Genomic DNA, 230,686 nt, shown 5'->3' with positions numbered 1-230,686 from the left:
AAACTTTTTCCGGACTTTCGGCCATTCTTTCTTCCAAAACAAAATGTGCGTGCGTTTTATAACCTAATAAATTAGCTCTGTCAAAACGAAGTTTAGCAATTTTTAATACATTTTCCTGATTGTCGAATTCGTTATTTTGAAATGCTTTTGCTCCAAACGCAATTGCCATTTTTTTACGCAGTTCACGATTATCCGCATAAGTCAAGAACGGAACATAACTTGGATGATCTAAAGTAAAAATCCATCCTTCTTTTTCCTGATTTTTTGCTAATAATCTTGCGGCTTCGATAGTGCCTTCCGGTAAACCAGATAAATCCTTTTCGTGGGTTAAATGCAATTCGAAGTTGTTGGTTTCTGCCAAAACATTTTCGCCAAACTGTAAACTCAATTTCGATAATTCTTTGTCGATTTCTCTTAATTGGTTTTTCTTGTCTTCTGGCAAATTCGCCCCGTTTCTTGAAAAGCTTTTGTATTTTTTATCTAATAAAGTCGTTTGTTCAGGATTTAAACCTAAACTTTCTTTTTGATCATAAACGGCTTTTACCTTTGCAAATAATTCAGCATTCAAACGAATATCATTTCCGAATTCTGAAAGTAAAGGCGAAACTTCCTGAGCAATCTTCTGCATTTCATCATTCGTTTCTGCCGAATTCAAATTGAAGAAAATACTAGAAAGACGATCTAAAATATCGCCAGAAAAATCCATCGCCACAATGGTATTTTCAAAAGTCGGCGCATCCGGATTATTTACAATTGCATCAATTTCGGCTTTAGCCAAAGCAATTCCTTCGTTGAAAGCAGGAACATAATCTTCGATTTTAATTTGCGAAAAAGGTGCGGTGTTATGTTTAGTTATAAATTTTGAAAGTAAAACACTCATTATGATATTATATTTTTTATTAATAGAAGTCGATTTTTTTGAATTTCAAAGATAGCAATTTATAAAAACCTAATCATCTAAACAAGATCGATTCTCGGCATAAAATCCTCTTAAATTGTGTTATAGATATGTTATTTATTTCTGTAGGCGTTTTTAAAAGCGTAAATTGAAAAAATAGATTTAGCATTATAAAATGCTGATCATAACTAAAAATAAAATAGGATGAATTATCAAGTTGTAATAAAGAATATTGATACGGTTAATGAAGTTGAAGGATATTGGTCAGACGAAGATTTTATTGCGTTATTAGAAAAATTCAATTATCCCGATGGCGCAACAGCTGAAAAAAGTAGTTTGCCAGAATTATTAGAAATGGCTATTTTAGATTATGAACCTAACGAAGCGGCTCAAATAGTTTTGCAATATAAATTGGGAGATCAATTAAGCGAAGGACAAATTGAGCAAATATCGAACAATATGTTAATAGATAAGGTTTGCGAAGAATATCCCGAAATACACATGCAAGGCACTTTGTTTCATATAAATCAATTGCTTTTTAAAGCCTATAATGGAAAATTTCCAAATGCAAAAGCTTCTATTGTTCATTTTTCATTAACGCCAACGGATGGAGAAGCACAAAAGCTGACAGCCGAAAACGTGTTGAAATTATTGAATAATGGCTTATCTGATAGAAATCTTATCAAAAGATTATTCGAAAATCAAATATCTCAAAATATTCCGTTTCCGGAAGCTGAAAGTATTATTTGGGAATTGAAGACTGAAGACAATATAAATTACGATTTGGTGACTTCAGAAAATTGGATAAATAAGGAAGATATAAAAGAATCTGAATTTGAATCTATTTTAGAAGAGGTTGAAGATGTAATTTAATTTCAAAAAATAAATAAAAAGAGAGTTCCGTACACGGAAGCCTTTGCATTTTTATCCTGCAAGGTTTTCAAAACCTTGTAGGTATTTTGAAGTGTTTAATTTTGATTGCGATAATCAAGACCTACAAGGTTTTGAAAACCTTGCAGGAATCGGGAAAACTTATTTCTTTAAACCTTCAGCAGCTTTATTAACCGCCGCTTTTAATTCTTCTTTATAAGAAATAATAGTATCCAAAACTTTTTTGTCGTGGCTTCCGATGATTTGTGCTGCTAAAATTCCCGCATTTTTTGCGCCGTTTAAAGCAACAGTTGCAACTGGAACACCGCCCGGCATTTGCAGAATCGATAAAACAGAATCCCAGCCATCAATAGAATTACTTGATTTTACAGGAACTCCAATTACAGGAAGCGGAGACATTGAAGCCACCATTCCAGGTAAATGTGCCGCACCGCCCGCACCGGCAATAATTACCGAAATGCCGCGAGTATGTGCATTTTTACTGAAATCAAATAATTTCTCCGGCGTTCTGTGTGCCGAAACGATATCTACTTCAACTTCAACATTAAATTGTTTTAATATGTCGATTGCATCCTGCATAACTGGCATGTCTGAGATGCTTCCCATTATAATGGCTACTTTGCTCATTTGTTTTTTGTTTGTTTTTGTTTCAGGTTTAAAGTTTCAAGTTTTGTTGAGACTGAAAAACAAGTTTTATTATTCTATTTCTGGAATCATATTCCAAATATCAATTTTGAATTCTTCTTGGATTGCTCTTAAATATTTTAAAGATTCGATTTCGTTTTCAATTTTTTCTGTAAAATAATCAAAAGCAGAGATTTCTTTTTCGGCAATTCTTTCTTTTCTTCTTTGAATGAATCTTTTTCTGTTTTTTACAAAAATTTCATCGTTCAAATTCAAAAGATCAATTAAGTTTTTTGCTTCGATATCTTCAGGATTATGAAGAAAATAACCATCAGAATAAATTAATCTTTCTTCAAAAGATTCATCAAAAGGATAAAGAATAGGTTCAATCCAAGTCGTTCTTTTCAGATTATTTGGTTTGTGCTTTACCATGAACCAATTATTATATGAATCAGTTTCTAGATATTTTAAGTTAGGATTAAAATGTTCAATATCGACGGCATCGTTACAACCAATAAATTCATCAGTATAGGCGCAAAAGTTCTTTTGTTCTTTTAAAAGAATAGAAGAAAGTTTTTTATTATCACCTTTATTGTAGATTATTTTTTTGATAATGATTTCAGAATTAGGATTTTTAAAAACTCTTCTCATATTTAGAAATTGTATTCATCACCTAATTTTTCTAACTCTTCAGAAATTTCTTCTTTCTTTTTTGGGTCAGTTTCAAAGTAGATTTTTTGTTTTAAATCTAAATATTCCTGATACTTTTCTTGTCCGTATTTGTTTATATAATTAATTCCAAAATCATTATAAAGCATATCGTTTGGATCATCGCCAATTGGAGAACTTCCTCTTCGAACAGCGACTTTTCCTTCATTATCAAAATACAAAATAAAACGTTCGTCTGGTTCAAATGAAGCCGCAACAAATGGAGAATGAGTTGCTACAATAAATTGGGCTCCTGGAGCGAGATTTTTGTAGTTATCAATCAAATCCATTTGCATATCTGGAAATAAAGAACGTTCAGGTTCATCTATGAGAATGATTGAGTCTTTAGTATTTAATTTAAATAAAGGTAAAAAAGTTAATAATAAGCCTTTTGTTCCAGTACTAGTATTTTGAATTGGAATTGTTTCTTCTGTCCTTTTGTTTAAGATTGGAATAGAATATTCAGTGTTGACTAAATCAACTTCTAAATTTAACTTTTCTAAAAGCGGATTGAATTTATTTGCGAAAGACTCTAATTTATTCGGATTTTCTTTCTGCCATTTTTTATATTCGATGGTTAATTTTTCAGTATTTGAAAGTAAACCTTTATTCACTAATTCAGATAGTTTTTGGTTTAATTTCTTCCTATATTCTAGAATCTCTTGGAGTAATAAAAGCCACATTTCTGGTTTAACATTGTCATCAAATAATTTTGTGTAATTATCTGATTCTACAAAATTTTCAAATTTTATGGATGGAAGGTCAGCATATTTTTCAAATATTTCGATTGGATTTTTTTCAAATATTTCAATATTCTTGTCAGAAATTAGGTTTGCTTTAAAATAAGAAGGGGTGTTTGTGTCTTTTTGTGGAATTAAAGATGTCACGCTGCCACCGGAGTTGTTGTCATCTTTATAACTTCGACCTTTATAATAGATTTCATTATTCCTTAAATGAAAACTATCATTTTTTATCATAAAAACAACTTCACCTTTATCTCTAATAGTGCTTTTAAGCTTAAATAAACTATTTCCATTTACGACTTCAATATCTAAAATGTTTTTAGAATACTCATAAATCAGTTCTAACAATCCAGTTTTTCCAGTAGCACTTTGCCCAATAAAACATATTTTATCTAGTGATTCACCTTTGCGTTCACCACTTTGATATGTAAAATCAAAATCTAAATTTTCTAAATGTCTAAATTGATCGATATGTAATTTTGAAATTTTCATTTATTGAATTTTTACAAAGCTAATTAAAAAACGATTGCGATTTTATACAGAAAACTAAGACTGACTACTAAAAATTACTGACCACTGATCACTTTAATAGTATTCTTAACTTCCTGTGCAATTCGTCTCGCTTCCTGCATATTTTCATTTACGATTGTAACGTGACCCATTTTTCTAAACGGACGAGTTTGTTTTTTTCCGTAAATATGAGGAGTAACGCCATCCCATCCTAAAATGGTTTCGATGTTTTCATAAACAACATCTCCAGAAAATCCTTCAGCACCCACTAAATTTACCATAATTCCGGCAACTTTACTGTCTGTATTTCCTAACGGAAGATCTAAAATAGCACGTAAATGATTTTCGAATTGTGAAGTATAACTTGCTTCAATAGAATAATGTCCAGAATTATGCGGACGCGGTGCTACTTCGTTTACTAAAATCTCATCTTCATTGGTTTGAAACATTTCAACAGCCAAAAGTCCAACGTGATTAAATTTTTCAGAAACATTTAAAGCAATTGCTCTGGCTTTTTCTGCAACTTTTTCGTCGATTCTTGCAGGGCAGATTACATATTCAACCTGGTTTGCTTCTGGATGAAATTCCATTTCTACAACTGGATAAGTTTTAATTTCTCCTGATGGATTTCTAACCACGATTACCGCCAATTCATTTTTGAACGGAACCATAGTTTCTGCAATACATTCTACATTTGGTAAATCATCCATATCAGAAATCTGGCGGATAACTTTTACGCCATTTCCATCGTAACCAAACTCGGTGCATTTCCATACAAACGGGATTGTGATTTCGTTATTTCCAACTGATTTTTGCAAATGCAGCGGACTTTCAAAACGTAAATAAGATGCGGTTGGGATATTACTTTGGGTATAAAAATCTTTTTGAGTTCCTTTATTCTGAATTCCTTTTAAAGTTTTTGGAGACGGATATACTTTTACACCTTCGTTTTCTAATTGTGTTAAAGCTTCAAGATTTACCAATTCGATTTCAAAAGTTAGAACATCGACTTGTTTTCCAAAATTGTAAACCGTTTCATAATCCATTAAATCGCCTTGGAAGAATTTATTGCAGGCAATTTTACTCGGCGCTTCGTCACTCGGATCTAAAACATAAGTTTGTATGTCAAATTTTCTGGTGTCGAACAAAAGCATTTTACCCAATTGTCCGCCGCCTAATATTCCTAATTTAAAATCAGAAGAAAAATAATTCATTTTGTGTTGTGTTTTTGCAAAGATACCTTTTAATCTTTTTTTAGCCAAAATTTAGTGGTTTTCTAGTTTTTAGCCACGAATTGCACGAATTTTCACGAATTATATTTTTAAAGTTTTGCCAAAGATTAAAAGGATTAAAAGGATTTATCTCTGTGCGGGTTTTTGTTTACCACGAATTACAAGAATTACCACTAATTTTTAGTTTGAATCTAAAAAAAATAATTCGCGGAAATTCGTGTAATTAGTGGCAAACAAAAAATCATTTTAATCCTTTAAATCTGTGGCAAAAAACTATTCAATTTTCTTCAAAACCTCTCGTGCAACTGCTTTGTAAGCTGCGGAATGATCTCCGTAATCTTTATTTAAAATCACCTGAAGTTCAGGATGAATCCAATTGTAATAATTTCCCAGAACGTATAAAGTTCTTATAGAATAGGCTTTTGTAGCTACTTTTACATCATTTATAAGCCAATCGAAACTGGCTTCAATACAATCCTGAAGATTTTCTTCAGATAATGAAATACTGTTTTCGTCTTTTTTAAAATGGGATTTTACTAAAAGTTGTACCACTTTTGCAATTGGTCTGAGCGAACTTTCATCTTTCAGAACTTTCAAATTAGAACAGAAAAAATCAACGTGAGGTTGAAGCCAGATTAATTCTTCATACGATACAAATTCAAGGATCCAGCAGGCTTTATGATTGTTTTTATTTTCGGGTGAAAAGCAAATAGAAACTAATTCTTCAAATAAAGAGGGGTTTTCGAGAATGTCTTGCGCACACTTTAACCGGTTTTCCCGATAGGCACTTACATAATCCAGTTTTTCTTGTAATACAGAAAGCATTTTTTTAGGTTTGGGGGTGATTTCAAGCATCTAAAATAAATAATTTAATGAGATAGTTCCGTAATAATTTACAGGAAGTCCGGGATAATAATAGCGCGGCGCCGCGTTTCCAACCGCAACGGCATTTGGCAGTATCAGAGAAGCATATTTTGTATTTGTAACATTATTTACTCCAACAGCAAAATGTGAGGTTAAGCCTTGCAGAATCTCAAATCGATAACCTGTTTTTAAATTGATAAGATTATAAGAATCAGAAAAAGCGGTATTGGCATCATTCATTGGGATTTCATCTACGAATTGATAATCGGCATTGAAATAAATTCCAAGATTGGTGTTTAAAGTAATTCCGGCGTTGGCTTTGTTTGCCGCAACTCCGGTTAATTTATTTCCGGAATAATCGTTTCCGTTATCAACGAATTCTTTAAACTCATAATTTCCTAAAGATCCGGCTAAATAAGAATTCAGGGAAAAGAATCGATTGATTGGCCAATTGTGATTTAAAGTAATTTCGATTCCTTCATGAAATGTTTTTCCGGCATTTAAGCCTACATATTGATCATCACCAACTCTTTTGGCGACCAATAAATCTTTAATTTCCATTCGGTAAACTGCAATTTCGGTGTAAAGTTTTTTATTGAAGAAATAGAATTTTCCGCCCACTTCAAAATTATAACCGTTTTCAGGTTTTATATTCGTATTGATTGTGCCTTCGCTTGTAAGAGTTTCTTCTGTTGCGGGCAATGAAAATCCTCGGCTAACCGAAAAGTAAACTGTCTGCTGCAAATTCGGTTTAAATAATAAGGATAATTGCGGCGAAAAAATACCGTCATAACTATATTCCTGATTCGGGTTTTCAGAATAATTGTCAAGACTGAATTTGGTTTTATTGTAATTTAAACCTGCCTGAATTTCAAATTGATCTGAAAGTAAAGTTCGTAATTGAGAAAAGATATTATAGAAATTTCTTTTTTGTCCCGTTTCGGTAAGTTGATCGCCTTGTAAACTTCCCAAACCATTATTTTGCTGATACAGATTTTCGAAAGTATTACCTTTATAAGTATCCGTAAAATATTCAATTCCGGTAATGAAGTTATTTTCTATTTTTCCAATTTTAAAGTTTCCAGAGAATTGCGTTCTTGCGCCCATTGCAAAAGTATATTGACGTAAAACATCAAAAGGTCTTGGTTCATTGCTGTCTTTATAATTGATAAAAACCGAAGTTGAATTCTTTAGATTTCCATTAATTGAAAAATCATAAGCTAATCCGCCCAAAGTCGATTTGTATTCTTTATAACCTTTTGAAGCAACCCAGGTTGGTGCACCAGATTCCGGATTATTTTCAAAAGCGTTTTTATTTATCGAACTCGGTATAAAAGCTTTTAAATAAGTATAATTTGAAAAGTAAGTCAGTTTGCTGTTTTTCTTTCGAAATAATTCTCCCGCAAGCGTAATTCCTTCCCGTTTGTATGCGCTGTTTTCTCGCCAGCCATCGGTTTTTAAATTGTGATAACTAATGTTTAAACTTCCGTTTTTTTCGTCTAAACCAAAATTCACACTGTTTTTCAATAATCCAAAAGAACCAAAAACAGAACTTATTCCGGTACTTTCATTTACGTTTTTAGAAAGCTGAGGTGAAATTAAAATCGCACCGCCTAAACCAGCACCGTAAACACTCGAAAGCGGACCTTTTATAATTTCAATTTGGTTGAGGTTTTCGAGGTCAATATCGTCAATTACGGTTTCGCTGTTTCCGGAAGTCAGCGGAATACTGCCATAAAAAGCCCTGATTTTATTGGTGCCGTAAGTGGTTCGCGCACCAATTCCGCGAATCGAAATTCGGGTTGTGGTAAAATTAGACGATTGCATAAAAACACCAGGAATTGTATTGATTACCGTTGTAATATCGGTGGTATTATTTTGCAGTAAATCTTTTTTAGAGAGAACACCAATCGAAGCCGGAGTGTTTAATAAATTGTTATCAATATGAAGTGGACTGATTACAACTTCTTTCAGCTTTTCGGTTTTTAAAGAATCAATTTTTTTGCCTTCTTTTTTCTGCGCTTCAATGTTTTGGAAAACAAAAATCACAAAAAGAAAAAGACAATATTTTTTTAAGGTCATAAATGATTTGAATTAAGACGTAGTTTTTAAAACACATAGAAACATAGGATTCATGGAGGCAAAAAAGGTGTTTCGCTTTTAATAAAATATAAAATCTATGTTTCTATATGTTTAAATTATCTGTACAAAATTGGAATTTGGTATTTAATAAATTGGAATTTTATTTAGCTGTAACCTTCCAAATCGTATTTCCACTGTCATCATTCACTAAAAGCGATCCGTCGTTCATAACCGTAACTGCAACCGGACGTCCGTAAACTTCGGCTTTATTTTCATCCGAAACAAAACCAGTTAAAAAATCTTCCGGTTTTCCTGAAGGTTTTCCATCTTTAAAAGGAACAAACAGCACTTTATAACCTGAAATTTTAGAGCGGTTCCATGAACCATGCTGCCCAACAAAAGCGCCATTTTTATATTTTGCCGGGAATGCATCTTTAGTATAAAAAGCCAATCCTAACGATGCTGTATGCGCACCAACGGCAACATCTGGAACAATTGCTTTTTCGACCAAATCTTTTCTTTCGCCTTTCATTCTCGGATCAGGAATACTTCCAAAATAAGAATAAGGCCATCCATAAAAACCATCTTTTTTTACACTCGTAATATAATCAGGAACTAAATCATCGCCCAAATCATCACGTTCATTTACAGCTGTCCAAAGCTCTTTATTAACAGGATTCCAATCCATTCCAACAGGATTTCTAAGACCCGAAGCGTAAATTTTTTCGCCGGTTCCATCAGGATTAATTTCTAGAATTCCGGCACGGCGCACTTCTTTGTCAACGCCATGTTCGGCATTATTACTTCCTGAACCTACAGAAACATAAATTTTGCTTCCGTCAGGACTGCCTAATAAATTTCGGGTCCAGTGATTGTTGTAACCTCCGGCAGGAAGTTCAAGAATTTTTTCGCCTTTTGTTTCTAATTTTAAAGGATTATTTTTATATGGATAACGATATAATCCGTCGGTATTTGCAATGTAGAAAAAGTCCTTTAAAACCAACATTCCAAAAGGTTTATTTAAATCTTTAATGAAAACTTCACGAGTTTCAAATTTTCCATCTTTGTCTTTATCACGCAAAACCGTGATTTGATTTTTACTGGCGCGTGTTCCGCTTTCAACAACAAAAATATCACTGTTTGGCGCAATGTAAGTCCAGCGAGGGTTTTCAAAACCGTCGGCAAATTTCGTAACCGTAAATCCTTCAGGAGCTTTTGGCGTAACACCGTTTGGCCATCCAATAACTTTGCTGTTATTCGTTTTAGATTCAGTAGCATATGGCGGCGGAAGCGTAATGTCACCAACAGCAGTTTTTACAACATTTCCCGGTTGTTTTGCCAGTGCTTCTTTTTCTTCTTTTTTAACTTGTCCGTTACAGGAAGTCATTAAAATTAATAAGGATATAGAAAATAGTGGTAAGTAATTCTTCATTGGAATTTGGAGTTAAATGATTATTCAACAACAATTTAGTAAATTAAAAAGTAGCTGCAAGAACGATTTTGTAATTATTAACTGATATTTAACATTCGTAAAAAAGTCATCTTTCGATTCTATTTTCATGTGGGCAGATTGGTTGTAATTCTGTATCTTTGTCCATTATTTTAAATTTAAAAATAATGATACAACTTCACGATAAACAATTTGTTCCGTTTATTTCGGCTAAGGAAATTGATTTTGCTTTAACCAAATTAGTTGCACAAGTAGAAGATGATTTTGGAGATGATACTCCAATTTTTATTGGAGTTTTGAATGGTGCCTTTATGGTGGCTGCCGATTTCCTGAAAAAATATAAAAGTCCTTGCGAGGTTTCATTTATCAAAATGGCTTCTTATGAAGGAACTGAAACAACAAATTCAGTTAAAGAACTGATTGGAATCAATCAGGATTTGTCTGGAAGAAGCGTTGTTATTATCGAAGATATTATCGATACAGGAAATACGCTTGAAGAATTAAAACATTTATTTAAAGCACAAAATGTAAAACACTTTAAAGTGGCTACTTTGTTCTTTAAACCAGAAGCTTATAAAAAAGACATTAAGATAGATTATATCGGAATCAGAATCCCGAATAAATTTATTGTTGGCTACGGATTAGACTATGATGGTTTAGGCAGAAACCTGACTGAAGTATATAAGTTAGCAGAATAATATTAAACAAAACACAACTATATATTCATTTTAAACTTCTTCAAAAAAATAAGAAGTCACACAACTCAAACGTACTATGATTAACATTGTTTTATTTGGAAAGCCTGGAGCAGGAAAAGGAACTCAGGCAGAATTTTTAAAAGAAAAATACAATTTAACACACCTTTCTACAGGAGATATTTTCCGTTTTAATTTAAAAAATGATACTGAACTAGGTAAAAAAGCAAGAGTTTTTATGGATAACGGAGAACTAGTTCCGTGCGAAGTAACAACAGCAATGTTAATTGACGAAGTAAATAAACACCCGGAAAGCGCAGGATTTTTGTTCGACGGATATCCAAGAACTTTAGATCAGGCTGAGGCATTAGATAAATTTTTACCAACAATTGGTTCAAGTGTAACTGCAACAATTGCATTAGAGGCTGATGACGAAATTTTAGTAGCGCGTTTACTTGAAAGAGGGAAAACAAGCGGAAGACCAGATGATCAGGACGAAGAAAAAATTCGTGTAAGATATCAGGAATACAACGAAAAAACAGCTCCATTAATTGGGTATTATAAAGAGCAGAATAAGTTTCACGCCGTAAACGGAATTGGAACTATCGAAGAAATTACAGAGCGCTTAACGTCAGTTATAGATAATTTGTAGAAGCTAATCCAGCTGTACGTGAAGTCCCGATAGCTATCGGGACGCTAAAAAAACTATTTTTCCAAACCATAAAACGAGCTTCCGCTGGTCGCTGTTTTCTGGCAGGAAAAATTAGTTTTTTTAGCTCCGGGCTCTTCACTTCCATCTGGGCTAAAAAAGAACAATAAGAATTTATACAAAACAACGAACCAAACAAATAACGAATCTACTAAACATTGGAAATACTAATAATATTTTTTCTAATACTATTAAACGGAGTTTTCTCAATGTCTGAAATTGCATTGATTTCAGCACGAAAAAATAGACTGGAAACAGCAGCAAAAAAAGGGAACAAAAGTGCTAAAACAGCGCTTGATCTGGCGAATTCTCCAAACAAATTTTTATCAACGGTACAAATCGGAATTACCTTAATTGGAATTTTGACAGGTATTTATTCTGGTGATAAAATCACATTAGATGTAGAAACATTTGTGAGTGGTTTTGAAGTTTTAAAGCCATATGCACATTCGGTTGCGGTGGGGATTGTGGTTGTAGTTTTGACGTTCTTCTCTTTGGTTTTAGGAGAATTACTTCCAAAACGTATCGGATTAAACTATCCGGAATCGATCGCCAAAATGGTTGCTATGCCAATGAAGGTTATTTCGATTATCACGGCGCCATTTATTTGGTTACTAACTTCTTCAACAGATTTTTTATTGAATGTTTTGCAGATAAAACCAACTGCTGACGGAAAAGTAACGGAGGAAGAAATTAAAGCCATCATTAAGGAAGGAACAGAAGTAGGAGAAGTTCAGGAAATTGAACAAGATATTGTGGAGCGTGTTTTCCATATTGGAGACCGAAAAGTAAGTTCGTTAATGACGCACCGAAAATCAGTTGATATGCTGCCGCTTAATGCTGATAAAACAAAAATAAAAGAATTAGTTGTTCAGGATTTGCATACCGTTTATCCGGTTTACAATGAAAACTACGATGACATTGTTGGGGTTGTAACGCTGAAAAATATATTTGCCAATATCGAGAACGATAATTTTGATTTTGCTGCTATAATTTCTGATGCGCCTTATTTAATGGAGCAGACAACGGCTTATAAAGCGTTAGAAAATTTCAAAAAAACAGGTGTTCATTACGCTTTGGTTTCTGATGAATATGGTGTTTTTCAAGGTTTAATTACTTTGAATGATATTCTGGAAGCTTTAGTTGGAGATGCATCTGAATTTTATAAAGATGAATTCCAGCTTATAGAAAGAGAAGATGGATCATGGCTGGTTGACGGGCATTATTCATTGCACGATTTCTTAACGTATTTCGAATTAGATGAACTAACAAACGATTACGAAGTAAACACCGTAAGCGGAATGATTATGACCGAACTTTCACATATTCCAAAAGAAGGTGAAAAACTAATTTGGCAAAAATTCATCTTAGAAGTTGTCGATATGGACGGCGTAAAGATTGATAAAGTACTTGTAAAAGCGCTTAAAGAGTAGAGGAAATAAAATAGTTTTCAGTCGCAGTTTTCAGTCGCAGTTTGTGCTGAAAATCTAGACTGAGACTGAAAAGTAAATAAAATAGAGTTTAGATATAGAATTTAGAGCAATCTAAAATCTAAAATCTAAGATCTGAAATTCAGAAAAATGACAGAAGGAAATTTTGTAGATTACGTTAAGATATATGTTTCGTCCGGAAAAGGAGGAAAAGGATCTACGCATTTACATAGAGAGAAATTTATTGAAAAAGGCGGCCCTGACGGTGGTGATGGCGGTCGAGGCGGGCATGTATATTTAGTGGGAAATAAAGGACTCTGGACATTATTTCATTTAAAGTTTGCGCGTCATATTAAAGCCGGTCACGGTGGAGACGGTGGAGGAGACCGAAGCACGGGAGCAGATGGAGATGATAAATTTATTGAAGTACCTCTGGGAACTGTTGTAAAAGACAAGGAAACCGGAGAAGTACTTTTTGAAATTACAGAAGATGGTGAAAAAAGAATTCTTGCAAAAGGAGGAAAGGGAGGTTTAGGAAACTGGCATTTTAGAAGTTCGACAAACCAAACACCGCGTTATGCGCAGCCAGGTTTACCAGGTTTAGAAATGGACGTTATTCTGGAACTTAAAGTTCTGGCAGATGTTGGATTGGTTGGTTTTCCTAATGCAGGAAAATCTACTTTATTGTCTGTGTTAACTTCAGCAAAACCAAAAATTGCCGATTATCCTTTTACAACTTTAAAACCAAACTTGGGAATTGTAGCTTACAGAGATTATCAATCTTTTGTAATTGCAGATATTCCAGGAATTATTGAAGGTGCTGCAGAGGGAAAAGGTTTAGGACATTATTTCCTTCGCCATATTGAGCGTAATTCGACTTTGCTATTTTTAGTTCCGGTCGATACGCCGGATATTAAAGCAGAATATGATATTTTGGTAAATGAATTAACAAAGTATAATCCTGAAATGCTGGACAAAGAACGTCTTTTAGTTATTTCAAAATGTGATATGCTGGATGACGAACTTAAAGCTGAATTGAAAGCAGAATTAGACGTTTCGTTTAAAGATATTCCGTATATGTTTATTTCATCTGTTGCACAGCAAGGTTTAACAGATTTGAAGGATAAACTTTGGAAAATGCTTAACGATTAAAATCGTCTTATTATAAAATATAAAAACCCGACAACTTTCATTGTCGGGTTTTTTACTTTTTGCGCGAAAAAACAAAAAGTATAAAGGATTTCACTTTCTAACTTAAATCCTAATGTAATTATAGTCCAAAGTTTTTAGAGATTCCAAAGTTTACACTTTGCCCAAAATTAAAACCAAAACGCTGTTCTCTGGCAATTCCTTTTCCGCTAAGATTGTCGTAACCAATACCTCCAATATTGAAATTTAAACCAAATCCGTTTTTCATATTGATAAATAAGGCAGGCGTTAAACTAGCATATACACCTTTAGTTTTATCAATACTTCTTTCCTGATATCCAACTCCTAAATCAGTGTAGAAAGAAAATAAATCAGAAAGAGGCACTGAGTAACGAGTAAATGCACCAACTCTGTATGCTTCTTCTCTTTTAGATCCAGATTCTTTGTAGTTCAGGACTGAACCTTCAACTCCTAAAGTCCATTTGTCTGTAAATTGGTAACCTACTTTTGGAGAAAATTCAAAGTTTTCATATTTGTCATCTCCAATTTTTTCTGATCCAAATCCAACATTTCCACCAAGTAGGATAGATCCTTTTTGCGCACTCATCATAGTTGTCACTAATAGTACAACTGCTACTAATAATTTTTTCATTTTCGTTTTTTTTAATTGAAAGGCAAATTAAAGGAATAATTATTTGTAAGAAATGGATTAAATTAAATATTTTTAATTGAAGGTTAATTTTTACAATTTTTATTAAGATTTAAAATCATGATTTCATTAAATCTAGAATTTTATAAGTTTAATTAACTATTATCTTTTTATATTCTAATAATTTTTCTTTTTCATCAAATTATGAATTTCGCAAAATCATCTTCATATTTATTTATAATGTTTTGTTTTTAGATGGAATGTTTATTTTTTTTGCGAAAATGAGTTATATTCGCAGTACTTAAACAAAATAACATGAAAAAAATAGTTTTATTCTTGACCATGTGCCTTATGGCTTTTCCTGTAAGAGCTGATGAGGGAATGTGGTTCTTGATGTTTATCGAAAGATTGAATCATAGAGATATGGAAAAAATGGGCTTGCAATTAACAGCCGAAGAAATTTACAGTATTAACCATCATAGTTTAAAAGATGCTATCGTGCAGTTTAATGGTGGATGTACTGCTGAAATCGTTTCTAAAAGCGGATTGGTTTTAACAAACCACCATTGCGGATATAATGCGATTGCAGAACTTTCTACTGCAGAACAAAACTATTTGAAAGATGGTTTTTGGGCAAAAGAAAAAAGTGCCGAAATGAAACCAAAATCTTTATACGTTCGTTTCTTTGTTCGTATGGACGATGTTTCAAAAAGAATTTTATCAAAAGTAAATGATACTATGACCGAAACTGAAAGAAACAAAATCATTCAGCAAGAGATTAGTTTAATTGAAAAAGAAAATAGTGAAAACGGAAAGTATACAGTTTCTGTTCGTCCTTTCTTTCAAGGAAATGAATATTACTATTTCGTTTACCAGGATTACACAGATGTTCGTTTAGTGGGAACACCTCCGGAAAGTGTAGGTAAATTTGGAGGAGATACTGATAACTGGGAGTGGCCTCGTCAAACTGGGGATTTCTCTATGTTTAGAGTGTATGCTGATAAAGACGGAAATCCTGCAGCTTACTCAAAAGATAATGTGCCTTTACAGCCAAAACATTATTTACCTGTAAGTATTAAAGGTGTAAAAGAAAATGATTTTGCCATGATTCTAGGTTACCCTGGAAGAACAAATCGCTGGATGCCGGCAGGCGGAATTGAGCAAAATATAAAATATGCTTATCCTGCATGGGTTGAAGGTGCCAAAACCGGAATGGATGTAATGAAAAAGTATATGGATACAGATGCAACAGTTCGTTTGAAATATGCATCTAAATATGCTTCGACAGCAAATTACTGGAAAAACCGTCAGGGTATGATCGATGCTTTAACAAAAGCAGGTACGGTAGATGCAAAATCAGAGCAGGAAGATAAATTTTATGAGTGGGCAAGCAAACCTGCTAATAAAGATAAATATGAAAATGTAATTCCTACTATTAACGATTATTATAGAGAAACAAACTTAAAAGCACGTCACGATAATTATTTAACGCAGCTTTTACGTACTTCTGCTTATGCGACAGGTCCAGCAAATTTAGGAAATGAGCTGATTGCTTATTATAAAGAAAATGAAGCAAAAAGAGCAGAGATGTTACCTAAGATCAATACAATGATAGACAACATTTATGGTAATTTTTATGCTCCGCTTGAAAAAGATGTATTAACAGCGCAATTAAATTTATATGCTTCTAAAGCTGCTGAATACGGACTTGCTCCAGAAATCGCTAAAATGAAAACTACTAATAATGGTGACTTTACTGCTGATGTGGCAAAAGCAACTGAAATTAGTTATTTTACAACTAAGGAAAAAGTATTAGCATTTATGGCTGATCCAAAACCTTTGGCAATTGTACACGATCCTTTGTATATTATCTCAAATGATTTACTAACAAAATATCGTGCTAAAACAGATGACCAGGCAAAAGCTGATGATGGTTTTGCAACGGCTTACCGTGAACTTGTTGAAGGTTTAAGAGAATCGAAATTAAACGCAATTAAATATCCTGATGCAAACTCTACTTTGAGATTAACTTACGGAAAAGTTCGTGCTTTACCTGCAGATCCTCGTAACGATGCTGCAATCAATAATTATACTACTATGGAAAGCATGGTGAAAAAGTATAAAGCAGGAGATCAGGAATTTGATTTACCAAAACGTTTGTTAGAATTAAACAAAGCAAAAGATTTTGGTCAATATGCAGATAAAGCGGGTTACATGCCAGTAAACTTTTTAACGGATAATGATATTACTGGAGGAAACTCAGGTTCACCAGTTTTAAACGGAAAAGGAGAATTAATTGGAATTGCTTTTGATGGAAACATCGAGGCGATGGCCGGAGACGTAATTTTTGATCCTAAATTGCAAAGAACTATTAACGTTGATATTCGTTATGTACTTTGGATTATTGACAAATACGCTGGAGCTAAAAATATTATTGACGAGTTGACGATTACAAAATAATCTCAATTTCAGGATAAAAGTAAACCCGACAGATTTAAAATCTGTCGGGTTTTTTGTTTTTAAATGTGCTCACTTAACAGAAAGTAATTATGAAATTTATTGTCACCCTGAGCGAAGTCGAAGGCTTACATGTCGGGAAGGGCTTCGACTTCGCTCAGCCTGACAAAAGGATAAATTATATACTTTTGTTGGAATTTGGAATTTATTTTTTCGAATTTTTATTGAACTTTTACTCGAATTCCTTTTGTATGACTTGCAAACTCCGGAGCATACATACTTTGGATTGTTGTAATTCCGTTTGAGAATTCGCCGCTGTTATTTACTCGAATATCATATTCTAAAACATAAGTTCCTTTATTGATTTCATCAAAAAAGAAATGTGTTGCAGCATCTTTTGTACTTATATAATATTCTATATTATCTGAGTCTTTATATTCTGAAAGTACATTTACAGGTTCAAAACAAGAAGCTCGCATATCTTTTAAATGAACATATTCTGTATCTTCTTTTGAAGTAATAATTAAACGTACCGTAACCAAATCTCCGGTTTTTAAAGAATTTTTTGCTGTAATTCTTTCTAATTCATCTCCTTTCAAAGTGCTTTTCTTTAAATATAATTCTTTTGAAACAGATAAAACGGCTCCCGAATTATTTTTAATCTTATCTAAATCTTCAAAATACTGCCAGTAAATACCGCCAAACCCCGGAACTTTTGATTTATTTTGAATGCTGACAGAAGCCATTTCTTTCTTTACTTCATCAGCTTTCCAGTTTAATTTGATATAACCTGTTTCGGCTTCTTTTTTATTTTCTGCCAGCTTTTTGGTTATAATTTTTTCGTCACCCAATTTTATAATTGTGTTGTCTTTTACAGAAAGCCAATCTGTACCTTGCAATAATAAAGCATAAATAGCTTCGGTTGTAGATTTTGTTGTTGGCCAGTTTTTGGTTTGTTTGTTTTTTAACAACCAGACTTTCATCGCATCTACAGATTTGGTGTCTTGCGTAACTTCGGCGAAAGCCTCAATCAATAAAGCCTGAGTTTCAATTGGCGCCTGATACCAATACCAGCCAGATTTGTTGGCAATCCAGTACATTCCCCAATCTTCATTATTTGAAGAAGTTTCTTTTAGACTTTCGATAATTTTTTTAGCAGTTTCTTTTTCTCCAAATTTATTCAAAGTTAAAGCCGCCAGTCCTTTTTCATAAAGTGAATAATCAAGCCATTCTTTTTTTGCAGTCTCTAAATACAATTTAGTAACCTTTTTTAAAGTGTCAGAAATAGGATATTTTTCTAAATAAAAACTTCTGGTATATAAATAATGAAGATCAGAATACGGATTAATCCAGATTAGTTTATCGGTTGTTTTTAAATTTTTGGTCCTGAATCTGTGGTAGTTTAAAAACTTATTGTCTAAAAACGGAATTCCTATTTTGGCGATTTCATCGATTTTTGCAATATCATTTTTACTCAATTTTGCTAAATGACCTAAACCTGCCAGAATATGTCTTGTGATATATTCGCTTTCATAACCGCCGTCAAACCAAGAGAAACCCCCAGATGATTTTTGCTTTTGTTTTAATTTATCGAATGCAGTTTCCTGAGAAGTTTTCATTTTCTCTAAATCAAATAAAAGAGCAATATTCTTTTTCTTTTCATCTTCATTTTGAGCATCATTCAGCCAAGGTGTTTCGGCCAAAATAATTGATTTCAATTCTTCGTTTTCTTCTAATTTAGAAATTGGTTTTCCATTTTTTCTCCAATCTTCAAATACAGTCGCAATTTTTGGATTACTGGAGATTATTTCTGATGCTAAAGCGTTGGCATAAAAACGTGCAAAGGTTTGTTCTGCACATTCATGTTCGTATTCCATTAAATATGGTAAAGATTGAATGGCAATCCAGGTTGGGTTTGAAGTATATTCAAACGTAAACTGATGATTTCTTAATGTTGTAGAATTATTGTTTTTTAAATTTTCGAATGTGTATTCTTTAGTCGAATTCTCACGAACCCAAACTGGAATACTTTCTGTAACGAGCATATTGTTTGTCAAAACAGGAATGATGTTTTCTTCTCCATCTGAAAAATTACCGGATTTAGCCAAAATTTTATACTGAACACCCTGTAAACCTTCCGGAATTGTAACTGTCCAGTTTGCCGTTGTGTTTCCATAAGCAGGAATAGTGAAATTTCGAATATTATTTGTGTTTAGCAATTTTGCGTCGATTGGCTGCATTGTCACGGCGTCAAAAAATTGTAAAGAAGCAATTCCGGTTTTCGCTTCAGCGGTAACATTAGCGATTTTGGTACTAATAACAATTGTATCTTTTTCTCTAAGAAAACGTGGAAAGTTTGGTAAAACCATTAAATCTTTTTGTGTAATAACACTTTTCTCTAAATAACCGGAAACAGCATTTTTATTATGAGCTAAAAGACGAAGTTTCCAAGCGGTCAATGCTTCTGGAGAAGTAAAGTTAAAACTCACTTTTCCATTAGAATCTGTTTTTAAATTCGGAAAAAAGAAAGCAGTTTCAGAAAGATTTTTTCTGGCTTTTACTTGCGTTAAGGCTTCTAATGCACTTTTAGTTGTAATAATTATAACTCCATGTGCTGCTCTGCTTCCATAAAGAGCGGTTCCTTTTTCATCTTTTAAAACATCAATTGATAAAATCTCATTTTGATTTAAATTTTTGATATCGCTTACTATTTGCCCATCAACTACATATAAAGGATTGGCTCCTTTAATTGTCGATGCTCCTCTAATTTGTACACCTTGTACCGTTCCGGCCAATTGTTGTGAAAATCCAGTGAAATCATAAACAGCATTATCTTCTGAAAGAACTATTTGGGAGATTGAACCTGTTATTGACTTCTTTTTTTGCGTGCCATAACCAACTATAACAACTTCTTCTAAGTGATTTGATTCTGCTGTTAATTCTAAATTGATGGTTTTGTCTTTATAAACAATTGCAGATTGATTTTTATAACCAATATAGGCGAAAACAAGTTCTTCATTTTCTTTTGCTTCAATTTCATAATATCCGTCAAAATCAGTACTTGTGCTTCTTTGTGTACCTTTAATAGTTATGCTCACACCAGGAAGAGGTAATTGATCCCGATCAGTTACAATACCAGAAATCAATTTAGCATCTAATGGTTTTTTTATTTTTTTTGTTAACTGTCTTTGATATTCTCTTTGTAAATAAATTACATCATTGCTGGTGCGGGCAAAATCAAATCCAAACCAGATTAGTTTTGTACTTTCATTTTTTAGTTCAATACGCTTAGACGGAGTATTTAAATTAAGGATTGTAGTATATGTTTTTTCGTTACCTAAAAGTGCTTTGTAACTGTGTCCAATATTGTATTGATCAAGATTTAAGCTTGGCCAATTTTTTGTGGTAAATTGATCTAACGAGCTGTCATACATTGACGCCAAAACTTCAGATTCTTTTTTTGCAGCTGTTCCGGTTAATTTAAAAGACCAGTTTTCGTTACTTCCGGGTTGTATTTTAGATCTAAATGTTTCTACATCAAATTTAAATTCTGGTTTTTCTCTTTTTAAAATAACAAAAACATTATTGTCAAATTTTTGATTTTCGTATATACTTGTGAAATCAATTATTACCCCATTTTGAAATTCTTTTTTTATCGGGATCTTAACTAACGCTTCATGATCTTGAAGGTGATATATTTCTTCTGAATACAATTTGTTTTCATAACTGGCTGTCCCAGTAATATATAATTCTGGAAGAACAGAAGTTAGTTTTATTAAAACAAAACCGTCTTTTAAGGCATCTTGATTTATTTGTGTTACATTAAATAAACGACTTGTGTCAAATTTATCGCTGCTTTGAAAAAGCCTGAAATTTGAATTGTTTTCTATTAAATTTCCAAAACTATCTTTTGCAGAAAAGACAATTTTATAGTCACCGGATTTATAATTTGAAATGAAATCTAAAGCAAGAGTTTTGTCTTTTTGTGTATCTATATTTTTGGAATACAATAAGATTTCGGTTGTTTTTTCTTTTGAATTTTGATTGTTTTCGTATGGGAATAATTTTTCAAAATCAGAATTTGAAATAGATTCTATTTCAGGATTAGGAAATACTCTGCCCTTAAATTTTGTAGAGAATGGGTTGAGATAGTAAATTTTTATTTCTCCTTTAATTGGCATAAATTCTCCATTGAGATTAGTGCTTAAAAGTTTAATCTCATTTTTATTTTTAGTGTAGATTTCATTAGGAATTACAGCATTTAATTCTAAGTCATGGTAACCAACTTTTATAGAAGTGCCAGCATCATGAGTTTCTCCGTTGATATCAGTAACAGAAGCTTTTATTTCATAATTAAAAACAGGCAATAGTTCTTTCTTAGAGTTTTTAGCAGGAAGAGCTGTAAAATCAATTGAAAATTTTCCTGAGGCATCAGTTTTAGTTTCTTCAACGGCTAATACTTCATTTTCAACTTCCTGATTATAGAAATGTCTTAAATAAGTCGTATGTCGGGTAACGGTATAAGTTACTTTTGCATCAGAAATGTTACTTCCTGCAAAAGCTTTTGCAGTTCCTTTTACTTTAACTAGTTGATTAAGCTGAAAACTTTCTTTTTTAGGTTCAAAAGTTACCTCAAATTTTGGACGTTTGTATTCTTCAACCTGAAAATCGATTTGGGAAGTTTCAAAATCTACATTATCCCAAAATGGATGCTCATCTTTTGTTTTATCATAAACTTTATCATTTTCATAGTCAGTAGGTTCATCGGCAGTAATTAAAAAACTACCTGTCAGGCCAGATTTTGGAAGAACAAATTCGCCCGAAAAAGAACCAAACTCATTTGTTATAACATCAAATTCTTTGATTTCAGTATTATTAGGATCTTCAACAATAACTTGAAATGTTGTAAAGGGAACTACAGCCGATTTGTTTTTAGTTTTTTGTGTCGCAATTCCTTTATAGTAAACGGTTTGTTCCGGACGGTAAATTGCACGGTCTAAATAAAATTCTACTTTCCCTTTAAAATTATTCTGATCCTCATTTTTATCGCTGTATAGATTATTGTAAGCAAGATATTTGTTTTCAATGTAAAGAGTATCTTTTGGTGTGTAAACAGTAATAGGTTGATAAGTATACTGGTTAATTTTCTTTTCAAAAACCGCAATTCCGTTTTTATTTGTTAAAACGTTAATTGACTGAGATTTGATGTTTACATTTTCTAATGGTTTTCCGGTTTTTCGATCCAGAATCTGATAAATTTCCGCTGTATCATTTTGAGTTCCTAAAATTATAAAGTCAGAAACTGTAATAGTTTCAAAGGCATAAGCTTTCCTGTCATTTGAATCAGCCTCACTTTCAAAATATACTAAATAAGAACCTGTCTCTAGTTGTGGCAGCAAAACTTCTGTTGAATATTCAAAATAATCTTTTTTGTTGGTTAAGATGTAAGATTGTGAAATTGCAGGTTTTGTTTTTTGAATGATTGTATCTCTAATACCGTCTGTTGTGATATAAGATTTTGTGAGATTAATAAGCTGTGCTTGTGAAATTTTGAAAAAGGAAATTTTAAGTTTTTCGATATTTTTATATTGAACAAAAGCGCGCGTATTTTCGTTGTTATAAATATATTTTTGAAGCTGCACATTTAAATTTTTATATAAAATGTTTTCCTTTTGCTGCATGGCAAGTTTATAAGCGTTTGATCTGTTGTTAATTTGTAAAATGCTGTCTAAAATTGCAATTGCTTTTATATTATAATCAGGGTATGCTTTTTTTGAGGCTTTTTGAGATAAAAAAGAGGCTCTTTCTAACTGAATGTTTTGTATTAAAAGCACATTATCAGTTTTGTTTTGAAGAGCAGCTAAAGCCTGAATGTAATCTTCATCTGCGTCCAAAATATTTTTTTTGAGAAACTGAATTCTTCCCCAAATATTTTCGGCAGTCGAATTGTTAATTTCTTGTCTTTGATAAAGTTTTAAAGTAATTTTAAGATTTTCGTTTGAAACAGAATCAAAGTTTAATTTTATAAAATCATTTGAATCTCCTAAAAGATCTTTTTTAGAAGATAAAAAATCACTTTTTTGAATTTCCCACGTACGAATTTTTTGCGATTGAAGGTATATGTTTTCTGATATTACATGATTTAATAAATTAAGAGTTTTAAATTTCCCAATGGCTGGATAGTCAAAAATAGCTTCGTACTTAGTCAGGGAAGTGTTTTTTAAAACAGTCTCGTTTTCCATAGAATTTTTTAAAGCGAGATCAATTTGAGCATTGAAATTTTTTGCAGTCCAGGTCAGGAAATCATTATCCAGCTCTTCGGTATTTGTTCTTTTTTCAATTTGATATTTATTTCGGGCGAAATAATCGGTTAAACATTTTGCGTAGACCAAATTCAAAATTGCTTTTGATGGAATAGAAACTCGGTTGATATCGGTTTTAAGATTATTTAAAATTTTGGTTTGTGCATTTTCATCCACAACCTGTAGATATTTAGATTGATAGAAAAAGCATTTTATCATTTGGACCTCGTCTTTTTGACTTATTGCTTTTTTGTAAATTTTAGAAACAATTTCGTTTGCCGATTTTACTTTGCCTTCATTTTCAAGGGCAATAACTTTGTCCCATCTTTTATCATTTTGCTGTGCAAAAATTGTGGTAGAAATCAATAATAAAATAAATAGTATATTTTTCATAAAGTGCTTTTTATCTATAGAGGGCAGTTTCTCGATAAAGGTTGGGAAAGGTTTAAAAATATTTTTCGTACAAAGTACTAATTTATCTATAAAAGGAAATAACACATTTTATATTTCCTTATTTTTGAAAAATAATTATTGGAGTTTTATTAGTTATTGGCTTTTTCGATTAACCAATTAAACAGTTTAACGATTAAACATTTTAAATGAAAACACATTTCATCGCTATAGGCGGAAGCGCTATGCACAACTTAGCATTAGCATTGCATAATAAAGGATATCAGGTTACAGGAAGCGATGATGCTATTTTTGAGCCTTCAAAATCAAGATTAGAGAAAAAAGGAATTCTTCCTGTTGAACTGGGCTGGTTTCCTGAAAAAATCACTGCCGATATTGATGCCATAATTCTAGGAATGCATGCAAAAGCTGATAATCCGGAATTGTTGAAAGCGCAGGAATTGGGACTTAAAATTTATTCTTATCCAGAATTTTTATACGAACAATCTAAAAATAAAACTCGTGTTGTAATTGGCGGTTCGCACGGAAAAACTACTATTACTTCTATGATTTTGCACGTTATGCATTATCATAACATTGAAGTTGATTATATGGTTGGTGCACAATTAGAAGGTTTTGATACGATGGTGCATCTTACTGAAGAAAATGATTTTATGGTTTTAGAAGGAGATGAATATTTATCGTCGCCAATAGATCGTCGTCCGAAGTTTCATTTATACCAGCCCAATATTGCTTTGATTTCAGGAATTGCATGGGATCATATCAATGTGTTTCCGACGTATGAAAATTATGTAGAGCAATTTGAAATTTTTATTTCGAAAATTACAAATGGAGGAATTTTAGTTTATAATGAAAATGACCCGGAAGTAAAACGTGTTTCTGAGGCTGCAACAAATCCTATTCGTAAATTAGCTTACCACACTCCAGAATATTCGGTTAGCGATGGTGTAACTTTATTGAAAACGCCAGAAGGCGATATGCCAATTGAAGTTTTTGGAGCGCATAATTTAAATAATCTTGCCGGAGCAAAATGGATCTGCCAAAATATGGGAGTTGATGAAGCTGATTTTTATGAGGCAATTGCCAGTTTTAAAGGAGCTTCTAAACGTTTAGAAAAAATTGCCGAAGGAAAAGGAAAAGTTGCCTACAAAGATTTTGCACATTCGCCAAGTAAGGTTGCGGCAACAACTAAAGCTGTAAAAGAGCAATATCCAAATAGAACTTTGGTAGCTTGTTTAGAATTGCATACGTACAGCAGTTTAAATGCCGAATTTTTGAAAGAATATGAAGGTGCATTAGAATATGCTGATGTTGCAGTTGTTTTTTATTCTCCAGATGCTGTAAAAATCAAACAGTTAGAAGAAGTAACATATGAACAAATAGCAACTTCATTTAACAGAGAAGATTTAATCATCTATACAAATCCAGCTGAATTTAAAGAATACTTATTCAACTTAAATCTTGACAATTCTGCACTTTTATTAATGAGTTCAGGAAATTATGGAGGTTTGAATTTTGATGAAGTAAAACAATTGATTAATTAGGAAAATTAGTCAATTTAAAGAATTAGAAAATGTGCCAATTGCAAAAAGCGATTGGCACATTTTTATTATTATTCGAAATCTGAATTTTATTTACGAGAGATTTTTCTTATTTTTTAATATATTCGCTGTGGAGATTAAGAAAAGAGTTTCCTTTAAATAATTAAATTTTACTTTAGATGGAAACTACAAATTTTCCCATTAAAAATTGGTCAGAAGATGACAAACCAAGGGAAAAATTAATGCTTAAAGGCAAAGATGCTTTAAGCGATGCTGAGTTAATGGCTATTTTAATCGGTTCTGGAAGTCGCAATGAATCGGCAGTCGCCTTAAGTCAACGAATTTTGGCCAGTGCTGGAAATTTAAATTCTTTAGGAAAAGTATCTATTTCTCAATTAATGCAATTTAAAGGCATTGGCGAAGCAAAGGCAATTACCATTATTGCTGCTTTAGAATTAGGACGTAGAAGAAGGGCAGAGGATATAGTACAATTGGACAAAATTATTTCAAGTAAAAATGCTTTCGAAATTATGCAACCAATAATAGGTGAACTATCACATGAAGAATTTTGGGTACTTTTTCTGAATAATTCTAATAAGGTTATTTCTAAATCACAATTAAGTAAAGGAGGAATTGCAGGAACGATTGTAGATATACGTTTGGTTTTTAAATTAGCATTAGAAAATGGTGCTACAGGTTTGATTTTGTGTCATAATCATCCTTCTGGGAATTTGAATCCAAGTGATGCAGACAAACAAATTACAAAGAAAATAAAAACAGCAGGAGAGATCCTAGATGTTAAAATTTTAGATCATTTGATTATTACTGAAACAAAATATTATAGTTTTGTAGATGAAGGAATTTTTTAATCTATGAATACCAACATTACAGACATTTTTTTTGATTTAGATCATACGCTTTGGGATTTTGATAAAAATTCAGAAATGGCATTTGATCGCATTTTTAAAAATAATTTCGGAGAGATAAAAATTGAAGATTTTATTAAAAAATATGTTCCCATAAATCAGGAATGCTGGAGGTTGTATCAAAATGATGAGATTACGCATCAGGAATTACGTTATAACCGATTAAAATATTCTTTTGATGCGTTAAATTATTCTATTTCTGATGAAAATATAGATCAGATTGCTAATGATTATATTGAGTTTTTGACCGATAATAATCATCTTTTTGATGGAGCAATTGAAGTTTTAGAATATCTTAAACCTAAATATAAGCTGCATATTATAACAAATGGTTTTGCACACGTTCAAACCAAAAAAATTAATAATGCTTCGCTTGGCGGATATTTCAGTACCATTACAAATTCTGAATTAGCCGGAGTTAAAAAACCAAATAGTATTATCTTTGATTATGCTGTCAATTTGGCTCAGGCTTCAAAAGAAAACAGTATTATGATTGGAGACGATTTTGATGCAGATGTTAATGGCGCTTTAAACGCTGGGATGGATGCTATTTTCTTTAACATCAGAAATATTGATGTTCCTAAAAATTTAAAACAAATTAATCATTTACTAGAACTAAAAAAATACCTATAATTATGAAAATAAAAGTTTTACTGGCTTTGCTATTTTGTTCGGCTATTGGATTTTCGCAATCTGTTAACGATTATAAAGCCGTTATAATTCCTCTTAAATATGATTTCATCAAAACAGATAATCAATATCGATTAGCAACCTTAACTAAATCAAATTTACTTAAAGCCGGTTTTGAGGCTTATTATACTAATGAGCAAATACCTGCAGGAATTGATAGATGTGAGCTTTTGTATATTGATGTTAAAAGAGACAATGCTTTTTTAGTAACAAAACTTTTTATTCAATTTAAAGACTGCTACGGAAAAGTAATTTATACTTCTGAAACTGGAAAGAGCAGGGAGAAAGACTACGAAGTAGCGTATAAAGAAAGTCTTGAAGGTGCATTTGTATCTGTTATTGGACTGCACTATAAATATAATGGAAAAACTGCTTCTTCAACTTCTTCTAATGTAACGCAAGCTGTGGCTCCAGTTGCTGCAGCAATAGTTAGCAGTGCTCCAGTTGAAGAGAAACCTGTAGTTAATCTTTCAGATCCCAATTTATTGTATGCACAGCCAACAGAAAATGGATTTCAGTTAATTGATAAAACACCAAAAGTGGTAATGAAATTATTGAAAACTTCGCATGCAGATTCTTTTATTGCCATTAAAGATGGAATTCAGGGATCTTTAAACGCAAAAGACAATCAATGGTATTTTGAGTATTATCAAAATGATAAATTGATTTCAGAAAAAGTTTCTGTAAAATTCTAAAATATAATATGGTTTAATAACCATATTTATCTTTCCAACGGTTCTTTAAAAATTCGCGGTTGCTGTTCTCTCTAGAGTTGCTTCCAGGATTGTAAAGAACCGTTTCTTTTATGGCATCGGGTAGAAATTCCTGCTCGGCAAAATTATTTGCATAGTCATGCGAGTATTTATAGTCTTCGCCATATCCTAATTCTTTCATCAATTTTGTTGGAGCATTTCGTAAATGAATTGGAACTGGTAAATCTCCTGTTTGTTTTACTAATTGCTGTGCATTTCCAATTGCCATATAAGATGCATTGCTTTTTGGAGATGTTGCAAGATATATAGCGCATTGGCTTAATATAATTCTGCTTTCTGGATAACCAATCGTTGAAACCGCCTGAAAAGTATTATTAGCCATAATAAACGCCGTAGGATTTGCATTTCCAATATCTTCACTAGATAAAATCAACATTCTGCGGGCAATAAATTTTACATCTTCACCGCCTTCAATCATTCTTGCCAGCCAGTAAACTGCACCATTTGGATCACTTCCTCTTATGGATTTTATAAAAGCAGAAACAATATCATAATGTTGTTCACCAGTTTTGTCATATAAAACAGTATTTTGCTGAACAAGTTCAAAAACACGATCGTTGGTAATAATTACGTTATCGCTTGGAGAAGCATTAACTACAAGCTCAAAAATATTAAGCAGTTTTCTGCCATCTCCGCCAGAAAGTCGTAGTAGTGCTTCCGTTTCTTTTAAAGTGATTTTTTTAGATGCTAATTCCACGTCAATTTTCATTGCACGATGCAATAAGGCTTCTAAATCATCTTTTGTAAAAGCATTTAGTATATAGACCTGACAGCGCGATAATAATGCGGGAATAACCTCAAAACTTGGGTTTTCTGTAGTTGCACCAATAAGTGTAATCCATCCTTTTTCAACAGCAGCTAAAAGTGAATCTTGCTGTGATTTACTAAATCGGTGAATCTCATCAATAAACAAAATAGGATTTTTGGCAGTAAATAAACCGCCGCTTTGTTTTGCTTTTTCAATTACATCGCGAATATCTTTAACCCCGGAATTAATGGCGCTTAAAATATAAAAAGGACGTTTAGATTCCTGCGCAATAATTTGTGCTAAAGTTGTTTTGCCTGTTCCGGGCGGTCCCCAAAAAATAAGTGAAGGAATTATTCCTTTTGAAATTTGCTGCGTCAACGAACCATTTGGTCCAACCAAATGACTCTGACTAACATAATCCTCTAATTTCTGTGGGCGAATACGCTCGGCTAACGGTGCTTCCATTTTGTAAAATTACTATTTTCAAAATTAATTTTGTTACATGAGATACTATATAGCATTTCAATTTTTAAACATTTAACATATAATAGAATAGCTGACAAATTATCAGTAATTTTTATTTGGATAGTTTTTTGATGCCAGAACATCAATTAGAATCGAAACTATATGAATGATAATCAATTTAAATTTTCAACAGCAGTTGTTGGAGTTCCGGTATTTTTTGTGCTTTTTCTATGGGTTATATACTGGATTCAGATTCGATTCGATTTTGATTTTTATCAAAACGGAATTTATCCCAGAGATTTTTCCGGATTACAAGGCGTGTTGTTTAGTCCATTTATCCATGAAAATTTAGACCATCTATATAACAATTCAATTCCGCTTTTGGTTTTACTGACAGCTTTGCAGTTTTTTTATCCCAAGCAGTCATTAGGCGTTATTGGTTATGGAATTTTATTTTCGGGATTGATAACCTGGATTATTGGCCGTCCAAACTTTCATATTGGAGCCAGTGGATTAATTTATGTTCTGGTAAGTTTTATTTTTTTTAAAGGAATACAAACTAAATATTATCGTTTGGTGGCACTTTCCTTATCTGTTATTTTGCTTTATGGAGGAATGATTTGGTATGTTTTTCCAGATGTAGATGCTGCAATTTCCTGGGAAGGACATTTAGGCGGATTTATTACGGGATTTGGACTTTCTTTATATTATAAGACTTCTGAATATACAAAACCTATAATTTACGATTGGCAGAAACCAGATTTTGATCCTTCGCAGGATGCTTTTATGAAGCATTTTGATGAAGATGGAAATTTCGTAAATACTGAAATTCCTGAAGAAGAAATTGAAAATCCTGATGCGTATTTTAATTCAAATGTTATTGTAAATTATATTGTAACCAAATCAGAACCAGTTGATAAAGGTTCTGAAGAATGATTTTTATGAATTAAAATGATTAATTTTGTTAAGGAACACTTTAATTTAATTAATCCAACTCATGAAAAATACTTTTTTCTCTGTTTTAATTTTATTGATTTTTGGAAGTGCTGAATCTTTTGCTCAATGCGATGTAAAAAATAGAGTACTTGCAGACGGTTCCATGGTTTATTATTTTGATCCGGCAGCTTTTTATACTACAAAATCTAAATCTCTAAAAATAAATATTGTTACCGATAAAGAAAATTATTTTGTTGCTCTACAGCCCACACCTTTTCCGGAAAAAAAGATAGGAAAAGGAATCAAAGATGATTTAATAATACACTTAGCTGATAATAATGCATATAAATTAACGCATTATGATACACAGTATGTAAAAAATGATTCTGTTATGCAGGTTTTGTATTTAATTGACAAAAAGGATTTAACTGCGTTTTCTAAATTTGAAGCTGTTGTTGCTTCTATAAATATGAAAGGAACTGAGTTTATACGTGATTACAATTTCAAATTGCATAAAGATGAAATTGTAAAGCAGCTGGCTTGTTTTTTAAAAGAAGAAGAAAAATAAACTTAATCCTCACTTGTAGTTTCTGATTTATGTAAGAACTTTTTGTTTAGATTTTCAAAAAAATTATTAAATGTAAGTGTGAATGAGGCGGCGTTTACGATTTGATTTCCGTTATCTCTGGGAAGATATTCGTTGGCATAAGTTAGTTCAATTTGTATGTCATCTGAAAACAGATAACCTGCACCAATATTTAATCTGTTTCTATCAAAAAAACTAAGACCGGTAACTTTTGTTCCCGATTTAAAAAATAATTCATTAGAAGCAATAGCATAAACAACACCTTCTCGTAAAACTTTACTGTTAATAGGTTGTAAGTATTTAATTTGCTGGCGATATCGAATTACGTTTTCGTAGCTATCATCTTCATTTTTCATATGACGAAGTTCCGTTCGCATCCTTGTACTTAAAGTATATCCGGTTTTATGGAAGTAATAAATACCCTGCAAAGCAAATCGCCATTCTGGAGATTCAAATTGACCTATTTCAGGAACATCTTTATTGTTAAAGTATGCTATAAATGATGATAACTTCCATCGTGGAGACAAATAATAATGTCCCCAGGCTCTAAATGATCTTTGTGTGTTTTGCTCAAAAATATTTGGGGATGATTCAGTACTGCTGTAACTTGTTCCTAAATTAAGTTCAGTTGACCACTTTTTATTTATAGTTCGGCTAAATTGAATCTCACCCCAAAATTGATTGTACTTTGTTGTTTGACCATAACTCATCATTGTAATTAGAAAAATTACAATTGAAGAACAGATTTTTCTAAGTACTATATTTTGAGCAAGTTTTGAAGACATTTAATAGTTATTAAGTTGTCATTCTACTTCTGGACGCTTTATTAACTTCTCTGACGAACTGTTTCGTATAAAAATGCACCGCATGCAACAGATACATTAAGCGATCCTATGGAACCAAACATTGGTAATTTTGCTTTTTCATCTACAATTTTTAAAACAGAAGGATTTATACCTCTGTCTTCAGATCCCATTATAATAGCTAAAGGCTCATTTAATGATAAGTCATAAATGTTTTGATCTGTTTTTTCTGTAGCGGCTACAGTTTTTATTCCAGATCCCTGAAGATAGAATATAGCATCTTTGATATGTTCAACTTTGCAAATAGGCACATTGAATACTGCGCCGGCAGATGTTTTAACTGTGTCACCATTTACTGGAGCAGAACCTGCTTTTTGAACGATAATTCCGTTTACTCCTGTACATTCTGCAGTTCTGATAATAGCACCAAAATTTCTCGCATCTGAGATTTGATCTAATATTAAAAATAAAGGTTTTGAACCCGAAGCAATAGTTGACTCTACTAAATGTTCTATATCAATAAATCCAATAGGGGAGATTGTTGCAACAGCACCTTGATGATTATTAGGTGTTAATCTATTTAGTTTTTCAACTGGAACATAAGAAAAATTAATGTTGGCACGTTTCATTACCTTCATTAAATCTTTCATTAATTCTCCAGAAATTTCTTTTTGTATAAATACTTTGTCAACTTCCTGACCAGCTTGTATCGCTTCTATAATGGCTCTAATACCAAATATTTGATGTTCTTTTTCCATGAGGCAAATATAGGTATAATGTTTATATAAAAAAAAACCACCCCGAATGAACGGGATGGCTTTTAGTATTATTAAAAAATATTATTTTGATTAATATTTTTTCTTAGTTGAAAGTAACTGTTGTAGAAATTGCATCAGTTTGAGTTCCAGCAGTTATAGTAAATCTGTAAGTGATTTTGTCACCTGCTGCAAGACCTCCATAAGTTGAGTATGGGATTGCAGCTATGTCTAAATCTTGACGTGTAGTAGGTAATGTTCCTGGTAATGCAGAAAAAGCACCGCCATTTTTAGACCACTCTCCAACAATACTGTTAACAACTGTAGTAGATTTTTTAACTGGAGCAAAAGTAATGATCACTGGTTCAGTGCCATTATAAGGTGCTGTTGTTACACCACTTGTAGCGTTAGTTACAGGGTCACCATCAGCATTGTAAATTTGCCAAACAATTCCTTTTCCAACGGTTAAAGTCCATGTAGCTCTTGTAGTTGAACCATCAGAGTATGATGAAATAATTGCTAATGCATAGCTTCCAGTTTTTCCTGTTAGAGTAGTAGTACCACCTGAAGTTACAGGAAATACATCAAAGCTTCCTAATGAAGAAGTGTTGAAAGTAGCTTTTCCATCAGTAAGAGTAGCATCTGCAACTTTGTCTCCCAATACTATAGGATCTGAAGTAGTTTTAGCAGCATTCTTATAGATTTCAACTTTAGATACCGTTACGCCTTCTTTTGTAAAAGTATTAAGAGGTAAATTATAATTGTTGTCTAAACGACTAATACTTGATGTTGTTGGAACTACGTTCCCTCCCGCGGTTGAATATTCAATATTGTCATCTGCGGCATCACAAGAAGCTAGAATTGCAATTAATGCGAACGTAGCAATTTGTTTTATATATTTTTTCATATTTGTAATATTAAATATTAATGTTTATCCCAGAAAATTTTAGTAGTTACATTATTGTTACCCAATTTTGCAACTGCAGCTTCTAGATTTGCAGCATTTAATGTTTGCTCAATTCCTGGATAAGAGTAACGTTTTGGAACTTCAGTGATATCACCAAAAGTTACTGGAGGAGCTACTAAAGCAGGGAAGTCTAATCTTCTGTAAGAAGTCCATGCTTCAAAACCTCTGTTGAAATAGGAGATCCATGCTTGTTCTCCAATTTTTTGTTGCCAAGTTCCAGCAGCAGTTGCATAAGCTACATCAGATCTTACTAAGTAAGCTGAAATGTCAGCAGAAGAAACTCCCCAATCTTGCATAGATGCAGTAATACCCGCATTATAGTGAGATGCAGCAGTTCCACCAACAGCAATTCCTCTTTCTACAGCTTCAGCTAATAAAAACTCTACTTCTGAATAAGTGAAAAGAACACCAGGATATACAGGATCTTTAATAGTTTCTGTTAAGTGAGAGAAATCTCCATAAACGTTAACAGTTCCGTATACACCACCTTTGTATTGTCCTGAACCTGCAGGGAATTCTGTAAAGTATTTTGCTCTTCTTGGATCAGAAAGAGCATTCATTTTATTTACGAATGTATTAGCTGGCAAGAAATCATCACGTCCACTAGCTACTAAATCAAGATATAACGGGTTGTTATTAGTTGTATTTGTAGTATATGGCATATATGCTCCATCAGTACTAGCTAAAATTAAACCATCAGCTTGAGCCGCTAATGCTTGTGCGCTAGCATAAGTATGATCTACATCATCCATATTGATAGCTAATCTGAAACGTAGAGAGTTAGCAAATTTAGCCCATTTAGCAGTGTTTCCACCAAAAATAAGATCAGCTTCGTCATAACTATCTGCGCTTTGATCTAATTTATGAGACGCTGCAGTTAATACAGCAATAAGATCTTTGTAGATAGTTTGTGCATCATCATATTTTGGTTGAGGGTGTCCATCGATATCTAAAGCTTCACTGTAAGGAACATCTCCAAAAGTATCAACTAAAATAGCATATGAGTAAGAAGATAAAATGTCGATAATAGCAATTTTATTGTCAAAAACTACTAAACCTTCTGGTGCTCCAGTATAATTAGCTTTTTGAGATATCAAAAGTGATTTAGCTTCTTTAAAATCTCTCAATACATCACGGTAATAAGTTGCCCAATGACGATCTGGAATTGTGCGTCCAGTAAGGTCATATTGAGTTTCTTGTGGGTACTGTACCTCTGTCCATTGTTGAGCATACAATCTGAATACGTTAAAGTTTACAGATGTACTTGTAACCTGATCCACCATAGTTTTTTCTGCATTGGTGAATAAGAACTCAGGTGAAGTAATGGTTGGGTTTTTTGTGTCTTCGTTCATTCCTCCAAAGTCATCAGAGCATGATGCAAATAAGGTTATAAACGATATTAATATTATTAGTCTATTTTTCATAGCTTAGAATTTTATTGTTAAGTTACAACCAATATTTCTAGTTGTTGGTAAAGAACCGATAGAAAGACCTTGAGATCCTACGTTAGATCCTAATCCACTTTCTGGGTCTGCATCTGGAAGATTTTTTTGGATTATCCATAAGTTAGATCCAATAAGTGAAATTTTTGCATCTACCAATTTCATTTTTTGTACTAATGAAGATGGTAAAGTATAAGTAATGTTTACCTCTCTTAGTTTAATAAAACCAGCATCGTAAACATACTGACTTCTTGGTCCGTTAGTATAAGCATTTGTTATAGCTCCACCTGTTGAGTAAACAGTTCTTGTTGTGTTTGGAGTTCCGTCAGCATAAACACCAGGAAGGATTACACCTCCACCATTAACAAGTGAGTTTCTTTTTGGAAGACCAAGATCATTATTACCAGCAGTTCCATCACCAAGTCCAGTTCCTACGCCATACCATTGGTCAGTTGAGAAAACATCTCCTCCGTGTTTAGTGTCAATTAAGAAGCTGAATGCTAAGCTTTTGTAAGAAAATTTGTTACGAATACCTCCAATCCAGTCAGGATTGATGTTTCCAATAATATTGTTTGTAGAAGTGTTAATTACATATCTACCAGTTGATGGGTTAATGATTTTTTGCCCGTCAGCAGTATAAGTGTAATCTGTTCCTTTTAACACTCCAAAAGGTTGTCCAACTACAGCATTTAAAGTTACAGTTCCAGGGAATGAAGCAATTTGTAAGTTAGAAACTCCATCAGCTAAAGCTGTTACTTTGTTTTCGTTTTTAGACCAGTTTACGTTGATATCCCAAGAAAAATTATTTGTTTTTATTGGAGTAACATTAAACTGAACCTCAATACCTTTGTTTTCAATTGTTGCAGCATTTACATACTTAGAAGTATATCCTGTAGCAGTTGAGTAAGGAACTCTTACAGCTTCACCATCATTTACGTTTTTGTATAAACTCACGTCAAATCCAACTCTTCTGTTTAAGAACTGCATCTCAAGACCAACCTCGGTAGTGTTTGTCTTAATAGGCTTTAAGTCTGGGTTATTTTTAATTGAGTTTACAGAATACATTTGATTATTGTTGAATGGATCAAATTTAGTATAAGTATCAACTAATGCTAAAGCAGGAGTTCCAAGTGGGCTTTCAGAGTAACCTCCTCTTAATTTACCAAAAGATAACCAGCTTGCGTTTAAGTTTTTAGAGAATACCCAGCTACCAGAAACTGAATAACTAGTTAAAGTATTGTCATCTGCAGGAAGATTTGAGAAAGCATCTCTACGTGCAGTTGCATCAATAAAGTAAGTGTCTACATATCCTAAAGAAGCAGAAGCATAGTAACTGTTTACAGATGTTCTTGTTTCTCTTTCATACGGATATGGACTTGCAGCACGTGAATTTGATAAGCTGTAAATTCCAGGAATAATTAAACCTCCTTGAGTAGAAGCTGTAATTTGGTTGAAATAAGTGTTTCTTATTGTACCCCCAGCTACTCCAGTTAAACTAATGTCTTCTCCAAAGTTATGTTTGAAGTTAAGAAGTAAATCATAGTTTTGTTCAGAGAAGTTACCATTATAACGTTGGTAACCTGAAGTTTCGTCAAGAGCATTGATACCAAAAGTTTTTGCTACAGAACCTACAGCAACTCTTTCTTCACGTAACTCATCATAAGTATCTGTTGAGATTTTTCCTGTTGCAGAAAGCCAGTCAGCAATTTTGTATGTCAAGTTAGCATAACCAATAAAACGATTTCTTCTATCATTTTGGTAGTTTTTGTAACGCTCAAAATATGGGTTATTCCAGTAAGCTGGAGCTCCATTTTCTGGAGATTTTCTATTCCAAGTAATATTTTGCTCACCTGAATTGTTGTAAGCCTGTTCAAGTTGTTTGATGTCAACGTTAGTTTGCCACCATTGACGGAAACCAGAAACGATATTGTCGCTGTATCCAGTCATGTTTCTACCTGTAGTTTGTTGAGCAGAGAAGTTAGCGAAAGTGCTAAGAGATAATCTGTCAGTAAACTGGTGATTTAATTTTAAACTGAAGTTGTTTTTTCTTAATTCACTGTTGATTAACGTACCAGTTTGGTTTGTATTTGTGTAATTAAAAACAACGTTTGTTTTTTCGTTACCATCTTCAAATGCGATACTGTTTACTAATGAAAGTGAATTTTGGAAGAATGAATTTGGATCATTTGCTGCAGCTTTCCAAGGTGTAGCTTTTCCATAGTTAGCATTTCCTGGGTAAGCAGAGAAAGCATCCCATTGGTAAACATTTAATGATGGGTCAAATCTATCTCCAACAGAAGCATCATCTCCCATTGCAACAACTAGATCTGGAGTACCATCACCGTCAATATCCTGCTCACCGAAAGAAGCTCCATAACCTGCCCCGTATTCTTTTTGATATTTTACGAATGTGCTTTTGTCTGGAGAACCTGTTACTACTTCAGATGAAACTGTAATTCCTAATCCTTTTTTAGCTTTACCTTTTTTAGTAGTAATCATTAAAACCCCATTACCAGCTAAATAACCGTATAATGCAGATGCAGCAGCACCTTTTAAAACGTTAACACTTTCGATGTCTTCTGGGTTGATGTCCATACCATTATTACCATAATCGTATCCTCTTGCTCCTGAAGACTGAGTAGTTAATCCATCATTTGTATTGTTTCCATTGTTGATAGGCATACCATCAATAACGATTAACATTTCATTACTTTGACCTATTGCTTTAACCCCACGAGATATTGCACTAGTAGATCCACCAAAGTTTGTGTTTCTTGTAATGTTAACACCCGCAACTTTTCCAGAAAGTTCGTTTAAGAAGTTACCACTTGATGTACCATTTCTTAAATCGCCTCCTTTAACCTCTTGTGTAGCGTAACCAAGAGATTTTTTCTCTCTTTTTACACCTAAAGCTGTTGTTACAACAACGCTTTCAAGTTCTTGCGCATCTCCAGCTAAACTTACGTTAACTGTTGATGAAGTTGCAGCTATTTCTTGGGTTTTCATCCCAATGTAGCTAAATACCAAAATTTGGCTTGATGATGCTTTGATAGAGTATTTACCATCAAAATCGGTTTGTGTTCCGGCTTTTGTTCCTTTAACTAATACACTAACACCTGGTAAAGGCATTCCTGCATTATCAGAAACTGTTCCCGAAACAGCTCTTTCTTGCGCAAAAGAAAGTTGCGCAACTAGTACTAATAAAAGTACTAAGAATCCATTGAACTTTAGTTTCATTTTTAAATATTTTGAATTAGTATCGCAAAACTCTTAATAATTTGTTAACTTTCCTAGTAAAATATTTTTTTTTTTCGTTAAAGGTCAAAATTTAACATTATAACATATGTTTATGATAGTGTTATATAATTGTAATTCCTGTGTTTTGTTTGCTCCGTTTGTGAGATTAATATTTATTAATCCGTTTGGTGTTTGTATTGAGGTTCCAATTCCGATTCCTATTAATTTTTTTATTTTGTTTGGGTCTGTAACGCTTGTAAGTTCTTGGTATATTCCATAATCCAAGATCGAATTAATGTAGAGATTTGAAGAAACAATATATCGGTACTCTGTAAGAATGGAGGCTGTGAAATTTGCCTGGAGACTATTTTCTAAAAAACCTCTTATTGACCTGATTCCGCCAAATCTGAATAATTCGTTTGAAATGTAGTTTTTGCTATGCAGGTAAAAATTTTGTGAATTTATGTTAATATAGTTTTTGTTATTGAGTTCAAAATTATAACCGGCATTTAAATTTGTGTAAAATTGGTTACTGGATCCTGCTGTTTCTAAATCATTATTTGTGTTCCTTTTTCCATAACCAGCTGCTAAATTTAAAAATGCTTTTTTGGGCATAAGGTAATTGTTGTAGTCTATTTTTTTATATTCGTAAGTTGATGTGAAATACGAATTGTCAAAATCGCTAATGGTTGAGTTATTTGTGTTTTGGATATCGCTTGATTCTGTAGCTTGATATCCGAGATACACTTTGGAATTGTAATTTATGTAATACCCTAAATCGATAGCTGTTTTTGTGTTTTGAAAAGTACTGTCTTGTTTGAATATGTTTAATTGAGCCTTTATTCCGAGTGATGATTTGAATATATATGGAATTTCGAGTTTGGTGCTGAAAGTCTTTTGTTGGTTTCCATCGCTTTTCCAGTATAATGAAAATTGCTCTCCGGCATGAAGTGTGTTGATTAATTGAATATCAAGATATCCATTAAGCGTTACTTTTTTGTTTTCGTCATTTGAAAATCCAATAAAACCGTCAAAAGTGTTTGCTTTTCTTTTTTCTATGTAAGTATAGATTTTAGTAGAGTCATTTGTAAAAAGTATTTCGGGGTATTTTGTTTGGGAAACAAACTCGAAATTATTAATGTCTTCGTAAAGCTGTTTTGTGATTTCCTGATTAAATGTTTTGTTCAGGTATTTTTTATTAAGCTGCTTTAAATGGCCTTTAGGGAAAAAGTTGCCAGAATTGCTATTTGCATAATTTAGGATAATTGAATTTACATTGCGTTTTTTTTCGGATTTAAAATTTAAGTCGGCATAAATTGTCAAATTCTTTCTTCGAATATTTTCGAGTTTAATTTTGCTCAGCGCAAAACCTTCTTTTTCGGCTTGGATTATTTTGGTATTTAAATAATTTTCAATTTCAGTATAAGGGAGAATTATGGAATCATTTTGGTTTTTATGAGGGTCAAAAAAATGATTATTTATACCTATATATATATGTATACTTTTTATTCGGTTTTTTAGACTGAAAAGTGCGGTATATGTGCTATCGTTTATTTTGTTGTTTTCTAGTGTTTTATTGTCTAGAAAGCCTTTTTTTGAAAGTTTACCGGAAGTGTTTTTTATTTCGTCAAATAAAGATTTGATATTGGGATGAGTTGTGTTATAGTTTAAGGAGTCGATAATTTTATTTTCAACATCATTTGACCCATTTATTTTTAGATAAAAGGTTTGAGTATAGGCAGAAAAGCTTATAAGTAAAAAAAACAATGTAGTAAAAAACTGTTTCAAGAGAAAATGTTTTTATTTAATTAAAGTGTATGCAAATATCTATTGTTTGTTTGTAAAAACATACTAATAAATAATGTTGTTGAAAATTAATAGATTAACGTTTGTATAGTGAAAATTATTTTATACATTTGCAACCCCGTAAAAAGCGGGAATTTAATAAACATAATAATTTTTAGTATTAATTATGCCAACAATTCAACAATTAGTAAGAACAGGAAGAACTCAGATAACTAAGAAGAGTAAATCGGTTGCTTTAGATTCTTGTCCTCAAAGAAGAGGGGTTTGTACGCGTGTTTACACTACTACACCAAAAAAACCAAACTCTGCAATGCGTAAAGTTGCGCGTGTGCGTTTGACAAATGGTAATGAGGTGAATGCTTACATTCCTGGAGAAGGACACAATCTACAAGAGCACTCGATAGTATTAGTTAGAGGCGGAAGGGTAAAAGATTTACCAGGTGTTAGATATCATATCGTTCGTGGAGCGCTTGACACGTCAGGAGTTGCAGGAAGAACGCAAAGAAGATCTAAGTACGGTGCTAAACGCCCAAAAGAAGCAAAAAAGTAATTTAAAACTTTTAAGAAAAAGACATGAGAAAAAGAGCGGCAAAGAAAAGACCACTTTTACCGGATCCAAGGTTTAATGACCAATTGGTAACGCGTTTTGTAAACAACTTAATGTGGGATGGTAAGAAATCTACAGCTTTCAAAGTATTTTATGATGCAATTGATATCATTGAAACTAAAAAGCAAAATGATGAGAAAACTTCATTAGAGATCTGGAAAGATGCTTTAACAAACGTTATGCCTCACGTAGAAGTACGTAGCCGTAGAGTTGGTGGAGCTACATTTCAAATTCCAATGCAGATTCGTCCAGATAGAAAAATTTCTATGGCAATGAAGTGGTTAATACTTTATTCTAGAAGAAGAAACGAAAAATCTATGGCACAACGTTTAGCGTCAGAATGTTTAGCTGCTGCTAAAGAAGAAGGTGCTGCGGTTAAGAAAAGAATGGATACTCACAAAATGGCAGAGGCTAACAAAGCATTCTCTCACTTTAGATTTTAATTCGTAAGAAATGGCTAGAGATTTAAAATATACAAGAAATATCGGAATTGCTGCTCACATTGATGCTGGTAAAACAACAACTACTGAGCGTATTCTTTTTTATACTGGAAAGTCACACAAAATTGGTGAGGTACACGATGGTGCTGCAACAATGGACTGGATGGCGCAAGAGCAGGAAAGAGGTATTACAATTACTTCTGCTGCTACAACTTGTACTTGGAATTTTCCAACAGAGCAAGGTAAAGCACTTCCAGAATCATTGCCTTACCACTTTAATATTATTGATACTCCTGGACACGTTGACTTTACTGTAGAGGTAAACCGTTCTTTACGTGTACTTGATGGTTTGGTTTTCTTATTTAGTGCTGTTGATGGTGTTGAGCCTCAATCAGAAACTAACTGGAGACTTGCTGATCAATATAGAGTTCCTCGTATGGGATTCGTGAATAAAATGGACCGTCAAGGTGCTAACTTTTTAGCTGTATGCGGACAGGTTAAAGATATGTTGAAATCGAATGCGGTTGCAATTACTTTGCCTATTGGAGATGAAGCTGATTTTAAAGGTATTGTTGACTTAGTGAAAAATCAAGCTATTGTATGGCATGATGAAACACAAGGAGCTACTTTTGATATCGTTGATATCCCAGCGGATATGATTGATGATGTTAAGCATTACCGTTCTATTCTTATCGAAGAGATTGCAACTTATGATGAAAATCTTTTAGATAAATATATGGAAGATGAAAACTCTATTACAGAGGAAGAAATCAACAATGCATTAAGAGCTGCTACTATTGATATGGCAATTATCCCAATGCTTGCTGGTTCGTCTTTCAAAAACAAAGGTGTTCAGTTTATGTTGGATGCAGTTTGTAAATATTTACCATCTCCTTTAGATAAAGAAGGTATTGAAGGAATTCATCCTGATGATGCTGATTTATTAGAAGAAGACCAAACGAAAATTTTACGTAAGCCAGATGTTAAAGAGCCATTTGCTGCTTTAGCATTTAAAATTGCTACTGACCCGTTCGTTGGGCGTTTAGCTTTCTTCCGTGCATATTCTGGACGTCTAGATGCTGGTTCTTATGTTTTAAATACTCGTTCTGGTAATAAAGAAAGAATTTCTCGTATTTACCAGATGCACGCTAATAAACAAAATCCAATCGAATTTATTGAGGCTGGAGATATTGGTGCTGCTGTTGGATTTAAAGATATTAAAACAGGAGATACTCTTTGTGATGAAAAGAATCCAATTATCTTGGAATCTATGAAATTCCCTGATCCTGTAATTGGTATTGCTATTGAGCCAAAAACAAAAGCTGACGTTGATAAAATGGGTATGGCTTTAGCGAAATTAGCTGAAGAAGATCCAACATTTACAGTTAGAACTGATGAGGCTTCTGGGCAGACTATTATTTCAGGTATGGGTGAGCTTCACTTAGATATCTTAGTAGATCGTATGAAACGTGAATTTAAAGTTGAAGTAAACCAAGGTGAGCCTCAAGTTGAGTATAAAGAAGCGTTTACAAGATCTGCAACACATAGAGAGACTTACAAGAAACAATCTGGAGGTCGTGGTAAATTCGGTGATATCGTATTTACAATCGAGCCTGCTGATGAAGTTGATGGTAAAGTTCCGGTTGGATTACAATTTATCAATGCTGTAAAAGGTGGTAACGTTCCTAAAGAATATATCCCTGCTGTTGAAAAAGGATTTAGAGAAGCTATGAAAACTGGTCCATTAGCAGGATATGCTGTGGATAGTTTAAAAGTAACTTTAACTGATGGATCTTTTCACCCTGTGGATTCTGATGCATTATCTTTTGAGTTAGCTGCAAGAATGGGTTATAAAGAATCAGGACGTGCTGCTGGAGCTGTTATTCTTGAGCCGATCATGAAAATCGAAGTTATTACTCCAGAAGAAAACATGGGTGATATTGTAGGTGACTTGAACCGTCGTAGAGGTCAGGTTAATGATATGGGTGATAGAAATGGTGCTAAAACTATTAAGGCTGATGTGCCTTTATCAGAAATGTTTGGATATGTAACTACATTAAGAACGTTGTCTTCTGGTAGAGCTACTTCAACAATGGAGTTTTCTCACTATGCAGAAACGCCTTCTAATATTTCAGAAGAGGTAATCAAAAAAGCAAAAGGTAACGCTTAATTTAAAGAAAATGAGTCAAAAAATCAGAATAAAACTAAAATCTTACGATCACATGTTGGTAGATAAATCTGCTGAAAAGATCGTAAAAACAGTAAAAACTACTGGAGCAGTTGTAACAGGTCCAATTCCGTTACCAACTCACAAAAAACTTTTCACTGTGTTGCGTTCTCCGCACGTTAACAAAAAAGCGAGAGAGCAATTTGAAGTAATGTCATACAAGAGATTGATTGATATTTATTCATCTTCATCTAAAACTATTGATGCGTTAATGAAACTTGAATTGCCAAGTGGAGTTGAAGTAGAAATAAAAGTATAATTTTTTTTATTATATTTTATATATAAAAGCGAGGCAGAAATGTCTCGCTTTTTTGTTTGTATAGAGTTTGTGTATGAGTATCATGAATTTACTAAAAGAAATGAATTGTTATGATTTTGTTTAAAATGTATGCTGTTTTATATTGGTGAAGAGGTTTTTTCTTTAGTAGATGAAGTAATTGTTAAGAATAATATATCTGTCGGTTAAGGGGAGAAAAAATATTTTTTACACATATGGCTTATTGCTAATAGTGGGTTTGATCGTTGGATTTTGATTATGAGCGATTTAATTTTTGTAACTGTTTGGTATATTCAATTTTAATGTATACTTTTGCACTCCCTGTTTGGAAATTTCTGTTATTTTCAAATTGAAGGGAATTTTAGTAATTAATAATTAATATTTATGTCTGGGTTAATTGGTAAAAAAATCGGCATGACTAGCATTTTTGATGAAAACGGGAAAAACATTCCTTGTACAGTAATCGAAGCTGGGCCGTGTGTTGTTACCCAAGTCAGAACCAAAGGTGTTGACGGGTACGAAGCGTTGCAACTTGGTTTCGATGACAAAAACGAGAAACATTCCACTAAAGCGGCTTTAGGTCACTTTAAAAAAGCTGGAACTGTTGCTAAGAAAAAAGTCGTTGAATTTCAAGATTTTGCAACTGAACAAAAATTAGGAGATCTTATTGATGTTTCTATTTTTGCTGAAGGAGAATTTGTAGATGTACAAGGTGTATCTAAAGGTAAAGGTTTTCAAGGGGTTGTTAAACGTCACGGATTTGGTGGTGTTGGACAAGCAACTCACGGTCAACACAACCGTTTAAGAGCGCCAGGTTCTGTGGGAGCTTCTTCATATCCATCTAGAGTATTCAAAGGAATGCGTATGGCTGGAAGAATGGGAGGAGACAATGTAAAAGTTCAAAACCTTAGAGTTTTAAAAGTAGTTGCTGAAAAGAACCTGCTTGTTATTAAAGGATGCGTTCCTGGACATAAAAACTCTTATGTAATCATTCAGAAGTAATGGAAGTAAAAGTATTAGATTTCAACGGAAAAGATACTGGAAGAAAAGTTCAACTTTCTGATTCAGTATTCGCAATTGAACCAAATAATCACGCTGTATACCTTGATGTTAAGCAATATCTTGCTAATCAAAGACAAGGAACTCACAAAGCTAAAGAAAGAGCTGAAGTGACAGGAAGTACACGTAAGATTAAAAAACAAAAAGGAACTGGTACGGCTCGTGCGGGAAGTATCAAAAATCCATTGTTTAAAGGTGGTGGAACAATTTTCGGACCAAGACCAAGAAGTTATTCATTCAAATTGAATAAAGGTTTAAAAAGATTGGCAAGAAAATCTGCTTTCTCAATCAAAGCAAAAGAATCAAATATTATCGTTGTTGAAGACTTTAATTTTGATGCGCCAAACACTAAAAATTTCATTAACGTTTTGAAAGCTTTAGGGTTAGAAAATAAAAAATCTCTATTTGTGTTGGGAGAGTCAAATAAAAATGTATATTTGTCGTCACGCAATTTAAAGGCTTCTAATGTCGTAACTAGCTCGGAATTAAGCACTTACGCTATTTTAAACACTAATAATTTAGTGCTTTTAGAAGGTTCTTTGGAGTTAATCGAAGAAAATTTAAGCAAATAATAGGAGTATGAGTATCATAATTAGACCTATAGTAACAGAAAAAGTAACCAAAGAAAGTGAAGTTCTAAACCGCTTCGGATTCGTTGTTGACAAAAAAGCAAACAAAGTTCAAATTAAGAAAGCTGTTGAGGCTGCTTATGGAGTAACTATCGTTTCAGTTAACACAATGAATGTGAGACCAGATAGATCTACTAAATACACTAAAAGTGGTTTAATCAGTGGAAAGACAAATGCAATTAAAAAAGCAATTGTTCAAGTACAAGAAGGAGAAACAATTGATTTTTACAACAATATCTAAGATAGAAAAATGTCAGTAAGAAAATTAAAACCTATTACCCCAGGTCAGCGATTTAGAGTTGTGAATGGTTATGACGCCATTACAACTGATAAGCCGGAACGCTCTTTGATAGCGCCGATAAAAAACTCTGGAGGTAGAAATAGTCAAGGAAAGATGACCATGCGTTATACGGGTGGTGGTCACAAGCAGAGATATCGTATTATTGATTTCAAAAGAACTAAAGATGGAATTCCAGCTACAGTGAAATCAATCGAATACGATCCAAATCGTACTGCATTTATCGCTTTATTAGCTTATGCTGATGGAGAGAAAACTTATGTAATTGCTCAAAACGGATTGAAAGTTGGTCAGAAATTAGTTTCTGGTCCAGAATCTCAACCTGAAATTGGTAATACATTACCTTTAAGCAGAATTCCTCTTGGAACTGTTATATCTTGTATTGAGTTACGTCCAGGACAAGGAGCGGTTATTGCTCGTTCAGCTGGAACTTTTGCTCAGTTAATGGCAAGAGACGGGAAATACGCAACAATTAAAATGCCATCTGGTGAAACAAGATTAATCTTGTTAACTTGCTCGGCTACAATTGGAGCTGTTTCTAATTCTGACCACCAATTAGTTGTATCTGGAAAAGCAGGTAGAACAAGATGGTTAGGAAGAAGACCTAGAACTAGACCAGTAGCGATGAACCCAGTTGATCACCCTATGGGAGGTGGTGAAGGACGTTCTTCTGGAGGGCACCCACGTTCAAGAAACGGATTGCCAGCTAAAGGTTACAGAACTCGTTCTAAGAAAAACCCGAGTAACAAGTATATCGTAGAACGTAGAAAGAAATAATAAGATATGGCACGTTCATTAAAAAAAGGACCTTTCGTTCATTATAAATTAGACAAGAAAGTTCAGGAAAACGTAGAAAGTGGTAAAAATAGTGTAGTAAAGACTTGGTCTAGAGCTTCTATGATTACTCCGGATTTCGTTGGACAAACTATCGCAGTTCATAACGGTCGTCAATTTGTACCAGTTTACGTAACAGAAAACATGGTAGGTCACAAATTAGGAGAGTTTTCACCAACTAGATCTTTTAGAGGTCATGCTGGAGCAAAAAATAAAGGTAAAAAATAAGAAGCAATGGGAGTTCGTAAAAGAGAAACAGCAGATGCGAGAAAAGAGGCTAATAAGTCTATTGCTTTCGCAAAATTGAATAACTGCCCTACTTCACCTAGAAAAATGCGCTTAGTAGCGGACTTGGTAAGAGGTCAGAAGGTAGAAAGAGCACTTAACATTTTAAGATTCAGTTCTAAAGAAGCTTCAAGAAAATTAGAAAAACTATTATTATCTGCAATCAACAACTGGGAGCAAAAAAATAGTGAAGGTAATTTAGAAGAAGCTGGATTATTTGTTAAAGAGATCAGAGTAGATGGTGGAATGATGTTGAAAAGACTTCGTCCAGCTCCACAAGGTCGTGCACACAGAATAAGAAAACGTTCTAACCACGTTACAATCGTGCTTGGAGCTATCAATAACACACAAAGCAATTCTTAAGCAGCATGGGACAAAAGACAAATCCAATTGGAAATAGACTTGGTATCATCAGAGGGTGGGACTCAAACTGGTATGGTGGAAATGATTACGGTGATAAACTTGCCGAAGATCACAAAATCAGAAAGTATATCCACGCTCGTTTATCAAAAGCTAGTGTATCTAAAGTAATCATCGAGAGAACTTTGAAACTTGTAACCGTTACTATCACTACTGCTAGACCTGGTATTATTATCGGAAAAGGCGGACAAGAGGTAGACAAGTTAAAAGAAGAACTTAAGAAAGTTACTGACAAAGAGGTTCAAATTAACATCTTTGAAATTAAAAGACCTGAGTTAGATGCTTATCTTGTGGCGACAAGCATCGCTCGTCAAATCGAAAGCCGTATCTCTTACAGACGTGCAATTAAGATGGCTATTGCAGCTTCTATGCGTATGAATGCAGAAGGTATTAAAGTTTTGATTTCTGGTCGTTTGAATGGTGCTGAAATGGCACGTTCAGAAGGTTTCAAAGAAGGTAGAATTCCTCTATCAACTTTCAGAGCTGATATTGATTATGCTTTGGCTGAAGCTCACACTACTTATGGTAGAATGGGTATCAAAGTATGGATCATGAAAGGTGAAGTTTATGGAAAGAGAGATCTTTCTCCACTTGCTGGAATGGATAAAAAACAATCTGGTACTGGCGGTGGTAAAGGTGGAGATGCCCCTAGAGGTAAATCTAACTTTAATAAAGGTGGAAAACCAGACGCTCGTAAAAGAAAGTAAATTTTTAAACTAAAGAAAAATGTTACAGCCTAAAAGAACAAAATACCGTAAGGTACAAAAAGGTAAAATGAAAGGTAACTCTCAAAGAGGGCATGAACTTTCAAATGGAATGTTTGGTATTAAATCTGTACATGAAGATGGAATGTTCTTAACTTCTCGTCAAATCGAAGCTGCACGTATCGCTGCAACTCGTTACATGAAGAGAGAGGGACAATTATGGATTAAAATATTTCCAGACAAACCTATCACTAAGAAACCTCTTGAAGTACGTATGGGTAAAGGTAAAGGAGCAGTTGAGTATTGGGCTGCTGTTGTTAAACCAGGAAGAATTATGTTTGAAGTTGGAGGAGTTCCATTGTCAGTTGCAAAAGAGGCTTTACGTCTTGCAGCTCAGAAACTTCCAGTAAAAACTAAATTCGTCGTTGCTAGAGATTTCGAAGCATAATTTATATTTATTATGAAACAATCAGAAATAAAAGATCTTTCTGCAGCGGAGTTGCAAGAAAAGCTTAGTCAAACTAAGAAAGTATATGCTGACCTAAAAATGGCTCACGCTATATCTCCAATTGCTAACCCACTTCAAATTAGAAGCGTTAGAAGAACAGTTGCAAGATTGGCTACAGAGTTAACTAAAAGAGAGTTACAATAATTGTATTCTGCTGAAAGATGGAAGAAAAAAGAAATTTAAGAAAAGAAAGAATAGGTGTTGTTACTTCAAATAAAATGGATAAATCTATTGTTATTGCTGAAGTAAGAAAAGTAAAACACCCATTATACGGTAAGTTCGTGTTGAAAACTAAGAAATATGTTGCACACGACGAAACAAACGACTGTAACATTGGAGATACTGTAAGAATTAGCGAAACGCGTCCTTTAAGTAAAACAAAATGTTGGAGATTAGTTGAAATCTTAGAAAGAGCTAAATAATTATGGTACAACAGGAATCAAGACTAAAAGTAGCAGATAACACGGGAGCAAAAGAAGTTTTAACTATCCGTGTTTTAGGAGGTACCAAAAGAAGGTATGCCTCTGTTGGTGACAAGATTGTAGTATCTATTAAAGATGCAACTCCAAACGGTAACGTGAAAAAAGGAGCTGTTTCAACTGCAGTTGTTGTACGTACCAAAAAAGAAGTGAGAAGAGCTGATGGTTCTTATATCCGTTTCGATGACAATGCATGTGTTCTTTTGAATGCTGCAGGGGAAATGAGAGGAACTCGTGTTTTTGGTCCGGTAGCAAGAGAACTTCGTGAAAAACAATTCATGAAAATTGTATCATTAGCACCAGAAGTGCTTTAATTCGTTTTAAGATGATAAAGCTAAAAATAAAATCAGGAGATATCGTAAGAGTTATTGCTGGAGACCATAAAGGTGCTGAAGGTAAAGTTTTACGTGTTTACCGTGAGAAAAATAAAGCGATAGTTGAAGGTGTAAACCTGGTTTCAAAACATACAAAACCAAGTGCTAAAAACCCTCAAGGTGGTATCGTTAAGAAAGAGGCTTCTATTCAAATTTCTAACATTTCTCTAATTGATCCTAAAACTAAGGAAACAACTAGAGTAGGTATTAGAGTAGAAGGAGATAAGAAAGTAAGATTTTCAAAAAAATCTAATCAAGTACTATAGTAATGGCATATACACCTAGACTAAAAGAAGAATATAAGAGTAGAGTAATCTCTGCTCTTAAAGAAGAGTTCGGATATACAAACGTTATGCAAGTTCCAAAACTTGAAAAAATCGTTTTGAGCCGTGGAGTTGGTGCAGCTGTATCTGATAAAAAACTTATTGACTATGCAGTTGATGAGTTAACAAAGATCACTGGACAAAAAGCAGTATCTACAATTTCAAAGAAAGACGTTGCGTCATTCAAATTGAGAAAAGGGATGCCTATTGGAGCAAAAGTTACTTTACGTGGTGAAAGAATGTATGAGTTTTTAGATAGACTTATTACTTCTGCTTTACCGCGCGTTAGAGATTTTAGTGGTATCAAAGCTACTGGTTTCGACGGAAGAGGTAACTACAATCTTGGAGTTTTGGAGCAAATCATTTTCCCAGAAATTGATATTGACAAAGTAAACAAAATCTCAGGAATGGATATTACATTTGTTACTACTGCAAAAACAGACAAGGAAGCAAAGTCATTATTGGCTGAATTAGGATTACCTTTTAAAAAGAATTAAGATATGGCTAAAGAATCAATGAAAGCCCGTGAGGTGAAAAGAGAAAAAACGGTAGCTAAATATGCTGAAAAGAGAAAAGCTTTATTAGAAGCTGGAGACTATGAAGGTTTACAAAGATTACCAAAAAACGCTTCACCTGTTCGTTTGCACAACCGTTGTAAATTGACTGGAAGACCAAGAGGTTATATCCGTCAATTCGGTATTTCACGTGTAACTTTCCGTGAAATGGCTAACAATGGATTAATTCCAGGTGTTAAAAAAGCCAGCTGGTAATTTAAAAAAGTTTATAAATTGATTAAAGGTTCAGGAGGCAGAGTGCTTCCTGAAAACCATAATCGCAATCAAATACATATGTATACAGATCCTATTGCAGATTATTTGACTAGAGTTCGTAACGCTGTGGCTGCAAACCACAAAGTTGTTGAAATTCCAGCTTCTAATCTTAAAAAAGAAATAACTAAGATCTTATTTGATCAAGGTTATATCTTAAGTTACAAATTTGAAACGAACACTGTTCAAGGTTCTATCAAAATTGCTTTAAAGTACGATAAAGATACTAAAGAGCCTGTAATTAAAGATATCCAAAGAATTAGTAAACCAGGTTTACGTAAGTATGCTGGTGCTGCCAAATTACCGAGAATCCTTAACGGATTAGGAATTGCTATTGTTTCTACTTCAAAAGGTCTTATGACTGGAAAACAAGCAAAACAATTAAATGTAGGTGGTGAAGTAATTTGTTACGTATACTAATTTTAAACACTAGATAAGATGTCAAGAATAGGTAAAAGCCCAATTGTAATCCCTGCTGGTGTAACTGTAGAAGTTAAAGACGGTATTATTACAGTAAAAGGAAAAAAAGGTCAATTAGTTCAGGAGTTTTCGGACGTTAATGTAACTGTTGAAGGCGATCAAGTTTTAGTTGAAAGATCGTCTGATCATAAAGACCACAGAGCAAAACACGGATTATTCAGATCTTTGATCAATAATATGATTGTAGGTGTTTCTGAAGGTTTCACAAAAGAACTAGAATTAGTTGGAGTTGGTTATAGAGCTTCAAACCAAGGTCAAAAATTAGATTTAGCTCTTGGATATTCTCACAATATTGTTTTAGAAATTGCTCCAGAAGTATCTTTAGAAACAATATCTGAAAAAGGTAAGAACCCAATCGTAAAATTAACATCATTTGATAAACAACTTTTAGGACAGGTTGCTGCGAAAATCAGAGGTTTCCGTAAGCCTGAACCATACAAAGGAAAAGGTGTTAAATTTGTGGGTGAAGTATTAAGAAGAAAAGCAGGTAAATCAGCTTAAAAAATAAGATTATGTCATTAACAAAATCTGATAGAAGACAGAGAATTAGATTCAGAATTAGAAAATCGATTAGTGGTACTGCTGCTAACCCAAGACTATCTGTATTTAGAAGTAACAAAGAAATTTACGCTCAACTTATTGATGATGTAAATGGAGTTACTATTTTAGCTGCATCTTCAAGAGAAAAAGAAATAGGAAAAGGTACTAACGTTGAAGTAGCTGCTGCTGTTGGAAAACTAGTTGCAGAGAAAGCGTTAAAAGCTGGGATCGAAACAATCACTTTTGATAGAGGTGGTTATTTGTATCACGGTCGTATTAAATCATTAGCAGAAGGCGCAAGAGCGGCTGGACTTAAATTCTAATATATTATGTCTAAATACAAAAATGTAGAATTGGTAAAACCAAGTGGTCTTGAACTTAAAGATCGTCTGGTAAGTGTTAATCGTGTTACTAAAGTTACAAAAGGTGGTAGAGCTTTCGGTTTTTCTGCTATTGTAGTTGTAGGTGATGAAAACGGAGTAGTTGGTCACGGATTAGGAAAATCTAAAGACGTTTCTGAAGCAATTGCGAAAGCAGTAGAAGATGCTAAGAAAAATTTAGTAAAAATTCCTTTGAATGGACAATCTGTTCCTCACGAACAAAAAGGTAAATTTGGTGGTGCGCGTGTATTCTTAATTCCTGCTTCTCATGGTACAGGAGTTATTGCTGGTGGAGCTGTTCGTTCAGTTCTTGAATCAGTAGGTATTCACGACGTATTATCTAAATCTCAAGGATCATCAAATCCTCATAACGTAGTTAAGGCAACTTTTGATGCTTTATTACAAATGAGAAGCGCTCACACTGTTGCAAAACAAAGAGGTGTTTCTTTAGAAAAAGTTTTTAAAGGTTAATTCAAGGAAATTATGGCTAAATTATTAGTAAAACAAGTAAGAAGCAAAATCAACTGCCCTCTTTCTCAAAAAAGAGGATTAGAAGCTTTAGGTCTACGTAAAATGGGTCAAGTTGTAGAGCATGATTCAAACCCTGCTATCCTTGGTATGATAAACAAAGTTAAACACTTAGTTTCTGTTGAAGAAGCTAAATAACAAATACTGTTATGAATTTAAGTAACTTACAACCAGCTGAAGGGTCAACGCACAATCAAAATAAAAGATTAGGTAGAGGAGAAGGTTCTGGAAAAGGTGGTACTTCTGCAAGAGGTCACAAAGGAGCAAAATCTCGTTCTGGTTATTCTAAAAAGATTGGTTTTGAGGGAGGACAAATGCCACTTCAAAGACGTGTACCTAAGTTTGGTTTCACAAACATCAATCGTAAAGAATACGAAGGTGTTAATTTAGATACGCTTCAATTATTAGTAGACAATGGTGTGATTACTGATTCTGTTTCTATGACAGATTTCGTAGCAAATCGTCTAGCTACCAAAAATGAAATCGTTAAGATTTTAGGTAGAGGAGAATTGAAAGCAAAATTAAAAGTAACTGCCCACAAATTTACTGCTACTGCAAAAGCTGCTATTGAAGCTGCTGGTGGAGAAGCTGTAACTATATAACTTATCTATTAAGATGAAGAAATTTATTGAATCAATAAGTAATGTTTGGAAAATCGAAGAACTGAAAAACAGAATCTTAATTACGTTAGGATTACTTTTGGTATATCGTTTTGGTGCACATGTAACGCTGCCTGGAATTGACGCAACTCAATTAACAGGTTTAGCGGGACAAACTAAAAATGGTTTAGGATCTATCCTAGACATGTTTACAGGAGGTGCTTTCTCTAAAGCTTCAGTTTTTGCTTTAGGTATTATGCCTTATATTTCTGCATCTATTGTTGTTCAGTTAATGGGAATTGCGATTCCTTATTTGCAAAAACTTCAAAACGATGGGGAGAGTGGTAGAAAAAAGATTAACCAAATCACTCGTTGGTTGACTATAGCTATTACACTGGTTCAAGGTCCAACTTATATCTATAATTTATACAGAACGTTACCTGGAAGTGCATTCTTACTAGGATTTAATTCACCTGAATTTTTGTTCTCGTCTGTTATCATTTTAGTTACTGGTACAATTTTTGCTATGTGGCTTGGTGAAAAAATTACAGATAAAGGTATTGGAAACGGAATTTCATTATTAATTATGGTTGGTATCTTAGCTCGTTTACCTCAAGCTTTTATTCAAGAGTTTACTACGAGAGTTACCAATAACAATGGAGGTCCAATGTTGTTAGTTATTGAAATTATTGTGTGGTTATTGGTAATCATTTCTTGTGTATTGCTTACAATGGCAGTACGTAGAATCCCGGTTCAATACGCTCGTCGTACTACAACTGGTGACTATGAGCAAGATTTAGCAGGTGGTAACAGACAATGGATTCCTCTTAAGCTTAATGCTTCTGGAGTTATGCCTATCATTTTTGCTCAGGCAATTATGTTTATCCCTGCAGCAGTAGCTGGATTGTCTAAATCAGACACATCACAATCTATTGTTGGTGCATTTAGTAATATGTTTGGTTTCTGGTATAATTTTGTTTTTGCAACTTTAATTATTGTATTTACATTCTTTTATACTGCGATCACTGTACCTACTAACAAAATGGCTGATGATTTAAAAAGAAGTGGTGGTTTTATTCCTGGAGTTCGTCCTGGAGCTGAAACTTCTGAATTTCTTGATAAAGTGATGTCTTTAATAACTTTCCCAGGATCTTTATTCCTTGCTTTGATTGCTGTGTTCCCAGCTATTGTTGTAAGTATTATGGATGTACAACAATCTTGGGCAATGTTTTTTGGAGGTACCTCATTAATAATTATGGTTGGAGTTGCGATAGATACTATTCAACAAATCAATTCATACTTGTTAAACAAACATTATGATGGTTTAATGAAGACTGGTAAAAATAGAAAAGCAGTAGCTTAATATATTTATGGCAAAACAATCAGCAATAGAACAAGACGGATCAATCATTGAAGCATTATCTAATGCGATGTTCCGTGTGGAGTTAGAAAATGGACATATTGTAATTGCTCATATTTCTGGAAAAATGCGTATGCATTATATCAAATTATTACCTGGTGATAAAGTGAAACTAGAAATGAGTCCTTACGATTTGTCAAAAGCAAGAATTACTTATCGATATTAAAGGATATTCACTATGAAAGTTAGAGCATCAGTAAAAAAGAGAAGTGCCGAGTGCATTATCGTGCGTAGAAAAGGAAGATTGTACGTGATAAACAAAAAGAATCCTAGATTTAAACAAAGACAAGGATAATTATGGCAAGAATAGCAGGGGTAGATATCCCAAAAAACAAGAGAGGTGTTATAGCACTTACCTACATCTTCGGATTAGGAAAAAGTAGAGCTATTGAGATTTTAGAGAAAGCTCAAGTTAGCCAAGATAAAAAAGTTCAAGATTGGAATGATGACGAGATCGGAGCGATTCGTGATGCTGTTTCATTTTACAAAATTGAAGGAGAGTTGCGTTCTGAAGTTTCTTTGAACATCAAACGTTTAATGGATATTGGTTGTTATAGAGGAATTCGTCATAGATCTGGTCTTCCATTAAGAGGTCAAAGAACTAAAAACAACTCTAGAACTAGAAAAGGAAAAAGAAAAACTGTTGCTAACAAGAAAAAAGCAACTAAATAATAAGTAATATGGCTAAAGCAACTGCAAAAAAACGTAAAGTTATCGTTGAATCAACGGGTGAAGCTCATGTTTCTTCTACTTTTAACAATATTATTATTTCTTTGACAAATAAGAAAGGTGAAGTTATTGCTTGGTCTTCAGCTGGAAAAATGGGTTTCAGAGGTTCTAAAAAGAATACTCCGTACGCAGCTCAAATGGCAGCAGAAGATTGTAGTAAAGTAGCTCTTGAGGCTGGACTTAAAAAAGTAAAAGTTTATGTAAAAGGACCAGGAAACGGACGTGAGTCTGCTATCCGTTCTATTCATAACGGTGGAATTGAAGTTACTGAGATTATCGACGTTACTCCAATGCCTCACAACGGATGTCGTCCTCCAAAAAGACGTAGAGTTTAATACTCAAAAATTATAGTATAACCTAGATTGAATATAGATTATCGAAGGATAAGACCTGAATTCATAATCTCAATCTTAAACAATTCAAAATGGCAAGATATACTGGTCCTAGCACAAGAATCGCCCGTAAATTTGGCGAAGCAATCTTCGGAGATGATAAATCTTTCGAAAAAAGAAATTACCCACCTGGACAACACGGGATGGCTAAAAAAAGAGGAAAAAAATCTGAGTACGCTGTTCAGTTAATGGAAAAGCAAAAAGCTAAATATTCTTATGGAATTTTAGAAAAACAATTCAGAAATTTATTCGAAAAAGCATCAGCTACTAAAGGAGTTACTGGTGAAGTTTTATTACAACTATGTGAAGCAAGATTAGATAATGTTGTTTTTAGAATGGGAATTGCTCCATCTAGAAGAGGTGCTCGTCAAATAGTATCTCACAGACACATTACAGTAAACGGTGAAGTTGTTAATATTCCTTCTTACCACCTTAAGCCTGGTGATAAAGTTGCAGTTCGTGAAAAATCTAAATCTTTAGAGGCTATCGAGCGTTCTTTATCAAATTCAAGTCATGTTTATGAATGGATTACTTGGAACAATGATCTTAAAGAAGGAACTTTTGTTTCTGTACCTGCGAGACTTCAAATTCCAGAAAACATTAAAGAACAATTAATCGTAGAGTTGTACAACAAATAATAATTGACTTAGTCGAAATTTATGGCAATATTTAATTTTCAAAAGCCCGATAAAGTTATCATGATCGATTCAACCGATTTTGAAGGTAAATTCGAATTTAGACCTTTAGAACCTGGTTATGGATTGACAGTTGGTAATGCACTTAGAAGAGTTTTGCTTTCAGCGTTAGAAGGTTATGCAATTACATCTGTTCGTATCGAAGGTGTAGATCATGAGTTTTCTACTATTTCAGGTGTTGTTGAAGATGTTACCGAAATTATCCTTAATCTAAAGCAAGTACGTTTCAAACGTCAGATAGAAGATATCGATAATGAATCAGTTACTATTTCTGTTTCTGGTAAAGATCAATTAACAGCAGGTGATTTTCAAAAATTTATCTCAGGTTTTCAAGTTTTGAATCCAGACCTTGTTATCTGTAATTTAGATTCTAAAATCAAATTGAACTTCGATTTAACAATCGAAAAAGGTAGAGGATACGTTCCTGCTGAGGAGAACAAAAAACAAAATGCTGCAATTGGAACGATTTTTACAGATTCTATTTTTACTCCGGTAAAAAATGTAAAATATGCAATCGAAAATTTCCGTGTAGAGCAAAAAACAGATTACGAAAAGTTAGTTTTTGAAATCAAAACTGATGGATCGATTAATCCAAAAGATGCTCTTACTGAAGCTGCTAAAGTTTTAATTCACCATTTCATGTTGTTTTCTGATGAAAGAATTACACTTGAGGCTGACGAAATTGCACAAACAGAATCGTATGATGAAGAGTCATTGCATATGAGACAATTGCTTAAAACTAAGCTTGTTGATATGGATTTATCTGTAAGAGCATTAAATTGCTTGAAAGCGGCTGAAGTTGATACACTTGGTGATTTAGTATCGTTCAATAAAAATGACCTAATGAAATTCCGTAATTTTGGTAAAAAATCTTTAACTGAACTTGATGAACTTGTTGCAGTGAAGAATTTAACTTTCGGAATGGATTTAGCTAAATACAAATTAGATAAAGAATAATTTACTTCATATTTTGCTCTCCATAGTGGATTGTAGCAAGATGAAGATAAAAAAAACACGTCATGAGACACGGAAAAAAATTCAACCACTTAAGCAGACAGACTGGACATAGAAAAGCTATGTTGGCTAATATGGCTTGTTCTCTTATCGAGCACAAACGTATTAACACTACTGTTGCTAAAGCAAAAGCGCTTAAACAATTCGTTGAGCCTTTAATCACAAAATCAAAAGAAGATACGACTCACAACCGTCGTATTGTTTTTGCTTACTTACGCAGCAAATATGCAGTAACTGACTTGTTCAGAGATGTAGCAGCTAAAGTTGGTGACCGTCCAGGTGGATACACTCGTATCATTAAAGTTGGAAATCGTTTGGGAGATAACGCTGATATGGCGATGATCGAACTTGTAGATTTCAATGAACTTTACAATGGAGGTAAAAAAGAAGTTAAAAAAGCTAAAAGCCGTCGTGGTGGTAAAGCTAAGAAAGCTGAAGGTACTGCTCCTGAAGCTCCTGCTGCTGAATCAGAATCGACTACTGAAGCTTCTGAATAATTATGAAAGTAATGATTCTATAGAAATCAAGGATAAGCTAATTTTTAGTTTATCCTTTTTTTTTGATTTTTTTTAGAAGAGTAAAATTTAACTTATTTCAGTGTCAAGGTTTTATTTTTATGAATGAAAAATTTAAAAAATCTTGGCAGCACTCTTTTAAAGAAGTAAATTTGCAAAATATCTAATTACAAATGAAACATCAAAGTTTCATAAGACGATTAAAAACAATACAAATTAAAGAATGAAATACACAACACGACAAAGCGCCATTTTATTACTAAGTGATGGAACTATTTTTCATGGTAAATCTATCGGAATCAGCGGTAAAACTTTTGGTGAAGTTTGTTTTAATACTGGAATGACCGGATATCAGGAGATTTTTACAGATCCTTCTTATTTTGGTCAAATTATGGTTGCGACTAATCCGCATATTGGTAATTATGGTGTTAATGATTTAGAAGTAGAATCAGACAGCATCAAGATTGCCGGTTTGGTTTGTAAAAACTTTAGCTTTAATTATTCTAGAGAAGGTGCTTCTGGAAGTCTGGAAGATTACTTTACGAAACAAAACCTGATTTGTATTTCTGATGTTGATACAAGGGCTCTTGTAAGTTATATTCGTGACAATGGAGCTATGAATGCTGTTATTTGTACAGATGGAACTTCAATTGAAGATTTGAAAAAGGAATTAGCAAATGTTCCTGATATGGAAGGTTTGGAACTGGCTTCAAAAGTATCTACAACCGAGCCTTATTTTGTTGGAGATGAAAATGCAACATATAAAATTTCGGCACTTGATCTTGGAATCAAAAAGAATATTTTAAGAAACCTAGCTAAGAGAGATTGTTATATTAAAGTTTTTCCATACAATTCAACTTATGAAGATTTGAATTCGTTTAATCCAGATGGGTTTTTCTTATCAAATGGGCCTGGAGATCCAGATCCTTTATTTGGAGCGATCGAAGTTGCAAAGAAAATTCTAACAGAGGATAAACCTTTATTTGGAATTTGTTTAGGACATCAGGTCATTGCTTTGGCAAATGGAGTTCAGACTTATAAAATGTTTAATGGACATCGCGGGATTAATCATCCGGTAAAAAATATCATTACAGGAAAAGGTGAAATTACTTCTCAAAATCATGGTTTTGCTGTAAAGAAAGAGCAATTAGATAATCACCCTGATTTAGAGATTACACATTTACATTTAAATGATGGAACTGTTGCAGGTATGAGAATGAAAAATAAGAATTGTTTTTCAGTACAATATCACCCAGAAGCAAGTCCGGGACCACATGATTCGTCATATTTATTTGATCAATTTGTTGAGAATATAAAACTAGCTGTGTCTAAAACGATGTAGTTAATAAATAAAGGTGTTTAGTAAAGAAAATTCGTTTTTAATATTAAATATTTTTCTAATTTCGAAAAAAAATCTATAATCTATTAATAAAAAACAAAAATAATGAGTATTATAATTAAAGTTCACGCAAGACAAATTTTGGATTCCAGAGGAAATCCTACTATTGAGGTTGATGTAGTAACTGAAAACGGAGTTTTAGGAAGAGCTGCAGTTCCATCTGGAGCATCAACTGGAGAACACGAAGCTGTTGAATTACGTGATGGAGGTAAGGCTTATCTTGGAAAAGGAGTTTTGAATGCAGTGAACAATGTAAATACTGTTATTGCTGAGGAATTAGTTGGAACTTCTGTTTTCGAACAAAATACAATTGATCAATTAATGATCGATTTAGATGGGACTCCAAATAAATCAAAATTAGGAGCTAATGCAATTTTAGGAGTTTCTTTGGCTGCTGCAAAAGCTGCTGCTAATGAACTTGGATTACCTTTATACAGATATGTAGGTGGAGTTTCTGCTAATACGTTACCTGTTCCAATGATGAATATCATCAATGGGGGTTCTCACTCTGATGCGCCTATTGCATTCCAGGAATTTATGATTTTCCCTGTAAAAGCAACTTCTTTTACACATGCTATGCAAATGGGAACTGAAATTTTCCACAGCTTGAAAAAAGTTTTACACGACAGAGGTTTAAGTACAGCTGTTGGTGATGAAGGTGGTTTTGCTCCAAATTTAGCAGGTGGTACTGAAGATGCTTTAGATACTATCAAATTAGCGGTTGAAAAAGCTGGATATACTTTTGGTGACGAAATTATGATTGCTCTTGACTGTGCTGCTTCTGAGTTTTATGTAAACGGTAAATACGATTACACTAAATTTGAAGGAGAAACTGGAAAAATCAGAACATCTGAAGAGCAAGCTGATTATTTAGCTGAACTTACTGCTAAATATCCAATTATTTCTATCGAAGATGGTATGTATGAAGATGACTGGGATGGATGGAAATATTTAACTGAAAAAATTGGAAATAAAGTACAATTAGTAGGTGATGATTTATTTGTTACTAATGTTGCGCGTTTGTCAACTGGTATTGAAAAAGGAATCGCTAATTCAATACTTGTAAAAGTAAACCAAATTGGAACTTTGACAGAAACTATCGCTGCAGTAAATATGGCTAAGAATGCTGGTTATACTTCAGTAATGTCTCACCGTTCTGGAGAAACAGAAGATAATACAATTGCTGATTTAGCAGTTGCTTTAAACTGTGGACAAATTAAAACAGGTTCTGCTTCTCGTTCTGATCGTATGGCAAAATACAATCAATTATTAAGAATCGAAGAAGAGTTAGGAAGTACTGCTTATTTCCCTGGATTAAACGCTTTCAAGATCAAATAATCGTAAGAGTTATATGTTGAAAAGAAACCATTCGTGTTAACGAATGGTTTTTTTTTGGAGTTTTAACAAATTCATAGCAGGATTCTTTTTTTAGTTAGTCTTAAATTCCTTAGATTTGATAAATTATTATTTTATAGAATTATTTCCGATTATATTATGTCAAAAATAGCTACATTAGAAGTAGATGGTCAAAAAATTGAACTTCCGGTAATCACAGGAAGCGAAAATGAATCAGCTATCGATATTAACAAATTACGTGATTTAACAGGTATTATTACAATTGATCCGGGATATAAAAACTCTGGATCTTGTAAAAGTGAAATCACTTTCTTAGACGGAGAATTAGGAATTTTACGTTACAGAGGATATTCAATCGAAGACTTAGCTGAAAAGGCTAGTTTTTTAGAAGTTTCTTATCTTTTGATTTTCGGAGAATTACCAACAGCTCAGGAATTAGAGCAGTTTGAAAATGGTATTAAAAAGCATACTTTGGTAAACGAAGAAATGAAAAATATCATTGATGGTTTTCCAAAAACAGCTCACCCAATGGGAGTTTTATCTGCTTTAACAAGTGCTTTAACGGCATTTAACCCAAAAGCAGTTAATGTAGACAATGAAAAAGAAATGTACGAAGCCATTTGTAAAACAATGGGTAAATTTCTTGTAATTGCTACTTGGACTTATAGAAAATCTATGGGTTATCCATTAAATTATTACGATAACACAACAGGTTATGTAGATAATTTTATGCAGTTAATGTTTAAATTACCTACAGGACCTTATTCAGCAAATCCTGTTGTAGTTGATGCTTTAGATAAGTTATTTATTCTTCATGCAGATCACGAGCAAAACTGTTCGACATCTACAGTAAGAATGGTAGGTTCATCTCATGCTGGTTTATTTGCTTCTATTTCTGCAGGAGTTTCTGCTCTTTGGGGACCGCTTCACGGAGGGGCTAACCAAGCAGTACTTGAAATGCTTGAGGAAATTAATAAAGACGGTGGAGATACGGATAAATTCTTGGCAAAAGCTAAAGATAAAAATGATCCTTTCCGTTTAATGGGATTCGGTCATAGAGTTTATAAAAACTTTGATCCAAGAGCAAAAATCATCAAAAAAGCAGCTAAAGAAGTTTTAGAAACTTTAGGTGTTGAAGATCCTATTTTAGAAATTGCTAAAAAATTAGAAGCAGCAGCCCTTGAAGATGATTACTTCAAATCAAGAAATTTATATCCAAACGTTGATTTCTACTCTGGAATTATTTACAGAGCATTAGGAATTCCAACAGATATGTTTACGGTTATGTTTGCTATCGGAAGACTTCCAGGCTGGATTGCACAATGGAAAGAAATGCGTGAAAATAAAGAGCCAATAGGAAGGCCAAGACAAATTTATACTGGACATCCTTTAAGAGACTTTAAGTCTAACAAATAAAAAAACTAAAGCTTTACTTAACTGTAAAGCTTTTTTTATCTTTGTCAAAAATATAATAAAGTTATGTTGCAATTAAATGTAAAGAACGAAACTTCAAGATTGCGTGCTGTAGTTTTGGGTTCAGCCGTTCATAATGGGCCAACTCCTTCATTAGAAGAGGCCTATGATCCTAAATCATTGGAACATATTAAAGCTGGAACATATCCAATCGAAAAAGATATGGTTGCTGAGATGGATGCTTTTAATGCTGTTTTTCAGAAATACGATGTAACTGTTTATCGTCCTGAAATGATTGAAAATTACAATCAGATTTTTGCCAGAGATATAGGATTTGTAATTGATGATGTTTTCATAAAATCAAATATTTTACCAGATCGTGAACGCGAGTTAGATGCAATTCAATATGTGATTGATCAAATTGATGCAATAAAAGTTGTACGCCCGCCAGAAGAAGTTCACATTGAAGGCGGCGATGTTATGCTTTGGAATGATCATATTTTTATTGGAACATACAAAGGAAGTGATTACAAAGATTATATTACTGCCAGAACAAATATGCATGGCGTAAATTATATTAAAGAATTGTTTCCAAATAAAATTGTGAAAGAATTTGATTTAGTTAAATCGAAGTTAGAAGCTCGTGACAATGCGTTGCACTTAGACTGTTGTTTTCAACCTGTTGGAAAAGACAAAGGAATCATTTACAAAAGAGGTTTCCGTGAAGAAGCAGATTATTTGTATTTGGTAAATCTTTTCGGAAAAGAAAACTTATTCCATATTGAAAGAGAAGAAATGTATAATATGTTTTCGAATGTATTTTCGATTGATAAAGATGTTGTTGTTTCTGAGAAAAACTTTACCAGATTAAATAACTGGCTTCGAGCAAATGGTTTTACTGTAGAAGAAATTCCGTATGCAGAAATTGCAAAACAAGAAGGTTTATTGAGATGTTCAACTTTACCATTAATTAGAGACTAAAACAAAAAACATATAAAATGAAACAAACAACAAATGCAATCGTAATGATACGGCCTGTTGCTTTCAGAATGAATGAACAAACAGCTGTAAATAATTATTACCAAAAAGTATTAGACGGATTATTGCCAAGTACAGTTAATGCAAAAGCGCAGCAAGAGTTTGATACTTTTGTTGAAAAACTAAGAGCTGTTGGTGTTGACGTAACCGTAATTGAAGATAATTTGGAAACCGATACTCCAGATAGTATTTTTCCAAACAATTGGGTTTCATTTCACGAAAATGGTGATGTCGCACTTTATCCAATGTTTGCAGAAAATCGTCGTTTAGAACGCCGTGAAGATATTTTAGATACTTTGGAGGAAAAAGGTTTTGAGATTTCTAATATAATGGATTACACATCTGCAGAAGACGATGGTTATTTTTTAGAAGGAACCGGAAGCTTACTTTTAGATCGTGCCAATGCAAAAGCATATTGTGCATTATCGCCTCGTGCTGACGAAGAATTGTTTATTGAGTTTTGTGAAGATTTTGATTATGCTCCGGTAATTTTTGAAGCTTTTCAAACTGTTGACGGTGATCGTAAATTAATATATCATACCAATGTTATGATGTGTTTAGGTGAAACTTTCGCAGTTATTTGTGCAGATTGCATCGATGATAAAAAAGAGCGTAAAATGGTTCTTGATAATCTAAAAGATGATAAAAAAGAAATTATTCTAATTACAGAAGATCAGGTTAATAATTTTGCCGGAAATATGTTGGAAGTTCGAGGAACGAATGATAAAAAATATATCGTTATGAGTGCATCAGCTCATCAAAGTTTAACTCCAAAACAAATTCAACAATTAGAAAAACACGCTGAAATTTTAAGTTCGAGTTTAGATACAATTGAAGCTTGTGGTGGCGGAAGTGCAAGATGTATGATGGCTGAAGTGTTTTTGCCAAGAAATTAAAATTAGTCTATAAATATAAAAAGGGATAAAAACGTAGTGTTTTTATCCCTTTTTTGTTTTGTACAATATGGAAACATTTTAAAAATTTCCTTTTATAATATTTACGATCGAACTTACGATATATTGAATTCCGATAGAAATTACAATGAAACCAACAATTCTGGAGATTGCTACAATCCCAGATGCACCTAAAATTCTTGCCAGATAATGTGCGCTTTTTAGAATTACAAAAATGACTACAGCTATTGCTAAAATTGCAAGACAAGAAAAAACGATTTCCTCCACTTGATGATGTTCCTGATAAAATGCAATTAATAAAGAAATAGAACCTGGACCAGCAAGCATTGGGATTGCTAATGGTGTTAAAGCAATATCATTTCTTTGTTGTACTTCATTTTCAATTTTTTTATTGATGCCTCGTTTTTTATTGAATTTACCAGAAAGCAATGAAAAGCCAGAATTAACAATCACGATTCCGCCTGCAATTCGAAGTGCATCAATACTTATCCCGAAAAAAGTTAAAACATATTGGCCAATAAAAAAAGAAACCAATAAGATAATACCAACATTTATGGCAGTCCATAAAGAAATTCTAGAGCGTTCTTTTTGAGAATCATGCTGCGTTAATCCAACAAAAATGGGAACTGTCCCAATTGGGTTTAGTACTGAGAAAAGTGCAGCAAATAGGTAAATAAATAAATCCATATAATATTGGTTAGTGAAGTAAAAATAGTCAAATTTTAATACTTGGGTGTAAATTTATATGATGATATTATTTTTTACAGTCAATATTCTAAATCAATAGAATAAATTATGCTCGTCCTTTTTGACTACTTTTGTGAAATATTCTAATATAATGAAAAATAAAAAAACATTGTTGCTTGGAGCAACCACAAAACCTGATCGTTATGCTTTTAGAGCAATAAATGCATTAACTCAAAAAGGGCATACTGTTCTTGCAATTGGACAAAACACTGGAGAAGTGGCAGGGGTAAAAATTCATACCAAAGCCGTTCCGGTTAAAAATATAGATACAGTAACTTTATATCTAAATCCTACTCGTCAGCGTGATTATTATAATTACATCGTTGAAGCACAGCCTAAAAGAGTAATCTTCAATCCCGGAACAGAAAATCCTGAATTATATCAATTGTTGGAATTAAATAATATTGAAGTTGAAGTTGCATGTACTTTGGTTTTATTGGCTACGAATCAATATTAATTTTTTCGTGAGCTAATATCGGCTATCCATTATATCTTTTATGGCTTCCGAAATATCGGGATCGCCATAAAAGAATATCGTTTTTATTGATGCTAAAATAAATTCAGTAATAATATATAATCTTTTGAATGCTGATTTTAGATGTGTCAAAGCCGGCTATACCATTAAAAGTATTACTTTTGTCGTCATGGAATTTTCATCAAAACTTATTGAAAAAGCGGTCAACGAGATGTCGCAATTGCCAGGAATTGGTAAGCGTACAGCATTGCGTTTAGTTCTTCATTTGTTAAAGCAGCCAAAAGAACAAACAGGATTTCTGTCACAAGCGTTATTAAATATGCGTGAAGACATTAAATTTTGTCAAAATTGCCATAATATATCAGATACGAAGATTTGTGAAATTTGTGCAAATACTAGCAGAAATCATCAAATGATTTGTGTTGTAGAAGACATACGCGATGTCATGGCGATTGAAAATACTGGACAATACAGAGGAATTTATCATGTTTTAGGAGGTAAAATTTCTCCAATTGAGGGAGTTGGTCCAAGCCAGTTAAATATTTCTACTTTAGTTGAAAAAGTAAAATCAGGAAAAGTGGTTGAAATAATCTTCGCCTTGAGTTCTACAATGGAAGGAGATACCACAAATTTTTACATTTATAAACAAATCGCCGATTCAGAAATTGTGATTTCTACTATAGCAAGAGGAATTTCCGTTGGAGATGAATTAGAATATGCTGATGAAATTACACTTGGAAGAAGTATTTTGCATCGTGTTCCGTTCGAAAAAACTTTCAAAAGTAATTAAATGCCAGTAAATAATATATAGATTTCCTGAAAACTAAAGGAAAAACTATATTTGCGTTAAAATTTTCAAAATGACAAAAAATAGTTTTTATATATTCTTGCTGATAAGCACATTGTTTACATCTTGTATTCCCTTAAACGATCTCGTTTATCTTCAGGATAAAAATACTTCATCAGAGCAAAATAATATTGCATTAGTAGAATCTAAGCCTTATAGACTACAAGTAAATGATGTTTTAACTATTGATATAAAAGCCATCGATCCAAAATTAGTTTCGATATTTAATAAATCAGAAAGTAAGATAGAGGGGAAATCAGAATCGACCTTGTATTTTGATGGATTTACTGTAGATGATCACGGAAATATTAGAATTCCAATTTTAGGGGAAATAAATGTTATTGGATATACTCTTGAAGAAGTTCGCATTAAAATTGAGAAAAAATTACTTGAGGAATATTTTAAAAGTGAAGCTAATATTTTTGTCACAGTAAAATTGGCAGGATTTAGGTATACTATAAATGGAGAAGTTGGAAGTACGGGCACAAAAACATTATTCAAGGATAATGTAAATATAATGGAAGCGATTGCAAACGCTGGAGACATTACAACTGTTGGTAATAGAAAGGCAGTAACAGTTATTAGACAAACTCCAACCGGAGTACAAATGAATGAATTAGATCTTACAGATGTAAACGTAATGAAATCCCCATATTATTATTTGCAGCCAAACGATTATATTTATGTAAAACCGTTGAAGCAAAAAACGTGGGGAACTGGACAAACGGGGATTCAATCTATAGGAACAATTATAACCTTATTGTCATTAGCTACAACAGTTTATTTGATAATCAGAAATTAAAAAATAATTTATTAAGATGTTAGATATAAAAGATTTTTCCATTTTTGAGAATCATTCAAACTTTGATTTTAAGGGATTTTTATTAAAAATCTTAAGTTATTGGAAATGGTTTTTGGCAAGTTTAATTATTGCTTTTACAATTGCATATCAGGTAAATATCCGAAAAGAAAAAATTTACGGAATGCAAACCATGATTTCTATAAAAGAAGAAAGCAATCCGTTTTTTACATCTAACACAAGTTTAGTTTTTAATTGGGGCGGAATTTCAGATCAGGTTAATGGAATTTCTACCATATTGCAATCAAGGTCACATAATGAGTTGGTTGTTGATAAGTTACAGTACTATATCGATTATCTTGAACAAGGAAAATACAATTTAATTGATTCTTATGGAGCAGTTCCTTTTTATGTTGATATAGATAAAACAAAAGGCCAGCTCGCAAATACTTTAATTAGTATTAAATTTTTAAGTGAAAATGAATATCAAATTCAAATACCATTTGAAAGTAATTCAGTTTCGTTAATTACTTATTCTACCAATACTTATAGTAATACTTCTGTACAGCCTTTAACCTTTATTAAAAAATATAAAGTTGGAGAGCACGTTTCTCTGCCTTTTTTAAATTGGAAATTACAAATTAATGATAATCCCGGATTTTATAAGGGAAAAGAGTATTTTATAAAATTTAATGATTTTGACGGAACAGTTTCTCGTTACAAAGGAATAAGTGTAGATAGTGATAAAAATGGTGGATCACTTTTAACTTTAGGAATGCAGGGAACCAATAAAGCCAGAATGGTTGAATATTTAAACGCAACAGTAAAAATGTTGATAAAAATTCAATTAGATGGTAAAAATCAGTTTGCAACCAATACAATAAGATTTATAGACAGCACACTTGTTTCTATGGAAGGACAGTTGAAGCAAACCGGCAACGAATTGAAAAGTTTTAGAAAGGATAAAAATATTTATGAAATTGAAGGAGGAGCATCTAAGTTTTCAGATAAAATAATGGACTTTGATGTTGAAAAAGATCAAGTAACACGAAAAATTGCTTATTATAATTCTTTAAGATCTTATTTAAATAATAGCGTTGATTATTCTAGACTGCCGGCACCTTCTGTAGCAGGTATTGAAGATCCTAATATTGTCACAAATATTTCTAAACTTATTGCTCTTTCTACGCAAAGATCAGAGATGGCTTACGCTGTAAAAAGTGATAAAATTTTTAAAGATTTTGATAATCAAATGCAAGCTGTTAAAAGTGTTTTGTTAGAAAATATAATTTCAGCTAAAGCTTCCTTACTTTATGACCTATCATTGATAAATGCAAAAATTGGACAGGCAGAAAGTACGGTTAAAAAACTTCCAGAAGAACAACAAGAGTTGTTGAAAATTAAAAGGAAATACGATTTAAATGATAATATTTATACCGAATTTCTTCAGAAACGAAATGAGGCAGAAATCGTAAAAGCTTCAAATTTATCAGACATTCACTTTATTGACCCTGCAAAAGATATTGGTGAAGGCTTAATTGGACCAAAAACTTCTGCTAATTATATCCTGGCTTTATTTTTGGGGATATTAATCCCGTTAATAATTGTATCTATAATTTTCTTTATTAATAATTCAATTCAAAATACTGATGATATTAGTAAGTTGACAGAAATACCAATAATAGGAGTAGTAGGATTAAATAAAGACGCAGTAAGTTTAGCTGTGTTTGACAAGCCAAAATCTGCTCTTTCGGAAGCTTTTAGAGGTATACGATCATCATTACAATTTTTATATAAAAGACAACAGCTTTATGGTTCAAAAACTTTGATGATCACTTCATCTATAAGTGGTGAAGGAAAAACATTTTGTTCAATTAATATTGCCACAGTTTTTGCTTTAAGTGAAAAGAAAACAGTTATCGTTGGCCTGGATTTAAGAAAACCAAGATTAGCAGATGAATTCTCTTTAGTAAATCAACAATTAGGAGTTGTTAATTATTTAATTAAACAAAATACTTTGGATGAAATTACAAATTCAACACAAGTTCCAAATCTTGATGTAATACTTTCCGGACCAATTCCTCCAAATCCGTCAGAATTAATTCTAAGTGATGCGATGAAAGAGTTAATAGATGAATTAAAACAAAAATATGATTATATAATTCTTGATACTCCTCCAGTTGGTTTAGTTTCAGATGCATCAGAACTTGTTCAATATGCAGATGTTACTTTATATATTGTTAGACAGAATTATACGAAAAAAGATATGATAACGTTGCTTAATAATAAGGTAAAAAGAGGGGAATTAAGTAATACAAGTATCGTTTTTAATGGTTTCGAAAACAAAGCAAAATACGGTTCTACATATGGCTATGGATACGGTTACGGAGCTTACTCGAATGGATATCATGAAGAAGAGAAACAAAGCGGACTTTGGAACTTGATTTCTGGTAAATTTAGGAAAAAATAATTTTGAACAAATGAACATTTCAAATCAAAATACAATACTAATTACTGGTGGAGCTGGTTTTATAGGTTCAAATCTATCAGAACATTTTCTGGGATTAGGCCATAAAGTAATTTGTTTAGATAATTTTTCTACCGGTCATCGTCATAATTTAAAGCATGTTATAGAAAATCCAAACTTTAAATTAATTGAAGGTGACATAAGAAATATCGAAGATTGTATTCTGGCAGTTGAAGGTGTTGATTATGTTTTACATCAGTCGGCATTAGGATCTGTTCCAAGATCAATAAATGATCCGATAACAACTAATGAAGTGAATGTTTCAGGGTTCTTGAACATGTTAGTTGCTTCTAGAGACGCAAGAGTAAAACGTTTTGTATATGCAGCTAGTTCATCTACATATGGTGATTCTGAAGGATTACCAAAAATAGAAGATGTAATCGGGAAACCATTATCTCCTTACGCAATAACTAAATATGTAAATGAGTTATATGCTGAAATTTTCAGCAGAACATATAACTTAGAAACAATCGGATTACGTTATTTTAATGTTTTTGGAAGAAAACAAGATCCAGATGGAGCTTATGCGGCAGTAATTCCAAAATTTGTTAAACAATTGATGAATCATGAAAGCCCAATTATTAATGGTGATGGAAATTATTCACGCGATTTTACATATATAGACAACGTGATTCAAATGAATGAACTGGCAATAACGACTCAAAATCAATCTGCTTTTAATACAGTTTATAATACTGCTTTTGGAGATAGAAACACATTAAATGATTTGGTAAAATATTTAAAAAAATATTTGTCTGAATTTGACCCAAAAATTGCTGATGTAGAGATTATATATGGCATAAATCGGGCAGGGGATATTCCGCATTCATTGGCAAGTATCGATAAGGCAAAAAGTCTTTTAGGATATAATCCCAAATATTCTCTTCAGGAAGGATTAAAAGAAGCGGTAAGCTGGTACTGGAATAATTTGAAATAAATAAAGATAATAATTATAGTAAATGGAAATTACAAAAATTTGCTGCATAGGGGCTGGTTATGTTGGAGGTCCTACAATGGCCGTAATTGCACAAAAATGTCCACATATTCAAGTTACAGTTGTAGATTTGAATGAACAAAGAATTAAGGATTGGAATGATCCAAATACTGATAATATTCCTATTTATGAGCCGGGACTTGCAGAAATTGTTGCAGAAGCTAGAGGAAGAAATTTGTTTTTTTCAACAGAAGTAGAAAAAGCAATTGACGAAGCACAGATAATATTTATTTCAGTTAATACCCCAACCAAAACTTATGGAAAGGGAAAAGGTATGGCAGCTGATTTAAAATATATTGAGTTATGTGCCAGACAAATTGCAAAAGTTGCGAAACAAAATAAAATTGTAGTCGAAAAATCTACTTTACCAGTTCGAACTGCAGAAGCTATAAAAAGCATATTAGATAATACTGGTAACGGTGTACAGTTTCAAATTTTATCAAATCCTGAATTTTTAGCAGAAGGAACGGCAGTTACAGATCTATTAAACCCAGATCGAATTTTAATTGGAGGAGATACAACTCCAGAAGGAGAGATTGCGATTAATGCTCTTGTAAATGTTTATGCAAATTGGGTTAATAGAGACAAGATTTTAACAACAAATGTTTGGTCATCAGAATTGTCTAAATTAACAGCTAATGCATTTTTAGCACAGCGTATTTCGTCTATCAATGCAATGTCTGAATTATGTGAAAAAACTGGAGCAGATGTAAATGAAGTTGCAAAAGCAATTGGAATGGATAGCAGAATTGGACCGAAGTTTTTAAAAGCTTCTGTTGGTTTTGGAGGGTCTTGTTTTCAGAAAGATATCTTAAATCTAGTTTATATTGCTAAGACTTATGGTTTAAATGAAGTAGCAGATTATTGGGAGCAGGTTATAATTATGAACGATCATCAAAAAAGAAGATTTTCAAATAAAATTGTTCAGACTTTATATAATACTGTTGCCGATAAAAAAATTACTTTTTTAGGCTGGGCTTTCAAAAAAGATACAAACGATACACGCGAATCTGCGGCAATTTATGTAGCAGATGATTTAATAAACGAGCAAGCGAAGATTTCTGTATATGATCCAAAAGTATCCAGAAATAAAATGTTAAGTGATTTAGATTATTTAGAAACCAGAAGCGTTCAAGAAAATATTAATTCGTTAACCATATTTAATGATGCTTATGATGCTTGTAAAGATTCACATGCTATTGCCGTATTAACTGAATGGGATGAATTTACAACTTATGATTGGCAAAAAATTTATCAATCAATGCATAAGCCTGCATTTGTTTTTGATGGAAGAAATATACTAGATGCTAAAAAGTTAGAATCAATTGGTTTTGTTTATAAAGGAATAGGTTCTTAATGAGAGTGTGTTTTATTGAGATGAAATTTAATATGAAGTGAGAAAAAGAGGTTGGTTTAAGATTTATTTTCAATATAAATAGAAATTATGAATTGGTATGTGATTTATACAAAACCGAAATGGGAGAAAAAAGTAGCTGAAAGACTTATTCAGATGGGGATTGAATGCTATTGTCCTTTAATAACAAAAATAAAACAATGGTCAGATAGAAAGAAAAAAGTTGAAATGCCGCTTTTTAATTCTTATGTTTTTGTGCAATTGCCGGATAGTGAAAGAAATTCTGTTTTTGAAATAGCAGGTGTCGTGAGATATTTATTTTGGCTAGGAAAGCCGGCAGTGGTTCGTGATGAAGAAATTAATATAATAAAAAACAGCTTAAAAGCTCCGAATATTGCCGATGCTTCTGTTATTCCATTTCATGTTGGTGACAAAATTAAATTAGAATCAGGGGTTTTTAATAATCAAAATGCAATTGTTCAGGAAGTTTCAAATACACATTATATTTTAGTTCTTGAATCATTGGGATGTGTATTGAAAATTAAATATAAGTTAAATAAATCGTTTTAGTACGCAAAGATTTCCTTTGTTTTGTTATCTTTCTAAAATTATACAGAGAATAAAATTTCAGTTTATGAGTTTTATTCTCTGTTTTTATTTTGTAAATATTTTATTACATATTGATTATTAAGGTGTTAGTGTTTTAAATGTCTCTAATTCTATGTTTTACTAAGTATTACTAAAAACTGTAGTGAATAAATTGACTTTTATCTTATATTTGCCGAAAATAATTTTACGTAGTCTGATCTCATTTTTTGTGACTCGGAAAGGCGAAGCCGTGAATTTAAATGACTTGAAGCTTATGTAAAAGTAAGAATATATTTAGTATTAAATGTTTTTTTATTTTCTTAACCATGATGTTTGCAACATATTAATGAGGTTGAAGTTGAGTATTATATAGGTATGTTGTCACAGGATATTTATAAGTCAATCTAAATTCCATAATGGTTATGTCAGTAATACAGTTAATTTGATTGTATTGAAGGTAAAAATTGGAAGATCTTTCTGAAATAATTTTAATATGACTACGTTTAAATGACAGTAAATGGAGTTTTGCTTCGCATATTTATAAAGCTAGGATAAAAAAAATCAAGTAACCTAACTGGAGTTTTTAATTTTATGTATATCTATATATTAGAGACAATTAAATGATGCTAAAACATAAAAATAATATTTACAATATTTGACTCTTTAAACTAGTATCAAAGAAGCCAAAAGAATATAGAAATTAGATACTAAATTTGCCAGAAAAAAAATTGATGCTATAGTTTTGGAGTAACGTATGAGGAATTTTAAATTAATTTTTTTGAATTGCAAAGAAAGCAGTATATTATATGATTTAAAAGGTAGTCTAAAGATTGCTGGCCATAATGGCTGTAGTGTTTTTGAGCCTTTACTTAATTAAAAAAAAATGAAAAAAAGTAATTCGATTATACATGTAATTTTAACAGGTGGAGTAGGAAGTAGATTATGGCCTCTTTCTCGTAAAAGCCAGCCAAAGCAATATTTAGAAATTTTTGAAAACAAATCATTGTTTGAGATGACAGTTGAGCGTAATAGCCATCTTGCAGATAAGGTAATGGTAGTTGGAAATGTAGATAATCATCATTTGAGTGGGAAAGTGATGAATAAAACTAAGACTGTATATGTAAATATTGTTGAGGCTACTCCAAGAAATACTGCAGCAGCAATTGCTTTTGCGGCATTTGCTTCAAATCCAGAAGATATCTTAATTATAACGCCATCTGATCACATTATAGATAAGATTGATGCATACAATGATGCTATTCAAGCAGCAGTTTTTAAAGCACAGGATGGTTTTATAGTTACTTTTGGAATTATTCCAACTAAGCCAGAAACGGGTTATGGCTATATAGAATCAAAAGGAGATAAAGTATTATCGTTTAGAGAAAAACCAAATGAAACTACTGCAAAAGAATTTATAGCAAGAGGTAATTTTTTATGGAATAGTGGAATGTTTTGTTTTAAAGCTGGAGTCCTATTAGAAGAATTGAAACAATTTCAGCCTGACGTTTACGACAAATCTAAAGCTGTTTGGGAATCAAGTAAAGATGGTTTTCTAGATTTAGATTTATCGTTAGAAATTCCATCCATTAGCATTGATTATGCTGTTATGGAAAGGAGTAAAAAAATTAAAGTTGTTCCGGCTTCTTTTTCGTGGTCAGATTTAGGTTCTTTTGAATCTGTTTATGAATATTTGGTGTCAAAGGGACATCCAATAGATAAAAATGGCAATATGGTTATAGGTTGTGAAAATCATACAACTTTTTTAGGTTTAAGTAATACTATATTTGTTCATACTAATACAGCTAATTTAATTTTACAAAAAGAAAATTCACAAGATGTAAAAGATGTATATAATGAACTAGAAAAGCAAAATTCAGATTTATTAAATTAATTGAAGTTTAAATGAAAAAAATTCTTATAACTGGCGGTGCTGGCTTTATTGGTTCCCATGTAGTAAGGCGTTTTGTGAATAAATATCCAAATTATCAAATTTTTAATCTGGATGTTTTAACTTATGCAGGAAATCTTGAGAATATAAAAGATATTGAAAATAAATCAAATTATACTTTCGTGAAAGGTGATATCGTTGACGAAAGATTTATTAATGATCTTTTTTCAAAACATAATTTTGATGGGGTTTTACATTTAGCAGCAGAATCACATGTTGACCGTTCTATTGAAGATCCTTTAGCTTTTGTAAAAACAAATGTAATTGGAACCATGAATCTTTTAAATGCTGCAAAAAAACAATGGAAAAATAATTTTGATGGGAAAAGATTTTACCATATAAGTACTGATGAAGTATTCGGATCTCTAGGAGCTGAAGGTTTTTTTACAGAAACTACTGCATATGATCCAAATTCGCCTTATTCTGCTTCAAAAGCTAGTTCTGATCATTTTGTTAGAGCATATGGAGAAACATATGGGTTGCCATACGTTTTAACGAATTGCTCAAATAATTATGGATCGTATCATTTTCCAGAAAAACTAATTCCTCTTTTTATTAATAATATTATTAATAATAAACCTTTGCCAGTTTATGGTGATGGAAATTATACTCGTGACTGGTTATTTGTGGAAGATCATGCTATTGCAATAGATTTAGTTTTTCATAATGGTAAAAATCATGAGACTTACAATATTGGAGGTTTTAATGAATGGAAAAATATTGATTTGGTTAGATTATTATGCCAAATTATGGATAAAAAATTAGAAAGAATTGAAGGGACTTCTCAAAAATTAATTACTTACGTTAAAGACAGACCAGGGCATGACTTAAGATATGCAATCGATGCTACAAAAATTAATAAAGAGTTAGGCTGGAAGCCAACAGTTACTTTTGAAGAGGGATTAGAAAGAACAATCAATTGGTATCTAAATAACGAAAAATGGCTAGAAAGTGTTACTTCTGGGGCATATAAAGATTATTATAAAAAACAATATTCTTAAAATATTTGAATAGTTTAGGTTTAATTAAATTAATAATTAATTTATGAAAAAAATAAGATACGTTCTTACTTTAATTTTTATTATAGTCTCATTTAGTATAAATGCACAGAATATTTTTAAATCAAAAGATTTAAGTACTATAAATGTAGATAACTTATCCCAAGATGATATTGTTAAAATTGACGCACAATTAAAGAGTAACAATATGACTGTTGATCAAGCAGAACCAATGGCTATATCAAAAGGTATGAGCCAGAATGACTTTAATAAATTACGAACTAGGTTGAACAATTTGTCAAATGGATCCATAAATAATGCTAACAACACTAATCAAGAAGTTGAAAATAAAAATAAATTTGGAAGGAATCAAGAAAAAATCTCAAATAACAAAGTAAAAGATTCCCTAAATTCATTAATTTTTGGGTCTGAACTTTTTGATAACCCTACATTAAATTTTGAACCTGATTTAAAATTGGCAACCCCAATGAACTATATATTAGGACCTGGTGATGAATTGCAAGTAAGTATTTATGGAGTGCAAGAATATAATGCAAGTATTGCAGTAAATGTTGAAGGTAAAATTACGATTCAAAATGTAGGACAAATTGCTGTTTCAGGAATGTCAATTGAGGCTGCAACTCAAAAAATTAAATCAGCTATAGCAAGAGTTTATAGTACCGTTCAATCTGGACAATCTCAAGTTAGTATTAGTTTAGGCCAAATACGTACTATTAAGATAACAGTAGTTGGTGGTAAACAACCTGGGAATTATTCAATATCATCTTTAGCTACTGTATATAATGCTTTGCATTTGGCTGGAGGTCCTGGAAAAAATGGTAGTTATAGAAATATTGAATTAATTCGAAACAATAAAATTTACAAAAATATTGATATCTATAGATTTTTAGTTAAAGGTGATCAGTCTGATAATATTAGTTTAAAAGAAAATGATGTTATTCGAATTCCGGCATATAGTCATCGAGTTATTGTTGAAGGCGAAGTGAAGCGTCCAGGAATTTTTGAAATGAAAAACAACGAAACGTTTTCTGATTTATTAAATTTTGCTTCAGGTTTTAACGAGTTTGCTTATACAGCTGCTGTCAATGTTATACAAAAAACAGGGAAAGAGTTTAAAGTTCATGATATAAATGAAAATGATTTTAATACTTATATGCCACAATCAGGAGATGTATTTAGAGTTACTAAAATTCTGAATCGATTTGAAAATCGTATTAAAATTGAAGGTGCAGTTTTTAGACCTGATTATTATTCTTTCACAGAAGGAATGAGGATTTCAGATCTTATTGCGCGTGCTGAAGGGCTTAAAGAAGATGCATATACAAAAAGAGCCAGAATAATTCGTTTGAAACCAGATTTAACAACAGAAATTGTAAATATTGATTTGAGTACAGCATTAACGGGTAATCTAGATTCAGATATTGAATTAAAGAGAGAAGATATTATAACAGTTTACTCAGTTTTAGATTTTAAAGAGGACTATAAAGTAACTATCGATGGGGAGGTGAAGAACCCTGGTGTATATGATTATTTTGAAAATCTAACATTAAATGATTTAATAGTTCAGGTCGGTGGATTAACAGGTTCTGCATCTAAACGAGTTGAAATTGCAAGAATGGTTAAGTCTGATGCAATAAAAGATTCTGATTTAAATAGAATAGAATTACTTCAATTCGAAATGACCTCTGATAGTAATGAACAAGTCAATAATTTTATTATAAAACCTTTCGATGTTATTAATATTAGAAGATTGGCTGTATATGAAAAACCTCAAATGGTAACTGTTAGTGGAGCTGTTATATATCCCGGAAAATATGTTTTGGCGAATAAAAAAGAAACAGTTTATAATATTGTAACAAGAGCTGGTGGATTAACTTCGGTAGCAAACATCGAAGGGATGAAGATTAAAAGGCCTATTAAACAAGAACAAATAGATAAGATAAAAAGTATTGATTTAAATTTATCTCAAAATGATACTTTAAGCGAGAAATTGACAAAAAAATTGGAGGAGGATTTAAAGTTTTCTACAATTCCTGTTAATTGGGAAAAAATTGTTAAAGACAAGAATCACTTTTCCAATGTTACCTTATTTCCTGGAGATGAAATTATAATATCTACTTACAGTGAAGGAGTTAAAGTTACAGGAAATGTATTGCTTACATCTGAAATTCCTTACCAAAGAGGAAAGGGGTTTAAATATTATATTAATGCTGTTGGTGGTGTTGACAGTAAAGGCTGGAAGAAAAAAGCCTATATTATATATCCTAATGGTAATGCATCTGTTACAAAATCTTTTTTATTTTTTAGAACGTATCCAAAAGTTACACCAGATTCACAAATTGTTGTTCCAGAAAAACCAGAAACCAAAAAGATGTCAACAGGTGAATGGGTTGGAATTGGCAGTGTACTAACTAGTTTAGCCTTATTAATTGTTACAGCTTTTAAATAATTTTTTATGAATAATGTAATTGATGAAAGTGACGAGATTTCGTTAAAAGAATTAATAGAAAAAATAAAGGAAGGGTTCTTTTTTTTGTTATCAAAATGGAAAATTATACTGTTGGCTGGATTTATTGGGGGTTGTTTAGGGATTACTTACTCTATTTTAAAAAAACCTATTTACACAGCTACCCTTTCTTTTGCCTTAGAAGATGAAAAAACGGGAGGAGGATTAGGTAATGCATTAGGTTTGGCTACTTCACTAGGTTTGGATGTTGGTGGTGAAGGAGGGGGTATTTTTACAGGTCCAAACTTGACAGAGTTATTTAAGTCTCGCAATATGGTCGAACAAACGTTATTGAGTCCTGTTAAAGTTGATGGAAAATTAATTTCTTTGGCTGAGATGTATATTCAAAACAATAACTGGAGAAAAAAATGGGAAGATGATAATAAATTTAAGTCATTAGAATTTTTACCTAATGGAAAAAGAGTAGGTTTTACCAGAATACAAGATAGTATTTTAGGTAAAATTTATGAAAACCTATCTAAAGGAAGTTTAAATGTAGGTCAGAAAGATAAAAAAGTTGCGATTATTACTATAGACGTTTCTTCAAAAAACGAATTATTTGCTAAATACTTTTGCGAAGCATTAGCCAAACAAGTGGGAAATTTTTATGTTGTAACCAAAAGTAAAAAAGCAAGGTTAAATATGGATATACTTGAAAGGCAAACAGATTCTGTTAGAAGAGAGCTTAATAGCGCTATTACTGGAGTAGCTATTGCAAATGATAATACTTTTAATTTAAATCCAGCTTTAAATGTAAGAAGAACCCCGTCTGCCAGAAGACAGGTTGATGTTCAGGCAAATACCGCAATACTGACAGAATTAGTAAAACAAGCCGAATTAGCCAAAGTTGCCCTACGCAAAGAAACTCCTCTTATTCAGATAATTGATTCACCTATATTACCATTAGCAAAAGAACATTTAGGAATATTAAAAGGATTGATTTTAGGAGCTTTTATTGCATCTTTTTTGACTGCTGGTTTTTTATTATTAAAAAAAACTATAAATACAATTTAATGAAAATTTTAATAACAGGAGGAGCTGGGTTTATAGGCTCAAATTTATGTGAATATTTTTTAGCAAAAGGAAACCAAGTTATTTGCCTTGATAACTTTTCAACAGGACATAGACATAATATCGAGCCTTTTTTTGCTAATAATCAATTTACTTTAATTGAAGGAGATATTAGAAATCTTGAGGACTGTACAGCGGCAGTAGAAGGTGTTGATTATGTTCTGCATGAAGCAGCTTTAGGCTCTGTCCCACGATCTATAAATGATCCGATAACAACTAATGATGTAAATGTTAGTGGGTTTTTAAATATGTTAGTTGCTTCAAGAGATGCTAAGGTGAAACGTTTTATCTATGCTGCAAGTTCATCAACTTATGGAGATTCAGAATCATTACCAAAAGTTGAAGATAAGATTGGTAATCCGCTATCTCCATATGCAATTACTAAATATGTAAATGAATTATATGCTAACATTTTTAGTAATATATATGGATTGGAAACAATAGGGTTGAGATATTTTAATGTTTTTGGTCGACGTCAAGACCCAAATGGAGCATACGCAGCTGTAATTCCGAAATTTGTTATGCAATTTATGAATTATGAAAGTCCTTTGATTAATGGAGATGGTAACTATTCTAGAGATTTTACATATATAGATAATGTAATACAAATGAATGAAAGAGCCATTTTAACTCAAAATAGTGATGCTGTTAATACAGTTTATAATACTGCATTTGGAGATAGAACAACTTTAAATGAGTTAGTATATATGTTGCGTGATAAACTTTCAGAGTTTGATTCAAATATAAAAGATGTTGAAATTCTTTATGGGCCAAACCGTGCAGGTGATATTCCCCATTCTTTAGCAAGTATTGAGAAAGCAAAAAGATTATTGGAATATAACCCGGAATATTCAATGGAAAAAGGGGTTAAAGAAGCCGTTAATTGGTATTATAAAAATCTAAGAAAATAAACTAATAGTAAAATAGTTTCATTTACTAATTTAAAAGAATAATTACAAATATGAAAAAAATTGCCATTATTGGTTTAGGTTATGTGGGCTTACCACTAGCAAGATTATTTGCCACGAAATACCAAGTAATTGGATTTGATGTTAATAAGAAAAGAGTTGACAAACTAAATGCAGGTCATGATTCTACACTTGAAGTTTCTGATGATGTTTTGAAAGCCGTTTTAATAGACAATCCTAATAGTGAATTGGGTCTTTATTGTACTTATGATTTAGAAAATTTAAAAGAATGCAATATATTCATCGTAACTGTACCTACTCCAGTTGATAGAAATAACAGACCAGACTTGACCCCGCTTTATAAAGCAAGTGAAACGGTAGGTAAAGTTTTAAAAAAAGGGGATATTGTTATCTATGAATCTACTGTTTATCCTGGTGTTACAGAAGAAGAATGTGTTCCAGTATTGGAGAGAATTTCAGGGCTAATTTTCAATGAAGATTTTTTTGCGGGTTATTCACCAGAAAGAATCAATCCAGGAGATAAAGAACACACTGTTGAAAAAATCTTAAAAGTTACAGCAGGTTCTACTCCCGAAATAGGAATTGTAGTGGATAACTTATATAAAAGTGTAATTACAGCGGGTACACATCTAGCACCGACTATTAAAGTTGCCGAAGCGGCTAAAGTTATTGAGAATTCACAAAGAGATATCAATATTGCTTTTGTAAACGAATTAGCAAAAATATTTAACTTAATGAACATCAATACAAATGATGTATTGGAGGCAGCTGCAACAAAATGGAATTTTTTACATTTTAAACCTGGTCTAGTTGGGGGACATTGTATTGGTGTAGATCCTTATTATTTGGCACAGCGTGCACAGGAATTTGGGTATCATCCAGAAATTATTTTAGCAGGACGAAGATTAAATGATAGTATGGGAGAATATATTGCTTCTCAAATAATCAAATTTATGATTAAAAAAGGGATAGCTATCAAAGGGACAAATCTATTAATGCTGGGACTAACATTTAAGGAAAATTGTCCTGATATACGTAATACTAAAATTGTTGATGTGATAAGGGTTTTAGGTGAATACGGTATTGAAGTAGTTATATATGATCCTTTAGCAAATCCTTTAGAAGTTAAACATGAATATGATTTAGATGTCTATTCTGATATGCCAAATCAAAAATTTGATGCAATAGTTTTGGGGGTAGCACACAATGAATTTCTAAATTTAGATTTATCTAATTTTCAAAAAGAATTAAGTGTTATTTATGATGTGAAGAATTTTTTAAAATCTCATGTAGATGCTAAATTGTAAATATTTAAAAAGCAATTAATGAAGCCAGAAATTATTGATTTTCCTAAAATTCAAGATCCTAGAGGTAATCTTACATTTATGCAGTATTCTAGCCAAATTCCTTTTGAAATTCAAAGGACTTTCTGGACCTATGATGTTCCGGGAGGCGAAATAAGAGGGGGGCATGCATATCATCAGCAAGAAGAAATTTTAATTGCACTAAGCGGAAGTTTTGATGTTATAATTACAAAGGAAGACGGCACTACAGAAAAATTTTCCTTAAACAGAAGTTATTATGGGCTTTACTTGCCAGCAAAAACATGGAGACATATTGAAAATTTTTCTACAAATGCCCTTGCTTTGCATATTTCTAGTAAAAAGTATTTTAAGGAGGATTATATAAGAGATTTTGAAGATTTTAAAAATCTATTTAAATGATAAAACAAATAAGTGTTTTTGAATGTGATCTTTTGCATTTAAAACAAATAGGAGATCGTAGTGGGCATATTACTTCGATCAATAATAGCCTGGAGATACCTTTTGATATAAAACGAATTTTTTATCTATATGATATACCTGGAGGAGAATCTAGGGGGGCACATGCACATAAAGAATGCCACCAATTTTTAGTTGCTGCCAGTGGGAGTTTTGAGGTTTTATTAGATGATGGTGCAACAAAAAGGCAAGTTTTATTAAACAGACCTGATTTAGGTTTACATATACCACCAGGGATTTGGGCTTCTGAAATCAATTTCTCTAGCGGGTCTATATGCTTGGTGCTTGCTTCTCATGAATATAGTGAAGATGATTATCTAAGAGAGTATGACGATTATTTAAAATATATAGGAAATGTATAAAGTTCATCCATTAGCAGATGTTCAAACAAAGGATATTGGAGACAATACTACGGTGTGGCAGTTTTGCGTAATCTTAGGTAGTGCTTCAATTGGAAAAAACTGCAATATTAATTGTAATGTCTTTATCGAAAATGACGTTAAAATTGGAGATAATGTTACAATCAAGTCAGGTGTGCAAATTTGGGATGGAGTTTATATTGAGGATAATGTTTTTGTAGGTCCAAATGTAACGTTCACTAATGATCTGATACCCAGGTCTAAATCATATCCAATAGAGTTTTCTAAAACAATAATTGAAAAAGGAGCTTCAATTGGAGCAAATGCTACAATAGTGGCAGGGAATAACATAGGTTCGTATGCAATGATTGGTGCGGGTAGTGTAGTAACAAAATCAGTATTACCCTATCATCTTTTTTATGGTAACCCAGCAAAACATAAGGGATATATAACAGAAGAAGGTATCATTTTAGATTTAAACTTAAGAGATGCGGATGGAAATGTTTATGTTTTTTTTAAAGATAAATTATCTCTAAAAGAAAACCTTATTTAAGAGACTTAAAATAAAATATTATGATTAAATTTTTAGATTTACAAAAAATAAATCTTATACATCAACAAGAAATTGAAGAAAAATTAATTAATACTTTTCGCAGTGGATGGTATCTATTAGGAAGAGAAGTTAAAAATTTTGAAGAAAATCTTAAAAATTATATTGGCTCAAATCATGCTATAGGGGTAGCAAATGGGTTGGATGCTTTAAGATTAATTTTTAGAGCATATTTGGAGCTTGGGTTGATGAAAAAAGGAGATGAGGTTTTAGTTCCTGCTAATACGTACATAGCTTCCTTGTTGGCCTTATCAGATAATGGTTTAGTTCCAGTATTAGTTGAACCAAACTTAGATAATTATAATATTGATATTTCAAAAATAGAATCTAAGATTACTTCTAAAACTAAAGCGATTTTGATTGTACATCTATACGGGCAAATTGTTTTCTCTGAAGAGTTAAAAGAAATCGCAAAAAATAATAATTTAAAAATTGTAGAAGATAATGCACAAGCTATAGGGGCTTCATGGAATAAAATTAAAGCTGGGAATTTAGGTGATGCTGCGGGGTTTAGTTTTTATCCTGGGAAAAACCTTGGAGCTTTAGGAGATGCCGGTGCAGTTACCTGCAAAGATGATGACTTAGCCAAAGCAATTAGAGCAATTGCAAATTATGGGTCAAATTTAAAATACGTGAATATATATCAAGGATTAAATAGCAGATTAGATGAAATTCATGCTGCAGTATTGGATGTAAAATTGAAATACATAGATAACGAAAATCAAATTCGTAGAGAGATTGCGAACCGATATTTGAAAGAAATTAAAAATAATAAAGTAATTCTTCCAATAGAGCCTGTTGATAAAAAAGAACATGTATGGCATATTTTTGTAATTAGAACAAAAGAAAGAGATGCTCTGCAATCCTATTTACAAGAAAATGAAATACAAACTTTAATTCATTACCCTATCCCTCCTCATAAACAAGAGGCTTATAAAGACTTGAATCACTTAAGTTTACCTATTACTGAAGCTATTCATGAAGAAGTCCTTAGTTTGCCAATTAGTCCTGTGATGAGTGTAAATGAAGTTTCTAAAGTTATTGAGATCATTAATAAATTTATTTAGATTTGAAAGAAAAGCATTCTTCTTATCAACAGATATTTAAAGCAACCTCAATTTTAGGAAGTGTACAAGTATTTAATATCATTATATCTATTTTAAGAAGTAAAATTGTAGCAGTACTATTAGGTCCTGCCGGTATGGGAATCGTTTCCATTTTTACATCTACAATAGGATTGTTAGGACAAATAACCAATTTAGGATTAGGAACTTCTGCTGTTAAGAATATTTCCAAAGCTTCAGAGACCCATGATCAAGAGAAACTTGCAAAAACAGCAACGGTTTTTCGTAAACTCGTATGGATAACAGGTTTATTTGGCTTTATTGTTGCTTTAATATTATCTCCATTTTTAAGTGAAATTTCGTTCGGGAATAAAAAATATACATTTGCTTTCGTATTATTATCTATAACATTACTTTTTACACAGGTTAGTGCCGGACAAAATGTTATTCTGCAAGGAATGCGCAAAATACAGTATATGGCAAAGGCTAGTGCATTAGGGGCATTATTTGGATTGATAATATCAATACCTATGTATTATTATTGGAAAGAAGATGGAATTGTTCCGGCAATGATATTAAGTTCAATTAGCATTGTGGTAATTTCGTCATATTATGTTAAGAAAATTGCTATACCAAGTATTTCTGTAAATAGTTCTGATTTTAAAAATGAAGGAATGGATATGCTAAGAATGGGGTTTTTGATAAGTTTCAGTTCAATTATCTTATTAATAGTAGGGTATATAGTTCGTATATATATAAATAAAATTGGAGGAATAAAAGATGTTGGTTTATATACAGCTGGATTTGCTATTATTAATACTTATGTTGGAATGGTCTTTACTGCTATGGCATCTGATTATTATCCTAGATTAGCAAGTGTTTCTGACGATAAAATTAAAACAAAGAAAACAATAAATGAGCAAGCAGAAATTGCAATACTTATTTTGTCACCAATATTAGTCGTTTTTTTGGTGTTCATTCATTGGGCAATAATATTGTTATATTCAAATGATTTTATTGAAGTTATTCCAATGGTGCATTGGGCAACTCTTGGTGTTTTTTTTAAGGCACTAAGTTGGACAATTGCATTTTTATTCTTAGCAAAAGGCGAGTCAAAAGTTTACTTTTGGAATGAAGTAATAGTGAATGCATACATGTTGATTTTGAATATGTTGGGTTACTATTATTATGGGCTAACAGGTCTTGGGATTTCTTTTTTGATTAGCTATTTTTTATATTTCATACAAGTTTTTTTTATTTGTAAGATATTTTACGAATTTGATTTTAATAAAGAAATTATTAAAATTTTTTCAATTCAATTTACATTAGCGATATTCTCTTTTATAGCAGTTTACTTTTGTAATGTTTATGTAGCTTATTCCGTGGGTTTAGTAATTATCCTGATATCTAGTTGTTTTTCGCTAAATGAATTAGATAAGAAATTAGATATTAAAGGTATAGTTAGTAATAAATTTAAGAAGAAGGTTTAATTTTATAAATCGATTGATTAGTAGTTAAATGAATAATGAGAAGATGACAATTGCTTTCATAACTCCGTTAATGATTATTGGAGGTGCAGAAACCTATATAATTAATAAATGTGAATGGTTAATAGCTAATAATTTTAATGTAATAGTTATTTCAGAAGGTGGCGAAAATGTCTCAAATTTACCTCAAGGTACAATTCATATAACGTTGGAAGGAATAAGTTTACCTCCTTTAGTATTTACAAATGCTCAATACAACAGCTTTAAACAAAAGCTAAAGACAATTTTATTAGATAATAAAGTAAATGTTATTGAGGCTCATAATTCATACCCAATTGTTCACGTGGCTTCTTTGTATAATGAAACTGGAATTCCTTTTTGCGTAAATATATTGTCAGAGCTTTCTTATAGGCGTAATCCTTTGTTGAAAATTATCACTAAGAAAATGGATAGGTTTGGGCTATTTTATTCACTAACGCCACAAATGCATGAATATATTGAAGGAGTTACAAAATTAAAATTAAATCCCAATATAATACCCATTCCAGTTAAAGCAATTGAGACCGATAGTTCTGTTTCTACTCAAAAATATATTTTATCTGTCAGCAGGTTATCTGAAGATAAAGACTACGTAAAATATTTAATTCAGGATTTCTATGAAATATATAGAAAAAATGAAAGTTTTAAGGAATACAAATTAGTTATTGTAGGCGATGGTAATTTGTTCAATGAATTAAATCAATTAGCGCTTCATATAAATGGAGAATTGGGTCAGGAAATTATTCAATTAAAAGGAACTGTAGTTGGTAAAGATTTAGAAAAATTGTATCAGGGATGTACAATGTTTGTTGGTATGGGAACTACTCTTTTGCTAGCTGCTTCGTGTGCTAAGCCTTCAATAATTGCTGGATTTACTCCTGAAACAAATAAATCTGCTTGGGGTTTTTGGGGCGAGAATAACTTAGATAAAGATATAATAGTCATTAATTCTCCAAAGGATCGATCTCCGGTAAGCTTTCAATTAGCAATACAAAGTATAATAGAATCAGATTCACGTCGAACTAGTGCTGGTAATGCAGCTATTAAAATGTTTAATGAAAATTACGATTATAATTCTATAATGACCTTATGGAAAAGTGAATATGATAAGATTATAGATGTTTGCAAAAAAAATGAGATAATGATAGAAAAAGAACTTAAAAATTATGAATGGCCAATTCATTTTTATCGCCAAATTCGTAGAATAGTTAAGTTTTTTAAGATATAATCGTGCTTAGAATTTTCTTCAAATAAAAAGATAATATAAAGTAATTTAAATAGTTGTAAATATTATAATGAAAAAAAATTTAATTGTTTTTGGAACAAGGCCTGAGGCTATAAAAATGGCTCCTCTGGTTCAAGAGTTTAAAAAACATTCAGATATTTTTGAAACCAGAGTTTGTGTTACCGCTCAGCATCGGGAAATGTTAGATCAAGTTTTGGACTTTTTTAATATTCAGCCAGAGTACGACCTGAACTTAATGAAGGCAAATCAAAACTTATATTCACTAACAGCAGATATTATAATCGGCTTAAAAGAAGTTTTAGAGGATTTTAAACCAGATTATGTTTATGTGCATGGTGATACAACGACAACAATGGCAGCTAGTTTAGCATCATTTTACTCTGGAGCTAAAATTTGTCATGTTGAAGCAGGACTTCGTACAAATTTTAAGCGAACACCTTTCCCTGAAGAAATGAATAGACAATTGACAGGAAGAATTGCTGATTATCATTTTGCCCCAACAGAAGCATCTAAGGAAAATCTCTTAAAAGAAAATATAGCATCTGAAACAATATTGGTAACAGGTAATACGGTTATTGACGCGTTGATTGATAGTTCTAAAAGAGTAGAAGATATCTATAATTTGGAAATTGAAAACTTAAAGAAGATTGTAAAAAAGGATGTAAAAACAATTCTTGTTACCGGCCACCGTAGAGAAAATCATGGAGATGGTTTTATTCGAATTTGTGAAGCTTTAAGAGAAATAGCTTTAATTAATCAAGATGTAGAGATAATTTATCCAGTACACTTAAACCCTAATGTAAAACGACCAGTTTATGAAATACTATCTGGAATTGATAATATTAAGTTAATAGAACCTTTGGCTTACCCTGCTTTTGTATGGTTGATGGATAAATCGTATTTAATCATTACTGATAGCGGTGGAGTTCAGGAAGAAGCACCAAGTCTTGGAAAACCTGTGCTGGTTATGCGTGAATCGACAGAAAGACCTGAGGCAGTAGTTGCTGGAACAGTAATATTGGTTGGGACTAACAAAGAACTTATAGTGAATGAAGCAAATAAATTGCTGAATGATGAGGATAAATATACAAGGATGAGTGTACTACACAACCCTTATGGTGATGGAAAAGCGTGTGAAAGAATTGTAAACTATATATCAAATTTAGAATAAATGAGCAATATCTTAGTATATAATCATGACATACAAAAATACCCGCCTATTCTAACTACAGTGAAAATATTACTCTCTTTAGGTAAGAAAGTTGTTATTGTAGGTTATTGCAGTGATAAAAATACGATTTCTGATTTAGAATCCCAAGGGGTAGTTTATTTTGAAACAATTATAAACGATATCAAAGAAAATAAAATTGTAAAATTTTTTAAACTATATTCATATAAGAAAAAAGTTGAGAAAATTGTAAATGAAGAATTTAAAAAAGACTCAATTTTATGGTTATACGGAAATCAAAATATATGGCTTCTTTATAATTTAGTTTTTAAATTTAAATCAATATTGTATTTATTTGAAACTCCACAACTAAAAGTAGGATTGAGATATAAGCTTTTAAGTCCATTTCTTAATTATGCAGACACTATGCAAAAAGCATGGAAAGTGGTTTGCTGTGAATACAATAGAGCTCATATCACAAAAGCTTATTTTAATTTGGTAAAATTACCAATTGTAATTCCAAACAAACCTGATTTTGATCTTTCTAAATTAAAAAATATACTTGATGATGAGACTGAAGCTCTTTTCAAGAATAAAAAGCTGATCTTATATCAGGGAATTTTTAACTATCCTGAAAGAAGATTAGATGAGTTATGTGAGTCCATACAATATTTACCAAGCGAATATCTGATTTGCATTATGGGAGGAGACGATAATAATAAGGCTAGGCTTATCAACAAATACGAATCAGAGCGTGTTGTATTTTTGCCTTTTAAATCGGCGCCATATCATCTGGAGATTACTCAAAAAGCATATATAGGCTTTCTGTCCTATTTTTCGCAACAAGGATCAATCGAAACAGCAATAAATACGCTTTACTGTGCACCCAATAAAATTTTTGAATATTCATGCTTTAGTGTACCCATGATTTCAAATGATGTTCCTGGCTTGTCCAATTTATTTAATAAATACAACGCGGGAAAAGTAGTTGCTGAATTTGAACCTAAGGAAATGGCTAATATCATTTTAGAAATCGATAAAAATTACGATGAGTTTAGTAAAGGTTCTTTGTCTTTGTATAATTCAGTAAATATTAAATCTTTGGTGAGTAAATTAATAGAAAAATAAAAGGGCAATGAATTTTTTTAGTTTACCATATCTTGCCCTTATACTATGTTATGTTTTTTTATACTTTTATGAAAAAAGTAGTCAACAGTCAAATAATAAAAGTGTAGCTGGATTTTGGGGTGCTTTTATTTTTGTTTTATTTTTTGGATTTAGAGGTTTTATAGGAAGCGATTGGTTTAATTATGAAAATTATTATTCAGAAGCAACTTTAGATGTGTGGACAGCTTTTGACTATGAGATTGGATTTTCATTTTTGGTGAAATTATTCCATGATTTAGGCTTTGAGTATTCGTTTTTTGTGTTTTTTATAACGTTAATACAAGTCGTTTTATGGCATAGGTTCTTAAAAAAAGAATCATATAATATTTCGCTAGCCTATATTGTTCTTATAAGTTGTTTTCCGCTTTTAATTATTGATTTATTACGAAATTTTACAGCTATCCTGATAGCAGTTCAATCGATAGAATACATTAATAAAAATAAAAAAATAAAGGCCTTCCTGATTATCTTATTTTCTATGAGTTTTCATTTGACAGGTATTACCTTTCTCCTTCTTTTTTTCCTAAAGCGAAATTATTTCAATAAAAAAGTATTGGTTATTTTATTAATTTTTGGCATTATAGTTTATTTTCTTCAGATTCGCTTTATAGATAGTATTATGGCTTCCTTAGGAGCAGTACTAGGCGGTAGATTTGAATATTTGGCCGGCACTTTAACCGAATCAGATGTGTCTTATGGAATACGATTTGGAATCCTTGAAAAGATTTTCCTGTTTATATTAGTACTAAGTAATTATAAATATATAGTAAATAATAAAGTAATTTCCCCAATATACTTTAACAGTTTTTTTTGTTACTGTTTTATTCAACTATATTTTAGTACTTCAGATGCCATGATAAATAGATTTGCACTGTTGTTTTTTTGGGCATATTTAATGATATTATGTAATTTAAAAGATTTAATTAAGCATCGAGAGTTGAGAAAAACCGTTGTATTTCCAGTTATATTATTTTGTTTTTTGAAAACTTACATTACTTTTAATAACCCACTATATAGATACACGAGCGTAATTTTTGGTAAGGAATCGTATTATGATCGAGCACTAATTAGAGATGAGTTTTATGAATCAAAAGAATAGATTGAAAGATAATTTAATATCACAGCTTAAGAAAAGAAAATAAATTTACCAGGTGAAAGTATTGCAAATCATTACATCTCTATCTATTGGGGGAGCAGAAAAGTTAATTGTTGATAGTGTCCCTCTTTATCAAGCCAAAGGAATAGAGATGGATGTTCTCTCTATAAACAATAGGAAAACTCCATTTTGGGAAAAGCTAGAGAAGAATAGCAATGGAAAAGTATCAGGACTTACCTCTAAATCTATTTATAACCCTTTTTTAATATTTAAAATTATTCCCTATTTAAAGAAATATGACGTAGTACACTTACACTTATTTCCAACATTATATTGGGTAGTAATTGCAAAATGTATTTCTTTTTCGAAAGTCAAATTAGTCTATACAGAACATAGTACTAACAATAGAAGAAGGGATATGGTGCTATTTAAATTTGTTGACAAGATTATTTATAAGAAACTCCAAAAAATTGTTTGTATAACTCTAGGTGTAAAAAATAACTTGAAGGAACATCTAAAATTTAATAAAAACATGCAGGTTATTAATAATGGTATAGATACCAAAAAATTTAATAATGTGGATAATATTACAGATTTTAAGTTTTTCGAAAAAGAAGATTTTAAGTTAATACAGGTATCTAGTTTTCGTAAACAAAAAGATCAAGCGACTTTAATTCGAAGTTTGAAACTGCTTCCGGAAGTAGTTAAATTGATTTTGGTAGGAGATGGGCCTTTGATTGAGAACAATAAAGTTTTAGCAGAAGAATTAGGGATTAAAGAAAGAGTAGTGTTTTTAGGTAACAGATACGATATTCCAGAATTATTGAAGTATAGCGATGTTGTAATTTTATCTTCAGAATGGGAAGGATTTGGGCTAGCAATTGTAGAGGGAATGGCGTCTGGTAAGCCAGTTATAGCAAGTAATATTGACGGAATCAAAGAAATTGTTAAAGACCATGGTTTGCTATTTGAAAAAGGAAATGAGAAAGAACTCGAAATTTTGGTAAGGAAATTGCTAGAGGACAATGATTTTTATCAAAAAAATGCCAGACAGTGCTTACTAAGATCTAATGATTTTAGTATAAATAAAATGATAGATCAATATATTGAAATATATAAATTAGTACAATGAATAAATTAATATTATTATTAGTTTTATTGTTTTTTGTATCATGCAACTCCCAGCAAAAAAAGGAGTTAGATTTTAAATATAGAAACGTTAAAACAACTCATATTGCTACTATTCCATTAGTTGCAAAAAGCAAAATTAAATATTCAAAGCTAGAGAATTATCTGCCTAAGAATTATGTTCAGGATGGATCTGTAGATTATGGTACTTACTTACAAAAAGGAATTGATGAAAATAGTTTTGTTGAATTTCCTAATTTTCCAATCCTAATAGGAGAAAATGGTTTAACATTAAAAAGCAATTCAATACTACTATTTAAAAGTAAATCAAAATTAATTTTAAAATCAAATTCACTTTCAAATTATCACATTTTAGATCTTAAAAATATAGAAAACGTTCAGATATATAATCCTAAATTAATAGGAGAAAGATATGAACATACAGGTGTGAAGGGAGAATGGGGAATGGGTATTAATATACTTTCATCTAAAAATATTTCAATTTATAACCCAGAAATAAAAAATTGTTGGGGAGATGGTATTTATATTAGTAAAGTTTCTGATATAGAGTCAGAAAACATTATTGTTAAAGGAGGAATTATTGATAACAATCGACGCAATGGAATATCGATTATAAGTGGGAAGAAAATAGATATTTCGAATATAGTGCTTTCAAATACTAATGGAACTCTTCCGATGGCAGGAATTGATATCGAACCAAATACTAATGATGATGTTTTAGAAAGTATAAATTTAAAAAAAATAAAAACGTTCAATAACGCAGATGCTGGCGTCGCAATTATTTTATTGAATATGATTGGAAAAAATCATAAGAACGTTTCGATTAATATTGATTCTCATATTGATTACTTTTCTAAAACGAGTTTTTTAATGGGAGGTAACAGACTTTCATATCCAGAATCCATTAAAGTGCTTGGCGGGTTTATTAATGTTACAAATTCTAATTGGAATGACAGTCAGAATAAATTATTAATGGCCAGTGATTTTAAATATATACCCAAGTATAAATTTTCTAATTTGAAGATAAGTACCAACGGAAAGTTGGATACTAAAGAAACTGAACTGAGAAAAAAGCAATTGCGTGAAAGAGTAATTTCTGTGAATTAAAACATTTGATTTAAAGAAATTAAAAATAATACAGACACAAACACTTTTTAGTGCGGTAAATGTTTGATCGTGTTAAAAATATCCCTAAACTTAGAAATGAACCAAATAATTTCAGGTAAAAGTAAACAGAAGTTAATACGTATTACGACTGTTCCATTATCATTAAAAACTTTATTAAAAGGGCAAAGTAGATTTATGTCTTCTTATTATGAAGTAATCGGAATTTCATCTGCTGGAAAAGAACTGTCAGATGTTAATTTAGATGAAGGAATTCGTGTTTTGTCGGTAGAAATGACTAGAAAAATTTCGCCTGCAAAAGATTTAAAATCCCTTTATAAATTATATAGTATTTTAAAAAAAGAAAAACCTTTTATAGTCCACTCTCATACACCAAAAGCAGGTATTATTTCAATGCTTGCTGCAAAGTTTGCGGGAGTACCCTTTAGACTACATACTGTTGCAGGTTTACCATTAATGGAAGCGACGGGAAATAAAAGAAAGTTATTAAATCTTGTAGAAAAATTAACTTATCGATTTGCTACAAATGTATATCCAAACTCAAAAGGGTTGTATGATTTTATAGTAGAAAATAAATTTGTAGATAAAACAAAATTAAAAGTTTTAGGGAATGGAAGTTCAAATGGAATTAACACCAATTATTTTGATGCAAACTTAATTTCATCAGAACAAAAAACTTTATTAGCAAAACATTTAAATATTATTCCAACGGATTTTGTTTTTATTTTTGTTGGAAGACTTGTTTCTGATAAAGGTATAAATGAACTGGTTAAATCCTTTAATGAACTTAGTAAGGATTATAGTAATGCTAAATTAATTCTGGTTGGTTCTTTTGAAGAAGAATTGGATCCATTGGATGTGAATACTCTTCAGATTATTAACGAAAATTCAAGAATTCTTTCAGTTGGTTTCCAGCAAGATGTTCGTTCTTATTTTGCTATTAGCGATTGTTTAGTTTTTCCTAGCTATCGAGAGGGATTTCCAAATGTTGTAATGCAAGCAGGTGCTATGGGCTTACCATCCATTGTCTCTGATATAAATGGATGTAATGAAATTATTGAAGACGGAATTAATGGAATAATTGTGCCTGTAAAAAATGCCCAATCGATATATGATAGTATGAAAAGAATGATTAGTGATTCAGAATTGAAAAATTCTTTAAAAGAGAAATCTAGAGAAATGATCGTATCTCGCTATGATCAAAAAGTCATTTGGGATGCTATTTTAGATGAATATAAAAAATTAGAAAATTTATGTACAAAGTAGTTTTTAAACCCGCACTTGATTTTTTAGTTGCATTTATTGGTTTTCTAATTCTGAGTCCAGTTTTTTTTATAGTAACAATAGGCTTATGTTTTGCAAATCAAGGAAAACCATTTTTTTTTCAAAACCGTCCAGGGAAAAGTGGTAAGGTTTTTAAAATAATAAAGTTTAGAACCATGAACGAGAAGAAAGATTCTCAAGGAGAATTATTATCAGATGCAGAACGATTAACGAAGATTGGTCAATTTGTTAGAAAAACATCTTTAGACGAGATACCTCAATTGTTAAATGTTCTAAAAGGTGATATGAGTATTATAGGGCCTCGTCCATTACTACCGGAATATTTACCATTGTATAACGAATTTCAAAAACAACGACATGACGTCAAACCAGGTATTACAGGTTGGGCACAAGTAAATGGGAGAAATGCAATTTCATGGCAGGATAAATTTACATTTGATGTTTGGTATGTTGAAAATGTATCATTTTTGTTAGATTTAAAAATTATTCTGAAAACTTTTAAAAAAGTAATTGTAAGTGAAGGAATTAATGCAGCAAATGTTGCGACTATAGATCGTTTTAATGGAGAGTGTTAAATATTTATATGGAGCAAGCGGTCATTGCAAAGTAATTATTGAGATATTAAAAAGCATAAACAATAAAGTTGGAGCAATTTTGGATGACTATCCAAAAGATAATTTTCTTATGGATATTCCTGTAATTGAATTTTCTAAAACAGAAATCTTACCAGGAGATAATATTATTATTTCTATAGGAAATAATGGGACTAGAAAAAAAATTGCTTCAAACATTAATGCTGACTTTGCTGTTGCATTTCACAATAAAGCAATCATATCTGAAAGTGCAAAAATTGACAAAGGTTCTGTTGTTATGGCAGGAGTCGTTATAAATGCTTCTGTAAATATAGGTAAGCATTGTATCATTAATACGGGTTCAATAATTGACCATGATTGCAACATAGCAGACTATTGCCATATTTCTCCCAATGTTTCTCTGGCAGGAAACGTTATAATAGGAGAAGGAACACACGTTGGTATTGGTACTTGCGTTATACAAGGTGTTAAAATTGGAAAATGGGCAACGATAGGAGCTGGATCGGTAATAATCGATGATATTCCGGATTTTGCTGTTGTTGTTGGTAATCCAGGCAAAATAATAAAATATAATCATAAAAATGAATAATTCAAAAATATGGCTGTCATCTCCACATATGGGAGGGACAGAAGAAAAATATGTTCAAGCAGCTTTTGATACAAATTGGATAGCTCCATTAGGGCCAAATGTGAACGGTTTCGAAAAAGATTTAGAAACATATTTGGGATCAAATGTTCAAGTAGGCGCACTAAGTTCAGGAACAGCTGCTATTCATTTAGGGCTAATTCTATTAGGTATTAAAGCTGGTGATGAAGTTATTTGCCAAAGTATGACTTTTTCAGCATCTGCAAATCCAATTATATACTTAGGAGCAACTCCTGTTTTTGTTGATAGCGAAAGTGATACATGGAATTTATGTCCAATCTCATTAGAAAATGCTATTATTGACAGAATCTCGAAAGGAAAAAAACCAAAAGCAATCATTGCAGTTCATCTTTATGGAATGCCTTATAAAGTTGATGATATTAATAATATCGCTGCAAAGTATAATATTCCTGTTCTTGAAGATAGTGCAGAAGCATTAGGGAGTTATTTTAAAAATAAGAAGTGTGGAACTTTTGGCGAAATAGGAGTTCTTTCTTTTAATGGAAATAAAATTATTACAACGTCTGGAGGTGGAGCAATTGTAACAAAAAAATCAGAGGTAAAAGAAAAAGCAGTTTTTCTTTCTACTCAGGCTAGAGATAATGCACCTCATTATCAACACAGCGAAATTGGATATAATTACAGAATGAGTAATATCTGCGCAGGGATTGGTCGTGGACAAATGGAAATTTTAGACAATCATATACAACTTCGTAGAAAGATGAATAATTTTTATGCTAATTACTTTAATAATATTGAAGGAGTTGAGGTTCTTACAGAACCAAATGATGATTATTTTTCAAATCATTGGTTGTCTGCCATTACAATAGATTCAGCAAAAACTAATGGAAAGACAAGAGAAGATTTAAGAATTGCATTTGAAGCTGCTAATATTGAAAGCAGGCCTCTTTGGAAGCCAATGCATTTGCAGCCTGTTTTTGAACAGTATCCATATTATGGTAAAAAAGTGTCTGAAAAATTATTTGAAAATGGGTTATGTCTGCCTTCTGGATCAAATTTAAGTGATGAAGATAGAAAAAGAATACAGGCAGTTTTAGACGATTTTTTTAATGTGAAATTCTAATTAAATGAAAATTGAAAAAACATTTATTGAAGGTTTACTGATCGTAGAACCTATTATATTAGGAGATGAAAGAGGTTATTTTTTTGAATCATACAGCAAAACTAAATTTCAAGACTTAGGTGTTGAAATTGATTTTATTCAGGATAATCAATCTTTTTCACGATATGGAACCTTGAGAGGTTTACATTATCAAAATCCACCGTTTGCTCAAACAAAACTAGTTCGTGTTTTACAAGGCGAAATAGTAGATATTGTAGTTGATTTGAGAAAAGGTTCGCTAACTTACGGCAAAACATTCAGTGTTTTATTATCAGCCGAAAATAAAAAGCAGCTATTAATACCACAAGGTTTTGCACATGGTTTTTCAGTGATAAGTGAAACCGCTTCTGTAATGTATAAATGTGATCAGATTTACAATAAAGCTTCTGAAGGAGGTATTAAATTTGATGATCCGTCATTAAATATTGACTGGGTGATAGATTTAAATAAAGCCATTATTTCAGAGAAAGATCAAACTCTACCTTTCATTCAGGAATGCAATAGTTTATTTTAATGAAGAAGATACTTGTAACTGGTTCGAATGGTCAATTGGGTTCTGAATTGTATGTTTTGTCGTTACAATATTTACAGTATAATTGGGTTTTTGCAGATCGAAGCAAAGTTACACTTGATGATGTTAACGTGCTGAAAGTGCAACTAAATGAAATTAAACCTGATATTATCCTGAATTGCGCAGCATACACATTAGTAGACAAAGCAGAGACAGAAAAAGAAATAGCTTTTACAATTAATCATTTAGCAGTTGAATCAATCGCTAAATATGCTGAGGGTAATAATGTGAAATTACTACATATTTCGACAGATTATGTGTTTGACGGATCTTCATCAAGTCCTTTAAATGAAGAAGCTGTAACAAATCCTATTAATATCTATGGTGAAAGTAAAAGAGCCGGAGAAGTAGCTTGTCTTAAAGAAAATCCAAACTCAATTGTAATTAGAACTTCTTGGGTTTATAGCAAATTTGGCAATAATTTTGTTAAAACAATGCAGAGATTAATGCAAGAAAAAGATCAAATTAATGTTGTTAATGATCAAGTAGGATCTCCTACTTATGCCGCTGATTTAGCGCAGGTAATTATTGATATTGTTGAATCTGAAAAATGGATACCAGGAATTTACAATTATTCAAATGAAGGTGAAATAACATGGTATGAATTTGCGTTGGCGATAAAAGAGTTTGGAAAGTACAATTGTAAAGTTTATGGAATACCGTCATCATCTTATCCAACTCCTGCAAAACGACCAATATTTTCGTTGTTAAGTAAAATAAAGATAAAAAAAACTTATAACGTTGATATTCCTAATTATAAAGATAGTTTAGAAAAAATGTTCATATAGATTAATTTAAGATTTGTTGTTGCATTTAAGCAATAAATTTTTAAAATCTAAAAACTCAAAGATATTATGAAAGGAATAATTTTAGCTGGAGGTTCCGGGACACGTTTACATCCCTTAACACTCGCAGTCAGTAAGCAAATGATGCCTGTTTATGACAAACCAATGATTTATTACCCATTGTCAACATTGATGATGGTAGGAATTAATGAAATATTAATTATTTCTACACCACATGATCTGCCAAATTTTAAAAAATTATTAGGTGATGGTTCTAATTTAGGATGTAAATTTAGTTATGCAGAACAAGTAATTCCAAATGGTTTAGCACAAGCCTTTGTTATTGGAGAAGATTTTATTGGAACCGATGAGGTAGCATTAATTTTAGGGGATAATATATTCTTTGGAGCTACAATGCAGGAATTATTGAGATCTAACACTAAACCTAATGGGGGAGTTGTTTTTGCATATCATGTTTCAGATCCTGAACGTTACGGTGTTGTTGAATTTGATGGAAATTTAAATGCAATTAGTATTGAAGAAAAGCCAGAAAAGCCAAAATCAAATTTTGCCGTTCCTGGATTGTATTTTTATGATAATACAGTAGTTGAAATTGCTAAAAATATAAAGCCAAGTCCAAGAGGAGAATATGAAATAACAGATGTGAATAAAATCTATTTAGAAAAAGGGAATTTAAAAGTTGGCGTCTTAGGAAGAGGAACAGCTTGGCTTGATACCGGAACTTTTAACAGTTTAATGCAAGCGGGGCATTTTGTTCAGGTTCTTGAGGAAAGACAAGGTTTAAAAGTTGGATGCATTGAAGAAGTGGCATGGAGACAAGGCTTTATTAATGATGAACAATTGAAGAGTTTAGCTTTGTCATTAGTTAAATCCGGTTATGGAGAATATTTGAATGAACTTTTAAAACAAAAGAAAATTGGGGTTAAAATTTAATTTCAAAAAAATTAATAAATTTATAATCCTTTAATTCGTATTTTTGTAAAACAGACAAAGTCTGTTAAAAAATTTAATTAAATCAAAAATTGGATACAGATAAACCAACTAAAATAGCATCCTTTTTGTACAATTCTTTTTCTCCAAGGAATTTGAGAGCAAACATTAATAATCTTAGTTATTTACCAAGGTGGATTATTGTTGCTATAGATGTAATGGTGCTTATTTTCTCATTTACATTTACCTATATGCTGTTTGAAGGTACAGCCCTAGGATATATTATTATTTCTCATGATTTTTATTTTGTTACAAGTTTAATAATTGTTAATGTTTTCTTCTTTTGGCTTTTTAGGACTTATTCAGGTATTATAAGACATTCATCTTATATTGATGCGATAAAACTTTTGTTTTCTCAAATGTCAGTTTTAGTGTTTTTTTTGTTTGTCAATCTAGTTTATGAACTATATGAGGGTGAAAAAGCATTTTTAAATACGGCATTATTTATAAATTTAGTGTTGTCTTTCTGCGGTTTGTTCTTATATCGTGTAATTGTAAAGCAAACTTTCGAATTATATTTTTCAGAAAAAACAAATTCAAAACTAATAAGAACTGTAATTTATGGAACTGATGCAAACGCCATTTCTGTTGCAAATGCATTAAAGTTTGAAACTCCGTCTCGATTTAAAATTGTTGGTTTTGTAGATAAAAATAATCAAAATGCATCGAAGAGGATGCTGGATCTTCCTATTTTGATTTTAAGAAAAAAACTTCCGGCTTTAATGCGTTCTGTTGCTGCAGAAGGAGTTATTATTGCTGATAAAAGTTTGTCAAAAGATGAACAGTTAATCATTGTTGATCAATGTCTTGAATTCAACTATAGAGTTTATACAGTTCCTTTAATTTCAGATTGGGAAAATCAAAAAGAAATTTCTCAAAAAGTAAAAAATATTCAGATTGAAGATTTATTAGAAAGAAAACCTATAGTTTTAGACAGTAAGTCGATTTCTAAACAATTGAAAGATAAAACTATCCTTATTACTGGAGCTGCCGGGTCAATTGGTAGTGAGATAGTAAGACAGGTTCTGGGATTTAATCCAAAGACAGTTATTATTTTAGATCACGCAGAAACTCCTTTACATAATCTTTGCTTAGAAACATTAAGCATGGATACGACTGCAAAAATTGTGGCAGTTATCACAGATGTAAAAAGTAAAAAAGCATTAGAGAAAGTATTTAAAAATTATAATCCGCATGTTGTTTTTCACGCTGCTGCTTATAAGCATGTTCCGTTGATGGAAGAAAATCCATCACAAGCTATTTTGACTAATATCAAAGGAACCAAAAATTTAGCTGATTTAGCATGTAAATATCATGTCAAAAAATTCGTGATGGTTTCGACCGATAAAGCTGTGAATCCGAGCAATGTTATGGGAGCCAGCAAGCGAATAGCAGAGAAATATGTTCAGTCTTTATATTTGAAAAATCAAAAAGAGAATATACCTGGAGTTACAAAGTTTATTACTACACGTTTTGGTAATGTTTTAGGATCTAACGGTTCTGTTGTTCCTTTGTTTACTAAACAAATTGCAGAAGGAGGTCCAGTAACAATTACGCATCAGGATATTATTCGATATTTTATGACTATTCCAGAGGCTTGTCAATTAGTTTTAGAAGCTGGTGCAATGGGTAATGGTGGGGAGATCTATATTTTTGATATGGGTAAACCGGTAAGAATTATCGATTTAGCTAAAAAAATGATTAAACTTGCTGGATTTATACCAGACAAGGAAATCAAAATAAAAATAGTTGGATTGCGACCTGGTGAAAAATTATATGAAGAATTATTAAATGATACTTCTAAAACGTTACCAACCTATCATAATAAAATTATGATTGCTCAGGAAATACAGGATGAATATGAAAACCTGCATACAGATATAGATGAATTAATTGGAATTGCAGATTTTTATGATAACGAAGATATAGTTGCAAAAATGAAAAAAATTGTTCCTGAATTTAAAAGTATGAATTCTGCTTTTGAAGTTCTTGATAAATAATTCAGACAAATTCGATAGATATATTAAAAAGGTGTTTTTTTAAAACGCCTTTTTCCTTTTTAATTAAATAATAAAAGGCTAAAAATCTTGTTAAATTAAGAGTTGAAGAACTCTTATATGTATTATTAAAAATTGATTATATAGAATATAAATGAATAATAATCCTAATGATTGGTTGTTCGAAATAACGCCAAAAAACAAGTTCTTTTCTCTAAACTTTAAAGAGGTATGGCAATACAGAGATTTACTTTTTCTTTTTGTTAAAAGAGATGTAATTACTGTATATAAGCAAACGGTATTAGGTCCACTTTGGTACTTGATTCAGCCACTATTCACTTCAATAACCTTTACAATAATATTTAATAATGTAGCAGGCATTAACACAGGTTCGATTCCTCCATTCTTATTTAATTTAGCAGGGATAACTGTTTGGAATTATTTTACTGCTTGTTTAAATGGAACCTCTGATACATTTAAGGCTAATGCAAGTATATTTGGAAAAGTTTATTTTCCGAGAATAATAACACCTCTTTCAGTTGTAATTTCGAATTTGATTAAGTTGGGGATTCAACTCGTAATTTTTATTGTATTCTATATTTTTTATTATTTCACAGGCTCTACTTTAACTTTAAATAGTTCATTGTTTCTTTTTCCATTATTGATTGTAATTATGGGGGTTTTAGGACTAGGACTAGGTATGCTTATTTCTTCAATGGTAACAAAATACCGTGATTTTAGTTATTTAGTAGCATTTGGAATCCAATTACTGATGTACTTATCAGCAGTAATGTACCCAATGGAACTTGTTAAAGCAAAATTGCCTAATTATGGATGGATTGTAGAATATAATCCACTAGCTTATATTATCGAGTCGACACGCTATATGCTTCTAGAGGTTGGAGAAATTTCAGTATTAGGATTAAGTTATACATTAACTATTACTGTTGTTATTTTTTTTCTTGGTCTTTTAATTTTTAACAAGACAGAAAAAAGCTTTATCGATACAGTTTAGATTTATATTTTCAAGCATATATATAATTTGCATTATAATTTGGAAAAAGATATTATTTTAAGAGCCGAAAATATTTCTAAACAATATCGTTTAGGAGAAGTAGGAACAGGTACATTAACGCACGATTTAAATAGATGGTGGCATCAAATTCGTGGTAAAGAAAATCCATATCTGAAAATTGGTGATACAAATGACCGCACTACAAAAGGAAACTCAGAATATGTTTGGGCTTTACAAGATATTAATTTCGAAGTAAAACGTGGTGAGGTTTTAGGAATCATTGGTAAAAATGGAGCAGGAAAATCAACTTTATTAAAAATACTTTCCAAAGTAACTGCCCCAACAACCGGAAGTATAAAATCTCGAGGTAGAATTGCCTCATTACTAGAAGTAGGAACCGGTTTTAATGGTGAAATGACTGGTCGTGAAAATATCTTTTTAAACGGCGCAATCCTTGGAATGACAAAAAAAGAAATCGCTTCTAAACTTGATGCTATAATAGAGTTTTCAGGATGTGAAAGATATATAGATACTCCAGTAAAAAGATATAGTAGCGGAATGACTGTACGCCTTGCATTTGCAGTTGCTGCATTTCTTGAGCCAGAAATTTTAGTTATTGATGAGGTTTTAGCTGTTGGTGATGCCGAGTTTCAAAAAAAGGCAATTGGTAAAATGCAGGACATTTCTAAAGGAGAAGGACGAACGGTTTTATTTGTTAGTCATAATATGGCTGCAGTAAAGAGTTTGTGTACAAGAGGAATTATTTTGGAACATGGAAAAGTAGCTTTTGAAGGGGAGATAGAAAATGCTGTAAGTTATTATCTTGGAGGAAATGCTGAAACAATGAATTCGAGAACATTTGGTAATGAATATGATTTTCCGGTTTTTAAATTAATCGAAATTTCTTTAAAAAACTATGGAAGAAATTCTGATGATGTATTGCGTGAAAATGAATTAATTATTCTTAATACTAAGCTAAATATAAAAATAAACGACCCTGAAAGATATCATATAACTTATCATTTAAATAATGAAATGGGAGAAGCTATGTTTTCATTTTCTAATGCAGGATCATTTTCTTTAAAGAATGGTATAAATGATATAACTTGTAATTTTCCAATATCTTTTTTTCAATCGGGACAGTACTTTTTATCTCTTTTTATTGTTGAAGATTCAAAACAACCAATTTTTATTGAGAGTGATGTTGTCGCTTTCACAGTAGTAGATGCTGGTAGAGAATTAGGAACTTATATGGGTAGAGAACCGGGATATATAAGACCACAGTTTGAATGGAAAATACAATAATATTTAAATAGAAATACGACAATGTCAAAAAGTATAAAAGTCAGCGTATGCATGATAACTTACGGTCACGAAAAATTTATTGAAGAAGCAATAAATGGTGTCTTAATGCAAGAAGTTGACTTTCAGGTTGAATTAATTATTTCTAATGATGCCTCACCTGATAGAACACATGAGATTGTAAATTCAATTATAGAAAACCATCCTCGAGGCAATTGGATAAACTATATAAAACATGAGTCAAATATTGGCATGATGTTAAACTCTCAGTTTGTATTACAAGCCAGTAAGGGGGAGTTTATTGCAATTTGTGAAGGAGATGATTATTGGACTGATCCTTTGAAATTAAAAAAACAAATCGATTTTTTAGAAGCAAATACAGATTATGTAATGTGTTTTCATCGTTGTCAATTTCTTACACTTGAAAACGGCAGCAATAAATTTGTTGATCAAGAACTTAAAATGATTGATTATGAATATAATCTATATGGATTATTGTATCATTGGAATATTCCAACGGCATCAATTGTTTTCAGGAATGTTTTTTTTGAAGAGAATAATGTTTTTCCTCAAGAATTTTTAAATGTTAAAAGTGGAGATATTGCGCTCGCATCTTATCTATTTCAATTTGGCAAATTTTTTCTTTTTAAAGAAGTAATGAGTGTTTATAGAGTTTTTGGGTTGGGAGTTTCCATAACACACAAAGATTTTAGAATGATACACTATAGAGCAGATTTATATCATAGAATAAATGAATATTACAATTTTAAATATGAAAGAGAAATATATCAGGCATTGCATGATATAATGAATAGGTATGCTCCAGTGTTATGTGTTGAGAAAAATGCAGTAAGGAATTATTCTACAAGAAAATTGATATATATAATAGTGAGAAGATTGAAAAAGAAAATAACTAAAAAATGAATCCTCTTATTTCTGTTATCTTACCCAATTATAATCATGCAAATTTTCTTGAAAAAAGATTAGAAAGCATATTTAATCAAACATATAGTAACTTTGAAGTAATTCTTTTAGATGATTGCAGTACAGATAACAGCAAAGAAATTCTTCTAAAGTATTCAAAAAATGAATATGTAAGTCATTGTGTTTTTAATGAAATAAATTCAGGAAATACTTTTATACAATGGAAAAAGGGGATAGCACTTGCAAAAGGTGAATTTATATGGATTGCAGAATCTGATGATTTCTGTGATCCAAATTTTTTAGAATCGGTCAGTAAACCGTTATTGTTGAATAATCAGATTACTTTGTCATATTGTCAATCTAACAGAGTAGATGTACATGATGAAATTATTGGAAATTGGAAAACATATACTGATGATTTAGATACGGAACAGTTTACCCAAAATTTTGTTATGGATGGTAATTTATTTATCGAAAAATATTTGATAAATAAAAATGTAATTCCAAATGCTAGTGCTGTTCTATTTCGAAAAGAAAACTTAGAAATTTCAGATCAGTTAATTAATACACCCGCACTTAAATATTGTGGAGATTGGGTAATATATTTTCAAGCAATTATCAAACAAAAAATTTCATTTATAGCAGAATCGATTAATAATTTTAGGTATCATCATAATAGTGTCATAGCACTTGTTTCAAAATCTGAAAAAAAAGCATCACTTATCGATATAGATCTTCAAATGCGAGAAGTAATAGCTAACTATTTACAACTAAATACTTTGGCTAACAAAGAACAAATTATTAAGCAAAATCAAAAGATAAGTAAGTTACTTAAGTATGATAAAGCTTTGCTTTTGTTCAATAATAAAAAAAAGTGGAAAGCAATTTTAATTTTACTTGGAATCTTTGACTTATTTATAAAAAAATATCCCTTTCGTAAACGGTTTAAGAATATTATTAATTTTTTCTAAAATGATTTCTTTAATTATCTGCAGCCGTACAAAAGTTCTTTCTGAAGAATTTACCCAAAACATAAGTGATACAATTGGAAATCAATATGAATTAATATTGATAGACAATTCAGAATCTAGTTATTCTATTTTTGAAGCTTATAACTTAGGAATTCAAAAGAGTAAAGGAGATTTATTATGCTTTATTCATGATGACATTTTATTTCATACTAAAGAATGGGGGAAAATATTAGAATCTGAGTTTAAAGAAAACCCTAATTTTGCTCTTATCGGAATTGCCGGCGCCAAAGTTAAAACGCAATACCCAACAGGATGGTGGGATTGTGAAAACAAGTATAAAGTAGTCAATATCATTCAACATGAAAAAGGTAAAGTTGAAAAACAATTCTTTGGATTTACAAATGATAATTTGCAAGAAGTTTTAGTAATTGATGGAGTTTTCATGGCTTTAAAACGTGATAATAATTTTCTATTTGATACTGACTTGACAGGTTTTCATAATTATGATCTTAGCTTATCTTGTAATGTTAAAACAAAAGGAAAAAAAATTGGAGTAACAAAGAAAATTTTAATAGAACATTTTTCTATAGGTACATTAAATAAAGATTGGTTTTTCTCGATAATGTCATTTCATAACAAATATCAAAAGAGTTTAAGAAATAATAATTCCACTTCAGAGCAGGAAATATTTGCTGGAAAGAAATATATAGATCATTGTATATATATATTAGGCAAAAAGAAAGGTTTAATCTATCTCCTATCGGTTTTTAAATTTAGCATCTCAATAAAAGTAAATTTTATGTTAGGAAAGGATATTCTTAGTAGATTAATTTAAATTAAAAAATGAAAATAAGCTTAGTTATTGTTACTTTCAACGGTATGAAATGGATCGAAGGTTGTATAGATTCTATTCTGGAAAGTACCATATTGCCAGAAATTATAGTTGTTGATAATTGTAGTACAGATAATACAAAAGATTTTTTGAAAAGTAATTATTCTCAAAAAATCAAACTCATTGAATCTAAAGAAAATTTAGGATTTGGGCGGGCTAATAATTTAGGTATTTCGCTAGCACTTGAGTTAAATAGTGATTTCATTTTTTTATTAAATCAAGATACAGTTATAGAAAAAGATACTGTTGAAAAACTATTAGAAGTTTCAAGTAGAAATTTAAACTTTGGGATAATAAGTCCAATACATTCAGATGGGAATGGTGATTTATTAGATATGAGTTTTTTATATTATATAAATCGTCAAGGAAAAGATTTGATTTCTGATTCTATTTTAAATAAAGAAATGAAAGAGATTTATGAGGTCGAAATGATAAACGCCGCTGCGTGGTTTATGCCTAAAAAAACTTTTGAAATTGTAGGAGGATTTGATCCAATGTTCTTTCTGTATGGCGAAGATGATAATTTTTGCCAGCGGGTATTATATCATAATTTAAAAATAGGCATTACGCCTAAAACAATTATTAAGCACGATAGTGATAATAATTATACAGTTAATTTTTCTAAAGGATCTAAAAAATATTATAATAAATTCTTGAACAGAATTAGAATACAATATGGGAATGTAAATTCTGAAGATCATACAAGAATTAGTAAAATTAGAAGGTATTTTTTTAAAGAAGCAATAGTTAGTTTATTAAAATTAAATTTTAGTGAATATCAAATTAACAAAACTAAATATAAACTAATAGACAGAAAAAGTATTAAGTTAAGCGTTTTAAAAAACAGAGAAACGGGGAAGAAATATTTAGCTTAAAAGTATGGAATCAAATTTTAATTTTCTAGTATCTGTAGTTATACCTTGTTATAATGATTATAAATATATTCATGAAGCAATAAATTCAATTAATAACCAAACACATAAAAATGTTGAGATTATTATTGTAGATGATGGTTCAGATACCATTACACAAAACGTTCTGAAAGAGATAAAACAGGAAAACATAACAATTGTATATCAAGAGAATTCAGGACCTAGTGCAGCCAGAAACACAGGAATAAAGAATGCTAAAGGAGATTATATTTTAACTTTAGATGCCGACGATTATTTTGATGCTGATTTCATTTCAAAAGCGTTAAATGTTCTTAGCATTTATAATAAAGTAGGTTTAGTAAGTTGTTGGATAAAGGTTTTTACTGAAAAAGGTATTATAGAAAAATTTAAACCAGAAGGCGGAGATTTGAAAATATTAATTTTAGGAAATGGAGCTTCAGCAGGAAGTGTTCTTTTTAGAAAACAATGCTGGGCAGATGCAAAAGGTTACGATGAAAACATGAGGAAGGGTTATGAAGATTGGGAATTTAATATCTCGGTAGTAAAAGCTGGATGGGAAATTGTAATATTGGAGGAATATTTATTTAACTATAGAAAAAAGATACAATCAAGAAATTCTCAGGCTGATAAATTGCATAAATATGAATTATGGAAATATATATATACAAAACATAAAGATTTATGGAATACATATCATGAATTAATGATCGATAATCTTTTTTCGCAAATGGAAGTTTTAGAATTAAGTTCGCATAATCTTCGAAAAACAACCGACTATAAATTAGGGAAAATAATCTTAATGCCCTTGAGGTTTATTAAAAATCTTTTATTCTAATTTCAACATTAAATAGAAAAAGTGAAAAATACCAAATTAGTTTCAATTGTTATACCTTGTTATAATGACAAAGATTATATTCAAGAAAGTGTCAATTCAGCTTTAAATCAATCTTACGAAAATATTGAAGTTATTATTGTGGATGATGGTTCAAATGAAGCTACAAAAAAAGTTTTGGCTACTATCAATAACCATAAAAAAGTAAAATTAATTACTCAAGAAAATAAAGGGTTAAGCGCAGCTCGAAATACAGGAATTGTAAACGCAAATGGAGAGTATATTGCAGCTTTAGATGCAGATGATATTTTTGAAAATACTTTTATCGAAAAAGCATCATCGATTTTAAATCAGCAATCAATGGTTGGTGTTGTAGGCTGTTTTTCAAACTATTTTGTAGAGAAGGGTAAAGTAATCCATAAAACCTGTCCGGAAGGAGGCAATATCGAAAATTTTTTATTTTGTAACAATACGATGGCTAGTTCCCTATTTAGAAAACAATGCTGGCTTGATGCTAACGGCTTTGATGAAAATATGAAAAAAGGATACGAGGATTGGGAATTTTGGATCTCTGTTACGAAACAAAGCTGGCAAGTACACATAATAAAGGAATTTCTTTTTAATTATAGAAAAAAAGAAACCTCAATGCTTCAAACCACAAATCTTTTATACGAAGAAGAAAATTATCAGTATGTATTAAATAAACATAAAGATTTGTATATAAAAGATTTTGATAAAACAATAGCATTTTTGCAAAAAAGAACATTAAGATATAAAACTAATGAAATTAAAAGATTAGAATCTATCGATTATAGAATTGGAAATATAATTTTAAGGCCTTTACGACTTCTAAAAAAAGTAATTTTAAGATGAAAAAAACTATTTATAAATTGTTTACGAAATTAGGTTACAGAATTGAAAACAAAAAAAAAGACCAAAAAAGAAGACTTTTATTTTTGTCCAAATTTAATATTGAAAAAGGTTTACAATTAGCGGTAAAAGGATTTCCTTTTATTCAAAGTTTAAACGGACTTTACGATGATTTAAAACTCATAGATTATAAAGATGGAATATTATTAGAGTTCGAAAACTTAAAGATTTATGTGGAAACTTTTGAAGAAATATTGATTGTTAATGAAATATTTGTGAAAATGGATTATAACTTTTTTTTCAATGAAAAAATAGTCTTAATTGATATTGGAACTAATATCGGGATAGCATCTTTGTTCTTCTCAAGAATTAATAATATTGAGAAAATTTATGCATTTGAGCCGGTTGAGGATACTTATAAACAAGCTTTGTTAAACTTTACTTTAAATAAAGATATATTAAAAGTAAGCGATTTTAAAAATTATGGTTTAGGTAAAAATGAAAGAAAAGAAGTTTTTCTTTTTAATAAAAATGTAAAAGGTAATACGGGAGTAAGAGGAAAAATGAGTTCAAGTTTTGACTCTTCACAAGTTGTAGAGAAAGAGGTTTTAATTAAAAATGCTTCATCTGAAATCGAGAGAATAAAGAAAGAAAACCCATTTAGTAAAATTGTAGTGAAAATGGATTGTGAAGGGGCTGAATATGAAATTTTTGAGGATTTAGAGCAATCGAATTGTATTCAAAATATTGATTGTTTTCTTTTAGAATGGCATGATAAAGGAAGTAAGCCTATAAATAAAGTTTTAGAAGAAAATGGATTTGGTTATTTCTCTCAAAACTTATCTCATAATACAGGAATGATATACGCCTATAAAAACAAAATATGAATCCACCATTAATTTCGATAATTATACCGGTTTATAATCGTGAATCATTAATAAAGGAAACTTTAGATAGCATTTTAGTTCAAACATATAAAAATTGGGAATGTATTATTGTCGACGATGGGTCGGATGATAATACAGAAAATATTATTAGCGAATATATAAAAAGAGATAATCGTTTTCAATTTTATAAAAGGCCTGAGACTATGATTAAGGGAGCTAACTCCTGTAGAAATTATGGTTTTAGTCTTAGTAATGGAGAATGGGTAAAATGGCTCGATAGTGATGATTTGATGTATATCGACAGCATGGACATTGAATCAAAATTGATGAAAGGCTATTCAAATGTTATACTATCACCGCTTGTTCTTTATGATTTTGATCAAAAAAAAGAAATTAAAAAAAGTAATATTTTTTCGGCAGATTTAATTCATGACTATTTTATTGCTAAAGTTGCACTTTATGTATCAGGGCCTTTATGGGAGAGAAAATTTTTAAATAAACAAGAGTATCTCTTTGATGAAAATATATCAAATGTAGACGACTGGGATTTTAATATGAGAATGTTGTATAAAAAACCAATCATTCGTTATAATGAAAAGCCAACAATTCTTTATCGTTTACATAACGATTCATTATCGCAAGAAATAAAAAAAGGAAATAAAAAAGAAATAATTTCGGTTTTAAATGCTTTAGAAAAACATTTAAAGCTGATCAGGATAAATAAAATTACACCTTATAAACCACTACTTGGTTATGCTGTAAAGTATTATAAAACAGAAATTTATAACTCATTAAGATCTAACAAAGATTATTCTTTTTACATATACTCTCGGTTAGCTAAAATTCATTTTTTGAATTTTTACAATTTTAGAGAGTTGATTAAAGTTAGTTTAGGTTTTCTGGTTTATAAAGTTTGTAACAAAGGTTATGTGTTTTTTAAGTAAAAATAAATATGTTAACATTTAATAGTTTAGGCAGAAAAGGAAATTTAGGAAATCAATTGTTTCAAATTGCGTCTACTGTAGGTTTGGCAATAAAACATAATAAACCATTTTCATTTCCCGAGTGGGGATATTCGGATTATTTTGATTACGAATTACCAAAACAAGATAAAAGTAAAAAGCTAATTCAGATTGTTGAAAAGAATTATGAGTTTCATAACTGGGAAATAGGTAATGAAGATTATGATATAAACGGCGCTTTACAGTCAGAAAAATATTTTGATATTGAGACAACTAAAAAAATATTCAAATTCAAAGATGTTTTTGTACAAGAATTGCTTACTAAATATGACTATTTGTTTAAAAATAGACCCATTTTTATATCAGTAAGACGAGGTGATTTTGTTTGCCACCCACATTATTACCAATTGCCATATTGGTATTATATTTTAGCATTAAAAAATAATTTTGCTGATTGGGAGAAACGAGATTTGATTTTTATGAGTGATAATATTGAATACTGTAAGCGTCATTTTAAGTTTTTGAAAAACGCCTGTTTTTTAGAAAATCTTACTGCTGTAGAACAATTAATTTTAGGTTCACAAGGTCAAGATTTTATAATTAGTAACTCAACATTTTCATGGTGGGTAGCATGGTTGGGAGAGAAAAAAAATAGTAAAATTATTAGACCAGTAAAAAATTTCAGAGGCTCATTTGCTAAACTAAATAATGATAAAGATTTTTTCCCGGATAGATGGCTTTCATTTGACTACAAAAAGCATTGTTTGAAACCTAAAAACTATATATTGTTTTTTAAAGAGATCAATTTTCAGTCAAATGATGTTGTTTGTCAAGGTATTGCAGTAATAACGAATATAATTAATAGAGTAAAAAAACGAATTTTTAGATGAAAATTATTTTTATTTCCATGCATTCTATTCACGCTGTGCGATGGATCGATAATTTAAAAGAGTCTGAGCATGATTTTTACTGGTATGATATTTTGGGAAGTGGAAAGTTAGAAACATTAGAAACGGTAAAACAATTTTTAGAAACAAGAAAAAGAAAAATTCCGTATTTAAAAGGTGAATATAGCTTCTCAAAAAAAATGCCCGGATTATATAAATTAATTCGTCCTTTTCTGGAAACTACTGAACACGAAGCTCTCGAAAGAATTATAAAAGAAATTAATCCAGATGTTATTCATAGTTTTGAAATGCAGTCTTGTTCTTATCCTATAATAAAAGCAATGAATAAATTTCCAAAAATAAAATGGATTTATTCCTGTTGGGGTAATGATTTGTTTTATTTTCAGAATTTTGAAGATCATAAAAGTAAAATCAAAAATGTCTTAAAACGAGTAGATTATTTGCATACTGATTGTTTTAGAGATTATGAAATTGCCAAAGAATTAGGGTTTAAGGGTAAGCATGTTGGGGTAATTCCTGGCGGAACTGGTTATAAAATAAAAGAATTTGAAATTTATAAGCTGCCAATTGAGGAGAGAAAAATAATTTTAGTTAAAGGCTATCAAAATTTATTTGGCAGAGGAATAAATGTAATTAAAGCTCTTGAAAAAATAAAAACAAAAATTGATCAATATGAGATAATTGTTTTTGGAGCACATAATGTTGTTGAAAAGTATGTAGTTGAAAATAATTTGGCATATAAAACATATGGACGACATGATTTATCGCATCAACAAATAATGGAATTAATGGGTAAATCGATATTATACATTGGAAATAACATTTCAGATGGTATGGCAAATACATTGTTGGAAGCAATTGTTATGGGAGCATTTCCCATTCAATCCAACCCGGGAAATGTTTCGGCTGAGATTATAAATCATGGAATAAATGGATTTCTAATTAAAGACCCTGAGAATATTGATTCAATTGCTGAATTAATCACTAAGGCTATTGAAGATAAAGAAATGTTGGTTGAGGCAAACAAATTGAATAGCAAAATTGCGTTTCAAAAATTAGATTACAATACTAATCAACAAAAGGTAATAGCATTATATAAAAACCTTGAAATAAATTATTAAATGCGAATAGGTTTTAATCCTGAAAAAGATAAAGTAAAAAAAACTGAGGATTTTTTCCATCAGGTTATTATTCCGGTTTATATTCCAAATCTCGAAGGATATTTTACGGATAGTTTCCAAATCTTAAAATACAGCCTTGAGTCGCTTATAAAAACAAGTCATAATAAAACATATATATCTATTGTAAATAATGGCAGTTGTAAAATAGTTGTTGATTATTTGCAAAATATGTTTAATGAAAATAAAATTCAAGAGGTTATCCATTTAACAAATATTGGATATATCAATGCAATTTTAAAAGGAATCGTAGGACATAAGTTTGATTTAGTCACAGCGGCTGATGCAGATGTACTATTTTTAAATAATTGGCAGGAGGAAACATACAAGGTTTTCAAAGTATTTCCTAAAGCAGGAGCTGTCTGTCCAACCCCTTCGTCAAAATCATTTAATGATAAAACTTTTAATATACTTTTTGAGAATTTTTTTTCAAAAAAAATGCAATTTTCAAAAGTCAAAAATCCCAAAGCCTTAGAAGCATTTGCCGTTAGTATTAATAATCCAAATTTTTATAAAGATACACATCTAAAAAAATATCTAACAATTTCCAGTAATTCTTTAAAGGCAGTTGTTGGAGCAGGACATTTTGTTGTAACATATAGAGGAGATATTTTACGAGAAATTAAGGAAAAACATACCAAATATGTAATGGGGGGAGATAGTGATGATATTCTTGACAAACCCGTTATAGATCAGGGATTTTGGCGTTTAGCTACCGAAGATAATTATACATATCATATGGGTAATGTTAAAGAACCGTGGATGGAAGAAGTTTTTCAATCTTTAACAATCTCAAATAAAAATTCAGAATTTGTATTTGACTTTCAATCTTACAAAAGCTATAAAACTCTTTTATGGATTAAAAATGTTTTATTCAGGAAAATAATATCAAGAAAACCTGTAAGAAGGTGGTTTTTAAAATATAAAGGACTTAGCCAAGAAGAGGCAAATGTTTATTAATTAAGGGATATTTAATTAAAAAGATGATCAAAACAATTCTAATTTCCCAAGTGCCATTACCTTATTCTAAAATTGGGAGCTGGACTACACTGTATAAAAATTATCTGGAAGAGGATCATAAAATAGATTATATTGTATGTCCAAAAACTCAAATTACGTTTGCAGGAATTAATTATACTTTTGCAAATGTGACTTTTTTTCAGAAAGTTCGACATAAGTTTTTTAGGAAAAAGAATCTTCAATATTTTCAGGCTTTAAATAAAATAATCCTTCCAAATCAAAAATATATAATTCAAGTTGTTGATAATTACGGAATGATTAAACCGCTTCACGATTATCTTACTTCAATAGGAGTTATAAAGAATTGTTATATTCAATTTTTTTATCATGGATTTTCTCCCTACATGCAGTTGAATTCGGGATCAAATTTTTATGAATTGATTGATGAACTAATTGTGTTAACTAATGATAGTTATAAACAGTTTAAAAAAGTAATCAATGTCTTGCCGTGCCATTTTTCGATTCTCCATAACGGTATCAATACTGGAAAATTTAAAACAATATCGATCTCTGATAAAGAAAATTTAAAAAGAAAACTTGGATTTGAAGATAAAAAAGTTTTTATCTGGTGCTCACAAGACAGGCCTAAAAAAGGATTGCACATTGTTTTAGAAGCATGGAGAAAATTATATGAAACGCAAAAAAATATTGTATTTCTAGTTATCGGATCAGAAAGAGAACAAAACATCTCTGGCGTTAAATTTCTTGGCAGAATTTCAAATGAAGACCTTCCACAATATTATCAAGCATCTGATTGTTATCTTTTTCCAACTCTTTGTCAGGAAGGCTTCGGTTTAAGTTTAATCGAAGCATTACATTGCGGTAATTACTGTATTGCATCTGCAATGGGTGGAGTGCCAGAAGTTTTGCAACATGGAAAATTAGGTAAACTAATCGAAAATCCACATTTTGTTATGGAGTGGGTAGAAGCAATAAATAGTTTTTTAAACGACAAGCCCGAAATCTCAAAGATACAAGAGGAACTATATTCAATCGAATCATGGAGAAATGGAATGAACATAATAATTGAGGAAGCAAAATCAAGATTAGAAAAAAACATATAAAAGAATGAGAATAGAACAGTTAACTTTTACCAGATTTCTGGCAGCAATTTCAATTGTAATTTTTCATTTTGGTAAAAAGAGCTTTCTCTTTAATAATGATATTGTAAAACCTATATTCTTTAATGCAGATGTTTGTGTGAGTTACTTCTTTATATTGTCAGGATTTGTTATGATAATTGCTTATGTAAACAAATTAGATTTTTCATCAAAAGACTACTTTAGAAATAGATTTGCGAGAATCTATCCGATATATTTTTTAGCGATATTGATTGTTCTGTTTCTACAAATAAAAACAAAAAGCTTTGATTCATTAGGTTTTTTCTTGAACGTGTTTATGATTCAGAGTTGGATTCCGGGACAAGCATTGTCTTATAATCCACCTGGCTGGTCGTTATCAGTTGAGCTCTTGTTCTATGCAGTTTTTCCTATTGTTTTAAATACATTTCTTAAAAATGATAATATTAAAAAAATTGCAAAATCTATTATTATCTTTTGGGTTTTTAGTCAAATTTTATTTCAAATACTTTTTTCATTGTATGGAACAAATGAATTAAGCAGCATGAAAGATATATTGATGTATAATCCTTTAATGCATTTAAATGCATTTTTAATAGGAAGCTTAGCCGGTTACATGTTCATCAAAAAATGGCAAAATAAAAAAGGAAACTATGATTTTTTAATTCTAGTAGTTATTGGTATAATACTTTTAGCTTTAAAATTTCCATTAAACTTAAATTTTCATAATGGTATGCTTGCTGTATTTTTTATTCCATTAATAGTTTTGATTTCTTTAAATAATGGATTCTTAACAACATTATTTCAGAAAAAGCCATTCGTTTTTTTAGGGGAAATCAGTTTTGGAATTTATATTTTACAATTCCCTGTTTATTCCTTGGTAAGTGCTTATAGCGTTAATAAACATTTGCATCTAAGCGATCCCACGATTGTTTTTTTTCTGAGGCTTGTTATTCTAATAATTCTTTCTTCATTAACTTATGTATATATTGAAAAACCACTTCAGGATAAAATAAGAGCAAAAAAGAAAATGACTGCTATGATTGAAAAACCAGCTTAATAAAATAAAAGAAATGAAAACCATTGCTATAATCCCTGCCCGTGGAGGTTCCAAACGTATACCTGAAAAAAATATTCAGTTTTTAGGAGAATTACCTCTGCTTGCTCATTCCATATTATATGCACAGGAAAATAGTGATATAATAGAGGATATTTACGTTTCAACTGATGATGCTGAAATAAAAAAAATAGCAGTGCAATTTGGAGCAAAAGTTATTGATCGTCCCGTTTCTCTTTCAGGAGATTTAGAGCCAACAGTTTCGGCATTAAAACACGTTTTAGAATCCATTAATTCAAATGTTGAAAATGTTGTTTTATTACAGGCTACAAATCCTTTGCGTCCTCAAAATTTATTAAAGGAAGTTTTTGAAAAATATCAAGAAGATAATTTAGACAGCATATTTACAGTTTCAGGAAATCATCAAAAATTTGGAAAAATTGTAAATAATAAATTCCAGCCTTTTAATTACACTATCGGGCAGAGAAGTCAGGATTTAGAACCACTTTTTTTTGAAAATGGCCTGCTTTATATTACAAAAGCTTCCTTAATTCTGAATGATATTATTATTTCAGAAAATGCTTTTCCATTCGAAGTAAATCATATTTTTGCACAAGTTGATATCGATACTTCAGATGATTTAGATTATGCGAGATACCTTTATCAAAAACAATAAAACCCCAAACTTTAAAAATAATGAACCCATTAATAGAAATTGCAGGTCGTAAAATTGGACCAGATTTTCCACCATTAGTTATTGCCGAAATAGGAATCAATCACGAAGGCTCTTTAGAAGTAGCAAAAGAAATGGTTGATGCAGCATACAGAGCAGGAGTTGAGGTAGTAAAACACCAGACTCATATTGTAGAAGATGAGATGTCTGGCGCAGCAAAAAAAGTAATTCCGGGAAATGCAGATGTTTCTATTTATGAAATCATGGAAAGATGCTCGCTAAATGAATCTCAAGAGTTAGAACTGAAAAATTATGTAGAAAGCAAAGGCATGATTTTTATTTCGACACCTTTTTCAAGAGCAGCTGCCGAAAGATTAAAGAAATTTGATATTCCGGCCTATAAAATTGGTTCGGGAGAATGTAATAATTATCCGTTGTTAGAACACATTGCTTCATTTGGAAAACCTGTAATTTTAAGCACAGGAATGAATACAATAGAAAGTATTCAAAAAGCGGTTGCGATTTTTGATAAACATAATATTTCGGTTGCTTTATTGCATACAACAAATTTATACCCAACACCAATTCATTTGGTTCGTTTTGGGGCAATGGTAGAACTTCATCAAGCTTTTCCAGACAAAGTATTTGGATTGAGTGATCATACTCTTAATAATAATGCTTGTTTAGGCGCAGTCGCTCTTGGAGCAAGTGTTTTAGAAAGACATTTTACAGATCACATGCAGCGAACAGGTCCGGATATTGTTTGCAGTATGGATGAAAAAGCATGCGCAGAATTAATAGTTTCAAGTGCAGAAATTGCCTTAATGCGAGGCGGAACTAAAAAACCAGCTCTAGAAGAACAAGTTACAATTGATTTTGCTTTTGCTACTGTTTGTGCTATTAAATCAATTAAAAAAGGAGAGATTTTATCTAAAGAAAATATTTGGGTTAAACGCCCAGGAACTGGTAAAATTTTAGCAGAGCACTTTAATGATTTAATTGGTAAAACTGCTGCGAGAGATATTGAAAATGACGAACAATTAGATTTTACTGATTTTGAGTAATTCTCCAAAAAAAATATTATTTCTTACCGGTACCCGAGCAGATTTCGGAAAAATAAAATCTCTTATTCAAACCCTTGAAGAACAACAGGATTTTGAAGCTTTTGTTTTCGTTACCGGAATGCATCTGCAGGAGATTTATGGTTATACATTGATCGAAATAGAACGCTGCAATTTTAAAAACGTCTTTACTTTCGAAAATCATACACACGAAACCACGATGGATTTGACATTGGCAAAAACCATTGAAGGTTTGTCAAATTATTGCAAAACGATAAAGCCAGATATGATTGTCGTGCATGGAGACAGAGTAGAAACACTTGCAGGAGCCATAGTAGGATCATTAAATAATATTTTGGTAGCTCATATTGAAGGAGGTGAAGTTTCCGGAACTGTTGATGAATTAATTCGTCATAGTGTTAGTAAACTAAGCCACATACATTTTGTATCAAATAAGCAAGCCGCAAAAAGATTGCAGCAAATGGGAGAGGTAAAAGAATCTATTTTTACGATTGGTTCGCCAGATATAGACATTATGTTTTCTAATAATCTGCCTTCTCTTGAAACGGCAAAACAATACTATCAGATTTCTTTTGATGATTATGCACTTGTAATGTTTCATCCGGTTACGACAGAGTTCAATTCAATGAAAGAATATGCCATTACTTTTGTTGACTGCCTACTAAAAGATGATCGAAACTATATAGTAATTTTTCCAAACAATGATTTGGGAAGTCAATTCATAATAGATGAATTTAAACGACTGGAAGGAAACACAAGATTTAGAATTTTTCCATCATTGCGATTCGAGTATTTTCTAACATTATTAAAAAATAGCCAATTTATAATTGGAAACAGCAGTGCCGGAATTCGCGAAGCTCCTTATTACGGAATTCCAATTATAAATATAGGAACTCGCCAGCAAAACAGAGCCGTTCATGCAGATATTGTTAATGTCGATTATTCAAAAAAAGACATTCTTGAAGCACTTTCTAAAATAGACTCTCATAAAGTTCAAATTTCAGATAATGACTTTGGAGAAGGAAATAGTAACGAATTGTTTTTACAATCACTAAAGAAAAACGATATTTGGCAGCTGAATCACCAAAAACAATTTAGAGATATATAATATCTCTTTCATAATACCATTGTAAATACTTATGTTTTTTAACTCCATAGCATTTGCTATCTTTTTGCCAATTGTCTTTTTCCTGTATTGGTTTGTCTTTAATAAAAACAAAAGCACCCAAAATGCTTTATTAATTATTGCCAGTTATTATTTCTATTCTTGTTGGGATTGGAGATTTCTATTTTTATTAGTTTTCTCAACTTTTCTGGATTATTACACCGGAATTCAAATCGAAAAAGGAAAATCAGAAAAAAGCCGAAAATTCTGGTTTTGGTTGAGTATTTTGGTTAATCTGGGATTTTTAGGAGTTTTCAAATATTATAATTTCTTTGCATCTTCATTTTCAGAACTATTAAATTCAGCAGGAGTAAAAGCAAGTCCATTTTTACTGAATGTTATTTTGCCTGTCGGAATTTCATTTTATACTTTCCACGGACTTTCTTATGTCATTGATATTTATTTTAAAAGAATAAAAGCCGAATATAATTTTGTAGATTATTCCTTATTTGTGAGTTATTTTCCGCTGCTGGTTGCCGGCCCCATAGAAAGAGCAACGCATTTATTACCAGAGATAAAAGTTAAGCGAGAGTTTGACTTAGAAAATGCAAAACAAGGGATTTATCAAATTATTTGGGGTTTAGTAAAAAAGGTAATTATTGCGGATACTTGTGCACCTTATGCCAATGCTGTTTTTGATAATTATACTTCAATGAATTCCTTCTCGCTTATTTTAGGAGCTATATATTTTGCTTTTCAAATTTATGGAGATTTTTCAGGATATTCAGATATTGCACTTGGAGTATCCAAATTGTTTGGTTTAGATTTATTACGAAACTTCAATTATCCTTATTTCTCAAGAGATATAGCAGAGTTTTGGCGTCGCTGGCATATTTCACTTTCTTCCTGGTTTAGAGATTATTTATATATCCCATTAGGAGGAAGTAAAGGCGGACTTTGGATGAAAATCAGAAACACATTCATCATTTTTGTTGTGAGTGGTTTTTGGCACGGTGCAAATTGGACATACTTAGCTTGGGGCTTCATAAATGCAGTTTATTTCCTGCCATTGCTTCTTTCAAACAGTAATCGAAATAACATGGACACAATTCAGCTCAAATTTAATTTTGATTCTGTAAAAGTGTTTTTAAGCATACTTTACACCTTTGCATTAACTTGTATTGCGTGGGTATTTTTTAGAGCTAAAACAATTACAGATGCGGTTTTATATTTAAAGCGAATTATTACCAGTAAAGATTTTAGTTTTCAGTATCTAGACAACGAACGCTACAGTTATGAACTGCTGCTTATGATTGGAATATTTGTTTTAATCGAATGGAATAATCGCAGTAAAGTAGAACCACTTTCTGGAAAATGGAGTACATTAAAAGTAGCTTTGGCAATCTTAGCTATTATGGCTTTCGGAACTTTTTCAGATTATAAAGAATTTATATATTTTCAGTTTTAATGAAGAAGTTTTTAATTTATATAGCTAAAATTAGTGTAGTAACAGTTTTAATAGCATTTCTATTAGATGGCTTGTATACCTATATTTTTATGCATTCTAATAATAGAGGAAAAATTGAAAAGGTTTTTAATTCAAAAGCTCAGAAATACGATGTTGTTTTTTTAGGATCTTCAAGAGCAAATAATCATTTTGTAGCACAAATGTTTGAAGACAAAGGATTGAAAGCATTCAATTACGGAATGAGCGGCGGACATTTATTTGAAGCTTCTTTGATGTTGAAATTGATGATTGAAAGAAAATACGAAATCAAAAATGTCATTCTCGAAGCCGATTTAAATCTTTCAAATGAACATCAGGCAGAAGGGATTTCTGCAAGATTCCTGCCTTATATTCATAATTCAGAAGTTATTAAAGATCACTTTTCAAATGAAGCAGATTTTAATGAACTGTATTATATTCCATTTTACAGATATATTAAATATGATGGCAAAATAGGATTTAGAGAAGCTTTTTTTATTTCAATGAATAGAAGAACAAATGCTCAGGATAATTTAGGATACTATCAGTTAGAGAAACATAAAAATGGAAATATGAAGAATAATATTGTCAATTTAAATCCATTAAAGCATAATAAATATTACGAAGAAATTAAAAACATTTGTAAAGCCAAGAAAATTAATTTCATTTCAGTCATGACACCAATATGTGAGAATACTAAAGGAATGAATTATTTTGATAAGGTAAAAAAAGCATACCCTGAAATTCATAATTATGAAAATGTTGTAATTGAAGATAAATATTTTTCATCCTGCGGGCACATGAATGATGCAGGAGCAAAAATGTTTACTGCCAGAATTATAAAAGATTTTTTTAAAAAATAATTTTTTCAATGGAGAAAAATAAAATTGTATTGCTTTTCCCAGATGGGGTTGGTATTAGAAATTATCTCTATTCTAATGTTTTTGATAATCTACAAGAAGATATAATTCTATTTCATAATTTCGATCCAGAAACGATAACGGCTATTAAGCAGAATATTTCAATTAATGAAGAAATCTTAATTCCGAATTATAAAGAGTCTGCAAAAGAAAAATTTTTAAGAGAATTGATATCTCTTTTAAGACTCTATTATAATAATTCTATAGTTAATAATCCTACTTTGCTAAGCAATTGGAATTGGAAACAAAAAGGATTCTCAAAAAAAATATTCTATAAAATAATTGAGTTATCATCTCCTTTTTTTAAAAAATATTCGAGTATTTTAAAATTAGAAAAAAGGTATCAGAAAGCGATTCGCCAGAATGCTTTTTACAATGAAGTAAAAAACATCTTGATGAATGCTCAAATTAATCATGTTTTCTGTTCACATCAAAGAGCTTTAAGCGTAGCTACAGTTTTTGCAGCAGCAACTGATTTAGGAATTAAAACAAGTACAGTAATTTATTCTTGGGATAATTTACCAAAAGCCCGATTAGCACTTCGTGCAAATAATTACTTAGTTTGGTCTAATCACATGAAAAGTGAATTGAAGCTATATTACCCTGAAATTTTATTAGAAGATATTCATGTCACAGGAACTCCACAGTTTGAGTTTTACGATGAACAAAAAAATATAATCGACAAGGAAACCTACTATAGAAAATATGACCTGGATTTTAATAAAAAAATCATCTGTTTCTCTGGTGATGACACTAAAACTTCGCCGGATGATCCAAGTTATTTGAAAGATATAGCCGAAGAAATTATAAAAGCAAATTTACAGAACGAATATCAAATTTTATTAAGAAGATGTCCCGTTGATTTTTCAGGAAGATTTGATACGATTGTAGCGCAATATAAAGATTTAATTAAAGAAGCACCACCATTATGGTATTTCAGCAAATCGAAAGAATGGAACACCGTTTATCCAACTTTTGAAGATGTAAAATTATTAGTAAGCACTGCATTTTATTCTGATATAGTAGTGAACGTTGGTTCAACAATGGCTTTTGATTTTGGAAAATTTAACAAACCATGTGTTTTTATCAATTATGATCAACAAAATCAGAATGATAAAAACTGGTCAGTAAAAAAAATTTATCAATTTCAACATTTTAAAAGCATGCCAAATACTGATGTTGTAATTTGGCTTAATAGCAAAGAAGAGATTATTGATAAAGTTATTTATAAAAAAGGCTGGAATTCGACGGATGCTTTAAAGCAATGGTATAATACAATAGTCGAAGAAAAAAGCACCGCTTCCGTTAATATTTCTAATATCGTAAAAAATAAAAACGTATGATTCTATATATTAGAAAACTATTATGGCGTATTTTAGGAATTAATTACTATAATTATTTAAAAGGTAAAAATAGTGTTTACTTAAAGGATGCAAAGTGGCCACTTGTTGGAGATAAAACTTATGATAATGGCGCCTTTGTATGGAAATGGTATAATGATTCGGGTTTAAAAATCGGTAAATATTGTTCCATTGCAAATGATGTTAATTTTATTTGCGATCCTGGTTTTCATACTGAAAGTGAAATCACTTCTTTTCCATTATTTCATGAAATTTTAGAAAAAAATGATGAGATAGTAATTGATAATATACCCTATAAAGTTAGTGATTTAAGTAAAAAACTGCAGTCGAAGAAGGCTGGCATAGTAGTAGGAAATGATGTTTGGATTGGAATGAATGCAACAATTTTGCCCAATGTAAAAATAGGTAATGGTGTTACTATTTTGGCTGGTGCTGTTGTGTCAGATGATATCCCAGATTATGCCGTTGTGGGTGGAGTTCCGGCAAAAGTGATTAAATTTAAACATAATCAGGAAATTATAGATGCTTTGAATAAAATTAACTGGTGGGATTGGTCTGATGAAAAAATGAAATTAAACATAAACGATTTCTATTTATCAATAGAAAATTTTATTAAAAAACATTCTTAAATGCATATCTGTTTTCTAACCAATGAATTTCCTAAACAAGGATTTCCGCATGGAGGAATTGGAAGTTTTGTACAAACTCTCGCAACTGCATTGGTGAAAAAAAATATTAAAGTATCTGTTGTTGGAATTAACTATACAAATAAAGATGAAACTGAAATCATAGAGAATGTAAATGTATATCGATTAAAAAAAAGTACAATAAAAGGGCTTTCGTGGTATTTTAATTCAAAAAAAATCAACGATAAAATTATTGAAATTCATAAACAAGATCCTATACACATTATTGAATCTCCTGAACTTGGTTTAGCTTTTATAAAAAAGATATTAAACATTAAATACATTATACGTCTACACGGTGGACATCATTTTTTTGCTGAAAGCGAAAACAGGAAAATTAATAAATGGAAGGGATTTCAGGAAAAAAGATCTTTTAGCAAAGCCGATGCTTTTATTGCAGTTTCACAATATGTAAAAACACACACAGAGAAATACTTAAGCTACAATAATAAAACAGTAGCTTATATAAGCAATCCTATTGATACAGATTTTTTTAAACCAATAATTGAAAATCAATCTGAAGATAAAATTGTTTTTGCTGGAACAGTTTGTGAAAAAAAGGGAATTCGTCAGTTGATTCAGGCTTTCCCAATGGTTAAGAAAGAATTTAGAAACGTAACATTAGAAATTTACGGCAAGGATTGGTTTTTTCCAGATGATACTTCATATATAAAAATGTTGAAGGACAAAGAATTAATAAAATTAGGAGATGTCACTAAAAGTATTAATTTTCATGGATCTACTCCTTATTCTGAAATTCCGATAGCATATTCAGGTGCTTCGGTATGTGTATTTCCTTCTCATATGGAGACTCAGGGTTTAGTCGCTCCAGAAGCTATGGCTATGGAAAAACCAGTAGTTTTTACAAAATTAGGACCTGGGCCTGAGGCTATAGAAAATTATAGAACAGGTTTATTATGTGACCCATATAATCCAAAAGATATTGCTGAAAAAATTATTTGGGTTTTATCCAATAAAGAAGAAGCAAAAGAAATGGGAAAAAAAGCCAGAGAACATGTTCTTACAAAATACGGGCTTGAAAACATCGTTTGTCAAAATATTGATTTTTATAAAATGTAATCTTTTGATAAATGGTTCTTTAAAGTGTTGAGCTTAAGTAAAAAAGATTTTGGCAGTTTTAGCGAAAATATAAAAATGAAAACAATTTTAATTGCACATAATTATACCGAAAGTTCATTTGCTTTTATGAGTTATTATTTGGCTCAGAGTTTAAGTAATGATGGAAACAGGGTTATCTTTATTTCACATAAGCCTTTTTTTAGTAAGCCTTTCAAGGAAATTATTGGTAAAGGAGAGTTATTAATTTGTTCTTGGCCAACAGAAAATCGACCTGTAAAAATTTCAGATGCATTATGGTACGCAAAAATTTATCTGAAATATAAACCAAGTGTAGTGATAAGTCATTTTGTAAGTGTTAATATTACAACAATAATTTCAAAAATATTTTCTTTACGCAAGGTTAATACATTTCCTTATTATCATACATTATCAAGTCAAATTAATGAAGATGTTTTAACATCATCTTTGAAAAGAAATTTTAAAAAATATAGAAAGAAGCTACTTTACAGATGGTTTGCGGACTTGGTAATTTGCCCTTCAGATTTGGCTAAAGAAGATTTAGAGAAATACTTTGAATGTCAAAACAGTATAAAAGTTCTTAACCCAATGAAAGATAGATTCAATGGGAAAGTTGATCCAGATCCAAATTCTATAATAATCTCTTATTTAGGTCGCTTAGAACCATCCAAAGGAGTTATTGAATTAATTGATGCTTTTTTAACTTATAAAAGTAAGTTTCAAATGTCAAAAATTCGTTTAAAAATTGCTGGCAGTGGTAGTCAATATGACCAAATATTAAAATTAAGCAATACTCATAATGATATCAATTTTAAAGGAGCACTTTCTTATAATGAAATTGATCAATATTTAAATAAAAGTCATTATGCTATTGTACCATCAAAGTTTGATAATCTTCCAACAGTTGGTTTAGAATCAATGATGAATCAGACACCATTATTAATTTCAAATAATACAGGACTGGCAAAAGAACTAGAAGATGGAGTCGAGTGTTTTAAATTTGATCCAACTTTGGAGGAAATGATTTTATTATTTGAAAAGGTCGAAAATAATCTTGAAAACTACATTGAGATGGGAATCGAGGCAAGAAAAACATATTTGAAAAAATTTGGAATAGATAGTTATTGCACAACAATGAAAAAAATAATTGAAAACTGAATTAAACCTAATTGAGTAAGATCTAAAAGATTTATTCTTAAGCTATCAAGATCAACAATGTTTATAAAAACTCTTTAATCAAAAAAGAAATCTATTCTAAAATTTAATGAACTTTACAATCATCACTCACGTTACTCACTACAAAGAGAATTCACATTTATTAGGTTATGGACCTTATGTGAAAGAGATGAATATTTGGTTTAAGTATGTCGATAATGTAACTATTGTTGCGCCTTTGAGTGAAGAAAAAACAAGTAAAATTGATCTGGCTTACCAACATTCTAAAATAAGGTTTGAGAAAATACCGACTTTAGCATTTAATACGCCATTATGCATTTTAAAAAGCACACTTAATTTGTCTTTTGTCTTTTGGAAAACTTTTAAAGCAATGCAAAACGCAGATCATATTCATTTACGTTGTCCCGGAAATGTAGGATTAATAGGGTGTTTTGTTCAGGTTCTTTTTCCAAATAAAATAAAAACTGCAAAATATGCAGGAAACTGGGATCCAAAAAGCAAACAGCCTTGGACTTATAATTTGCAAAAATATATATTAAATAATACTTTTTTAACCCGAAATATGCAGGTTTTGGTATATGGAGAATGGGAAAACCAATCAGCGAATATAAAATCTTTTTTTACAGCAACTTATTCAGATTATGAGAAAGAAGCGATAAAAAAAAGCGACTTAAATCTGGGTATAGAATTTGTTTTTGTGGGAAGTTTAGTTACAGGTAAAAATCCAATGTATGCTTTACAACTAATAAATAGTTTAGTTATAAAAGGAACTAAAGTTATACTAAACGTATTTGGAGAAGGACCGGAAAGAGATAATCTCGAAAATTATATTCAAGAAAACAAACTTAAGGATTTTGTTTTTTTGCACGGAAATCAAAATCAGGATGTTATAAAAAAAGCTTATAGAAAAAGTCATTTTGTTATTTTACCGTCTAAAAGTGAAGGTTGGCCAAAAGTTATTGCAGAGGGAATGTTTTATGGCTGTGTTCCTTTAGCTACCAATGTCTCATGTGTTCCATTTATGCTTGATAATGGAAAAAGAGGAATTTTGTTAGAAATGAATTTAGAAAATGACCTGATTCAAATTGAAAATTTACTCTTAGATCAAACAAATTATCTTAATGTTGGTAAATTAGCGACTGAATGGTCTCAAAATTATACTACTGAAGTTTTTGAAACTGAAATTGAAAAACTGGTTATAAAATGAGAATTGTTCAAATAATAGATTCTTTAGAAGCTGGAGGAGCTGAACGAATGGCCATAAATTATGCTAATACTTTGTCAAAAAAGATTGAGTTTTCAGGATTAATAGCTACTCGAAAAGAAGGCTCGCTTTTAGAGCAGATCAATAAAAATGTTGATTATTTATTTTTAGGAAAAAAAAGAAAAATTGATTTTAAATCTATACTTCTATTAAGGAAGTATATAAAAACAAACAACATAGATTGCATTCATGCTCATAGTTCCTCTTTTTTCATTGCTGCATTGATAAAAATAAATTTTCCAAAAGTTAAAATTATTTGGCACGATCATTATGGAATCTCACAAGATTTGTTGTCTAGAAAAAATTTAACTTTGAAAGTGGCATCTATTTTTTTCACAGGGATAATTTCAGTTAATTCAGCTCTAAAAGACTGGGCAAAAAGGTATCTATGGTGCAAGAACATTATTTATTTGCCCAATTTTATCGAAAACTCTTTTGATACAAATGATAAGGTTTTTTTAAAAGGAGCTGATGGGAAACGAATTGTTTGTGTGGCTAATCTTAGACCTCAAAAAAACCATGAACTTTTAATTAATGTGGCGAATATAATTCGAAATGAATTTCCTGACTGGTCCTTTCATTTAATTGGTAAAGATTTTAAAGATTCATACTCTGATTCTCTGAAAAAAAAAGTCTTAGATTTGAAATTAACAGAAACTGTTTTTTTTTATGGAACAATTAATAATGTTGCTGCAGCTTTAAAGCAATCTCAAATTGCAGTTTTACCCTCTCTTTCAGAGGGTCTTCCTTTAGCTTTGCTAGAATATGGACAACACAAATTACCTGTTGTTGCAACAAATGTAGGCGAAATCTCTAAAATAATTAGCTCTGAAAAAATAGGCTTAATTGTTCCGTCAAATGATCTGAATCAATTTAAAGAAGCAATTCAAAAATTAATAGAGAATGATATTTATAGAACATTAATGGGTGCAGAATTAAGTAAAGTAATTAAATTAAATTACAGCGATGAATCAGTTATTGAAAAATATACTGAATGGTTAATTCTTTGATTAATTTTATTATCTTAAATGTTCTTAAAATAAATGAAAAATATCAAATTCACATATATTTCTCTTCTTCTAATTCATGCAGCGATTGCTCTAGCTATTTTCGTGTTACCCTTTTTGTCAAAAGTGTATGCATTATTAATTCCGGTAATTGGTTTTTTTATAGTTACCCGAACAAGAAATAAAAACAATGAGGTACTTCTGGTTGCCGGTTATTTAGTTGGAGTAGAAGTTTTTTTACGAATGACAGGCGGTAATTTTAACAACGAATATGTAAAAGTCATGGTCATTTTTTTCATGTTGTTAGGGATGCTGTACAGTAATTTTTCATCTAATTCATTTATCTATGTTTTGTTTGCATTATTGTTGATTCCAGGGGCTATTGTAGCGATAAATGTTGCTGATCTTGATACGGATATTAAAAAAGCATTAGTTTTCAATTTATTGGGACCAATTTGTTTGTGTTTTTGCTCGATATACATGTTTCAAAGGAAAATTACGTTTTTAAACCTGCAAAACATTGTTTTAGCAATGGGATTTCCTATTGTAACAACTACAGTTTATTTGTTTTTGTATAATCCTAGTGTTAGAGATGTAGTAACGGGTACTCAATCTAATTTTGAAACTTCAGGAGGATTTGGTCCAAATCAGGTTTCTACAATATTAGGGTTAGGAATGTTTGTTTTCTTTTCACAATTAATATTGTTTTCAAAATCAAAAATCAAAATAATCATAAACGGTGTTTTATTAATCTTTGTTAGTTATAGAGCTATAGTGACCTTTTCACGAGGAGGAGTTATAGCAGGAGTAATAATGATTATTTGTTTGTTAGTAATCTTGTATTATTTTTCAAGTAAAAAAAATAAAAGCAAAATAGGTCTAATTTTTATTTTGATGGGACTTCTGGCTCTGGGAATATGGACTTATACATCTTTCCAAACTAGGGGGATGATAGAAAAAAGGTATGCAAATAAAGATGCCAGAGGTCGAGAAAAAAAAGATCATTTAGGCGGTCGTGAAGCTATTATAGACGCAGATCTAAAACTATTTTTTGACAACCCTATTATGGGTATTGGAGCAGGAATGGGGAAAGAAATGCGTAAAGATTCCCTTGGAGAAGAAGTAGCTGCCCATAATGAAATTTCACGTATGCTTAGTGAGCATGGTTTGTTTGGAATTATTGGGTTATTATTACTGTTCTTAGTACCTATTGTCTTATATACAAACAATCAAAATCATCTTTATTTTTTATCCTTTTATATTTTTTGGCTTTTAACCATAAATCATGCAGCTTTACGAATAGCAGCCCCAGCTTTTGTTTATGCTCTTGCGCTTCTATCAATAAAGGTACAAATTCCCGAAAAAACAAGTAATAACTTAAAATAAATTACGTTTTTTATAATAAATTTGCCCCAAGTTTAAGCCCCTAAACCTGCCATAATATGCGTTCAACCTATAAAATGCATTTTGAAATTTCAGAACGAAAAGTTTTGCTTTTTGCTTTTGATGCTATTTTCCTTTTGTCTGCATTGTATTTTTTAAGTTTCTTTTTTGACTATCATTATTTTGCTTTAGAAATTGAAATTATTTACAGACCCATTATACTTATTGGTTATTTGTTCATTTTTGGAACAATTTTCGAAATGTATAATTTACAGGTCGCAAGTAATCAGTTTCAAATACTTAAAAGTGTTGTTCTCTCAGTTTCTACAACCGTTCTGGTATATTTACTTACACCAGTTTTATCTCCAGAACTTCCAAAGCAGCGATTAATAATATTGATTTTTTATTTAACAATATTACTGGTTGTGTTATTATGGCGTTCCTTTTATGCATTATTTCTGGCATCACATCGTTTTTCGCAAAATGTTGTTTTAATATGCGATCAAGGTGAAGTAGAAGAATTAGTGTTAGGATTAGAAAATGTTGACCCACATTATAAAATTATAGGGTTTGTTAATTCTGATTCACTTTCGACAACAAATTCTGATTTTCATTATGTAAAAGAAATTGATAAAAGTGAATTAGAAGATTTTGTAGTCAAAAACAGCGTTTCAGAAATTGTAATTGCTTCCCAAAAAACAGATGGAATTACTGCCGACTTATACCAGCAATTACTTCATTTACTGGAATCCGGAAATGTTATTAGAGAATATACTCAGGTTTATGAAAGTAAAACACAACGTATTCCGGTACATTATATAGCCCGTGATTTTTATCGTTTCTTTCCTTTCAGCCGCAGCAATAACAATAAATTGTACTTGTTTTTAATACGTTTTATAGAACTCTTGTTCTCTTTTGTCGGTTTAATAATCTGCACGGTTTTCATTCCCTTTATTTTTATCGCCAATCTTATTGGAAACAAAGGCCGTCTTTTTTATACGCAAGATCGTGTTGGAAAAAATGGCAATGTTTTTAAGATTTATAAATTCAGAACCATGATTGAAGCTTCTGAAACAAATGGTGCTGTTTTTGCCGTTTTTAATGATAAAAGAATTACACCCTTTGGCAAATTCATGCGTAAATCCAGAATAGATGAATTACCGCAGTTTTATAATGTTTTAAAAGGAGATATGGCTGTCATTGGTCCAAGACCTGAAAGACCATTTTTTGTGGAGGAAATAGCCAGAGTAATGCCTTTTTACGAAACTCGCCATGTAATAAAACCCGGACTTACCGGTTGGGCACAAGTAAATTACTCCTATGGAGAATCGATTGATGAGAGTTTGATAAAACTACAATACGATTTATACTACATCAAACATAGAAGTGTTTTCCTTGATTTAAGTATTACTTTTAAAACAATTACGACTGTTTTATTTTACAGAGGCCAATAAATTATTAGATTATTATTGGTATACGTTTTACGTTTCGTATCACAACTCTTACCAAGACAAAACCACTTGTAATGATCATTGGCAGTACAATTAAAAAATGTGCCTTATTGATCATAAATAAGCTGTAAACTACTAGAAAAATTAAATGTAAAACAGCAAACCTATAAGTCCATCTTTTGTTTTTTGCGATCGAAAAGAAAATCAAAAGCAGTAAAAGCGGACTAAATAGTAACACGTTATAATTCATCGCCAGTTCTTGGTGAAAAGAATAAAATCCAACCGAAACAAAAAAGATTCCCATTAAAGATAAAATCAAAAGATAGATTTTGTCTACAACTTTGTTGTGTACAACAACCACAACCCCTAAAATAAACAAATAAGTATAAATGTTATTCCACCAAGAAGTTGGAGTTTCTTTTTCAAAACTTAAAAGGGTTTTACTCTTTCCTGCTAAAAGGCGACCTTGAAAAGTCGTTTCGTCTAAACTGTTTTTTAAATCAAAAGGAAGAAAAATTCTGGTGGCTAATTGATCAACTTTAGTTCCAAAAATAATACTGGTTCCTAATTGATCATAAAAATGCCCTTTAAAATAAGGAAACAAAACAGAGCGATAAGTTTTATCAGTATCATTCTTTTTTACAATTACATTCCCGCCTAAAGTTGAATTGATAACATCAACAACCATTGATGTACAATTTTTATCAATAAACTTATAAGTGTAGTAACGTTCTTCCGATAATAAAACAGTATTTAGTTTGTCAAAAAGCTTCTGTTTTAATTCAGGGGAAAGAAGTAATTCCTGTTCAAAAACACTTCTTTTTTCATAAGTATAATCATTTAGAAAATCCGCAAATGAATGAGCAACTACAAAATACTGCAAGTCGCCTTTTGTAAATTTGGCAACAAAATTTGGCGTTCTAAAATCAAAAGCACCGTAATTGTAAACTACGTCAAGATTGTTTATTGGGTCTGCAACACGAATGGCTGTATGTCCAAAATAAGAATACGTTTCATTTCCTAATCCGCAGGTAATGACACTTATTTTAGCATATTTTGATAATGGGATATTTTGAGCAAAGCCAATGGTAAAACTTAGTAATAATAGTAAACTAAAAAGTGTTTTTTGTAAAAGGACTTTTTTCATAATTTAAAATTTTAAGAAGTTTATTATCTAAAAATACCAAGATCAACTTTTATAGAGAAAATATTCGAATACAAAGCTGCACTTTGATTTCCTAAATCAGTCAAAGCGTAATCAATCTGAATGCCTTTGTATTTAAATCCAAGACCAATGTTGGGCTGAAAACTTAATTTTTCAGTATTATCCAGCTGCATTACATTCTGAAAATTTCCCGCTCCGGCTCTTAAAAACACAATATCTGTATAGCCAAATTCAAAACCAAGTGCAGGATCAATACTCACAACTTTAGACGAAATAATATCGTTTGTCTGTTCAAAACGCATGTTTAAATTTCCTGCTGCCAAAAGACTGTAATCATCATGAAATTCGAATTTTTTAGAAACCCCCAATTGTGCTTTTGGTAAAGTAATTTCAGTACTTTCTGGTAATTCATTGTTTTCTCCCGGAATAGCATTGGCAATTTTTGCATATTCTTCTTCATCAATATTCCAAACATTATAAGTTGTTGTAATATCACGAAGCATTAATCCGAATTTCCAGTCGTTATGTTCAAACTGAAGTCCGACATCAAAACCAAAACCCCAAGAATTGGCAAATTTTCCAATCACTCTTCGAATGATTTTGGCATTTACACCATATTGAAATCCTTCAACAGGAAGTTTTCTTGCGTATGAAAAAGTAAAACCATAATCGGCAGTAGAAAATAGACGAATTCTGTTATAATCAATACTTCCCTGACTGTCGATTAATTGCGTCGTATCCATAATGTCATCGACACCAAAACGAATCATCGAAATTCCCCAGGCACTTCGATCATCAATAGGACTTGCGTACCCAATAAAGTCGTATTGCGCAATATTGGCAAAATAACTGGCATGCATTAACGAAACTTGATGATCTTCCAGATGCGTTAAACCAGCCGGATTCCAGTAAACAGCATTCACATCATTTGTAGAAGCCGTCACAGCACTAGACATTCCTAACGCTGCCGCATCGACACCAATATTCATAAACTCATTCGAATATTTTCGAACGGTTTGTGCATATTGCGAAGTAAAACTCCAAAATAATAAAAACGCAGAAAGTTTTTTCAAAAGCTGTTTTTTTGCAGACGAATGCCTGTTTTTAATTTTCATCAAAAATATAATATTTTACCCATCTAATTTCTTCCTTTTTAGAAATATTGCGAAAGTTAAAATTTCAAATAAAAAACAATTGCGAAAACACGTTTTTCATGTGCATATTATGCTAAATTTGTTCTCCAAGATTATCAAAATTTATAAAACATGAATATCAAAAAACACATTCCGAATTTAATTACATTAATTAATCTTTTTTGTGGCTGCATTGCAATAGTTTTTATTTCTGAAGCCAACTACGAAATGGCTTTTTACATGGTTTGTTTAGGAATCTTTTTTGATTTTTTTGATGGTTTTTTCGCCAGATTATTCAAAGTTTCAAGCCCGCTTGGATTGCAGTTAGATTCTTTGGCAGATATGGTAACTAGCGGAGTTGCTCCAGGTTATGTTATGTACAGTTTGTTTACAAACAGCGCACACGAATTAGGAACAAATGCTTTTATTCCGTTTTTAGGATTTATCGTGACTTTAGGTTCTTGTTATCGTTTAGCTAATTTTAATATTGATACACGTCAGACAGATTCATTTATAGGATTGCCAACTCCGGCAAATTCTCTTTTTATTTTGAGTCTTCCGTTAGTTTTAAAGTTTTCAGATTCTTTATTATTGCTTGAAATCCTGACAAACCAATACGTTTTATTAGCAATCACTTTATGCAGTGCCTATATTTTGAATGCCGAAATCCCATTGTTCTCTTTAAAAGTTAAGAAGTTTAATTTAAAAGATAATGCTTTGCAGATCGTATTTCTTTTGATTTCTTTCGTTTTACTTTTATTATTCCATTTCGGAGCCGTTCCATTAATCATCATTTTTTACGTTTTACTATCGATCGTAAATAATTTGTTTTTGAAAAAAAAGTAGTTTTATTCGAATGGCAAGAAAAACGACTTATCGTAAAACATATTCAAGAAAACCCGCAGGAAGATCATTGCTAAGCAGGCTTTTTCGATCTCTTTTATTAATTTTCTTTGCGCTTCTTTTCATTGGAATTGTTTATCATTATCGAAAAGGACTAGCTTATTATTTAGGATTTAAATCAGAAAAAGTTTTAGATGAAGATGAGGTAGACAAACATCTTTCTGATGTGAGAAATATTCGTGTTCTCGAAAATCACAAAGGAAAAGTGGTTGGAATTGATGTGTCTGAGTTTCAAGGAAAAGTCGATTGGGATGAAGTTGAAATCCTTGACGAAAAATATCCAGTACAATTTGTTTTCATTCGCGCAACTGCCGGCAACGATCGCGTTGATGGTCAGTTTAAACGTAATTGGGAAGGCGCTAAAGAAAATAAAATCATGCGCGGCGCTTATCATTATTATCGCCCAAATGAAAACTCAATAGAGCAGGCCAATCTTTTTATTAAAACCGTAAAATTGCAAAAAGGCGATTTACCTCCCGTTTTAGATATAGAGAAATTACCAAAAAATCAACCTCTGGACAGTTTAAAAAAAGGTTTAAAGCGTTGGTTAACTAAAGTGGAAAAACATTATCAGGTGCGCCCGATAATTTATTCAGGAGAAAGATATTATTCTGATTTCTTAAAAGAAGAATTTGGAGAATATTTGTTTTGGATTGCCAATTACAATTTCTACAGAGAAAAAATTGAAGATGACTGGCTGTTTTGGCAGTTTACAGAAAAAGCTTCTCTGCCGGGAATCAAACATCGAGTTGATGTTAATATTTACAATGGTGATTTAGAACAGCTGCAGTTTATTACTGTGGAGTAGTTTTCAGTCACAGTCGCAGTTTTCAGTTTGACTGATATTATCATCTGGATAATAATCCCAGTACAGCTATTGAAAGTAAGGCTAAAATAATTAAAGCAGAAAAAGGATTGGCAAAATTAATGGTGTAACCCATAGATGGTATTCTTTTAGGAGGAAATAATCTGCTGTCTTTAGGGTTATAGTAAAAACAGAACAAATACCAATTGTTTGGATCTTTGTGCCAATTGTCGTAATCTTCCTGAGTTGGTTTTTCTGAATTCATATCTTTAAAAGTTTTCAGTCACAGTTTTCAGTCGCAGTCAAAAACTGAAAACTGCGACTGAAAACTGAATACTTCTTAAAACTCCAATTTCTTTTTACGAAGTTCGAAGTTTTGCCCAAGATAAACACGGCGAACCATTTCATCTTCAACCAATTCTTCCGGAACTCCCGCTTTCAGGATTCCTCCCTCAAACATTAAGTATGTTTTATCTGTAATCGCTAAAGTTTCCTGAACGTTGTGATCCGTAATAAGGATTCCGATATTTTTATTTTTTAGCTGTGCTACAATTCTCTGGATATCCTCAACCGCAACCGGGTCAACTCCTGCGAAAGGCTCATCCAATAAAATAAATTTTGGATCTGTTGCTAAGGCACGGGCAATCTCAGTACGACGACGTTCTCCTCCAGAAAGTAAATCTCCGCGGTTAGTACGAATATGTTCTAAACTGAATTCTTCAATCAAACTTTCCATTTTAGCAATCTGCTCTTCTTTAGAAAGTTTAGTTAATTGTAAAACACTTAAAATATTATCTTCAATACTTAATTTTCTAAAAACAGAAGCTTCCTGTGCCAAATAACCAATTCCTTGCTGTGCACGTTTGTACATAGGATAATCGGTAATATTTAAATCATCAAGATAAATGTTTCCTGAATTTGGTTTTACCAATCCTACGATCATATAAAAAGAAGTTGTTTTTCCGGCACCATTTGGCCCCAAAAGTCCAACGATTTCTCCCTGATTTACTTCAACAGAAATTCCTTTTACAACACTTCGGCCTTTGTAGGTTTTGATTAAATTATCGGCTCTTAGCTTCATTTGTTTTAATTAGATAATATCTTAATTAGATAATGTGTCAATTTGATAATTAGATAATTATTATCTCTGTTGGCAAAATAAGATAAAATAAATTAATCAATTAAACGAATTAACATATTGTATGAAAATTATCTAATTGACTAATTATCTCATTCTCTAATTATTTGCCTTGTTCTTCTAAAGCTTCCCAGAATTCGTAAGCTCTTCTTAAATGCGGAATTACAATTGTTCCTCCAACAAGAGTTGCGATTCCCATTGCTTCCATCATTTCTTCTTTAGAAACACCTTCTTTATAACTCGTTTCTAAATGGTATTTTACACAGTCGTCACAACGCAAAACTGTCGATGCAACTAAACCTAAAAGTTCTTTTGTTTTTACATCAAGAGCTCCTTCTGCATAAGCATTAGTGTCAAGGTTAAAAATTCGCTTTACAATTTTGTTATTGTCAGCTAATAGTTTTTCGTTCATTTTAGAACGATAGTCGTTAAATTCTTGAATTAATTCAGACATTTTCTTTTAATTTATTTCTATAAACAATCCTTGAAATCAGGATACTTACTTCGTAGATAAGTAACATTGGTATTGCAACAATAGTCTGGCTCACCACATCTGGCGGAGTCACAATTGCAGCAATAATTAAGATAATTACAACAGCATATTTCCAATATTTTCTTAAAAAATCAGGAGTTACTAATCCTAATTTAGTTAAGAAATAAATGATAATTGGCAGTTCAAAAAACAATCCGCTGGCCAGGATACTCGTTTTTACCATTCCCATATAAGAGTCTAAAGTAAATTGGTTGATTACCATTTCACTGATAGAAAAAGTAGCAACGAAATTCACAGACATTGGTATTACCACATAATAACCAAATATTACTCCTAAAAAGAAAAGAAGTGAAGAAGTGAATATAAACACTTTAGCATTTTTTCTTTCTTTCTCATAAAGTGCAGGGCTGATAAATTTCCAAAGTTCCCATAAAATATAAGGGAAACTTAAAATGAATCCAGCCAAAAGACACATCCAGACAAATATATTTACCTGCCCTTCCATTTCAGTATTCTGAATAATAAAGTTTAGTTTGGTAATGCAAATGCTGTCTGCAAAGCCTAATTGATGTGATAAATCACAAAACCAGACATAAGTAAAAAAACTAGGTCTTGTAGGTCCTAAAATAATTTGATCAAATAAATAATCACTGATAAAATAAGTAACAAATGCCATAATGCATATTGCAATTGTACTTCTAACTAATAACCATCTTAGTTCTTCAAGATGGTCTAAAAATGACATCTCGCCAAGGTTTTTCTTTGCCATTATACGATTCCTTCTTTTAAAATGTCATGTAAATGTAATACTCCTTTGTACTCGCCGTTGTCAGCCACGATAAGCTGTGTAATAGAAAAATCTTCTAAAATATTTAAAGCATCAACCGCCATAGTTTCTGAAGACACTAATTTAGGATTTTTAGACATAATATCTCTTGCAGTTAAATCCGCAATAGTATCTACGTCATTTAGCATTCTTCGGATGTCTCCATCCGTAATAATTCCAACAATTTTATTGTCTTCAATTACCGCAGTTACACCTAATCTTTTTTCAGAAATTTCAAAAATTGCTTTTTTGATTGAAGTATCTGGAGAAACAGCAGGTTTTAAAGAATGCTCGATCATATCTTTTACACGAAGCAAAAGTTTTTTCCCTAAAGCACCACCCGGATGATAAACCGCAAAATCCTCTGGTTTAAAATCGCGCATTTCCATTAAACAAACTGCAAGGGCGTCGCCCATTACAAGTTGTGCTGTTGTACTGTTTGTTGGTGCTAAATTTATAGGACAGGCTTCTGTGTCAACTGTTGTGTTTAAAACATAATCAGAACCTTTAGCTAAAAATGAAGTTACATTTCCGGTAATAGCAATTAAGGTATTCCCAAAACGTTTTAATAACGGAACCAAAACTTTGATCTCCGGACTGTTACCGCTTTTTGAAATACAGATAATGATATCGTCATTTTGTATCATCCCTAAATCACCGTGAATTGCTTCTGCAGCATGCAAAAACATTGAAGGTGTTCCGGTGGAGTTAAAAGTAGCCACCATTTTTTGAGCAATTATGGCGCTTTTTCCTATGCCGGTAACGATCAATCGGCCTTTAGTTTCGTAAATACGTTGTGTTGCTTCGAAGAAATTTTCGTCCAGAAAATCAATTAATTTTATAATTGCTTCACTTTCAGAGAGTATGGTTTTTTTGGCGATTGCCAGTATATTTTCTTTTGAGATCAAAACAGAATATTTAAAATTTGTATGTATAAAAGAAAGTTGTATCTTTATGTGTTGCAAATTTATACAAAAATATCCATTTAAATAAAGAATGAATTCAAACGAAATTGAAATACACAAGGAATTAAAGAAGTATTTCGGCTTTAGCCAATTTAAAGGCTTGCAGGAGCAAGTCATTACGAGTATTTTAGGTAAAACGAATACTTTCGTAATTATGCCTACGGGCGGCGGTAAGTCTCTTTGTTATCAATTACCCGCTTTAATTCAGGACGGAACAGCAATTGTTGTTTCTCCTTTAATTGCTTTGATGAAAAATCAGGTAGATGCGATTCGAAGCCTTTCTTCAGAAACCGGAATTGCGCATGTGCTGAATTCCTCTCTTACCAAAACAGAAATTGCACAAGTAAAAAAAGACATTAGTTCTGGTTTAACCAAACTTTTATATGTTGCTCCCGAATCTTTAACGAAAGAAGAATATGTAGCCTTTTTACAAAGTGTACCTATTTCTTTTGTTGCGATTGACGAAGCACACTGTATTTCAGAATGGGGACATGATTTTAGGCCGGAATACAGAAACCTCAGAAGTATTATTAAACAATTAGGTAAAGTGCCAATTATTGGTCTTACCGCTACTGCAACCCCAAAAGTTCAGGAAGATATTCTTAAAAATCTGGACATGTCTGATGCAAATACTTTTAAAGCATCATTTAACAGACCAAATTTATATTACGAAGTACGTACGAAAACGAAAAATATCGAATCAGATATTATTCGGTTTATCAAACAACATAAAGGCAAATCTGGAATTATTTATTGCTTAAGCCGTAAAAAAGTAGAATCGATTGCCGAAGTTTTACAAGTAAACGGAATCAGCGCGGTTCCTTACCACGCAGGTTTAGATGCAAAAACGAGAGCAAAACATCAGGATATGTTTTTGATGGAAGATGTTGATGTCGTTGTAGCAACAATCGCTTTCGGGATGGGGATTGATAAACCAGACGTTCGTTTTGTAATTCACCACGATATTCCAAAATCATTAGAAAGTTATTATCAGGAAACGGGGCGTGCCGGTCGTGATGGAGGCGAAGGACATTGTTTAGCTTATTACTCCTATAAAGATGTAGAAAAGTTAGAGAAATTCATGTCCGGAAAACCAGTTGCAGAACAGGAAATTGGTTTTGCACTTTTGCAGGAAGTTGTGGCTTACGCCGAAACCTCAATGTCGCGTAGAAAATTCCTTCTGCATTATTTTGGAGAAGAATTCGACAGCGAAACCGGAGAAGGTGCAGATATGGACGATAATGTTCGTAATCCAAAAAATAAAATTGAAGCCAAAGAACAAGTGGTCAAATTACTTGAAATTGTTCGCGACACAAAACATATTTATAAATCAAAAGAAATTGTGTTTACTTTAATTGGCCGAATCAATGCGGTAATTAAAGCACACAAAACAGATATTCAGCCTTATTTTGGTTCAGGTTCAGACCATGACGAAAAATATTGGATGGCTTTATTGAGACAAGTTCTTGTAACCGGATATTTATCAAAAGATATCGAAACATACGGTGTGATCAAAATTACACAAGAAGGTTTAGATTTTATCAAAAAACCGGTTTCATTTATGATGTCTGAAGATCATGAATACAGCGAAGCCGATGACGAAGCAATAGTAGCGTCAGCAAAATCAACTGGAACTGCCGATGAAGTTTTAATGGGAATGCTTCGTGAACTTCGTAAGAAAGTAGCCAAAAAATTAGGCGTTCCTCCATTTGTTGTTTTCCAGGATCCTTCTCTTGAAGACATGGCTTTAAAATATCCTATAACATTACAAGAATTATATAATATTCATGGTGTTGGTGAAGGAAAAGCTAAAAAATACGGCGGCGAATTCGTTACGCTTATCAGCAGATATGTTGAAGACAACGACATTATTCGTCCAGACGATTTAGTTGTAAAATCTACCGGAGTAAACTCTGCCAATAAATTATACATTATTCAAAATATCGATAGAAAACTTCCATTAAGTGATATCGCTTCCGCAAAAGGATTAACGATGGATGCTTTAATCAAAGAAATGGAGCAAATCGTATATTCTGGAACAAAATTAAACATCAAATACTGGATTGACGATATGCTAGACGATGATCAGCAGGAAGAAATCCACGATTATTTCATGGAATCAGAATCAGATAAAATCGAAGACGCCTTAAAAGAATTCGACGGTGATTATGATATCGATGAATTACGTTTAATGCGTATTAAGTTTATTAGCGAGGTCGCTAATTAAAAAAATAAATAAATTCCAATTTTTTTAAATTCCAAATTCCAAAAAAAGCAATAGTAAAATATAAATTCCAAATTCCAAGCAATCTAAAGCATTGGAATTTGGAATTTTTTTATTGGAATTTCTTCAAGTTTGGAATTTTACTCAGTATAAACTTCCCCGCGATGCGGTTTCAAAGCATCTCTTACCTGAATCATATTTTCATCAGTTACAACCATAAAAGCGATTGCCTGCATTTCGTTTATGATTGTAAAACCCGTAATATTTAAAGGTAATTTTTCGATTGCGATATATTCTTTTAGGTGAATTTCATGATGTTCTGCAGTTTTTGCAGCAACCGGACCACGGAAATCCCAAATCAGTTTTATTTTTCTAGACATTTTTTTTATAGGTGCAAAGGTTCAAAGAAGCAAAGGTACAAAGGTTAGTTTGAAAAAAAGGTTCTGAGGTTCTGAGTTTTTTCTCTAGAGACGCACTGCAGTGCATCTAATCGCTGTTGATAAAAATCTTTTTAATCCAAATAATCTGTGGCTAAAAAAGAACAAAGATCACAAAAATGTTAAGTATAAAATCTGTTTATATCTGCGTAAATCTGTGAGCAAATTTTACAATTGATAAAATCTCATTTCAAAATAGTACTTTTGCATCTTCTTTTCATAGAAAGAAAAGCTAATAGAATAAATAATATACAATGCCAAGAGAACTTTTACTTCAGGTAACGCCGGAAATTGCAGCAAACGAATCGCTGCTTAAAGACTATTTGTCTAAACAAATAAAAGTTTCTCCGCAGGAAATTCAGCATATAACCATTTTAAAACGTTCGATTGATGCGCGCCAAAAAGCGATTAAAATCAATTTGAAAGTTATTATATATTTAAAAGGAGAAGCTTTTCAGGAAACTAAAATTGAGCTTCCTGTTTATAAAGATGTTTCTTCTGCACAGGAAGTAATTGTGGTTGGCGCAGGCCCGGCCGGACTTTTTGCTGCCTTACAATTAATTGAATTAGGCTTAAAGCCAATTGTAATTGAACGTGGAAAAGATGTTCGCGGACGCCGACGTGATTTAAAAGCAATAAATCGTGAACATATCGTAAACGAAGATTCTAATTATTGTTTTGGAGAAGGCGGAGCCGGAACGTATTCTGATGGAAAATTATATACCCGTTCTAAAAAACGCGGCGATGTAACTAGAATTTTAGAACTTTTGGTAGCCTTTGGTGCTTCAGAAGATATTCTGGTCGAAGCGCATCCACATATCGGAACTAATAAACTTCCGAAAATTATTGAAGATATTCGAAATAAAATTATTGAGTTTGGTGGTCAGGTTTTGTTTGATACCAGAGTTACTGATATTTTGGTGAAGAATAATGAAGTTGAAGGAATCGTAACTCAAAACGGAGATAAGATCCTGGCTAATAAATTGATTTTAGCAACCGGACATTCGGCTCGTGATATTTTTGAATTACTGGATAAAAAGAAAATTTTAATCGAAGCCAAACCTTTTGCATTGGGAGTTCGTGCAGAACATTCGCAGGAATTAATCGACAGTATTCAATACAGTTGTGATTATCGTGGCGAACATTTGCCTCCGGCACCCTATTCAATTGTAAAACAAGTAAACGGACGAGGAATGTATTCATTCTGTATGTGTCCGGGTGGTGTAATTGCGCCTTGTGCGACAAGTCCGGGCGAAGTGGTTACAAACGGCTGGTCGCCATCTAAACGTGATCAGGCAACGGCAAATTCTGGAATTGTGATTGAGTTGAAATTAGAAGATTTTAAACCTTTTGCAAAATTTGGTGCTTTGGCGGGAGTTGAATTCCAAAAAAGTATTGAACAAAAAGCCTGGCATTTGGCTGGAAGAACCCAAAAAGTTCCGGCTCAAAGAATGATCGATTTTACCCAAAATAAAGTTTCGGCTGATATTCCAAAAACATCTTATGTTCCGGGAACAACTTCGGTTGAAATGGGACAGGTTTTTCCGGGATTTTTATCACAGATTTTACGTGAAGGTTTCAAGGAATTTGGTAAATCAATGCGCGGTTATTTAACTAATGAAGCCATTTTACATGCCCCGGAAAGCAGAACTTCGTCGCCAGTTAGAATTCCGAGAGATGCTTATACTTTAGAGCATTTGCAGATAAAAGGTTTATATCCGTGTGGAGAAGGAGCGGGTTATGCGGGAGGAATTATTTCTGCAGCGATTGATGGTGAAAAATGTGCTTTAATGATTGCTGAATCTTTGAAGTAACTTGTCATTTGGCTTTCTGATTATTAAAATTTGTAATATATTTAGTTTTAATAATTATATCCCCAATGAAAAACTTTTTCTCCAATCTATTTAATAGAAATAACGATCCAAAATCGATTATTTCTTTTGATGTTATAGATCCAATTTATTCTTATTTATATAATGAAAAATCCAATCTTGAATTTAAAGTAAAAGGAATTCAGGATAATGTCTCTGTTAATTTATTTTATTTTCCCGGTTCATTAGATCATGAAGAGGTCCAATTGGAAATTAAAAAAGCAGGTTTCAATAATTCTTATGAAGTTTTAAATGAACTTTATAAAAAAATGAATATTGGTATTCTTTCTGATGAAATGATTCAGGAAGGATTAGAGTATGATTTTATACACATTCAGTTTTATTCTGAGCCTACTTCTGATGAAAAAAAGTTCTTTAAACGTTCCATAAAAAATTTCATTATCTTTTTTTGCGGTACGAATAGTTTAGAAATCAATGATTTTAAAATTCTGTATTCAGGAACACATTTCTTCGATTATACAAAAGGTTTGCTGGAAAGTGAGCTTTTAGATTTTAATAATCCAAAGAATGAAAGTCAGGAAATTGGAGTTAAAAATTTGAAAATAGTATTGCAGGGAATCTGCCAGTATTTAAATATAGAAATCCCGCAAAGTGTTGAACTTCCTTCATCAGAAAATTTAATAGAGAATGAAGAAGTTACAATAAAAACGTTTGAAGAGTTTGTCAAATTAGTTTCAAGAGAAAATATCGAAGATAAAGAACTTAAAAAGTTATCAAAAAAACTTTTCAAAAATTACCAAAAAGATTCTAGTGAATATCACACCATTGTTGAAGGACATTTTGATTTCTTCGAAAACATAAATGCCTGGAACAGCGACTGGAAATTTGATCCCGAAGATGCTGAGTATTTCATTTCTGAAATGATTGGTGAAGATTTAAATTTTGATTATCCGGAAGAGACTTATAGCCACGATTTGTTTCCATACATTCAATCGGCTTTAGAAAAGCGTGGTTTTGAATTGATGAGTTATAATACAAATGGTGATAATTATTTGTTTTTTATTGCTAATAAAGAAGATGTTGGCAGGATTTTAGAATTATCAGAATTGACTAAAATTGAAATTGATAAGTTGTAAATTATTCAGTTCAGTTTGTCATTTCGAGGAACGAGAAATCTTCGCAAGTAGCTCGACAAAGATTAACGATTTTAGGGACGGAGTTTCTTGCGAAGATTTCTCGTACCTCGAAATGACAAGATTAAGGTGAAAACTGAGACTGAAAACTGATTACCGGCACGCCCAGATTATTATTTACGGAATCAAAATAATTTTTCCTGTACTTTTTCTACTTTCCAGAAAATCATGCGCCAGTTTTCCTTCTAATAATTTAAAAGAAGTTGGTTCTGAAAGTTTAATTTTTCCTTCAATAATCCAATTGAATAATTGAGTGGCGCGTTTAATTCTTTCTTCTTTAGAATTTAAATAACTCCATAAATCGCCTCCGGTTAAAGTTTTTGAACCATCCATTAACATTCTTGGATCTACAGGTTCAGGGTCGCCGCCAGCCATTCCGAAGAAAACTACCTGACCGCATTCTTTTGTTACTTCGAAACTTTCTTTTAAAGTACTTCCAATACTGTCGTAAACAGCATCAACGCCATTTTGGGCAACTTTAAAAACCTGAGATTTCCAGTCGTCATTATAAAGAAAAACATGATCTGCACCCTGATCAAAACCAACTTTTGCTTTTTCGGCAGATGAGGTTAACCCAATAACAGTTGCGCCCAGAAGTTTACTGATTTGTGTTAGAATTTGTCCAACTCCGCCGGCAACAGCGTGAATTAAAACCGTTTCGCCTTTTGCAGTTTTATGACTGTCTGTTGCTAAATAATGCGCTGTTAAACCTTGTAATAAAACAGAAGCAGCGGTTTCAAACGAAATATTTTCGGGCAAAGGAAGAATGTGATTTATATTTACGGCAACCAATTCTGCATTGGCAAAAGGAGCATCGGCGAAAGCCACACGATCACCAACTTTATATTCAGGATGATTATTAGCATCTACAACAATTCCTGCACCTTCGTAACCCGCGATAAAAGGCGGATTTCCTTTTAAATGATAATTTCCTTTTCGTCTGTAAACGTCAGCAAAATTTAATCCGATGGCTTTCATCTCGACTAAAATTTCATCGTTTTTTAATTGCGGATTAGGGATTTCGATATATTCTAAAACATTTGAATCTCCAAAAGTGGAGAAGGTAAGTGCTTTCATTTTTAATTAATTTAGAATACAAAGTACGGTAAAAATCAAAAAATAAGCCTCACTTAAAAAGTTAAATGAGGCTTATCGATTTCTTTTTTTTGCCACAGATTAAAAGGATTATTAAGATTTTTTAAGTTCGAAACTAAAATATAATCTGTGAAAATCCTTTTAATCTGTGGCAAAAAACAAATTTATATCTTAGGAAATTTCATTTCATTAAAAGTGCTTTTTTGTTTTGCTAAAGCTTCAACATCCTGCCATTTTCTTGGAGATTCTGCTGAAAGATTTTCGTAGGAATCTTTTTTGATTAAAATATCATCTTCGATGCGAACACCAATATTCCACCATTTTTTATCACATTTGCTGTTTGCCGGAATATAAATTCCAGGTTCAACAGTCAAAATCATATTTTCTTTCAGCGTTCCCATATAATTTCCTTTATCATGAACGTCTAAACCAAGAAAGTGAGAACAACCGTGCGGGTAATAAATTCTGGCATCTTTAGGATCTGTAATAATTCCTAGCTTAATTAATCCAGCTGCTACGACTTCTCTCGATCTTTTAGTTAAATCCTGAATAGGAGTTCCTTCTTTGCAAAGTTTAAAAACTTCTTCCTGAGCATCATAAACGATTTGATAAATTGCTTTTTGCTCTTCGGTAAATTTTCCATTTGCGGGAATTGTTCTGGTAACATCGGCAGAATAACCATGATATTCAGAGCCAACATCCATTAATAATAATTGATTGTCGATTTTTACGGCGTTGTTTTCTCCGTAATGCAAAATACATCCGTTTGCTCCGGCACCAACAATTGGCGGATAACCTTCATCTTCGGCACCATATCTTCTGTGAATATAAGCGTGAATTCCGTCGGCTTCGTTTTCGCTCATATCCGGACCAACTGCTTTCATAACTTCATTATGTGCAACACATGAAAGTTTTACTGTTTTGCGCATTAACACCATTTCTTCGGGAGTTTTTATTTCGCGAAGTGAATTGGTAATGTTAGTAAACAATGTTACAGAAGCTTCATTTTCTTTTTCAATTCCGGCTTTAGTTTTGAAAGATTGTAATAGGGAATATAAGTTGTCGATATTTTTACTGCTTTCAACATCTGTTGGAATATTGTCGTAAATGATTTTGTCGAATTTTTTAAAATCAATAGCAAAATCGTTGAAATCTTTTCCATTATAAACTGTTGTAAAACCTAATTTAGATTTTGCACCTTCAACTCCTAAACGTCTTCCTGTCCACATTTCTCTGTTCGCATTTCGTTCTCTTACAAACAGCACTTCATTATATTTTTCAGTTCCCTGTTCTTCTTTAAAAATCAATAAAACGGCATCTGGTTCTTTATAGCCTGCCAGATAATACATATCTGGATTTGCGTGGTAATTGTAATTAACGTCTTTTGAAAAAACTCTTTCCGGATAAGAAAAAACTATAGCTATTGAATTAGCCGGCATTAGATTTCTAAAAGCTTCGCGGCGGCCTTTGTGAAATTCTTTCGAAAGATAATCTGTTGGAAGGTTTTCTTGTGCCTGAATTTGGAATGCACTAATTAAGAAGGCAAAGAATAAAAGAAATCGCTTCATTTTTTTGATTTTTTATTGATGATTTTTGGTTTTTTGGAATGATGCAAATTACGAAAAAAATAGAATCACCTATTATAATTTAAGAGTTTGGTTAATAATGTTTTAAATAAAATGGCGTAAATTAGAGATCAGAATATTACAATTTGGCTGATAGTAAAGTAAAATTTTTTTAGCCAAAGTTTCTAACAAGGTATGAATATTGAGAAAGTGATATTGCAGGATAATTTAATCTTCAAAAAACAAAATATATTAATTTTTAAAAAGTAAATTTTATGAAAAAGTATACAATTGCAATCGTATCGGTTTTAACCTTATTAATAACTTCGTGTATGGCGTCAAAAGATACAAAAGGCACAGCCAATATTTATGATACAACTTGGGAATTAGAATATATTTCGGGGCCAAGAATTGCTTTTGAGGGATTGTATCCAAATAAAAAACCGCAGCTTACTTTTGATGAAAAAGAAAAAAGAGTTTATGGAAATAACGGATGTAACGGTTACAGTGCACCTTATACTTTAAACGGAAAATCTTTAACTTTTGGAGAAGCGGGACCGACTACAATGATGTTTTGTGAAGGCGGCGGAGAACAGCAATTTTTAAAACAAATTAAAAATGTTACAAGCTATTCTATTGATAAAGATGGAAAACTAAATTTAATTCAGGACAAAATTCCTGTAATGCGATTTAAAAAAGTGGCTAAACAATAGTTTTAAAATCTATAATATAAGAAAAGGGGAAATGAAAATCATTTCCCCTTTTTTATTAACTGTTGTTTTGTTTCTTTTTCAGTTTGTCTTTAAAAACTTTTTCAAATTTTTCTATTTTCGGCTGAATCACCATTCTGCAATACGGCTGATTTTTATTGTTTGCATAATAATTTTGATGGTAATCTTCGGCTTTATAAAAAACTTTAAAAGGCTCGATTTTCGTTACAACCGGATTACTGTACACTTTTGCTTTGTTTAATTCGGCAATAATGCTTTCGGCAGCTTTTTTCTGTTCGGCATTTTTGTAGAAAATCACAGAACGGTACTGCGTTCCAACATCAGCGCCCTGACGGTTTAAAGTTGTGGGATCGTGAACAGTAAAAAAGACTTTAAAGATTTCATTAAGATCCGTTACGTTTTTGTCATACGTAATTTGTACAACTTCGGCATGACCGGTTTCTCCCGTACAGACTTCCTCGTAAGATGGATTTACAGTTTTTCCTCCAGAAAATCCCGAAACAACAGATTTTACTCCGTCCAGATTTTCGTAAACAGCTTCAACGCACCAATAGCATCCTCCGCCAAGTGTAATAGTTTCGTAATCTGGTTTTTTATTTTGTGAAAAACCGCTTATTGATAAAGCAAAAAGGCAGATTAAAAGTATATTTTTCATTTGTATATTATTTATTATCAGGAATAAAATCAAGAGCAATCGAATTCATGCAGTAACGTTTTCCGGTTGGTTCCGGGCCGTCATCAAACAAGTGGCCTAAATGTCCGCCGCAGCGTCCGCAAAGCGCTTCGATTCTCTCCATTCCAAGTGAATTATCATTTTTATAAACGACGCTTTTTTTGTTGTCTTGTTCAAAAAAACTAGGCCATCCGCAGCTGCTCGAAAATTTAGCGGTCGATCTAAAAAGTAAGTTTCCGCAAGAAGCGCAGTAGTACGTTCCTTTTTCGTCTGTGTTCCAGTATTTTCCGGTAAAAGGCCTTTCGGTATCCGCCTCACGCATTACGGCATACACATCTTCGGGCAAAACCTTTTTCCATTCGGCGTTGCTTACATTTAGTTTTGTCGTATCGGTGTTTGAATAATAAGGATTTCCGGGTTTACTTATTTTGTTTTCCATAGTAACCGTTTTTGCAGGTTCTTTTTTTGTGTTTTGTCCGCATGCCTGTAAAATAAAGAGCGGAATTAAAAAGCAAAGGCTAAAAATTAAGTTTTTCGATTTCATAAATTTTTGGATCATTTATCTGAATTTCAAAGATACGATGAGATTTTGCTTAGAAATGTCGCCTACATTACAATTCAGATATATTTAAGTATGTTTTAACTTTTTATTATTTACGTAAAACCAACAGCTGTAGTTTTTATATCTTATTTTTAGCGGATTTTTGTTCTGAAATAAAACATAGATTGTTGTAAATCAAAATATTATAAAAAATAATCAGTAGTTAAACTTTTCACAATGTTTTCTAGGATTTTATAGCCATTTCTTTTTTCGTATTTTTGCTTTATCAATACGCCTTATGACAGAAGAAAACGTAATATTAGTTAATCAAAACGATGAACAAATTGGCTTAATGCCAAAATTAGAAGCACATGAAAAAGCAGTTTTGCACCGTGCCTTTTCGGTTTTTATTTTAAACAATAAAAATGAAATTATGCTGCAGCAGCGTGCTCACCATAAATACCATTCTCCTTTACTGTGGACAAATACTTGCTGCAGTCATCAACGCGAAGGTGAAACGAATATTGAGGCAGGAAGCCGAAGATTGTTTGAAGAAATGGGTTTTAAAGCAGATTTAAAAGAGCTGTTTCATTTTATTTATAAGGCTCCTTTTGATAATGGTTTAACAGAGCATGAATTAGATCACGTTATGATTGGCTATTATAATGAAGAACCTAATATAAATCCCGATGAAGTAGAAGACTGGAAATGGATGAGTATTGAAGATGTTAAAGCAGATATTGAAAAACAGCCCGAAATTTATACCGTATGGTTTAAGATAATTTTTGATGAATTTGATCATTATCTCGAAGACCATAAATTATAACCAAACCAACCAAAGACCTAAATGAGAGTAACCATATCAAGAAAAGCGCATTTTAATGCTGCACATCGATTGCATAGGAAAGATTGGTCATTAGAAAAAAACAATGCCGTTTTTGGAAAATGCAATAATCCCAATTTTCATGGTCATAATTATGGTTTAACAGTAAGTGTTACAGGAAAAATTGACCCGGAAACTGGTTTTGTTTTAGATGTGAAAGTATTAGCGGATATTATACTGGAAGAAGTAGAAATTCCGTTTGATCACAAAAACCTGAATCTGGACGTTCCGGAATTTCAGGATTTGAATCCAACTGCAGAAAATATTGCCGTTGTGATATGGAATAAAATTAGAAAAAGAATTCAGCCCGATTTTGATTTAGAAATCGTGCTTTATGAAACAGACCGCAATTTTGTAACTTATAAAGGAGAATAATAAATGTCATTAAAAATAGGAGATATAGTTCCGAATTTTACTGCAAAAGATAGTCACGGAGAAGTTTTTGAAAGCAAAAGTGTTTTAGGACGAAAACCTTTAGTGATTTATTTTTACCCAAAAGATAATACACCAGGCTGTACAACAGAAGCTTGCAGCTTTAGAGATCAATACGAAGATTTTTCAGCATTAGGTGCAGAAGTAATTGGTATAAGTGCCGATAGTGTAAAATCGCATCATAAATTTGCTAATAAACATAATCTGCCATTCATTTTGCTTTCTGATCAGGATAAAAGATTGAGACAGCTTTTTGGTGTGAAAAATAATCTATTCGGACTTTTGCCGGGAAGAGTAACTTTTATTATTGACAGGAACGGAGTGGTTATTTATATTTTTGACAGTATGAATGCCGCAAAACATATTCCGAAAGCGCTGGAAATAATAAAAGAATTAGTATTGTAGATTTAGAAAATAGTATTACATCATTGTTTAATTAATAATATTAGCCGAAAAACTTAAAAAATTATGAAACCAGAAAAATTATATCCCCTTCAATTTGAACCAATCCTTAAAGAAAGAATCTGGGGTGGAGAGAAATTAAAAACATTATTAAACAAACCAATCACTTCTAAAATTACCGGTGAAAGCTGGGAATTATCTACAGTCGAAGGCGATGTAAGTACTGTTGCTAACGGAGACTTAAAAGGAAAATCGTTAATGGAGCTTATTGATGAAACTCCAAATGAAATTTTAGGAACGAGAGTTTACGAGCGTTTCGGGAAACAATTCCCATTACTTTTTAAATATTTAGATGCACGCGAAGACCTTTCAATTCAGGTTCATCCTAACGATAAATTAGCAAAAGAACGTCACAATTCATTTGGTAAAACCGAAATGTGGTACGTAATGCAGGCTGATACTGATTCCAGAATTATTGTAGGTTTTAAAGAAAACTCCAGTAAAGAGGAATATTTAAAACATTTACATGATAATACTTTAGTTTCTATTTTAGATGGTGTAAAGGCAAAAGCCGGAGACGTTTTCTTTTTAGAAACAGGAACTGTTCACGCAATTGGTGCCGGTTTAGTGGTTGCCGAAATTCAGCAGACATCTGATATTACGTATCGTTTATACGATTTTGATCGTGTAGATGCTCAGGGAAATAAAAGAGAACTTCATGTAGATTTAGCACTTGATGCAATTAACTACAATAAAGTTGATACACAAAAGAAATACGATACAAAAGCAAATACATCAAACGTAGTTGTTGATTGTCCTTATTTCACAACAAACCTTATTCCGTTAGAAGATAAAGTAGAAGTTTCTAAATCTGGAGAAACATTTACGGTTTATATGTGTATTGAAGGAAGTTTTGAAATCGAATACGACGGATTTAAACATACTTATATAAAAGGAGATACTGTTTTAGTTCCAGCTGCGATAAATGCATTTAATTTAAACGGAAAAGCTTCAATTTTAGAAATTTACATTTCATAGCACTTAATCTAAAGATTATGTGTATTTTTGCAGACGCAAATTAAAATTATAATAAAAATGGCAAACGTTAAGAATTTAAAGAAAGACATCAATTTTGTATTAGGAGATATTATTGAGGCAGTTTATTTGTTTGAGATGTCTACAACAGGAAATCCTACTCCGGAAACGAATGCTTTAATCGATGAAGCTATCGCTGCATTTGATACTTTGATTACAAAAGTTAACGCTAAAAACGTTGAAAATAAAAAAGCACACTTCAAACAAATCAATGTTGAATTAGAACAAACTGCTAATCAATTGATTGAAAAAATCAACGCATTGTAAGCAAAAAAAAGTGTAAAAAAGTGCAAATTTATTTTGGGAAAACGAAAAACCGCTTTATATTTGCACCCGTAATGAGGCCGATGTAGCTCAGCTGGCTAGAGCAGCTGATTTGTAATCAGCAGGTCGTGGGTTCGAGTCCCTCTATCGGCTCAACGGAAAACCATCACAGAAATGTGGTGGTTTTTTTAATTATAGAGAGAGGTGTGAAATTATTTTTGGAAATATGAAAAACAATTTTATCTTTGCACCCGTAATAAAAAATAGGCCGATGTAGCTCAGCTGGCTAGAGCAGCTGATTTGTAATCAGCAGGTCGTGGGTTCGAGTCCCTCTATCGGCTCAAAAAACCATCACAGATTGTGATGGTTTTTTTATGCTCAAAAACGAAAATTCCAATAATAAAAATTCCAAATTCCAAACTTCATGTTACAGATTGGAATTTGGAATTTAAATTTTTAGGATTTAATTATTTATCTCCCTAATTTTTGATGAGCAGCTGTAAATTGTCCTGAAGACATTGCTGCAAAAATTGACAGCTCACCTGTTAAACATAAAGCAATTGCAATTTCGGCAAGTTTACCGCTTTTTCCTGCGCCATAGCATCCTAATAATTCAAGACATTCTTTTTGAGTAGGAAATGAAGTGCCGCCGCCAACTGTGCCAACAATCATATTAGACATGGTGATGGCAAAGTAAATGTCGTTGTTTTCGATTATTTCCATTCTTGTAACTGCAACAGAAGCTTCACCTGTACAGGCAACATCCTGTCCACAGGCAATAAACAAAGCCGCAAGTCCGTTAGAAGGATGCATGCCGCTCCCTACTACGCCGGCTTTTTTTGCACCCGAAACACATATTCTCCATTGTTCATACAATAATGCCGGAGTAGTCTTTAAAACTGATTTAATGATCTCTTCTTTTAACACGATTTCAGCAGTAACTTTTTTTCCGCGAACTCTTGTGTTTAAAGGACTTATTTTTTTATCTCCCGAAAAATTACCTTCAATAGTCCAGAATACGGGTTTTATTGGGCAGTTTTCGAGTATAAACTGGCATATCCTGTCAGAACATATAGTAACCATATTTTGACCCGATGCATCGCCAGACGTATATTCTAATCTTAAAATTGAAATATTGCCTTCTATATTTACATTTACATCGTTTAAAATGGCGTAATTACTGCTTTCTCTGGTTAAGGCTGAAAATGTTTCGGTGTGATCCATAACCCACGATGAAAACTTTCCTGCCTCAATTAAGTTTTTAAATTTAAAAGTAGGTGTTCTTTGTACGCCTTCCTGAAGCGTAATAACGGTTATTGGTCCGCATTCCCTGCATGCTTTTGCGCCTCTGTTGTAAGATGCAAGAAGTGCACCCTCAGTAGTAGCAAGCGGTATATAAAAAGCTCCCTGCGCTGCACTTCCGTTAAGTACCAATGGGCCAACAATTCCGGTAGGAATCTGGCTCATTCCAATATAATTTTCAATATTGCCTTTTAGGCTTTCGTTATTATTAAATACTTTTTCACCTGATATGAAGTCCATGTCTAAATTAAGTGTACTTCGTATGAAATTCAAACGTAGTTTTTGACCATTTATAGAATATGGATCCTGATCAGGTATTCTTTCTGCTTTTGAAAGTTGATGATCGTAAGATTCCAATTTATCTAAAACAGATGAATCTATATAATCATATTTTGGACGACTGATATTACTGGTTAAGTTTTTCATAGCTTATTTTTTTAAGATTGCAGCTAAGGTATTACAAATCAACTTATTAACGATGTAAATTCTGACTTTTTAATTCATAATTATTTAATTGTCAGATATTTATGTTAATTTTGATTAAAGCTTGAAAAAAGGCATAAAAAAATCCTGTTCTATTAAATAAAACAGGATTAAACTTTGACTCAAACCGAGTATTTTTAAATGTAAGTTATTGTTTGTTATTCACTTACGCTTGTTTTTTGTTCTTCTTTTTTTATTTCAGCTACATATTTGGTAAGCTTTTTTCCGTAAAGTGACTGTGCTACTTTTGGAGTCATTGATTTTTGAATTGTATCAAGAAACTTGATATTAATATCATATATCTCTGCTAAAGCAATATAAGGTGATACTTCGTGATCTTTGTTGTTAATGGCGAAGTTTGTAGCATACAAATATTTTCTTTTGATATTTGACTGTTGTTTTGCGTCAATGCTGTCAATTGCTTTTTGGTCTTGTCTTTTAATTGCTTTAAATCTTGCTTCAACCATTGATAAATTCTCATCGATAAAACGAGAATTTACTTTTTTGTATTCTTCAAATAATTCCTGATTTTTAGATCCTGTAATTTTTGCACTCGAAATGAAATTATCTAAATTAGTATCAATATTGATATTTCCCGGTTCAGCAAAAAATAAAATATTATTGTCTAAAGAATTCGTTACGCCGCGATCAAGAAACAGATAAAGCATTTCTGGAGATTCTAATTTGATGTCTCTTTCAAAAGAAGCATTTCCGTCAATTTTAACACTGTCGATAGCAACAAGCGATGTATCAACAATTCTTTGAATATATAAAGTTCCGGTTTTTAAACCTTTTATATTTCCTGTAAGGTGTAAGTTGTCTGCAGCAGATTCTTTTTTGTTACACGATGCAAGCAGTGCAAGAGTAACAAAGGCAATAATTGATTTTTTCATTAGTTTATTGGATTTTGGTGCAAAATAAAGAAAATAGTTTGAATGTAAATAAGTCACCGTTAATTTTTCTAAAAAATAAAAATCCCAATCTATTTCTAAATTGGGATCTGTATATTTTTTTAAAAATGAATTGGTTACATTACTAAAGTGTAAATCGCTCCATCTTCATGCGTATACGTATATTTGGCATCACAGTCATTGTTTCCATAATCTATAACACCATTTAAATATCCGCCCTGAATTTTTAATTTTCCTTTAGAAACATACTCGCAGGAATATTTTTTAACTAAGGTTTCCTGTACAGTTAAAGTCAAAGTTCCTCCTTTTTCTGTAGTTACAGTATGAGTTCCTTCAGGCATTTCATAAATATTATCTTCTAATACGTATGGAGTATCAACACCAGCAGTTTGTTTTATGGTGTGTATTCCTGAATTTGTAAAAACTCTTCCCAGTAAATCTGTAAATTTTCCGTTTGTTACTTTTCTGCTCCATTGCGGTACAGTTGCAACAGTAGTTGTGTTAGTATATTCTATAGTTCCTTCCAGTTTAAATCCGTTTATAGAATAATCGATTCTTTCTATCGTCATTTTACTTCCGGTTGTAATTACCGGACCAGAAAGCGTAATTTTTAGTTTTCCTTTTCTTGTAATTTGATTTATCGTACAGCCTGTACCATAATCAACAGTAAAAACTTTTGGATAAGGAGTTCCGTTTGGAGTTGTAACCGCAATATTGTAGCAAGCTTCGGGAGAAGCTTCGGATAGTTTTGCCGCAGGATTTGTATTCGTTACAGTCAATCCTGTTTTAATATCCATTTCATTTATAGCGTCAATTACAACAGATGCGCTGACAGCAGTTGTGTCTGCCTGATTGACAACTTCATCGCTGCTCGAACATGAAACATAAATAAATGCCGAAGCAAACATTACAGAAAGTAAAATAGCCGTTTTTTTCATATTGGTTTTTGTTTAAGATTAGATTAAAGGCATTCAAATGTAATAAAAAAAATAATTCACAAAAAAAATCCTGAAAATTCTACTTTCAGGATTTTGGTTTTTAATTATTTGTAAATCAATTGTTTTTAAACGGTTTTGTAATATTCGCTTTTGGCTTTTCTGATTTTTTTATATTCTTCCCAATCAAATTTGTTTAAGAACTCTGCCGCTTTTTGCGCTCCTCGAATGAACAAATCAATTTTGGCATCATCCGTAAGATTAAAATTCAGCCAGTTGTGGTTTCCGGTATCGATATATCCTATAAGGTTTTTAAAATCAGGATTTTTTCTTAAAAATTCTGAATCATAACCAAATCTCGCGGTGTCAAACATAGAGCTTATCACATTGGTTATTTTTTCGTTTGTATTGATTTCATTTTTATCATATCCCAGTTTTATACCAAACGTAGGTGATGCCGGAACATTCATATTCTCATGAAAAATATCAATAGGAAAGTTTGAAATTATCCCGCCATCCATAAACATAACTTCTGACGGAACCGAAGCACGTAAACATGTTGCTTCGTTCCATTTATTCCAGGCTTCAATACCGCCGGGAATATTTTTAATTCTAAACGGAGTAAAGAATAGCGGAATCGACATGGAAGCTCTCACAAAATCGGCAGGATTTTGAACATCTGGATTAGAATAAAACAAGTCAATCATTTTAGGGAAAATAATTTTGCTTTCTGTAGTTATGTCAGCGGTTATTATGGCTATTTCACTCCAATGATCTTGTCTCGTATAATCTTCTTTATCGCCAAGTTTTACTTTGTTAATTCTAAATAATTTATTGTCGTTTGAAACACCTTTTTCTCGCAGTGCTTTTAAGTCACCATAATTTTTAATTCCTTTTTGCGAAAGCAAATTAGTCATCCATTGATGAAAATTAGTGCCGGGATTTAATCCTAAATCATCTTTAAAATTATCTACAACCTGACAGCCTTTCATAACTAATTTAAGATTTCCGGCATCACTTAATAAGGCGTCAATAAATTCGCGTGCATCATGATCGCCATCTACAAAATCGTATAAATTTTTATTACATAAACATTCTAAAATCCATTCTGACTTTGTAATATCAATTGGTCCGGCAGCCGCCATAAGCATGGTATTAATACTTCCGGCAGAAGTTCCGGCTAAACTTAAAAACCGAATTCCTACTTGTTCCAAAACATAAACATATCCAACCAATGCAACACCAAGAACACCGCCGCCTTCCTGAACTAAATCTACATATTCGTTACCATTTGCATCTACAATATCAGAGAATTTCTTTTTCTTCTCTTTAATTTGTTCCTTTAAATCTTTTATGATTGCTAAGACTTCACCGTTTTCTGTAAATTTCGTTTTCTCCATGATTTCCAGTATTTAGGTTTTGGGTTTGTTTTTTACAAAATAATTTTATTTAATTATTTGATTTTCAGGTATGTAAAAATACAAATTCGATTAGCGGCATAAAAGGGGAGAATTACCCTTTTTTTAAATTGTTGAAATGAGTATAGAGCAAAAAAATCCCGCAGAAATTAATCTGCAGGATTTAAAAATATTTTGAGGAGATGTTTATAATGTTTTTAGATTTTCAACAGCTTCGACTGCGTAATCCAGATATCCAAAAATGGAATAATCTACAAACATATTGCCGGTTAAATCAGGAATGTCCTGTCTGTCTCTAATTCCGTTTGGATAATCTAATTTTTCAATAAAAGAAGTCAGGTAATAGCCAATTTGGTCGTCTTTCTTATTTTTTGCGATATCTAAAATTACACCAACAACTAATTTAGAAAGTTCAACAACAGCTCCGCTAACAGGGTTACTTCCTTTTGCGAGCGCCTGTATTCCTTTTGTAATCGTGTCTACATTAGAATCTGTCAAGACTGATTTGATCAATCCGGCATTATCACGGGTTTTTTTATCTAATTCAACAGCCACGATCTGCCAGCTAAAATCTTTCGGGATTTTTTCGTCTTTATAAACAATATACCCTGTGTCTCCAAAGGTGATAATACTTTTATCTTTTACTTTGTCGATAGTCATTAAAATTCGGGATTGAATAACCCTTGATACAGAATCTTTAATGATTTCTTTTTTTCGATCTTCATCATTGGTTTCAAAAAATTCGTTTAGATTCGGCAAACTATCATTTGATTGGTTTATAAAACTCATGAATTGGATTTCACCTTTTCCTATTATATCACCATTCTTGATGATTCTTAATTTGTTTAGTCTTACGTAAAACATAATCTTATAATTTATCTGCCTACTCTGTTTGGGATTTTTGGCTCGCTCCGGTTATAAGTTTCTATTGTTTGTAATAGAAAAAAAGATTAAAGAAAACGGAGTTAAAAATATGTGATTTTTCTTAAATCACTACATGCAAAACACTCTATTTTTTAAATTTTTATGATTTTGTTTTTTATAAAAATAAAAAAGCCCGCAAGTAAAAACTTGCAGGCTTTTGGAGAGATTATTATTTAATCTTATTTGATCATTTCAAAACTTCTTTTTACAAAAGCAGTCAACGCTTCACCTTTTAAAAGGTTTTGAGATAACTTAGCTAAATCTAAAGCTTGTTTTACCAAATGTTCCTGATGCGTTTTATCTTCTGTATTTAAAATACTTGAAGCTAAATCAGAATTAGTGTTTACAACCAGATTGTACATTTCCGGCATATTTCCCATTCCGAACATTCCGCCGCCGCCTGTTTGGCTCATTTCTTTCATTCTACGCATAAATTCTGGCTGCGTAATAATAAATGGAGCTGCCTGACTGTCCATAGCTTCCAGCTGAACGCTGTATGCTTTAGGAATATAAGCTTCTAATGAAGTTTTTAATGCTGCTTTTTCTTCATCAGATAATTTAGAAATCGTGTTTTCGTCTTTTTTGATTAAGTTATCAATATGGTCAGAATCTACACGAACGAAAGTCAAATCGCTGTTATCGCCTTCAATTTTTTGAATTAAATGCGAGATAATTGGAGAATCTAAAAGCAATACTTCGTATCCTTTTTCTTTTGCTGCTTCAATATAAGAGTGCTGTGCATCTTTGTTTCCGGCATAAAGAATAACTAATTTACCATCTTTATCTGTCTGGTTTTCTTTTAGTTTTTCTTTTAATTCCTCTAAAGTAAAATAAGTATCGTCTACCGTTGGGTATAAAACAAACGCACCTGCTTTTTCGTAGAATTTATCTTCAGAAAGCATTCCGTACTCTAAAACGATTTTAATATCGTTCCATTTTGCTTCAAAATCAGCACGGTTTTCGTTAAATAAAGCTTTTAATTTATCGGCTACTTTACGAGTAATATAGTTAGAGATTTTCTTAACTGCACCATCTGCCTGTAAACCAGAACGAGAAACGTTTAACGGAATATCCGGTGAATCGATAACTCCTTTTAACATCGTCAAAAATTCAGGTACAATTCCTTCTACGTTATCTGTAACGTAAACCTGGTTTTGGTACAATTGAATTTTATCTTTCTGGATTTGCATATCTGAACCTAACTTAGGGAAATATAAAATACCAGTTAAGTTAAACGGATAATCTACGTTTAAGTGAATGTTGAACAAAGGATCTTCAAACTGCATTGGATACAATTCTCTGTAGAAGTTTTTGTAATCTTCATCAGATAATTCAGAAGGCTGTTTTGTCCAAGCCGGATTTGGATTATTAATGATATTATCAAGTTCGATAGTTTCATTAACGTAATCTTCCGGAGCGTCTTCTGGTTTTGGAAGTGTTTCTGTTCTTGTTCCAAATTTAATTGGAATAGGCATAAACTTGTTATACTTATTCAATAATCCGCTGATTTTAGAATCTTCTAAAAATTCTAAAGAATCTTCGGCAATGTGCAAAATGATTTCTGTACCACGTGAAGTTTTGTCAGCTGGCTCTAAAGTAAATTCAGGGCTTCCGTCACAAGTCCAGTGTGCAGCAGGTTCATCTTTGTATGATTTTGTAATGATTTCTACTTTTTCTGCAACCATAAAGGCAGAATAGAAACCAAGACCAAAGTGACCAATAATTCCAGAGTCTTTTGCAGAATCTTTGTATTTATCTAAAAATTCTTCAGCTCCGGAAAAAGCAACCTGGTTGATGTATTTTTCAACTTCATCAGCTGTCATACCTAATCCCTGGTCGATAATATGGATTTTTTTACCTTCCTTATCTACTTTAATTTCGATAACCGGATTTCCATATTCTACTTTAGCTTCGCCAATACTAATTAAATGTTTTAATTTTAATGTAGCATCAGTTCCGTTTGAAACCAGCTCACGTAAAAAGATTTCGTGATCGCTGTATAAGAACTTTTTGATTAAGGGAAAGATGTTTTCTACTGAAACATTAATTTTACCTGTTGTCATATTTTTTTATTTTTTGAATTTAACTTGATGATTTTCATTTAGTCAAATAAAATACCAATTTTTTTTAGGTGACAAATTGTCGTAAATGTTAATTTTGAAAGAAAATAATTAGATTTTGGAACTGTTAATATTTCAATGAATCGTATATTTGTGGTACACTAATTGTTAAAGGTGTAAGTATTAACTTAAATAAATGTACAAAATGAAGAAAATAATTTTCATTTGCATGATTGCTACAGTGTTATTCGCGTGCAAATCATCTTCGTCTACAGCTTCAACAGAAGCAACAACGCTTTCGACTAAACTTGACAGACCTACTCAAGTCGCTATTAAAGGGAACTGGGTACTTACTAATGTATCTTATGCAGGTTCTGATTATATTAAAGTAACTTCATTTGATCTTGCAGATTCTAAATGTTTTATTGGCAGTACCTGGAATTTTATTTCAAACAATAACAAAGGTACAATGAATCTAAATTCTCCAAATTGTACAGCTTTTACTTCTCCAATTGTTTGGAGTATTAACAATCAGGGACTTTTTGTTCTAAAAATTGTAGATCCGGGATTGAAATCTAAAAATGTAAAATCTGGGTATTTACTAAAAGTTGCAGGTTTAACGGATAACTCTTTTCAGTTAATCGACAATATCAATGTTGGCGGACAAACAAAAGATGTTACGTACCAATTTCAAAGAGCTAATTAATATTAAAAAGGATAAAAATGAAAAAGATAACAGTTTTAGGTTTAAGTAGTTTACTTGTATTAGTTAGTTTATTTACAAGCTGCGATTCAGTTAAAAACGCAAACAATACTCAAAAAGGTGCCGGAATTGGTGTAGTTGCCGGTGGTATTATTGGAGGTATTTTAGGAAATAATTTAGGAAAAGGCGGAAACGCTGCTTTAGGAGCTGCAATTGGAGCTGCTGTAGGTGGTGGAACCGGAGCCTTAATTGGTAACAAAATGGATAAACAAGCCCGTGAAATTGATCAGGCTTTACCAGGTGCGTCTGTAGAAAGAGTAGGTGAAGGAATTCACTTAACTTTAAATGAAAACGCTGTTCGTTTTGATACAAACAAATCAACTTTAACTCCTCAGGCAAAAGCAAACTTAGATAAATTAGTTCCTGTTTTTAATGAGTACGGAGATACTGATATTCAAATCTTTGGTTATACTGATAATACAGGTAAACCAGAATATAATTTGACACTTTCTGGACAAAGAGCTGCTTCTGTACAGTCTTATTTAGTTTCAAAAGGATTAAAATCAAGCCGTTTTAAAACTTCAGGTTTAGGTATTGTTGATCCTATTGCAACAAATGATACTCCGGAAGGAAGAGCCCAAAACCGTCGTGTTGAATTCTCTATTACAGCAAATGACAAAATGGTTAACGATGCAAAAGCTGAAGCTGGAAAGTAATTTCAGATAAAATAAAATATAAAAAAAGCTGTTTCATAATTGAAGCAGCTTTTTTTTGACTTTAGAAATTAAACATCGTAAATTTGACCTCTCTAATTACAACACATGCTTGATATTCAAAATATATCTTTTTCGTATACTGATAAACCAGTTATAAATAATGTTTCTTTTTCGATCAATAAAGGCGAAAATATTGCCATTATTGGCGAAAGCGGTTGTGGAAAAAGTACGCTGTTAAAGCTTATGTACGGTTTGTTCGATTTAGACGAAGGCAAAATATTTTATAACGAAAAACCTATTCTGGGGCCAAAATACAATTTGATTCCGGGAATGCCATATATGAAATATCTGGCGCAGGATTTCGATTTGTCTCCATATGAAACTGTGGCAGAGAATGTTGGAAAGTTTCTTTCAAACGGTTTTGCAAACATGAAAAAACTTCGTGTTCAGGAATTATTGGAAATGGTAGAAATGGAACAATTTTCTAATGTTAAAGCTAAATTTTTGAGCGGCGGACAACAGCAGAGAGTAGCTTTGGTGAGAGTTTTGGCTTTAGAACCAGAAGTAATTTTGCTTGACGAACCTTTCAGCCAGATTGATGCTTTCCGTAAAAATGCTTTACGCAGAAACTTATTTAAATATTTAAAACAAAAAGGAATCACCTGCATTATTGCAACGCATGACAGTACAGATGCTTTATCTTTTGCAGATGAAGCGATTGTAATGCGACACGGAGAAATTATCGTGAAAGGCGATCCGGCAAAAATATACGAAGACCCGCAGACTAAATATGTAGCTTCGTTATTTGGAGAAGTAAATGAAGTAGCAACACATTTATTACTTCCGTATGAAGATGAAACCCATAAAACATTAGTGTATCCGCATCAGTTTAAAATGGTTTCAGAATCTAAACTTCCAGTAAAAATTAGAAGAACTTATTTTAGGGGAGGACATTATTTAGTTGAAACCGTATATAAAAGGCAGTTAATATTTTTTGAAAGTGAAATTGATTTGCCGCTTGAACAGGAAATATTTCTTGGACTGAATTATCTTTAATGAAATAATTTGCCAATTAGATAATTAGATAATTTTTGATCTTTAAAAAAGTAAACCCGACAAGTTTTTGAAACTGTCGGGTTTACTTTTTATAATCGTTTAAGAAATAAATTAGTTTTTCAAATATTTTTCTAAAAACTGATCTTGTTCCCAAAGTAAGTGCAGGATATTTTCTTTGGCTACATAGCCATGTGCTTCTTTCGGTAAAATTACCATTCTTGCAGGCGCTCCTAAACCTTTTAAAGCCTGAAAATAACGTTCGGTCTGCAAAGTAAAAGTCCCAGGATTATTATCAGCTTCACCATGAACTAATAAAATTGGCGTTTTCATTTTTTCGGCATTCATAAATGGTGACATAGTATTGTAAACTTCCGGAACTTCCCAGTAATTACGCTGTTCTGATTGAAATCCGAAAGGCGTCAGTGTTCTGTTATAAGCACCGCTTCGAGCAATTCCGCAAGCAAAAAGATTGGAATGTGTCAATAAATTTGCAGTCATAAACGCACCGTATGAATGCCCTCCAATAGCTACTTTTTTACGGTTAATATATCCCAGAGCATCTACAGCATTAATTGCAGCTTCGGCATTATCAACTAATTGTGAAATAAAATTGTCGTTTGGTTCTGTAGTTCCTTCGCCAATAATTGGGAAAGCAGCATCATCTAAAACAACATATCCTTTTGTAACCCAATACACAAACGATCCATAATACGGAAACGTAAATTCATTTGAATTTTGAGTGGACTGGCCAGCGCTGTTTCTGTCTTTATATTCTGCCGGATAAGCCCAGATTAATAAAGGCAGTTTTTCTTTTTTAGCCTTGTCATACCCCGCAGGAAGGTATAAAGTTCCCGAAAGTTCCAGTCCATCTTTACGTTTGTATTTAATTACCTCTTTGCTGACATTTTTAATGCTTTCAAATGGGTTTTTGAAATCAGTTATTGCAGTTAAACTATTTGGTTTTTTAATGTTTCTGAAAAAGTAATTTGGATATTCTGTTTTTGATTGAATCTGAACCAGGACTTTACCTGATTTAAAATCTTCAATTTCTAAAATTTCTTCTTTTTTATCTTTGTAAGGCGAAGTATAAACACGTTTTGATTTTAATGTTTTTAAATTAAATTCATCAACAAAAGGGAACTGGCCATCTTTTGTATAACCATCTCCAATTCGATATAAATTATCTTTTTCAAGGGCTAAAACATATTTGTTGTATTCATTCTTTCTGGTTTCAAAAACGCCGGGATCAGAGTAAACATCTTGTGAATTTCTGTCGGTTATTAATTTTGGCTGTTGATTTGCATCTGCAGGATTTATCAAATACGTTTTCTCATTTCGGGTATCGTACCATTCATCAGAAACAACGGCGACATTGTCATTTCCCCAAGTAATGGTATTAAAACGCTGAGGTGTTTTGACTAATGATGCAGCTTCTTTATCAAAAGGTGCATCCCAAAGAAAAACTTCGTCTCTAAAATCTACTTTGTTTGCAGGATCTCCTTCATCTAAAGCCGTTACGTATGATAATGTTGCAGGTTTGTCATTTCTCCAGGCCATTTCTCTTTTTCCTTTTCGAACAGCCATAAAACCTTTTGGCATAATTTCATTCAGCGGGACTTCGTTAACCGTTTTAATTTCTTTTCCTCTAATGTCATAAACAATCGTTTTAGAAGGAAACCTGTTTAAAGGCACCACATACGAAAATGGTTTTTGAATGGTAGTCAGCATAATATAATTGCCGTCTGGCGAAATTTTCTCGCCCGCAAACATCGCAGCTTCTTTAAATAAAACAGCATCACCATCTAATTTGACTTTGTATAATTCAGATGTAACGCTGGTTTCGAAATTAGCTTCGTCATTTTTGTTTTTCAACATATCAGGATACGTTCTGTTTTGAGATTTTTCTCCAGATGTATTAGAAATAATAGGGCCGGTTGGTAAATCTTTTTTAGAATCTAAAAGCGGCTGTCTGTTTTTTGGAAGCATTTTTACCAAAATTGTTTCATTGTCTGAAAACCAGTTAAATGGATTTCCAAGATTGGCATTTACAGTTGCTTCTGTAAGTTTTGTGGCTTGCGCCGATGCTACATCCAAAACCCAAAGCTCAACACCAGTAGTTGTAGTGTGAGAAAACAGGATTTTTTTATCGTTTGGCGACCAAAGAATATTGGCAATTTTTGGATTTTGCGGCAAACCTGAAACCTGAATTTCTTCTTTACCATTTATTTTTCTAAGTTTCAAATTGTTAACATATGTTACTGTACTTGATATATTGGTAACCGGATTAATTCGTATACCGGCTAAACGAATTTCGTCCTGATTTAAATCGTCAAGAGTTTTGTATGTGTTTCGGTACAATAAAAGCATATTTTCTTTTTTTGTGTCCATTGAAACGGTTGGAGCTCTTTGGTAATCGGCCAGATCTAAAATAGATTTAGAAGGCTTTTGGTAAGTTAAATTCTCTTGGGCAAAAGAGAAAAAACCGATATTTAAAAATAGGAACAACGTAACCTTTAATTTCATGAGTTGAATTTTTTGGGTTTAAAAAAAATGGTATTCAAAATGTTTGTCTAAGATACTTTAGTCTTGTTACATTTTAAATCTTATTTTTCATTCTTTTCAATGAATTCCTCAATAAACTGGTTTTTCAAAAAGTAATTGTTTTTAAACAGTCTGATAATTAAAGTATATTAAATTGCTAATACCGAAAAAAATAGTATTTTGTACTCTTATGTTTTAAAGTATACGTAAATTTGCATTCTAAATTTTTAACAAATAACAATATTATATGTATCATTCAAAAATAGCAGGCTTAGGATATTATGTTCCTTCAAATGTTGTGACAAACGATGATTTGTCTAAGATAATGGATACCAATGACGAATGGATTCAGGAACGAACAGGAATTCAGGAGAGAAGACATATCATTCGTGGAGAAGATACTACGACTTCAATGGGTGTAAAAGCTGCTAAAATTGCTATAGAACGTTCTGGCATTGCCAAAGAAGATATTGATTTTGTAGTTTTTGCTACATTAAGCCCGGATTACTATTTTCCAGGACCTGGAGTTTTAGTACAGCGTGATTTAGGATTAAGAACTGTTGGGGCTTTAGATGTTAGAAACCAATGTTCTGGTTTCGTTTATGCTATTTCTGTTGCTGATCAATATATTAAAACCGGAATGTATAAAAATATTTTGGTTATTGGTTCTGAGGTTCATTCAACCGGATTAGACATGACTACTCGCGGACGCGGGGTTTCTGTTATTTTTGGAGATGGAGCAGGAGCGGCAGTTTTAAGCCGTGAAGAAGATTTGACAAAAGGTATTTTATCTACGCATTTACATTCAGAAGGACAGCACGCCGAAGAATTGGCTTTGCAGGCACCTGGAATGGGAGCGCGCTGGGTAACTGATATTTTAGCAGATAATGACCCTAATGACGAAAGTTATTATCCTTACATGAACGGACAATTTGTATTTAAAAATGCAGTGGTTCGTTTTGCTGAAGTAATCAACGAAGGTTTAGAAGCAAACGGACTTCAGGTTTCAGATATCGATATGTTGATTCCGCATCAGGCCAACTTGAGAATTTCTCAGTTCATTCAGAATAAATTCAAATTAAGCGATGATCAGGTTCATAACAATATCCAGAAATACGGAAACACAACTGCAGCATCTATTCCAATCGCTTTGACAGAAGCTTGGGAACAAGGTAAAATCAAATCTGGTGATACCGTTGTCTTAGCCGCTTTTGGTAGTGGATTTACCTGGGCAAGTGCAATCATCAAATGGTAAATTAATTCATCTTACATTATATTTAAAACCTGCTTCGTTTTGGACCAGGTTTTTTTATACCCTTTATTTAGATGAGTAACGATCTGTCAGGCTGAGCGAAGTCGAAGCCCCGTTCCAATTGGCAAGCTTTCTTACGAGCCTTCGACTTCGCTCATGATGACATCCGGGTTATTGATTTAAGATAGTGTTTTTTGTTCTCAACGATTTGTCAGGCTGAGCGAAGTCGAAGCCCACGTCCCAATTGACAAACTATCAATTTCACTAAATAAACTTTGTTAGATGCGCTAAGTAAAGGGCGTGCTAATAGGAGCGGGGCTTCGACTTCGCTCAGCCTGACAATTGGGGCTTAATAAAACACGTAAAAGAAATATTTTTCTTACTTTTATTTTATGATAAAACTTTTAAATAAAATGAAACAATATTACGTCTATATACTAAAATGTTCTGATAATAGTTATTATACGGGATTTACAAATAATATTGAAAGAAGATTAAATGAACACAATTATGGTATAAATACAGAATGTTATACGTTTAATAAAAGACCTTTACAATTAGTTTTCTGTACTGAATTTAATGATGTGATTCAAGCTATTGCTTTTGAAAAGCAGGTAAAAGGCTGGAGTAGGAAAAAGAAAGAAGCAATAATAAATGATAAGTGGGAAGATTTAAAAAAGTTATCAGAATGTTTAAATAAAACAAGTCATAAAAATTTTTATAAAAAGGAGGTTTAGTAGTAAATTAGCCTTCGACTTCGCTCAGGGTGACATTTGGGGCTAATATCAGTCAGGCTGAGCGAAGTCGAAGCCCTTTTAAATAATTTACAATGAAAAAAAATCAATTAGAAATAGCATGCTTTAATTACGAATCTGCCATAATAGCTCAGGAAAATGGTGCAGATCGAATTGAGTTATGCGAAAACATGAAACTTGGTGGAACAACTCCAAACTCTATTTTAGTAGTGAAAGTCCGCGAAAGCTTAAATATTAAAATGCATGTTATCATTAGACCTCGCGGCGGCGATTTTGTTTATTCTGATGAAGAGCTTGTAGAAATGAAACAAGATATTAAACAGTATAAAAAATTGGGTGTTGATGGTTTTGTTTTTGGAATTTTAAAAGACAGCGGAAATATTAATAAAAGACAGAATAGGGAATTAGTGCATTTGGCACATCCGCTTCCTTGTACTTTTCATCGTGCTTTTGATGTGGTCAAAGATGTAGAAAAATCTCTTGAAGATATTATCGATTGCGGGTTTAAAACGATTTTGACTTCGGGACAGGCGATAAATGTAGAAGAAGGAATTTTAGCTTTGGAACGAATACAAGACCTTGCTAAAAACAGAATCGAAATAATGCCGGGCGGCGGTTTGCGATCTTCAAATATTAAATTATTACAGGAACGATTAGATTTGACTTTTTATCATTCCTCTGCAATTACAAACAATTCAGAAACTGCAAATCCCGAAGAAATAAAAGAATTGAAAAATTTTCTATAGTATTTACAAAAAATAAAAAAGCCTGAAGCTGGCAAACTTCAGGCTTTTTTCTACAAGAAAATTATTTAAAAATATTAAAATTGATTCTAATAAAAGCAGTGATTAGAACATTCCGCCACCACCTTGATTAGTGTTTTCTTCTCTTTGTTTACGCTCTAATTTTTTGATTTTTGCTCCACCAAAGTTGTAAGTTAAACCTAAATAAACTGTTTGGCTTTCCCAGGTAAACTGACCAGTTTGAGGATAAGGGGAAACACCGTCAAATGAATATTTCATTGTGTTGAAAACGTCATTAAAACGTACACTGATATTCATCTTATTATCTAACAATGTATAGCGTGAACCAATATCCATTTTGTACATTTCATTTCTATGTTGCTGAACTTCTTCAACGCCGCCTCTGTAAAAACCGAATAATAAAAAGCTTAAACGTTTAGTAGGCTTAAAGTTTGAGTTCATACGAGCATTGAATGCTGAAGTTGTAACGGTCTTCTCCTCAGGTTCACTTTTGCCTGAGAGAGGATTAATTTTAAATATAACACCTTGCTGGTTTATGCTAGAAAAATCAACAGATGGCTGGATATCCCACCATTTAGTAATTTTATAGTTAGCAGAAATGTCAAAACCATAAGCACTATTGTGATCGTAATTAGTAAAGCCTAAGAGTTGTTTCTCAGAAGGGTCGTCAGGATCTGGGCTTAAAGTTCTGCTTATTTGATCGTTGATAGCCCTTACAAATACTCCAGCGGTAATGCTTCCTTTTTCAAGAGTTTTAGTGTAATTTATTTCAACAGAATTAGTAAACTGAGGTCTTAATTCTTGATTTCCGTATGAAGTTACTAATGGAGTAGAAAACTCACGAATAGGTTTTGTCTGCTCTAAACTTGGTCTGTCAACACGACGGCTGTAGCTTAATTGCAACACGTTTTTCTCATTTAAATTATACGTTAAATAAGCAGAAGGATATAATGTAATGTAGTCATCATCAAACTTTTTCTGATCAGGAGTTAAAAATGATTTTACATTATAACTCTCAAAACGAGCTCCTAATTGATAGCTGAATTTTTTGTATTTCTGACCAAAAGTTACATATGCAGAATAAATATCTGTATCGTAAGTATAAACAGAAGATTTAAATGCAGCATTGGTTGTGTTGTAAATATTGTCAGTTCTTGTTATTCTCGCTTCTGCACCTGCTTCAAGAGTCGTTTTATCGTTTAGCGGATTTACGTAATCAACGTTTACTGTACCTAATTTTCTTTTGTCATTAATATAATCGTTATATAAAAGAGAGGTGGCAGTATTATCCGGCTTTGTTGTTTTAGTGTCAAAACTTGCATCTTGAGTTTCTCTGGTGTTGCTAAAGTTTCCTTCAAAATCTAAAGTATGACCTTCTTTTTTAAAGATATGTTTGTACGCTAAATTGTAAGTTCCAGTTTCGTTTGGACCTTCGTATCTCGATTTTTGGTAGATATTTTTAATATCCGGATCTCCGTTATTGTAATCAATATCAGTATTTACTAATCCAGTTCCTTTTGATTTATTTTGATTGGTGTAAAATGATAAAGTATTGTGGTCATTGATTAAATAATCCATTCCAACTTTATACAAATAGTTATCATTGTCATTAGAAATATCTAATTTTTGAACCATATCCTGATCTAATCTTTGAATGTGACCATCGTTAAAATAAGTTCCAAAATTATTACCTGCATTTCCAAAGAAATTTACTTTTCCGGTTTTATAGTTTAAATCTAAAGACTGATTGTATTTTGCCGTTTCTCCAAAAGTAATACCACCGCTGTAACTTCCATTAAAACCAGTATTAGCATTTTTGTGTAAAATAATATTGATAATCCCAGACATTCCTTCCGGATTGTATTTTGCACTAGGATTTGTAATCAACTCAATTTTTTTGATAGAAGTCGATGGAATTTGTTTCAATAACTGAGCTGGATCAATGTTAGAAGGTCTTCCGTCAATTAATACACGAACATTGTCATTTCCGCGAAGCGAAAGTTTTCCGTCCTGATCCACATTTACAGAAGGAATATTGCTCATAATATCTGATGCAGAAGCCCCGGCAGTCGTCAAATCTTTCCCGACAGTAATTACTTTTCGGTCAATTTTTTGTTCCATTGTCGAACGTTCAGCAACAATATTAACACCTTTAAGCTGAGTTGCTTCTTCTTCAAGAGAAACATTTACAGTTGCAGATTTTTTGTTATCAGCTAAAATTACGGAACCAATATATTTTCTAAATCCAATATATTGAATTTCGATAGTATAACTTTTTAGCGCTACGTTTTTAAAAGTAAAATCTCCGTTATCATCTGTATTAACGCCTGATACTACTTTTCCGTTTTCTTTAAGAGAAACCGTTGCGTAAGAAATTGGTGCATTGTTTGACTTTTCGGTAATTTTCCCCGTGACCGTTCCGGTATTTTGGGCTTGTGCTGTTGCAATTACCCCCAGTAATGCAAGCAGAAAGAATTTTAATTTCATAATGAGATAATGATTATTTGATTTGATTGATGATGAGGTTGTTTTTTTGTTTTTGTTTTGATTTTCTTTGCTTCAAATAAAATTTAAAGTCTCTATTAAGACTATTTTGTTGTCGATATGTTACATAAAAAGTAAAAAAAACTTTTTATTTTTTTGGGAAGTTCTGTTTTGTAGCAGGTTAGCGTTTTGATTTTTTGATAATTTTAACATTCAAAACAAAACCTTTTTTAAGAAATTCTAACAGGATTATGTTATTTAATATGTTTTTCATTTTCTCTAATTGATGAATAAGCAGTATCTTTGCTCACTTTAAAAATAAGTTTACATGTCATTATCACAAATTCTTACACCTTCTATACAAAAAGCAATACAGGCATTATTTGACGTTTCTGTTGATAAAATCGAATTTCAAACTACCAGAAAAGAGTTTGAAGGCGATATTACAATGGTAATTTTTCCTTTGTTAAAAGTGATCAAAAGCAATCCTGCCGAATTAGGAAATAAAATTGGAAACTACTTAGTTGAAAATGTTTCTGAAGTGGCGCGTTTCAATGTAGTTTCGGGGTTTTTGAATATTGTAATTTCGGATAGTTATTATCTGAATTTTTTCAATGAAATAAAAAATAATCAAAAGTTTGGATATGTAACACCAGATCCTGCCGATAAAGCAATTATGGTTGAATATTCTTCTCCAAACACCAATAAACCTTTGCACTTAGGACACGTTCGTAACAATTTGTTAGGATATTCTGTTGCAGAAATTATTAAAGCATCTGGGAAAAAAGTATATAAAACACAGATCATAAACGATCGTGGAATTCATATTTGTAAATCGATGCTGGCCTGGGAGAAATTCGGAAACGGAGAAACTCCGGAAAGTTCAGATTTAAAAGGTGATAAATTAGTAGGTAAATATTATGTTGAGTTTGATAAAGCTTATAAAGCAGAAATCAACCAATTAATAGAAACCGGTAAAACCGAAGAAGAAGCTAAAAAACAAGCGCCAATTATTATTGAAGCGCAGGAAATGCTTAAGAAATGGGAAGCTGGAGATGAAGCGGTTATTGCACTTTGGAAAAAAATGAACCAATGGGTTTATGACGGTTTTGCGACTACTTACACCAATCTTGGAGTGAATTTTGATAAATATTACTACGAAAGCAACACTTATTTATTAGGAAAAGATGTTGTTCAGGTTGGTCTTGATAAAGGAGTTTTCGAAAAAGATCCGGATGGTTCTGTTTGGATTGATTTGACAGATGAAGGTCTTGATCGTAAAATTGTATTACGTTCTGACGGAACTGCGGTTTATATGACGCAGGATATTGGAACAGCAATTCAGCGTGTAAAAGATATGCCAGATGTTGGCGGAATGGTTTATACAGTTGGTAACGAACAAGATTATCACTTTAAAGTTTTGTTTTTGATTCTGAAAAAACTTGGTTTTGACTGGGCTTCAAGTTTATATCATTTATCATACGGAATGGTTGATTTACCATCTGGAAAAATGAAAAGCCGTGAAGGAACTGTTGTAGATGCTGATGATTTAATGCAGGACATGACAGATACAGCCAAACAAATTTCTGAAGATCTAGGAAAATTAGACAGTTATTCTGCCGATGAAAAAGCAAAATTGTATAAAACAATTGGTCTTGGAGCTTTGAAATATTATATTTTAAAAGTAGATCCTAAAAAACGTATTCTGTTTAATCCCGAAGAATCTGTAGATTTTGCAGGAAATACAGGTCCGTTTATTCAATATACTTACGCCAGAATTCAATCAATTATCCGTAAAGCCGATTTTGATTTTTCTGAAAAAACAAATATTGAAGAGCTTCACGAAAAAGAAAAAGAACTGGTAAAACAAATCGAACTTTTCCCGGAAGTAATTCAAAATGCAGCACAAAATCATAGTCCGGCATTAATTGCAAACTATACTTATGATTTAGTAAAAGAATATAATTCGTTTTATCAATCTGTTCATATTTTAGGTGAAGTTGATTTGACAAAAAAGATTTTCAGAGTACAGCTTTCGCAGAAAGTTGCCGAAGTTATAAAATCAGCTTTTACGTTATTAGGAATCGAAGTTCCGGAAAGAATGTAAAAACTTTTTACAAGAATTAAAAAAGCCGATAGTTTAAAACTATCGGCTTTTTGTTTTAGAATTGTTCACTAAAAGGATGAAAAATAATAAGATAAGACATATTTTAAGTTAAATATCGCTTTCGTATATGAATTAAAGATAATTCATGTTAATTTTGCGCTCGCAAATGGAGAAGTATTAAATTTAAATTGAATTAATTCCTTGTTTATTAATTAGTTATCAGTTATAAAATAACTGATTAGTTTCTCGGAATTTTATCTAAATATATGAAGATATTTTCCTTATAGCATTTTTATCTATTTTGAATTAGTACCCTTTTAGTAAGAATTATAAGGATTATCAACCGTCTAATTGACTTTAGGCGGTTTTTTTATTTGTAAAAATTACACTACATTTTTTAATGTTAAAACGAAATAAAATCTTGTTAAAATTAATTTAATTTTATAAGTTGCGCCCCTTAATTCAAATAAACTATAATGAAAAGAAAAATTAAAGGGCTGTTAGTTCTGGTGTTTGTTCTTACAACGCATTTATTTTTTGCGCAGGAAAGAACGATATCTGGGGTTGTGGCGGACGCTGCTGGACCAATTCCGGGAGCAAATGTTGTTGTAAAAGGTACAAGTAATGGTGTACAATCAGATTTAGATGGAAAATATTCGATTAAAGCAAAGACCGGGGATGTTTTGGTTTTTTCTTATATGGGAATGAAGGATAATGTTATAACAGTTGGAACAACGTCCGTAATTAATGCAAAGTTACAAGAAGATGGAAAGGAATTAGATGAAGTAGTTGTTGTGGCATATGGTACAGCTAAAAAAACTTCATATACAGGTTCAGCGACCCAAATTAAATCAGAACAATTAGAAAGCAGACCTTTAACAAACGCTCTTTCGGTTTTGGAAGGGTCTACATCAGGAGTTCAAATTCAAAGTTCAGGAGGTCAGCCGGGTTCAGCCCCGGAAATTAGAGTGCGCGGATTTAGTTCAATAAATGGTTCAAATACGCCACTATATATTGTAGATGGAGTTCCTTATGCTGGAGATATAAGTAATTTAAATTCAAGTGATATTGAAAGTTTAAGTGTTTTAAAAGACGTTTCTTCTACTTCACTTTATGGTTCCAAAGCTGCTAATGGAGTAATTATAATTACTACAAAAGCAGGAAAGTCAGCAAAAGATAAATTTACTTTAAACATGAGTACTGGTATAACTTCGCGTTCTATCAAAGACTATGATCGAGTTAATGCTTCTGATTATTATCCTTTAGAATGGGAGGCAATCCGAAACAGTCGTCCTATGGCTACTCAGGCACAAATCGATGCAGCAAATACTTATGCTTCTTCTAGAGTTCCTGTTGTTTTGGTTACAAATCCTTTTAACGTGCCAAATAATAGTATAGTGGGTACAGATGGGAAATTGAACCTAGATGCGAAATTATTATATCCGCAAGATCTTGATTGGGCAAAACAATTAGAAAGAGCCGGAGTTCGTAAAAATGTTGATTTTTCTTATCAGGGAAAATCAGAAAAGTCCAATTATTTTGCTTCTCTAGGTTATCTAAATGAGGAAGGTTATATACAAAAGTCAGGTTTTGAAAGAACAACAGGACGATTAAATTTGAATACAAGTTTAAAAGAATGGTTTAAAACCGGAGTGAATATGTCTGGAGCTTTAACTAATTCTAAATTAGGAACCGATGGAGTAGAAAATAATGCTTCATTTAAAAACCCGTTTAGAACGATAAGAACAATGGGACCTATTTACCCTGTTTTTGATCATACTGAAAATGGAGATTATTTATTGGATGACAATGGTGATAAAGTTTATTCGACAGTCCGCGGTTCCGGTGCTTCTAATGGTCGAAACGTTGTATACGAAACACTAAACGATACCGATGTTGTAAAAGGACTGGCACTTTCTGCGAGAGCTTTCTTTGAAATTGATTTCACTAAAGATTTAAAATTCACAACAAATGCTTCAATTGATAAGTCGTATTCGAACAGAACATATTCTTATAATACATTAATTGGAGATGGAGCACCTACAGGATTAATGGGAAAAGAAGATAAGATTTTAACGGGAATCACTTATAATCAATTACTGAATTATTCTAAAAAACTTGGAGCTCATTCTATTACAGCTTTATTAGGTCATGAAAGTTTTGACTACGAAAAAAACTGGACAAGCAGCAGCAAAACTGGGCAAGTCGCACCAAATATAATTGAGTTTGTTAATTATGCGACTACAACGGGTTTGACATCTTATACAAGAAATTATGCTACAGAATCTTATTTTTCAAGAATTGGTTATGATTATATGGACAAATACATATTTTCAGCATCATTGCGTAGAGATGGATCTTCAAAATTTGCCGAAAATAATCGCTGGGGTAATTTCTGGTCTTTAGGAGGAGCGTGGGTAATTTCTAAAGAAAATTTCATTAAAGATTATTCTTGGGTTAATGACTTAAAATTGAGAGCTTCGATAGGAAAAGTTGGAAATGATTCTCATATAATAAGTGATACAAATGATTCTGGAACAAAAATAAAGGGATTAAACTATTACGTTAGTCAGCCTACTTATAGTTTAGGTTATGATAACGGAAGTGAAGGAGGTACTTTAATTTATGCATCTGCAGCACCTGACTTAAAATGGGAAGTTAATACTCAAAGAGATCTTGCATTAGAATTTGGATTATTTAAAAATAGACTAAAAGGAAGTGTTGAATATTACAATAGAAGTACCGACGGTCTTATTTTCGCTGTTCCAAATCCGTTATCTTCTGGTTTAGACTATAGAATGGAAAATATTGGTTCTATGGTTAACAAAGGAATTGAAGTAGCATTAGATGGAGTAATTCTTAAAACTAATGATTTCTCATGGAGTCTAAATATTAATGCATCTACAATTAATAATAAAATCACAAAACTTCCTCAGGGAGAAATTGTAGATGGAACCAAAAAACTTTCGGTAGGTCATTCAATTTATGATTATTGGCTAAGAGATTGGTATGGAGTAGACCCTGCTGACGGGTATGCATTATATGTAGTAGATCCAAAATTTGTAGCTTCTAATGATGCTACAGTAAGAGTTGTAAATGGAGTAAATGTAACTACAGATCAAAATAAAGCACTTTATCATTATGCTGGTTCAGCTATACCAGATTTGTTTGGAAGTTTTGGAAACACATTCAAATATAAAGGACTTCAGTTAGATGTTTTGTGTTCTTACCAAATTGGAGGGCAAATGTATGATAGTAATTATGCAGTATTAATGCATACTGGAAATAATTACGGTTCAGCTCTTAGTACTGATATTTTTAGAAGATGGCAGAAACCAGGTGATATTACAGATGTTCCACGTTTGGATATCAACAGAAATACACAAGCAGCAGCTGTTTCTGACAGATGGCTAAAAGGTTCTGATTACTTAGCATTAAGACAAATCAATTTATCTTATAAAATGCCTTCTGAGTTTATATCAAAATTAGAAATCGACAATGCTTCTGTTTACATAAATGGAGAAAACTTAATGTTATTTACAAAACGCAAAGGAATGGATCCAACTCAAACTTTTGACGGAACTACACAAAACAGATACATACCAGCAAGAGTAATAACACTAGGTCTGAATTTAAATTTTTAACATCATGAAAACAAATTATATTAAAATGATAGCTGCCTTAATTGCAGTAACTGTTTTAGGATCTTGCTCTGAAGATTTTTTAGATAAAAAGCCGACAGAATATGTAGATAATGCTGGGGCTACAACAACAACTGAAAACTTAATGACCCTGTTGAATGGAATTCACAGATCTTTATATAAAAATTACGAAGATCAAAGTCAGACTGGTTTAGGTGGTTTAATGCAGCAAACTGATATTGTTGGTGATGATGTAGTTTTTCCAATCACAAACGGTTGGTTTTTACAAATATATAATTGGAGCTCGGTAAGTAATGAAAACTCTGTAGATCTTCGTTTCCCCTACAGAACTTATTATAGAATAATACGAAATGCAAACACAATAATAAATGCAGCCGATGCAGCAGTTGGTACAACTGCTGATAAAAATATAGTAAAAGGTCAAGCATTATTATATCGTGCATTTTGTAACTTTCAATTAGTTCAGTTATTTGGTAAAAGATATGTAAACGGAGAAAACAATTCTCAATTAGGAGTTCCGATAGTTTTGACCGTTGGAAATGAAAAAAATCCTCGTTCTACAGTTGAAGAAGTATATGCGCAGATAAATAAAGATTTAGATGAAGCCAATATTTTATTAGTTGGATATTCAAGACCAAATAATTCTCATTTAAATTTAAAAGTTGCTCAAGGATTAAAAGCTCGTGTAGCGTTGGCTCAGGGTAATTGGCAAATTGCTGCAGAATATGCTAATAAAGCTAAATCGGGGACGACTTTAATGTCTATGGCCGATTATGTTGCCGGTTTTAATGATTATAACAATAAAGAATGGATGTGGGGAAGTCATATTAATGAAGTTCAAACGGAATATTTTGGAAATTTTGGAGCTTATATGTCTAGAAATTTCAGTTCAACAGTAATCCGTTCTTGTCCAAAAGCAATTAACAGTAAGCTTTATGATATGATCCCGTTAACAGATGTTCGTTCTGCAATATTTGATAAAACTGGAAAACATACTGCATTAGCATTACCGTCAAATTTTGCCAAATTTCCATATACAAGTCAAAAATTCCTGGCTATAGATGCCGGAGATAGTAGATGTGATGTTCCTTATATGCGTGCTGCTGAAATGTATTTAATAGAAGCTGAGGCAAAAGCAAGATTGGGACAAGCAGATGCAGCCAAGGTACTTTTTGATTTTGAAGTAACAAGAAATCCTTCTTATACTTTATCAACCAATAGTGGACAAACTTTAATTGATGAAATATTATTACAAAGAAGAATTGAATTATGGGGTGAAGGATTTAGATTTTTTGATTTGAAACGTAATAACTTACCATTAGACAGAACAGGAGCAAATCATGATTCAGGTTTAGTAAATGGAGTTTTATATGTAGCTCCTACAGATAAAAGATGGCAGTGGCTTATTCCTAAAGATGAAATCAATGCCAATCCTTTAATTGAGCAAAATGAATTGTAATTCGTTATAGATGTAACGTATATGTTTTTAGTGATATTATAAAAAAAAGCCGGTAATCTTAAAATTACCGGCTTTTTTACAACTAACACAAACATTTTTATTTTACAAATTTGTCGATAATTGCATCAGATTCTGCTTTTGTTGCAGTTGGTTTTAAATCAAACAAAAGAGAATAAAGCGCTTTTCTATCAACTTTAGCTTCTAAGTTTAAGTCTTTATGTCTGTCGAAAAGAGTCTGCCATTTGTCACGAACATTTTTCCAAAGAACATTGTTTTCTTTCCACCATTTTTGAGCAGCGATACATTTAATATCTGGAACTTTAGTGTAAACATCAAACCCTTTTTCCTGCGCTAACAAAACATCTTTTCCAGCATCGTCACGGATAAGTTTATCATTATCTTGCTCATGATTCCATCCTGTAGCAGTGATTTCGTGAATATTTCTTCTTTTTAAAACATTATAGTCATTACGTTTTGTCTGCTCTCTTCTTGGAAGCGGAGCATCAGCAACATTAGACCAGTAATCTTGTCCGTCAACATGTACCCAAGTTGAAGATCCTTCATATCTTGGACTGTCATCTACCTGATATACTTTTTGAGTCCACTGTCCTTTAACAGCTTTCTTGTCCAGTTTTTTATATTTCCAGGATGTTCCTTTATCAAAAGAATATAAGTCTGTGTTTTCAAACAACCAATCTTGTCTCCAGTGTTTGATAATCATATCATCACTTACAATTAATAAGTGCTGCATAACAATTTTGTTTGGAGTATCTTCTAACAATTCTACCCATTCTAAAGCAGATTCATGTTTAGTCTGTGAAGGTTTATATGTAGCCGAATCTTTAGCATATTGAAAAGTTTCTGCGAAGTTGAACTTCACTTCATAACAACCACACATAGATTTAATTGATTTTATGTCTTGTTGTTTTTTTGCGTCCTGACTGAAACCTAGGCTGCATGTTAAAGCCATAAAGGCTGAAAAATAAAGGCTTTTTGAAATCATAACTTATTATTTGTTTTTAATTTTTGCAAATATATAAATTTTATTTAGAACAATTAAAAATAGTTATATATTTGCATCGATTATTAAGACTGAATAAAAATAATGAAAATAAAACTATCCCTTTTTGCTGTATTAACTTTCTGTCAAATCTTATTTGCACAGCAAAAAGATACTATTGCGTCTCAAGAAAAACTATCTGAAGTGGTTGTAACTGGTCAGTTTGAACCACAATCAATAAAGAAATCAGTATTTAATGTTCGGGTGATCTCAAAAGAAACTATAAAACAATTGGCTGCGAATAATCTTTCGGATGTTTTAAATCAATATTTAAATATTACTATTAAAACTAGTGGAGAAGATGGACGTTCAACAGTGTCAATGTTTGGTCTGGATTCACAATATTTTAAAATTTTAGTTGACAATATTCCTTTAGTAAGTGATACTGGAATGGGGACAAATGTCGATTTAACTCAGGTAAACCTTGATGATGTTGAGCGTATCGAAATTATTGAAGGTTCAATGGGAGTTACACATGGTGCAAATGCTGTAAGCGGTGTTTTAAATATCATAACCAAAAAAGGAGGCGGATATAAATGGCAGATAGCAGCAACTGTTCAGGAAGAAACCGTTGGTAAGGAATATGCCTTGTTTGACAAAGGCCGCCATATTCAGTCTGCTAAAATAGCACACAATTTTAATGAAAATTGGTTTATAAATGTTGGAGGAAATCGTAATGACTTTGCAGGATATTTTGATAATAGAGAAGGTAAAGATTACGATTTAAATGATGGCTTAAGAGGGTATACGCAGCTGCCAAAACAACAATTGGTAGGAAATGCAATTTTAGGTTATCAAAAAAATGACTTTAAGATTTTCTACAAATTTGATTACTACGGAGAAAATGTTCATTATTACAATCCAATCTTAATTCCTCAGGATAATTATCCTTTTCCAGAGACTTATTTTGCAAATGACAGACGTTATATTACCAACCGTTATTTTCATCATTTAAATTCTAACGGAAAACTTTTCTCTAAACTAAACTATAATATTTCCGTTTCTGAACAAAAGCAAGAACGTGATGTAGAGAAATTCAATTATCAAATTGAAACAGGAAATGAATTTGATAATCAGAGACAGACCTATCAATCTAAAGAAGTCTTTTATTCTACAGGAACTTTAAGCAATTTCTTCGATAGCAAAAAAGTTGATTTTCAACTGGGATATGAGATCACAAATGAAAATGGATTTTATGATGCAACGGCAGGAACTTTTAAAGATGATAACCAGCAGTTGACAGATATTAGAAGGAAATTCGAAAATTACGACATTTTTACGGTAGCCGAAATTAATTTGACAGACAAATTCTCTATTCGTCCAGGAATTCGCTATTCTTTTCAATCGTATTTTGACAATCAATATGCAAGTTCTTTAGGTTTAAGATATCTATTTAAAAAAGGTTTAGAAGCTAGAGCCTCAGTTGGAAAAGCGTATAGAACACCAAATTTTGATGAATTATACACCTATTTTGTAGATTCAAATCATAATCTTCAGGGTAATCCGGACTTAGTTCCAGAGCAAAGTACTTCTTATGAATTGAGTTTTAAAAGATCTTGTCTTCTTAATTCAGGAGCTCAGATAGCAAATAATCTGGCGGTAACTTATATGGATGTAGATGATAGAATTGATTTGGTAATGACTCAGGCAACTCCCACTCAAAATTACAGATATGTAAATATCAATAAATATAAAATGTGGAATGTTTCAACCACAGAACAATATTCTTATAAAAATTGGAATGTGCAAGTTGGTGCTGCTTTAGTTGGAATTTCTCGAAAATTAGATTTAGCAGCTGTGAATGTAACTTCAGATGATAAATTCTTGTATTCATTACGTTTAAATTCCAACATTTCATACAACATTCCTAAATGGAATACTTTGATTGCTTTGTTTTATAAATACAATGGAGAGCAACAGCAATTTGTAGCAGGAACAGATACAGATGGAAGTACTAAATTCTTTTTAAGTGAAATAAAACCTTATAGCTGGATGGATGCTTCTATCCGTAAATTATTCTTTAAGAACCAATTTGAAGTCACTGTTGGAGCTAGAAACTTATTTGACATTACAAGTGTACAAACGATTCAAAATGGAGGAGGTTCCACTGGAGGAGGAGCTCATGCTTCTGGAAGTTCAGATTTGCTGTTAGGATATGGGCGCTCCTATTTTCTTAAACTTACGTATAACCTAAATTTTAATTAATATATAAATACCATGAAAAAAAACTTTATTTTAATCCTTTCTTTCGTTTTACTTGCTTTTACAGCTTGTAATAGTGACGATGATGCACCTGTTGTAAATTCAATTGCTTTTGCAGCAACTTCAGTTAACTTAACTGCTGCAGCAACTCCAATCGAAATAAAATTTGCTACCCCTACTGCTGCTGCTGGAACTGTAACGCTATCATTTGTTGAAACGGATGTTGTTAGTGGTACAGACTTTACAACTTTACCAGCTGCTGCTGCAAAAACGGTAATAGTTCCTTTTGGACAAAATGTTTCTTCTGTAAGTTTTACTTTTAACAAGTTGATAGATGCTGTTGAAGGAGAAAATAAAACTAAAAAAGTTGTTTTTACAATTGTAAGTGCTACTATCAATATTACAATTGCTGAAAACAAATCTATTCAGGTAAACTTTACAGAAACTGCTTCTTTAGGAAGTGCTTTGTCTCCGGAAGTTGGAGGTTCTTTAGAGCCAAATCAAGTTTATGTTGATTTGAGCAGCGGAACTATGACAAAAGTTGTTAGAACATCTTGGGATTTAGGATTCTATTCAGGAGATAAATTTAGAGTAGTATTAAACAGCTCTTTAAAAATGGCAGCTAAATTATTACCAACTTCTAACATTGATGAAGTTCAGGTAGCTGATGAATCTATGATTATTTCTCAAGGACAAGGAAATGCAACTCAAATTGATGATCCAACTGGAGATTTTACTAAAACAACTGCTATTGCTGAAGTTTCTGCTACAGATTCTGAAAACAAAGTTTACTTAATTAATATGGGAAGTAATCCTTCAACAACTACACCTGCTTCAGGATCTGAAGGATCTGCTGGTGGAACTTCAAGAGGATGGAAAAAAATCAGAGTTTTGAAAAGTGGAAACGATTATAAAGTTCAATACGCTGATATTGCTGCAACAACTCATAGCGAAGTTATAGTATCTAAAAATGCGGCATTCAACTTTACATTCTTTAGTTTATTAGACAAGAAAACAGTTGATGTTGAGCCTCAAAAAGCACAATGGGATCTTAACTTTACAACATTTACAAATATAATTCCAGGCGCTACACCTACACCTTACTATTACCCGGATTTTGTATTGAGTAACTTAAAAGGTGGTGCAAAAGCATACCAGGTACTTACAACTGCTTTTACATATGATGCATTTACATTAGCAAATGTTGACAACGCTAAATTTACAGAAGACCAAAGAAATATTGGTTCAAACTGGAGAAGTACAAGTGCAGTAGGAGCTGATGGAATTCCTGTTTCTCAATTTGTATTAAAAACAGACCGTTTCTTCGTAGTTAAAGATCCTGCAGGAAATATCTACAAATTGAAATTTACTGGTGGAGCTAGCGCAACAGGTGAAAGAGGTTTCCCTAAATTCCAATACGCTATCTTAAAATAATTGATAATGAAGAATCTAAAAAAATATAAAGATTATTTCATTCTAGGTTATGATGTTTTAACATCAAAAATTTAGTTAATCATTAGCTTTGTTTTTTTTATTTTTTTTTGATTTAGAGGTTAGATTTATCTAACCTCTTTTTTTTATTTCTTTATTATTAAAAATGAATGTTTAATTCTATCTTTGTCTACATTTATCCATTACGAATTAATAGGAATTTTACAACAATTTTATATATTCGTAGTTATTTCTTTAAATTTAATTTATTAAGTGAATACTAAGTCATATTTCTTTCAATCTTTCGCAATCGTAGCATTAGCGTTTGTTGCTTTTATTGGGTTTAAACAAATCTTACCAGATAAAATTTTTTCTGATAGTAAAGTAGATTCCAAGAATGTACTTATAGACAGCCTGCTTCTGGAATCAGTAGCAAAAGATTCATTGTCGCTAAAAAGTGACAGCATCGAAGAAAGCGAGCGAAGATTAGGCGAGCAGAAAATTGTTTACGATGCTTCAGAAGGAATCGAATTCCCATCTGAAACCTTCGATAATTACAAAGGATATCAATATCTGATTTCTTTTTACGAAAAATTATATCAATTAGAACAGAATCCGCAAAGGCATGTTAGAATTGCTTATTACGGAGATTCTATGACCGATGGAGATTTAATTGTTCAGGATGTGCGTAACAATTATCAGGACCGTTTTGGCGGGAACGGAGTTGGTTTCGTATCCATAACTTCAGAATCTGCAGCGTCAAGAGGTTCTGTTAAAGCCACCTATTCTAAAAACTGGAAAACACAATCATATTTAAATGTAAAAAGACCTGCAAGCCCTTTTGGTGTAAACGGACATGTGTTTTTTGCAAATGACCAGACAAACCCAACCTGGGTTCAATATGAAGCAGGACTTCCAAAACATACAACCACTTTAGATAATCCAACCTTATTTTATGGGAGATCATCTAAAAGAGGAAACGTAAATTTCATTATCGGAAAAGATACCTTGAAAAAAAGTCTTACTCCAAACAATTTGGTAAACACTTTAAAAGTTACTTCGGGAAGTATAAAAGCTTTCAAAGCAAACTTTATTCATGCCGATTCAATTCCAATTTACGGATTTAATTTTGATAACGGAATTGGTGTTCACGTTGATAATTTCTCTCAAAGAGGAAATTCAGGACTGCCAATTTCTATGTTTGATGCCAGCGTAATGCAAGCCTTTGATAATAACCTGAAATACGATTTAATCGTACTTCACTACGGAACTAACGTATTGAATTACGGAACCAAAAACTATTTCTGGTATGAAAAAGGAATGACAAAAACCGTAAATAAAATAAAAGAATCATTTCCGGGAGTTTCTATTTTAATTGTTTCAACAGCAGATAAATCGACTAAATATGATTTAGAAATGAAAACAGATTCTGCAGTTGTTCCTTTAATGAAAGCACAGAAAAAGTATGCTTTAGAAACCGAATCTGGATTTGTAAATTTATATACTTTAATGGGCGGTGACGGATCGATGGTAAAATGGGTAGATGAATCTCCTGCAAAAGCCAATAAAGATTACACACATTTTAACCAAAGAGGCGCAAAAGCAATTGGTAATTTGTTATACAGTCAGTTAAATAACGGATACGAACAATATAAAATTTTACGTCAAAAACGTGAAACAGGCGTTAGACCTAAAGCGATTAGAAAACCCAAAGCAGATTCCGTCTCTGTAGAAAAAGATAGCGTAAATGAATAAACTTATTATTTTCTTTTGTTGTCTGTTTTTCTCAACAAATGATAAACCGCAAAATCCAGTTTCACCTCCAATAACTAAAAATATGGTTAGTAAAGTCGATTCAACAACAGTTGAATCTTTCAACGGAAATAATATTTACAATGCGAAAGCTTTAGAAAGTTTTTTTAAGAAATTAAAAGACAATGAGAGCGATAACAATCAAAAAATAAATATTGTTCATATTGGAGATTCTCACATTCAGGGAGATTTAATGACCAATGAAATCAGGAAAAATCTGCAAAGAAAATTTGGAAATGCAGGCCGTGGATTAGTTTTTCCATATCAATTGGCTAAAACAAACGGATCTTATAACGAACGTTTTCGCTGCAACAGAGTTTGGGAAACGTATCGAAATATTTATCCGGTTAGAAATTATCCTGTTGGTTTAAGCGGAATAGGGCTTTGGAGAGATTCTGGCGGATTTGTTTTAGAATTGAATATTAAAGATCCGGTATATAAGTTCAATTCAATAAAAATAATAACACCTCAAAACGAAGACATGTTTGATTTGTCAACAGCATCTCAAACCAAATTTATTGAAACAGCAGAACCAAAAATAATTAAACATAAAATTAAAAAAGGAGAAGCGATTTCTGTAATTGCAGATAAATACAACGTTTCGATTGCCGAAATAAAAAGAGCAAATTCGCTAAAATCAAATAACATTCGTGCAGGAAGAATATTAAGAATTCCGACAAACGAAACACAGTCAAGAAATATAAAAACATCCGAATATGTTTCTTTAAACATGGAATCTGATTCGTATTCACATTATTATAATTCAGAAAAAGCTTTAGATAAGATTTATTTGATTCCGAATAAAAAAGCTTCAAAATTTGAACTAAACGGAATTGTTTTAGAAAAAGATGCGCCGGGATTAATCTACAGCGGCATTGGAGTAAACGGAGCAAAATATTCAGATTATAATAAATATCCGTTGTTTTTTGAGCAGTTAAAAGCTTTACATCCAGATATGCTGGTGTTTTCACTCGGAACAAATGAAAGTTACGAGAAACTGGAATCAGGAAATTACATCAAACAATTAAGAGAGTTTATAAGCAATATAAAAGCACAGAATATAAATGTTCCAATAATTGTTATGACGCCGCCGCCGTCTCTGCTTAGAAAAAGACCGAACACTTTTATTCACGAATACACCAAACAAATTATAGAAATCGCACAGACAGATGGTTTTGCAGTTTGGGATTTATACGATGAATTTGGCGGAATGGAAGGAATCCGAAATCTAAAATCGGCAAAATTAATTGGGCCAGATTGGGTTCATTATTCTAAAAAAGGATACGAAAAACAAGGAAATTTGTTTTCAGAGGCATTTTTAAAAGCATACGATAATTTTAAATTAAAGAAGTAAGTTGATAACAATAGATAACATCAATAATTGGTTCGTCCAAAATTTTGGTGCAATTACAATAGAACAAGTTAAAAGCTGGTTTATTTATAATCCAGACGAAAAACTATTATTTAATACAGGTTTATTCTTAGGATTATTTCTGGTTTTTTATTTTGTGTATGGCTTTTTACGCAAAACATTTTATTTAAGATTAACGTACGTTATTCTCTTCTCGCTTTTCTTTTATTATAAGTCTAGCGGAATTTACTTTTTACTATTATTACTTTCTTCGGTTGTAGATTATGGCTTGAGCCAAATTATCTATAAAGAAACAAAAGTCGCTACCAAGAAAGTATATTTGGTAATAAGTGTAATCCTGAATTTGGGATTATTAGGTTATTTCAAGTACATGAATTTCATGATTGGAACATATAACGATATGTTCAACGGACATTTTAAATTTCATGATATTTTCCTTCCAGTCGGAATTTCGTTTTATACTTTTCAATCGATGAGTTACATTATCGAGATTTATCGTGAAGAAATTAAACCGACAAAAAACTACATCGAATATTTATTTTTCGTTTCGTTTTTCCCGCAGTTAGTTGCCGGGCCAATCGTGCGTGCAAAAGATTTCCTGCCACAAATTTATCAAAAACTAAACTTAACAAGACAAGATGTAAACAATGCCTTGTTTTTGATTATTGGTGGATTAATTAAGAAAACAGTAATATCAAATTATATCTCAATAAACTTTGTAGATCGCGTTTTTGATACGCCTTTAAATTACACTTCATTCGAAAATTTAATGGCATCTTACGGATATGCTATCCAGATTTATTGCGACTTTTCAGGATATTCAGATATGGCAATCGGAATCGCTTTATTATTAGGATTCAAATTACCAGCCAACTTTAGAACGCCATATAAATCAACTTCGATTACAGATTTCTGGAGAAGATGGCACATTTCGCTTTCAACCTGGTTAAAAGATTTCTTATACATTTCGATTGGTGGAAACAGAGAAGGTTCATTTGCCGGATTCTTATTCCCAAGTTTATTCTTCTTCGGATTATTGCTTTGGGGAATCACAAGTTACAATACAAGTATAATTCCGTTGATTATTGCTTCAATTTCGATTGTTCTATTTTGTTTGTCATTTCTGCTTTCCAGCAAAAAGAAACAAACTTTAGTAACCAATCTAAACCTTTTTACCACAATGCTTTTAGGCGGATTGTGGCACGGAGCGGGAGCACAATTTATTGTTTGGGGAGCTTTACACGGATTAGCTTTAGCGGTTCACAAAATTTTCCTTGAATTCTTCCCTTCTAGAAAAGACGGAAAAAGTAATTTCTTATGGAGATTTTTCTCAATTCTAATTACATTCCATTTTGTAGTTTTCTGCTGGATCTTTTTCCGCGCCAGAGATTTCGAAACAGCGCTACAAGTAATCAATAATATTGGTCAGTTAACTTTCGAACCGCAAAACTGGAAAGCCATAGTTTTAGGATATAAAAATGTCTTCTTATTAATGTTATTCGGATATGTTTGGCATTTTTTACCAGAAGTTATCACTGACAAAATGAAATTGGTTTTCGATAAAACACCATTATTAATAAAAGCAATAATTCTGGGCTTCGTTTACTGGATCGTTTACGCAACAGCAGTTGCCGGTTCACAACCGTTTATATATTTCCAATTTTAAATATAGCCACAAAGACACTAAGGCGCAAAAATTTTTATTCTTTGCGCTTTTTTTACTCTCGCAGATTTAGCAGATTTTTTTCATATTCTATCTAAAAAATAATCTGCCTATCTGCTAAATCTGCGAGAAAGAAAAAAATGACGCCTTGACAAGAAAAAACAAAATAAACTTTGTGTCTTTGTGCCTTCGTGGCAAAAAATTGCACATAAATAAAAATTGCCTGAAATATCTAATTAGATTATCTTTGCACTTCAAATAAAGAAAATAGTATGTTTGATAATTTAAGTGATAAGTTAGATAAAGCGTTCCATATATTAAAAGGACACGGTAAAATTACAGAAGTAAACGTTGCCGATACCTTAAAAGAAGTTCGTCGTGCCTTACTTGATGCCGACGTTAACTTTAAAATTGCTAAAGATTTTACAACCAAAGTAAAAGAAAAAGCAATTGGTCAGGACGTTTTAACAACGCTTCAGCCAGGACAATTATTGGTGAAGCTGGTAAAAGATGAGCTGACAGAATTAATGGGAGGTGATGTTGCCGGAATTAATTTATCTGGAAATCCAAGCGTTATATTAATGTCTGGACTTCAGGGTTCTGGTAAAACTACTTTCTCGGGAAAATTAGCCAACTTCTTAAAAACGAAGAAAAATAAAAAACCACTTCTTGTAGCGTGTGATATCTACCGTCCGGCGGCGATCAACCAGTTACATGTTGTTGGCGATCAAATAGGTGTTGAGGTTTACTCAGAACCAGAAAATAAAAATCCTGTTGAGATTGCTCAAAACGCAATTAAACACGCAAAAGCAAACGGATTCAATGTAGTTATCGTCGATACTGCAGGACGTTTAGCAGTAGATCAGGAAATGATGGACGAAATTGCGCGTGTACACAAAGCAATTCAGCCGCAGGAAACATTGTTCGTTGTCGACTCTATGACAGGACAAGATGCTGTAAATACAGCAAAAGCTTTCAACGATATCTTAAATTTTGATGGAGTTATCTTAACGAAATTAGACGGTGATACGCGTGGTGGAGCAGCAATCTCGATTAAATCGGTTGTAAACAAACCAATCAAATTTGTAGGTACAGGCGAGAAGATGGAAGCAATTGATGTTTTCTATCCAGATCGTATGGCTGAGCGTATCCTTGGTATGGGAGACGTTGTGTCTCTTGTAGAAAGAGCTCAGGAACAATTTGACGAAGAAGAAGCAAGAAAACTTCAAAAGAAAATTGCTAAAAACGAATTCGGTTTTGACGACTTCTTAACGCAGATTCAGCAAGTAAAGAAAATGGGTAATATGAAAGACTTGGTAGGAATGATACCAGGAGCTTCAAAAGCCATGAAAGACGTAGAAATAGAAGATGATGCTTTTAAACATATTGAAGCAATCATTCACTCCATGACGCCAGGAGAAAGAAGCAAACCGGCCATAATCGACGTAAAAAGAAAAGCCAGAATCGCAAAAGGTTCCGGAACGAAAGTCGAGCAGGTAAATCAGTTAATGAAGCAGTTTGACCAAATGAGCAAGATGATGAAAATGATGCAAGGTCCGGGCGGAAAAAACCTGATGAAAATGATGGGAGGCATGAAAGGAATGCCAGGAGGAATGCCGAGATAAAATAATAAAAGTTTCAAGTTTCAGGTTTCAAGTTAAGAGACCAAAACTTGAAACTTTTTTAATTACATAAATATTTAAGTTTCGCAAGTAACGTGAAACATGAAACTTTAAACCTGAAACAAAACAAATGCAACTACTAGACGGTAAAAAAACATCTAACGACATTAAAAACGAAATTGCAGCCGAAGTTCAATCCATAAAAGCAGCCGGAGGAAAAGTACCTCATTTAGCAGCCGTTTTAGTTGGAACAAACGGAGCAAGTTTAACTTACGTAGGAAGTAAAGTAAAATCATGTCAGGAAATCGGATTTGATTCAACTTTAGTAAGTCTGCCGGAAACAATTACCGAAGATGAACTGCTTGCTAAAATTAAAGAACTAAACGAAGACGATAACTTAGACGGATATATTGTTCAATTACCTTTGCCAAAACATATCGACGAGCAAAAAATCTTATTGGCAATCGATCCTGATAAAGATGTAGATGGTTTTCATCCAACAAACTTTGGAAGAATGGCGCTGGAAATGGAAAGTTTTATTCCGGCAACGCCATTTGGAATTATGGAATTGTTAGAGCGTTACAAAGTAGAAACTTCAGGAAAACATACCGTTGTAATTGGAAGAAGCCATATCGTAGGCCGACCAATGAGTATCTTAATGAGCCGCAAAGGTAACCCGGGAGATTCGACAGTTACCTTAACACACAGCCGTACTAAAAACCTAGAAGAATATACTAAAAATGCTGATATTATTATCACAGCTTTAGGTGTTCCTGAATTTTTAAAAGCTGATATGGTAAAAGATGGAGTAACGATCATCGACGTTGGAATTACTCGCGTAGATGACGCATCAAACCCAAAAGGTTACGTTATAAAAGGTGATGTTGATTTTGACGGAGTAAGCAAAAAAGCATCGTTTATTACACCAGTTCCAGGTGGAGTAGGGCCAATGACAATTGCTATGTTGTTGAAAAATACTCTTTTAGCACGCAAAATGAGAAGTGCAAAAAAATAAGCCAAAAAAGAATGAAAAATACAGGAAGTCCATCTACTAAAGATGGGCTTTTTGGTTTTACAACATGATATAAAAACATTCGGAATTTGAAATGAAAACATTTTATAAAAGTAATGACGGATTATTTGAAATTCCTGAATGGAGTTCGAATTGTTGGATTAATGTAGAATCACCAACTTTAGAAGAAAAAAAATATTTATTAGAAGAACTTCAAATTCCGGAAGCCTTTTATAATGATATTGAAGATATTGACGAAAGACCCCGTATCGAAACAGAAGATGGATGGACATTAGTAGTTTTGCGCGTTCCTATAAAAAGAAATGATATCAAATTACCATTTCAGACCATACCTTTAGGATTCGTTTTCAAAGATGATATCAAAGTAACAATCAGCTTTTATAGAACAGAAATCATCTGCGACCTTGTTCTTTATTCACAAAAAAAACATATCCAGATCAATGATAATTTTTGTTTGGTTTTAAGGCTTTTACTCTCATCAAGCGTTTGGTATTTGAAATATCTTAAACAAATCAATCAAAAGATTAAAGTAGCAGAAGATAATTTAGAAAAATCAATTAAAAATGAAGAACTGCAAACATTGCTTCAAATTGAAAAATGTCTTGTCTTTTTTATAACGTCCTTAAAAGGAAATGATGTTTTATTTCATCGCATTAAAAACTTAAAAATACAAACACAAAACTACGACACAGATTTGGTCGAAGATGTTGAAATTGAGTTAAGTCAGGCGCAGGATACAGCAAACATTTACAGTGATATTTTGACAAGAATGGTGGATTCCTATGCTTCTGTAATTTCCAACAACATGAATAATATCATGAAACAAATGACTTCTATTTCTATTATTTTGATGATACCAACATTAATTGCCAGTTTATATGGTATGAATGTTCCAAACGGTCTCGAAGAAATCAAATACGGAATTTGGATTCTTCTTTCAATTTCAATCGTACTTTCAGCCGTTGGTGTATTCCTCTTTAAGCGAAGAAGATGGTTTTAATTATAAATGAAAATAAAAGCCTGTTCCTTACCAATAGGCTTTTTCGTTTTTATACTTTGGGCGTGACCATGTTTGCAAAAAGGCGCTCCAATCTTTTCGCTTATTGCGCGCCTTTTCTCAAACATGGTCGGGCTATCCGCGCTACTTCGGTAGCCAGCTCCTATCCCTCACGCAACACTCAGGTAAAAACAAATCCCGCTCCTGCAAGATTTCCAAAACCTTGTAGGTATGATTATTAAATATTAATTAAATGTGTAGTCCCTACGGGACAAAAAATCGTGGTAAATGATTTTTAGCTACCGATATTTAATCTCTCCGAGATACTCCGTTAGGAGTTATATATCGGTAGTTATAATATAATTTCACAGGTAAAATATCCCGTAGGGGTTATACATTTTATGATTTAACAATTCATTCATTATGTCTACGATTTAATTTAATTAAAATAAAAACACAATTTTTTATTTGTCAATTCAAAATAAATAATAACTTTGTAACGCAAAGTACTTTAATTATGAATCAAAAGCACCAAGAAGATTTAGCACATATTCGTTCCATGATGGAGCGTTCTTCAAGATTTATATCGTTAAGCGGACTTTCAGGAGTTTTCGCGGGACTTTCGGCATTAATAGGCGGATTATATGTCTATCAGCTTTTTAAAGTAAATGGAATCGAATATTTTACTGACGAACACATAATATTATCCGGCAGCTTAGTTTCAGAATTAATATGGATAGGCGTAATAATTTTAGTTTGTGCCTTTGTATTCGGAACCTTTTTTACCGTTAGAAAAAGTAAAAAATACAATTTGCCAATTTGGACCTCTGCTACAAAAAATATGCTGTTTAATCTGGCAGTTCCACTTGCAGCAGGAGGAATATTTTGTTTAGCATTAATATATCACGGATATTACGGTTTAGTAGCGCCGTCTACTTTATTATTTTACGGACTAGCCGTTATCAATGCCGAAAAATATACATTTTCAGATATAAAATATTTAGGCTTTTCTGAACTTTTGCTGGGATGTATTTCGCTTTTTTATATTGGATATGGTTTAATATTTTGGATCTTAGGATTTGGTATCCTGCATATCGCATATGGATTGGTGATGTTCAAAAAATACAAATAACCCAATGGGAATTATTGATAAACTAAATAAAGATTTTGAAAGCCGTGTCAGACTGGGTATTATGTCCGTTCTGATGGTTAACGACTGGGTAGATTTTACCGAGATGAAAACACTTTTAAATATCACCGATGGTAATTTAGCAAGTCATTCCTCTGCGTTGGAGAAATCTGAATACATCGAAGTTAAGAAAGAATTTGTTGGTAAAAAACCAAAAACATCTTATCAGGTAACGCCGCTAGGCCGCGCAGCGTTTAAAGAGCACCTTTCTTATCTCGAAAAATTAATGAAATCGTAATAACTATATTTTTTTACCTAAAAACTTTGAATTACAAAGTACTTTTAAAAATTGAAATCATGAAATTGCCGATAGTGTTTTTACAATTAGCGGATAAGGCAATTACATTTTTGACCAATAACAAATAAAAATCTACAAAAATGAAAAAACATCAAATTATTTTAGCTTGTACAGCGGTTTTTATACTGCTTTTTTACAATGAATCTATGGGAATCAATATCTCTATTTTTGGAGTGATACTTACTCTGTTAATTAGTTATTTCTTTCAGGAAAAGTTTGTAAACAGATCACATCTTGTTCTTGTTATGACTTCTATTTTATCTTGTTTTGCCTTTGCGTGGTATGGAGACGCTGCATCATTTTTTGCTTTAGCATTATCAATTCTGTTTTTACAATTTAAAACGCAGGATGGAGAACTTAAAATCGTTCAGATTTTTCCTTTAATATTCCTAAACGGAATCACTACAATAGGACGTATTTTTATATTTAGCCAATGGCTTCCTGAACGAAAAATTCACAACGACTTTGCTAAGAAACTAGTAGCGTTTGTAATTATTCCGGTAATATTTCTTGGATTATTTTTTATCGTTTACTCATTCGGAAGCAATCATTTCTCTTCATTGTTTACTGATTATACATTAGATATTAATCTGCCTCAATTAATAGCTATGTGTATTTTAGGATTTTATATCTCATTCAGTTTTTGGAATTACTGGGTTCCGGATATTTCTTATCAGTTCAACCCAAAATTAAACAATGAATTCACTAACATTTCTGAAGTAAAAAATCAAAGTACATTCTCATTTTTAGATTTGGATTTTGAAAGAAAGAGCGGAGTAATCACATTATTTATGTTAAATATTATGCTTCTAATTTTCATTGGAACATATAATTACGAACAATTTTTTGAAGTAGTCGAAAAAACAAACCTAAGCGCCGATACACACCAACGAGTAAATGCAGTTATATTTTCAATTTTGATGGCAGTTGGTGTAATCTTATTTTACTTTAAAGGAGGTTTTAACTTTGATGAAAAAGCAACAACACTAAAAAAACTGGCAAAAGTATGGATTGTATTAAATGTAGTTTTAATTGTAAGCGCCATTGTTAAAAACTCAGAATATGTTTCTTTTTACGGTCTAACTTATAAACGTCTAGGAGTTTATGCTTTTTTAATTTTAGCCATTATCGGTTTGATTTATTCTTTCTTAAAAATAACGAAACAAAAAACAAATGCCTATCTTTTCAATCAAATGATTTGGTATTTCTATGGAACAATTCTTTTATGCAGTTATGTGAATTGGGGGAATTTAGTAACCAATTATAATATTTCGGTAAATAAAGGAGTAGAGCCAGTATTTTTAAGCGGATTAAACTTTAATGATGATGCCAGAAGAGAATATCTTTCAAAGAATAATTTAGACGGAAAATATCCAGAAGCGGTAAGAGAAGAATTAATTTCAAATTATCAAAATGCAGGTTTTTTATCTAAGGCTTTGTATTATGAATTTTTAGATAATAAGAAATAAATTAAAAAGTCCCATTTGAAATCTCAAATGGGACTTTTATTTAATTGTTATCACCTCTTTTTCTAAATCGGGGATCGTGTTTTGAAATAAATGTTGTTCTTCGATTCGAACTTTGACTTGGAGCTTCAACTTTAGGAAAACTCGCTTCTTCCGTTTTACTCGAAGGCTCAATTAACTGATTTAATTCTTTAATTTCAGCATCGGTTAAATCGCGGTAACGCCCAACTGGAACATCCAAAGAAATATTAATAATTCTAATACGTTTAAGTGCGGTAACTTCATAACCCAAATATTCAGACATTCTTCTAATTTGTCGGTTTAAACCCTGAGTTAGAATTATTTTAAAAGTGTATTTACTGATTTGTTCTACTTTACATTTTTTGGTAACCGTATCCAAAATTGGAACACCATTTCCCATTCGTTGTATAAAACGATCTGTAATAGGTTTATTTACTGTAACCGTATATTCTTTTTCGTGATTGTTTCTGGCGCGTAAAATCTTATTTACGATATCACCATCATTGGTCATAAAAATCAATCCTTCACTCGCTTTATCCAATCTTCCAATCGGGAAAATACGTTTCGGATAATTGATATAATCCACAATATTATTTCGAACTTCTAAATTAGTGGTGCATTCGATTCCAACTGGTTTGTTGAAAGCCAAATAAACCATTTTTTCGTGCTTTTCCACGATTAACTTTCCGTCTATGCGTACTTCATCATCTGGCGAAACTTTAGTTCCCATTTCCGGCACAGCGCCATTTATTGTTACACGTCCTTCTTCAATTAATTTATCGGCTTCACGACGAGAACAATATCCCGTTTCACCAATAAATTTATTAAGACGTTTAAGATTTTCTTCCATACTGCAAAAGTAGGCAAAAAAATGATTTTAGATTTTAGAATTCAGATTTTAGATTTTTCAAAAGCTTTGAACTAAAAAAACTTAGAATCTTAGCAACTTAGAATCTCAGTATCTTTATTAAGAATCATGAAAAATCGAACTATCTTCCGGAGTCTCTTTTCTTTCAAACATTCCGTAGTCGCGCACAACAGTTGCAATTCTTAAATGATAATCTTTAAAAACTTCATTTCGACCTTTAGCCTGTGCAGCGCGATGCATTTCAAGATTTCTCCATTGCTGAATACTTTCTTCATCTCTCCAAAAAGATAAAGACAAAACCTTTGAAGGATCACTAAAACTCTGAAATCGTTCTATAGAAATAAAACCTTCAATATGGTCTAATTCAGGGCGCAGACTTGCGGCGATATCAAGATATTCTTCTTTTTTTCCTTCATTCGGAATAACTTCAAAAATTACAGCTATCATTTTAATTGTAGATTTTAGAATTCAGATTTTAGATTTTTGGAAAAACTTTGTCCCTTTGAACCTCTGTTACTTTGTCCCTTCAAAAAGAAACTCAATCACCTTATCATACAATTCATCATCATGCATTCCGTGACTTAAGCCTTTGGTTTCAATAAACTGACTGTTTTTCCAGTTGCTGGCTATTTTTTTTCCTTCTTCAAAAGCAACGATTTTATCTGAAGTATCATGTGCAATGAAACCAGGAATCGTAAATTGCGATGCAAATTTTTGCCCTGAAAAATCTTCCAGTTTAAAGTTGAAACGATTTATGAATTTATTTTCTAAAAGAGACAGCATTTTGGAATTCAGACTCAGCATCGAAATATAATTGTTAATCAAAGTTTTTAAATCTGAAGGAGCGCCAAGAATAACCATTTTATTAATGCTCGTATTCGGAAATAAATATTGATGATAAACGCAGGCTGCACCGCCAATAGAATGGCCAATAATAATTTCGGGCTGATATTTTTCTACCGCTTTATTGATGAATTCGGCATAAAGCGGAACATTAAATTCTTTTCCGCTGCTTTGTCCGTGAGCGGGCGCGTCAATTGCAATAATAGTACTTCCGGATTTTTGAAGATGCGGCAGTGTTTTTTTCCAGCGAGAGGCATTGCTTTCCCAGCCGTGAACCAATAAAATTTTGGTTTCATTTCCTTTCCAGATGTAGGTTTGAAAATGATGTTCGTTATGGTGAAAAATTTCTGTTTCGGTGTTTCTTAAAACTTTTGGAAGTGTTTCTTTTTTTAATCTCCCAATTCGGGGCTGACTAAAAAGAGCATAAGAAAGTTCCATGGCTTTTTGCGGACGCACATAACTCAAAAAGTTAATATAAGATCCAACGGATTTTAATGTAATAAAACGAATTCCTTTTTTAATTCCCAAAACAAATAATTTAGTGGTAAAAATGATATTCGAGGACCGATCTAAAAAAGTTTCGCCACGAATTACACAAATTTAGCACGAATTTTTATTCCATTTAGAAACAAAATAAAAATTAGTGAGAATTAGTGTAATTCGTGGCAAAAAATGTTTTATAAAAAAAAGTCCCGATTAAATCGGGACTCTTATTAGAATTTTGAGAACAATTGTTCCATTTTTTCTTTTTCTTCTTCAGCTAATTGAGTATCAACTAAAATTCTTCCAGAGTGCTCATCAGTAATGATTTTTTTTCTAGAAGCGATTTCAACCTGAGTTTGTGGTGGAATCGTAAAGAAAGATCCTGCAGAAGCTCCTCTTTCGATAGAAACTACAGCTAATCCGTTACGAACACTGCTTCTGATTCTGTTATAAGCAGCTAATAATCTTTCTTCAATTTGAGCTGAAAATTCAGCTGATTTCTCAGATAAGAAGATTTCTTCTTTTTGAGTTTCAGCCATAATAGCATCTAATTCAGATTTTTTATGTTTTAAATGAGAGCTTTTAGCATCAAGTTTTTCTTTTAAATTAGAAATAACTTCTTTTTTGTGCTCGATAGAAGCTTTCATTTCTTTGATTTGCTTTTCAGCTAATTGAATTTCTAATTCCTGAAATTCAACTTCTTTTGTCAAAGAATTAAATTCTCTGTTGTTACGAACTGATTCTTGTTGTTTTGTGTATTTCTTGATAACCTCTTTATGCTCCTCAATAGCAATTTTCTTTGCTTTGATTTGCTCCTCAATCACTTCAAGTTCACCTTTCAGTTTTTCTGAACGAGTGCTCAAACCTGCAACTTCATCTTCTAAATCTTCAACCTCTAAAGGAAGTTCTCCTCTAACGTTTCTGATTTCGTCAATTCTAGAGTCAATAAGCTGTAAATCATATATTGCTCTTAACTTGTCCTCAACACTTAATTCTTTCGTATTCGTCATATTCTATAAGTACTTAACTGGATTTGTATTTTCTTCCGATAAAATGATCGCAAAATTAAGAATTTTTTTTCGAAGATAATCAACAATATAGTTTTTTGTATAGCGTTCACTCTCAAAATGACCAATATCGGCTAAAAGTAACTTGTTTTCTGCTTCATAAAACTGATGATATTTTAAATCAGCAGTTAAAAAAGCATCGGCTCCAGCCTGAATTGCATTTTTTATGGCAAAACTTCCTGAACCTCCCAGAACAGCTACTTTTTTTACTTTTTTTCCGGTAAAGGCAGAATGACGAATTCCGCGGGCAATCATAATTTCTTTTACATGCAGAAGAAAGTCTTTTTCATCCATTTCATTCTCCAGTTCCCCAATCATTCCTAAGCCAATATTTTGATGTGAATTTTGAAGATCGTAGATTTCATAAGCCACTTCCTCATAAATATGATTCATTAAAAGTGCTTTTAAAACTTTGGATTGTAAATGTTTCTCAAAAATAACTTCGATTTTTATTTCGGTTCCGGTATGTAATTTTCCTTTTTCTCCAATTGTTGGATTGCTTTTTTCATTTCCTTTAAAAGTAAAAAAACCTTCAGAATTAAAACTGCAGTTATCATAGTTTCCAATAGTTCCGGCGCCGGCTTCGAACATTGCATTCCGAACTTTTTCCGAATTTTCGGGAACAGTATAAGTAACTAATTTTTGAAGAAATTGCTGTTTCGGAATTAAAATTTTGGTGTTTATTAAACCTAATGTATTACAGAAAATGTTATTAACTCCCTGCGGATGATTATCTAAAGCGGTATGTACGGCATAAATGGCAATATCATTTTTAATTGCTTTTAAAATGGCTCGCTCGACATAGTTTTTACCTGTGATTTTTTTAATTCCAGAAAATAAAATAGGATGGAAGCAAACTACGAGATTGCAATTTTTAGTTATGGCTTCTTCAATTACATTTTCTAAAGCATCATGACAAACTAAAACTCCGTTACTTTCGTTTTCCGGATTTCCCACTAAAAGTCCCACATTGTCAAAATCTTCTGCATAGGCGAGAGGTGCCATTTCTTCTAGTACGGTTATGATGTCTTTGATCTTCATGTAATTTTTGTTTCAGGTTTTAAGTTTCAGGTTTTCTTGTATTGTGCAGATTGAAACTTTAAAACAAATTAACGAATAAACGTATTAACCTTAAAATATTTTAGTGATATTGTGTTATGTAAAATTAGTAATGCCAATAAGACCATATTACCAGTATTACTAATTTTGTATCTTTGTCTTTAAATCAAGAACTATGAAAACGCTAACTGTAAAAATAAACGAACGCACTAAGATAGGGAAAGCTTTTATCGCCATGTTTGATAGTTTTAAAGGTTTTGAGGAAATTGAGATTATTGAAACTGATTATGGACAAGTGAATGAGGAGCGAAGCATTTATTCTTCTGAATTTGTTGAAAAAGTTAAAAAAGCAGAAGCAAATATTAAAAATGGCGAAACAACAAGGCTAAATCCAGATGATATATGGGGAAGTTTAGGGTTGAAGTAACTAAGGTCGCAAACCTGGATATTGAAAAACATAAAAAATCAGGAAATAAAATTTCTATAAAAAATATTGCTAAAATTTTAATTGATCTTACAGAGAATCCATATGAAGGTTTTGGAAATCCTGAACCATTAAAATATGAATATTCAGGATTATGGTCAAGACGAATTAATCAAAAAGATCGATTAATTTATCGTGTAGATGACGAAGTTGTAACCGTATTTGTAATTTCTGCAATGGGTCATTATTCAGATAAATAATTCTATGAACTTACTTCGAAAAATACTTTTTCCCTTCGCTATCCTATACGGATTCATTACCAGCATTCGCAATTTTCTTTTTGATAAAGGAATTCTAAAATCAACTTCTTTTGATATTCCGGTTATTGCAGTTGGAAATTTAAGTGTGGGCGGAACTGGAAAAACTCCGCAAATTGAATATTTGATTCGGTTATTAGCTGATAAATATAAAGTGGCGACTTTAAGCCGGGGTTACAAAAGGAAATCGGAAGGTTTTGTTTTGGCAGATGATAATTCTAATGCTGAAATTCTGGGTGATGAACCTTTTCAGTTTTATCAAAAATTTCCAAATGTTCAGGTTGCAGTTGATGCCAATCGCACAAACGGAATTACACAATTGCTTTCTCAAAAAAATAAACCACAAGTAATTTTATTAGATGATGCTTATCAGCACCGAAAAGTAAAAGCTGGATTTTATATCCTGCTGACTTCTTACGGAGATTTATATGCAGATGATTTTATGCTGCCAACAGGAAATTTAAGAGAAAGCCGAAGTGGTGCCAACAGAGCTAATATTGTTGTGGTTACTAAATGTCCAAATAATTTATCGGAAGAAGAACAAGAAGAAATTCGTTTGAAATTAAAACTGAATTGTTCGCAGCAAATCTTCTTTACTTTTATAGATTATGACACTGTAATTTATGGCAAAAATGAAAAGATTTCTGTTGATGAAATTAAATCAGAATCAAAAGTACTTTTAGCCGGAATTGCAAAACCAAAACCATTTTTTGATTATTTAAAAAATGAAAATGACGAATGTTTGACTTTCCCGGATCATCATCATTTTTCTGATACCGATTTAGATTCCATTCAGAATAAAGCCAACGGAAAAAAGATTATTACAACCGAGAAAGATTATGTTCGTTTAAAAAATTCGAAACTGGTTTCTCAATTGTACTATCTGCCCATAAAAAGCACCTTTATCAATCATCAGCAAAATTTTGATGTTTCGATTTTACAGTATATAAAAGAAAACTCAGAATCTTAGAATCTCAGCATCTTAGAAGCTTTTTTGCTAATCAAAAAACTTAGCAATTGTACTGTAAAATTCATCAGGAACAAAAGGTTTTGTAATTACATCGTTCATTCCAAAAGATAAAAGCATATCCCTGTTTTCGTCAAGAGAAATGGCCGTTAATGCAATAATAGGAGTTGTTTTGTCGAAATCTCTAATATGCTGCGTTGCTGTAGTTCCGTTAATTCCAGGCAAATGCACATCCATTAAAATCATATCAAAACGTTTTACTTTTAAAAGTTCAACCGCATCTTCGCCATTATCGATAATTTCACAGGTAATCATTTTGTTTTCAAGCATTTTACGCGTAATCATTTGATTGATTTTGTTGTCTTCAATCAGTAAAATAGACTTGTGTTTTAATTGTTTGTCGTTATATGGTTTTTCTTCTGTAACAGCTTCCAAAGGTTCGTTATTAATTTTAAAATTTAATTTGAAAGTAAAAGTTGATCCTTTACCAACTTCACTTTTTAGTTTGATTTCGCCTCCTAAAAGTTCGATTAATTTTTTAACAATAGTAAGACCTAATCCTGTACCGCCGTATTTTCGGTTCACTTCGATAGAACCTTGTGAAAAACTTTCAAAAACGGTTTGCAGTTTATCTTCGGGAATACCAATTCCGGTATCGACTATTTCAAAATAAACGGTTGCATTTTCATCTTCCTGTCCAAATAGTTTAGCAATTACATTTACATTTCCGTTTTGAGTGAATTTTAATGCGTTATTAATCAGGTTTAATATAATTTGAGATAATTTGGTTGGATCGCCAATTAAGTTGTCTGGAATTGCATCGTCTATTTCTAAGTTGAAATAGTTTTTATTAGCCGTTGCCAGTTCTTTTAAAGAGCTTTGAATATTAAAAAGCAATTCTTTTAAATTAAAACTAATATTTTCAACTTCAACTTTAGTCGAGTCGATTTTATTAATTTCAAGAATTTCGTTTATAAAAGTAGTAAGATAATTTCCGGAGAATTTTAGAGATTCTAAATATTTTAACTGTGTTTTTTTCGGGTTATCTTCAAGAAGTAAATGTGTGATTCCGTTAATTGCATTTAGGGGTGTCCGCAGTTCGTGACTTACAGTCGATAAAAATTCTGATCTCGCTTTTGAAGCTTTTTCGGCTTTGTTTTTTGCCAGAATAAGTTCTTTGTTTTTTTCTCTTAAAAGCAAATTATTCTGATTACGAATAATATTGTTTTTGTACAAAGCCAAACTCAAAAGAGATAAAATCGAAATTAAGGCAATCGCCAAAATACTGACTAGTTTAGAATAGCGATACGTTTTAAGCTGGATTTTTTCTTCGCTTTCCCGTTTAAGTGTATTGTTTAAGGTTTGATTTTTTTTGAATTTTTGAAATTCGTTGAAATCTATTTTGGCATTTTTTAATTTTAGAATATAATTTTCTAATTGATAATGCTCGTCCAAATAAGAATAGGCTAAATCAAAATTTTTGTTTTGTTTATAGTATTGACTTATTGCTAAAGTTATTTTTGATTTTTGAGAAAGATTATTTGTTTTCTCTGTATAATCAAGCGCTTTTTCAAAATAAATCATAGCAGAATCATTCCGTTTAAGCTGTGTTTCAATTAATCCGAGTTGATAATAAGAATCACTTTTGGTTTCTAAGATCAATGGATTATCCGGTTTTTTGATAATTTTTCGGAAGGTCTTGGTCGCTTGATAAAAGTTTTTATTTGTTTTAAATGCGATTGCTTTTTGATAGTCTAAAATTTCAGAACTATCAATAATACCAAGCTGGTTTAGAAGTTTTTGAGCTTTTGCATAATAAATATCTGCTGTTTTATAGTCGCCTTTTGCAGTATTTACAGCGCCAATATATTGTAAGGCTAAGATTTTGGTACAAGTTGGTTTTAGGCTGTCAAAGGATGAAACACTTTTATGAAAGTTTTTTAATGCTTCGTCGTACTTCCGCTGATTGTAGTAAATTTTTCCAAGCTTAAAAGTCTGGTTGGCTAAATTTTCAGGAATGTTATTAGTTTCGCAAAAATCAATTGATTTTTTAGTGTAAAAAACAGCCTCATTGTACTCTTTACTGTTTAATTTTTTATTGGCCAGTTTATTATAATAGGAAACACTATCTGTATTCTGTTTGATTTGAGAATACAAAAATGAATTAAAAAAACAAACAACAGATAAAAGATAGTACTTCATGTATGGCAGAGCATTTACAATGAATTCTTATGTTTTCCTTATCAGTAAAATCAAATCAATTAATCTTGATGAATAGCCAATTTCATTATCATACCAACCCACAACTTTTACCATTTTATCAATGACAGAAGTTAATTGTGCATCGAATAAGCACGAATGCGTATTGCCAATTATATCAACAGAAACGATAGGATCTTCTGTGTAATCTAATATTCCTTTTAAATTTGTTTTTGAGGCTTTTTGAAATGCAATGTTAATTTCTTCAATCGTAACAGCACGCTTAACATTGAACGTGATGTCTGTTAATGAACCATCTGGAACCGGAACACGAATGCCGCAGCCTCCAATTTTCTCATGCAATTTAGGAAAAATTTTTGTTAATGCCTTAGCTGCACCTGTAGTTGTTGGAACAATTGACTGACTTGCGCCTCTGGCCCTGCGTAAATCCTTATGCGGCTGGTCATGAAGACTTTGGTCTGTTGTGTAAGAATGTATCGTTGTAATGTATGCTTGCTCAATTCCGCACAATTCTTCAATGATTTTTATCATTGGAGCAGCGTTATTTGTTGTACAGCTCGCATTTGAAACAATATTTTCTGTTCCGTCTAGTATACTTTCATTAACTCCAAGAACTACTGTTTTAATCGTATCAACTTCTGATGGTGCAGAAAGTATCACTTTTTTTGCTCCGGCTTCAATATGTGCATTTAATTCTTCATGCGTTTTATATTTTCCGGTCGATTCAATTACAAAATCTATTGAATGACTTTTCCAGTCTAAATTAGAAATGCTTTTTTCGTGAAAAAATAAAAAATGCTTTTCGTTTACAATAATTCCTGTTTCATCATAACTTACAGCAAAAGGCAGAACTCCATGTATACTGTCGTATTTTATTAAATGTGACATTGTTTTGTTATCTGCAATATCATTAATTGCAACGACTTCAATTTCAGGATGATTTATAAGAAGGCGGAATAAATTTCTTCCAATTCTTCCAAAACCATTAATAGCAATTCTTGTTTTCAATGTTTTGTTTATTTGTTGAATCGTTTAACCGTTTAATCGGTTTGACAATTAAACGATTAAACAATTAAACTTTTTATAAAATATGTTTTTGTGCTTTGTATGAAGAACGAACAAGAGGTCCGCTTTCTACATGACGAAATCCTAATTCAAGACCAAATTTTTCGTATTTGGCAAATAACTCAGGCGTGATAAATTCTTTTACAGGTAAATGTTTTTTACTTGGCTGTAAATATTGACCAATAGTAACAACATCAACGTTTGCATTGCGTAAATCTCTCATTGTCTGGTAAACTTCTTCTTCAGTTTCTCCTAGACCAAGCATGATTCCAGATTTAGTTCTGTTTATCCCTTTTTCTTTTAAATAACGTAAAACTTCTAAACTACGATCATATTTTGCCTGAATACGAACTTCGCGTGTTAAACGACGAACGGTTTCAACGTTATGAGAAACTACTTCAGGATTTGCTTCAACAATTCTGTCAATATTTCTTTCAATTCCCTGAAAGTCCGGAATCAAAGTTTCAAGAGTAGTATTTGGGTTCATTCTACGGATTGCTTTTACAGTTTCTATCCAAATGATAGAACCTCCGTCTTTTAAATCATCTCTGTCAACACTTGTAATTACAGCGTGTTTAATGTTCATGATTTTTATAGAACGAGCTACTTTTTCAGGTTCGTCCCAATCTACCGTTTCCGGGCGTCCGGTTTTAACACCGCAAAAACCGCAGGAACGGGTGCAGACATTTCCTAAAATCATGAAAGTTGCTGTTCCTTCTCCCCAGCATTCTCCCATATTAGGGCAGCTTCCAGAAGTGCAGATCGTATTTAAGCTGTATTTATCAACTAAACCACGTAGTTCAGTATATTTTTGTCCAATTGGTAATTTTACCTTTAACCATTTCGGTTTTGCAGGCGGTATGTTTTCAATGACTGTTTCCATATATCATAAATCTGACTACAAAGATACGGAATGTTGTTTATTTGATGATGCTAATTTGCTTTTCGTTTACTTTTCATCTCTGCGAACACTCTTTAATATTTCAAGTTCAAATGGCAATACTCTGTCTTTAAGAGCATTTTGGATTTATCTTTTTAATTTTTTACTTAAAATTTTGATATTTAAGCTGTCTTTTTTGAATATTAATTTTCATCTTATTCTGATACAAATTTGGCTTTTATAAGCAGTGTAAAATTCGCGCTGTAATATTTTTGCTGTTAATTTAATAATAGTTAAGAAAAACATGAAAAAGAAACTTATTGTATTAGGAATTTTATTTGCAGCTTTTGGTTTTACTAAAATGAACGCACAAATACTTTCAGATAAAACTATGGGAGCTTTAGGTAAAGGAGTTTCAGGATTTACTTTTAGCGATGCAGATGCTGCAGCTTTAGCGAAAGAATCGATTGCAGAAATGGATGCAAATAATCCTGTTGCCGCAGCTACAGACGGTTATTCAATTCGTTTAAATCGTTTGTTTGGAAAACACACTTCGAGCGAAGGAGTTACTTTAAATTATAAAGTTTACTTAGTAAAAGATATTAATGCTTTTGCTTGTGCAGATGGAAGTGTTCGTGTATTTGCAGGTTTAATGGATATTATGGATGATAATGAATTACTAGCCGTTATTGGACATGAAATAGGTCACGTAGTGAATCATGATACAAGAGATGCTATTAAAGCTGCGTATAAAAAAGAAGCTTTGTTAGATGCCGCTTCATCACAATCAGGAAAAATTGAGACACTTACAGGATCTCAATTAGGAAAAATAGGAAGCGCAATGATCGACAGCAAACACAGTAGAAAGCAGGAATCTCAGGCAGATACGTTTTCATATGATTTCATGAAAAAAAATGGTTATGATGTGAATGCGGTGGAATCTGCTTTTAGAATTTTGCAAAATTTAAGTGAAAGTGCAGAGGCATCTTTTATTACCAAAATGATGAGTTCACATCCTGATTCTGGAAAAAGAGCCGATGATGCTAAAAAAAGAGCTGTAAAAGATGGTTTGTATAAAGAGTATATACAGCAGAAAATTGTAAATACTGCACCTGCAAAAACAACAACAAAAGCGCCAGCAAAAGCAACTGCTAAAAAAACAACAACAAAAAAGAAGTAATTTTTGTGTAAAAAGTAAAACCGGTAATTCTACAGAATTTACCGGTTTTTTTTTGATCGTTATATCAGAAACACCTACAATATTGCTAAATAGCTCATTTAAAATTCATATCTTTAATTTGTTAAAAAAATAAACTTTGTGTGAAATGAAATAGCATTTATGTTATTTACATTTGTTGTTAAATTGTAATTATAAAAACATGAAAAAAAGATTTATAATAGTAGGACTAATATTTACAGCATTTGGTTTTACAAAAATGAATGCACAGATTAATTTTGGTGAAAAAGCGATAGGAGCAGTTCAAAAAGGTGTGGCAGCTTTCACTTTAACAAATGCAGATGCTGCAGCATTATCTAAAGAAGCAGTTAGAAAATTAGACTCTACTAATCAGGTAGCGCCAGCAACTGATGGTTATACTTTGCGATTAAACAGGGTTTTTGGAAAACATACAGCAGGCGATGGTTTTACTTTAAATTATAAAGTTTATAAACTAAAAGAAGTAAATGCTTTTGCAACCGCTGACGGAAGTGTTCGTGTATATTCAGGATTAATGGATATTATGGATGATAACGAATTGTTAGCTGTAATTGGTCACGAAATTGGACACGTTGCTAATAATGATTCAAGAGATGCAATGCGTGCGGCTTACCAAAAAGAAGCTTTAATTGATGGTGCGTCATCACAATCTGCTAAAATATCCGCAGTAACAGACAGTCAGTTAGGAAAAATTGGAAGTGCTTTAATCGATAGCAAACACAGCCGTAAACAAGAAACAGAAGCTGATTTATATTCTTATAATTTCTTAAAGAAAAACGGTTATAATGTAAATGCAGAAGAATCTGCTTTTAGAATTTTAGCTAAAATGAGTGAAGGTGCAGAAGCTTCATTTATTGATCAAATGATGAGTTCACATCCTGACTCTAAGAAAAGAGCAGATGATGCAAAAGCAAGAGCAGAAAAAGATGGAGTTTACAAACCATACGTTCAGCAAAAAATTGATAATACAGTTCCTAAAAAGACAACAACGAAAAAAACGACTACTAAGAAGAAAAAATAGTTTTTGATATAAAGAGTAAAAACGGCAGATTTAAATCTGCCGTTTTTTTTATTCTATAAAATTAACCTAAAACGTGATGTGCTAAAACTTTTTGAACATCGTATACGTTTACAGATTTATTGAATTGTTTTACAATACTTGGATTTAATTCGCTTGAAACCCAGATTTTCAATTCAGCATCAAGATCAAATGTTCCCGCAGTTTCTACACTAAAACGAGTAATACTTTTGTAAGCAATAGATTTATATTCAGTTTTGCTTCCTGTTAATCCTTGTACATCAACCAGAATTAATCTTTTATTGGTGAAGATAAAAGTATCACGAATAAGTTTAAAACCCATTTCAATTTCTTCGTTATCTGTCAAAAGCTGACCGTATTTTTTAAGTAAATCTTCCTGACTTACTGTACCGGCATTGCCCATAAGAGCTGAAAATATTCCCATTTCTTTTTATTTTTAAAAGTTGATTAATTGTTCCTTTTTTGAATTTAATGTAAAAGTAATTGATTTTGTTAGTTTTTAACAAATGCTTTTAGATTTAAAAAAAGAGGAGTTAATATTAAAGAAAATAAAACAGAGGAAATTATAGAAACTATTAAGTGTCCATATTGTTTTGGGTCTAATCCTATCGCAAATCGAAAGACTAAAATTATTAGCGAAAATAAAACAAGACAAATCCAATAGTTTTTATTTAAAGATTTTGTTGAAATATTATTCTTTGGGAGTTTAGAAAAAGCAAATAAAATAATCAATCCGCCAATAAAGGTACTTAAGTGTTGGACAGCTTTAAAAATTGGAATTTTTAGATGAGAAATAAAAATGTAATCATGCAATAAGGCAACATGATTTACACAATAGCCATGTTCATGTGTAAAGCTATCCCAAAAAAGATGTGAAGCAGTTCCAATTAAAATTGATAGTACTACAACAATCCAATGTTGTTTGAAATAACTGTTCCAATTAAATTGGTCGAAGATAAGAACTCGTGATCGAATTATTTCCGGCAAATTATGGAATAGTTGATTTTTAACAATATTATGGAATGTAAATGCTAGTAGAATTGCAAGCTGCAGATCAAACCAAAATACACCGTAAATATTGTGGCTGTAATGGCTTTCTACTCTCATTCTAGTAAAGTACTCAAAATCTGGAATCATGCTTCCGATTATAAGTCCGGTTAATGAAAACCATTTTTTAGGTAAATAATTTAGAGGCAGAACTATTGCGGGATGGGCAAATGTAAAAGGCATTTTTAACTTATAAATTGAAGATAAAGATATGTCATTAATTAAGACCATAAAAAAAGCAGAACCTAAATTCTGCTTTTCTTTTTCTATATTTTATTTTTATTCAGTTTGTCCTGTTTGTATTGTTATTGGAAGATTGTACGCTGTACGAACTGGCTTTCCAGCTAATATTCCCGGAGCCCATTTTGTTTTTAAAGATTTTAAAACTCTAACAGCTTCTTTTCCCATTCCAAATCCTGGATCATTTTTAACAATAATGTCAGTCATTGTACCGTCTTTTTCGATTACAAATGAAACATACACACGTAATGTTTTTTCAGCATCCAATTCTGGTTTTGTAAAGTTATTTCCAACATAGTTGTAAAACTTTTTAATTCCTCCAGGAAACTCTGGTAATTTGTCTAAAACGGATACATTAACAATTGTAGTTCCAGTATCACCAGTATTAGCAATTACAGGTTCTCCGCCAGTATTTCCAGGTAATACATTTGTACCAGGTCCATCTGTTCCTACTGCATTGTCTACATGTGGAGTATTGTCCACGTTAGCAGCGATAGTTTGCGTTGCCTGATCTGTAGGTACTATAACCGGATTTGTTAATTGACTTGACGTTACTGGTGCTGTTGCTGCCGGTGGAGTCGATTTCATTGGTGGGGCAACAGGATCCTTTATTTTTGGAACTACTATTGGATCAACATCAGTTAAAACAAGAGGCGTAATTGGAATAGGCTCCTCAATGGGATCAATTGTTCTAAATTTATTAAGCAACATCGATACGCTTCCTATGGCAGTTAGTAACAACAAGGCCATAAATAGAGCCGTAACTGTTGTTTTAGAATTTTCCTGGCGTAATTGGTACGCTCCGTATTCTTTGTTTTTGTTTTCGAAAACAAGATCGATCCACTTGTTTTCATAGATGCTTAATTTAGTCATGATTTTTGGATTTTAAGGTTAAGTAACTTTAAATCATACGCGATAGTGAATTGGGTTTAAGCAAACAACGTAGAAGTTGTTGTTTTAGTGTGTGAATAAATTATTTTTTTAAGAAAAAATATGATTATATCTTATTCTTTTCTTAAAGATAATAAATTATCTATTACGTTCGATAATTTCTGCTAATAATTTTTTAGCACGTAGTAATTTTACCTTTACGTTGCTTAGAGGCTCATTAATTTTGTCAGCAATTTCCTGATAGGACATTTCCTGAAAGTAGCGAAGCTGAATTACTTCCTGATAATGGGGTTTTAATTCTTTGATGCATAAAAGCAAACGGGAGAGGTTTTGCTCCTTAATTAAGGCATCTTCTGCAGATGGAGTAGTGTCGGCAATATTGTATGCCTGTTGGTCTTCAGTATCTGTGATTTCTATAAAAAGATTGGTTTTCTTTTTACGTAACAAATCAATATAGACATTTTTTGCAATAGCAATTAACCAAGTGTTGAACTGAAATTCCGGGTTATAAGAACCTATTTTATCAAAAGCTTTTGAGAAAGTTTCAATAGTAATATCTTCTGCGGTAGTTTCATTTTCTGTACGTTTAAGCATAAAGCCATAGACTTCATTCCAGAAATAATCTAATAAAAAAGTAAAGGCGCAATCGTCACCTTTTTTTGCTTTTTCTATTTTAGAATTTATTTCCAATATACAGGTTTTGAAAAAATATTAGTTATAAAGATATTAATTTGTGTTACAATAAGCACAATTTCTAATACTGGAAACCAAATTTTAATATCATTTTCTTTAAGTTTTCCTGCAGAAAAACCAATTACAGTCCAAACTACAGTATAACGTGTTGCTAAAATTGCTACAACAGCAATCCATTGAAATTGAAACGCCAGCAGAATTATAACTGATAAAAAGAAAAATAATTGTGAAAAATAGAAAAGTCCCAATTGAAATTTATCAAAAAACTTATAATGCTCAGCTGTAGAAACGTGTCTTCTTTTTTGTGTAAACCAGTCTTTAAAAGATTCTTTTGGTTTTGAATAAGTAAAACTTTCTGGCGTATACGATATTGTAGTATTTAATTTGTTTGCCGCCTGATTGATAAACAAATCATCATCGCCGGAACGAACCTGAATATGATCAATAAAACCATTTACATTAAAAAACTCCTCTTTTTTGTACGCTAAATTTCGTCCAACTCCCATATACGGAAGTCCGGCTTTTGCCCACGAAAAATATTGAACAGCAGTTAATATGGTTTCAAAACGAATAATTTTATTTAATAAAGAATTCTCTATTTTTTCATAACCTCCGTAACCTAAAACAATAGTTTTTTCTGTATCAAATTGCGAAGTCATTGCAGTAATCCAGTCTTTTGAAGTTGGATAACAATCTGCATCTGTAAAAAGTAAATACTCTTTTTTTGCTGCTTTGATTCCTAAGGTTAAAGCGTATTTTTTATTTCCCCAAAAAGCTTCATTATTTTCAACTTTAACAAGGCGAATGTTGGGATATTTTTGCTCAAATTCTTCAAATACTTCAAGCGTTTCATCACTTGATGCATCGTCAATTAAAACAATTTCAAAATCAGGATAATTTTGCTCTGCTAATAAAGGGATAAATTTCTTTACGTTTTCTTCTTCATTTTTTGCACATACAATAACAGAAACCGGAATATTCTTTGGCGTAACATCTTGAGGTTTAGCAAAAGCAAATTTTCCAAAAATTCCTAAATAATAGAAAAGCTGAATAAAAACAATAGCAATAAAAAAGTAAAGTAAAATTATAAGCATATGGTTTTAATGTCTGTTAATGTTCCAAATTTTGCGAGAACAAAGGTAGTTATGAATTCCTAATTTTCAATGTTTAATATCAATTTACTTTCGGCACTTTGACATTTCTTTTGCAATTGCAATAGACTGAGGGTTTTCTGTTTTTTCCAGTTCCGAAATTATGTTTTTATAATTATGATCATCGCGGTTTTGAGACAATTTTTTGGTAGCCTGAATTTCATCAATTTCTATTTCAAAACCAAAAATCCCTCTGGCTTCACGCATGGTTTTTTCAGATAAATTTTCAACACGAACAGGATTTTCAGAATTTGCTTCGTATTTGTCAACAAGCTTTTTTAACTGTTCTACAGATGTAGTGTAATCTACAATCTTAATTCTTCCATAAACATGTACGGCTATATAATTCCATGTTGGTACATTTTCATGATCGTATCAAGAAGAAGAAATATAACTATGCGGCCCTGTAAATACAGCCAAAACCTGATCGTTTTCTGCAAAACCTTCAGCTTGCGGATTCAGTTTAGAAATATGTCCCTGCAGGATTTCTTTTCCATCAGCATTAATTTCTAATTCTATCGGAATATGAGTGGCGCATAATTTTCCATTAGTCTGATTGATCAGAATCCCAAAACTATTCTCTTTTAAAAAAGTTCTGATTGATTCCGGATCTTCATCTTTATATAGCTCAGGTGTGTACATTTTGAGAATTTATTTTCAAGATTTCTTTGTGATGCATTCACTTCAGCATCAATATGGGTTCTTGAAGTTTTCAAAACGAAGATAAAGATTTGCGGATAATTCAAAGGTACTTTCTGTAACTTTTTCGGTTTTTGATGTGTTAATTTATAAGGAAGATTTTTTTATCATCAATATAAAATTCAGTTCATTTTTTTTGAGTTCAAATAAATCTGAATTACGCTTAGATATAAAATAGTAACTCCAATAAAAGTAAAAATTACGCCTTCGATCAGGCATTGTGTTCCAAAATCATCAGAGCAAAAAGTTCTTACGGGACGGAATAATTGAGATATTATTTCTTTTCTGAAAAACTTAACCCTTAAAAGAATGTACAATACAATTGCCACTATAATTGTATTAAGTGATGAAAGTTTACTTTTCCAGTTTATAAAAGCAAGTGTGCAAATACCTATTAATGAACCTAAAAATATCCAAACGTATACGCTGGGCCAAAAGTTGAAAATGCCTTCATTTGTGGGTAATAATTTGTCCCAATATTGCGAATGTTGGTATTGGGAATGTGTTTCTGCCCAGATGATTTTTTCCGATACGGTGTAAAATCTAAGCTGCAGAATACCATTTATCAGGAAAATCAATCCGAATATTTGGAGCAAGATAACTTTGATATTTAATTCTTTCATTAAGGTTTGGTTGGTAAGCTGGTAAAGTCTGAGTTTTTTTAGATAACATTTACTTCAGCTTCAATTTGAATGCCAAAGATTTCGAAAACGGTTTGCTGCACTTGTTTCGAAACATCTAAAATTTCCCCACCTGTTGCGTTTCCGTAATTGACTAAAACCAAAGCTTGATTTTTATGAACTCCCGCATCGCCAAAACGTTTTCCTTTAAAGCCTGCCTGTTCAATAAGCCATCCTGCAGGAACTTTTACTTCGGTTGGTGAAACTTCATAAAACTTCATTTCAGGGAATTTTTGATGAATTTTTTCGAAATCAGATTTCAATAAAATGGGGTTTTTAAAGAAACTGCCGCTGTTTCCTAATTCTTTTGGATCAGGTAATTTGCTTTGTCTGATAGCAATTACAGCGTTGCTTACATCTTTTAAAGTAGGTTCAGAAATATTGTTTTTAGCCAGTTCAGCTAAAATATCTCCGTAAGATGTATTGATTTTATGATTGCGTTTTGTCAATTTATAAATTACCGAAGTAATAATAAATTGATCTTTTACTTCGTGTTTAAAAATACTTTCGCGATAACCGAAATTACATTCAGTATTGGCAAAAGTTTTTATTTCCTGAGTTTCGATGTTCATTGCTTCGCAGGAAACAAAAGTATCTTTGATTTCAGTTCCGTAAGCGCCAATATTCTGAACCGGAGTTGTACCGACATTTCCCGGAATTAGAGACATATTTTCTAATCCGCCAAAATTATTGTCGATTGTCCAAAGCACGAAATCATGCCAGGTTTCGCCAGCCTGACTTTCAACCCAAACAAAATCATCATCTTCTTTAATGATTTTTTTTCCTTTTAAATCAATATGAATGACCAAAGCGTCAATATCTTTTGTTAAAAGCATATTGCTCCCGCCGCCAAGAATAAATTTCTTCTCGTTTTTGTTTTCTTCTAAAATAGTTTTCAGTTCTTCAACAGAATGTACTGCGACAAATTTTTTGGCTTTAGCTTCAATACCGAAAGTATTATAGTTTTTTAAAGAAAAATTGGATTGGATATGCATGTGTAAAAGGCTTTTTAATCTGAGGTCAAAAGTAAGGATTATAATTTATTTCAATTGAGTTTTGACATCAGAAAGTCTTTTTAAGCGAATTTACTTTATCGCTTCAATAAATTGCTGCATTTCTTTCATTGTTCCAATAGTAATTCTAGTCCATTTTCCGTTTTCTTCATAGATTTTGGTTCCCTCAATATTGTTGGCTTCTAATTGTTTAAAGAAATCCTTTTTATAATTTTCAAGAGAAAAATAAATAAAATTGGAATAAGACGGAATGCATGTTAAGTTAAGTTTCGTAAGCTGATCAATCGTATATTTCTTAACCTCTTCATTTAAAGAATAAACTTCTTTAATAAACTTTTCATCATTTAAAGATGCCATAGCCGCAGCTGTTGATACAACACTAACAGATAAATTTGGAGATGATTTTAAAGCGCTGAGTTCGTCAATAGTTGATGAAGCCGCAATAGCATAACCTATACGTGCGCCGGCTAAACCATACATTTTTGAAAAAGTTTTAGTGATAATTAAATTTTTGTTTTCCATTACAAGACTGCTTAGTGATTGCTCTTTTGTGAAATCGATATAAGCTTCATCTACAAAAACAATGGCATTTTTAGATGCTTCTTTTACAAAAGAAACTAATTCTTCGTGATCGCATATTGTACCTGTAGGATTATTTGGATTGCAGATATAAATCATTTTTGTATCTGAATCAATTGCTTTTAACATTGCCGCTAAATCATGCTTTTTGTCTGCAGTTAACGGAACCGTAATTTTTTTTATCCCTAATTTTTCAGAAGGAAATGTCCAATAGTTGAAGGTTGTTTCGGCAAGTATGTAATTTCCCTTTTTTAAAGCAGTGTGTTGAAGAACTAAATCTAAAATTTCTGTTGAACCGGCACCTAATAAAATATTATTATCAGAAACATTATTCTTTTTTGCAATAAGAGAAATTAATTCTCCCGAAAGATTCCACCCGTATCGATTGCTGCTGTTGATGCTTTTTTGCATTGCAGCGCGAGCGAGTGGAGAAGGGCCGTAAGGATTTTCATTTGATCGTAATAATATAGGAGATTTGTCTACATCTAAAGAAATATAATTTTCTGGCGAAGGATTTGCAAATGTTTCAAATGAAGTTAAACCTAATCCTATCGTGCCTAAACCTACTTGTTTTAACCAATTTCTTCTATTGCTCATAATTATTTAAGAATTAAATTACACAATCCGCTATAATAGTATGTCGTTGAAATTGAAGAAAAGTTACGAAGGTTTTTTAACCGCAAAGACACAAAGTTTACGCAAAGTTCGCTAAGCTTGGTTTTTATTGCGGGAATGCCTGAAAGCTTTTTTTGTTAAAAACAGGCTTCTATAAAAATTACACCATTATAATTTGCTATACCGGCTTGGAAATCTTCTATTTTTGATAAAAGAGATTCTGCATTTTGGCTGAAATAATGAATTGAATCACTGTACATTTTTGAATAATCACTATTCATGTCTTTTAAAGTCTCAAAAAATAAACATGCAGCTTCTTTTAGTTCTGTTTTTCCTTCTGCATTTTCTAGCTTGTTTATTAATTCAAACTGTTCTTTTGTATTAGTTTCTGTGTTAGAAATTATAAACTTAATCATTAAGAAGGTTAAAAAATCTAATACTAAATTCATTTCTTCTGCATTTGAAAGAGTATCTAATTCTTTCCAAAAATTGTCTTTTTTAATTGTACTATAGTAGTTGTTTATACCATTGATGCCAAAAAAGAATAAATCATTTTCGAATTTAGTGTTAAATGACTCAATTTCTTCTAAGCCTAATTCAATAAGAAATTTATCAATGTCTTCATTATCATTATAATATTTATGTACCCAATCCATTATTGCCTCAAATTCAGAAGGGTTAATTTTGTAAAAATCTGTTTTTACTTTGAAAATTAATTGTTCAAATGAAATTTTTGTAAAAATTGAATTTTGGGTTATTTCAATTACATAATCTCTGAAGTTGGTAATTTGTTTGTCTTTAAAATGATATAATTGTTTAGGTTGCAATTTTATATCATTCAGTTTTGATAATAATGTAACGGATGTTTTATTCTTGTCGACTTTATAATAGTTGTAATATCCACTCATTTATCTTGTGATTTTATATAGAAATAAGATTTTATTTGTTCAGCAACTCATGATATCGATCAGCAATAACCTTCATGTTAATATCATAATTAGCATTTTCCTCTACAAATTTTCTATTTCGAATAATGGCCTCATTTCGGGATTCAGGATTTTCAAAAGACCAAATTAATTCATTGGCAAGCATTTCAATATCGTCGATTGTAATTAATTGCCCATTTTCACGATGTGTGATCCAGCTTTGATTTCCCGCAATATCAGAAACTACAGGATAACAATTGCAAGCCATGGCTTCAATTAATGATGCCGAAACTCCTTCGGTAATTGGCATACTAATATAAATATTCGATTGCTGTAATAATTTAGGAAGTTCAGTATTTGGGATTCTTCCTGTAAAAATTACTTTGTTTTCGATTTGCAGTTCTTTAGCTAAATCTTTTAAAAATTGCAATCTTGTTCCGTCGCCAACAATAGTCAGTGAAAAATCAATTCCTTTTTGATGTAAAATACCAAATGCTTTTAAAATAGAATCATGTCGGTATTCCGGTTGCAGCGAACGGGTTACAATCGCTTCAATTTTGTTTGAATAGTTTGTTGAAGGTGTAAAAAGTGATAAATCAATTCCTTTTGGAAGAACCAAAACTTTGTTCATGTCAACGCCAATTGCTTTCATAGAAATGGTCATAACTGGTCCCCAAGCATGAATTAAATGTGCTTTTTTGAAAGCATATTTCTGAATAAACTTTTTAAACGGATATAAGACAGAATCTTCCGGCCATAAATCAGTTCGGCCTTGTTGTGCGATTGCAATAGTTTTCGAACCAGACAAAGCAGCAAGAAATCCATAACTTGTAGTTCTTTCGGCAATAACCATATCGGGTTTTTTATTTCTGATTATTTTTCGAATAGATACAGGAGCGAAGAAATATTCTAAAATACGTTTGAATCGGTTAAGTTTTGAATTACTCGGAGATTGAAGTTCCCAGGTGATAATTTCAAAATCGCCAAATTCTTTCAGGCCTTTCATCCATGTTATAGCATCGGCACGGTACGATTCTCCAAGAAAAAGTATTTTTCTTTTCATTAAAATGAGTTTTTTTTCGCCACGAATTTCACGAATTTCCACTAATTAATTCGTGCTAATTCGTGAAATTCGTGGCAAATAAAATTTTAGAACTCTTCATCGGTTTCTAAAGCACGATTTATGAATTCGTTTAAAGGTTTTAAAGCAATCAGTTTTTTGCTCATTTTTGAAACGAAATCTTTTTGAGTCACTTCAGAAATATCATATTTTTGAGTCGCAGTAAAACTTTTCAGTTTTAGAAATTCAATTGCCGGATGATCTTTTTCATAACCTCTCGGCATACCTTTAAGAGAATTATTTTCGTTTACATCTAAACTTCCAAATTCTTTTTTGAAATTTTTATCCGTCAAAATAGCTTCTAAATCGTCATAAAAAAAGGCAATTTCCTTACGGACTTTTTTCAAATCTTCCGCTTCAGGCGAATAAAATCCGCCCGCTATAAAACTAGCCCCTTTTTCAATATGAACATAATATCCCGAACGATTTGCGCCTTTTGCGCCAGCCGACATCCAAACGCCTAAGTGCGCTTTATAAGGAGATTTGTCTTTAGAGAATCGAATGTCCCGGTTAATTCTAAACGTACAATTTTTAACCTCCAATAATTCCAGCGAAGGATCAAGCGGTTTCATTACGTCCAGAAAATCGCTCACTAATTGATGATAATCTTTTTTGAAGATTTCATAACGTTTTTTATTGTCCTGAAACCAGTCTCTATTGTTGTTCTTTTTTAAATCGTCTAAAAATTGCAATGATTCTTTCGTAAGCATATTATGTGTTTTTATTGCAGTTGTTTTAAGTTCGCCAGTAATTACACGAATTTACACTAATTTTTTAATTGCTTATCGCTCAACTTTGACAAAGTTTTGATTCGTGAAAATTCGTGGAATTAGTGGCAAAAAACTTTACAAATTAAATATCTTATAAGTTTGATGCGTCGATTTTACAATCGCTTCGGTTCTTTCCGGATGTGTATCTGAAATAAAAAGCTGTCCAAAAGTTTCACTATTTACCATTTCGACAATTTTGGCAACACGTGTTTCGTCCAGTTTATCAAAAATATCATCAAAAAGTAAAATAGGTTTTACACCGCTTTGCTTTTTTAGAAACTCAAACTGAGCCAGTTTCAACGCAATTAAAAAGGATTTTTGCTGTCCCTGCGAGCCGAATTTTTTTATGGGATGAGAATCAATTTCAAAAGATAAATCATCTTTATGAACTCCAGAAGTTGTATAATGTAAAGCTCGGTCTTTATTGATATTTTCCTGTAAAAGGGTCAATAAATCTTTTTCAAACAAATGACTTTCGTAAACCAGCTGAACCGTTTCTTCAGATCCGGTTATAGTTTGATGATGTATATTAAATATAGGTATAAATTGTTCCAGGAAATCCTTTCTCTTTTCAAAAATCGATTTTCCGTATTCATTTAACTGCTCATTATATATAGATAAGGTATCGTTATCAAAAGTATGATTGAGTGCAAAATATTTCAAAAGCGCATTTCGCTGTACAATGACTTTTTGATATTGAATAAGCTGATGCAGATAAGTCGAATCTAACTGCGAAATAACACTGTCCATAAATTTACGGCGTGTTTCACTTCCTTCTACAATTAAATCGCGGTCGGCCGGAGAAATAATTACCAGCGGAATAAAACCAATATGATCGGAGAATTTATCATAAGCCTTTCCGTTTCTTTTTAAAACCTTCTTTTGACCTTTCTTTAAACTGCAGACAATTTGTTCTGTTCTGTCGTTTTTTTCTAATTCGGCATCAATAACAAAAAATTCTTCTCCATGTTTGATATTTTGAACCGCCAGCGGATTAAAATAACTTTTTCCGTAAGCCAAATGATAAATGGCATCCAGAACATTGGTTTTTCCAATTCCGTTTTTTCCAACAAAACAATTGATCTTGATGTCGAAATCAAAACTGGCTTCAGCGAAATTTTTATAATTGAATAAAGAAATTTTGTTTAAATGCATTTTTAAGAAACTATAAAAAGTAAAATTTGATGTTTTTTTATTAACTCTTTAACTTTTTTTCTGCCACTCCCGATAGCTATCGGGATAAAATGATTAAAAAGATTTTTTGCTGAGGCTTTTTAATCTGTGTAAATCCCTGAAATCAGTGGCGAAAAAATAGTTTAGCCCAAAAAAGTGGTATTTAAAATCATCAAAAATTTGAGAGTGCAAATTATCGAAAATTATCGATATAAAGGACTTTTGGTACGTTTCAAGTTGATTTATTTTGATGCTGATGCGAAAGGAGTTAGCGTTATTAAAAATATTTGTTTTAAAATAGTGATAAATTTGATTTTTTATGCCACAGTTTCAAGAAAAATTTTATTTTTGCCGTTCACTAAATTAATTTTAAATGGCTACTTACAATAAAAGAGGATATAAAGCACCAAAAGAGAAGGAAGTTAAAGAAGTAAATGAAGAACAACAGGTAATCATTGACGAAAAAGACAGCACAACAGCTGGTGTTTTTTCTAAATTAGACGAAACTGCTTCAAGAACTGAGGATTGGGTTGCTAAAAATCAAAAAATCATTATTGGTTTAGTTGCTGGTATTGCAGTTGCTACTATTGGTTATTTGGCTTACCAAAAATTTATTGAAAATCCTAAACAAGACGAAGCTGCAAACGAAATGTTTGTTGCACAACAGAACTTTCAAAAAGCTGTTGATGGTGTTGCAAGTGATTCATTATATAAATTAGCATTAAACGGATCTGAAGGTAAATTTGGATTTGTGAAAATCGCTGACGAATATTCTGGAACTGACGCTGGAAATTTAGCAAATTACTATGCTGGTATGGCATATTTAAATACGGGTAAATTTGACGATGCTATTAAGTATTTAGGAGAATTTAAATCAGATGATTTAATCTTAAGTGCTTTATCAAAAGGAGCAATTGGAGACGCTTACTCTCAAAAAAACAATCAAAAAGAAGCTTTAGATTATTATGTAAAAGCTGCTGAAGCTAACAAAAACGATTTTACAACACCTCGTTTCTTGCTAAAAGCTGCTAAAACGGCTATCGCTTTAGGTCAAAAAGAAGACGCTTTAAAATATCTAAACGATATTAAAGACAACTTCGATGCAACTCCAGAAGCTGGTGCTGTTGATGCCTTGATTGGATTAGCGCAATAATAAAATTTCTAGAGTTCAGATTTTAGATTTTAGATTTGTATTTTTACAATCTGAAATCAAAATTCTAAAATCTTAAATATAAAAGATGGCTACCGAAAATAAAAATTTATCAGAATACGATAAAAACACAATCCCAAATGCGAAAGACTTTCGATTTGGGATTGTTGTTTCTGAGTGGAACGATGTTATAACAGAAGGACTTTACAATGGCGCTTTTGACGCACTTGTTGATTGTGATGTTCCTGCGCAGCAAATTATTCGCTGGAATGTACCGGGGAGTTTTGAGCTTATTTATGGTGCAAAAAAAATGCTGCAGACACAAAATGTTGATGCAGTAATCGTAATTGGATGTGTAATTCAAGGAGAAACAAAACACTTTGATTTTGTTTGTGAAGGTGTAACGCAGGGAATTAAAGATTTGAATGTTCAAACTGATATTCCGGTTATTTTTTGTGTTTTAACAGATAATAACATGCAGCAGTCTATTGACAGAAGCGGCGGTGCTCACGGGAACAAAGGAACCGAAGCTGCAATTGCTGCCATAAAAATGGCGTATATTCGTCAGCAGGCCTCTATCTCACACGCTTTCAATCAGCCTTTATTAACTTCTGGCGCACTTCAAATAGAAGATTCTCCAAGAAAAATAGAGAACGAGTAAAAACACATTTGTTTTAAAAATATTAAAACCTATACTGTGTCACAATAGTATAGGTTTTTTGTTTTTTTTATGATTTCACATATTCAAAAAGCCAGTAGAAATTCACTAAATTTGTGCTGCTTGGTTTAGATTTAAATCAAAAATCTTAAATCGTTAATCTACAATCTAAAATTTTCAATGTCGAGTATTATTCAATTACTTCCTGATCACGTTGCTAACCAAATTGCTGCTGGAGAAGTGGTTCAAAGACCCGCTTCAGTCGTAAAAGAGCTGTTAGAAAATGCTGTTGATGCAAAAGCAACTGATATTAAATTGATTATAAAAGACGCCGGAAAATCATTAGTTCAGGTTATTGATAATGGTGTAGGAATGACCGTTACAGATGCACGTTTGTGTTTTGAACGTCACGCTACATCAAAAATTCGTCAGGCCGAAGATTTATTTTCACTTGCTACCAAAGGTTTTCGCGGCGAAGCATTGGCTTCTATTGCGGCAATCGCGCACATGGAAATGAAAACAAAACAAGAACAAGACGAACTCGGAACGCATATTATTATCGAGGGAAGTAAATTTGTTTCGCAGGAAGTGGCTGTTTTGCCAAAAGGAACATCATTTGCTGTTAAAAATCTGTTTTTTAATATTCCGGCACGTCGTAATTTCTTAAAATCAGATACAGTTGAATTTCGCCATGTAATGGATGAATTTCAGCGTGTGGCGTTGGCGCATCCAAATATTCATTTTAGTTTTTATCATAACGGAAGCGAATTGTATAATCTTCCCGCAGCAGGTTATCGCCAGCGTATTGTTGGGATTATGTCTGGTAAAACCAATGAAAAATTAGTTCCTGTAAATGAAGATACAGAAATTATAAATGTTCAGGGATTTGTTTGTAAACCAGAGTTTGCCAAGAAAAATAGGGGCGAACAATTCTTTTTTGTAAACGATCGTTTCATTAAAAGCGGTTATCTGCATCATGCGGTTATGGCTGCTTACGACGGACTTTTGAAAGATGGTTCTCAACCAAGTTATTTCTTATACCTGCAAGTGCCGCCAAATACAATCGATATCAACATTCACCCCACAAAAACCGAAATTAAGTTTGATGATGAACAAGCCTTATATGCTATTTTAAGAGCTTCGATTAAACATAGTTTAGGGCAGTTTAATGTCGCTCCGGTTTTAGATTTTGACAGAGATTCAAATTTAGATACACCTTATCATTATAAAGATGTAGAAGCAGAAGTGCCAACAATTCAGGTTGATGGAACCTTTAATCCGTTTACAGATGATAAAACCAATCAGCATTATGCAAAAGCGGGTTCAGGATCAAGTTCTGGTTATAGCTCTGGATCTTCTTCCTCTTCAAATTCATCTTCGTCTTATTCTGGCTACTCAAAAAGAGTAGAACCAACGGTAAGCTGGGAGAGTTTGTATGTTGGTTTAGATGTAGAAAATGCTGAAAGTATCGAAAGTTCACCATTTACATTCGAAAATGAAGAAGTAACTTCCTCTTTATTTAATGATGATGAGGTGGAACAGGCAACTCAGAAAACGTATCAAATTCATAAAAAATATATTGTTTCGCCAATAAAATCAGGAATGATAATCGTTGATCAGCAGCGCGCACATCAACGTATTTTATACGAACAATTTTTGTTAAACATGACTGTGAATCAAGCTTCAAGTCAGAAATTGCTTTTTCCTTTAGATTTATTTTATTCTTCTACAGAAATGAAGTTAATCGAAGAATTAAAACCTTCGTTAGAAACAACCGGATTTATTTTTGAAGAAGCCAAAACAGATCATATTGTAATTTCGGGAATTCCGGTAAACATTACCGAAAGTGAAGTTTCTCTTGTAATTGAACAATTACTAAGCGATTTGCAAGACGGAATTCCGGCAAGCAGTTACAGTCAAAATGATACTATCGCCAAATCGATGGCTAAAAGTTTAGCGGTTAAAACAGGATCTTATTTAACTGAAAAAGAACAAGACAATTTAGTAAACGGTTTGTTTGCTTGCAAAGATCCTAATATTTCACCTTTTCAAAAACCAACCTTCATCACTATGCGTGTTGAAGATATAGATAAAAAGTTTGCCTTATGATGAATATGACTCCAGTAGTTAAACAACTGCTAATTATTAACATTATATTTTTTATTGGCGCTCAGTTAGTGCCAGTTTCTTACGAATATTTTGCGCTCTTTTTTCCGGAAAACCCAGGATTTAAAGTTTGGCAGCCTATAACACATATGTTTATGCATGGCGGATTTGCTCATATTGCATTCAATATGTTCGCATTGTATTCATTTGGGTCAACATTAGAGCATTTTTGGGGAGCAAAGAAGTTTTTGTTTTTCTATATCTCTTGCGGACTGGGAGCTGCTTTAGTAAATTTTGCTGTTAATTATTATTTTTATCAGGATAGTTTAAATATTTTATTGGCAAATGGTTATCAAAAAGCTGATATTCTTAATCTATTAAATAGTGGAAGAATAGATACAAGATGGGAGCAGATTTTGACAGCTTCAGAATTTAAGCATTTCACCAATGCCTATTTGGGAACTGTTGTAGGAGCATCTGGTGCTATTTACGGTTTACTGGTAGCATTTACTTTTATGTTTCCTAATGCAGAACTTGGAATTTTGTTTATACCTATTCCGATAAAAGCGAAATATTTTGTACCAATTTATATGCTTTTATTTGATGGTTTTTTTGGGATTTTTGGAAGTTCTTTTATGGGAATAGATTCTGGAATAGCTCATTATGCTCATATTGGTGGAGCTTTGTTTGGATTTTTGATTATGTGGTACTGGAAAAAAAATCAGTTTAATAACAATCGATGGAATTAATTTTTAACTTTAATTGATTAAATTTAAAAACCAAAAGAAGACTTTATGAATATTCTTGACGATTTAAAACTTCAATATAAATTGGGCGGCATTGCGATGCAGGTTATTTATTGGAACATCGCTTGTTTTCTTATTTCCCTAATTTTTTTCTATCAGTTTTCTACCGGTCAGTTTGTTTTTCCAAATTGGCTTGCATTATCATCAGATCCTCAGGTTTTCGTGTTTAAGCCCTGGACATTTTTAACGTATGCATTTTTTCATTTCGGATTTTTGCATTTGTTATTTAATATGATGGTTTTAAACTTTGCAAGCAATTTATTCCTGACCTTCTTTACTCAAAAACAATACTTAGGATTATATATTTTAGGCGCAATTTTTTCAGGAATTGTATTTGCCTTGAGTTTTTATGTTTTAGGAACTTCTGCTTCAATAGTTGGCGCATCGGCCGCTATTATGGCAATTTTAGTTGCTGCAACAACTTATCAGCCTTTAATGAATGTTAGGTTATTTCTTTTTGGAAATGTCAAACTCTGGCATATTACAGGTGTAATCTTACTTTTAGATTTAATGCAGCTGCGCCTTGAAAATATGGGTGGACATATTTCGCATTTAGCCGGAGCATTTTTTGGTTTCATCTTTATTAAACTGCTTCAAAACGGAACAGATTTAAGTATTATTGTTTCTAGAATATTAGATTTCTTTGCTAATCTTTTTAGAAAATCCCCAACGACCCCATTTACAAAAGTTCATAAAAATTACAAAAAACCTACAGAAAAAGCGACATCAAGAATTGTTACAAAAGACAAAACGCAGCAGCAAATTGATGAGATCTTAGATAAAATCAGTCAGTCTGGATATGATTGCCTGACAAAAGAAGAAAAAGAGTTTTTATTTAAAGCAGGAAAATAATCCTTAGCAAGAAAATATGAAAAACCTTTCGTGGTTTAATAAAATAATGTTCTTTTTGAATATAGTACTGACTGTGCTCACATTTAGTGTCTATATTTTGCCGTTTTTAGCACCTAAGAGCTTTCCGCTTTTATCGGTGCTTACTTTGTTCATGCCGGCCTTTTTTGTGGCAAATGGGCTATTCTTTTTATATTGGGCAATTCAGTTCAAAAAACGCCTTATTTTATCTGGTTTGGTTTTGCTTACCGGAATTACTTTTATCAGCAAATTCTATAAATTCTCTGCTAAAGAATATGTGAAGGACGAAAGAGATTTCTCTGTAATGAGTTATAATGTGCGTCTTTTTAATGTCTTTAAATGGCTGGATCGCGATGATATTCCGGAAAATATAAAAACTTTTATTGATGAAAAAGACCCGGATATTTTATGTATTCAGGAATATTCAAACTCGGCGCATTTAGATTTAAAAGTGTATCCGCACCGCTATATTTTTATTGAAGGAAACCAAGTTAAGACAGGTCAGGCCATTTTTTCTAAATTTCCTATTATTGACGAAGGAAACATCATTTTTCCTAAATCAGATAATAATGTAGTTTATGCTGATATTAAACGCGGGAAAGATATTATTCGTGTTTATAATATGCACCTGCAGTCTATTAAAATTTCTCCAGATGTAAGTGAGATCTCTGATGATATTGATAAAGTAAACCAACAGAAATCACAGCGTATTTATGCCCGAATCAGTAAAGGTTTTACGCAGCAGCAGGAACAGGCTGAAATTTTTAAGGAGCATATAAAGAAATGCAAATATCCAATTATTATTTGTGGAGACATGAATAACAGCCCGTTTTCATACGTTTACCGAAATATTAAGGGAAAACTTAAAGATGCTTTTGAAGAAGCCGGAGAAGGCTTTGGAGCGACTTATAAGTTTAAGTATTACCCAGCCCGAATTGATTATATTTTCACCGATACTAAAATGAAAGTAAAGCAGTTTGAAAGCTTTTCTGATTTCGAAAATTCCGATCATTACCCAATAATGACCAGACTTTCAATTGATCAATTTTAGATTATTTTCTGAGTTTTTAAATAATCCATTGCAAACTTACCTTCGTTAAAAAGTAAATCCAAAACACTTAAATTGTTGATAAAACCATGTTTGTCATCAAAAACCTGAGTATATTTTTCGAAAGAATTTTGATCTTTTTTTCCGTTTGCTAAATATCTGAAATCAGATATATTTTCAACCTCATGAAAATATTCAGCCGTTTTACCAAATTCCAGTTTCATTCGTAAACACTTTGTAACGGTATCAAAAACTTCCATATTTAAATCCATCAGGAAAGTATGTTTCTTTTCGAAAATCGGCACGATATCGTCTTCAAAATACTCAAAGAACGGCGAACTTCTATAAGCGGCTTCTAAGGATTTAAAATGCTGTTTCTGCCAGTCAAATTCGTTTTCAATCAATACATCTTTTGTCTTTTGATGTGCAGATTTAGAATGCTTAACAGGAATGTTTAATAATTGAATTCCGTTTGGACTATAGATGTAAGTTCTGTTTCTATTGGTCTGCTTTTGAAAATTATCTTCCATTTCAAAAGTTATATTCTCAGATTGAGCCATAACTGCAAAATGGCTAATGGATGGAAAATACGTAGGAAGTAATAAGGAATTCATTTGATTTTTGTTTTAAAAGTTTCAGGTTTCAAGTTTCACGTTCGCAAAGAACCTGAAACCTGAAACCTGAAACAAAAATAACATTTTTTATTTTTTATGCTTTATTCTGTTTTCTTTTTCTCCAGAAGAATTCTCCAACAAAGTATAGTGCAAGAATAATTAGGAAATATTTGAAATACGACTGCGGTTGTCCTTCGCCGTCAACAGTAGTGAAAACTCTGCTCCAGCGAATTTTGTTGATACCTTTTCCGTTAGTATCCCAGCTCATCCAGATGAAAACCGGTTTTCCTACGATGTGATTTTCCGGAACGTAACCCCAATAACGACTATCTTCAGAATTGTGACGATTGTCTCCCATCATCCAATAATAATTTTGTTTGAAGGTATAAGTGTTAGTTTCTTTACCGTTTATGATAAATTTAGAACCACTTAATTCTAAAGTATTTCCTTCATAATTCGTGATGATTTCTTTATAAAATGGAAGAGATGTATTCGTTAAAGCAACTGTTTTACCAGCTTCAGGAATATAAATTGGACCAAAATTATCCTGATTCCATTTGTTGATATGCGGGAAAATCGCATTGTCATTTCCTTTATCAATTTCTCTTTTTACAGCAGTAACGCCCGGAGTATTTTTCAAACGTTCAGCACTTGCTTCGGTTAAAGCTCTGAAATAAAGCGTATCCCTTTTTTCAGTTCTAAAACCTGCAGGATCTGTAATGTCTAATTCTTTAAATAAAGATTCAAAATCAATAGATGTTTTTCCATCTAAAGCTACAGAATAAGAATATTGAGGTTTTGCTCTTTCAGGTAAAATAAGTTTTTTTCCGTTGATGAAAACAAAGCCGTCTTTAATTGATAAACTGTCGCCAGGAATACCAACACATCTTTTTACATAGTTTGATTTCTTATCGATTGGCTTAATAACGCCCGGTCTTCCTTTTGGCTCATAAAAATAATGTACCGTATCAACCGGCCAGTTGAATACCACAATGTCGTTTCTTTTTATTTGTTCAAAAGCAGGAAGTCTGAAATAAGGTAACTGAGGCCAGCTTAAATATGATTTTCTTTTTGTTAATGGAATAGAGTCATGAACCATTGGCAATGCAACAGTCGTCATAGGAACTCTTGGACCATAATTTACTTTACTTACAAAAAGGAAATCTCCAATTAATAATGATTTCTCTAATGAAGAAGTTGGGATTGTATAAGGCTGGATAACATAAGTATGTACTAAAGTTGCAACGATTATTGCAAAAAGCAAAGAACTTACCGTATCTGCTGTTTTGTTTTCAGGAGTTAATTTTCTGTCAGCGTTATATTCTAATTTCTGTGTGTAATTTACATAGTAGATATAAAAGCCAAGAGTAAAGATCCCTAAAATAGTATCTAAAGTTGATTTTTTACCAAAGGTTCTAAGTGTTTCAACCCAAACAACCGGAAACATAATCAAGTTAATAATTGGAATGAAAAGTAATAATGTCCACCATGTTGGTCGGCTGATAATTTTCATTAAAACAATTGAATTATATACCGGAATTGCCGCTTCCCAGCTTTTTCTCCCTGCTGCCTGATACAATTTCCAAGTACCAATGAAATGAATAATTTGAACAGCTAAGAAAAATACGAACCAAGAGTAAAGAGTCATAATATAGTATTTTAAGTTTCAAATTCGGGATTGAATATTTGTTTAATCCAGAATTTTTATCAATTTATTGTAAGTTTAATACATCTTTCATAGTGAAAATCCCCTGTTTTCCGGCAAGCCATTCTGCAGCGATAACAGCGCCAAGGGCAAAACCTTCACGATTATGAGCAGTATGTTTGATTTCAATGCTGTCAATAGCCGAATCGTAGTTTACGGTATGTGTACCCGGAACTTCTCCAATTCTTTTAGCTTCAATATGAATTTCACCTTTTTTTGCTTCGTCTAAAGTCCAGTTAGAATAGTCACTGTTTTGAATAACGCCTTGTGCTAAAGAAATCGCAGTTCCGCTTGGAGCATCCAATTTGTGAATGTGGTGAATTTCTTCCATCGTAACTTTATAAGAATCAAATTGATTCATGATTTTGGCTAAATATTCATTTAAACCAAAGAAAATATTTACTCCCAAACTGAAATTTGAACTGGATATAAAACCTCCTTTTTTCTCGTTGCAAAGAGCAATCATTTCATCGTAATGTTCCAGCCATCCTGTTGTTCCGGAAACTACAGGAACATTAGCATTAAAAGATGCAGAAATATTGTCGACTGCCGCTGACGGAACGCTAAAGTCAATCGCAACATCTGCAGTCGAAAGTCCGTCGTATGTATTGAATTCGTCTTTCTTTAAAACAATTTCATGACCTCTTTCTAAAGCAATTCGTTCGATTACTTTACCCATTTTTCCGTATCCTAAAAGCGCAATTTTCATTTTGTATGTATTTGTGAATTTTTAAATAGAAGAAACTATTTAAAAACGATAATTAAAAGTTAGTCCAACGTTTGGTTTAAATGTTACATCGGCGGGATAAATTTCTGGACGAAGTGATAGTCTTTCGTTTACGTTAAATTGAATCAAAGCCGCATCAACATTGGCATCGATAATATTTAAAACATAAAAACCAACAACAAATAAGGCAGATAAATCTCTGTTTCGCTGATAAAATTTCTGACCTGCAATAAGTCTGCTTTCGTCAAGAAATTGATATTTATCATCATTATAGCCTTCAAGTCTTCGTTTGTAGGCGTCACGATAATCATGATATTTTTTATTGTTATCAATATAAAAGTATAAACTTGTACCTATTGCTCCGTAAACAAGCGGAACTTTCCAGTATTTTTTATTGTATACCTGACCCAAACCAGGTAAAATAGCCGAATAAAAAGCTGCTTTTGCAGGTGTAAGCGGATCTATTTCTATTAATGCAGTTGTGTCTTTAACGACTAAAACCGTGTCTTTTTTTACCTGGGCAAAAAGAGAAACGGTTCCTATGAGAAAGAACAATAGACTTATGGGGACAATTTTATTCACTATCCGTTTATTAATTTTATAATTCGATTAAAGTCGGCTTCAGAATTAAAAGGAATTGTGATTTTTCCTTTTCCGTTACCAGCGACTTTTATATCAACTTTCGAACCAAAATAATCATTGAAAGTATTTTTTTGTGTTTCTCTAACCACAAATGAAGATTCAGCTTTAGGTTTTCCTTCTGCTTTTGGCTGCTGACCTTCGTGATAATTTTTAACTAAGGCTTCAGTTTCACGAACAGATAAATTTTGACTTACAATTTTTTGGTAAATATCAGTCTGAACGTCTAAATCTTCAATATTAATAATAGCACGACCGTGTCCCATACTAATGAAACCATCGCGAATACCAGTTTGAATAATTGGATCCAGTTTTAAAAGACGTAAATAATTGGCAATTGTAGAACGTTTTTTTCCAACGCGCTCGCTCATTTGCTCTTGTGTTAATTGAATTTCGTCAATTAAACGCTGGTAAGAAAGTGCGATCTCGATTGGGTCTAAGTCATGACGCTGAATGTTTTCAACCAATGCCATAACAAGGGACTCATTGTCATTAGCAATACGAATGTATGCCGGAACATGAGTTAAACCAACTAAAGTTGAAGCACGTAAACGACGTTCTCCAGAAATTAACTGGTATTTATTAAAGTCTAATTTTCGAACAGTAATAGGTTGAATTACACCAAGTTCTTTAATAGAAGTGGCTAATTCGCGTAATGATTCTTCATTAAAATTGCTTCTAGGCTGAAACGGATTTATTTCGATAGCACTTATTTCAAGCTCAATAATATTTCCAACAACCTTATCAGCATTTTTGTCTTCTACTGATGTAATGTCGTTTTCCGGATCTTTTAATAACGCTGATAATCCTCTTCCTAAGGCTTGTTTTTTAATTGCTTTTGTCATAAAAACTATTTACTGTTTTTCTTTATAATTTCTTGAGCTAAATTAATGTAATTAACCGCACCTTTACTTGTAGCATCATAATTAATGATACTTTCTCCAAAACTTGGTGCCTCACTTAATTTAACATTTCGCTGAATAACGGTGTCAAAAACCATATCGTTAAAGTGTTTTTGAACTTCTTCAACTACCTGATTAGATAAACGTAATCTTGAATCATACATTGTAAGTAATAATCCTTCGATGTCTAGATCAGGGTTGTGAATTTTTTGAATACTTTTAATTGTGTTCAATAATTTTCCTAATCCTTCAAGTGCAAAATATTCACATTGAATTGGAATTACTACTGAGTCGGCAGCTGTTAAAGCATTTAAGGTTAATAAACCTAATGAAGGCGCACAGTCGATAATGATAAAATCATATTCTTCTTTTGCTTCTTCTAATGCTTTTTTAAGCATATACTCACGATTTTCTTTGTCAACCAATTCGATTTCGATAGCAACAAGGTCAATGTGAGCAGGGATCACGTCAACATTTGGAGCTGAACATTTTAAAATGGCTTCTTTTGGTGTTATTGTATGTTCAAGAATTTGGTAAGTTCCAAGTTCAACAGATTCTACGTCAATTCCAAGGCCAGATGTAGCATTAGCCTGAGGATCAGCATCGATCAATAATACTTTTTTCTCTAAAACACCTAATGAGGCTGCAAGATTTACAGATGTTGTAGTTTTTCCAACGCCTCCTTTTTGATTAGCAATCGCAATGATTTTGCCCATTTATTTTCTGAATTTTGAACCGTAAAAATACAATTATTTATGGTTTTTGAAAATCTATTTTGTTAACATTTGTGAAACTTCGCTTAATCGTTGTTTCGTGCGTGTTCGGCAGAAATTAATTTAAGTTTTGAGCAGAATTACAGACCAGATTTTGGTCATGATGAAAGTTGTTTTGCAGTAAAAGTGAACGAATTTAAAATTTACTTTGTAGAAATGATCTCATTCTGTTTTTTCTTTTCTAAAATATTAATAATAAAAAATAATGAACAGGTTTTTTATTTTATAATCTCAATTTTTACATAAACTAAGCCGCTCTTTATATTTGAAGCAATGTTCATAAAAGCTCTTTTGCTTAAGTCAATTTCTCTTCCTTTAATAAAAGGCCCTCTGTCTGTAACTACTACTATAACGCATTTGTTATTTTTTTCGTTTGTTACCCTAAGTTTTGTGCCAAAAGGAAGTTTTTTATGCAAAGCAGTCAAATCATCATTGTTGAATCTTGCACCGCTTGCTGTTTTTCTTCCGTTAAATTTATCATGATAATAAGAAGCGTGAGCATTTTCTTTATATAAGATATACTGATCGTTTTCAGTGCCGGGATCTGTATCAGTTGAATTTTCTTGTGCTGTAACCGTTGCAGAAAAAGCTAGAGCAATATAGAGTATTATTATTTTCATTTTCTAATTTCTATTGGGCGCAAAAAAAATCTATTATGGAAAAATGAGAATATCGTATACGGTTTATTTATGTTATTAAAAGGCATATTTGGCGCCGTTGTATAGTTTTTGATAAGAAAATTGAAAGATACAGGTTAAAGATTATGACTATTTTAGAATCCCTAAAAAACTATTAAACCAAAAACAATTTTTATGATCAAAAAGTTAACCTCAGTATTTACTGCATTTGCGTTTATGCTGATTCTATGCAGTTTTGCAACGTCTAATTCATCTGATGAAAAAAAACAGGAAAATAAGATAGAAGGCAAAATTGTTTACAATAAGAAAAAACATAGCATAACATTATCTTGGCCGGCATTTGGCTCTTCGGGAAATTATGTGATCACAAGAGGAGGAAGTCGTTTGGCATCCAATTTTGTTTCTGTGAGCTCAACTTCTAAATTGACCTTTACAGATAATAAACCAAATAAAAATAAATACGAGAACTATTATAAAATAACTCGTAACGATATAACAATCATGGTTTCGCTGGAGAACCAAATTTTTGGAAGTAATATGTATTTCTACGATAGAAAATATGAAAAAGCAGAAACGGCACGAATTGATATTAATTCGCAATTTAGTGCTATTGGTCTGGGCGGAGCAAATGGCGAATGGACAACAAAACGTCAGGCATATTATTTAAAAGCAAATGTTGATGGACAAACTTACGATTCAGGCGGGTCGGGATCTGCATCATCGGCAGAAGCCAATTCAATAGAATTAGGATTCTACTCTCATATTGGAGGTTTGGGCAAAGTGCCATCAGATGTTAAATTGGGTTCTATTTTTACAAGACCTCACCTTTCTGGCGGAGCAAATGCTACCTGTACATTTTGGCGTTCTGTAGAAAATGTAGAAGTAATGAGAGATTTTGCATGGACAGTTTCGCAATCCACCAGTGCACGAAGAATGCTGATTGAAAGTACTTCGAAATATATTTCAGATATTGGAAATACCAATTTTTGGGGAAGTGGTGGTTTTATTGCTGACACTCATTATACATCAAACAGACCAAACTGGGGCGGACAGCAGCAATGGTACACCAGAAATGCTATTTTTCCTTCCGGTTCGGGAGCTATGGGAGGCTCGTATAATATGGTTTGGCAAGGCTGTGTTAATCCTCCACAAGTAGATGATACCAATTCTCCAATTCCTACTACACCTATTATAAGAGAAAAACCTTTTCTTTTTATAGATAATGATGGTGAATACAAAGTATTTGTTCCGGCATGGCAAAAAGACAGAGTAGGAGTTTCATGGTATTCAACAGACATGGGTAAAGGAAAAGTACAAGATTTGCTTACGGATTGGTATGTGGCTAAAGAAGGTAATACTGATGTAGAAATCAATAATGCGTTAAAAGCAGGTAAAAATATATTTTTTACACCAGGTCATTATGCATTGAATGCGCCTATTCAGGTAAATAGAAAAGATGCAATTCTTCTTGGTGCTGGTATAGCTTCAGTAACGTTGGAACCTACTGAGAAAAATACTTGGGGATGTATTTATGCCGATGATAAGGACGGAATTATCATTGCCGGACTTCTTACGGATTCATTTAATAGTACAACGTATCAGGTTAGAATTGGTGAAGAAGGTGCAAAAGCAGACCATTCTGCAAATCCTATATTACTATCAGATATTACTTGTAGAGTAGGCGGGGTTCAGTCAAAAAATATTCAGATACATACTGCTATGCAAATAAACAGCAGCAATGTGGTAGGTGATCATTTCTGGTTATGGCGTGCTGATCACGGGTCGCAGAAAGGCGGAGATTTGCGATGGACAAGAGACAGATGTAAAAATGGACTTATTGTTACAGGTAATGATGTGACACTTTATGCGTTGTTTACAGAACATTTTCAGGAATATGAAGTTTTATGGTTAGGAGAACGCGGCAGAACTTATTTCTTCCAAAACGAACCGCCATACGATGCTCCAAATCAAGCAAGCTGGAGTAGCCAAGGAGGTAAAGTTGATGGTTATGCAGCATTTAAAATAGCCAATACTGTAAAAGAGTATCATAGTATAGGAATGGGTTCTTATGCGGTTTTTACAGGAACTGATGGCAAAGTGAATAAGAAAAATGGTTTTGAAGCGCCTAATAGTCCAAATGTGAAACTTGAAAAAATGTGTATTACTCGTTTTGCCGGCCCGGGAAATATTCAAAATGTTATTAATGGTATTGGCGGAAGCACAGCAACAGGTGTAAAACGTGTTGCATTATACAATAATGGTGAAGGTACACAGCCTTTTGACGAAGAATTTAATTTACCTAATAAGGAATCGTTTCCTGCTTATATAAATATGGAGAAATAGTAAAACATACATATTTTAAAATGAAACCTCTGGAGATAGATATTTCTTTAGAGGTTTTGTTTTTAATAAGCCCGCGGTTTCAACCGTGGGGAGCATTGTATTATTCACGATACGTTTCCCGTGGTTGAAACCACGGGCTATGTTTTAAATGCAAAGGCTTTTGTTGTGGTGGCAAGACTCGAACCTGCGGCCTTCCCGATTTTCAATCGGGACGCGATAACCGTTCTATCGTATGTTTTTATATTTCAGTTTATTGCAAAAAAAGTCTTCTCAAGTAAATGAAAAGACTTTTGTCGGGGTGGCAGTCCCGAAAGCTTTCGGGAGAACCTGCGGCCTTCCCGATTTTCAATCGGGACGCGATAACCGTTCTATCGTATGTTTTTATATTTCAGTTTATTGC

218 protein-coding genes, 2 tRNA genes and 1 pseudogene (1 of these 221 cut by a window edge) are annotated in these 230,686 nt (G+C 32.0%); 154 read left to right on the top strand and 67 right to left on the bottom strand.

The window, feature by feature from the left end; all coding sequences use genetic code 11:
* Positions 1-880, bottom strand: partial view of a M3 family metallopeptidase gene (locus FLAPXU55_RS21025; protein ID WP_180861097.1) — the 5' portion only. Its footprint begins 1,148 nt before the window's first position; only the first 880 of its 2,028 coding nucleotides appear in the window; its start codon is at positions 878-880; its stop codon lies off the left edge, out of view.
* A gap of 222 nt (positions 881-1,102) precedes the next feature.
* Here FLAPXU55_RS21025 and FLAPXU55_RS21020 point away from each other — a divergent pair, with 222 nt between their 5' ends.
* Positions 1,103-1,771, top strand: a complete 669-nt coding sequence (locus FLAPXU55_RS21020; RefSeq protein WP_180861096.1) for a hypothetical protein — start codon at positions 1,103-1,105, stop codon at positions 1,769-1,771.
* 159 nt (positions 1,772-1,930) lie between these two features.
* Here FLAPXU55_RS21020 and purE read toward each other — a convergent pair whose 3' ends face one another.
* From purE to FLAPXU55_RS20985, 7 genes are all read right to left on the bottom strand, one after another.
* Complete coding sequence (purE, locus tag FLAPXU55_RS21015; RefSeq protein WP_012022518.1) at positions 1,931-2,416, bottom strand: 5-(carboxyamino)imidazole ribonucleotide mutase; 486 nt, start codon at positions 2,414-2,416, stop codon at positions 1,931-1,933.
* Positions 2,417-2,485: 69 nt separating this feature from the next.
* Positions 2,486-3,064 (bottom strand): hypothetical protein, encoded by a 579-nt coding sequence (locus FLAPXU55_RS21010; RefSeq protein WP_180861095.1) that lies wholly within the window; start codon positions 3,062-3,064, stop codon positions 2,486-2,488.
* 2 nt (positions 3,065-3,066) lie between these two features.
* On the bottom strand, positions 3,067-4,356 hold the full coding sequence (locus FLAPXU55_RS21005; protein WP_180861093.1) for an AAA family ATPase: 1,290 nt from the start codon (positions 4,354-4,356) through the stop codon (positions 3,067-3,069).
* A gap of 74 nt (positions 4,357-4,430) precedes the next feature.
* Entirely contained in the window at positions 4,431-5,588 is a 1,158-nt protein-coding gene (locus FLAPXU55_RS21000) for a 5-(carboxyamino)imidazole ribonucleotide synthase (RefSeq protein WP_180861091.1), read from the bottom strand.
* 291 nt (positions 5,589-5,879) lie between these two features.
* A complete protein-coding gene (locus FLAPXU55_RS20995) occupies positions 5,880-6,461 on the bottom strand; it encodes a hypothetical protein (protein ID WP_235992122.1) in 582 nt (193 codons plus the stop codon).
* Positions 6,462-8,552 carry a TonB-dependent receptor family protein gene (locus FLAPXU55_RS20990; RefSeq protein WP_180861089.1) on the bottom strand — a complete coding sequence of 697 codons (2,091 nt, stop codon included), beginning with the start codon at positions 8,550-8,552 and terminating at the stop codon, positions 6,462-6,464.
* 160 nt (positions 8,553-8,712) lie between these two features.
* On the bottom strand, positions 8,713-9,984 hold the full coding sequence (locus tag FLAPXU55_RS20985; protein WP_180861087.1) for a PQQ-dependent sugar dehydrogenase: 1,272 nt from the start codon (positions 9,982-9,984) through the stop codon (positions 8,713-8,715).
* Between the two features lie 185 nt (positions 9,985-10,169).
* Between FLAPXU55_RS20985 and hpt the strand changes: the two genes are divergently transcribed.
* The 4 genes from hpt to obgE all read left to right on the top strand — a co-directional run bounded on the left by hpt (position 10,170) and on the right by obgE (position 13,988).
* Positions 10,170-10,700 (top strand): hypoxanthine phosphoribosyltransferase, encoded by a 531-nt coding sequence (hpt, locus tag FLAPXU55_RS20980; RefSeq protein WP_180861085.1) that lies wholly within the window; start codon positions 10,170-10,172, stop codon positions 10,698-10,700.
* Between the two features lie 76 nt (positions 10,701-10,776).
* Entirely contained in the window at positions 10,777-11,349 is a 573-nt protein-coding gene (locus FLAPXU55_RS20975; protein WP_053470808.1) for an adenylate kinase, read from the top strand.
* Between the two features lie 215 nt (positions 11,350-11,564).
* Complete coding sequence (locus tag FLAPXU55_RS20970; RefSeq protein ID WP_082356381.1) at positions 11,565-12,839, top strand: hemolysin family protein; 1,275 nt, start codon at positions 11,565-11,567, stop codon at positions 12,837-12,839.
* Between the two features lie 147 nt (positions 12,840-12,986).
* The gene (obgE, locus tag FLAPXU55_RS20965) at positions 12,987-13,988 is read left to right on the top strand and encodes a GTPase ObgE (RefSeq protein ID WP_180861082.1); all 1,002 of its coding nucleotides are present in this window, start codon (positions 12,987-12,989) and stop codon (positions 13,986-13,988) included.
* Between the two features lie 118 nt (positions 13,989-14,106).
* Here obgE and FLAPXU55_RS20960 read toward each other — a convergent pair whose 3' ends face one another.
* A complete protein-coding gene (locus FLAPXU55_RS20960; protein ID WP_180861080.1) occupies positions 14,107-14,637 on the bottom strand; it encodes an outer membrane beta-barrel protein in 531 nt (176 codons plus the stop codon).
* Positions 14,638-14,949: 312 nt separating this feature from the next.
* Here FLAPXU55_RS20960 and FLAPXU55_RS20955 point away from each other — a divergent pair, with 312 nt between their 5' ends.
* Complete coding sequence (locus FLAPXU55_RS20955; protein ID WP_180861078.1) at positions 14,950-17,094, top strand: S46 family peptidase; 2,145 nt, start codon at positions 14,950-14,952, stop codon at positions 17,092-17,094.
* 218 nt (positions 17,095-17,312) lie between these two features.
* Here FLAPXU55_RS20955 and FLAPXU55_RS20950 read toward each other — a convergent pair whose 3' ends face one another.
* Positions 17,313-23,786: an alpha-2-macroglobulin family protein gene (locus FLAPXU55_RS20950; protein ID WP_180861077.1), complete on the bottom strand. Its 6,474-nt coding sequence runs from the start codon at positions 23,784-23,786 to the stop codon at positions 17,313-17,315.
* Between the two features lie 206 nt (positions 23,787-23,992).
* Here FLAPXU55_RS20950 and FLAPXU55_RS20945 point away from each other — a divergent pair, with 206 nt between their 5' ends.
* The 4 genes from FLAPXU55_RS20945 to FLAPXU55_RS20930 all read left to right on the top strand — a co-directional run bounded on the left by FLAPXU55_RS20945 (position 23,993) and on the right by FLAPXU55_RS20930 (position 27,656).
* Positions 23,993-25,348: a UDP-N-acetylmuramate--L-alanine ligase gene (locus tag FLAPXU55_RS20945; protein ID WP_180861076.1), complete on the top strand. Its 1,356-nt coding sequence runs from the start codon at positions 23,993-23,995 to the stop codon at positions 25,346-25,348.
* Between the two features lie 176 nt (positions 25,349-25,524).
* Positions 25,525-26,214 carry a RadC family protein gene (gene radC, locus FLAPXU55_RS20940; protein ID WP_053470815.1) on the top strand — a complete coding sequence of 230 codons (690 nt, stop codon included), beginning with the start codon at positions 25,525-25,527 and terminating at the stop codon, positions 26,212-26,214.
* 3 nt (positions 26,215-26,217) lie between these two features.
* Positions 26,218-26,904 carry a YjjG family noncanonical pyrimidine nucleotidase gene (locus FLAPXU55_RS20935; protein WP_180861075.1) on the top strand — a complete coding sequence of 229 codons (687 nt, stop codon included), beginning with the start codon at positions 26,218-26,220 and terminating at the stop codon, positions 26,902-26,904.
* A 2-nt stretch (positions 26,905-26,906) separates the two neighbouring features.
* Positions 26,907-27,656, top strand: coding sequence for a hypothetical protein (locus FLAPXU55_RS20930; RefSeq protein ID WP_180861073.1), 750 nt, complete (start codon positions 26,907-26,909; stop codon positions 27,654-27,656).
* Between the two features lie 13 nt (positions 27,657-27,669).
* On the opposite strand, the gene FLAPXU55_RS20925 is transcribed toward FLAPXU55_RS20930, so the two are convergent.
* A complete protein-coding gene (locus tag FLAPXU55_RS20925) occupies positions 27,670-28,947 on the bottom strand; it encodes a replication-associated recombination protein A (protein ID WP_053470818.1) in 1,278 nt (425 codons plus the stop codon).
* A gap of 162 nt (positions 28,948-29,109) precedes the next feature.
* On the opposite strand from FLAPXU55_RS20925, the gene FLAPXU55_RS20920 reads away from it, so the two are divergent.
* Together FLAPXU55_RS20920 and FLAPXU55_RS20915 are read left to right on the top strand one after the other, a co-directional pair.
* Positions 29,110-29,883 (top strand): rhomboid family intramembrane serine protease, encoded by a 774-nt coding sequence (locus tag FLAPXU55_RS20920; RefSeq protein WP_180861071.1) that lies wholly within the window; start codon positions 29,110-29,112, stop codon positions 29,881-29,883.
* 61 nt (positions 29,884-29,944) lie between these two features.
* Positions 29,945-30,451, top strand: coding sequence for a hypothetical protein (locus FLAPXU55_RS20915; RefSeq protein ID WP_180861069.1), 507 nt, complete (start codon positions 29,945-29,947; stop codon positions 30,449-30,451).
* A 2-nt stretch (positions 30,452-30,453) separates the two neighbouring features.
* Here the strand turns inward: FLAPXU55_RS20915 and FLAPXU55_RS20910 are convergent, their stop codons facing one another.
* From FLAPXU55_RS20910 to FLAPXU55_RS20885, 6 genes are all read right to left on the bottom strand, one after another.
* Positions 30,454-31,254 (bottom strand): DUF2490 domain-containing protein, encoded by an 801-nt coding sequence (locus tag FLAPXU55_RS20910; RefSeq protein ID WP_180861067.1) that lies wholly within the window; start codon positions 31,252-31,254, stop codon positions 30,454-30,456.
* A 41-nt stretch (positions 31,255-31,295) separates the two neighbouring features.
* A complete protein-coding gene (gene rlmB, locus FLAPXU55_RS20905; protein WP_073486710.1) occupies positions 31,296-32,030 on the bottom strand; it encodes a 23S rRNA (guanosine(2251)-2'-O)-methyltransferase RlmB in 735 nt (244 codons plus the stop codon).
* Positions 32,031-32,133: 103 nt separating this feature from the next.
* Entirely contained in the window at positions 32,134-32,934 is an 801-nt protein-coding gene (locus FLAPXU55_RS20900) for a hypothetical protein (protein ID WP_180861065.1), read from the bottom strand.
* Positions 32,935-32,951: 17 nt separating this feature from the next.
* A complete protein-coding gene (locus tag FLAPXU55_RS20895; protein ID WP_180861062.1) occupies positions 32,952-34,418 on the bottom strand; it encodes a SusD/RagB family nutrient-binding outer membrane lipoprotein in 1,467 nt (488 codons plus the stop codon).
* A gap of 3 nt (positions 34,419-34,421) precedes the next feature.
* The gene (locus FLAPXU55_RS20890) at positions 34,422-37,673 is read right to left on the bottom strand and encodes a SusC/RagA family TonB-linked outer membrane protein (protein ID WP_180861059.1); all 3,252 of its coding nucleotides are present in this window, start codon (positions 37,671-37,673) and stop codon (positions 34,422-34,424) included.
* An 84-nt stretch (positions 37,674-37,757) separates the two neighbouring features.
* The gene (locus FLAPXU55_RS20885) at positions 37,758-39,461 is read right to left on the bottom strand and encodes a BamA/TamA family outer membrane protein (RefSeq protein WP_180861056.1); all 1,704 of its coding nucleotides are present in this window, start codon (positions 39,459-39,461) and stop codon (positions 37,758-37,760) included.
* 184 nt (positions 39,462-39,645) lie between these two features.
* Between FLAPXU55_RS20885 and rpsL the strand changes: the two genes are divergently transcribed.
* From rpsL to ctlX, 37 genes are all read left to right on the top strand, one after another.
* Entirely contained in the window at positions 39,646-40,029 is a 384-nt protein-coding gene (gene rpsL, locus FLAPXU55_RS20880) for a 30S ribosomal protein S12 (RefSeq protein ID WP_007136570.1), read from the top strand.
* Positions 40,030-40,052: 23 nt separating this feature from the next.
* Positions 40,053-40,529: a 30S ribosomal protein S7 gene (gene rpsG, locus FLAPXU55_RS20875; RefSeq protein WP_026727879.1), complete on the top strand. Its 477-nt coding sequence runs from the start codon at positions 40,053-40,055 to the stop codon at positions 40,527-40,529.
* 10 nt (positions 40,530-40,539) lie between these two features.
* Entirely contained in the window at positions 40,540-42,696 is a 2,157-nt protein-coding gene (gene fusA, locus FLAPXU55_RS20870) for an elongation factor G (protein ID WP_053470826.1), read from the top strand.
* 10 nt (positions 42,697-42,706) lie between these two features.
* Positions 42,707-43,012 (top strand): 30S ribosomal protein S10, encoded by a 306-nt coding sequence (rpsJ, locus tag FLAPXU55_RS20865; protein WP_007803605.1) that lies wholly within the window; start codon positions 42,707-42,709, stop codon positions 43,010-43,012.
* 402 nt (positions 43,013-43,414) lie between these two features.
* Positions 43,415-44,032 carry a 50S ribosomal protein L3 gene (gene rplC / locus FLAPXU55_RS20860; protein WP_007803612.1) on the top strand — a complete coding sequence of 206 codons (618 nt, stop codon included), beginning with the start codon at positions 43,415-43,417 and terminating at the stop codon, positions 44,030-44,032.
* Positions 44,032-44,661 carry a 50S ribosomal protein L4 gene (gene rplD, locus FLAPXU55_RS20855; RefSeq protein WP_053470827.1) on the top strand — a complete coding sequence of 210 codons (630 nt, stop codon included), beginning with the start codon at positions 44,032-44,034 and terminating at the stop codon, positions 44,659-44,661. Before rplC ends, rplD begins: the two co-directional genes overlap by 1 nt.
* A 7-nt stretch (positions 44,662-44,668) precedes the next feature.
* On the top strand, positions 44,669-44,959 hold the full coding sequence (rplW, locus tag FLAPXU55_RS20850; protein WP_012022489.1) for a 50S ribosomal protein L23: 291 nt from the start codon (positions 44,669-44,671) through the stop codon (positions 44,957-44,959).
* A gap of 9 nt (positions 44,960-44,968) precedes the next feature.
* Positions 44,969-45,793, top strand: coding sequence for a 50S ribosomal protein L2 (gene rplB / locus FLAPXU55_RS20845; protein WP_035650459.1), 825 nt, complete (start codon positions 44,969-44,971; stop codon positions 45,791-45,793).
* 6 nt (positions 45,794-45,799) lie between these two features.
* The gene (gene rpsS / locus FLAPXU55_RS20840) at positions 45,800-46,078 is read left to right on the top strand and encodes a 30S ribosomal protein S19 (protein WP_012022488.1); all 279 of its coding nucleotides are present in this window, start codon (positions 45,800-45,802) and stop codon (positions 46,076-46,078) included.
* Between the two features lie 6 nt (positions 46,079-46,084).
* Positions 46,085-46,498 (top strand): 50S ribosomal protein L22, encoded by a 414-nt coding sequence (rplV, locus tag FLAPXU55_RS20835; protein WP_007803631.1) that lies wholly within the window; start codon positions 46,085-46,087, stop codon positions 46,496-46,498.
* Between the two features lie 5 nt (positions 46,499-46,503).
* On the top strand, positions 46,504-47,262 hold the full coding sequence (gene rpsC, locus FLAPXU55_RS20830; protein ID WP_012022487.1) for a 30S ribosomal protein S3: 759 nt from the start codon (positions 46,504-46,506) through the stop codon (positions 47,260-47,262).
* 19 nt (positions 47,263-47,281) lie between these two features.
* A complete protein-coding gene (gene rplP / locus FLAPXU55_RS20825; protein ID WP_017495016.1) occupies positions 47,282-47,707 on the top strand; it encodes a 50S ribosomal protein L16 in 426 nt (141 codons plus the stop codon).
* A gap of 12 nt (positions 47,708-47,719) precedes the next feature.
* A complete protein-coding gene (gene rpmC, locus FLAPXU55_RS20820; protein WP_008464297.1) occupies positions 47,720-47,911 on the top strand; it encodes a 50S ribosomal protein L29 in 192 nt (63 codons plus the stop codon).
* A gap of 17 nt (positions 47,912-47,928) precedes the next feature.
* Positions 47,929-48,189 carry a 30S ribosomal protein S17 gene (rpsQ, locus tag FLAPXU55_RS20815; RefSeq protein WP_007803646.1) on the top strand — a complete coding sequence of 87 codons (261 nt, stop codon included), beginning with the start codon at positions 47,929-47,931 and terminating at the stop codon, positions 48,187-48,189.
* Positions 48,190-48,191: 2 nt separating this feature from the next.
* Positions 48,192-48,560 carry a 50S ribosomal protein L14 gene (gene rplN, locus FLAPXU55_RS20810; protein WP_007803649.1) on the top strand — a complete coding sequence of 123 codons (369 nt, stop codon included), beginning with the start codon at positions 48,192-48,194 and terminating at the stop codon, positions 48,558-48,560.
* An 11-nt stretch (positions 48,561-48,571) separates the two neighbouring features.
* Complete coding sequence (gene rplX, locus FLAPXU55_RS20805) at positions 48,572-48,886, top strand: 50S ribosomal protein L24 (protein WP_053470828.1); 315 nt, start codon at positions 48,572-48,574, stop codon at positions 48,884-48,886.
* A gap of 2 nt (positions 48,887-48,888) precedes the next feature.
* Entirely contained in the window at positions 48,889-49,440 is a 552-nt protein-coding gene (rplE, locus tag FLAPXU55_RS20800) for a 50S ribosomal protein L5 (protein ID WP_017495015.1), read from the top strand.
* A 3-nt stretch (positions 49,441-49,443) separates the two neighbouring features.
* On the top strand, positions 49,444-49,713 hold the full coding sequence (rpsN, locus tag FLAPXU55_RS20795; protein ID WP_008464305.1) for a 30S ribosomal protein S14: 270 nt from the start codon (positions 49,444-49,446) through the stop codon (positions 49,711-49,713).
* Positions 49,714-49,791: 78 nt separating this feature from the next.
* The gene (rpsH, locus tag FLAPXU55_RS20790; RefSeq protein WP_029272051.1) at positions 49,792-50,190 is read left to right on the top strand and encodes a 30S ribosomal protein S8; all 399 of its coding nucleotides are present in this window, start codon (positions 49,792-49,794) and stop codon (positions 50,188-50,190) included.
* 18 nt (positions 50,191-50,208) lie between these two features.
* Positions 50,209-50,751 carry a 50S ribosomal protein L6 gene (rplF, locus tag FLAPXU55_RS20785; RefSeq protein WP_053470829.1) on the top strand — a complete coding sequence of 181 codons (543 nt, stop codon included), beginning with the start codon at positions 50,209-50,211 and terminating at the stop codon, positions 50,749-50,751.
* An 11-nt stretch (positions 50,752-50,762) separates the two neighbouring features.
* Positions 50,763-51,113, top strand: coding sequence for a 50S ribosomal protein L18 (rplR, locus tag FLAPXU55_RS20780; protein WP_053470830.1), 351 nt, complete (start codon positions 50,763-50,765; stop codon positions 51,111-51,113).
* Between the two features lie 3 nt (positions 51,114-51,116).
* Entirely contained in the window at positions 51,117-51,641 is a 525-nt protein-coding gene (gene rpsE, locus FLAPXU55_RS20775) for a 30S ribosomal protein S5 (protein ID WP_085950926.1), read from the top strand.
* A gap of 12 nt (positions 51,642-51,653) precedes the next feature.
* Positions 51,654-51,836 carry a 50S ribosomal protein L30 gene (gene rpmD, locus FLAPXU55_RS20770; RefSeq protein ID WP_017495010.1) on the top strand — a complete coding sequence of 61 codons (183 nt, stop codon included), beginning with the start codon at positions 51,654-51,656 and terminating at the stop codon, positions 51,834-51,836.
* Positions 51,837-51,847: 11 nt separating this feature from the next.
* Positions 51,848-52,300 carry a 50S ribosomal protein L15 gene (gene rplO / locus FLAPXU55_RS20765; protein ID WP_017495009.1) on the top strand — a complete coding sequence of 151 codons (453 nt, stop codon included), beginning with the start codon at positions 51,848-51,850 and terminating at the stop codon, positions 52,298-52,300.
* Positions 52,301-52,313: 13 nt separating this feature from the next.
* Positions 52,314-53,660: a preprotein translocase subunit SecY gene (gene secY / locus FLAPXU55_RS20760; protein WP_053470831.1), complete on the top strand. Its 1,347-nt coding sequence runs from the start codon at positions 52,314-52,316 to the stop codon at positions 53,658-53,660.
* A gap of 7 nt (positions 53,661-53,667) precedes the next feature.
* Positions 53,668-53,883, top strand: coding sequence for a translation initiation factor IF-1 (gene infA, locus FLAPXU55_RS20755; protein WP_007136545.1), 216 nt, complete (start codon positions 53,668-53,670; stop codon positions 53,881-53,883).
* A gap of 12 nt (positions 53,884-53,895) precedes the next feature.
* Positions 53,896-54,012 (top strand): type B 50S ribosomal protein L36, encoded by a 117-nt coding sequence (gene ykgO, locus FLAPXU55_RS20750; RefSeq protein ID WP_002987490.1) that lies wholly within the window; start codon positions 53,896-53,898, stop codon positions 54,010-54,012.
* Between the two features lie 2 nt (positions 54,013-54,014).
* Complete coding sequence (rpsM, locus tag FLAPXU55_RS20745; RefSeq protein ID WP_012022478.1) at positions 54,015-54,389, top strand: 30S ribosomal protein S13; 375 nt, start codon at positions 54,015-54,017, stop codon at positions 54,387-54,389.
* 8 nt (positions 54,390-54,397) lie between these two features.
* Positions 54,398-54,781 carry a 30S ribosomal protein S11 gene (rpsK, locus tag FLAPXU55_RS20740; RefSeq protein ID WP_053470832.1) on the top strand — a complete coding sequence of 128 codons (384 nt, stop codon included), beginning with the start codon at positions 54,398-54,400 and terminating at the stop codon, positions 54,779-54,781.
* 89 nt (positions 54,782-54,870) lie between these two features.
* The gene (gene rpsD, locus FLAPXU55_RS20735) at positions 54,871-55,476 is read left to right on the top strand and encodes a 30S ribosomal protein S4 (protein WP_029272055.1); all 606 of its coding nucleotides are present in this window, start codon (positions 54,871-54,873) and stop codon (positions 55,474-55,476) included.
* Positions 55,477-55,497: 21 nt separating this feature from the next.
* Complete coding sequence (locus FLAPXU55_RS20730; protein WP_008464329.1) at positions 55,498-56,490, top strand: DNA-directed RNA polymerase subunit alpha; 993 nt, start codon at positions 55,498-55,500, stop codon at positions 56,488-56,490.
* Between the two features lie 62 nt (positions 56,491-56,552).
* On the top strand, positions 56,553-57,044 hold the full coding sequence (gene rplQ / locus FLAPXU55_RS20725) for a 50S ribosomal protein L17 (protein ID WP_053470833.1): 492 nt from the start codon (positions 56,553-56,555) through the stop codon (positions 57,042-57,044).
* A gap of 241 nt (positions 57,045-57,285) precedes the next feature.
* Entirely contained in the window at positions 57,286-58,404 is a 1,119-nt protein-coding gene (gene carA / locus FLAPXU55_RS20720) for a glutamine-hydrolyzing carbamoyl-phosphate synthase small subunit (RefSeq protein ID WP_180861053.1), read from the top strand.
* 102 nt (positions 58,405-58,506) lie between these two features.
* A complete protein-coding gene (gene eno, locus FLAPXU55_RS20715) occupies positions 58,507-59,799 on the top strand; it encodes a phosphopyruvate hydratase (protein ID WP_180861037.1) in 1,293 nt (430 codons plus the stop codon).
* A gap of 156 nt (positions 59,800-59,955) precedes the next feature.
* Positions 59,956-61,233, top strand: coding sequence for a citrate synthase (locus tag FLAPXU55_RS20710; protein WP_053470836.1), 1,278 nt, complete (start codon positions 59,956-59,958; stop codon positions 61,231-61,233).
* A 63-nt stretch (positions 61,234-61,296) separates the two neighbouring features.
* Positions 61,297-62,211, top strand: coding sequence for a dimethylarginine dimethylaminohydrolase family protein (locus FLAPXU55_RS20705; protein ID WP_180861035.1), 915 nt, complete (start codon positions 61,297-61,299; stop codon positions 62,209-62,211).
* A 17-nt stretch (positions 62,212-62,228) separates the two neighbouring features.
* On the top strand, positions 62,229-63,164 hold the full coding sequence (gene ctlX / locus FLAPXU55_RS20700; RefSeq protein ID WP_053470838.1) for a citrulline utilization hydrolase CtlX: 936 nt from the start codon (positions 62,229-62,231) through the stop codon (positions 63,162-63,164).
* A 78-nt stretch (positions 63,165-63,242) separates the two neighbouring features.
* On the opposite strand, the gene FLAPXU55_RS20695 is transcribed toward ctlX, so the two are convergent.
* Complete coding sequence (locus tag FLAPXU55_RS20695) at positions 63,243-63,869, bottom strand: MarC family NAAT transporter (protein ID WP_180861032.1); 627 nt, start codon at positions 63,867-63,869, stop codon at positions 63,243-63,245.
* Positions 63,870-64,020: 151 nt separating this feature from the next.
* Here FLAPXU55_RS20695 and FLAPXU55_RS20690 point away from each other — a divergent pair, with 151 nt between their 5' ends.
* From FLAPXU55_RS20690 to FLAPXU55_RS20395, 60 genes are all read left to right on the top strand, one after another.
* A complete protein-coding gene (locus tag FLAPXU55_RS20690; RefSeq protein WP_053470840.1) occupies positions 64,021-64,386 on the top strand; it encodes a CoA-binding protein in 366 nt (121 codons plus the stop codon).
* 187 nt (positions 64,387-64,573) lie between these two features.
* A complete protein-coding gene (gene recR / locus FLAPXU55_RS20685) occupies positions 64,574-65,194 on the top strand; it encodes a recombination mediator RecR (protein WP_180861029.1) in 621 nt (206 codons plus the stop codon).
* 70 nt (positions 65,195-65,264) lie between these two features.
* Positions 65,265-66,053: a polysaccharide biosynthesis/export family protein gene (locus FLAPXU55_RS20680; RefSeq protein WP_180861026.1), complete on the top strand. Its 789-nt coding sequence runs from the start codon at positions 65,265-65,267 to the stop codon at positions 66,051-66,053.
* Between the two features lie 16 nt (positions 66,054-66,069).
* Positions 66,070-68,520, top strand: a complete 2,451-nt coding sequence (locus tag FLAPXU55_RS20675; protein WP_180861023.1) for a polysaccharide biosynthesis tyrosine autokinase — start codon at positions 66,070-66,072, stop codon at positions 68,518-68,520.
* Between the two features lie 10 nt (positions 68,521-68,530).
* The gene (locus tag FLAPXU55_RS20670; RefSeq protein WP_180861020.1) at positions 68,531-69,514 is read left to right on the top strand and encodes an SDR family oxidoreductase; all 984 of its coding nucleotides are present in this window, start codon (positions 68,531-68,533) and stop codon (positions 69,512-69,514) included.
* 22 nt (positions 69,515-69,536) lie between these two features.
* Positions 69,537-70,928: a UDP-glucose 6-dehydrogenase gene (locus FLAPXU55_RS20665; protein WP_180861017.1), complete on the top strand. Its 1,392-nt coding sequence runs from the start codon at positions 69,537-69,539 to the stop codon at positions 70,926-70,928.
* Positions 70,929-71,015: 87 nt separating this feature from the next.
* Complete coding sequence (locus tag FLAPXU55_RS20660) at positions 71,016-71,495, top strand: UpxY family transcription antiterminator (RefSeq protein ID WP_180861014.1); 480 nt, start codon at positions 71,016-71,018, stop codon at positions 71,493-71,495.
* A 901-nt stretch (positions 71,496-72,396) separates the two neighbouring features.
* Positions 72,397-73,404: a mannose-1-phosphate guanylyltransferase gene (locus tag FLAPXU55_RS20655; RefSeq protein WP_180861011.1), complete on the top strand. Its 1,008-nt coding sequence runs from the start codon at positions 72,397-72,399 to the stop codon at positions 73,402-73,404.
* An 11-nt stretch (positions 73,405-73,415) separates the two neighbouring features.
* On the top strand, positions 73,416-74,462 hold the full coding sequence (rfbB, locus tag FLAPXU55_RS20650; RefSeq protein ID WP_180861008.1) for a dTDP-glucose 4,6-dehydratase: 1,047 nt from the start codon (positions 73,416-73,418) through the stop codon (positions 74,460-74,462).
* A 43-nt stretch (positions 74,463-74,505) separates the two neighbouring features.
* Positions 74,506-76,929: an SLBB domain-containing protein gene (locus FLAPXU55_RS20645; RefSeq protein WP_180861005.1), complete on the top strand. Its 2,424-nt coding sequence runs from the start codon at positions 74,506-74,508 to the stop codon at positions 76,927-76,929.
* Positions 76,930-76,935: 6 nt separating this feature from the next.
* Complete coding sequence (locus tag FLAPXU55_RS20640) at positions 76,936-78,000, top strand: lipopolysaccharide biosynthesis protein (RefSeq protein ID WP_180861002.1); 1,065 nt, start codon at positions 76,936-76,938, stop codon at positions 77,998-78,000.
* Entirely contained in the window at positions 78,000-78,968 is a 969-nt protein-coding gene (locus FLAPXU55_RS20635; protein WP_180860999.1) for an SDR family oxidoreductase, read from the top strand. The genes FLAPXU55_RS20640 and FLAPXU55_RS20635 overlap by 1 nt, the downstream gene beginning before the upstream one ends.
* Before the next feature lie 50 nt (positions 78,969-79,018).
* Complete coding sequence (locus FLAPXU55_RS20630; RefSeq protein ID WP_180860996.1) at positions 79,019-80,293, top strand: nucleotide sugar dehydrogenase; 1,275 nt, start codon at positions 79,019-79,021, stop codon at positions 80,291-80,293.
* Between the two features lie 18 nt (positions 80,294-80,311).
* On the top strand, positions 80,312-80,710 hold the full coding sequence (locus FLAPXU55_RS20625) for a sugar 3,4-ketoisomerase (RefSeq protein WP_180860983.1): 399 nt from the start codon (positions 80,312-80,314) through the stop codon (positions 80,708-80,710).
* A complete protein-coding gene (locus FLAPXU55_RS20620; protein WP_073486661.1) occupies positions 80,707-81,129 on the top strand; it encodes a sugar 3,4-ketoisomerase in 423 nt (140 codons plus the stop codon). The genes FLAPXU55_RS20625 and FLAPXU55_RS20620 overlap by 4 nt, the downstream gene beginning before the upstream one ends.
* Complete coding sequence (locus FLAPXU55_RS20615; protein ID WP_180860981.1) at positions 81,122-81,679, top strand: acyltransferase; 558 nt, start codon at positions 81,122-81,124, stop codon at positions 81,677-81,679. The genes FLAPXU55_RS20620 and FLAPXU55_RS20615 overlap by 8 nt, the downstream gene beginning before the upstream one ends.
* Positions 81,680-81,699: 20 nt before the next feature.
* The gene (locus tag FLAPXU55_RS20610; RefSeq protein WP_180860979.1) at positions 81,700-82,803 is read left to right on the top strand and encodes a DegT/DnrJ/EryC1/StrS family aminotransferase; all 1,104 of its coding nucleotides are present in this window, start codon (positions 81,700-81,702) and stop codon (positions 82,801-82,803) included.
* A 2-nt stretch (positions 82,804-82,805) separates the two neighbouring features.
* On the top strand, positions 82,806-84,290 hold the full coding sequence (locus tag FLAPXU55_RS20605; RefSeq protein ID WP_180860976.1) for an O-antigen translocase: 1,485 nt from the start codon (positions 82,806-82,808) through the stop codon (positions 84,288-84,290).
* Positions 84,291-84,333: 43 nt separating this feature from the next.
* A complete protein-coding gene (locus tag FLAPXU55_RS20600) occupies positions 84,334-85,554 on the top strand; it encodes a glycosyltransferase family 4 protein (protein WP_180860973.1) in 1,221 nt (406 codons plus the stop codon).
* Positions 85,555-85,621: 67 nt separating this feature from the next.
* A complete protein-coding gene (gene wecB / locus FLAPXU55_RS20595) occupies positions 85,622-86,743 on the top strand; it encodes a non-hydrolyzing UDP-N-acetylglucosamine 2-epimerase (RefSeq protein ID WP_180860970.1) in 1,122 nt (373 codons plus the stop codon).
* Entirely contained in the window at positions 86,744-87,868 is a 1,125-nt protein-coding gene (locus FLAPXU55_RS20590; protein ID WP_180860967.1) for a glycosyltransferase family protein, read from the top strand. It abuts the gene before it with no gap.
* 7 nt (positions 87,869-87,875) lie between these two features.
* Entirely contained in the window at positions 87,876-89,006 is a 1,131-nt protein-coding gene (locus FLAPXU55_RS20585) for an EpsG family protein (RefSeq protein WP_180860964.1), read from the top strand.
* A 52-nt stretch (positions 89,007-89,058) separates the two neighbouring features.
* Entirely contained in the window at positions 89,059-90,135 is a 1,077-nt protein-coding gene (locus tag FLAPXU55_RS20580) for a glycosyltransferase (RefSeq protein ID WP_180860961.1), read from the top strand.
* Entirely contained in the window at positions 90,132-91,259 is a 1,128-nt protein-coding gene (locus FLAPXU55_RS20575) for a right-handed parallel beta-helix repeat-containing protein (RefSeq protein ID WP_180860958.1), read from the top strand. Before FLAPXU55_RS20580 ends, FLAPXU55_RS20575 begins: the two co-directional genes overlap by 4 nt.
* A 96-nt stretch (positions 91,260-91,355) precedes the next feature.
* Positions 91,356-92,543: a glycosyltransferase family 4 protein gene (locus tag FLAPXU55_RS20570; protein ID WP_235992119.1), complete on the top strand. Its 1,188-nt coding sequence runs from the start codon at positions 91,356-91,358 to the stop codon at positions 92,541-92,543.
* Positions 92,531-93,136, top strand: coding sequence for a sugar transferase (locus FLAPXU55_RS20565; RefSeq protein WP_180860955.1), 606 nt, complete (start codon positions 92,531-92,533; stop codon positions 93,134-93,136). The genes FLAPXU55_RS20570 and FLAPXU55_RS20565 overlap by 13 nt, the downstream gene beginning before the upstream one ends.
* On the top strand, positions 93,123-93,743 hold the full coding sequence (locus tag FLAPXU55_RS20560; protein WP_180860952.1) for an acetyltransferase: 621 nt from the start codon (positions 93,123-93,125) through the stop codon (positions 93,741-93,743). Before FLAPXU55_RS20565 ends, FLAPXU55_RS20560 begins: the two co-directional genes overlap by 14 nt.
* A complete protein-coding gene (locus FLAPXU55_RS20555; RefSeq protein WP_180860950.1) occupies positions 93,736-94,884 on the top strand; it encodes a DegT/DnrJ/EryC1/StrS family aminotransferase in 1,149 nt (382 codons plus the stop codon). The genes FLAPXU55_RS20560 and FLAPXU55_RS20555 overlap by 8 nt, the downstream gene beginning before the upstream one ends.
* Before the next feature lie 4 nt (positions 94,885-94,888).
* Positions 94,889-95,437, top strand: a complete 549-nt coding sequence (gene rfbC / locus FLAPXU55_RS20550) for a dTDP-4-dehydrorhamnose 3,5-epimerase (protein WP_180860948.1) — start codon at positions 94,889-94,891, stop codon at positions 95,435-95,437.
* Positions 95,437-96,282 carry a dTDP-4-dehydrorhamnose reductase gene (rfbD, locus tag FLAPXU55_RS20545; RefSeq protein ID WP_180860946.1) on the top strand — a complete coding sequence of 282 codons (846 nt, stop codon included), beginning with the start codon at positions 95,437-95,439 and terminating at the stop codon, positions 96,280-96,282. The genes rfbC and rfbD overlap by 1 nt, the downstream gene beginning before the upstream one ends.
* 66 nt (positions 96,283-96,348) lie before the next feature.
* The gene (gene rfbA, locus FLAPXU55_RS20540; RefSeq protein ID WP_180860944.1) at positions 96,349-97,233 is read left to right on the top strand and encodes a glucose-1-phosphate thymidylyltransferase RfbA; all 885 of its coding nucleotides are present in this window, start codon (positions 96,349-96,351) and stop codon (positions 97,231-97,233) included.
* A gap of 89 nt (positions 97,234-97,322) precedes the next feature.
* Positions 97,323-99,290 carry a polysaccharide biosynthesis protein gene (locus tag FLAPXU55_RS20535; RefSeq protein ID WP_180860942.1) on the top strand — a complete coding sequence of 656 codons (1,968 nt, stop codon included), beginning with the start codon at positions 97,323-97,325 and terminating at the stop codon, positions 99,288-99,290.
* Positions 99,291-99,441: 151 nt separating this feature from the next.
* Entirely contained in the window at positions 99,442-100,302 is an 861-nt protein-coding gene (locus tag FLAPXU55_RS20530) for an ABC transporter permease (protein WP_180860940.1), read from the top strand.
* Positions 100,303-100,341: 39 nt separating this feature from the next.
* Positions 100,342-101,607, top strand: coding sequence for an ABC transporter ATP-binding protein (locus FLAPXU55_RS20525; protein ID WP_180860938.1), 1,266 nt, complete (start codon positions 100,342-100,344; stop codon positions 101,605-101,607).
* A gap of 21 nt (positions 101,608-101,628) precedes the next feature.
* Positions 101,629-102,528, top strand: coding sequence for a glycosyltransferase family 2 protein (locus tag FLAPXU55_RS20520; RefSeq protein ID WP_180860922.1), 900 nt, complete (start codon positions 101,629-101,631; stop codon positions 102,526-102,528).
* On the top strand, positions 102,525-103,499 hold the full coding sequence (locus FLAPXU55_RS20515) for a glycosyltransferase family 2 protein (protein ID WP_180860919.1): 975 nt from the start codon (positions 102,525-102,527) through the stop codon (positions 103,497-103,499). The genes FLAPXU55_RS20520 and FLAPXU55_RS20515 overlap by 4 nt, the downstream gene beginning before the upstream one ends.
* 1 nt (position 103,500) lies before the next feature.
* Positions 103,501-104,334, top strand: coding sequence for a glycosyltransferase (locus FLAPXU55_RS20510; RefSeq protein ID WP_180860916.1), 834 nt, complete (start codon positions 103,501-103,503; stop codon positions 104,332-104,334).
* An 8-nt stretch (positions 104,335-104,342) separates the two neighbouring features.
* Positions 104,343-105,266 (top strand): glycosyltransferase family 2 protein, encoded by a 924-nt coding sequence (locus FLAPXU55_RS20505; protein WP_180860913.1) that lies wholly within the window; start codon positions 104,343-104,345, stop codon positions 105,264-105,266.
* Between the two features lie 4 nt (positions 105,267-105,270).
* Complete coding sequence (locus FLAPXU55_RS20500) at positions 105,271-106,119, top strand: glycosyltransferase family 2 protein (protein ID WP_180860910.1); 849 nt, start codon at positions 105,271-105,273, stop codon at positions 106,117-106,119.
* Between the two features lie 21 nt (positions 106,120-106,140).
* Positions 106,141-106,989, top strand: coding sequence for a glycosyltransferase family 2 protein (locus FLAPXU55_RS20495; protein ID WP_180860907.1), 849 nt, complete (start codon positions 106,141-106,143; stop codon positions 106,987-106,989).
* Complete coding sequence (locus tag FLAPXU55_RS20490; RefSeq protein ID WP_180860904.1) at positions 106,986-107,873, top strand: FkbM family methyltransferase; 888 nt, start codon at positions 106,986-106,988, stop codon at positions 107,871-107,873. Before FLAPXU55_RS20495 ends, FLAPXU55_RS20490 begins: the two co-directional genes overlap by 4 nt.
* Positions 107,870-108,817 (top strand): glycosyltransferase family 2 protein, encoded by a 948-nt coding sequence (locus FLAPXU55_RS20485; RefSeq protein WP_180860901.1) that lies wholly within the window; start codon positions 107,870-107,872, stop codon positions 108,815-108,817. Before FLAPXU55_RS20490 ends, FLAPXU55_RS20485 begins: the two co-directional genes overlap by 4 nt.
* A gap of 8 nt (positions 108,818-108,825) precedes the next feature.
* Positions 108,826-109,725, top strand: a complete 900-nt coding sequence (locus FLAPXU55_RS20480) for an alpha-1,2-fucosyltransferase (RefSeq protein ID WP_180860898.1) — start codon at positions 108,826-108,828, stop codon at positions 109,723-109,725.
* On the top strand, positions 109,722-110,864 hold the full coding sequence (locus tag FLAPXU55_RS20475; RefSeq protein ID WP_180860895.1) for a glycosyltransferase: 1,143 nt from the start codon (positions 109,722-109,724) through the stop codon (positions 110,862-110,864). The genes FLAPXU55_RS20480 and FLAPXU55_RS20475 overlap by 4 nt, the downstream gene beginning before the upstream one ends.
* Positions 110,865-111,881, top strand: coding sequence for a glycosyltransferase family A protein (locus FLAPXU55_RS20470; protein ID WP_180860892.1), 1,017 nt, complete (start codon positions 110,865-110,867; stop codon positions 111,879-111,881).
* Between the two features lie 23 nt (positions 111,882-111,904).
* Entirely contained in the window at positions 111,905-113,005 is a 1,101-nt protein-coding gene (locus tag FLAPXU55_RS20465) for a glycosyltransferase family 4 protein (RefSeq protein WP_180860889.1), read from the top strand.
* A gap of 4 nt (positions 113,006-113,009) precedes the next feature.
* Complete coding sequence (locus FLAPXU55_RS20460) at positions 113,010-114,080, top strand: acyltransferase family protein (protein WP_180860885.1); 1,071 nt, start codon at positions 113,010-113,012, stop codon at positions 114,078-114,080.
* Positions 114,081-114,093: 13 nt separating this feature from the next.
* A complete protein-coding gene (locus FLAPXU55_RS20455) occupies positions 114,094-114,753 on the top strand; it encodes an acylneuraminate cytidylyltransferase family protein (RefSeq protein ID WP_180860882.1) in 660 nt (219 codons plus the stop codon).
* A 20-nt stretch (positions 114,754-114,773) separates the two neighbouring features.
* Positions 114,774-115,814 (top strand): N-acetylneuraminate synthase, encoded by a 1,041-nt coding sequence (neuB, locus tag FLAPXU55_RS20450; RefSeq protein ID WP_180860879.1) that lies wholly within the window; start codon positions 114,774-114,776, stop codon positions 115,812-115,814.
* On the top strand, positions 115,807-116,940 hold the full coding sequence (neuC, locus tag FLAPXU55_RS20445) for a UDP-N-acetylglucosamine 2-epimerase (RefSeq protein ID WP_180860876.1): 1,134 nt from the start codon (positions 115,807-115,809) through the stop codon (positions 116,938-116,940). The genes neuB and neuC overlap by 8 nt, the downstream gene beginning before the upstream one ends.
* 31 nt (positions 116,941-116,971) lie before the next feature.
* The gene (locus tag FLAPXU55_RS20440; protein WP_180860873.1) at positions 116,972-118,405 is read left to right on the top strand and encodes an MBOAT family O-acyltransferase; all 1,434 of its coding nucleotides are present in this window, start codon (positions 116,972-116,974) and stop codon (positions 118,403-118,405) included.
* Positions 118,405-119,286, top strand: a complete 882-nt coding sequence (locus FLAPXU55_RS20435) for a hypothetical protein (RefSeq protein WP_180860870.1) — start codon at positions 118,405-118,407, stop codon at positions 119,284-119,286. Before FLAPXU55_RS20440 ends, FLAPXU55_RS20435 begins: the two co-directional genes overlap by 1 nt.
* A gap of 8 nt (positions 119,287-119,294) precedes the next feature.
* Complete coding sequence (locus tag FLAPXU55_RS20430; RefSeq protein WP_180860867.1) at positions 119,295-120,686, top strand: hypothetical protein; 1,392 nt, start codon at positions 119,295-119,297, stop codon at positions 120,684-120,686.
* Entirely contained in the window at positions 120,683-121,333 is a 651-nt protein-coding gene (locus FLAPXU55_RS20425; RefSeq protein ID WP_180860864.1) for a CatB-related O-acetyltransferase, read from the top strand. The genes FLAPXU55_RS20430 and FLAPXU55_RS20425 overlap by 4 nt, the downstream gene beginning before the upstream one ends.
* On the top strand, positions 121,334-122,470 hold the full coding sequence (locus FLAPXU55_RS20420) for a glycosyltransferase family 4 protein (RefSeq protein ID WP_180860861.1): 1,137 nt from the start codon (positions 121,334-121,336) through the stop codon (positions 122,468-122,470). It abuts the gene before it with no gap.
* Between the two features lie 75 nt (positions 122,471-122,545).
* Positions 122,546-123,646 carry a glycosyltransferase family 4 protein gene (locus tag FLAPXU55_RS20415; protein WP_180860857.1) on the top strand — a complete coding sequence of 367 codons (1,101 nt, stop codon included), beginning with the start codon at positions 122,546-122,548 and terminating at the stop codon, positions 123,644-123,646.
* Positions 123,647-123,752: 106 nt separating this feature from the next.
* On the top strand, positions 123,753-124,871 hold the full coding sequence (locus tag FLAPXU55_RS20410) for a glycosyltransferase (RefSeq protein WP_180860854.1): 1,119 nt from the start codon (positions 123,753-123,755) through the stop codon (positions 124,869-124,871).
* Entirely contained in the window at positions 124,868-125,938 is a 1,071-nt protein-coding gene (locus FLAPXU55_RS20405; RefSeq protein ID WP_180860851.1) for a glycosyltransferase, read from the top strand. The genes FLAPXU55_RS20410 and FLAPXU55_RS20405 overlap by 4 nt, the downstream gene beginning before the upstream one ends.
* A gap of 33 nt (positions 125,939-125,971) precedes the next feature.
* Positions 125,972-127,321: an O-antigen ligase family protein gene (locus FLAPXU55_RS20400; protein WP_180860848.1), complete on the top strand. Its 1,350-nt coding sequence runs from the start codon at positions 125,972-125,974 to the stop codon at positions 127,319-127,321.
* Between the two features lie 56 nt (positions 127,322-127,377).
* Positions 127,378-128,772, top strand: coding sequence for an exopolysaccharide biosynthesis polyprenyl glycosylphosphotransferase (locus FLAPXU55_RS20395; RefSeq protein WP_180860845.1), 1,395 nt, complete (start codon positions 127,378-127,380; stop codon positions 128,770-128,772).
* 4 nt (positions 128,773-128,776) lie between these two features.
* Here FLAPXU55_RS20395 and FLAPXU55_RS20390 read toward each other — a convergent pair whose 3' ends face one another.
* A complete protein-coding gene (locus tag FLAPXU55_RS20390; RefSeq protein ID WP_180860833.1) occupies positions 128,777-129,916 on the bottom strand; it encodes a lipoprotein N-acyltransferase Lnb domain-containing protein in 1,140 nt (379 codons plus the stop codon).
* Between the two features lie 23 nt (positions 129,917-129,939).
* Positions 129,940-131,007 carry a putative type IX sorting system protein PorV2 gene (locus FLAPXU55_RS20385; RefSeq protein ID WP_452124547.1) on the bottom strand — a complete coding sequence of 356 codons (1,068 nt, stop codon included), beginning with the start codon at positions 131,005-131,007 and terminating at the stop codon, positions 129,940-129,942.
* Positions 131,008-131,199: 192 nt separating this feature from the next.
* Here FLAPXU55_RS20385 and FLAPXU55_RS20380 point away from each other — a divergent pair, with 192 nt between their 5' ends.
* Both FLAPXU55_RS20380 and FLAPXU55_RS20375 read left to right on the top strand, forming a co-directional pair.
* The gene (locus FLAPXU55_RS20380; RefSeq protein WP_053470910.1) at positions 131,200-131,913 is read left to right on the top strand and encodes a CDP-alcohol phosphatidyltransferase family protein; all 714 of its coding nucleotides are present in this window, start codon (positions 131,200-131,202) and stop codon (positions 131,911-131,913) included.
* 10 nt (positions 131,914-131,923) lie between these two features.
* Positions 131,924-132,778 carry a glycoside hydrolase family 25 protein gene (locus FLAPXU55_RS20375; protein WP_180860830.1) on the top strand — a complete coding sequence of 285 codons (855 nt, stop codon included), beginning with the start codon at positions 131,924-131,926 and terminating at the stop codon, positions 132,776-132,778.
* Positions 132,779-132,818: 40 nt separating this feature from the next.
* On the opposite strand, the gene FLAPXU55_RS20370 is transcribed toward FLAPXU55_RS20375, so the two are convergent.
* From FLAPXU55_RS20370 to FLAPXU55_RS20350, 5 genes are all read right to left on the bottom strand, one after another.
* Complete coding sequence (locus FLAPXU55_RS20370; protein WP_180860828.1) at positions 132,819-133,040, bottom strand: DUF5808 domain-containing protein; 222 nt, start codon at positions 133,038-133,040, stop codon at positions 132,819-132,821.
* A 75-nt stretch (positions 133,041-133,115) separates the two neighbouring features.
* Positions 133,116-133,856, bottom strand: coding sequence for an LPS export ABC transporter ATP-binding protein (gene lptB, locus FLAPXU55_RS20365; RefSeq protein ID WP_053470913.1), 741 nt, complete (start codon positions 133,854-133,856; stop codon positions 133,116-133,118).
* A gap of 160 nt (positions 133,857-134,016) precedes the next feature.
* Positions 134,017-134,367, bottom strand: coding sequence for a carboxymuconolactone decarboxylase family protein (locus FLAPXU55_RS20360; RefSeq protein WP_053470914.1), 351 nt, complete (start codon positions 134,365-134,367; stop codon positions 134,017-134,019).
* Positions 134,360-135,175 (bottom strand): twin-arginine translocase subunit TatC, encoded by an 816-nt coding sequence (tatC, locus tag FLAPXU55_RS20355; RefSeq protein ID WP_180860825.1) that lies wholly within the window; start codon positions 135,173-135,175, stop codon positions 134,360-134,362. Before tatC ends, FLAPXU55_RS20360 begins: the two co-directional genes overlap by 8 nt.
* Positions 135,175-136,140, bottom strand: coding sequence for a KpsF/GutQ family sugar-phosphate isomerase (locus FLAPXU55_RS20350; RefSeq protein WP_053470941.1), 966 nt, complete (start codon positions 136,138-136,140; stop codon positions 135,175-135,177). Before FLAPXU55_RS20350 ends, tatC begins: the two co-directional genes overlap by 1 nt.
* 88 nt (positions 136,141-136,228) lie before the next feature.
* Between FLAPXU55_RS20350 and recQ the strand changes: the two genes are divergently transcribed.
* Positions 136,229-138,424, top strand: a complete 2,196-nt coding sequence (gene recQ / locus FLAPXU55_RS20345) for a DNA helicase RecQ (protein ID WP_053470916.1) — start codon at positions 136,229-136,231, stop codon at positions 138,422-138,424.
* A 137-nt stretch (positions 138,425-138,561) separates the two neighbouring features.
* Here the strand turns inward: recQ and FLAPXU55_RS20340 are convergent, their stop codons facing one another.
* A complete protein-coding gene (locus FLAPXU55_RS20340) occupies positions 138,562-138,801 on the bottom strand; it encodes a hypothetical protein (protein WP_053470917.1) in 240 nt (79 codons plus the stop codon).
* Positions 138,802-139,112: 311 nt separating this feature from the next.
* On the opposite strand from FLAPXU55_RS20340, the gene FLAPXU55_RS20335 reads away from it, so the two are divergent.
* Both FLAPXU55_RS20335 and FLAPXU55_RS20330 read left to right on the top strand, forming a co-directional pair.
* A complete protein-coding gene (locus tag FLAPXU55_RS20335; RefSeq protein ID WP_180860822.1) occupies positions 139,113-140,672 on the top strand; it encodes an NAD(P)/FAD-dependent oxidoreductase in 1,560 nt (519 codons plus the stop codon).
* A 65-nt stretch (positions 140,673-140,737) separates the two neighbouring features.
* Positions 140,738-141,826: a DUF6630 family protein gene (locus FLAPXU55_RS20330; protein ID WP_180860820.1), complete on the top strand. Its 1,089-nt coding sequence runs from the start codon at positions 140,738-140,740 to the stop codon at positions 141,824-141,826.
* A 174-nt stretch (positions 141,827-142,000) separates the two neighbouring features.
* On the opposite strand, the gene FLAPXU55_RS20325 is transcribed toward FLAPXU55_RS20330, so the two are convergent.
* Both FLAPXU55_RS20325 and FLAPXU55_RS20320 read right to left on the bottom strand, forming a co-directional pair.
* Positions 142,001-142,960 carry a quinone oxidoreductase family protein gene (locus tag FLAPXU55_RS20325; protein WP_180860817.1) on the bottom strand — a complete coding sequence of 320 codons (960 nt, stop codon included), beginning with the start codon at positions 142,958-142,960 and terminating at the stop codon, positions 142,001-142,003.
* A 182-nt stretch (positions 142,961-143,142) separates the two neighbouring features.
* A complete protein-coding gene (locus FLAPXU55_RS20320; protein ID WP_180860814.1) occupies positions 143,143-144,546 on the bottom strand; it encodes an aminopeptidase P N-terminal domain-containing protein in 1,404 nt (467 codons plus the stop codon).
* Positions 144,547-144,818: 272 nt separating this feature from the next.
* Here FLAPXU55_RS20320 and FLAPXU55_RS20315 point away from each other — a divergent pair, with 272 nt between their 5' ends.
* Positions 144,819-145,256, top strand: a complete 438-nt coding sequence (locus FLAPXU55_RS20315) for an META domain-containing protein (protein WP_053470922.1) — start codon at positions 144,819-144,821, stop codon at positions 145,254-145,256.
* A 55-nt stretch (positions 145,257-145,311) separates the two neighbouring features.
* Here FLAPXU55_RS20315 and msrA read toward each other — a convergent pair whose 3' ends face one another.
* Both msrA and msrB read right to left on the bottom strand, forming a co-directional pair.
* On the bottom strand, positions 145,312-145,929 hold the full coding sequence (gene msrA, locus FLAPXU55_RS20310; RefSeq protein WP_180860811.1) for a peptide-methionine (S)-S-oxide reductase MsrA: 618 nt from the start codon (positions 145,927-145,929) through the stop codon (positions 145,312-145,314).
* A 7-nt stretch (positions 145,930-145,936) separates the two neighbouring features.
* Positions 145,937-146,491: a peptide-methionine (R)-S-oxide reductase MsrB gene (gene msrB, locus FLAPXU55_RS20305; protein WP_180860808.1), complete on the bottom strand. Its 555-nt coding sequence runs from the start codon at positions 146,489-146,491 to the stop codon at positions 145,937-145,939.
* Positions 146,492-146,786: 295 nt separating this feature from the next.
* On the opposite strand from msrB, the gene idi reads away from it, so the two are divergent.
* The 7 genes from idi to FLAPXU55_RS20270 all read left to right on the top strand — a co-directional run bounded on the left by idi (position 146,787) and on the right by FLAPXU55_RS20270 (position 149,905).
* Positions 146,787-147,314: an isopentenyl-diphosphate Delta-isomerase gene (idi, locus tag FLAPXU55_RS20300; RefSeq protein WP_180860805.1), complete on the top strand. Its 528-nt coding sequence runs from the start codon at positions 146,787-146,789 to the stop codon at positions 147,312-147,314.
* A gap of 21 nt (positions 147,315-147,335) precedes the next feature.
* Positions 147,336-147,746 (top strand): 6-carboxytetrahydropterin synthase, encoded by a 411-nt coding sequence (locus tag FLAPXU55_RS20295; RefSeq protein ID WP_053470926.1) that lies wholly within the window; start codon positions 147,336-147,338, stop codon positions 147,744-147,746.
* 3 nt (positions 147,747-147,749) lie between these two features.
* Positions 147,750-148,208: a peroxiredoxin gene (locus FLAPXU55_RS20290; RefSeq protein ID WP_053470927.1), complete on the top strand. Its 459-nt coding sequence runs from the start codon at positions 147,750-147,752 to the stop codon at positions 148,206-148,208.
* Positions 148,209-148,271: 63 nt separating this feature from the next.
* Positions 148,272-149,243 (top strand): type I phosphomannose isomerase catalytic subunit, encoded by a 972-nt coding sequence (locus FLAPXU55_RS20285; RefSeq protein WP_053470928.1) that lies wholly within the window; start codon positions 148,272-148,274, stop codon positions 149,241-149,243.
* Between the two features lie 57 nt (positions 149,244-149,300).
* Positions 149,301-149,567, top strand: coding sequence for a hypothetical protein (locus FLAPXU55_RS20280; RefSeq protein WP_012022371.1), 267 nt, complete (start codon positions 149,301-149,303; stop codon positions 149,565-149,567).
* 76 nt (positions 149,568-149,643) lie between these two features.
* A tRNA-Thr gene (locus FLAPXU55_RS20275) sits at positions 149,644-149,717 on the top strand.
* A 114-nt stretch (positions 149,718-149,831) separates the two neighbouring features.
* Positions 149,832-149,905 (top strand) — tRNA-Thr (locus tag FLAPXU55_RS20270).
* Positions 149,906-150,035: 130 nt separating this feature from the next.
* Here the strand turns inward: FLAPXU55_RS20270 and FLAPXU55_RS20265 are convergent.
* From FLAPXU55_RS20265 to htpG, 6 genes are all read right to left on the bottom strand, one after another.
* The gene (locus FLAPXU55_RS20265; protein WP_180860803.1) at positions 150,036-151,292 is read right to left on the bottom strand and encodes a hydroxymethylglutaryl-CoA reductase; all 1,257 of its coding nucleotides are present in this window, start codon (positions 151,290-151,292) and stop codon (positions 150,036-150,038) included.
* Between the two features lie 215 nt (positions 151,293-151,507).
* Entirely contained in the window at positions 151,508-152,242 is a 735-nt protein-coding gene (locus FLAPXU55_RS20260; protein WP_180860800.1) for a DUF4369 domain-containing protein, read from the bottom strand.
* A gap of 134 nt (positions 152,243-152,376) precedes the next feature.
* Positions 152,377-153,198: a hypothetical protein gene (locus FLAPXU55_RS20255; RefSeq protein WP_180860798.1), complete on the bottom strand. Its 822-nt coding sequence runs from the start codon at positions 153,196-153,198 to the stop codon at positions 152,377-152,379.
* Positions 153,199-153,323: 125 nt separating this feature from the next.
* Entirely contained in the window at positions 153,324-154,595 is a 1,272-nt protein-coding gene (locus FLAPXU55_RS20250) for a patatin-like phospholipase family protein (protein ID WP_180860795.1), read from the bottom strand.
* A gap of 204 nt (positions 154,596-154,799) precedes the next feature.
* A complete protein-coding gene (locus tag FLAPXU55_RS20245) occupies positions 154,800-155,477 on the bottom strand; it encodes a hypothetical protein (RefSeq protein WP_180860792.1) in 678 nt (225 codons plus the stop codon).
* Positions 155,478-155,716: 239 nt separating this feature from the next.
* Positions 155,717-157,600 (bottom strand): molecular chaperone HtpG, encoded by a 1,884-nt coding sequence (gene htpG / locus FLAPXU55_RS20240; protein ID WP_053472442.1) that lies wholly within the window; start codon positions 157,598-157,600, stop codon positions 155,717-155,719.
* Positions 157,601-157,802: 202 nt separating this feature from the next.
* Here htpG and FLAPXU55_RS20235 point away from each other — a divergent pair, with 202 nt between their 5' ends.
* From FLAPXU55_RS20235 to FLAPXU55_RS20225, 3 genes are all read left to right on the top strand, one after another.
* Positions 157,803-158,303 (top strand): lipocalin family protein, encoded by a 501-nt coding sequence (locus tag FLAPXU55_RS20235; RefSeq protein ID WP_053472453.1) that lies wholly within the window; start codon positions 157,803-157,805, stop codon positions 158,301-158,303.
* A gap of 17 nt (positions 158,304-158,320) precedes the next feature.
* Positions 158,321-159,016 (top strand): OmpA family protein, encoded by a 696-nt coding sequence (locus FLAPXU55_RS20230; protein ID WP_053472441.1) that lies wholly within the window; start codon positions 158,321-158,323, stop codon positions 159,014-159,016.
* 105 nt (positions 159,017-159,121) lie between these two features.
* Positions 159,122-160,072 (top strand): ABC transporter ATP-binding protein, encoded by a 951-nt coding sequence (locus FLAPXU55_RS20225; protein ID WP_053472440.1) that lies wholly within the window; start codon positions 159,122-159,124, stop codon positions 160,070-160,072.
* Positions 160,073-160,183: 111 nt separating this feature from the next.
* Here FLAPXU55_RS20225 and FLAPXU55_RS20220 read toward each other — a convergent pair whose 3' ends face one another.
* Positions 160,184-162,595, bottom strand: a complete 2,412-nt coding sequence (locus FLAPXU55_RS20220) for an alpha/beta hydrolase family protein (RefSeq protein WP_180860790.1) — start codon at positions 162,593-162,595, stop codon at positions 160,184-160,186.
* A gap of 265 nt (positions 162,596-162,860) precedes the next feature.
* Between FLAPXU55_RS20220 and FLAPXU55_RS20215 the strand changes: the two genes are divergently transcribed.
* The 3 genes from FLAPXU55_RS20215 to FLAPXU55_RS20205 all read left to right on the top strand — a co-directional run bounded on the left by FLAPXU55_RS20215 (position 162,861) and on the right by FLAPXU55_RS20205 (position 165,366).
* Positions 162,861-163,868 carry a 3-oxoacyl-ACP synthase III family protein gene (locus FLAPXU55_RS20215; RefSeq protein ID WP_180860788.1) on the top strand — a complete coding sequence of 336 codons (1,008 nt, stop codon included), beginning with the start codon at positions 162,861-162,863 and terminating at the stop codon, positions 163,866-163,868.
* A gap of 410 nt (positions 163,869-164,278) precedes the next feature.
* Positions 164,279-164,602 (top strand): GIY-YIG nuclease family protein, encoded by a 324-nt coding sequence (locus FLAPXU55_RS20210; protein WP_180860786.1) that lies wholly within the window; start codon positions 164,279-164,281, stop codon positions 164,600-164,602.
* Between the two features lie 92 nt (positions 164,603-164,694).
* Positions 164,695-165,366, top strand: coding sequence for a copper homeostasis protein CutC (locus FLAPXU55_RS20205; protein ID WP_180860784.1), 672 nt, complete (start codon positions 164,695-164,697; stop codon positions 165,364-165,366).
* 102 nt (positions 165,367-165,468) lie between these two features.
* On the opposite strand, the gene FLAPXU55_RS20200 is transcribed toward FLAPXU55_RS20205, so the two are convergent.
* Positions 165,469-167,871 (bottom strand): TonB-dependent receptor domain-containing protein, encoded by a 2,403-nt coding sequence (locus tag FLAPXU55_RS20200; RefSeq protein WP_180860783.1) that lies wholly within the window; start codon positions 167,869-167,871, stop codon positions 165,469-165,471.
* Between the two features lie 325 nt (positions 167,872-168,196).
* Between FLAPXU55_RS20200 and argS the strand changes: the two genes are divergently transcribed.
* From argS to FLAPXU55_RS20185, 3 genes are all read left to right on the top strand, one after another.
* Positions 168,197-169,975 (top strand): arginine--tRNA ligase, encoded by a 1,779-nt coding sequence (argS, locus tag FLAPXU55_RS20195; RefSeq protein WP_180860781.1) that lies wholly within the window; start codon positions 168,197-168,199, stop codon positions 169,973-169,975.
* Positions 169,976-170,451: 476 nt separating this feature from the next.
* On the top strand, positions 170,452-173,619 hold the full coding sequence (locus tag FLAPXU55_RS20190; RefSeq protein WP_180860779.1) for a SusC/RagA family TonB-linked outer membrane protein: 3,168 nt from the start codon (positions 170,452-170,454) through the stop codon (positions 173,617-173,619).
* A 4-nt stretch (positions 173,620-173,623) separates the two neighbouring features.
* Positions 173,624-175,096, top strand: coding sequence for a RagB/SusD family nutrient uptake outer membrane protein (locus tag FLAPXU55_RS20185; RefSeq protein ID WP_235992116.1), 1,473 nt, complete (start codon positions 173,624-173,626; stop codon positions 175,094-175,096).
* A gap of 97 nt (positions 175,097-175,193) precedes the next feature.
* Here FLAPXU55_RS20185 and FLAPXU55_RS20180 read toward each other — a convergent pair whose 3' ends face one another.
* A complete protein-coding gene (locus tag FLAPXU55_RS20180; RefSeq protein ID WP_180860776.1) occupies positions 175,194-176,099 on the bottom strand; it encodes a DUF6607 family protein in 906 nt (301 codons plus the stop codon).
* A 102-nt stretch (positions 176,100-176,201) separates the two neighbouring features.
* On the opposite strand from FLAPXU55_RS20180, the gene FLAPXU55_RS20175 reads away from it, so the two are divergent.
* From FLAPXU55_RS20175 to FLAPXU55_RS20125, 11 genes are all read left to right on the top strand, one after another.
* Positions 176,202-178,361 carry a TonB-dependent receptor plug domain-containing protein gene (locus FLAPXU55_RS20175; protein ID WP_180860773.1) on the top strand — a complete coding sequence of 720 codons (2,160 nt, stop codon included), beginning with the start codon at positions 176,202-176,204 and terminating at the stop codon, positions 178,359-178,361.
* A gap of 12 nt (positions 178,362-178,373) precedes the next feature.
* Positions 178,374-179,792 carry an HmuY family protein gene (locus FLAPXU55_RS20170; RefSeq protein WP_180860770.1) on the top strand — a complete coding sequence of 473 codons (1,419 nt, stop codon included), beginning with the start codon at positions 178,374-178,376 and terminating at the stop codon, positions 179,790-179,792.
* A 270-nt stretch (positions 179,793-180,062) separates the two neighbouring features.
* A complete protein-coding gene (locus FLAPXU55_RS20165; protein WP_180860767.1) occupies positions 180,063-181,544 on the top strand; it encodes an SGNH/GDSL hydrolase family protein in 1,482 nt (493 codons plus the stop codon).
* Positions 181,537-182,955, top strand: a complete 1,419-nt coding sequence (locus FLAPXU55_RS20160; protein WP_180860765.1) for a GDSL-type esterase/lipase family protein — start codon at positions 181,537-181,539, stop codon at positions 182,953-182,955. The genes FLAPXU55_RS20165 and FLAPXU55_RS20160 overlap by 8 nt, the downstream gene beginning before the upstream one ends.
* Before the next feature lies 1 nt (position 182,956).
* On the top strand, positions 182,957-184,639 hold the full coding sequence (locus FLAPXU55_RS20155) for an MBOAT family O-acyltransferase (protein ID WP_180860763.1): 1,683 nt from the start codon (positions 182,957-182,959) through the stop codon (positions 184,637-184,639).
* A gap of 269 nt (positions 184,640-184,908) precedes the next feature.
* Positions 184,909-186,261, top strand: coding sequence for a signal recognition particle protein (ffh, locus tag FLAPXU55_RS20150; RefSeq protein ID WP_180860761.1), 1,353 nt, complete (start codon positions 184,909-184,911; stop codon positions 186,259-186,261).
* Positions 186,262-186,388: 127 nt separating this feature from the next.
* Positions 186,389-187,273: a bifunctional 5,10-methylenetetrahydrofolate dehydrogenase/5,10-methenyltetrahydrofolate cyclohydrolase gene (locus tag FLAPXU55_RS20145; protein WP_053472426.1), complete on the top strand. Its 885-nt coding sequence runs from the start codon at positions 186,389-186,391 to the stop codon at positions 187,271-187,273.
* A 91-nt stretch (positions 187,274-187,364) separates the two neighbouring features.
* The gene (locus FLAPXU55_RS20140; protein ID WP_180860759.1) at positions 187,365-188,291 is read left to right on the top strand and encodes a magnesium transporter CorA family protein; all 927 of its coding nucleotides are present in this window, start codon (positions 187,365-187,367) and stop codon (positions 188,289-188,291) included.
* A 514-nt stretch (positions 188,292-188,805) separates the two neighbouring features.
* A complete protein-coding gene (locus FLAPXU55_RS20135; protein ID WP_180860757.1) occupies positions 188,806-189,420 on the top strand; it encodes a hypothetical protein in 615 nt (204 codons plus the stop codon).
* Positions 189,421-189,424: 4 nt separating this feature from the next.
* Entirely contained in the window at positions 189,425-189,715 is a 291-nt protein-coding gene (locus FLAPXU55_RS20130) for a winged helix-turn-helix domain-containing protein (RefSeq protein WP_053472423.1), read from the top strand.
* A gap of 140 nt (positions 189,716-189,855) precedes the next feature.
* The gene (locus FLAPXU55_RS20125; protein ID WP_180860755.1) at positions 189,856-191,244 is read left to right on the top strand and encodes a DUF4153 domain-containing protein; all 1,389 of its coding nucleotides are present in this window, start codon (positions 189,856-189,858) and stop codon (positions 191,242-191,244) included.
* Positions 191,245-191,284: 40 nt separating this feature from the next.
* Here the strand turns inward: FLAPXU55_RS20125 and rluF are convergent, their stop codons facing one another.
* From rluF to FLAPXU55_RS20100, 5 genes are all read right to left on the bottom strand, one after another.
* Entirely contained in the window at positions 191,285-192,112 is an 828-nt protein-coding gene (gene rluF / locus FLAPXU55_RS20120; RefSeq protein WP_180860753.1) for a 23S rRNA pseudouridine(2604) synthase RluF, read from the bottom strand.
* A gap of 117 nt (positions 192,113-192,229) precedes the next feature.
* The gene (locus tag FLAPXU55_RS20115) at positions 192,230-192,577 is read right to left on the bottom strand and encodes an antibiotic biosynthesis monooxygenase family protein (RefSeq protein ID WP_180860750.1); all 348 of its coding nucleotides are present in this window, start codon (positions 192,575-192,577) and stop codon (positions 192,230-192,232) included.
* A 66-nt stretch (positions 192,578-192,643) separates the two neighbouring features.
* Complete coding sequence (locus FLAPXU55_RS20110) at positions 192,644-193,501, bottom strand: alpha/beta fold hydrolase (protein ID WP_180860747.1); 858 nt, start codon at positions 193,499-193,501, stop codon at positions 192,644-192,646.
* A 185-nt stretch (positions 193,502-193,686) separates the two neighbouring features.
* Positions 193,687-194,466, bottom strand: a complete 780-nt coding sequence (locus FLAPXU55_RS20105; protein ID WP_053472418.1) for a zinc ribbon domain-containing protein — start codon at positions 194,464-194,466, stop codon at positions 193,687-193,689.
* A 3-nt stretch (positions 194,467-194,469) separates the two neighbouring features.
* Complete coding sequence (locus tag FLAPXU55_RS20100) at positions 194,470-195,564, bottom strand: Nif3-like dinuclear metal center hexameric protein (protein WP_180860744.1); 1,095 nt, start codon at positions 195,562-195,564, stop codon at positions 194,470-194,472.
* 193 nt (positions 195,565-195,757) lie between these two features.
* Here FLAPXU55_RS20100 and FLAPXU55_RS20095 point away from each other — a divergent pair, with 193 nt between their 5' ends.
* The 3 genes from FLAPXU55_RS20095 to lpxK are packed head-to-tail and all read left to right on the top strand — an operon-like array spanning position 195,758 to position 197,293.
* The gene (locus tag FLAPXU55_RS20095; RefSeq protein ID WP_180860728.1) at positions 195,758-196,009 is read left to right on the top strand and encodes a DUF2683 family protein; all 252 of its coding nucleotides are present in this window, start codon (positions 195,758-195,760) and stop codon (positions 196,007-196,009) included.
* Positions 195,985-196,266 (top strand): Txe/YoeB family addiction module toxin, encoded by a 282-nt coding sequence (locus FLAPXU55_RS20090; RefSeq protein WP_180860725.1) that lies wholly within the window; start codon positions 195,985-195,987, stop codon positions 196,264-196,266. The genes FLAPXU55_RS20095 and FLAPXU55_RS20090 overlap by 25 nt, the downstream gene beginning before the upstream one ends.
* A gap of 4 nt (positions 196,267-196,270) precedes the next feature.
* Positions 196,271-197,293: a tetraacyldisaccharide 4'-kinase gene (gene lpxK / locus FLAPXU55_RS20085; protein ID WP_180860722.1), complete on the top strand. Its 1,023-nt coding sequence runs from the start codon at positions 196,271-196,273 to the stop codon at positions 197,291-197,293.
* A 27-nt stretch (positions 197,294-197,320) separates the two neighbouring features.
* On the opposite strand, the gene FLAPXU55_RS20080 is transcribed toward lpxK, so the two are convergent.
* The 3 genes from FLAPXU55_RS20080 to lipA all read right to left on the bottom strand — a co-directional run bounded on the left by FLAPXU55_RS20080 (position 197,321) and on the right by lipA (position 201,458).
* Entirely contained in the window at positions 197,321-199,492 is a 2,172-nt protein-coding gene (locus tag FLAPXU55_RS20080) for a tetratricopeptide repeat-containing hybrid sensor histidine kinase/response regulator (protein WP_180860719.1), read from the bottom strand.
* 27 nt (positions 199,493-199,519) lie between these two features.
* Positions 199,520-200,518 carry a type I glyceraldehyde-3-phosphate dehydrogenase gene (gene gap, locus FLAPXU55_RS20075; RefSeq protein ID WP_180860716.1) on the bottom strand — a complete coding sequence of 333 codons (999 nt, stop codon included), beginning with the start codon at positions 200,516-200,518 and terminating at the stop codon, positions 199,520-199,522.
* Between the two features lie 73 nt (positions 200,519-200,591).
* Positions 200,592-201,458 (bottom strand): lipoyl synthase, encoded by an 867-nt coding sequence (lipA, locus tag FLAPXU55_RS20070; protein WP_053472411.1) that lies wholly within the window; start codon positions 201,456-201,458, stop codon positions 200,592-200,594.
* Between the two features lie 301 nt (positions 201,459-201,759).
* Here lipA and FLAPXU55_RS20065 point away from each other — a divergent pair, with 301 nt between their 5' ends.
* Both FLAPXU55_RS20065 and FLAPXU55_RS20060 read left to right on the top strand, forming a co-directional pair.
* On the top strand, positions 201,760-202,635 hold the full coding sequence (locus FLAPXU55_RS20065; protein WP_180860706.1) for a M48 family metalloprotease: 876 nt from the start codon (positions 201,760-201,762) through the stop codon (positions 202,633-202,635).
* 199 nt (positions 202,636-202,834) lie between these two features.
* Positions 202,835-203,692 carry a M48 family metalloprotease gene (locus FLAPXU55_RS20060; RefSeq protein ID WP_053472409.1) on the top strand — a complete coding sequence of 286 codons (858 nt, stop codon included), beginning with the start codon at positions 202,835-202,837 and terminating at the stop codon, positions 203,690-203,692.
* 61 nt (positions 203,693-203,753) lie between these two features.
* On the opposite strand, the gene FLAPXU55_RS20055 is transcribed toward FLAPXU55_RS20060, so the two are convergent.
* The 13 genes and pseudogenes from FLAPXU55_RS20055 to recF all read right to left on the bottom strand — a co-directional run bounded on the left by FLAPXU55_RS20055 (position 203,754) and on the right by recF (position 215,289).
* Positions 203,754-204,134, bottom strand: a complete 381-nt coding sequence (locus FLAPXU55_RS20055; RefSeq protein ID WP_012022332.1) for a PH domain-containing protein — start codon at positions 204,132-204,134, stop codon at positions 203,754-203,756.
* A 68-nt stretch (positions 204,135-204,202) separates the two neighbouring features.
* Complete coding sequence (locus FLAPXU55_RS20050) at positions 204,203-204,940, bottom strand: DUF4184 family protein (protein ID WP_180860703.1); 738 nt, start codon at positions 204,938-204,940, stop codon at positions 204,203-204,205.
* Between the two features lie 96 nt (positions 204,941-205,036).
* A complete protein-coding gene (locus FLAPXU55_RS20045) occupies positions 205,037-205,870 on the bottom strand; it encodes an energy transducer TonB (protein ID WP_180860700.1) in 834 nt (277 codons plus the stop codon).
* Positions 205,871-206,026: 156 nt separating this feature from the next.
* Entirely contained in the window at positions 206,027-206,578 is a 552-nt protein-coding gene (locus tag FLAPXU55_RS20040; RefSeq protein WP_180860697.1) for an RNA polymerase sigma factor, read from the bottom strand.
* Entirely contained in the window at positions 206,569-207,675 is a 1,107-nt protein-coding gene (locus FLAPXU55_RS20035) for a glycosyltransferase (protein WP_180860694.1), read from the bottom strand. The genes FLAPXU55_RS20040 and FLAPXU55_RS20035 overlap by 10 nt, the downstream gene beginning before the upstream one ends.
* An 84-nt stretch (positions 207,676-207,759) precedes the next feature.
* Positions 207,760-208,374 (bottom strand): annotated as a pseudogene (locus FLAPXU55_RS20030) (FMN-binding negative transcriptional regulator).
* Positions 208,375-208,553: 179 nt separating this feature from the next.
* The gene (locus FLAPXU55_RS20025; RefSeq protein ID WP_180860691.1) at positions 208,554-209,054 is read right to left on the bottom strand and encodes a hypothetical protein; all 501 of its coding nucleotides are present in this window, start codon (positions 209,052-209,054) and stop codon (positions 208,554-208,556) included.
* Positions 209,055-209,092: 38 nt separating this feature from the next.
* On the bottom strand, positions 209,093-210,106 hold the full coding sequence (gene murB, locus FLAPXU55_RS20020) for a UDP-N-acetylmuramate dehydrogenase (protein ID WP_180860688.1): 1,014 nt from the start codon (positions 210,104-210,106) through the stop codon (positions 209,093-209,095).
* Positions 210,107-210,196: 90 nt separating this feature from the next.
* The gene (locus FLAPXU55_RS20015; protein WP_180860677.1) at positions 210,197-211,300 is read right to left on the bottom strand and encodes a pyridoxal phosphate-dependent aminotransferase; all 1,104 of its coding nucleotides are present in this window, start codon (positions 211,298-211,300) and stop codon (positions 210,197-210,199) included.
* Positions 211,301-211,455: 155 nt separating this feature from the next.
* Positions 211,456-212,226, bottom strand: coding sequence for a hypothetical protein (locus FLAPXU55_RS20010; protein WP_180860674.1), 771 nt, complete (start codon positions 212,224-212,226; stop codon positions 211,456-211,458).
* 31 nt (positions 212,227-212,257) lie between these two features.
* Entirely contained in the window at positions 212,258-213,307 is a 1,050-nt protein-coding gene (locus FLAPXU55_RS20005) for a glycosyltransferase family 4 protein (protein ID WP_180860671.1), read from the bottom strand.
* Positions 213,308-213,393: 86 nt separating this feature from the next.
* Positions 213,394-214,074 (bottom strand): DUF2461 domain-containing protein, encoded by a 681-nt coding sequence (locus FLAPXU55_RS20000; protein ID WP_180860659.1) that lies wholly within the window; start codon positions 214,072-214,074, stop codon positions 213,394-213,396.
* A 135-nt stretch (positions 214,075-214,209) separates the two neighbouring features.
* Positions 214,210-215,289 (bottom strand): DNA replication/repair protein RecF, encoded by a 1,080-nt coding sequence (recF, locus tag FLAPXU55_RS19995; RefSeq protein ID WP_053472399.1) that lies wholly within the window; start codon positions 215,287-215,289, stop codon positions 214,210-214,212.
* A gap of 391 nt (positions 215,290-215,680) precedes the next feature.
* On the opposite strand from recF, the gene FLAPXU55_RS19990 reads away from it, so the two are divergent.
* The 6 genes from FLAPXU55_RS19990 (at position 215,681) to FLAPXU55_RS19965 (ending at position 221,948) form a co-directional block, all read left to right on the top strand.
* Entirely contained in the window at positions 215,681-216,460 is a 780-nt protein-coding gene (locus FLAPXU55_RS19990; protein ID WP_180860657.1) for a tetratricopeptide repeat protein, read from the top strand.
* Between the two features lie 85 nt (positions 216,461-216,545).
* The gene (gene ribH, locus FLAPXU55_RS19985; RefSeq protein ID WP_053472396.1) at positions 216,546-217,118 is read left to right on the top strand and encodes a 6,7-dimethyl-8-ribityllumazine synthase; all 573 of its coding nucleotides are present in this window, start codon (positions 216,546-216,548) and stop codon (positions 217,116-217,118) included.
* Positions 217,119-217,295: 177 nt separating this feature from the next.
* Entirely contained in the window at positions 217,296-219,224 is a 1,929-nt protein-coding gene (gene mutL, locus FLAPXU55_RS19980) for a DNA mismatch repair endonuclease MutL (RefSeq protein WP_180860655.1), read from the top strand.
* Positions 219,221-219,970, top strand: coding sequence for a rhomboid family intramembrane serine protease (locus FLAPXU55_RS19975; RefSeq protein WP_053472393.1), 750 nt, complete (start codon positions 219,221-219,223; stop codon positions 219,968-219,970). The genes mutL and FLAPXU55_RS19975 overlap by 4 nt, the downstream gene beginning before the upstream one ends.
* A 45-nt stretch (positions 219,971-220,015) precedes the next feature.
* The gene (locus FLAPXU55_RS19970; protein ID WP_180860653.1) at positions 220,016-220,879 is read left to right on the top strand and encodes a rhomboid family intramembrane serine protease; all 864 of its coding nucleotides are present in this window, start codon (positions 220,016-220,018) and stop codon (positions 220,877-220,879) included.
* Positions 220,880-220,925: 46 nt separating this feature from the next.
* Positions 220,926-221,948, top strand: a complete 1,023-nt coding sequence (locus tag FLAPXU55_RS19965; protein ID WP_235992126.1) for an endonuclease/exonuclease/phosphatase family protein — start codon at positions 220,926-220,928, stop codon at positions 221,946-221,948.
* On the opposite strand, the gene FLAPXU55_RS19960 is transcribed toward FLAPXU55_RS19965, so the two are convergent.
* The 7 genes from FLAPXU55_RS19960 to FLAPXU55_RS19930 all read right to left on the bottom strand — a co-directional run bounded on the left by FLAPXU55_RS19960 (position 221,945) and on the right by FLAPXU55_RS19930 (position 227,925).
* A complete protein-coding gene (locus FLAPXU55_RS19960; protein ID WP_180860636.1) occupies positions 221,945-222,559 on the bottom strand; it encodes a WbqC family protein in 615 nt (204 codons plus the stop codon). The genes FLAPXU55_RS19965 and FLAPXU55_RS19960 overlap by 4 nt on opposite strands.
* Before the next feature lie 94 nt (positions 222,560-222,653).
* Entirely contained in the window at positions 222,654-224,207 is a 1,554-nt protein-coding gene (gene lepB, locus FLAPXU55_RS19955) for a signal peptidase I (RefSeq protein ID WP_180860633.1), read from the bottom strand.
* Between the two features lie 64 nt (positions 224,208-224,271).
* Positions 224,272-224,973, bottom strand: a complete 702-nt coding sequence (dapB, locus tag FLAPXU55_RS19950; protein WP_053472388.1) for a 4-hydroxy-tetrahydrodipicolinate reductase — start codon at positions 224,971-224,973, stop codon at positions 224,272-224,274.
* A gap of 39 nt (positions 224,974-225,012) precedes the next feature.
* Positions 225,013-225,573 carry a DUF5683 domain-containing protein gene (locus tag FLAPXU55_RS19945; RefSeq protein ID WP_053472387.1) on the bottom strand — a complete coding sequence of 187 codons (561 nt, stop codon included), beginning with the start codon at positions 225,571-225,573 and terminating at the stop codon, positions 225,013-225,015.
* On the bottom strand, positions 225,573-226,475 hold the full coding sequence (locus FLAPXU55_RS19940; protein WP_053472386.1) for a ParB/RepB/Spo0J family partition protein: 903 nt from the start codon (positions 226,473-226,475) through the stop codon (positions 225,573-225,575). The genes FLAPXU55_RS19945 and FLAPXU55_RS19940 overlap by 1 nt, the downstream gene beginning before the upstream one ends.
* A gap of 5 nt (positions 226,476-226,480) precedes the next feature.
* Positions 226,481-227,248 carry a ParA family protein gene (locus FLAPXU55_RS19935; RefSeq protein ID WP_053472385.1) on the bottom strand — a complete coding sequence of 256 codons (768 nt, stop codon included), beginning with the start codon at positions 227,246-227,248 and terminating at the stop codon, positions 226,481-226,483.
* 275 nt (positions 227,249-227,523) lie between these two features.
* Positions 227,524-227,925 (bottom strand): septal ring lytic transglycosylase RlpA family protein, encoded by a 402-nt coding sequence (locus FLAPXU55_RS19930; RefSeq protein ID WP_180860630.1) that lies wholly within the window; start codon positions 227,923-227,925, stop codon positions 227,524-227,526.
* A 192-nt stretch (positions 227,926-228,117) separates the two neighbouring features.
* Here FLAPXU55_RS19930 and FLAPXU55_RS19925 point away from each other — a divergent pair, with 192 nt between their 5' ends.
* A complete protein-coding gene (locus FLAPXU55_RS19925) occupies positions 228,118-230,286 on the top strand; it encodes a hypothetical protein (protein WP_180860627.1) in 2,169 nt (722 codons plus the stop codon).
* Positions 230,287-230,686: the final 400 nt, after the last annotated feature.

It is taken from the genome of Flavobacterium panici, assembly GCF_903819335.1.
Taxonomy (GTDB): Bacteria; Bacteroidota; Bacteroidia; order Flavobacteriales; family Flavobacteriaceae; genus Flavobacterium; species Flavobacterium panici.
This window is presented reverse-complemented; position numbering and strand designations above follow the sequence as displayed.

Bases quoted from the DNA above. Each gene is read 5' to 3' on its own strand.
- FLAPXU55_RS21020 (WP_180861096.1), top strand. From the start codon at position 1,103: ATGAATTATCAAGTTGTAATAAAGAATATTGATACGGTTAATGAAGTT.
- purE (WP_012022518.1), bottom strand. From the start codon at position 2,416: ATGAGCAAAGTAGCCATTATAATGGGAAGCATCTCAGACATGCCAGTT.
- FLAPXU55_RS21010 (WP_180861095.1), bottom strand. From the start codon at position 3,064: ATGAGAAGAGTTTTTAAAAATCCTAATTCTGAAATCATTATCAAAAAA.
- FLAPXU55_RS21005 (WP_180861093.1), bottom strand. From the start codon at position 4,356: ATGAAAATTTCAAAATTACATATCGATCAATTTAGACATTTAGAAAAT.
- FLAPXU55_RS21000 (WP_180861091.1), bottom strand. From the start codon at position 5,588: ATGAATTATTTTTCTTCTGATTTTAAATTAGGAATATTAGGCGGCGGA.
- FLAPXU55_RS20995 (WP_235992122.1), bottom strand. From the start codon at position 6,461: ATGCTTGAAATCACCCCCAAACCTAAAAAAATGCTTTCTGTATTACAA.
- FLAPXU55_RS20990 (WP_180861089.1), bottom strand. From the start codon at position 8,552: ATGACCTTAAAAAAATATTGTCTTTTTCTTTTTGTGATTTTTGTTTTC.
- FLAPXU55_RS20985 (WP_180861087.1), bottom strand. From the start codon at position 9,984: ATGAAGAATTACTTACCACTATTTTCTATATCCTTATTAATTTTAATG.
- hpt (WP_180861085.1), top strand. From the start codon at position 10,170: ATGATACAACTTCACGATAAACAATTTGTTCCGTTTATTTCGGCTAAG.
- FLAPXU55_RS20975 (WP_053470808.1), top strand. From the start codon at position 10,777: ATGATTAACATTGTTTTATTTGGAAAGCCTGGAGCAGGAAAAGGAACT.
- obgE (WP_180861082.1), top strand. From the start codon at position 12,987: ATGACAGAAGGAAATTTTGTAGATTACGTTAAGATATATGTTTCGTCC.
- FLAPXU55_RS20960 (WP_180861080.1), bottom strand. From the start codon at position 14,637: ATGAAAAAATTATTAGTAGCAGTTGTACTATTAGTGACAACTATGATG.
- FLAPXU55_RS20955 (WP_180861078.1), top strand. From the start codon at position 14,950: ATGAAAAAAATAGTTTTATTCTTGACCATGTGCCTTATGGCTTTTCCT.
- FLAPXU55_RS20950 (WP_180861077.1), bottom strand. From the start codon at position 23,786: ATGAAAAATATACTATTTATTTTATTATTGATTTCTACCACAATTTTT.
- FLAPXU55_RS20945 (WP_180861076.1), top strand. From the start codon at position 23,993: ATGAAAACACATTTCATCGCTATAGGCGGAAGCGCTATGCACAACTTA.
- radC (WP_053470815.1), top strand. From the start codon at position 25,525: ATGGAAACTACAAATTTTCCCATTAAAAATTGGTCAGAAGATGACAAA.
- FLAPXU55_RS20935 (WP_180861075.1), top strand. From the start codon at position 26,218: ATGAATACCAACATTACAGACATTTTTTTTGATTTAGATCATACGCTT.
- FLAPXU55_RS20930 (WP_180861073.1), top strand. From the start codon at position 26,907: ATGAAAATAAAAGTTTTACTGGCTTTGCTATTTTGTTCGGCTATTGGA.
- FLAPXU55_RS20925 (WP_053470818.1), bottom strand. From the start codon at position 28,947: ATGGAAGCACCGTTAGCCGAGCGTATTCGCCCACAGAAATTAGAGGAT.
- FLAPXU55_RS20920 (WP_180861071.1), top strand. From the start codon at position 29,110: ATGAATGATAATCAATTTAAATTTTCAACAGCAGTTGTTGGAGTTCCG.
- FLAPXU55_RS20915 (WP_180861069.1), top strand. From the start codon at position 29,945: ATGAAAAATACTTTTTTCTCTGTTTTAATTTTATTGATTTTTGGAAGT.
- FLAPXU55_RS20910 (WP_180861067.1), bottom strand. From the start codon at position 31,254: ATGTCTTCAAAACTTGCTCAAAATATAGTACTTAGAAAAATCTGTTCT.
- rlmB (WP_073486710.1), bottom strand. From the start codon at position 32,030: ATGGAAAAAGAACATCAAATATTTGGTATTAGAGCCATTATAGAAGCG.
- FLAPXU55_RS20900 (WP_180861065.1), bottom strand. From the start codon at position 32,934: ATGAAAAAATATATAAAACAAATTGCTACGTTCGCATTAATTGCAATT.
- FLAPXU55_RS20895 (WP_180861062.1), bottom strand. From the start codon at position 34,418: ATGAAAAATAGACTAATAATATTAATATCGTTTATAACCTTATTTGCA.
- FLAPXU55_RS20890 (WP_180861059.1), bottom strand. From the start codon at position 37,673: ATGAAACTAAAGTTCAATGGATTCTTAGTACTTTTATTAGTACTAGTT.
- rpsL (WP_007136570.1), top strand. From the start codon at position 39,646: ATGCCAACAATTCAACAATTAGTAAGAACAGGAAGAACTCAGATAACT.
- rpsG (WP_026727879.1), top strand. From the start codon at position 40,053: ATGAGAAAAAGAGCGGCAAAGAAAAGACCACTTTTACCGGATCCAAGG.
- fusA (WP_053470826.1), top strand. From the start codon at position 40,540: ATGGCTAGAGATTTAAAATATACAAGAAATATCGGAATTGCTGCTCAC.
- rpsJ (WP_007803605.1), top strand. From the start codon at position 42,707: ATGAGTCAAAAAATCAGAATAAAACTAAAATCTTACGATCACATGTTG.
- rplC (WP_007803612.1), top strand. From the start codon at position 43,415: ATGTCTGGGTTAATTGGTAAAAAAATCGGCATGACTAGCATTTTTGAT.
- rplD (WP_053470827.1), top strand. From the start codon at position 44,032: ATGGAAGTAAAAGTATTAGATTTCAACGGAAAAGATACTGGAAGAAAA.
- rplW (WP_012022489.1), top strand. From the start codon at position 44,669: ATGAGTATCATAATTAGACCTATAGTAACAGAAAAAGTAACCAAAGAA.
- rplB (WP_035650459.1), top strand. From the start codon at position 44,969: ATGTCAGTAAGAAAATTAAAACCTATTACCCCAGGTCAGCGATTTAGA.
- rpsS (WP_012022488.1), top strand. From the start codon at position 45,800: ATGGCACGTTCATTAAAAAAAGGACCTTTCGTTCATTATAAATTAGAC.
- rplV (WP_007803631.1), top strand. From the start codon at position 46,085: ATGGGAGTTCGTAAAAGAGAAACAGCAGATGCGAGAAAAGAGGCTAAT.
- rpsC (WP_012022487.1), top strand. From the start codon at position 46,504: ATGGGACAAAAGACAAATCCAATTGGAAATAGACTTGGTATCATCAGA.
- rplP (WP_017495016.1), top strand. From the start codon at position 47,282: ATGTTACAGCCTAAAAGAACAAAATACCGTAAGGTACAAAAAGGTAAA.
- rpmC (WP_008464297.1), top strand. From the start codon at position 47,720: ATGAAACAATCAGAAATAAAAGATCTTTCTGCAGCGGAGTTGCAAGAA.
- rpsQ (WP_007803646.1), top strand. From the start codon at position 47,929: ATGGAAGAAAAAAGAAATTTAAGAAAAGAAAGAATAGGTGTTGTTACT.
- rplN (WP_007803649.1), top strand. From the start codon at position 48,192: ATGGTACAACAGGAATCAAGACTAAAAGTAGCAGATAACACGGGAGCA.
- rplX (WP_053470828.1), top strand. From the start codon at position 48,572: ATGATAAAGCTAAAAATAAAATCAGGAGATATCGTAAGAGTTATTGCT.
- rplE (WP_017495015.1), top strand. From the start codon at position 48,889: ATGGCATATACACCTAGACTAAAAGAAGAATATAAGAGTAGAGTAATC.
- rpsN (WP_008464305.1), top strand. From the start codon at position 49,444: ATGGCTAAAGAATCAATGAAAGCCCGTGAGGTGAAAAGAGAAAAAACG.
- rpsH (WP_029272051.1), top strand. From the start codon at position 49,792: ATGTATACAGATCCTATTGCAGATTATTTGACTAGAGTTCGTAACGCT.
- rplF (WP_053470829.1), top strand. From the start codon at position 50,209: ATGTCAAGAATAGGTAAAAGCCCAATTGTAATCCCTGCTGGTGTAACT.
- rplR (WP_053470830.1), top strand. From the start codon at position 50,763: ATGTCATTAACAAAATCTGATAGAAGACAGAGAATTAGATTCAGAATT.
- rpmD (WP_017495010.1), top strand. From the start codon at position 51,654: ATGGCTAAATTATTAGTAAAACAAGTAAGAAGCAAAATCAACTGCCCT.
- rplO (WP_017495009.1), top strand. From the start codon at position 51,848: ATGAATTTAAGTAACTTACAACCAGCTGAAGGGTCAACGCACAATCAA.
- secY (WP_053470831.1), top strand. From the start codon at position 52,314: ATGAAGAAATTTATTGAATCAATAAGTAATGTTTGGAAAATCGAAGAA.
- infA (WP_007136545.1), top strand. From the start codon at position 53,668: ATGGCAAAACAATCAGCAATAGAACAAGACGGATCAATCATTGAAGCA.
- ykgO (WP_002987490.1), top strand. From the start codon at position 53,896: ATGAAAGTTAGAGCATCAGTAAAAAAGAGAAGTGCCGAGTGCATTATC.
- rpsM (WP_012022478.1), top strand. From the start codon at position 54,015: ATGGCAAGAATAGCAGGGGTAGATATCCCAAAAAACAAGAGAGGTGTT.
- rpsK (WP_053470832.1), top strand. From the start codon at position 54,398: ATGGCTAAAGCAACTGCAAAAAAACGTAAAGTTATCGTTGAATCAACG.
- rpsD (WP_029272055.1), top strand. From the start codon at position 54,871: ATGGCAAGATATACTGGTCCTAGCACAAGAATCGCCCGTAAATTTGGC.
- FLAPXU55_RS20730 (WP_008464329.1), top strand. From the start codon at position 55,498: ATGGCAATATTTAATTTTCAAAAGCCCGATAAAGTTATCATGATCGAT.
- rplQ (WP_053470833.1), top strand. From the start codon at position 56,553: ATGAGACACGGAAAAAAATTCAACCACTTAAGCAGACAGACTGGACAT.
- carA (WP_180861053.1), top strand. From the start codon at position 57,286: ATGAAATACACAACACGACAAAGCGCCATTTTATTACTAAGTGATGGA.
- eno (WP_180861037.1), top strand. From the start codon at position 58,507: ATGAGTATTATAATTAAAGTTCACGCAAGACAAATTTTGGATTCCAGA.
- FLAPXU55_RS20710 (WP_053470836.1), top strand. From the start codon at position 59,956: ATGTCAAAAATAGCTACATTAGAAGTAGATGGTCAAAAAATTGAACTT.
- FLAPXU55_RS20705 (WP_180861035.1), top strand. From the start codon at position 61,297: ATGTTGCAATTAAATGTAAAGAACGAAACTTCAAGATTGCGTGCTGTA.
- ctlX (WP_053470838.1), top strand. From the start codon at position 62,229: ATGAAACAAACAACAAATGCAATCGTAATGATACGGCCTGTTGCTTTC.
- FLAPXU55_RS20695 (WP_180861032.1), bottom strand. From the start codon at position 63,869: ATGGATTTATTTATTTACCTATTTGCTGCACTTTTCTCAGTACTAAAC.
- FLAPXU55_RS20690 (WP_053470840.1), top strand. From the start codon at position 64,021: ATGAAAAATAAAAAAACATTGTTGCTTGGAGCAACCACAAAACCTGAT.
- recR (WP_180861029.1), top strand. From the start codon at position 64,574: ATGGAATTTTCATCAAAACTTATTGAAAAAGCGGTCAACGAGATGTCG.
- FLAPXU55_RS20680 (WP_180861026.1), top strand. From the start codon at position 65,265: ATGACAAAAAATAGTTTTTATATATTCTTGCTGATAAGCACATTGTTT.
- FLAPXU55_RS20675 (WP_180861023.1), top strand. From the start codon at position 66,070: ATGTTAGATATAAAAGATTTTTCCATTTTTGAGAATCATTCAAACTTT.
- FLAPXU55_RS20670 (WP_180861020.1), top strand. From the start codon at position 68,531: ATGAACATTTCAAATCAAAATACAATACTAATTACTGGTGGAGCTGGT.
- FLAPXU55_RS20665 (WP_180861017.1), top strand. From the start codon at position 69,537: ATGGAAATTACAAAAATTTGCTGCATAGGGGCTGGTTATGTTGGAGGT.
- FLAPXU55_RS20660 (WP_180861014.1), top strand. From the start codon at position 71,016: ATGAATTGGTATGTGATTTATACAAAACCGAAATGGGAGAAAAAAGTA.
- FLAPXU55_RS20655 (WP_180861011.1), top strand. From the start codon at position 72,397: ATGAAAAAAAGTAATTCGATTATACATGTAATTTTAACAGGTGGAGTA.
- rfbB (WP_180861008.1), top strand. From the start codon at position 73,416: ATGAAAAAAATTCTTATAACTGGCGGTGCTGGCTTTATTGGTTCCCAT.
- FLAPXU55_RS20645 (WP_180861005.1), top strand. From the start codon at position 74,506: ATGAAAAAAATAAGATACGTTCTTACTTTAATTTTTATTATAGTCTCA.
- FLAPXU55_RS20640 (WP_180861002.1), top strand. From the start codon at position 76,936: ATGAATAATGTAATTGATGAAAGTGACGAGATTTCGTTAAAAGAATTA.
- FLAPXU55_RS20635 (WP_180860999.1), top strand. From the start codon at position 78,000: ATGAAAATTTTAATAACAGGAGGAGCTGGGTTTATAGGCTCAAATTTA.
- FLAPXU55_RS20630 (WP_180860996.1), top strand. From the start codon at position 79,019: ATGAAAAAAATTGCCATTATTGGTTTAGGTTATGTGGGCTTACCACTA.
- FLAPXU55_RS20625 (WP_180860983.1), top strand. From the start codon at position 80,312: ATGAAGCCAGAAATTATTGATTTTCCTAAAATTCAAGATCCTAGAGGT.
- FLAPXU55_RS20620 (WP_073486661.1), top strand. From the start codon at position 80,707: ATGATAAAACAAATAAGTGTTTTTGAATGTGATCTTTTGCATTTAAAA.
- FLAPXU55_RS20615 (WP_180860981.1), top strand. From the start codon at position 81,122: ATGTATAAAGTTCATCCATTAGCAGATGTTCAAACAAAGGATATTGGA.
- FLAPXU55_RS20610 (WP_180860979.1), top strand. From the start codon at position 81,700: ATGATTAAATTTTTAGATTTACAAAAAATAAATCTTATACATCAACAA.
- FLAPXU55_RS20600 (WP_180860973.1), top strand. From the start codon at position 84,334: ATGACAATTGCTTTCATAACTCCGTTAATGATTATTGGAGGTGCAGAA.
- wecB (WP_180860970.1), top strand. From the start codon at position 85,622: ATGAAAAAAAATTTAATTGTTTTTGGAACAAGGCCTGAGGCTATAAAA.
- FLAPXU55_RS20590 (WP_180860967.1), top strand. From the start codon at position 86,744: ATGAGCAATATCTTAGTATATAATCATGACATACAAAAATACCCGCCT.
- FLAPXU55_RS20585 (WP_180860964.1), top strand. From the start codon at position 87,876: ATGAATTTTTTTAGTTTACCATATCTTGCCCTTATACTATGTTATGTT.
- FLAPXU55_RS20575 (WP_180860958.1), top strand. From the start codon at position 90,132: ATGAATAAATTAATATTATTATTAGTTTTATTGTTTTTTGTATCATGC.
- FLAPXU55_RS20570 (WP_235992119.1), top strand. From the start codon at position 91,356: ATGAACCAAATAATTTCAGGTAAAAGTAAACAGAAGTTAATACGTATT.
- FLAPXU55_RS20565 (WP_180860955.1), top strand. From the start codon at position 92,531: ATGTACAAAGTAGTTTTTAAACCCGCACTTGATTTTTTAGTTGCATTT.
- FLAPXU55_RS20560 (WP_180860952.1), top strand. From the start codon at position 93,123: ATGGAGAGTGTTAAATATTTATATGGAGCAAGCGGTCATTGCAAAGTA.
- FLAPXU55_RS20555 (WP_180860950.1), top strand. From the start codon at position 93,736: ATGAATAATTCAAAAATATGGCTGTCATCTCCACATATGGGAGGGACA.
- rfbC (WP_180860948.1), top strand. From the start codon at position 94,889: ATGAAAATTGAAAAAACATTTATTGAAGGTTTACTGATCGTAGAACCT.
- rfbD (WP_180860946.1), top strand. From the start codon at position 95,437: ATGAAGAAGATACTTGTAACTGGTTCGAATGGTCAATTGGGTTCTGAA.
- rfbA (WP_180860944.1), top strand. From the start codon at position 96,349: ATGAAAGGAATAATTTTAGCTGGAGGTTCCGGGACACGTTTACATCCC.
- FLAPXU55_RS20530 (WP_180860940.1), top strand. From the start codon at position 99,442: ATGAATAATAATCCTAATGATTGGTTGTTCGAAATAACGCCAAAAAAC.
- FLAPXU55_RS20520 (WP_180860922.1), top strand. From the start codon at position 101,629: ATGTCAAAAAGTATAAAAGTCAGCGTATGCATGATAACTTACGGTCAC.
- FLAPXU55_RS20515 (WP_180860919.1), top strand. From the start codon at position 102,525: ATGAATCCTCTTATTTCTGTTATCTTACCCAATTATAATCATGCAAAT.
- FLAPXU55_RS20510 (WP_180860916.1), top strand. From the start codon at position 103,501: ATGATTTCTTTAATTATCTGCAGCCGTACAAAAGTTCTTTCTGAAGAA.
- FLAPXU55_RS20505 (WP_180860913.1), top strand. From the start codon at position 104,343: ATGAAAATAAGCTTAGTTATTGTTACTTTCAACGGTATGAAATGGATC.
- FLAPXU55_RS20500 (WP_180860910.1), top strand. From the start codon at position 105,271: ATGGAATCAAATTTTAATTTTCTAGTATCTGTAGTTATACCTTGTTAT.
- FLAPXU55_RS20490 (WP_180860904.1), top strand. From the start codon at position 106,986: ATGAAAAAAACTATTTATAAATTGTTTACGAAATTAGGTTACAGAATT.
- FLAPXU55_RS20485 (WP_180860901.1), top strand. From the start codon at position 107,870: ATGAATCCACCATTAATTTCGATAATTATACCGGTTTATAATCGTGAA.
- FLAPXU55_RS20480 (WP_180860898.1), top strand. From the start codon at position 108,826: ATGTTAACATTTAATAGTTTAGGCAGAAAAGGAAATTTAGGAAATCAA.
- FLAPXU55_RS20475 (WP_180860895.1), top strand. From the start codon at position 109,722: ATGAAAATTATTTTTATTTCCATGCATTCTATTCACGCTGTGCGATGG.
- FLAPXU55_RS20470 (WP_180860892.1), top strand. From the start codon at position 110,865: ATGCGAATAGGTTTTAATCCTGAAAAAGATAAAGTAAAAAAAACTGAG.
- FLAPXU55_RS20465 (WP_180860889.1), top strand. From the start codon at position 111,905: ATGATCAAAACAATTCTAATTTCCCAAGTGCCATTACCTTATTCTAAA.
- FLAPXU55_RS20460 (WP_180860885.1), top strand. From the start codon at position 113,010: ATGAGAATAGAACAGTTAACTTTTACCAGATTTCTGGCAGCAATTTCA.
- FLAPXU55_RS20455 (WP_180860882.1), top strand. From the start codon at position 114,094: ATGAAAACCATTGCTATAATCCCTGCCCGTGGAGGTTCCAAACGTATA.
- neuB (WP_180860879.1), top strand. From the start codon at position 114,774: ATGAACCCATTAATAGAAATTGCAGGTCGTAAAATTGGACCAGATTTT.
- FLAPXU55_RS20440 (WP_180860873.1), top strand. From the start codon at position 116,972: ATGTTTTTTAACTCCATAGCATTTGCTATCTTTTTGCCAATTGTCTTT.
- FLAPXU55_RS20435 (WP_180860870.1), top strand. From the start codon at position 118,405: ATGAAGAAGTTTTTAATTTATATAGCTAAAATTAGTGTAGTAACAGTT.
- FLAPXU55_RS20430 (WP_180860867.1), top strand. From the start codon at position 119,295: ATGGAGAAAAATAAAATTGTATTGCTTTTCCCAGATGGGGTTGGTATT.
- FLAPXU55_RS20425 (WP_180860864.1), top strand. From the start codon at position 120,683: ATGATTCTATATATTAGAAAACTATTATGGCGTATTTTAGGAATTAAT.
- FLAPXU55_RS20420 (WP_180860861.1), top strand. From the start codon at position 121,334: ATGCATATCTGTTTTCTAACCAATGAATTTCCTAAACAAGGATTTCCG.
- FLAPXU55_RS20415 (WP_180860857.1), top strand. From the start codon at position 122,546: ATGAAAACAATTTTAATTGCACATAATTATACCGAAAGTTCATTTGCT.
- FLAPXU55_RS20410 (WP_180860854.1), top strand. From the start codon at position 123,753: ATGAACTTTACAATCATCACTCACGTTACTCACTACAAAGAGAATTCA.
- FLAPXU55_RS20405 (WP_180860851.1), top strand. From the start codon at position 124,868: ATGAGAATTGTTCAAATAATAGATTCTTTAGAAGCTGGAGGAGCTGAA.
- FLAPXU55_RS20400 (WP_180860848.1), top strand. From the start codon at position 125,972: ATGAAAAATATCAAATTCACATATATTTCTCTTCTTCTAATTCATGCA.
- FLAPXU55_RS20395 (WP_180860845.1), top strand. From the start codon at position 127,378: ATGCGTTCAACCTATAAAATGCATTTTGAAATTTCAGAACGAAAAGTT.
- FLAPXU55_RS20390 (WP_180860833.1), bottom strand. From the start codon at position 129,916: ATGAAAAAAGTCCTTTTACAAAAAACACTTTTTAGTTTACTATTATTA.
- FLAPXU55_RS20380 (WP_053470910.1), top strand. From the start codon at position 131,200: ATGAATATCAAAAAACACATTCCGAATTTAATTACATTAATTAATCTT.
- FLAPXU55_RS20375 (WP_180860830.1), top strand. From the start codon at position 131,924: ATGGCAAGAAAAACGACTTATCGTAAAACATATTCAAGAAAACCCGCA.
- FLAPXU55_RS20370 (WP_180860828.1), bottom strand. From the start codon at position 133,040: ATGAATTCAGAAAAACCAACTCAGGAAGATTACGACAATTGGCACAAA.
- lptB (WP_053470913.1), bottom strand. From the start codon at position 133,856: ATGAAGCTAAGAGCCGATAATTTAATCAAAACCTACAAAGGCCGAAGT.
- FLAPXU55_RS20360 (WP_053470914.1), bottom strand. From the start codon at position 134,367: ATGTCTGAATTAATTCAAGAATTTAACGACTATCGTTCTAAAATGAAC.
- tatC (WP_180860825.1), bottom strand. From the start codon at position 135,175: ATGGCAAAGAAAAACCTTGGCGAGATGTCATTTTTAGACCATCTTGAA.
- recQ (WP_053470916.1), top strand. From the start codon at position 136,229: ATGAATTCAAACGAAATTGAAATACACAAGGAATTAAAGAAGTATTTC.
- FLAPXU55_RS20340 (WP_053470917.1), bottom strand. From the start codon at position 138,801: ATGTCTAGAAAAATAAAACTGATTTGGGATTTCCGTGGTCCGGTTGCT.
- FLAPXU55_RS20335 (WP_180860822.1), top strand. From the start codon at position 139,113: ATGCCAAGAGAACTTTTACTTCAGGTAACGCCGGAAATTGCAGCAAAC.
- FLAPXU55_RS20330 (WP_180860820.1), top strand. From the start codon at position 140,738: ATGAAAAACTTTTTCTCCAATCTATTTAATAGAAATAACGATCCAAAA.
- FLAPXU55_RS20325 (WP_180860817.1), bottom strand. From the start codon at position 142,960: ATGAAAGCACTTACCTTCTCCACTTTTGGAGATTCAAATGTTTTAGAA.
- FLAPXU55_RS20320 (WP_180860814.1), bottom strand. From the start codon at position 144,546: ATGAAGCGATTTCTTTTATTCTTTGCCTTCTTAATTAGTGCATTCCAA.
- FLAPXU55_RS20315 (WP_053470922.1), top strand. From the start codon at position 144,819: ATGAAAAAGTATACAATTGCAATCGTATCGGTTTTAACCTTATTAATA.
- msrA (WP_180860811.1), bottom strand. From the start codon at position 145,929: ATGAAAAATATACTTTTAATCTGCCTTTTTGCTTTATCAATAAGCGGT.
- msrB (WP_180860808.1), bottom strand. From the start codon at position 146,491: ATGAAATCGAAAAACTTAATTTTTAGCCTTTGCTTTTTAATTCCGCTC.
- idi (WP_180860805.1), top strand. From the start codon at position 146,787: ATGACAGAAGAAAACGTAATATTAGTTAATCAAAACGATGAACAAATT.
- FLAPXU55_RS20295 (WP_053470926.1), top strand. From the start codon at position 147,336: ATGAGAGTAACCATATCAAGAAAAGCGCATTTTAATGCTGCACATCGA.
- FLAPXU55_RS20290 (WP_053470927.1), top strand. From the start codon at position 147,750: ATGTCATTAAAAATAGGAGATATAGTTCCGAATTTTACTGCAAAAGAT.
- FLAPXU55_RS20285 (WP_053470928.1), top strand. From the start codon at position 148,272: ATGAAACCAGAAAAATTATATCCCCTTCAATTTGAACCAATCCTTAAA.
- FLAPXU55_RS20280 (WP_012022371.1), top strand. From the start codon at position 149,301: ATGGCAAACGTTAAGAATTTAAAGAAAGACATCAATTTTGTATTAGGA.
- FLAPXU55_RS20265 (WP_180860803.1), bottom strand. From the start codon at position 151,292: ATGAAAAACTTAACCAGTAATATCAGTCGTCCAAAATATGATTATATA.
- FLAPXU55_RS20260 (WP_180860800.1), bottom strand. From the start codon at position 152,242: ATGAAAAAATCAATTATTGCCTTTGTTACTCTTGCACTGCTTGCATCG.
- FLAPXU55_RS20255 (WP_180860798.1), bottom strand. From the start codon at position 153,198: ATGAAAAAAACGGCTATTTTACTTTCTGTAATGTTTGCTTCGGCATTT.
- FLAPXU55_RS20250 (WP_180860795.1), bottom strand. From the start codon at position 154,595: ATGGAGAAAACGAAATTTACAGAAAACGGTGAAGTCTTAGCAATCATA.
- FLAPXU55_RS20245 (WP_180860792.1), bottom strand. From the start codon at position 155,477: ATGTTTTACGTAAGACTAAACAAATTAAGAATCATCAAGAATGGTGAT.
- htpG (WP_053472442.1), bottom strand. From the start codon at position 157,600: ATGACAACAGGTAAAATTAATGTTTCAGTAGAAAACATCTTTCCCTTA.
- FLAPXU55_RS20235 (WP_053472453.1), top strand. From the start codon at position 157,803: ATGAAGAAAATAATTTTCATTTGCATGATTGCTACAGTGTTATTCGCG.
- FLAPXU55_RS20230 (WP_053472441.1), top strand. From the start codon at position 158,321: ATGAAAAAGATAACAGTTTTAGGTTTAAGTAGTTTACTTGTATTAGTT.
- FLAPXU55_RS20225 (WP_053472440.1), top strand. From the start codon at position 159,122: ATGCTTGATATTCAAAATATATCTTTTTCGTATACTGATAAACCAGTT.
- FLAPXU55_RS20220 (WP_180860790.1), bottom strand. From the start codon at position 162,595: ATGAAATTAAAGGTTACGTTGTTCCTATTTTTAAATATCGGTTTTTTC.
- FLAPXU55_RS20215 (WP_180860788.1), top strand. From the start codon at position 162,861: ATGTATCATTCAAAAATAGCAGGCTTAGGATATTATGTTCCTTCAAAT.
- FLAPXU55_RS20210 (WP_180860786.1), top strand. From the start codon at position 164,279: ATGAAACAATATTACGTCTATATACTAAAATGTTCTGATAATAGTTAT.
- FLAPXU55_RS20205 (WP_180860784.1), top strand. From the start codon at position 164,695: ATGAAAAAAAATCAATTAGAAATAGCATGCTTTAATTACGAATCTGCC.
- FLAPXU55_RS20200 (WP_180860783.1), bottom strand. From the start codon at position 167,871: ATGAAATTAAAATTCTTTCTGCTTGCATTACTGGGGGTAATTGCAACA.
- argS (WP_180860781.1), top strand. From the start codon at position 168,197: ATGTCATTATCACAAATTCTTACACCTTCTATACAAAAAGCAATACAG.
- FLAPXU55_RS20190 (WP_180860779.1), top strand. From the start codon at position 170,452: ATGAAAAGAAAAATTAAAGGGCTGTTAGTTCTGGTGTTTGTTCTTACA.
- FLAPXU55_RS20185 (WP_235992116.1), top strand. From the start codon at position 173,624: ATGAAAACAAATTATATTAAAATGATAGCTGCCTTAATTGCAGTAACT.
- FLAPXU55_RS20180 (WP_180860776.1), bottom strand. From the start codon at position 176,099: ATGATTTCAAAAAGCCTTTATTTTTCAGCCTTTATGGCTTTAACATGC.
- FLAPXU55_RS20175 (WP_180860773.1), top strand. From the start codon at position 176,202: ATGAAAATAAAACTATCCCTTTTTGCTGTATTAACTTTCTGTCAAATC.
- FLAPXU55_RS20170 (WP_180860770.1), top strand. From the start codon at position 178,374: ATGAAAAAAAACTTTATTTTAATCCTTTCTTTCGTTTTACTTGCTTTT.
- FLAPXU55_RS20160 (WP_180860765.1), top strand. From the start codon at position 181,537: ATGAATAAACTTATTATTTTCTTTTGTTGTCTGTTTTTCTCAACAAAT.
- ffh (WP_180860761.1), top strand. From the start codon at position 184,909: ATGTTTGATAATTTAAGTGATAAGTTAGATAAAGCGTTCCATATATTA.
- FLAPXU55_RS20145 (WP_053472426.1), top strand. From the start codon at position 186,389: ATGCAACTACTAGACGGTAAAAAAACATCTAACGACATTAAAAACGAA.
- FLAPXU55_RS20140 (WP_180860759.1), top strand. From the start codon at position 187,365: ATGAAAACATTTTATAAAAGTAATGACGGATTATTTGAAATTCCTGAA.
- FLAPXU55_RS20135 (WP_180860757.1), top strand. From the start codon at position 188,806: ATGAATCAAAAGCACCAAGAAGATTTAGCACATATTCGTTCCATGATG.
- FLAPXU55_RS20130 (WP_053472423.1), top strand. From the start codon at position 189,425: ATGGGAATTATTGATAAACTAAATAAAGATTTTGAAAGCCGTGTCAGA.
- FLAPXU55_RS20125 (WP_180860755.1), top strand. From the start codon at position 189,856: ATGAAAAAACATCAAATTATTTTAGCTTGTACAGCGGTTTTTATACTG.
- rluF (WP_180860753.1), bottom strand. From the start codon at position 192,112: ATGGAAGAAAATCTTAAACGTCTTAATAAATTTATTGGTGAAACGGGA.
- FLAPXU55_RS20115 (WP_180860750.1), bottom strand. From the start codon at position 192,577: ATGATAGCTGTAATTTTTGAAGTTATTCCGAATGAAGGAAAAAAAGAA.
- FLAPXU55_RS20105 (WP_053472418.1), bottom strand. From the start codon at position 194,466: ATGACGAATACGAAAGAATTAAGTGTTGAGGACAAGTTAAGAGCAATA.
- FLAPXU55_RS20100 (WP_180860744.1), bottom strand. From the start codon at position 195,564: ATGAAGATCAAAGACATCATAACCGTACTAGAAGAAATGGCACCTCTC.
- FLAPXU55_RS20095 (WP_180860728.1), top strand. From the start codon at position 195,758: ATGAAAACGCTAACTGTAAAAATAAACGAACGCACTAAGATAGGGAAA.
- FLAPXU55_RS20090 (WP_180860725.1), top strand. From the start codon at position 195,985: ATGGGGAAGTTTAGGGTTGAAGTAACTAAGGTCGCAAACCTGGATATT.
- lpxK (WP_180860722.1), top strand. From the start codon at position 196,271: ATGAACTTACTTCGAAAAATACTTTTTCCCTTCGCTATCCTATACGGA.
- FLAPXU55_RS20080 (WP_180860719.1), bottom strand. From the start codon at position 199,492: ATGAAGTACTATCTTTTATCTGTTGTTTGTTTTTTTAATTCATTTTTG.
- lipA (WP_053472411.1), bottom strand. From the start codon at position 201,458: ATGGAAACAGTCATTGAAAACATACCGCCTGCAAAACCGAAATGGTTA.
- FLAPXU55_RS20065 (WP_180860706.1), top strand. From the start codon at position 201,760: ATGAAAAAGAAACTTATTGTATTAGGAATTTTATTTGCAGCTTTTGGT.
- FLAPXU55_RS20060 (WP_053472409.1), top strand. From the start codon at position 202,835: ATGAAAAAAAGATTTATAATAGTAGGACTAATATTTACAGCATTTGGT.
- FLAPXU55_RS20055 (WP_012022332.1), bottom strand. From the start codon at position 204,134: ATGGGAATATTTTCAGCTCTTATGGGCAATGCCGGTACAGTAAGTCAG.
- FLAPXU55_RS20050 (WP_180860703.1), bottom strand. From the start codon at position 204,940: ATGCCTTTTACATTTGCCCATCCCGCAATAGTTCTGCCTCTAAATTAT.
- FLAPXU55_RS20045 (WP_180860700.1), bottom strand. From the start codon at position 205,870: ATGACTAAATTAAGCATCTATGAAAACAAGTGGATCGATCTTGTTTTC.
- FLAPXU55_RS20035 (WP_180860694.1), bottom strand. From the start codon at position 207,675: ATGCTTATAATTTTACTTTACTTTTTTATTGCTATTGTTTTTATTCAG.
- FLAPXU55_RS20025 (WP_180860691.1), bottom strand. From the start codon at position 209,054: ATGAAAGAATTAAATATCAAAGTTATCTTGCTCCAAATATTCGGATTG.
- murB (WP_180860688.1), bottom strand. From the start codon at position 210,106: ATGCATATCCAATCCAATTTTTCTTTAAAAAACTATAATACTTTCGGT.
- FLAPXU55_RS20015 (WP_180860677.1), bottom strand. From the start codon at position 211,300: ATGAGCAATAGAAGAAATTGGTTAAAACAAGTAGGTTTAGGCACGATA.
- FLAPXU55_RS20010 (WP_180860674.1), bottom strand. From the start codon at position 212,226: ATGAGTGGATATTACAACTATTATAAAGTCGACAAGAATAAAACATCC.
- FLAPXU55_RS20005 (WP_180860671.1), bottom strand. From the start codon at position 213,307: ATGAAAAGAAAAATACTTTTTCTTGGAGAATCGTACCGTGCCGATGCT.
- FLAPXU55_RS20000 (WP_180860659.1), bottom strand. From the start codon at position 214,074: ATGCTTACGAAAGAATCATTGCAATTTTTAGACGATTTAAAAAAGAAC.
- recF (WP_053472399.1), bottom strand. From the start codon at position 215,289: ATGCATTTAAACAAAATTTCTTTATTCAATTATAAAAATTTCGCTGAA.
- FLAPXU55_RS19990 (WP_180860657.1), top strand. From the start codon at position 215,681: ATGGCTACTTACAATAAAAGAGGATATAAAGCACCAAAAGAGAAGGAA.
- ribH (WP_053472396.1), top strand. From the start codon at position 216,546: ATGGCTACCGAAAATAAAAATTTATCAGAATACGATAAAAACACAATC.
- mutL (WP_180860655.1), top strand. From the start codon at position 217,296: ATGTCGAGTATTATTCAATTACTTCCTGATCACGTTGCTAACCAAATT.
- FLAPXU55_RS19975 (WP_053472393.1), top strand. From the start codon at position 219,221: ATGATGAATATGACTCCAGTAGTTAAACAACTGCTAATTATTAACATT.
- FLAPXU55_RS19970 (WP_180860653.1), top strand. From the start codon at position 220,016: ATGAATATTCTTGACGATTTAAAACTTCAATATAAATTGGGCGGCATT.
- FLAPXU55_RS19965 (WP_235992126.1), top strand. From the start codon at position 220,926: ATGTTCTTTTTGAATATAGTACTGACTGTGCTCACATTTAGTGTCTAT.
- FLAPXU55_RS19960 (WP_180860636.1), bottom strand. From the start codon at position 222,559: ATGAATTCCTTATTACTTCCTACGTATTTTCCATCCATTAGCCATTTT.
- lepB (WP_180860633.1), bottom strand. From the start codon at position 224,207: ATGACTCTTTACTCTTGGTTCGTATTTTTCTTAGCTGTTCAAATTATT.
- dapB (WP_053472388.1), bottom strand. From the start codon at position 224,973: ATGAAAATTGCGCTTTTAGGATACGGAAAAATGGGTAAAGTAATCGAA.
- FLAPXU55_RS19940 (WP_053472386.1), bottom strand. From the start codon at position 226,475: ATGACAAAAGCAATTAAAAAACAAGCCTTAGGAAGAGGATTATCAGCG.
- FLAPXU55_RS19935 (WP_053472385.1), bottom strand. From the start codon at position 227,248: ATGGGCAAAATCATTGCGATTGCTAATCAAAAAGGAGGCGTTGGAAAA.
- FLAPXU55_RS19930 (WP_180860630.1), bottom strand. From the start codon at position 227,925: ATGAAAATAATAATACTCTATATTGCTCTAGCTTTTTCTGCAACGGTT.
- FLAPXU55_RS19925 (WP_180860627.1), top strand. From the start codon at position 228,118: ATGATCAAAAAGTTAACCTCAGTATTTACTGCATTTGCGTTTATGCTG.